The sequence below is a fragment of the Roseofilum reptotaenium CS-1145 genome (assembly GCF_028330985.1).
In the GTDB taxonomy this organism is placed as follows: domain Bacteria; phylum Cyanobacteriota; class Cyanobacteriia; order Cyanobacteriales; family Desertifilaceae; genus Roseofilum; species Roseofilum reptotaenium.
Map to the genome: position 1 here is coordinate 1 of NZ_JAQMUE010000112.1, position 162,863 is coordinate 162,863.

Sequence of the window (162,863 nt, forward strand, 5' to 3'; positions counted from 1 at the left end):
AAAACATGGTGGTAAGATTACCTGTACGTCTCAATTGGGCAAAGGCACTCAGTTGGAGATCTCCATACCCATTGGGAACTAACCCGTTGATTCTAGAGTGTATACCATAGCCCAAAGATGAGATCGCGATCGCAGCTCAGTGGCGATCGCTCCACTAACTTGAGATGAATATAATGGATCTCAGTACAGGACAAAAAAGTTGAAAAGGATGCAGGGAGAGAGTTTGATGGAAGTTAACACAACACCAATCAAACCCTCATGCAATACAGTAACTTGATTCGAGAGCAATTACGACCCCATCTGGGCTGGCATGGAGCGAGACTATCTTTCATCGCCTTGTTCATCATCGCTGTGTTCCGAACCAAAACCGTGAACCTAGCTGAACTGGCGAGTTTCTGGGAAGGAAGAAGTGCTCAAGCGTCGAACCATAAACGAATACAGCGATTTTTCCGGTCTTTTGAAATCGAGATAGATAAGTTCACCCAGATGGTCATGAGCATGGACAGAACTAACGGGTCATTGGGCAAGACTCACTTCAATATCCTGATGCGGAAAGCTCTTTCTTGCCATAATGCCCAGAGTATTGAACTCTGAGGCAAGCCATGAATCGAATAGAAGAACGGACTGTAGATATCCTCGTTGTTGGTGGGGGAACAGGGGGCACTTGCGCCGCCATTCAAGCTGCTCGGCGGGGCGCTCAAACCCTTCTAGTTAGTGAATTTCCCTGGTTAGGGGGTATGTTAACCGCAGCCGGAGTATCTGCACCGGATGGTAGCGAATTGGCAGCCTTTCAAACAGGAATGTGGGGGGCATTGGTGCGGGAATTAACTCAGAAACAACCGGGAGGATTAGACCATAATTGGGTGAGTTTATTTGGCTTTAATCCCCAGATAGGGGCACAAATTTTCCAGGACTGGGTGGATGCACTGCCTAACCTAGACTGGATTTGGGGACAAACGCCGTTAGAAGTGTATCGAAATGGCAACTGCGTTACCGGTGTTCGGTTTCAAAGCTTGCGGGTAAATGCCACTCTTACGCTAGATGGAACTGAACTGGGCGATTTACTCGCCTTAGCCGATATTCCCCATCGTTGGGGTTGGGAACTGCAAGCTGAATGGGGAGAACCGAGCGCTCCTCAAGAAGCTAACGAACTGACGCAACGCTATCCGGTACAAACTCCCACTTGGGTGATTCACCTACAAGATTATGGAGAAGGAGTCAGTGCCCCAGATATTCCCGGTTCTGTCACAGAATCAGTGTTTGCGGGAGCATGGGAAAATCATGGGGTAGAGAAATTCTTAAGTTATGGCCGTTTACCGAATGGCACGATGATGATTAATTGGCCGATTCAGGGAAATGATTATGGCATCAATCTAAATCGCCTGATTGAATCCCCTGAAAACCAATTTACCCTCTTACAAGAAGCTTTAGAGTATAGTCTTAACTTTGGGCGCACGATTCAAGCCCAATTGGGACAACGCTACGGGTTAGCGGTTAATCAATTTCCCGTCCTCGATTCCACTATCTCTCCTCGCTCTGCGCTCCTTCCCCAGTTCCAGCAAGGAGTCGCCCTTTATCCCTATTTTCGAGAAAGTCGCAGACTCAAAGGACAAATTACGCTGCGAGAACAAGATATTTTACCCCAACCGGACGGAAATGTGGCTCAATTACCCAGAGATGAAACTGGAGCCATTAATAGTATTGTCATTGGCAACTATCCTAACGACCATCATTATCCAGGAGTTGACTTCCGTCTGGCTCCCAAGTCCCTACGCTGGGGGGGGCGGTGGACGGGAACTCCGTTTACACTTCCCTATGGCTGTTTAGTTCCAGAGGAAATTACTGGATTTCTGGTCTGCGAAAAGAATATTTCTGTCTCTCATATTGCCAATGGAGCCAGCCGCTTGCAACCGGTGGTGATGAATATCGGTCAAGCCGCAGGAATGGCAGCAGCTCTCTGTATTGAACGCCGGGAAGACCCCCACAATTTACCGGTGCGAGTTTTACAATCAGCTCTATTAACGGATAAAAGTGCCCCAGCAGCCGTTATTCCCTGTTTTAATCTTACCCATCGCTCTCCAGATTGGCAAACCTGGCAATTCCATTATTTAGAGCATGGAGAGAAGTATCCAAAAACTGGCTATGCTCCCCATACTTTTTCCCCAGTTGATTTAGGAACAAGTTGTACTGACGGGTTAGAGGTATCAGGACTGTTTAAGCGATTAGAGGAACAAAGCTATCAATTACAGGTCAATGCCCCTGCCCAATGGGGGGGAAGTACCTGGCGATTGATTACTACTGAACCCCTAGTTAATGATGCTTTCGAGGGTCTGGAGGATCAACAACAGATTTGCCTGCGCGGACGCATGAACTCAGCCGGGGGTTGGATAATTGTGGAAGAAATTACGGACGTTTTTAGTTGATAAACTTCCACAGTTTATCCGGATGCACTAGGGAAACCGATGAGAAGTAAAACAGTTACTTCAAGACAGATGTTTCCCATGCGTACCAACAACTCCATTAAAATTAATCGTTTTCTGTTTTTGTCCGTGGTTATTGGTTCGATAGGTTGGGTTAACTTGCAAACCAGTCCTAAGGTTGCTTCCTATTCCAATCAATCTTCCCAATATGTAGAAGAGAGTCAAACTCATCGCGGAAGCGGACGGTGTGATGATACGGAGTGCCCTTCCTCCCAATCCTTTGATAGCATGAAAACTGCTCGTCGAGGCAGTGGACGGATTGACTCTAATCAAACCAGTTAAGAGTTGAGTAGGATAGAATATTTTCTAGTCCTGTATCTCTAAATACAATGATGATCAGCTTTAGATTCTCTCCTCCCCCATAACCCTGAAGTTAATGGGGGATATTTTTGTTGCTGGAGAGACAGGTTAACATCCTCTTTTGACCAGATTCTTCACGGCTAAGTCCTCAACCACTATCGTTTGGTTTTCGCGCACCAGTTGAGTCGTTAGCTTATGTACAAGACTTTCTCACATTGTAGTACCTAATATGTAATTGTGGTAGCCTATGTTTAGTCAAGCTGCCCTTCCAGGGCGGGGTTTCCGACCCAATTTTTCTGATGATTAAGGTTTTACATCTATCGGATATCCATTTGGGGAGTGGGTTAACTCATGGAAGAGTGAACCCAAAAACAGGTTTAAATACCCGTTTGGAGGATTTTATCAGGAGTTTGTCCTACTGTATCGATCGCGCGATCGCCGAACCCGTCGATTTAGTCTTATTTGGCGGCGATGCTTTCCCTGATGCTACGCCTCCTCCCTATGTCAGTCAAGCGTTTGCTGGGCAATTTTATCGTCTAGTGGAGGCAAATATTCCGACGGTATTATTGGTGGGTAATCATGATCAACATGCCCAAGGAAAAGGGGGGGCGAGTTTATCGATTTACCAAACGTTGGGGGTTCCAGGGTTTATTGTGGGCGATCGCCTAGCTTTACACCAGATTACCACTGCCCATGGCCCCATTCAAGTGATTACCCTCCCCTGGTTAACTCGTTCGAGTTTATTTACTCGTCCAGAAACCCAAGAATTATCCCTTTCAGAAATTAATCATCAATTAATCGACCGGTTGCGAACTGCCCTTGAAGCGCAAATTCGCCGTCTGAATCGAGATCTTCCCACGATTCTTTTAGCCCATGTGATGGTCGATAATGCCCACTATGGTGCAGAGCGGTTTTTAGCTGTTGGCAAGGGTTTTACTATACCCTTATCTATCTTGGCGCGTCCTTGTTTTGATTATGTAGCCCTCGGTCACGTTCACAAACATCAAATCCTCTGCGAGCATCCACCCGTTGTCTATCCTGGCAGTATTGAACGGGTGGATTTTAGCGAAGAAAAAGAACAGAAGGGTTATATTTTAGTGGAAGTGGATAAAGGACAGGCAAATTTAGAATTTTCACCCTTATCTGTGCGCTCGTTTAAGACGATTAAAGTTGATCTGAGTCAGGCAGAAGATCCCCAAGAGAAACTGATTCATACCTTAGAAAAATCTTCCCTTCAAGATGCCGTGGTACGATTGATTTATCAGATTCGTTCCGAACAATTAGATTTAATCGATTCCCAGCAACTTCACGAACGGCTAGACGTGACCCATAGTTATACGATCCAACCCGAATTAGTCAGTCAACTCTCCCGCACTCGACTTCCGGAATTAGGCCAAGGAAAGGAAGTCGATCCCTTATCCGCTCTGCAAGCTTATTTAGATAATCGGGAAGATTTACAAGAATTAGCCCCACAAATGCTAGACGCGGCACAAGAGTTATTGATTTCTAGCAATATTGTAGATTCCTAGAGGAGAGTTAGATACTCGATTCCCTAAAGACAACCGGTTTTTCAGGGAGAGTAATCCTTTAGAAATTACTGATTATTTGTGGATTCGCAATAGCGACGTTTGGCTCGTTCTTCCCTTGCTCTTTGAAAGTCTAATGTATTCAGATCGACGGGTTTTCGCATCTGTTCTGGGGTTTCTGGATCGCCTTGGTAAATTGTTGCCCCATCGGGCATTTTAGCCCCATTGAGTTTAATCCGATTGTCAACTATCGCCCCCGTAAAATCAGCTCCGGTTAAGTCAGTATTTCTTAAATCTGCACCTCGCAGATCGACCCCTTGTAATTTAGCATCTACAAAGTTAGACCATTGAAATTTTCCCTCTTGTAAATTAGCATTACTTAAATCAGCACAAGTAAAATAAGCACCTTCAAAGTTACTGTTACTTAAGTTGGCATTCATTAAGCGAGATTGCCTGAGTTGAGAACCTTTAACGGTTCTGCCGGTAATGTTGCTTAAATCAGCGTTAATCAGATCGCATCCTTGACAGGTGCGACCTCCATTCAGGAGTCGAGTAACGTGATCGGGATTAGCCGCGATCGCTACAGTGGTAAATCCGATACTTACCCCAAGCGCGATCGCTAATGTCTTTTTGAGTTTGATCATGGTAACTGAAATCCTTGAAGAAACTACAATAAAGGAACTGAGCATTATGAAAACAATTATACAAAATCAAACCCGGGTTTTCAAATTAAAAAAAGGTTAATTTTTTCTGGCTCGATGATAGAATAATTCCACCTGAACTCAGAAGAAAAAATACTAGATGTATTATCAAAACCCCTTGATTTTAAGCCTCCCCACTGGGTCTCCGAGTCCTGAACCCTTACCAGAACCCGTAAATCTAGTCTCTCACCAGGGTCAAACGATTGTTTATATCGGTATTTTTTTATTGATTGTCACGCTCATTATTATTGTGGGCATGATCAATCAAAAGATAGAAAAAGCGCTGATTATCTCAGTTCTACTAAGTTTAATTTTGATTCCCATATTATGGTTGATATAACCGGTCAAAATTAAAAACTAGATTACAATAGAACGGAAAATAGTTTTTGTTGCTGCTTTGAGTATAGCGCTTCGCGCTAGGCACTCTAGCAATAGACACTCTAGCAATAGCTTGCATTGCTTAGGGTTTAAGGCTTCAAGCTGTACTCCATAGAAAAGAGAATCGCTGTACTCACGAATTGTCATGACTTTAATCAAAGTTCCCCAAATCTGGGATATACCCGATCGCCAGATCACCCCAGAGTCCGTATTCATGAATCGTCGGAAATTGCTCAAGGGACTGATGGGAGCCGGCATTACCGCCAGTTTGCTCCCATTAACCGCTTGTGGTCAGCAAAATCAATCGAGCAATATGGGATCGGGTTATACTACGCCAGAGGCGATCGCTCAAAATCCAAAGTTTCTCAAGGGAGATTTGGAGATTACTCCCCAATCCCTTTCTTCTAAATACAATAACTTTTACGAATTTGGCACCACCAAATCGATTCAGCAAGCAGCCCAAGCTTTGCCCACAGAAAACTGGAAAGTAGAAGTTGGAGGATTGGTGAAAAATCCCCAAACCTATGATATGGACGATCTGCGAAATAAATTTGAAACAGAAGAGCGCGTCTATAGATTTCGATGTGTGGAAGCTTGGGCAATGGTTGTACCTTGGTTAGGGTTCCCCATGCGCAAACTGATCGAAGCGGTTGAACCCACATCTGAGGCTAAATTTGTGCGATTTACCTCTTGGTATGATAAACAAATTAGTACCGGCCCCTCTGGGAATCTGTTTTCGCCTCTTCCCTGGCCCTATACGGAAGGATTGCGAATTGAGGAAATGGCCAATGAATTAGCCTTTTTTGCCACAGGAATTTATGGTCAAGACTTACCCAAACAGCACGGCGCTCCCATTCGTCAAGTGATTCCTTGGAAATATGGCTTTAAGGGAGCAAAATCGATTGTCAAAATTGAATTTCTGGACACTCAACCGGCAACGTTTTGGAATACGATCGATGCAAAGGAATATGATTTTGAAGCCAATGTAAATCCGGATAAACCCCATCCCCGATGGTCTCAAGCGACGGAACGGCTCATTAGTGATGGATCTGCGTTCAGTTGGCCCAGACAACCGACCCTACACTATAACGGCTATGGGGAATGGGTGGCTCATTTATATGGTTAAGCCTATGCTTTAAAAAGTGTGAGCATCAAACTTAACCATTAACAGGTGATGAGGAGTGAAAACTAAATATTGGAGATTAAGAGGACTAGGGGCGATCGCCAGCCTAGTCCTATGGGTGTTGCCTGCTTTGGCGGAGCTACCCCGCGATAAAGTTATAGCCCTAGTCGAAGCTCTGCGAGTATCTGCCCCCCAAGGGCAAACCGCAGAAACTCTCTATGGCCCATGGAAAATTAGAGCCAACAACATTACCCGATGGTCTCAATGGTGTCTGGGGGAAACCGTAACCCCAGAAGCCTTTGCCGCCAATATAGATCAAACCAGAACCGTTTTGGTTTGTATTGTTGGGGATGTTCTAGCTGAAGAATATGACACAAGTGCCCAAGATGAAGACCGTGCCATCCGCAGAACAGCAGCTTGGTGGGTCTCGGGTAATCCAAATTTGTATAACCAAGGGGACATTGCTGTTTACACTAATAAAGTATTGAGGTCTTATCAAGACTTCAGAAACAACCCCACAGACTTTTAAATCCTAAAGTCTGGGACTAGCAAATCACTTGACTGAATCATTACTCGGATTACTCCATGGACACCATTAGAGACCTTTTGCAACCGATTGTTAACCCCATTGCCGATTATTTCGCTGGTTTAGGCATTCCTGAACCCATAACCCATTGGGGACATCCCCTAATGATGGGCATTGTCGTTTTTGTGTTAGGCACGTTTGTGGCCGTTGCTGGATGGCGCGGACGGAGTGCCACGGATGAAGAGGTAGCGACTCAAAATAAGCTCAATCACCGCAAACTGGCCCCATTTTTAACTCTATTCTTAGGCCTCGGATATACCGGAGGAGTTTTATCTTTGGTGATGCAAGGACAGCCTATTCTCGAAAGTCCCCACTTTTGGACGGGTTCAATTGTCTTAGTACTGTTGGGTCTCAATGGTGCAATTTCAATTACCAAATTTGGGGGCGATAATAAACCTTCTTTGCGTACCCTTCATGCTTATTTGGGTACGGCAGCATTGGCATTCTTGTTTGTTCATGCCTTTTTAGGTCTGAACTTGGGCTTATCGATTTAAGCCATAATTCTTTAAGTAGGGGTGGGAGAACTCTCCTCCCTACCATCGGCTTCCCAATTACCCTTCTGCGAGCGCGAAGCGCTATATTAATTGCCTTGACTGTCAAACGCACCGATACGAACCAAGTTTTACGAGTCCTGCCGATTATCGTTGGCGTAATTGGGGGAACGCTGTTAATGGTGAATCGGCTATTCACGCCGGAATTAACGCCTTCCCAAGGCCGTTCTGATGTAGTAGGCGTGATGATTAGCGCCCTACTAATTTTAACCGGATTACTCTGGCAGCAGATTCAACCTGTGCCTCCAGAGCGGGTGCAATTAATTGGGGAAGAAGGCTTTGAATTGTCTGCTGAGTTACCCGATTTTGTCAAAGTTGAGTTAGCTTGGGCTTCCCAATTATTGCTCACGAATACGGCCGGGCGATCGCTGGTAATTTATTATCAAGGTCAAGTACTGCTGCGCCGAGGTATTTTAGGCCCAAAGTCTGAGGTTAAACCCGGCCCCATTGTGCAACGGGTTCTCGATAAAGGTAAACCGGTTTATTTAGTCAATCTCAATATTTATCCGGGCAAAATTGAATTTGATTATTTACCTGAGAACACACAAGGGGTAATTTGTCAACCCTTAGGAGAAAATGGCGTGATGATCTTAGGCGCGAATGCACCGCGCAGTTATACGAAGCAAGATGAAGTTTGGATTGCTGGAATTGCTGATAAAATTGGCAATTCCTTAATGGGTAATAGGGAATAGGTAATACACTATAGTAAACATAATGGTCATGCGCCAGCAAAAGCGTGAGAGTTGCACCAATTATGTTTTAGCGCGATCGCCGATGGAGTTAATAGAGAATTTTTGGCGGACTGGTGCAACAGGAAGATCTTTACCCTTTTCTTGATAATCTTCTTTAACCAATTCCCAAGCTAATTTTAACTCCTCTAAAGCTTCGGGGGGAGTATCACCAAAGGCTTAAATATTAGGATATATTTCAATTCTACTTACTGTAGGGGCTTGCATATTTTTCGCCCCTACTATCCGTCTAAATCTCCTTCCATGACTAGGGCGATCGCCTGTTTGGTGTTTTCTTGGAACTCCCGGATATTCACCCGATTCAAGAGCCAGGTAGCGGAGATCAAGCCCCCTGCTTGCACTACAAACACCAAGCCGTAGGACAAGACTGGCTCAGAAAACAAGACTTTTCCCAGATCTAGCACAGCTCCTCCTAACACCGTTGCGCCTCCTCGTGCCATTGCCTGGGCTAAACCCCAAGCGCCGATAAACGTTCCCGCTGTTTCGGCAGCCGTTAAATCCAGCATTAAACCCACTGCTCCAGCAGTTAACACTCCAGAGCTTAACCCAAATAGAAATAGGCTCAACATGAGGGCTTGAGGATTGCCGGTAAACCCAGAACATAAGAGGAATCCCGAACAAAATGCTGTTGCTACACAGCCGCTAAAACAGGTGCGTTGTTTGCCTAAGTGAGGGGTAATTAAAAAACCGGTTGAAGCAATACCGATCAAAGTTCCCATACCAAAAAAGGCATTGAGTCGAGCCGTTTCTGAAATTTTCATCTGGAACACTTCCCCTCCGTAGGGTTCCAAGACGGGATCTTGCATAAACAAGCTAATGCTCATGAACAGGAGAAAGGTGAAGAAAATCCCAGTTTGGCGACTGGCAGTGAGGATTTTTAAGGCATTGCCCAAGGTAATTTGATCTTCTCGGTTCGCGGCACTGGAGCGATCGCCATAAAGCGAGTATTTTTTCTCGATCCCTAGGGTTCCGACAACGGTCAGCACGCACACTAAAGCTGGCACAATAATAAACAAACGATTAATCGATGCTTGCAGGGCTTCAGGAGGAGCATCTAAGCCTAACTGTTTTAATAAGCTACTACTAATAATCGCCCCAACCACAATACCCACCATCAACATTGACCAGACAATACTGACCAATTGCGATCGATTTCGGTCATCAGAGACATCAAATAATAGGGCAGCAAACGGCGTAGAACTGGCACTTAAGGCTAATCCATAGAAAACAAAGACGAGCGCCAACAAAGCCGCCCAAGTGTAGGTAGGGAGAGTCCATCCCAGGGTAGCGGCACTATTTCCCAGTTGCCAAACCACTTGCATGGCAATAAATGAAGTGGTGGTAAATAGCAGAGTTCCCATCCAAACATAGCCTGTGCGATGGTAACCGGCTATTGGTTTCGCATCCGAGAGTTGGCCAAACCAGATGCGTGCAGGAGAAACAAACTGATGGGCGGCGATCGCCCCTGATGCAATCAAAGCGGGCACTTTCAGCTCATCAATCATCACCCGATTAATCACACCCAACGTGAGCAGGGACATAATCCCTAAACCCATTTGAAAGAGTCCCAAACGGAACATGGTCAATAGATTAATTTGGGATTTCGACTCACCTGTTGCCATCATACGGGTTGACCTTTTAAACCTTAAGACTTTCAATCGGGTACAAACATGTTAGAAGCTATGCCAATGAGCGCCGAGGGACACTTAGGTTAGTTCTCCTATGCTTAGGATACAAAATTTCGGCACTGTGCGATGCCTTTTGTTCTCCAGAGGATTCCCGATGATGAACAATTAGACTGGGGGGGATGCGGGGGCAAGTTCTGCAACTCATCAGCAGATCAATCCATCACCTTTATCAACCCGCACTCCGAATCGCTTAATTATAAGTGTTCATTGCCGTGCCCCGTAATTGGGTCATCCAATGATCGATGCCTTCCACATTCAGGCGATAACTGAGGGGATGGGCAATCAGATAAGCCGTACTATCAAATAACTTCTTAATTTCCACTAACCCGTTTTCCTTTAAGGTTTTGCCCGTAGAGACTAAATCGACGATTGCCTCTGACATATCAGTAATCGGACCGAGTTCTACTGAACCATACAACGGGATAATCTCCACCGGTAAGTCTAAACCATGAAAGTATTCCCTGGCACAATTGACTGATTTAGACGCAACTCGGCAATGGGCCGGTAAATCGAGTACATCTTGATAAGGACTCGACTGTTTCACTGCCACAGACATGCGGCAATAGCCAAAACCGAGATTGGCAAGTTGGGCAACGGCTGATTTCTTTTCGCGCAGTACATCATAGCCCACAATACCCAATTGGGCTTGTCCATATTCGACATAAACGGGCACATCTTGGGCACGAACCAATAGCCCTTTCATTGTTCCCGTCGGATCGACAATTTGCAGTTGACGGTTACTGGAGTCCAGAAAGGCACTAAAATCGAGGCCGACTTGCTGGAGCAGTTGAATCGTTTCTTTGAGTAATGCCCCTTTGGGGATGGCAACGGTAAGCATGGTTGGGTTTGGGGGAATGGGGGAGTGGGAGGATAAGACCCTATTGCCTCATTCTCCATATCTCCGTGTCTGAGCAGTTTACCATCTATCCTACACACGCTAGAAGCCTAGGGATTAAACCCTATAAGAACGAGCGATCGCCTCCCCCGCCATTCCAGCGCGAAGCGCCATATGCGAAAATGGGGAAGGTGTTTAGATTCCCCGATCCATTATCGATTCTCCTGTCCCTACTATCCAATCCTTACCGCCAGATGTGGTACATCGGATCGCTGCGGGTGAGGTGATTGACTCGATCTCCGCCGTGGTTCGAGAATTAGTGGAAAATGCCCTTGATGCGGGTGCGACGCGCCTGGAAATCGAGATTTGGCCGCGACAATGGCGTGTCAGAGTGGCTGATAATGGTCAAGGAATGAATCGAGAAGATCTCATTCAAGCCGCGCGATCGCATACGACCAGTAAAATTCATACCATTACCGATCTCGATCGCATTACCAGTTTAGGCTTTCGCGGTGAAGCGCTCCATAGTTTAGCCCAACTTTCCCAACTGGAAATCTGGAGTCGGGGCAGTGCAGGGGAAGGATGGCAGGTAAAGTATAACGCTTTGGGGGAACCGGATATCATTGATGCGGTGGCGATCGCCCCTGGTACAATCGTAGAGATTTCCCATCTATTTGAAACTTGGGCGCTCCGTCGTCAAGGGTTTCCCTCTCCTCCCCAACAACTGCGAGCCATTCAAACCCTCATTCAAGATATTGCCCTCTGTCATCCTCATATTGCCTGGAAAGTCAGCCAAGACTCGCGCCCCTGGTTTACCATTAGTCCAGGCAAAAATGCCCAATCCATTCTGCCCCAACTGCTGCGGGATGTACAGGTGAACGATCTCTGCTTTCGGGAAATTGCCCTAGAGCAGGAGGGACTGAATCCAGAATCAGATAACTTAGAATTAGTCTTAGGCTTACCCGATCGCTGTCATCGCGGTAAACCCGATTGGGTGAAAATTTCCGTTAATGGGCGTTTGGTGCAATGTCCGGAACTGGAAAATACGGCGATCGCCGCCATGAGTCGCACCGTACCCAACAAACGCTACCCGGTGTGCTTTCTCCATTTGCATCTTTCTTGCGATCGTATTGACTGGAACCGTCATCCTGCTAAATCTCAAATCTATCTGCACCCCCTCAAACCGCTCCAAGAAGCCGTGCAACAAGCTATTTCTGATGCTCTAAAGCTCAGTGATATTACCTTGCCTCAAGCCGTCCACCAAGAGCGAGTCGGCCGACTGCTCAAAGCCTCGGAAAAGTCTGGTTCCTATCAAGTTTCGCCAAAATCCAATGCCCCCACGCCTTTAGAACTCAAGGCAGTTGCTCAAGTGCGCCAAACCTATATTGTCGCAGAGCATCCAGGAGGACTGTGGTTAGTCGAGCAACATATTGCCCATGAGCGGATTTTATACGAGGAATTGTGCGATCGCTGGCAACTCGTTCCCCTCGATCCCCCCATCATCCTCAACCACCTCACCCCCAAAGAAATCGAACAACTCATCCGTATCGGTTTAGACGTAGACCCCTTTGGCGAAGGTCTGCACGCCATTCGTAACGCTCCCCAACTCCTCCAACAACGGGAGGATTGCGCCGAAGCCCTGCGGGAACTTGCCGCCGGAGGCGACCTAGAAACAGCTCAAGTTGCTACAGCCTGCCGCAGTGCCATCCGCAACGGTACCCCCCTGAGCATACCGGAAATGCAAGATATCTTAGATCGGTGGCAAAGAACCCGCAATCCCCACACCTGCCCCCATGGTCGCCCCATATACCTGTCTCTAGAGGAAACCTCCCTAGCCCGATTTTTCCGCCGCCATTGGGTGATTGGTAAAAGTCATGGGATTCAGGAACGTTAAGAATTACACTAAAATTGAGGCGATCGCACTGGAATTCCTCTATTTTTAGGCAAAATGGCCTACCATAGTTCATAACGCAACAGTTTTAACTGAGAATCCCTACAAAAAAAGGAGAACCGATCATGGTAGCGATTATTGCACCCGATGACCGAGATGCCATCTTATTGGGAACAGCAGACAATGATGAAATCCTAGGAAAAGAAGGAAATGACTACTTGTTTGGTTTAGAAGGAAATGATTGTTTAACTGGTTCAGGGGGACGAGATTTACTCAGTGGTAATACCGGTAATGATTCGATTATCGGTGGTGAGGGTAACGATCTCTGTTATGGCGGACAAAATGATGATCTTATCAGTGGCAATGATGGGAATGATTTTCTCTATGGAGATTTGGGCAATGATATCCTAAATGGCGATCGCGGCAATGATTACTTTTTTGGCGGTGAAGGGAACGATACTATTCAAGGGGGTGATGGGAATGATTTGATTTTAGGGGGTCAAGGAGATGATTCGCTAACCGGAGGTGCAGGTAATGATTTTATCTGGGGTGGACAAAGTATAATCAACGATATGATTGATGGAGGAGAAGGGAATGATACCCTCAGTGGCGATCGCGGTGGCGGAATTTTGAGTGGGGGGCCAGGCGCTGATGTTTATATTTTACGGGCTTCTCTAGCAACCGATCCGAGAAATAGACCCCTGATTTCTGGTTATCAAGAAACTGATGTGATTGGTTTAGCAGGAATTAGTGTTAATGATGTTGCAGTCACCCGAACCGGTCGTTTTGAAGCCAGAATCGATCAAATTAGCACAGGTGCAGTGATTGCTTCAATCTATGGTATCGATTCGAGTTTAATCTTCAACAACCAAGTGAGATTTCTAGAAGTGGATGTGGGATTGATTTGATAGTTCTAAAAAAGTAGAGTTCACAATAAAATTCTTTGATCAAAGAAAATTCACTGGACTGATTTTCTACGATCTACCGATTTGAACTGCTCAAATCGGAAATGTATATCGGCTGATTAGAAGTTTTTTAATAAAATCCGTAATCCGAAAAAGTGAAGTTGTAGGAGGGGTATCGACATAACTTAAAGTGATGTCCCGTTAAACGCGACTAGCTAGGTGTATGTATGCTCTTATTCTCCCCTCCAAATCACCAACGCCAATCAACTAAAATAATACCAAAATCAAACCTCTGTGTTGGTCTGGAAGAAACAAACAATATGGTGTGGCAAACGGGACATCAACTCCAAGATGGTCAATATACGATCGCAAGGAAACTCGGTGAAGGCGGATTTGGGATCACCTATCTTGCCCAAACCCAAACCGGCGACAATGTGGTGATTAAAACGCTCAACGAGAAGATCCGCAATCACAAAAACTTCGAGAAATGTCAGCAAGACTTTCTCAATGAAGCTCTATGGATTGCCAAATCGTCCCATCCCCATATTGTTCGCGTTGAAGAGTTGATCCAGGAAGATCACTTATGGTGTATCGTACTAGAGTACATTGAAGGAACCAATTTGGGTACTCTAGTAGATACTGAAGGAGCCTTACCTGAAGCCGAAGCCCTCCACTATATCCAACAAATTGGGGATGCTCTGAATACCGTCCATCATCAAGGGTTTTTGCATCGGGATATCAAACCGCTAAATATTTTACGGCGCAAGGGTGAAGCTTCAACCACACTCATCGACTTTGGCATGGCTCGTAAATTTATGCCTAATTTAGTTCAAGGTCATACCACCTATGTGAGTCGAGGCTTTGCGCCCATAGAACAGTATGACTGGCAATCCTTTCGGGGCCCTTACACCGATGTCTACGCGTTAGCAGCGACCCTCTATGCACTGTTAACTGAAGAAGTGCCAGAGTCGGCAACTAACCGCGATCGCCACGTGGCTCGCAAGCAAAGCGATCCCCTCATTCCTCCCCAGGAAATTAATCCAGTAATTAGCGATCGCATCAATACCGCTATCTTAGCCGGCATGGCCCTCGAACCTGAAGACCGGCCCCAGTCTATCGAACAATGGTTTGATCTATTGGGAATTGTCCTCATTTCCCCTCCTTGGCAAGCCCCCCCTCCCATCAATGATACCGAGCGTAAATGGAGTTCTGCGGTAGGCATGGACTATAGTACTTTAGAACAACTCCTCGCTGCTGGAGACTGGCAGGGGGCTGATCGCCAAACCGACCAGATTTTGCTCGAAATCAGCGATCGCACCTTAGAAGGCAGCCTTACGGAAGAGGAAGTAAAATACCTCCCCGGTCGAGATTTGCGAACCCTTGACCGCTTATGGGTGCATTATAGTAACGGTCACTTTGGGTTGAGTGTCCAAAACCGCATTTGGCGGTCTTTAGACAAAAACTACGAAGAATTCGGCGATCGCGTCGGTTGGCGATCGCCCGACCATTCGTGGTTAGCCTACGTCAAGCTTACCTTCAATCTTGGCGCTCCCCAGGGCCATCTTCCCACTTGGGGAAGACGGGGGCGCTTATGGCCCTACCTAGGATCGCGACTCAAGCGCTGTGGACTATAGCGCTATGCGCTGGTAATCGGTAATCGAAGTAAATCAGTGAATCATTTTTAGATTGCTCACTGATTTACACCGACTCACTGAAATTTCCCAGCGCTATATACACAGAATCAGGAGAATTAATTATGGCATTCATTACTGCTGAATCCACCCTATCCGTTGAAGCTCTGACCTTCGTCAAAGTCAACTACGAAGCTGAACTCCAAGCTCACTTTAATCTATCTGTCTCAGAACTTAGCGATCGTCAAATCGCCGAATTTGCCCTCGAAATTTCCACCACCATTCCTACTCTTGGTGAAGCAATTATTTCCATTGATGCTCAAGCAACAGGTAGCATCACCGGTACTCTAAACAATGGACAGATCCTGATTGGAGCAGGTGGAGAAGATACGCTAGTGGGAGGCAATGGTGACGATGTTCTCATTGGTGGATCTGGAAAATCCTCACGACGCACAGGTACTGCTCGAACAGGCACAGGGACTGCTCGAACAGGCACAGGGACTGCTCGAACAGGCACGGGGACTGCTCGGACACGCACAGGAACTGCTCGGACAGGTTCAGGTGCGACAGGTTCAGGCGGGGGTTCTGGTGGGGGTTCCGGTAGACTCTCAAGAATCTCTGGATTATCCGGTGCTGACGGAGACGACGACATCGACGGCGGAGAAGGCAATGATACTTGCCTCGGTGGAGACGGTAATGACTCCTGCGCTGGTGGTGCAGGCGATGATTCCTGTGTCGGTGGAGACGGTAACGATACCCTAGACGGTGGAGATGATAACGATACCCTCATTGGTGGAGACGGCGATGACTCCTGTGTTGGTGGAGACGGCGATGACTCCTGCGTCGGCGGCGATGGCGATGACTCCTGCATCGGTGGCGATGGTAACGATACCCTAGATGGGGGTGATGATAACGATACCCTCATTGGTGGAGACGGCGATGACTCCTGTGTTGGTGGAGACGGCAATGACTCCTGTGTTGGTGGAGATGGAAACGATACCCTAGACGGGGGTGATGGTAAGGATACCCTCGTCGGTGGAGATGGCGATGACACTTGTGTGGGCGGACAAGGCGATGACTCCTGCGTCGGTGGCGAAGGCAATGACTCCTGTGTCGGTGGAAACGGCAAAGATACCCTCGTTGGTGGAGATGGCAACGATACCCTCGTTGGCGGTAATGGCAACGATAGCCTTGTCGGTGGAGATGGTGCAGATAGCCTTGTCGGTGGTAATGGTAAAGACACCCTCATTGGTGGGGATGTCCTGATTGGAGGAGAAGGAGATGACCTCTTAATTTGCGGTGATGGTACCTCTGATATTAGTGGTGGTGCTGGCTTTGATATCGTCAGCTTTATCAATGTAGAGCTGGATATCAATATTAATGCTGGATTATCTATCAACGTCTCTGCATCAGGAACAACTACCGTAACCGCAACCCTAGCAGGAGGTGTAGAACTCAACAATGCTATTGAAGGGGTTGAAGGCTTCGGTGGCTCTACGGGTGATGATACCATGACCGGTAGCGAAAACGGAGATGACCTCAATGGTGGAGAAGGCGACGACAGCATTGATGGTGGAGCAGGGGATGATACCCTGACTTGTGGAGAAGGAAATGATACCTTAATCGGTGGCATTGGTATAGACTTCGTGTCCTATGTGGAAGCCTCTGTGGGTGTGGAAATTAACCTGGAAACGGGTATCACCGTAGTCGGTCAATTTGAGAACAGTATTTCCGGATTTGAAGGTGCAATTGGTTCTCAGTTTGATGATGTAATTACTGGTGGTGCAGTTGCGGGATTAAATCTGCAAGCTGGCGGTGGTAGCGATACTTATAAACTGACGGCTGCCAATGCTGTGGGAACCACAATTAAAGATAGTGGCGGTATGAGTGATGTCATCGAGGTTGAAGGGGTTACCCTATCTTTACCCCCACAAGGTGAAGATGCACCACCAGCAACCGGAACTCAGGTTTTACGCAATGGTACGGATTTAGTTGTCGATCTCGATAATAATGGCCAGTTTGACGCAGCAAGTGATTTGGTAATCGCTGATTTCTTCTCCTTTGAAAGCAACTCTGGAGGAGCAGGTGTGGTTGAACAAGTTGGGAATTTAACGAGTGCAGAAATTCTCGCCGCCTTCCCCAACCCCGAACCTCCAGCTCCTGGTTCAGGTACATTTACTGACCCCGTTGCTCCTCCAAGTTCTACAACAACGACTACCACCAATATCTCCGTTCAAGTCACCACTGAGTTTAACGTGAGCATCAATAATGATGTGGTTGTTGGTACGGCTGGAGCTGATGTGGTTCTTGGTTTACAAGGTAACGATCAAATTAATGCTGGTGCAGGGGATGATTCTGCCAATGGTAACCAAGGTGAAGATACGGTTAACGGTGGTGCCGGTAATGATACTTGTTACGGCGGACAAGGGGATGATGCCGTTAGTGGTGGCGATGGTAACGATATGGGTTCAGGCGATCGCGGTAATGATATCGTCAATGGAGATGCTGGCGAAGACCAACTCAATGGCGGCCAAGACAATGACTCTATTGATGGTGGTGCAGATAATGACAACATCTTTGGTGGTCAAGGAAATGACCTGATCAACGGTGGTGATGGCAATGATGTCATTAGTGGTGATGCTGGTACAGATACCCTTATCGGTGGTGCAGGTAATGATGTCTTCGTTCTGCGCACCGGAACCGCAGCCACAACCGTAGCCGAAGCCGACCTGATTTTAGACTACCGCGAAGGCGATACTATTGGCTTGACCGGTGGCATTACTCCCAATGACTTGACCTTCACCGTAGTCAACGGTAATACCATTATCGAGGTAACCAATAATGGTGTAACCTCCGTTCTCGGTATTGTCAATGGTGTAGCGCCTGAGCAACTCAGCTTTAGCACTGCTGACATTCAGGTGAATGTTATGGGTAATGTTTCTGTCATGAGTAGCGTCTTTGTCGGCGGCAATATTGGCTCTCAAGCCTTTGCTGTTGGTGCAACTGCTTTTGCCAGCGTTGACTTTAGTCAGTCCTTTGCTCTGGTATAGTTTCTCCATTCTGAGCATTTAGATTAGGTTAAATCCTAATCGAATAGGGGTAATTCATGAATTACCCCTACTTTTTCGTTGGGCGATACAATACAAACACGCGAAATGAACCACAGCAGCCCATAACAATTGGAATTTCTTGACGTTTAGGGTAGATTCTCACCCACATTACCATTATGGAATTTATCAGCCCCAAAACTGATTTCCCCCTTAAGCACATCTTTGGCTCTCAAAAAAGTAAAGATATCTTGATTCTCAGTACAGGACAAAAGGCTTGAAAAGAAAAGGAGGAAACTTGACGATGAAAGCATCATTACCTCAAAGAATGCGTGGTATTTGGGGTCGGAGTGTGACGGAGGATTTGCCCAATATACAATGGTGGCATCGCGTCATGCCTATCGGGTCAATAGTCCCTTGAGCGACAGTGAGTTGGCATCTTTTCCCTGTTCCTATTCCACGGCAGAAAACTTGCTCACCCGCTCCCAGGTGAGTGCAATGGATCGTGTCCTGGTGACTGGCGCTTCGGGTGGAGTGGGTTCGGCAGTGGTTCAGTTAGCCAAAGCACGAGGTGCTGAAGTCATTGCTATCACATCTGGCTCCAAAATGTCTGGAATACTGGATTTGGGGGCATCTACTGCCATCTCTAGAAATGACGATCTGTTGACTGTTTTGGGACACAACAGTGTGAATGTCGTGGTAGATTTGGTTGCTGGATCGCAATGGCCTGTCTTGCTTGATGTTCTCCAGCCAGGAGGTCGTTATGCGACGGCAGGGGCGATCGCCGGCCCCCATGTTTCCCTCGATGTCAGAACCCTGTACTTAAAAGATCTGACGTTCTTTGGTTGCACCCAATTGGAGCCATCTGTTTTTTCTCACCTGATTCAGTCTATTGAAACGGGACAGATTCGCCCTCTTGTGGCATCGACCTTTCCCTTAGAGCAAATTGCTCGGGCCCAAGAAATGTTTCTGGCAAAAAAATTCATGGGGAAAATTGTACTCACCTTGGACTGAGGACAATTTTCTAGAGCGATCGCACAGACGGGAGTTGTTTATCCCATGGTTATGACAATCTCAGCTATTCAAGTGGAGCGAAGTCTTTGCCAGGCATGTGAGTAGTACAGCGCTTCACGTGCCAGAAGGGTAATAGTAATGGGCAGAAGGGAAAATCATTTTTCACGCTATGCGTGCCCATTTTTCAGGCTTTTCATGGGAAGGCACGCTCAAGGAAAATTCCGATCCTTGTACCCTATAGCCAAGGAAACTGCTGTATCCTCTTACAGTTTATCTGTCAGGGCTTTTGCTACGGTAACCAACGTACTGTTGCTGCGTACCATCATCGCATGGGGGAATACAGACAGCTTAACATTTTTGCCCACAGGCATTTGTGAACTTTGTGCTGGCACAATGACAAAATCGTAGGGAGTCCAAAGAGAACTAAACTTGACTTGCTCTAACTTGTGCATATCTGCATTTAAATCGGCTAAAAATCCACTCCCCGGACGCATTTGTACACAACCAATAAACGGCAATAAATAAGCCAGATAAGTCCCATGATGGGGAGAAGAAATGGTGATAAATCGTTGAATTTTATCCAGTCCTCCCAAGCGCTGGACATAATAGCGACTGACTAAGCCCCCCATGCTTAAGCCGACTAAATCAATGGGTTGATCGGGGGCAAAGGTTTGATCGACATAGGTTTTAATTTGTAGGGCTAGTTGATCTAATCCCACAATTGAGGTGTTGGGGACTACATCAAATCGATGGACTTCCCATCCGCGCTCTTTTAGGTATTTTGCCATGCGGTTAAATACATAGGCTTTACGAAAAATACCATGAATGAGCACTACGGGATTACGGGAGTTTGACATATCAATTCAATTCTTAAACACTTACAGCGTTTTGCGCTGGGGAATAGGGAATAGGGTTGTGGTGCATGGCGAGAGAGGATTCAAGCTTGTGTTTCATAACGCAAGCAAAGTGCTGTATTATTTTTTTTGTCACTCAGGTCACTCGGAATCTGCTGGGCACTTTAGGTTGGCCATTCAGGGGAATTGACTGATAATCAAGTTTCTCTAACTTCCTGACCTTACTATAACTCCTGCTTATCTTGCTTCGCTTCTCCTCTTTACTTTTTCTTTAGGAATTACCTGTAATAATTAAAAAATAATCATTCTTGAACGTTGCGTCTGCGCTCCCTTCAACTTTCCGTGTCCTCCCATTCTGCCATCCGCCCATTCCCTCACTCTCCAAAGTTTGATACAATAGTTAGTTATGACCTTACGATGGGGTCACAGTTTTTGGCGATCGCACATGAGAGACAAAAAACCCCTAACGTAATGGGGTATCGTATTTCAGTCCCATAACCGAGGGTTCAGGCTAAAGCATAGAACTTGGCTACCGGTTGTGCAGTAAACGAGGGTCACGCTCTTTCCCCCCTGCGATCGGCTGGCGGCGAGCAACCCAGAACACCAGCGAGACAAATTGAATGCGTAAGCTGCTTACCTATTACTGACATGCATAATTTGAGGAAATTGGATGCCAAAGCAAATTATTATCGCCGAGCAGCATAGATTAGCTGCTGTTTTTGAAGAAGATCAAATCCAAGAACTTGTAGTCGCCACAGGAAGTCATCAAGTTGGAGACATTTATCTCGGTAGCGTAGAGAACGTCTTACCCGGTATTGATGCGGCTTTTGTGAATATTGGCGATGCCCAAAGAAATGGATTTATTCATGTGACCGATCTCGGCCCTCTGAGGCTCAAACGAGGCTCAGGAACGATTACGGAGCTACTGGTTCCCCAACAAAAGGTACTGGTGCAGGTGATGAAGGAACCCACGGGTTCTAAGGGGCCGCGCTTAACCGGTAACATTACCATGCCCGGTCGTTATTTGGTGCTGATGCCCTATGGACGAGGGGTGAACCTATCCCGGCGAATAATGGGGTCTCAGGAGCGATCTCGTCTACGTGCCCTAGCAATCCTGATTAAACCGACGGGGATGGGTTTGCTCGTGCGCACCGAAGCCCAAGGTATGGCCGAAGAAGCCATTATGGAAGACCTAGAAGAATTACTAGGTCGTTGGGAATCGATTTTAGCTGAAGCGAGTTCCGCCGTTCCCCCAGCCTTATTGGGTCGAGATGATGATTTTATTGTCCGCGTCCTTCGGGATATGTACACCAATGATGTCAATCGCATTGTGGTAGACTCCCATACCGGTCTTAAGCGGGTGAAACAACAAATTATTAACTGGAATGCTGGTAAAATCCCGCCGGGTATCTTGATTGACCATCACCGGGAAAAGAACTCGATTTTGGAATATTTCCGGGTGAATGCAGCCATTCGGGAAGCGCTCAAACCCAGGGTAGACTTGCCTTCCGGAGGCTACGTAATTATTGAGCCAACGGAAGCCTTAACGGTGATTGATGTGAACTCTGGCTCGTTTACCAGTTCAGCCACTGCTCGTGAAACCGTACTGTGGACAAACTGCGAAGCAGCCACCGAAATCGCCCGTCAACTGCGTCTCCGTAATATTGCTGGTGTGATTATTGTCGATTTTATTGACATGGACTCCCGCAAAGATCAGTTAAAGGTGCTGCAACATTTTGAAGAAGCCCTCTTAGCAGATAAGGCTCGCCCCCAAGTAGCCCAACTTTCAGAGTTGGGTTTAGTCGAATTAACCCGTAAACGCCAAGGGCAAAATATTTATGAGCTATTTGGCCATACCTGCAAAGTGTGTAATGGTTTAGGCCATTTGGCTACTCTGCCAGGAGAACTCGAAGAGCCTCCCTCTGCTTTACCCGATCGCTCCTATACTGTAGGACGGGAAACGCCAACTCCAGAGCGCTTTACTGAAACTCCAGCTCCCACGCTTAAGCCAGACTTTTCTAATGATTTTGGCTCTAGCTCTGAGTCTGGCTCCAGTTATGGAGAACCCTCATCCCTGCGAAGTTCTGCGGGTATGGATGAGATGGGAGAAGGCTTTGCAGCCGATGAGGAGGCGATCGCCAGACGGACTCGCCGCCGCCGACCGGAGACCAAAGATTCAGGCGGATATGGGTATCAGGAACCGTCCTATCGCAGTGGCGCTGATTTTTCAGTCACCACTCTCCATGAAGGATCGCGGCCTTCTGATGTTCGCTTCTCCTCTCGCAAAGATTATTGGGATAAACCCACTAATCCCCGTAAACGTATCGGGGGACGATCGATCGAGGCTCCTCCAGAGGTGGTCAAGGTTCCCATGACCGGTGAAGAGCAAAATATCTATGCTTTAATGGGCATTTCCCCTCTGGTGTTGTTGCCGGATGGAGAAAACAAAAACCCAAAAGCAACCATTGTCCAGGTTAGTTCAGTAGATGCCCATGATTCTGAGGGTTCAACTGTAACCCTGGTAGCGACTCCAGAGATTCGGGAAGAGATCTCCCCAGATTCAGAGGAAACGGCTAAAGAAGAAGGCAATTGGGGATGGATGTCTCCGACTCTGGAACAGAAAGACCTGAATAGCCCAACTTCACAGGAAGAAGCGCTCGATGAGGGAAGTGTTGCGGAAGAGGAGACGGATGAGGAAATCCCAGAACCTCGTCGCCGTCGTCGCCGTCGCTCTTCTGCGGATTCAGAATAATTCATCATTATTTTGGATCGAGTTATTCGAGTGGCAGGTATTGATGAGGTGGGCCGAGGTTCGCTCTTCGGCCCAGTGGTGGCTGCTGCTGTGATGATCTCACCTGAAGTAGAGCGTCAATTGCAAGATTTGGGAGTCAGAGATAGTAAGATGTTGAGCCACCGAAAGCGACAGACCTTATTGGGAGTTATTAAAGACTTGGCTCTTGATTGTCAATTGGGTGTTGCATCGGTGGCAGAAATCGATCGATTTAATATTTTACAGGCATCGTTGTTAGCGATGAAGCGGGCGGTGCTGAAACTCGCGGAGGTTCCCGGAGTGTGTTTGGTGGATGGCTGCCATGAGATTCCCCAGTTAGACAGGGTTCAGAGGACAGTGGTGAAGGGCGATCGGACGGAGGTGGCGATCGCCGCTGCCAGCATCGTTGCTAAGGTCTGGCGTGATGAATTGATCACTCGCTTAGATCCGTTGTTTCCTCACTACGATCTGAGGGCGAATAAGGGCTATGGCACCAAGAAACACCGCCTGGCGATCGCCCAGTTTGGCCCCTCTTGTTTGCATCGGCGATCGTTTAAACTCAAGTCATTCCAGGCTCAATAAATAGGTGTTATAGCAAGGGAAAGGAGCGCTAAGACTGCACCTATTCCCTATTCCCTACCATAACCAACTCCTTCTCTGCTATATCTTCAAGAATTGACTTTCGAGAGAGAGGGATGAAATTCGTCCCTCATTCTAGAGATGCGATCGTAGCACTCTGGAGGGGTCAAGGGTAGATGTTTTAGGTAAAAGAATGTCACTTGATTCCCCGATTCTAATAAAAAAATTGCTTCTGTCTCTGGACAGTAAGTATCGACTGCTTCCAAAATGTGGGCGTTCATAAAATGATGGCGTACAATTCGCGTATCGGGAATACTCAGCCAAGCATTGAGAAAAGGCGCGAGACGAAAACGAGGAACAAAGGCAGCCGAGAATGTTTCACCAGTTATCCCCAGATGAGGATTGTGGGTAGAACAAACGACAACCCCACGAGATCCACTCAAATAGCCAGCCCAAGCATTATAGGCGATCGCCATGAAGTTTGTCGCAATAAACTCCTGTTCCCAGTTCAAGTGATCATTTTCCATAAGAAGTTGGGTTTGTATAGACGTTCTCTATTCTCTCGGTGGTATATAGCAAGGCACTCGTTAAGTTAGGACAGCTAAATTGTGGTTTTAGGGAACAGGGAACGGAGAACAAAAAATGTCTTTATCCCTCTTCTGTCACTCTTGGAAATTCTGACGTTTCATGTCCCCGAAGCGGAAATTTCCGTCATTACAGCCCGCGATCGCGAAGCGATGCGGAGCATTATCGCTAACGAAAGAATCAGGATTTCACCCCCCTTTTTTGGAAAGTTACAGAAGAGGGTTATATCAAATCCCAAAAATTACGCTACACATCAATCCCCGTGTCTGGAGCGTCTCCCTCTAGCCCTACTTAAAAAAAGGGAGGTAAAAAAGAGGGCAAACACATTACAACATAGCAGAAGAAACTGCTATCTTCTCGCCTAACCTATGCTTTATTGCGCTATGTTTGTTGTGTTACTTATGGATTTATGGGCAAGGTAAGCGAACCCTTGCACTGAATCGGGTGTAGAGCGCGATCGCACCAGTAGTGCGGAGTATTATAGCTCTTTGTTGATGGTAAAAATACTGAATTAACTATCATCCGTACCTCGCAGATGTTATAGAGCATGGACTAGCGATCGGCGGGCATTCTGACTCGGAGGTGATATATTTCTCCTTCACAGTTGCGGGACAGCGGCAGATTCTCACTGCACTTTCCCCGTTTCCTCTAGCGGCTGATCCCCACTAGAACCGACTTTCAGACTCAACTATATCACAAAATCTCCACTCTCACCATAGTTGGGGAGATAGACAGACTTACAGAGAGTTTTACACAAGCTTCGCTAACGCACTCCGTATTCATGTCCGCGAAGTGGATCAAGCAAGACTCGCGAGATGGCGAGTATTCCTTCATTCCACTGCATTCCATTCGGAATGATCTCTCCGCGTATTTGATTTCCAATCTTGCGATATCATCGAATCAGGTCACCTATTGAAGTATATCGATGTCAGTCTCAGAACACGATCGCATCATCTGCCAGTTCCTAGAAGTCCTCACCCAGGAACGTGAAAAAGAGGCAACTCGCATCAGTCTTCTCGTCTCCTCAATGCCTTGAAGAACATCCAAGAAACCACCGATCGGATTTTGCCTAGAGATCCCAACATTGACCTAACCAAACCCTATGTACGCTCAGGGATTAAAACTGCCTAACAGAATTAGGTAAAGTGCAAAAAAGAGAAGTCTAAAAACTGTGATTAATGGATTCCCAAAACTCTATAAAGTAACATTGCGTCTGTTCACATATCACTGGCAAACAGGAAGTTTAACCAACACCGATCGCATTGATCTGAGCCGCTCAGAAATCCAAGCCTATTATGAGGTACTTTTAAGGGATTATCACGCCAGTGACTCCCAAGGTTCGCCGCTTCAGGTTCAGTGGCGCTCAGAACAACCCCAAGCACAAGCCTTTGACCTGTTAGAGATTCAGGCAGATCATAACCGCCAAATTCAACATTTTATTCTGGCGTGGCTGCCTCCTATTAAGGGTTTTTTCTATCCCCAATTGTTTGATGATAGTTATATTGGCTCGTTTACGTTCTACTTGCCTGACTTGAGCGGTAAAGATGGATTAACGCTTGCAGAATTACAGACTCTAAAACCTTCAATTCATTATTTTAGTGGTACAACGGTTAGCGCTAAGGATAATCTGGAGGAGCAAAAACTGTGCCAAGTCTTAAGAGCATCCTTTTTGGGTAAAACCCTAATCTTCAGTGCCCAACTGAGGGAAGAGCCGGAAGACTTAACAGAATTTGCCCAAATCTGTTTACTAAGTTTTTTAGGTTTACCGTCTGTGGAAACTGCACCGCCGTTAAGAAATCGTTGGCGATGTTTTAAGGGGTATGTATATGAATTTTGTGGTCCAGAACTCGATGGATATTATGGTAAAATTTGGTTGTTTCTGACCTTTGGTCAAGAGAGTATTACGAGCTTAGACCGGGCACAACTGGAATTAGCAGAATTGTTTTTCTACGATCATAAGAATTACAGAAACTATGAAGATAGTCAGCAAGCCTATCAGAAAGGATTAGAAAATATCAACAAGATTGAACAAATCTCTCAAGAATTGACGATCAATATTTGTGACAATAAATCTCCTGATTCATCCCCATTACAGCTCGACCAGCTTAAGGCAAAGTTGAAGATACTGCTGGATATTTCCCTCTCCTATTCGCAAAATTTGCGCCGTTTATCCGATTTCCACAATATGATTGATTTGCATCGGGAGAATTATGAACAGAAAATCATTTATATTGAGAACATTACCAACAGTAATTTAACTTCGACGCTGAAGTTAGCCGATCGCCAATTTCGTAAGTTCCAAAAGCAAATCACCGCTAACCTCACCTATCTCGGAGAAGGCGCACGACTGTTGGATACGGCGATCGCCACGATTCGTGGTTTAATCGAGATCGAGCAAGCAGAGGGCGATCGCAAGCTACAACAGCAACATCAAGACCTACAAGACCATATTCAGGCGATCGGTATTGGGATCGGTGCCGGGGCGATCGCAGCCTCTAGTTCCACATTGATTTTTAAACAACAAGCGATGACGGTTCCGTTTTTCAGCAAACATCCCGGAACATATCCCCATCCCTTTGTTATTGCCGTCTTACTCAGTTTTGGCTTCGCGATCGGTTTTTGGGCAATGGCTAAATGGGTCTTACCCCGAATTTTGCCTAAAAAGAGATAACGGTGCAAGTTGTGCAATTTTCAGGGTTTATCCTCCTCAGCTCTTGATCGAAGTTCAGAAAAGCGTTAACCCAAAAACATCTTAAGAAATAAGATAAATGATATTGAGCCTTACTTCAAGAGTGCTACTCTTCAGTTAGTGTCTCTTTCTTTAGAGAAGTTTATGGTCAAAAATATAGGATTGAAGCTTTTCTTTCAATTCCTCTAGTTAATATTATGGTTAATTGTAATTTATGTTACTATTTAAATTCAAAATTTCCCAAGTAATAGATCGGCAGTTTCAATGATATAATCCAGGCCAGTTGAGCGGAGAAACCCTGTGTTGACCATGTTTTTTATACGAAAGCGTGTTAATCGGATGTCTATTTGGGCGATCGCTTTATCTATCCTCACTGCGGCCTGCTCTGCACCGAATCCGACAGGCTCTGCCGATCTCAACTCTGATTCATCTGTCGCAGAAGTCAAGGAACTCTACATTGCAGTTATTCCCGATCGCAGTGCAGAAATACAACAGGAAAAAAAGCAGAAATTTGCCGCCTATTTAGAATCTACCCTAGGCATTCCGACGGACTTTGAAATCACTCCAAATTATGAGACTTCCATTCAACTTATCGTTGAAGAAAAGGTAGAAATGGCTTATTTAGGCCCTTTTTCTTATATCAAAGCCAAAGATCAAAATCCTAATATTGAACCCCTCGTTGCCCACATTGAAAAGTCTACTGGCCGCCCTGGGTATACTGGGGTGATTGTGGCCGATACCAGTCAAGGAATTAAAAGTTTAGAGGATTTGCGAGGTAAACGTTTTGGTTTTGTCAGTCAATCTTCAACCTCGGGTTATTTAGTCCCGAGTGCCCAATTTCAAGAGATTGGGATTAATCCAGAGGACGATTTTGCACAGATCGACTATGCGGGAAGTCATGATAAAAATACTATGGCGTTGGCGCAAGGAAAAGTAGATGCGATCGCTATTGAAGAAAAAGTATACCAGAAAGCAATAGAATCAGGGGAATTATCCAGCGATCGCTATACTATCCTCTGGCAATCCGATCCTTTACCCAATGCTCCTCTGGTGATTCGCTCTACCCTTCCAGATAAGTTCAAGCTAAAGGTTCGTAAAGCATTGATTGAAGCACCTCCAGGCTTAGGATTGGTTGGAGGAGATCAAGCTTCTGGCTATACTTCAGTCCAAGATGAAGATTATGAACCCATTCGTCGCATTCAAGAAACCCTAGGATTAGACAACTCAGACTGATTGATGAATTTATGAAAATTTCTACCAAATTTCTTGCATCTTCAGTTGCTGTTATTGGGTCAATTGCCATCGGTATGGGGAGCAGTATTATGGTTGTGAATCAAGCTGAAGAATCATTATCTAAACGTCGTCAGATTAACCGTCAATATCTTTCGGGAATGTTTGAATTACATCGCAATTTAGAAGAGCAGGTTGTTTCCCTCAAAGATTTTGTCATCCTGGATCAATCTCCAGCTAACTTCCAGAAATATGAAAAAGCTCACTCAAAGTTTCTTTTGCATTTGGATGAATTATCTCTTGGATTACCGAATTCTAGCGAAATTGAAATCTTACGTCGTCGTCATAATGATTTACATCAGTTAAGCAAAAGATTAACCCATTCCCAAGACATCACGAAGCAAAAACAAGATTTAAAATCCATTAATTGGTTTGCCGCAGACATTAATTTTTCTTTGAAATCATTAGTTGAATACGTTCATACGATGGAATTGCAAACAGAACAGTCTGCGGCTCAACTCAAGAGAGATAACCGCATTTTTCAAGCTCTATTGATCGTCGGATTATCTTTTGTTGTTTTCTGGCAATGGAAATGGATTATTTTACCGGTTATTGAATCCCTCGATCAACTTCAGTATGGGACTAAAAAAATTGGGAAAGGAGAACTCAATTATCGTCTTAATATCATCACTGGTGACGAAATTGAGTCCGTAGCCAACACGTTCAATAATATGGCGGAACAACTATCGGATTCGTACCAAATGATGGAACAAAAGGTTATTGATCGAACTACGGAACTAGAAGAGAGCAATCGCCAGTTAAAGATGGTGCTAGCCGAGCTTAAAGAGACTCAATCTCAATTAATCCAAAATGAAAAAATGTCTAGCTTAGGGCAAATGATTGCAGGGATTGCCCATGAAATTAATAATCCAGTTAACTTTGTTTATGGCAATCTTAATTATTGCGAACAATATATTAACGATCTTATCTATTTGATCAATCAGTATCAGAAAGATTACCCTCAGCCAAGTCAAGGCGTACAAGCAGTCTTTGAGGAAATCGATCTGGAATTTTTGAAAAAAGATATTAAAGACATTTTGAATTCAATGAAAGCAGGGGCTATCCGAATTCGAGATATTGTCAAATCGCTACGGACGTTTTCTCGTCTTGATGAAGCAGAAAGGAAAGAAGTAGATATTCATGAAGGGATTGAAAGTACTTTGATGATTTTGCAGCACCGTATCAAGCCGAACCCTGATTTGGGAGGAATTGAAATTGTTAAAGACTATGGAGATTTGCCTAGGGTGGAATGTTATGCCAGTCAGTTAAATCAGGTGTTTATGAATGTCTTAGCTAATGCAATTGATGCCTTAGAAGATCGAGTGAATTCTGAACAGCCCGGTCAAATTACTATTGTGACTCAGGTAACGGAAAATAGATTTCTTCAGATTCAGATTCGGGATAATGGCCCTGGTATTGATGAAACGACTCAAGATCGCCTTTTTGATCCGTTTTTCACAACTAAACCAGTGGGTAAAGGAACGGGTTTAGGATTGTCTATTAGCTATCAAATTGTGGTTAATCAACATAAAGGACAGCTATATTATCAGTCTCAGTTGGGAGAAGGGACAGCATTTATAATTGAGATTCCTTGTACACAGCAGATGTTAATCAGTAATCCGTCATGAGGGATGAGTCATAAGTAGGAGTTTTTCCCCATTTCCCCACCCTAGTGCGAAGCACTGTATGATATGGCTTGCAGTTCTATTATCCTTATCCATTGTGTCGTTATCTTTGAGTCTTGAAACCCAAGCTGCTCTGAAATATCTTCAGGTGTTTAGCGTGCAACCGGAGTCTGTGGATCTGAGTGTACCAGAGCAACGGCAGCAACTGCGATCGCAGTTAATCCAGATTACAAGTCTAGCCGATCATCATAATTTTGGGGTTTGTGCCGATCAAGGGACGGAAGGGTTTACCGCTCTTGCCCATTATTTGAGCGCTTTGGGCTATCCGGTTCCCTTTAATCTGGTGCAGCTACCAGCAATCGATGAACCAGTTTATATTAAATTCAATGGCCAGACCTTAGCCCATTATCACGATAGTTATACTGGAGATTATCGGGGCGTTTTGATTTCTTGTTTATCTTCTGACTACGATCAACTCAATGGAACCTTTGGATATTTCCCTTTAAATCTATTTGACGATCATGTAATCGTTACTCAGTCTTAAATTGTTCGTCTAAGACCAGCGATTGATGGGTTCTTGAGAGACAAGTGGCTTAAGACTCTTGTTAAAACTGACATCAAAAACCCGGTAGCTTGTTTAGGAATAAACTACCGGGAAGGTCAACAGATGCATAGAACTTAAGCGTTTCTCTCACAAAGTTTCAACACAGATTAGAACTCTATCCATTCAGACAAAGACTCACCATTAAACGGTTGTACGCCAACGCTGGGATATTGATCGCGGTTGGGGCTAAAGATTTCGCCAATCGCATCAAACATATACATCACCATGTCGTTTATAGCAGAAAACATGTCCATAACTCTCTCCTTTCTTGCAATTGAGATCATTGATTGATTCTTCTATATTTTGATTATAGCAATCCCCTGACAAGTGGGATCGCTACGCTACTATTCTTTATATTCTGTTGCGTTTAGTCATATGAATAGTTGCAAAAATACATGAAAAAATCTTCATGTATTTAGATAAAGAAGATGGTGAGTGATTACTTCATAATAAGGGGAGAGTCTCTATATACAGCGCTTTGCGCTGGGGAATAGGGAATAGGGTTGTGGTACATAGAAAGAGGATTCAAGCTTGTGTTTCATAACGCAAGCAAAATGCTGTAAGAGGACAGGAAGATGGGGGACAAGTAATATTGGTGTCAAAAACTATAATAGATAAGGGCAGATAGCCATTTCTGCGATCGCTAACACGAGAATAAGCGAGCTAATGTCTTGTTTTTGATGATGTGAATTCGATTTTCTGAAAAAATGGTTGACACATTTATGGTTATATCTACTATAATAAGAAGGGAAGTAGCCTTAAAGGAGGCGATCGCCAAGATGGAAGACTCCTTACTCACCCTGAACCCAGAAGACAATAGCCTATTGACAGACCTCTATCAGCTCACGATGAACGCCTGTTACATCGGTGAAGGTATAGAGGCACATCGAGCCAGCTTTGAACTGTTCACGCGCCGTTTACCCCCAGGTTTCGGTTACCTGATTGCCATGGGAGTGCAACCGGCACTGGAGTATTTGCAAAACCTAGCATTTACGCCTGCTCAGATCGAAGCGCTACGAGCAACCGGCATTTTTAACCATGCGCCTGAAACATTCTGGACAAAGTTAGCTCAATTTCAATTTACTGGCGATGTTTGGGCTGTACCTGAAGGAACGGCTATTTTTGCCAATCAACCCCTGTTGAGAATAGAAGCCCCCCTTTGGCAAGCTCAACTGGTAGAAACCTATTTACTCAATACCTTAAATTATCAAACCCTAATCGCAACCAAAGCTGCCCGAATGCGGGATAGGGCTGGCGATAATGTCTCAATTCTAGAATTCGGCACCAGACGCGCCTTTAGTCCCCAGGGGGCAATGTGGGCAGCACGATCCGCTCTAGCGGGGGGAATGGATGGTACATCCAATGTACTAGCCGCCCTGAAATTGGGTCGCAACCCAGTCGGAACGATGTCTCATTCTTTAGTTATGGCGATCGCTGCCTGCGAAGGCACAGAAGATGCTGCCTTTCAAGCCTTTTACCGCTATTTTCCCCGCGCTCCCCTACTGATCGACACCTATGATAGTCTGGCAGCAGCCGAACGATTAGCCGAGCAGATGCAAGCAGGAACTCTAGACGTTGCAGGTATTCGTCTAGACTCGGGCGATCTGGTTTCCCTTTCCCAGAACATCCGCCAACAGTTACCTGGAGTTCCCATCTTTGTCAGTGGAGACATTGACGAATATGAAATGCAGCGCTTAAACCAAGGAGGGGCTTGTATTGACGGTTATGGAATAGGAACAAAATTAGTTACCGGTTCCCCAGTGAATGGAGTCTACAAACTGGTAGACATTGAACAGATACCCGTCATGAAACGCTCCATCGATAAAGTCAGTTATCCCGGACGCAAACAAATCTTTCGGCGATCTAGTGAGGGAAAATATAGTGGAGATCGCCTAGGTTTAATCAACGAATCCCCTGAACCGGAAGAAATGCCCCTTTTGCAACCCATGCTCAAAGCCGGACAACCCTTCGTCCCTCCCGACTCCCTGGATATCATCCAAGAGCGTACCCGCACCTGTGTCCTGAATCTTCCCCCCTCCTGTCGCCATCTAGAAGATCCCACCCCTCTCCCCATGGAAATTTCCGCTAAACTACAACAACTGATCGAGGAGATGGAGGGATAGGGGGATGGGGGAGATCTCCAATGACCAATTACCGATGACCAATGACCAATTACCTATGCTCAAAACTGTTGCTCTTTTTGGAACCAGCGCCGATCCACCCACTCAGGGACATCGAACGATTCTTGAATGGTTGAGCCAACACTATGATTATGTAGCAGTTTGGGCCTCAAATAATCCATTTAAGAATCACCAAACCCCTTTAGATCATCGTCTGGCGATGCTTGACCTATTGATCGAAAATCTCAAAGACCAATATCCTAATATTGGCTTATATCCGCAACTGGGCTATTCGCGATCGCTAGAATCAGTAACCGAAGCCCGTCACCTCTGGCCTCAAGAACGGTTTATCCTTGTGGTAGGTTCCGATCTGATCGCCCAAATGCCCAAGTGGTATCAAATCAAAACTTTATTGGAGAACGTTGAAGTTTTGATTGTACCGAGATCGGGCTATGCCATCAAGTCAGAGCAAGTCCAAGCGCTCGTCGAGTTGGGAGCAGAAGTGGCGATCGCCGATTTTGATGTTCCACCTGTGTCCTCAACAGCGTATCGTGAAAGAAAGGAGACCCAAGTTATTACGCCTCCCATCCAGGATTACATCCATCGGGAGCAGTTGTATCATGCCAGAGAGCCATTCAAAACAAACTCACAAAGAGCCGTTAGCTGATTTTAAGGTGGGCGTAGATAACGTCATCTTTTCCGTTGATAGCGTCCTCAACCGACTCCTCGTCCTCCTAGTGATGCGTCATGAAGACCCCTATCTCAATCAATGGAGTTTACCCGGAACCCTCGTCCGTCGCTCCGAATCCCTTGAACAAGCAGCCTATCGCATTCTCTCAGAAAAAATTCGCGTCCAAAATCTCTATCTGGAACAACTCTATAGCTTTGGTGACCCTGGACGCGATCCGAGGGAAGCGCCCGATCAATATGGAGTTCGGTATCTTTCGGTCAGTTATTTTGCCTTAGTGCGTTTTGACGAAGCTCAACTCATTGCCGATGGAGTCAGTGGTATTGCTTGGTATCCCATTCATCAAGTGCCAGACCTAGCATTCGATCACAATCAGATCCTAGAATATGGCTACAGACGTTTACGCAACAAATTGGAATATAGTCCCGTGGCCTTCGATGTCCTACCGGAGATGTTCACCCTCAACGACTTGTATCAGCTCTACACTGCGGTGTTAGGGGAAAATTTTTCAGACTATTCTAACTTCCGCGCTCGGTTGCTGAAGTTGGGATTTCTCTATGACACAGGGGTGAAAGCATCACGGGGAGCAGGAAGACCTGCAAGCCTTTATCGATTTGATGCGGAAGCGTTCGATTTACTAAAAGATAAACCCATGGTGTTTATTTGATGAGTGCGATCGCATGACTAAAATCTACAATAACCCCGGACAAATCCATCAAGCCGAACGGATTGAAGTAACAATTCGTTATCAGTTTAATGAAAAGGAATATCTTTGGCAACTGCTGAAGTCAGGTCGAGTGTTAATGGAGGGCAAAGCTCTCGATGAATCAGGCGATCGCTTGCTATTTCTGGGAGAAGCAGTTTTACAGATGATTGCCGCTGATTGTTGTTATGAACGACCCAAAGCTTGGATTGAATTTCTAGAACCGAAAACCTTGGGACAATTAGCCGAGCAATTGGAAGTAACCAATTGGATACAAATTCGGGTCGATCATCCCGGACACTGGTCCGATGAACGGTTGATTCATTTAGGAGAGTTCCTAAAACTGCTCACGGGTCTCATTTACCTCGATTGTAATTTTTATCAGGTTCGGGATTGGTTTGTGGGGCAAGTCATTGGAATTGATAATCCCCTCATTCCCCCAAATTATCCGGGGAGTGGTTTACCCTATCGCGATTTCTCTCATTTGGGCAAATCTGCCTTAAACTTAATTGCCAGTGATTACTTATTTGCTCGATTTCCCGGAGTACCCAAAGAGGTCTTATGTCATATTCGAGAAGGGTGTAAGGAAAAAATGCTAGATCTGGGTGAATTCGAGGAAAAAACCTTGGGAAAACACTATGTAAAAGGTCGATTTATTTTTGTGAGAAATAAGTTAATTTCTTTGATTCAAAAAGCTGAAAAATAAGTAGCTTGTTTAAATTAAATCCTATTTTCTTGTCTTCAGGATATGGTGACAACTAGGGTTTCTTTGTACCCAATTCCCCATTACCAGCGCAAAGCGCTATAAGTTATGAAAATTGCTATCGCTCAACTCAATCCCACGATTGGTGATTTAGAAAAAAATGCCCAAATGATCCTCAAATCAGCAGAAATTGCTGCTGCTCAGGGCGCTCTAGTCTTGCTCACGCCTGAATTATCTCTTTGTGGTTACCCTCCCCGTGATTTGTTAAATTATCCAGTTTTCGTTGATAAAATGAATCACTTAATCGAAGATTTAGCTCAGAAAATCCCACAAAATTTGATAGTTTGTGTGGGGACAGTAACCCGAAATGTAGCCGCAACTAAACAAGGAGGAAAAGAATTATTTAATAGTGTTGTAGCTCTCTACAACGGAGAAATTTTAGCTGAATTTCATAAACGATTGCTACCAACCTATGATGTCTTTGATGAAGACCGTTACTTTGAAGCGGGCCATGAAAGTCAAGTGTTAGTCATACAGACGGATCGAGTCAATCTGAGGATTGGAGTCACCATTTGTGAGGATTTATGGAATGATGAACAATTTTGGGGAAAGCGGTCTTATCCCATTAATCCTTTGGCGGATTTAATGGATAAAAATGTGGATATTGTTGTTAATCTATCTGCCTCCCCATATAGCTTAAATAAGCCAGGGTTAAGACGCTCGATGTTAAGCTATAGCGCCAGTCGATATCAAGTCCCGATTCTTTATGTGAATCAGGTCGGTGGTAATGATGATTTGATTTTTGATGGTCATAGTTTGGCGGTCAATAAAACAGGAAAAGTTGTGGCTCAGTTACAAGGATTTAAGTCTGATTTTCAAGTCCTCACTTTCGATCAAAAACAGCAGGATTTGCTGGGCGATTCTCAACCTCTTTCTGAGGATGAAAACTTGGAGATTTGGTCAGCATTGGTATTAGGAGTTCAGGACTATGCTCGTAAATGTGGGTTTGGTCAAATTGTGTTGGGATTAAGTGGAGGAATTGATTCTGCTTTAGTCGCAGCGATCGCCGCAGAAGCGATCGGTCCGTCTGAAGTTCTCGGTGTCCTCATGCCTTCCCCGTATAGCTCAGAACACTCGATTACGGATGCTCTGCAATTGGCTCAAAACCTCGGTATTCAAACCCAAACCCTTGCCATTGGGGACTTAATGAGCGGTTTCGATCGCACCCTTGAACCCCTATTTGCTCAAACAAAACCCGGTGTAGCGGAAGAAAATATCCAATCTCGCATTCGGGGAAACCTGTTAATGGCGATCGCCAATAAATTTGGTCATCTGCTTCTCTCTACCGGTAATAAATCGGAGATGGCGGTCGGATATTGCACACTCTACGGAGATATGGACGGCGGTTTAGCGGCGATCGCCGATGTTCCCAAAACCCGCGTTTATAGCCTCTCTCGTTGGCTCAACCAGCACTCAGGAAAAGAACTTATCCCCGAACATATCTTAGTTAAACCCCCCAGTGCCGAACTCAAACCCAATCAATGCGATCAGGATTCTCTCCCCGATTACGATACCCTCGATGATATTCTCCAGCGTCTCATCCACGATCATCAATCCCCGGAGGCGATCGCCGAGGCAGGTCACGATCCAGCCATCATCAATAAAGTGTTACACTTGGTCAAACGGGCTGAATTTAAGCGTCGCCAAGCGCCTCCTGGCTTGAAAATCACCTCCAGAGCCTTCGGTACAGGATGGCGAATGCCGATCGCCGCCAAAGGTATTCCCAGTCTAACGAGTAAAGAATAAGAAAGACGGAAAGCACGATCAGAGGTTTTAAGACATGATCCAGAACGTGACTCAAAATCCCCAAAAGCTATTCACGTCTGATTGCGTAACTTCGGGTTCACCCACTCATTCAATCCTTCACCCACTAAGGATAACCCCACCACCATCAACGTCATCGCCATGCCAGGAAAAAGGGCAGTCCACCAAATACCTGTGGGTAGAACTTCTAGGGCTAATCTGAGATCGTGTCCCCATTCCGGAATGTCTTCAGGTAACCCTAAACCGAGAAATCCTAAACCCCCTAATGTCATGATCGCATCGGCTCCATTGAGGGTAAATAATACGGGCACGCTTTGAATCACATTGAGAAATAAATAGCGGGTTAAAATGCGCCAAGTCGAAGCTCCCATGGCTTGCGCTGCTTCCACATAGAGTTCCGTTTTGACGCTGATCGTGTCGTTGCGAACGACACGATAATATTGGGGGACATAGGCAATACTGAGGGCGATCGCCGCATTCAAAATTCCTCGTCCCACCACAAACGCTAACGTAATTGACAACAACAAGCCCGGCAACGTATAAAGGGTATCCATGGCGAATAAGACGACGCGATCGAACTTCCCCCCCTTATAACCACTCACCAACCCCAGAGGAACGCCCACCATAATACTCAGGAGCGTGGCTAAAATCACCACTTTCCAAGCCGCTTGCGCTCCAAACAAAGTACGAGAAAACACATCATAGCCCAACCGGGTTGTACCAAACCAATATTGGCCAGAAGGTGGTGCTTGGGGCGGGTTCATCAGCGCTTCTGTGGGATCTTGCAACCATCCCCAAGCCTGGAAAACCGGGGCAAATAAGGCAACAATCAGGAAAAATAGGGTAATGATCGTCCCGATCGCCATTAACCGCATCGAAAGATTCGGCGATCGCCCCACCAACCGAGAAAACCATCCAGACTTAACAGAAGCCATAATTTAAGCTACCGTATGGCCAGCCGCCGTAATTGCGCCATGGATCTCCTGCTCTGACGATCCTGTTTCCACCGTCACCGCTTTCGTTTCCAAGACAATATTCACTTGGGCGCTACTGTCTGTTTTGGCGATCGCCTTCTTCACTGTATCCACACAACCCTCGCAAACCATTGACGGAACCTTAAACTCCAACTTCATAAATTTAACCCTTACATTACTCAACCCTAGTATTGTGTCATCCCCCGCGCTACCAAGCAATCTCCCGATCGCCCCATCCCCCTATCCCCCCATCCCCTTTCCTGGTACTCTAGTGTCCGACTGGCCCTTAATTCAATTCAACTAAAAAAATCCTTATGACCATTATTGCCGACAACTTCGCTATTGATATCAATAGCTACAAAGCTCTCACCCTCGACCCCAGCCAACCCCAACTCACCGACGAACAACGGGAAGCCCTCAAATACAACATTCAACTCTGTCGCGATACCCTCATCTTCTTCACCGCAACCGGTGCAGCCAAAGGTGTCGGCGGACACACAGGTGGACCTTACGATACCGTACCTGAAGTCATGATTCTCGATGCCTTCTTCCGGGGAGCGCCTGATAAATTTGTCCCCATCTTCTTCGATGAAGCTGGACACCGTGTCGGAACCCAGTACCTCATGTCCGTCCTTAATGGAGACATGCCAGCGGAAAAACTGCTCCACTATCGCGAAGCCCATCACCACCTCCCCGGACACCCCGAACTCGGTTTAACTCCCGGTGTAAAATTTAGTTCTGGACGTTTAGGTCATATGTGGCCCTACGTTAATGGAGTTGCCCTAGCCAACCCTGGCAAAACAGTCTTCTGTCTCGGTTCCGATGGTTCCCAGCAAGAAGGAAACGACGCAGAAGCTGCCCGGCTAGCCGTCGCCCAATACATCAATGTCAAACTGATTATTGATGATAACGATGTCACCATTGCCGGCAATCCATCTAAGTATTTACCCGGATTTAACGTTGCCCAAACCCTTGCCGGTCATGGCGTGAAAATTCTCGAAGGCAATGGAGAAGACATTGATGACCTCTACGGTCGTCTCTGCGAAGCTATCAATACTCCTGGCCCTGTTGCAGTGATTAACAAGCGTCCCATGTGTCCTGGTATCGAAGGACTCGAAGGATCGAATCACGGTCATGATGTCATTTCCTTAAAATTGGCACTGCAATATTTAGAACAACGGGGTCATACCGCCGCTGTTGAATACCTCAAGGCTATTGAAAAACCTTCACAAAGCTATACCTTCCTCGGTTCTAGTGACAAAGTTGGCTCGAACCGGAATGTCTTTGGAGAATCTGTAGTTGCCATCCTCGGACGCATGAGTGAAGAGGAGCGCAAGCAAAATGTTCTCTGCGTTGATAGCGACTTAGAAGGCTCCTGTGGCTTAAACAAAATCCATGCAGCTCATCCAGAGATCTTTGTCAGTGGCGGCATTATGGAGCGGGGGAACCTCTCTGCGGCTGCTGGGTTTGGCATGGAGAAAGGCAAGCAAGGGATTTTTGCTACCTTCAGCGCCTTTCTAGAGATGTGCATCTCCGAAATTACCATGGCTCGCCTCAACTATTCTAATCTCCTCTGTCATTTCTCCCATGCGGGAATTGATGACATGGCAGACAATACCTGTCACTTCGGCATCAATAATCTGTTTGCCGATAATGGGTTAGATGATGGCTATGAAACCAGGGTTTATTTCCCAGCCGATGCCGGACAAATGAAGGCTTGCGTGGAAGCAGTTTTCCCTCAACCGGGACTGCGGTTTATTTTCTCCACTCGTTCTAAAGTGCCCTTCTTACTCGATAGTGAAGGTAAGGAACTCTATGGTGAAGGCTATACCTTTACCCCTGGCAAAGATGAAGTGATTCGCGAAGGAACTGCCGGTTATATTGTCAGCTTTGGGGATGGTCTCTATCGCGCTCTAGATGCAGTTGAGCGGTTGAAGCAAGACGGTATTGATGTGGGTTTAATTAATAAATCCACCCTCAATGTAATCGATGAAGAGATGATGACCAAGGTCGGAAATGCTCCCTTTGTCTTGGTGGTTGAATCCTTTAACCGCAAAACGGGTTTAGGTAGCCGGTTTGGTTCCTGGTTACTGGAGCGGGGATTAACACCGAAATTTGCTTATTTGGGTGTGCATAAGGAAGGATGCGGTGGACTGTGGGAACAGTTCCCCTATCAAGGCATTGACCCCGTTGGCATTATGGATAAGGTGAAGGCGTTAGTCGGTTAATTCTGATCGCCAATGGGCATAGAAATCGGGTTTCTGCAAGAAACCCGGTTTCTCGACACATTAATTGAGTTTATTTTTTCCGATCATGCATTAGAAATAGTTTTAGTTTTCATCTAAGGAGCCTCCATATTGAAGTGAGAGAGTAACAGAAGGTATAGTTGCAGGTGAGAAGGTTTCCCCCTACTCCTGTCAGGGCACTTTCTCCTCTAAGGGGAAATCATCCGTTATTCTAGAGATCGTAGAGAGTGAAAACCAGTATATCGACCAAGGGTAAACTAAACAGAACATGGATATTACGGAGAAACTCAACCGTCTACAGACCCTATTTACTCAAATGGATCGGGCGCTGATTGCCTATTCTGGGGGGATTGATAGTACATTGGTGGCAAAAATTGCCTACGATCGCCTGGGCGATCGCGCCCTAGCAATAACGGCTGAATCCCCGTCTCTGTTGCCGGAAGATCTAGAGGAGGCTAAGGTGCAGGCGGCGGCGATCGGGATTACCCATAAAATTGTCCAAACCCACGAAATGGACAATCCTAACTATACGTCGAATCCGATCAATCGTTGCTATTTCTGTAAAAGTGAACTCCACGATACTCTAAAACCCCTAGCCGAAGCCTGGGGTTATCCGTATGTTATTGATGGGGTGAATGGAGATGATTTACAGGATTATCGCCCCGGAATTCAAGCCGCAAAAGAGCGAGGAGCGCGATCTCCATTAGCCGAAGTTGGCGTAACCAAAGCTGAAGTACGAGAACTCTCCAAATATCTGCAACTTCCCTGGTGGGATAAACCGGCTCAACCTTGTCTGAGTTCTCGCTTTCCCTACGGCGAAGAAATTACCCTCTCTAAATTACAACGGGTAGGACGAGCCGAGCGCTATTTACGGCAACTCGGCTTAACCCAAGTTCGGGTACGCTCGGAAGGGGAAAGTGCCAGAATTGAACTCCCCCCAGAACAGATTCAATCCTTTGTTCTCTCCACCCATTTACCGGAATTGGTGAAACAGTTTCAAGATTTTGGTTTTCTCTATGTCACCCTCGACTTAGAAGGCTATGTCAGCGGCAAACTCAATCGCGTATTGGGGGAAGTCACGAAGATTTAGCTAAAACGTTAAACACAAACAAAAAAATCTATAGCAGTGAAAGAGTTGATTAGGATAGTGAGGCTATGGTTTGAGGCAAGAGGCAATAGAAAATTTCCTAACTCTCCTTTCTCAGCTATATCTTTCTCTATTTTCCGAACAACTGTGGTTGCACTCTGATTCTTGATGGGAGTGTCGTTAACTGTCATCAGAAAAACTTCTCCCGATCTTGGAAAGTAGAAAAAGATGGATAGAATAGAAATTATTAATATCCTTATTCGTAAGTTAAGGCAATCATGATCGTCTCCATTCTTTCCTGGAAATTTAACTATTTCTTTAGACTAGCGCAAGAAATTGGCTATTCAAACTTTTTATACCGTTATGGATTGCGTGGATTCCATAAGATCCTCAAACTCAATCAAAAAATGGTTTTATTCAACAATGTGGAAATGATATTACCTTTTGGAAGTCGGTTTGGTACAGAGCTTTTCCTCAAAAGAGAGAAGTTGGATTGGGGATCAGAAGCTTTATTAACTCAGTTTTTAGATCGGGAAAAAATATTTATTGATGTCGGTGCAAATATTGGATACTACAGTTTGCTTGCAGCTCCACTATCGCGTGAAGTTTATGCCTTTGAACCCGATCCAAGAGTCATTAAAATTCTAGAAGATAATATTTCACAGTTTCAAAATTGTCACATTGTGAAAGAGGCACTGTACTCTGAAGTGGGAACCATGGAAATTTCTTTGAAAGCCATGCCTGAACTGAATTCACTGGTGAGAACTAAGATAGAAGATGAAGTTGAAAAAATGACGGTCAAAGTTAACACTTTAGAAAATTTTATGACTGAGTTTCCTTCAGTAAAAGTTGCCGGAATTAAGACAGATGCTGAAGGCGCAGATTTTGAGATTTTATTAGGCGCAAAAAAACTGCTTTCCCGAGATCAACCCTTGGTTTTATCTGAGGCTTACCCCAATACAAAACTACTAAATTTCATTGAATCTATTGGCTTTTCGTGTTATGCATTCGTGAAGCCAAAAAGCAAGGAGAATCATCAATCTAAGCCTCAATTGATGAGAATTCAAGAACAGCCGAAGAAGTACCGAACTAAAATGATTTTTATAGTTCCTGCTAGACTAGTGGCAGAGTTTGAAAAAATAGCAAATTCCTAATACAGCAGTTCCCCCGATCGCTATGCTTGACCAAATTGCTAAAGCCTTTAAACGGAAAGACTATCGTACAGCCCAAAACTTGCTGAAGAATTTCTTGCAAAAAGAACCCCGAAATCCCTGGGGACGACTGTATGCGGGACGATTATATGAGGAAAAAAGGAAACTGGACTTAGCTGAATCCATTTATCGGCAATTATTACAGCAAGCAGAACATCCGAAAATTGTTGCTCAAGCTCGCTCTGGACTGCAACGACTGCAAAGCCAAAAAGAAGCTCAGGAACAGCAACAACGACAACAGGCGATCGCCAGAGTCAGCAAAGATCCGAACCAAGCCAAACCTGGCCTATTAATTATTGAACCCGTCATTGGAGAAGCGCGTAAAGCAGCAGCCAAAGAATTTTCGCGGATCATGAACCTGGACTCTTATAGTGCCCAACGGCAACTCCCTGGACGGTTTTGGCGTTTGCATCGCACGGGGAATATAGGCGAATTGGGGATTTATGGTCAAGAATTGCGAGAGGTGGGAATTCCGGCGTTTTGGGTGAATTTAGAGAAAATTGAGCAGATCCGGGTGTTTCGGGTGCAGTCGATTTCGGAACTGGGAAAAACGGTTAGTATAATGTGCCATGATGAATCCAATCAGTTGGGAACGTTGAGTTTTGAATGGTCAGAAGTGGCACAACGGGTGGAGGGAAAGTTACCTGTTTTTGAATCAGTGGTGATGTTAGTGAGCGGAAAACAGGAGAGGGTGGAGCGCACTCAGGATTATGTTTATCTGTGTGATTTACATCTTCCCCAGAGAAATTGTGTACTACGGTTTTGCGATCGCTCCTTTGACTTTCATCATAGTGTAGGGATTATTCCCCCAGATACTCCTCGCTCTCAACTGAGTACCCGTCTTCAATGGAATAGCTTAATTCAAGTGATGATTCAATATCTGCCCCAGACTCCCCTTTGGTCAGATTTTACCCCTTTTGCGGAAACCGTCTTACAGGAAGCTAAAGTAGTGGCAGATCCAAGAGATTTGTTTGCGGAGATTCGCCCCTATATTGATATTTTCCGTAGAGCAGAAACAGAAACCACCTGGGATCGCGCTTTTGCCCTGTACAGTGGCTTAGTATTCTGCCGTAAAGCAGATTAAATATTCATGAGAATTGCAATTGCTCATCATGGGGCGATCGCCACGGCTACGCTGCAACGGATGTTAGAGGGTGTGGCTGACTACCAAGTGATTTGGACAGCATCGGATGGAGCAGAAGCAGTGGTTAAATGCCATCAAAACCGGCCGGATTTAATCTTAATGGATCTGGATTTGCCGGCGATCAATGGTGTAGAAGCAACCCGGCAAATTATGAAACAGTCCCCCTGTGCCATTCTCATCGTGACTGCAAATGCTAAACAAAAGGTGGCTCAAGTTTATGCTGCCATAGAACAGGGGGCGATCGATGCAGTTGATCGACCGGTTTTGAGTGGCGTAACCCCCAATAGTGCTGATCGGTTGCTCTCTAAAGTCGCTAAAGTGGGTAAACTTCTCAAACCTACTCCCTCAAAATCCTTCCATTCCCTCCCAAAACGATCCCCTCCCTTAGTAGCCATTGGAGCGTCAACAGGTGGGCCGAAAGCCTTAGCCACGATCCTTTCACAACTCCCGGTTAACTTTAGAGGCGCTATTGTTATTGTTCAGCATGTGGATGCCCAATTTTCCAGTGGCTTAGTAGACTGGTTGCGACAACAAACCCCCTTACCGGTCAGAATAGCAGCGAGCGGCGATCGCCTGCTCTCCGGAACAGTTCTCGTTGCTGGTACAAACGATCACCTCTACCTCAAACCCAACTTAACGCTTGCCTACACCCGAGATCCCCGCCATAACCCCTATCGTCCTTCTGTAGATGTATTTTTTAAGAGCCTCGCTCAACACTATACCCATCAAGGTATCGCGGTCTTACTGACTGGAATGGGTCGAGATGGGGCAGAAGGATTACAGTTACTCAAGGGCCAAGGTTGGCACACCATTGCCCAAGATCGACACAGTTGTGTGGTTTACGGAATGCCGAAAGCGGCTATAGAGTTAGAGGCGGCGATCGAGGTTTTATCCCTAGATGCTATTCCCAAAGGGATCATGTCCCGGATGGGGAGATGGGGAATAGTTAGATGAGTTCATGCAGACATGACACAGTATTCGAGTAAGGCGAGTAACCAACTGGAGAGAGAATTTTACCCCCTGCTATGGAAGCAACGCTCCCCCAAGATCTACATCTGTCAAAATTGTACCGGTGAGATCGGCTCCCGTTAAGTCCGCATGACTTAAGAGCGCTCCGGTTAAATCCGCATAACTGAGGTCAGCATAGCGCAGACTCGCTTCTCGTAAATCCGTTTGAAACCCTCGCAGTCTTCGCCCTAATCCTAAATTGGCACGACAGAGAATGGCTCGATCTAAGTTCGCTCGGTGGAGAATCGTTTGGCTGAGATTGGCGTAGCTTAAGTTAGCTTCTGAGAAGATAACATCTTCTAAGTTTGTGGGTTGGTCAGAAGTGGGACGCAAATCTGCATCGAGCAGAATGGCTTGGGATAGGTTAGCTCCTTTCAACGTTGCACCACAAAGGCTCGCTTTGATGAGATTAGTACGAGTTAAATTGGCTTGGTCTAACTTTGCTCCACTCAAATCTGTATCGCGTAAAATAGCTTGCGTCAAGTTAGCTTGCGTTAAGTTAGCTCCCCAGAGTAAAGCTTCACTGAGGTTGACCCCATTGAGTTTAGTGCCAGAAAAGTTGCTTTTTCCCAGTCGAGCTTGTCGGAAATCTGTGCCGGAAAAATCAGCATCAGAGAAATCGATCTCGACTAATTCTATATCTTTGAGGTCAAGTCCTTGAAATTGGCGATCCCCTCGATTATACCGTTCTAGTAGTTCAGATAGATTTACCACAGTTGTCCAACCTTGTTCTATTGCCACGATCGCAAACAATCTTTACTCTACCAAGGATGGCTACTTATAGGATATTGATCGCCAGAACTCTTAGTTATTCGGCCAGAAGCGCTCCCAAAACAAATTCATGGGCACATAAATTACTGGGGCCCAAAGGCTACTGAGAATGGCTGAACATAGAGCAATTTGTTGATGAGCTAACCAAATACTGGAGAAATCGCGATCGCCAATCAACACCAACTGAAGCGCAATCACCGTCTCCGCCAACAGTGTCATCCCGAAGGTGAGTAGAGCCACCGAAATAAAATCCTCTTGGAAATACCGATCTTTTTGGAATTTACCCGTCAAAAATCCGACTAAAACCAATCCCAGCATATGAGTGGGTGAGGCATTAACCACCCCATTTTCCAAGAGAGGATAGGGAGAGGTGAGGGCATCTTGGAGTAAACCTAAGCCTAAACCGGCGATCGCCCCTTGCCAAGCATTGCGCTTCAGACTCCAAACCACCACCCACACCAATGCCCAATTTACCCCAATTCCCAACAACTCCATACCCGGTAATCGGGTAAACATAATCAGGGCACACAACAGGATAGACAAACCCGTTAGGCTAATATTAACCAAACGGCCCAAAGAAGCCAGGCGATCGAGCAATTGTTTTACCACAGTCTATTTCTACTCATTTAACTCATTCAACTCCAAATCCACAGCCGGTTTACCCTCAGAAACCATGACCCACTCTAAATGACCAATGGGAGCCGAAAACCGAACTTGTGCCTCTGGAGCAGGACTTTTTTTCAAATCTACTGACTCAACAATCCCAACCAATAAACCCGATTGAAAGCGAGGAGAATAGGGGGAGGTAAACACCTTGTATCCCGGTTTCACTTCCGGAACCTTATCAAAAAACTCCATCACCGCCTTACTTTGGCCCCTGCCATGCAAGATTCCCATATAACTGCGGTCTTTTCCCACTCGAATGGTTGCCCCTAACCGACTAGTGGGATCGCTTAAGAGTAACACTCGACTGGTATTTTCCGTGACACTAATGACCCGGCCGACCAAGCCTCCAGTACCCGTAACAATATAATCCTTCTCAATCCCATCCAAACTCCCTCGGCCCAGAGTAATTTGCTTCCACCAATGATCCGCACTGCGGCCAATAATGGGAGCAATCACCCCTTCCCGATTTGACTGTTCCTGATAGTCAATTAACTGCTTTAATCGGCTATTTTGCTGTTCGAGTTCTTCCACTTTCGCTTCTAACTCCAGCACCCGTGCCGTTGCTAACTGTTCTTGTTGAGGGGGATTTCCTTGGAAGGGTTCTACCAGACGGCCATAGAGTTCAAACACCAAAGTACCTTGAGTTTGCCGCACATAAACCGCCAAACCTAGGCCAACCACCATCAGCACTAAGTTTAACCAATGTCTTTCCCACCAGCGACGAATTTGACGTATATACATTCACTTTACATGCGCGATCGCGCACTAAAAACCCGTTCTAACTGCTTAAAGTTTTCCAAAACTCGGCCCGTGCCCAAAACCACACAACTCAAAGGATCTGCTGCCACATGGGTCACAATTCCCGTTTCATGGCTCACCAGAGTATCCAAACCCTGAAGCAGTGCGCCACCCCCAGCTAACATAATCCCTCGGTCGATAATATCAGCCGCTAATTCTGGAGGAGTCCGCTCTAGTGTCCGCTTTACCGCATCAATAATCATCGATAACGGCTCTGACATACTCTCGCGAATTTCACCCGCCTTAATGCTAACGGTTCTGGGCAAACCTGACAGTAAATGCAACCCCCGAACATCCATTGCCCCTTCATCAATCTCTGGGGTGGGATAGGCTGAACCAATTTGAATTTTGATATCTTCGGCAGTCCGTTCCCCAATGGTTAAATTGTGGACTTTTTTCATATACTGAATAATCGATTCATTCAGTTCATCACCAGCGACACGCACTGACTCACTAATTACCGTACCTTGTAAACTCAAAACGGCAACCTCTGTGGTTCCGCCCCCGATATCAATAATCATATTCCCCGTCGGTTCAGCCACCGGTAAGCCGGCTCCGATCGCCGCCGCTACGGGTTCATCTATTAAATATACATCCCGCGCCCCCGCTTGGGAAGCGGCTTCCATCACCGCTCGACGCTCTACCCCGGTAACACCTGAAGGAATGCCAATTACCATCCGTGGGGGGATCAATCCCTGTTTACCTTCATGCACCCGTTCGATAAAATGCTTAAGCATCAGTTCAGCCGTGTCGAAATCGGCAATGACTCCATCCCGCAAGGGTCGAAATGTCGTTACATTTCCTGGAGTCCGACCTAGCATTTTCTTTGCATCATCCCCAACTGCCAAAGGTGCTTTGGTTTCCGTGTCTATCGCCACCACCGATGGCTCTTGCAACACAATTCCCTTGCCCGATACATAAACTAATGTATTTGCAGTACCGAGATCGATACCCATATCTCTTGAAAATCGACTAAATACGCCCACCTTTTTTTCTCTCCCGACTTCAATATGTCCAAATGTCTAGAATTGTAAAAATATAATAACTGACGTGGATTCTATTATGTTTTTGAGTTACCGTCCAGTCAGTTGCCCTAAATCTAGTCTGTATCCCCCCATTACCGCTTCGATCCGCTAAGGTAGATTAATTGTTCATCATTAGCAATGGTGTAATTCAAGATGGATCTCAATGTTGTACATTTAGTGGGTCGTGTTGGTATGGACCCAGATGTGAAGTATTTTGAGTCAGGTGCGGTCAAATGCAGACTGACGCTGGCTGTCAATCGTCCCACCCGACGAACAGATGAACCGGATTGGTTTAATCTAAATCTTTGGGGCAAAACGGCTCAACTGGCAGCCAACTACGTCCGTAAGGGCAGACAGATTGGGGTCATTGGTCGATTAGAGATTAATCAGTGGCAAGATTATACGACTCAAGCCCAGCGATCGAGTCCCATTATTACAGTAGATCGCTTAGAGTTTTTAGGATCTAAACGAGATGAGGAAACACAAGGAATGCACAGCGAATTCTGATCGGTATCGAGTCTGCTGAATCAGTACCCAAGTCTTCAATATCGAATGTTTAGGGTAACCGAGGCTTCTACCTGTTGCTCACCCCCGATAACTGGGCTTGGGGCAGATTCTGCTCGTGCAAAGTTTCCTCGATCCAACTGGATAGGAGAGGGCGCGCTGGCGTGATTAATCTGAACACTAACAATACCACGAGAGGTAAGATTGAGGGCATCTAGAACGATTTGGGCTTGTTTTTGAGCATCAGCGGTGGCTTGACGGAGGGCAACTTGTTGGGCTGCGGCAAGGGCTTCATCAGTAGCAATAAAGCTAATCCCATCAATACGAGTGGCTCCTGCTTGTACTGCGTCATCAATGAGGCTACCGGCTTTAGAAGTGTCGATGCGAAAGCTCACAGTGTTGGTGGCAGTGTAACCGATTAAGCGTTGAGTGCGATCGCTATAACTATAATTCGGTGTTAACCGAATACCCGTTGTTTCCAGGCGCTCCACTTGACGCTCTTGCAGTAAGTTCACCACCGCTGAAGACTGTCGAGCCACTTGTGCTTGTACCTCTTGGGCAGTTTTTCCCTGAACCTGTACCCCTAAATTGACCCTAGTTAGGGTAGTTGGAATCTGTTCTATCCCTCTTCCAGTTACCGTTAAGGTTTGCAGCAGTTGCTGTTGTTCCTGAGCATTAACGGGTTTGGGAGTATAGAAGTTTCCCATCACTACTGAAAACCCTATTACCCCTAGAGCCAAAGGCAAGATAGACCAACGTCCCCAACCTTGGCCAGATGTAGAACTGGATTTGTAAATTGGATGCATAATGAGAGTCAATCCTCCTGAGAGTGTGTCTATATCCTCTTAGTTTGTCTGACCGATCCCGATCCGAGGATACGGTTACCATTTTTGTAACTCTTGTCTATTCCCAACTCTTTACTCCCCATTTCAGGAGATTTCTCCGTAGATCGCCCCCTTTCTGTTTACACAAACTTCATCAAGACCGTTGACTTTATGACGTTTATGTACAGTTACCCTCATTACTCTTGAATTAGAGAATAAAAAGGTTTATAAATAAATTACTGAGGCGCAACGAACCGAAGCCGGCGGATTAACGACCTGCTCAGGTGAGTGATGTGAAGGGACTGAAAGATCGCTAACGTAGCTGATTCAAAGGTTTCTGTTCAGTAAAAGTGTTAACATAAACTCCTAGAACTTTTCTATACGGTGGTGCAGCGCGTGCATAGCCGTATTTTTTTTGATATAGCTTCCGCTTGAAGGTACATTGACCTTAAGTAACTTGGCCCAGATTATAAATTATATGGCTTGACAAAAACAAAAATAGATGAAACAGACTTTTCTTTTGAAACACCATAAGTCATACCATAGTGATACTACTGTAGAGGATAGGAATCAAATTGAAAAGCTTCATAAAGGCTGAACGAAACCATATAAAGGCTTCAATAAACCATAGAGTGGTTTACTCAAACTTACCGAAACCCCTTGGCCACTGAATCCTATGACATTTGGGTATGTTCATCAATGGGTCTATCGGTCATAGTGGATATATCGGAACAATACAAAAAAAAGTTACAGGAGTCCCGACTAATGAATGCAACTAAAACCTTAGCAATTACAGCTGCAACCTCTATTTTCGCTCTCGTTGCGACTCAGCCTTCCGCTCAAGCCTATCGCCTCTTCTTTGGAGAAGACTTAAACAATGGTTGGGCCTCTTCTACCCCCTTATCCAGCACTCCTAAGGCTTCCGCAGCCCAAAACGACTTTCTCTCTGGGCTAGTCGGTTCGCGAACAGAAACTTTTGAAGGCTTTTCTAAGGGTACAAAAGGGCCACTTAATCTTGATTTTGGCGCAGCGGGAGTAGCCACATTAAAAGGAAATAGACATGTTACAGAACAGGCATCTGGCACAGCAGACTTCGGTCGTTATGCCATCTCTGGCCAAAAATATTGGGAAGCTCAGTCCGATAGTGGTAGATTTTCGATTGACTTTAGTCAAGAGGTAGCAGCATTTGGCTTTAATGCTGTAGATGTTGGCGACTTTGGCGGTCAACTGTCCCTGACTCTAAATTTGGCTAATGGCGGTCAAAAAACTGTAATAGTTCCTAATACCAAAGGCTTCGATGGTAGTACCAGTGGTTCAGCGTTATACTTTGGACTCATTGCTGAAAACGATGATGAACTGATTAATAGTGTCTCGTTCAACATGACTACTCCACCACTCATCATGACTCCCGAAAATGTTTCCCCCGAAGGGTCGTTTGAGGATTTTATTGCCTTTGACAATCTGACCATTGCTAGTAAGGCACAAGTGGTAGCCAAGACTCCTGAGCCAGCTTCTGTCCTGGGCTTATTAGCTGTAGGTGCTATGGGCGCAGTCGCTGGACTCAAACGTAAAGCGAACTAGGTCAGTAGAGTTCAGTAAATATATGTGAATTTATCACTTTTGTCTATAGGTGCGTATTATACTGAGATACAGTGAACTCAATACGCACCTATGACCAGTTTTGAGAAAGCTTTGCTGTTTATTGAACAACGGTGGCGACGGAAAACAGGTAAGCATTTAAGTCCTATTCAAAAAGCCATTCTCCACGGTTCCTGGGAAGAGGAAGCAATTCCTTATCATCAAATTGCAGTTCAGGAAAATTATTCCTCCCAGTATATTCAACAAGTGGCCGCTCCTTATATATGGCGTATCTTATCGGACATTTTAGGGGAACCGGTTAGCAAAAAAAGTTTTACTTCTGTAGTAAAGAATTACCTGGCGACCAGAAATCGAAACAGTGGTTTACTTGAGGTTCCTGGCGATCGCTTATCTCTTGACTCTGAGTTGTATATTAGTAGACCTATAGAGCAACTGGCTTTTCAAATCCTGTCTCATGCAGGAGGGGCTTTAAGTCTTGTTGGCTCTAGGAAAATGGGGAAAACCTCTCTGATGATTCGACTTGTGCATCGAGCAAGACAAGAAAACCTGACAGTTATTCCCTTAAGCCTGGAACAGGTTGACCCACAGTTTTTAGAGAATCTAGATCAGTTTCTACGATGGCTGATTTATGAGTTATATCATCGATTGAACCTGTCACTTTCTGAAGGCGATTTTTCTAGGGATGGGTTAGGCTGTAAAGGATTATCGACTCATTTACTAGAACACTTACTAAAGCAAATCCATTCCCCTTTAGTGGTTGTACTTGATCAGTTTGATTTATTATTCAATAATCTTTCAATTTCGATTGATTTCTTACGCTTGCTGAATTACTGGTATGAAGCTTCAGGATACGGATTGCCAGAAAGTAATGCTTGGCAAAAATTACGATTTATATTAGTGACGAGTACAGATATTTATGCTGAACTTAATCTTAAAAGTTCTCCTATACAAATGGGGCAATCGATTAAAATGCCTTACTTTACAACGTTAGAAGTAGATGAGCTGACACGCCGTTTTAGGCTACAACTTACCTCTTCTGAAGTTGAAGAATTAATGCAGCTTACAGGAGGACATCCTTATTTAGTAGGCTTGAGTTTATACGCTATTTCTGGACATTATCTCAGTTTCAAGACTTTTTTGAAAGATAGTGTTGATGGAGAGCTGATCTTCGACAAACACTTACATTTCTATGGGCAAATTCTCCAAAGAAATAGTACTCTCTTGCGTGGTTTTCAAGAGGTCGTTCAAGCTCAAGAAGCTGTAAGATTATCTCCATTTCTAGAGTTTCAGCTTGAAAGCTTGGGTCTGGTGAAGTTGGGAAAGAATGGGGTAACAGTAGCGAATGGGTTATATCGTCGGTATTTTGGCGATCGCCTTTAGATTGGCTTCCATAAATACATGTTCATGCAAAGATGGGTGGGAAGATGAACGTAGTATGCGATTTTTTACTATATGTAGCGCAAAACTTAAATTTTGTCAAACTCTATCACTAAATGTGGAAAATGGAGTACATTAGAATCTTATCACTTCATTGATTCCCCTATGATGCAACCAACTCTCTCCATAACAGACCATACTCCTCACACAACCCCGATTCATGTGATTAAGCGAAACGGAACTCTTGCAGCTCTAGATGTCACTAAGATTCGCGCTGTTGTAGAGTGGGCTTGTTCGGGAACCCAGGCTAATCCTATTCCTTTAGAGGCTGGATTAACGACTCGTCTACGCAATGGGGTGACGACTAGGGAAATTCAGGAAAACCTCATTAATTGTAGCTTAGAGTTGTGTTCTCCGACAGAACCGGATTGGCGTTATGTGGCGGGACGGCTGCATATGTGGAGTCTGTGGAAAGATACTCTAGCGGGTAGGGGCTATCAATATGGCGATTATCCGCAAACAGTGGCTCGTAAGGTAGCAGCGAATGAATATGATGAGCGAATTTTAACCTATACTCCCGATGAATTAGAAATTGCGGACAGTTGGATTAATCCCGATTGGGATACGGATTATGATTATGCTGGGGCAACACTGTTAACTAAGCGGTATTTGCTCAAGGATGAGTTGCCGCAAGAAGCGTATCTGACTTGTGCTCTGCTGCTCGCGTCGGTGGAGGAACCCCAAAACCGCTTGAAGTGGGCGAAAAAGTTTTATGAGGCGATCGCCCAACGGAAAATTTCCCTGGCTACCCCCATCTTAGCTAACCTGCGAATTCCTGGGGGTTCTCTGTCGAGTTGCTTCATTACTGCCATGGATGACAACCTAGAGAGCATTTACGAAACCTTAACCGATACTGCCCGCATCTCCAAAAATGGTGGCGGCGTAGGGGTAAACGTGAGCCGTATTCGGGCAACGGGATCTTGGGTAATGGGTAAATCCAATGCTTCTGGAGGAGTGGTACCGTGGATTAAATTGCTTAATGATACAGCGATCGCCGTGAACCAAGGCGGAAGACGGGCGGGTGCAGTTACCGTCAGCCTCGATATTTGGCATTTGGATGCCTTGGAATTCCTAGAAATGCAAACCGAAAACGGGGATCAACGACGCAAAGCCTATGACATTTTCCCCCAATTGGTGATTGCAGACGAATTCATGAGACGGGTTATTGCCAAACAAGACTGGACGTTAGTCGATCCCTATGAAGTGAAAAACAAGCTGGGCATCGATCTGCCCACACTCTGGGGTGAAGAGTTTGAGCAAGCTTATAAAACCATTGAAGCGGAAGTTGGCCGTACCCTGAACCTGTATAACCGGATTAATGCCAGGGAATTCTTTAAGACGATCATGCGTACCCAGGTAGAGACGGGTATGCCTTATCTGGCATTCAAAGATACCATTAACCGCGCTAACCCCAACTCGCATCAAGGCTACATTCCCGGCGTTAATCTCTGTTGTGAATCCTTTAGCAATGTCAGTCCTGGGATTGAGGCTCATTGTTGCAACTTGAATAGTCTCAATTTTGCTACCTTAGAGATAGAGGAATTACCTGACATTTGCCAAACGGCAGTACGGATGTTAGATAATACCATCGAAATTACCCATCCTCCGTTCTCAGCCAGTAAAACCCATAATCAGAAATATCGCACTATTGGTGTAGGAGCTATGGGATTAGCCGATTGGTTAGCCAAACGCCAGCTCTCCTATGAAGACTTGCCCCAAATGAGTCATTTATTTGAAGAGATGGGCTATTGGTGTACCCATGCATCCATGGAATTAGCTAAAGAGCGTGGTGCTTATAATAGCTTTGCTGGGAGTCAGTGGAGTAAAGGAAATTTAATTGGTGCTAAACCAGTAGATTGGTTTCGCGAAAACTCTGAACAGCCCCAGCGTTGGGAACAATTGTCACAGGATATCCAAACATACGGCATTCGCAATTCCCATATTACGGCGATCGCCCCCAACACCTCCTCTTCCCTCGTCCAAGGTTGCACCGCCAGTATTCTTCCCACCTATAGCCGCTTCTTCTACGATAAATGGGCAAAAGGCAGCGTACCCATTGCTCCCCCATTTATTACTAATTCCTTTTGGTACTACCAAGAAAACAAACACTTGGAACAGAAAAAAGTAGTAGCTGCTGTCTCCACTATTCAGCAATGGATTGACACCGGTATTTCTATGGAACTCCTCTTCAATTTGAATACTGGTATCTATTTTCAGGATGAACCCGAACGCACTCTCAAAGCCAAAGATATTTTTGAAACCTTAATCATGGCTTGGGAGCAAAAATGTAAAGCGGTATACTATGTCCGAACCGTACAACGGGATGACTTTAAAGAAGGATTAACGGATTGTAGTTCTTGCGCCAATTAACTCCATATTTGCAAAAAATGGACAATGGAAGTAGATTATAAACTGCTTCCATTTTTTTGTCATTCACTCCCAATCAGTCTACGAATATGATGAATCATAAACACCCAGTTGATCGCCAAAAAATGACGGTTAACCCAATTTTCAACCCTGGGGGAAATGACGATACCGAACATCGAACCATTTGGTTTGGTGAAACCACTAATCTCATGCAACTCAATGATGTTCGCTATCCCTGGGCAGTCAGTCTTTATAAAATGATGCGGGAAAACTTCTGGATTCCCGAAAAATTGGATATTACCCAAGATGTGGTTGATTATTGGAATTTAACCCCAGAAGAAAGGAAAGCATTTGATGGGATTTTGTCCTATTTAACGTTTTTAGATTCTGTCCAAACCTGCAATATTCCTCATTTGAAAAGTACGGTTACTGCCCCAGAAGTGAGTTTGTGTATGGCAGAACAAATTGCCCAAGAGGGGATGCATAATCAGAGTTATCAATACATGATAGAGACCATTATTCCTTCAGAGAGAAGGAATGAAGTGTATGATTTCTGGCGCACCGATAAAGTATTGAAAGAGCGGTGTACGTTTGTAGCAGGACTCTATCAGCAATATATTGACGATCCTACTCCAGAAAATTACTTCATTTCTTTGGTAGCAGATTATGTTTTGGAGGGGCTTTATTTTTACAATGGTTTTTGCTTTTTCTATAATCTAGCTTCGCGGATGTTGATGCCAGGAAGTGCGGATATTTTCAAATTGATTAATCGAGATGAATTATCCCATGTCCGTCTTTATCAAAAAATTATTCCGGAAGCGATGACGGTGTTTCCCCATTCGCTCGATCAAGTTTATGAAATGTTCGATCAAGCCGTGCGCCATGAATGTCAGTGGACCAACCATATTATTGGCAACCAAATCCTGGGAGTTACAGATGCGAGTACGGAGCAGTATACGAAATACTTGGCGAATATTCGCTTAGGAGCGATCGGTCTTCCGCCGTTGTACGCAGATGATAAGTACAAGAAGAGTCCCTATGCTCATCTAGAGCGCTTTTCGGATACGAAGAAAGAAGGTCATACGAAGGCGAACTTCTTTGAAGCGGGAGTCACCAGTTATGTGATGTCCTCTGGAGTAACCGGATGGGATGAAATCTAGGAATTGCAAGCTGTAGCTCTCTTTGAGGTCGTTAACATCATGGGGGTTTAGCGTCCCCAGTTGTATGTTCGGCGATCGCCATGCTATGGTGATCGCCGTCGCCAACATAGCTCAATTCCCATCACAATTTGGCTCGTAAAAGATCATCATTGGCTATGAGGGGTATCACCCACTATTCAAAAGAATTGGGAGAGGATAGGAACATAACGAATTAGGAAAAATAAGCATGTTAACTAGCACAGAAGGAGTATCCGACTACATCTCAGATCTGTTTGGCTCAGTCGGTTCTATCAATGCCATCTCTTTTGAAGAGTGGTTTTTCCTGCAAACAACCTTCCAAATACTCAGTTCTAACTGTGAAGAACACAAAGCAGTACATCGTATCTTAAGAGCGGTACGGCGAGGACAAATCAAAATTATCAGAGAATCCGTAGCCAGCTAGAGCAATGTCTAGGTCGATCTCCATCATACTCCGCATCACTTGACGATCGCCTCAGTCTAAACTGTCCCTATTCCGCGATCGCTTCCCTACTGGCGATCGCTATGGTACAACTATCATACTTACATCTGATTATTGATATCGGGCCAAAATGCAGGTTAAATCGGAGCATCTAGAGATCATTCGCGCTCATGCACAGGAGTGTTATCCGCAAGAATGCTGTGGGGTGTTGTTGGGTACAATTGAGGAAGATGAGAGGGTTTTGGTGGAGGTAGTGCGGACGGAGAATGGTTGGAATGAAGAGATGGCAGAGCGACTAGAAGAGATGGGGATGAGGGGAAAGACGAAACTGGAGCGGTATACAATCGCCCCCCAAACCCTGCTAACCTTACAAAAAGATGCCCGTTCTCGCCATCTCCAGATTGTGGGATTCTATCATTCCCATCCCGATTATCCCGCTGTGCCTTCGGAATGCGATCGCCTCTTAGCTTGGCAAGATTACCACTATATCATCGTCTCCGTCATCGAAGGACGCGCCACAGTGATTAACGACTGGGTTTTAGATAGAGATCGCCAATTCCAACCCTCGCCACTCGAAAATATTCTTAACACAGATACCCACAAGTGAAAGAGAGCGCTACAATAAGGAACTCCATATGGGAAATTCTTGCAACTTGTCCCCTAAACTTCTATGCTCAATCCTAATCTGGACGATATTCAACTCATCCCAGAAGAGTACGAACGCTACTCTCGCCATCTGATTTTGCCAGAAATTGGACTGGAAGGGCAAAAACGCCTCAAAGCGGCCAGTGTTCTGTGTATCGGTACAGGGGGTCTCGGCTCACCCCTACTGCTCTACCTAGCAGCAGCCGGTGTCGGACGCATTGGTATCGTTGACTTTGATATCGTCGATCGCTCTAACCTTCAACGTCAAGTCATTCACGGCATATCCTGGGTCGGGAAACCCAAAATTGAATCGGCTAAAAATCGGATTCACGAGATTAACCCCTCTTGCCAAGTCGATCTGTACGAAACGCGCCTAAGTTCAGAAAACGCCCTAGAGATCGTTGAACCCTATGACATCGTAGTGGATGGAACAGATAACTTCCCCACCCGCTATCTGGTGAATGATGCCTGTGTTTTACTCAATAAACCCAATGTTTATGGGTCAATTTACCGGTTTGAAGGACAAGCCACTGTCTTTAACTATGAAGGGGGACCCAACTATCGCGACCTCTATCCCGAACCCCCACCGCCGGGAATGGTTCCTTCTTGTGCAGAAGGAGGCGTGTTAGGGATTTTACCCGGAATGATTGGAGTCATTCAAGCGACAGAAACCGTCAAAATTATCCTCGGTTCCCCAACGACGTTAAGCGGTCGTTTGCTCTTATATAATTCCCTAGATATGAAATTCCGGGAGTTAAAATTAAGACCCAATCCAGAGCGCCCGGTCATCGACAAATTGATTGATTACGAGCAGTTTTGTGGCATTCCTCAAGCCAGAGAACAGGAAGCTCAACAGCAATCGGCAATTCCGGAAATGACAGTTACGGAATTGAAAGCCCTGCTCGATAGTAGTGCCGACGATATACTGTTAATTGATGTCCGTAATCCCCATGAATACGATATTGCCCAAATTCCTGGTGCAGTGTTGATTCCTTTACCGGATATTGAAGAAGGAACAGGGGTCGATAAAGTGAAGGAATTGCTCAATGGTCATAAGCTAATTGCCCATTGTAAGATGGGAGCGCGATCGGCTACAGCTTTGGGTATTCTTAAAGAAGCAGGCATTGAAGGTATTAATGTAAAGGGCGGAATTTTAGCCTGGAGTGATGAAGTCGATCCTTCTGTGCCGAAATATTAGTCTTTAGCGAGTAGAGAGTCCACTCCTTTATATCTGCAATCTTAATAGAACAAGGGGCCCCTAGCCCCTTGTTTTGTCTGCCTACCAAAGAGAGATGAATGTCATATCAACGCAAAAATTAAGACAGAGGCCCAATATCGGCTAAATCCAAAATTTGGGGAATTAAGTCCTCGCGCTTCACCGCCATCAGATGGACACCATGACAAATATTGCGAGCCAGTTTAATTTGTTCAGCGGCAATTTTCATGCCTTCTAAGAGTGGTTTTTCTGCATTGGCGAGGCGCTCGATCAAGGAATCGGGAATATGAACACCAGGGACACAGCGCTTAACAAATTTTGCATTTTTAGCGGATTTGAGTAAGAAAATTCCGGCTAAAATAGGTTTATCCGATCCGGCTGCAACTTGGGTCATGAATTTATCCAAACGCTCAAAATCAGTGACCATTTGACTTTGGAAAAACTGAGCGCCAGCATCTAACTTTCTTTTAAACCGTCGTTGTAATCCTGACCAACTGTCAAGTTGGGGGTCTACCGCAGCTCCCGCTAAGAGGTTGAGGGGGCCATCGGGGAGTTTCTTTTGATGAGCGTCAAACCCTTGGTTGAGGAGGTCAATGACTTTTAACAGACGTACTGATTCGAGTTCAAATACGGGGCGACCATCGCCATAATCTCCAGCTTTTGGTGGGTCTCCAGTGAGGGCGAGAATATTGTGAATGCCTAAAGCATTGGCTCCCATGAGATCGGCTTGAATGCCCATACGGTTTCGATCGCGGCAAGCGACTTGACAAATGGGTTCAATCCCTTGTTGCAATAAAAGCACGCTGGCAGCCAAGGGACACATGCGTAAAACCGCACGACTACCATCAGTAATATTGACGGCATGAACCCGGCCTTTCAGGTGTTTAGACATTTCTATCATATGGCTGGTGTCGCCTCCTTTGGGGGGCATAACTTCAGCCGTCACTAGGAATTCTCCTGAATGTAAGGCTTGACGAAAAGAATTAACCATAATAAAAAAAGTAATGTTATTTACAAGGGACTGGAATAGCCGAGGGCTTTTTTGACTTCAGCTAAGGTAGAAGAAGCGATCGCCTCTGCCTTTTGCCGACCTTCGCGCAAAACTGATTCTAGATACGGACGATCGCCCATAATTTCCTGATATTTGTCTTGAATGGGTTTGAGCGCTTCTACCACGGTTTCCGTCAGCAAGGGCTTAAATTGTCCCCATCCCATCTCTTGACATTCTGCTGCTACTGCTTCCTTCGTTTGTCCAGAGAGTAGCATATAAAGGCTCAATAGGTTATGACATTCTGGCCGGTCTAAATTATCAAATTCTAAGCCCCGAACGGGATCGGTTTTACAGCGCTTAATTTTGCGAGCGATCGCCTCTGGGGGATCGAGTACACTAATTCGACTTTGTTCGCTCGGATCGGATTTTGACATCTTTTTCGTGCCATCCGTCAAACTCATCACCCGTGCGCCTTCCTTTCTAATCAAAGGATTGGGTAACTTCAGTACCGTTTCTCCTTTGCCATAAAAATGATTAAAGCGAGCTGCAATATCGCGAGTGAGTTCTAGATGTTGTTTTTGATCTTCTCCCACGGGCACGCGATCGGCTTGATAGAGCAAAATATCCGCTGCCATTAACACAGGATAATCTAACAATCCTGTGCCTACATTTTCGCCCTGTTTAATCGCTTTTTCTTTAAACTGAATCATATCTTCTAACCAGTTTAGAGGAGTAATACAGTTAAGCAACCAGGTTAATTCACTATGGGCAGGGACATGGGATTGAATAAAAATGGTGCTATGCTCTAAATCGATACCACAGGCTAGATAGAGCGCTGCAATGGTATAAGTATCGGCGGCTAGGGTTTCTGGGGTATGAGGAACCGTGATTGCATGGAGATCGACCACACAAAAATAGTTTTCATATTCGCTTTGTCCCTCAACCCAGTTCCGGATCGCACCTAAATAGTTACCGAGATGAAGGTTACCGGTGGGTTGAACACCAGAAAGAATGCGCTGTTTACTCATACTTTTGGGAAGGGACGGCAGGAGTCAAGGTTGGACAGGTCAGCTCAGGAATATAGCCAAAAACCGGGGTTAGGCGCTAACCTGCCCAGAAAATGACGAGAGAGGTGGTTTTTGGATATTAATTTTTATTACAATACACTAATCTGGAACAAATTGTTAAATTTTGAGGGTGAATTCAATCATGGACTCAAGATCCGACTCAAGAGCATGGGAGGGCGATCGCCAGTACCTGCAAGAATGCATTGAGCTAGCCCATAAGTTGGAAACCCACGAGAGGGCTAAAGCAGAATTTAGACAATGGTGCGATCGCCTGGCGCAAGACAATCCCCAAGCGGCTGCTCTGCTCACCCTCCTCTGGGACGAAGCGATCCGAGCGAACCGTTCTGCCCTCTTTTGGGAAGAACTCAGCAATGTAGAAAAGCAACTGTGCGATCGCATGACCGAAGAAACAATTCAGTTACAGCAAAACTATCTTCGTTTAGTGCAAGAGCAGTAGGGTTGGTCATTACAGCGCAAAGCGCTGTATGTCATTGCAAAGGTTGCGCCAGCGGAATCAAGCAATCTCTTCCCTATTGCCTAGCGCAAAGCACTATACTTACTGAACTCAATCATTGCCATGCCCATTGTTACTGATAACTTAAGTGGTGGATATCACCAAAAAACAATTGTTAAACAGATTAACCTGAGTTTAGAGACTGGAGAATGGTTGAGTTTAGTGGGGGCGAATGGCTCCGGTAAATCGACGTTTCTCAAACTATTGAGTCGTTTGCTCTCCCCCCAAGGAGGCGTTGTATTATTAGAGGGTCGCTCCATTCATGAGTTATCCCCCAATCAGGTAGCGCGTCAGTTGGCTATTTTACCCCAACAATCCTCACCTCCCATGGGGCTAACCGTTTATCAGTTGGTCAGTTTAGGGCGTAATCCTTATTTGGAATGGTGGCAATGGGATTTAGAATCAGGCGATCGCCAAGCGGTTGAAGAGGCTTTAGAAGAAACCGAGCTACAAGCCTACCGCGATCGACCGGTGAGTGAACTCTCTGGAGGAGAGCGCCAACGGGCATTTCTGGCCTTAGCCTTAGCCCAAAATCCCCGGGTACTGCTGTTAGATGAACCCACAACCTATTTAGATATCCATTATCAACTGCAATTGTTGGACTTATTAAAGCGTCTGAATCAAGAGCAAAATCTAACAATTATCACCGTTTTACATGAAATTAATTTAGCCGCTCGATATAGCGATCGTCTCGCCTTCCTCAAGCAAGGCCAGTTATTCACCGTTGGCTCCCCAGAAACCGTCTTAACCCCAGAAACCCTAGCGGCTGTTTTTGGTGTGCAAGTTGCCGTGATTGATACCCCGGTTGGTTTACAGATCTGTCCCCTCTTTGCCGATCCTCATCTCTCCACCTAGATTAATCCAAACTTGTGCCTGTCCGAACCAACTCATTCTCTGCTACATGACACGAAAAAACCCGGTTGCCATAGCAACCGGGGGATGAAGACTAGAAACTATTCAATGTAGTAGATGGGGAATTAGTAATCGAAGTCACCACCCATACCTGCGCCCGCAGCCGCATTATCCTTGGGTTCGGGCTTGTCTACAACAATACATTCGGTAGTCAAGACCATGCCAGCGATAGAAGCCGCATTTTGCATGGCAGAGCGAGTAACCTTCGCGGGGTCAACAATACCGGCTTCAAAGAGATCGCCGAAACTGTTATCCGCAGCATTGTAGCCCACGTTGAAGTCTTTTTCTTTCACCCGTTCAGCGATAACTGCGCCGTTTTGACCGGCATTTTCAGCAATCCGCATCAGAGGAGCAACCAGAGCTTGGCTGACGATTAAAGCACCTGTCAGTTCTTCGTTGCTCAGGTTAGCATTCGCCCATTCTTCTAAGCTAGGAGCAAGGTGAGCTAGAGTTGTACCACCACCAGGAACGATACCTTCTTCAACCGCAGCTTTAGTCGCGTTGATGGCATCTTCGAGGCGCAGTTTGCGATCTTTCATTTCGGTTTCGGTAGCCGCACCGACTTTGATTACGGCAACGCCACCAGCCAGTTTCGCTAACCGCTCTTGCAGTTTTTCCTTGTCATAGGAAGAATCCGTTTCATCCATTTGACGGCGGATTTGTTCGCAACGGGCTTTCACTCCCTGTTCGTTCCCTTCTGCAACAATGGTGGTGTTGTCTTTGGTGAGGGTAATACGGCGTGCTTTACCCAGTTGATCGAGTTTGGCGTTGTCGATTTTTAGACCTGCATCTTCCGTGATGACTTGACCGCCAGTGAGTACCGCAATGTCTTCGAGCATCGCTTTACGGCGATCGCCAAAACCAGGCGCTTTAACCGCAGCGACATTTAGAATACCACGCAGACGGTTGACCACTAGGGTCGCTAGAGCTTCTTTTTCGATGTCTTCAGCAATAATTAGGAGGGGTTTGCCAGAGCGAGCTACTTGCTCTAGAACCGGTACGAGGTCTTGAACCAGGGTGATTTTCTTATCGGTTAGCAGGATGTAAGGCTCATCAAGAACCGCTTCCATGCGCTCGGTATCGGTGGCGAAGTAGGGAGAGATATAGCCTTTATCGAAGCGCATCCCTTCGGTGATTTCCAGCTCGGTAGTCATGGATTTTCCTTCTTCTAAGGAAATGACCCCTTCTTTACCGACTTTATCCATGGCTTCAGCAATCATGGTGCCCACTTCTTCGTCGTTACCGGCGGAGATAGAGCCAACTTGGGCGATCGCTTTGGAGTCTTCAATTTGACGAGCATGACCAGCAATTCTGTCTACCAAGAAACCGGTCGCTTTATCAATACCGCGCTTCAGGGCAATGGGGTTAGCGCCAGCCGCCACGTTACGCAGACCCGCTTTGACCATGGCATGGGCTAATACGGTAGCGGTGGTGGTTCCGTCACCAGCAGCATCATTAGTTTTAGAAGCCGCTTGACGGATCAGGGAAACACCTGTATTTTCCACATGATCTTCGAGTTCGATTTCTTTGGCAATGGTCACCCCATCATTAACGATTTGGGGAGCGCCAAACTTCTTCTCTAGAACCACATTCCGGCCTTTAGGCCCTAGGGTAACGGCTACTGCTTCAGCCAGAGTGTCCATTCCCTTTTCCAGGGCGCGACGAGCGTTTTCGTTATAGATGATGCGTTTTGCCATAGTGTTCTCAGATCCTTGATCAGTGTATAGAAATGGATAGGTTTATGTAGAGGAGGGTTAGCAGTCAGCCAGTTAGCTTACTACAGCAAGGATGTCTTTTTCAGACAACAAAACATAGTCATCATTACCGAGTTTGATGTCGGTTCCAGCATATTTGGAGTAGAGAACCTTATCGCCAATTTTGACTTCTGGCTCTTGACGGGAACCGTCTTCGTTGCGTTTGCCTGGGCCAACTTGGACAATTTCTCCCACTTGGGGTTTCTCTTTGGCGTTATCAGGCAGAATGATACCACCAGCGGTTTTTTCTTCAGCTTCGCTGACTTTAACAAAGACGCGATCGCCAAGGGGTTTAACTGTAGAAACACTCAGGGATACTGCTGCCATAGGAAAATCTTCTCCGATTTGATTGTAAAAAGTTAATCAGGTTTAAGGAACTGAGGGGCTATGTCAGTCGTTAGCACTCTCAACTCCTGAGTGCTAATGTAATCTGAGGCGAGCAACCCTTGCAACAGGCGAAACAGTACGGGTTACCGTACCCTAGGGTAGGGAGATAGAGAGGATAGGCGAGAGAGGCTATTAGCTATTATCTATTCCCTATTCCCCATTCCCCTATTGTTGGGTGAACATCCCGTGATAATCTGAAAGATGACTTAATGAGTCGCGGTCGGGCAGTCCGAGACTTAAAACGGACGTGGAAGAACAGATAAGACTGTTTCTAAAACAGCACTATCGATTGAAGCGTCAACCCCATTCAGCGACCACTGAATACACAAGGTGGCGCGGCGAAGAATCACCGGGTCTTTAGCCCAGTGAGGATGTCAAATTCTTAAACTTAAACCCTTTAAGAATTACCCTCGTGAGGAAACAGGAAGCTCAACCGGATTGAGGCCCGATCCCCTCCTCTGAACGCTGGGATCAACTCCCTCGCATCCAGAGGAAATTGATTCGTCCCTAAAACCGTCTCTTCTCTTCCTGTAAAACTCCAACTGTTAGGAAAAAAAGCGACTGTCCCCAGTCATATTCTTGAGCAGCAATCACAATAGGCGAAGATATGGTAGCTACATCAGAGCAAACAAGCGTTGGTAAAATTGTTCAAATCATTGGCCCGGTTATTGATGCAGAATTTCCCAGTGGCAAATTGCCCCAGGTCTATAATGCAATCCGAGTCGTTAAACAAGATGCAGATGGACAAGAGCGTTCTGTCACCTGCGAAGTACAACAACTCCTCGGTGGTAACCAAGTCCGCGCTGTGGCGATGAGCGCTACAGATGGACTCACACGAGGTATGGACATTGTTGACTTGGGTGCGCCGATTAGTGTACCTGTAGGAAATGTCACCCTAGGACGGATCTTCAATGTCCTAGGCGATCCAGTGGATGAGAAAGGCCCGGTTACCAGCGAAGATACTTCTCCTATCCACCGGGAAGCCCCCAAACTCACCGACCTGGAAACCAAGCCTTCTATCTTTGAAACGGGTATTAAGGTGGTAGACCTTCTCGCTCCCTATCGTCGGGGAGGTAAAATCGGCCTCTTCGGTGGAGCAGGTGTGGGCAAAACCGTTATTATCATGGAGCTGATTAACAATATTGCTAAAGCCCATGGTGGTGTATCCGTATTCGGTGGCGTGGGCGAGCGCACCCGTGAAGGAAATGACCTCTACAACGAAATGGTTGAATCTGGGGTAATTAATGCGGACAACTTGAGCGAATCTAAGGTAGCTCTGGTTTATGGTCAGATGAATGAACCCCCCGGAGCAAGAATGCGGGTAGGTCTTTCTGCTCTGACGATGGCGGAATATTTCCGTGATGTGAGTAAGCAAGACGTACTGCTGTTTATCGATAACATTTTCCGGTTTGTACAAGCGGGTTCTGAAGTATCAGCGCTGCTCGGTCGGATGCCTTCGGCGGTAGGATATCAGCCGACGTTGGGTACGGAAATGGGTGAATTACAAGAGCGGATTACTTCGACCCGTGAAGGTTCGATTACTTCGATTCAAGCGGTTTATGTTCCTGCGGATGACTTGACTGATCCTGCTCCAGCAACTACATTTGCTCACTTGGATGCAACCACGGTATTGTCTCGCGGTTTGGCTTCTAAGGGGATTTATCCAGCGGTTGATCCTCTGGGTTCTACCTCGACTATGCTACAACCGAGTGTTGTGGGTGACGATCACTATCAAACGGCTCGTGCAGTTCAGTCTACGCTGCAACGGTATAAAGAGCTGCAAGATATTATTGCAATTCTGGGCTTGGATGAGTTGTCTGAAGATGACCGTCTGACGGTTGCTCGTGCCCGTAAAATTGAGCGTTTCCTATCTCAACCGTTCTTTGTGGCTGAGGTGTTCACCGGTTCTCCGGGTCAATATGTGAAGCTTGATGAGACGATCAAAGGCTTCAAGATGATCCTTTCTGGAGAGCTGGATCATATGCCTGAGCAGGCCTTCTATATGGTAGGCGATATTAGCCAGGCGATCGCCAAAGGGGAAAAATTGGCTGCTAAGGGTTAATCTCTAGCATTCCGATCATTAGGTTGGGTTACATCCTGAGTGAACCCAGCCTAAAAATTAACGCTCAAAACTTCAAAAATAAGTTCTCAATCTAGAATTTCAATCAACTCATGACCCTAAAAGTTCGTGTTATTGCTTCTAATAAGACTGTCTGGGATGATGTGGCGGATGAGGTGATTTTACCGAGTACGACTGGACAACTGGGAATTCTCAGTGGTCACGCTCCCCTCTTGTCTGCTCTCGATATTGGTGTAATGCAAGTGCGCCCCCAATCCAAAAAAGAATGGTTACCCATTGCTTTGATGGGTGGTTTCGCTGAGGTGGATGATGATGAAGTGACCATCCTAGTGAATGGGGGAGAAGTGGGTGGCAATATTAATTTGGAAGAGGCTGAAAGTGCTTATCAAAAAGCCCAAGAACGCCTGAGCAAAGTTAATGTTGATGACCGTCAAGAACAGTTTCAAGCGACCCAAGCCTTAAAGCGGGCGAGGGCAAAATTCCAAGCTGCTGGTGGCATGGTCAAGTTATAGAGGAATATCCTCAGCCCTTAGTAAAACCTAAACCCTCCTCGGAACTAGAGGAGGGCTTTGTTTTCTGGCGGAACATAAGTTCTAAGCGTTTGCCCCCCCAAGGTAACAGCCGAAAAAAAAAGCGGACTTTAAGGGAAAAGGTCTAACCCATTCCCCATTACCAGCAGGGTTCAACTGCTACCGGTAAAGACAACTTCTGGGAATTTGGCTTGAGCTTCTGACATCGGTCGTTTTTGACCTTCCTCTTGCCAGTAATTAATCACTTCCGTTGCTTGGTTGAGGAGTCCAACTCGATCAGGCTCATCAATCCAGTGTTTCTCTTCGAGTTGATCTTTGAGTTGTTGCCAAGCGTCATTACGGGGCCAGAAAAAGTAGCAAGTCAATGGACTCAAGCCTTTTCCTACCACTTGATCGACGGTAATAGCAACGTTATCCTCTAACCAGAGAACTTTTAATTGAAATTTTGACAATCAAACCTCCAACGCTAGATTGGTTCAATAAATGTAGTAGTTTATTATATCGCACTTTGAGCTGTTCTGTTGAGCTAGGGTAAAATCAACTAAAACGGGATGAGGGCGGTGTGGAGGTAGGGGCATAACGCTTCGAGAAGCCGCTTTGCGTCTACGATGTCCCCAAAGTGGGCATATTCTCACCATTGACAAAAAGCATACTATCAATGAGGTAAAGGTAATGGGTAATTGGATACAGGGTTATAAACCATTGGTGTTGCCGTTTTCCCTTTTGGCATTGACCGTTGGCTCTCCTATTCTAGCCATTCCTTTATCCTCACCCATTTATGCGGTTACTCTACGAGATGGAATTACAGCTTTTGCGGGATTACCTCGGTTAATCTCTGTTACCACCACCAATAATACTATTCGCGCTTGGAGTGCCGCCTATTACTTCACTATCGAACTCCCTGAAGATGCCAGTGAACCCCTCAAGACGCTAGAAATTACCCAAACTCAAGGGTTTGATGTCCCTCGGTATGAGGCTCAACGGACAAGGGTTTTTGCCGGAGATCGCCGGAATCGGGGTAGATCGTTTAGCCTAGAAGAGGTGGCGATCGCCGAGCGGACTCTTACCCTCACTTTAGAGGAACCCATCCCCCCTGGAACAATATTTACTGTTGGATTGTATCCCGTGAGAAATCCCAATGTAACCGGCGTATATCTATTTGGCGTAACCGCCTTTCCCCACGGAGAAAAACCCCAAAAAGCCTTTCTTGGATTTGGCCGCCTCCATTTTTATCGAACCCCTTGGATTTAAAACCCCGTTCTTCTAGAACCGCTTTTCTAGTTCTCTCATGTCATGCTGCTAGTCACAGTGAACAGTCAAGACTCACGGTGGCTTTAGCTTCGTGAGTCTATCAACTCCCCTATTTTTAATCCCGGTTAACTCTCTCCACAAGTAGGGTGCATCATTAACGCACTCTACTCAAGCGATGGTTGACCTAGCCTTTTGTTAACATTTCTTTAATGATTGAGGATAACAGATGCATTTTCGTCAAAATTCAATCATGATGGAAGAATATGGAGCAGCTTGATATAGCGCTTCGCACTCTAGCAATAGGTAATAGCTTATATGGCTGAGAGTCTGAGGCTTCAAGCTGTACTTCATAGAAGAGAGAATCTGTATATACCCCACGTCTTTAAAACCCAACTTCAACCCTTGTATAATATAAACGGCAAATGACCATTCAAAAACATCAACCTCACCTGGAAGAGTCAAAACACCTGTGGGGGCTAACAGCGACAGAAGTTGAAGCGAGTCGCCAACGGTATGGACTCAACCTCCTCACCCCACCAGAACCAACGCCTTGGTGGAAACTTTATCTAGAAAAGTATGAAGACCCTATTATTCGGATTCTAATTGTGGCGGCACTGTTGGCCATGACCATTGGCTTTGTCGATGGAGAATATTTGGAAGGTCTGGGGATTCTGATCGCGATTTTTTTAGCGACTACAGTTTCGTTTATCAATGAGTTTAAGGCAACCCAAGAATTTAATATTCTCAACCAAGTCAATGATGAAGTCCCCATAACTGTAGTCCGCAATAGCATTTTTAGTAAAGTCCCCAAAAAGGAGATTGTAGTTGGAGATGTGGTCTTACTTGAAGCCGGGGATGAAGTCCCGGCTGATGGTTTAGTCATTGGTGCAGTATCGTTTCAGATTAATGAGTCTAGCTTGACTGGAGAAACTCTACCCGTGACTAAGGTGACCTCTAAGCAGTTAGAGAAAGTGACGGTTAGTTCTACAGCCTATCCTCCAGATCAGGTGATGCGAGGAACCATTGTGGTAGATGGCCATGGCATTCTGGAGGTAATTGCCATCGGCGATCAAACAGAAATTGGACGCACTGCACGGGCGGCTGCTGGGCCAACAGAGGAAAAAACGCCCCTGAATCAACAACTCGATCGCCTGAGTCAGTTGATTGGGGTTTGTGGGTTGTTAATTGCTGTTTTAATTGATTCGGCCTTAATTGTGCGGGGTATTTTGGCAGATGAATTTAATCTCAGTGGCCAACAGTGGTATGTGACCAGTTTAGTTATTCTAAGCGTGACGATCGCCTTAACTAAGGTTTGGTTACCCATTGTCTATCAAGGATTGAGCTTGATTAAACCCCAGATGAAATCCCCAGAATGGTTAGAAGATGAGGGTTTATTTGCATGGCTCAAAAGTTTGGCCATCGGAGTATTGGTGCTAGCGGGGGGATTGGGTATCGGTTGGCTGTTTAACTGGGTTCCGCCAACAGCGCAAACTTGGATCACCGCAGAAGCGGCCACGTCCCTACTGACCTATTTTATGATTGCTGTAGCGGTGATTGTAGTGGCGGTTCCCGAAGGCTTACCCTTAAGTGTGGTTTTGAGTCTGGCTTATAGTATGCGACGCATGACCCGGCAAAATGCCCTGGTGCGCCAAATGCAAGCGTGCGAGACGATTGGGGCAACTACGGTGATCTGTTCCGATAAGACGGGAACCTTGACTCTGAATAAGATGCAAGTGAGTGAGGCTTGTTTTGGAGGAGACTTAGATCTGATGGCTGAGGCGATCGCCATTAATAGTACCGCCAATTTACAGCGCAGTTGCAACCTCAATTTAGGCCAAGAAGAGGTTATACCGATTGGCGATCCTACTGAAGGAGCGCTGCTCTTATGGTTAGACGATCAGCAGCATAACTATGAACAAGAACGGGAAAGTTTTCGCACTTTAAACCAGTTAACTTTTTCCCCAGAACGGAAATATATGGCCACCTTGGGTTATTCTCGCCATCGTGCCAGTGATGCGGAGCCTTCTCGTCCCATTATTCACATTAAAGGCGCGCCAGAAATTGTGTTAGCCCAATGTAGTCATATTCTGACCGAAAAAGGAGTGCAACCGATTCCCAGCCATAGCGCGATCGCCCAAACTATGCAAACCTACGAAGCCCATGGTATGAGGCTGTTAGGATTTGCCTATCGGGATAACTTAACTCTCCCCTATCCTGAAGCGGAAATTGAGATTGAACGCCTCATGAGCCAACCCATGATTTGGTTAGGCTTTGTGGCTATTGCTGACCCGATTCGCCCCGATGTACCCAGAGCGATTAAAACCTGTCAACGGGCCCAGGTTGGCGTTAAAATTGTCACTGGCGATAATCCCAACACCTCCAAATATATTGCTCGTCAAATTGGGTTAGTTACCGATGAGGATGGCCCAGAATGCTTTTTAACGGGTCAAGACTTTGCTCAACTTGACGACGAGCAAGCGCGAAGGGCTGTTCGGGACTTAAAAGTCCTCTCTCGTGCCCGTCCTGCGGATAAACAACGATTGGTAAAACTTTTACAAGAAAATGGCGAAGTCATCGCGGTTACCGGAGATGGAACTAACGACGCACCCGCCCTTAATCAAGCGCAAGTGGGATTAGCCATGGGTCAAGAAAGTACCTCAGTAGCCAAAGAAGCCAGTGATATTATTATCCTGGATCACTCCTTTAAGAGTATCGAAAATGCTGTCATGTGGGGGCGATCGCTCTATCAAAACATTCAAAAATTTATCCTGTTTCAGCTCACCATTAATGTGGCTGCCTGTGGCATTGCCCTACTCGGCCCCTTTATCAACATCAATTTACCCTTAACTGTCACCCAACTGTTATGGGTCAACCTGATTATGGATACCTTTGCAGCTCTCGCTTTAGCCACCGATCCCCCCAACCCGATGGTCATGCGCCATCCTCCTCGTAATCCGAAAGCCTTTATCATCACGCTATCAATGGCTAAACAACTCTTATCGGTGGCCTTTGTATTCCTGATCTTTTTTGTCGCCTTTCTCCTTTATATTCAGCAAGATGGAATGGTTGACCCCTATGAACTCTCCCTCTTCTTTACCACCTTTGTCATGGTCAACTGGTGGAATTTATTTAATGCCAAATGCTTTGGCTTAAAAGATTCCGTCTTCAAAAACCTACCCGATAATCCTGGCTTTTTAATCATTTCTGCGGTAATCCTGTTTGGACAAATTATCATTGTTCAATGGGGTGATGGTTTCTTTAGAACGGTTCCCCTCCATCTCCAGGATTGGTTAGTAATTTGGGGCGGAACCTCCATTATTCTTTGGGTAGGAGAACTTGGACGATTATTGGCTCGTATCCGTAGCCAAATGGCACAAAGTTAGGGGATGACACGGAGAAACGGGGACGCGGAGAAGGGATAATTTTATAGAATTCAGGCCTATCTTAGGGTCTATGGATGCACAATCGGAGAAAATCATTCAATTGTAAGATCCCCCTATCCTCCTATCTCCCCATCCCCCCATTACCCATTACCGTGCGAAGCAATACATGACTGAAGTAGACGAAAAATTTCCCTTGAATTCTGTTCTTCAACCTTTGATGGAAAAGGTGGGTTTAAACTCTTGGACAGCCTTGAGTCAAAGTTCAGGAGTATCGATAAAACAATTGCGGCGCATCCGTCAAGGTAAAATAGACGATTTGAAAATGAGTACGTTGCGGCAATTAGCGACAGCGCTACACATTGGTGCGCCAGAATTGTTATCCGCTCTTGGACAATTGCCCGATCCAGTAACTGAATTGCGGCAAGAATACGATCGCCTTCAACTACAATTCAAAGAACAACATCAAGAGTTAAAAGAAGGTTTTCAGCGAGAAAGTTTAGACCAGTTAGAATCTTGGTTGCGCTATTGGCCGATCGCCGTGGCTAAAGTGGAACAGCAAGCCAATATCAAACCCAGTAATTTGGTGAAACTGGTCAAACCCGTTGAGTATCTCGTGCAAAGTTGGGGGTTAGAAACAATAGGAGCAGTTGGCGATCGCATTCCCTATGACCCCCAATGGCATCAACTCACCCAGGGAATAGCCGAGCCAGGAAGCTTAGTGACCGTGGTGATGCCAGGATATCTCTATCAGCAAAAGCTGCTATTTCGAGCAGAAGTCGCGATCGATTAAAGATTATAACGCTGGGCGCTATAGTGTTTACAAATATTGGAAAACGGCATGGATAGCTTGTTCGATATCAAAGTTATAGCTAGGGGCGATCCCATTCTTCGACCTTATTCCCTCTTCCCTAGCGCGAAGCGCTATAGTCTATAATCAAGGAGTTAAGCCCCTGCCAAGTAAACCATGCCGCAACTCAATCTCAGTAACGAACAAGCGATCGATCTGGTTAAACAGTTACCCCATCAACAACAACTGAAACTGCTTCAATTCTTACTGATACAGCAATGGGGAAAGTGGGAATCTTTATCTGCTTACGGTGTTAAGAAAGTTAGGTTACTTGCTCAAGAGCGCGGTTTTGATTGGGATTTGATGACAGAAGATGAAAGAGATCACTTTTTTGATGGCATTTTACACGAAAACTGATGTCATATATCGCTGTTTTTGATACTAATATTTTAATCTCTGCACTTCTCTCTACAACCAGTTATCCGTTTCAATATCTAGCTCTAGCAAAAACTGGGAAAATTAAATCTGTCACTTGTCAAGGAATTTTGGATGAGTTTAGGGAAAAGTTGTTGTTGAAATGCAAATTTTCTGAGGAAATGGCAAAAGCAGCAGTAGATGAAGTTCTATCTTTTTCAAACCTGGTGAGAATTTCTCGAACGCTCAAAACCATACCAGCAGACCCAGATGATGATAGGGTTGTAGAGTGTGCTGTGATGGGTAATGTCAGCCATATTGTTACAGGAGATAAGCTTAGATGAATATGAACGTATCGAACATCATTGTTAATTCTTGATAATGAGCCAAAACTACAATTTCAATTCAATCCAGGGATGATGGACACAGGCAATCCTTCCACCGGGAAAGGGATCGGTTTGGGAGCGGTTGGGCGCGGCGATTAGATGGGTAACTTTTTCAACTTGGGCAAAGTTGGGGGCATGAGGTAGCCATTGTATCAGAAATTGGCGGATGACACGCCGTTGTAGGGATAGGGGTGCGTCTGCGAGAAGTTGGCGGTTGAGTTGGGGTAAGTTGGGTTGCGAGACTTGGGTATAAAGAGTTTTCGCTATGGATTCGAGATACTCAACATCGGCATCTAGGAGTTCAGCAGTGGTGGCGAGATGGGTTTGGACTTGGGGGTTAATGGCTTCTAGGGCAGGGATGAGGTGCAATCTGATCTGGTTACGGGTGTAGCGGGTCTCTTGATTGGTGCTATCTTCCCAGATGGGGAGGTGGAAGTGTTGGCAAAATTGGGTGGTTTGCGATCGCCCAATCTCCAGCATCGGACGTACCAGTTGCACGTTTTCTGTCAGGGGACGCTGCCACGTCAGAGCCGCAAGTCCATCGAGTCCACTACCGCGAATCAGGTTATGTAACAGGGTCTCGGCGCGATCGCTCTTGGTATGACCCGTCACAATCCTGGAAAACCCATGGGTTTCGGCTAGTGCTATCAAGGCATGATAACGCCAGGAGCGGGCAGCAGCTTCCCCTTGAAGGGGCTGTTCTGCGGTTTTTTGATAAAACGAGAGGTTCCAATGTCCAGTCACCTCTGAGACATGCTGGGCATTGGTTGCAGAATCCGGGCGCATTTGATGGTCGCAGTGGGCAACAGCTAAGTGCCATCTCCAGTTGGGTTGCAAGTCCAGGAGTAGTTTCAGGAGGCAAACCGAATCTTGACCTCCCGAAACGGCTACCAACAACGACTCCTGGGGGGGAAGCAGTTGGGGGCGCGATCGCAATGTACTCTGGAACTTGGCGTGTAAGTCGCTCCAATCTGGTTTAGAAGAACCAGCCATAGGAATGCAACCCTTTGCCCAATAGATTAACACCCATGTAGCACACCCAGACGACACAGAAACCGGCAGCCGCAAGAATGGCGGGACGGCGACCTTGCCAGCCTTTGGTAATGCGAGCATGGAGATAGGCAGCGAACACCAGCCAGGTAATCAAGGCCCAGGTTTCTTTCGGGTCCCAACTCCAGTACGATCCCCAAGCTTCATTCGCCCAAACTCCTCCGGCAATAATGCCAATGGTGAGTAGGGGAAAGCCCAGTCCGATCATCCGGTAGCTGATATTGTCCAAAACTTGGGCAAGACTCAGGGTTTCTGGTGACCACACCTCGACTCCGCTCGGTGAACTGGTGGGGGTGGTTTCGAGGGCGATCCGCTCTAGAGTGGTAACCCCTTGACTGCGCTCGGCGATCGCACTGCCATTGCTGCTGAACTGAACAGCAGGTAGATCGGAGATGGTTTCCATCTGATTCAGAGGTGTTTGGCGACGGTTGCCATTGCCGTAGGAGCTACCCGCAAGGCTCACGGCTTGGCCCCGCGTGACGATTAAAAAGGCGATCGCCAACAGGGAACCCACCATCAAACAGGCATAGCTCAGAAGCATGACACTCACATGCATCATCAGCCAATTGGACTGAAGTGCAGGTACAAGGGGTTCAGCCACCTGCATCGTATCTGGTAAAGAGAGGGCAGCAAAGGCGGTAATCCCCATAGCAACGGGTGAAGTCACTGCACCCACCCACCGGGAACGGCTCAGATATTCAGCCAACAGATGGGTGGCGGTGAGTCCCCAAACAATGAAAAATAGGGATTCGTAGAGGTTACTGAGGGGAAAGTATCCTGCTTCGATCCAACGAGCGCCAAGTAAGGAAGCAATAGAGAGATTGGCGATCGCCATCCCTGCGGTTCCCAAAGCAGCTAAATAGGGGATTTTTGGAAAGGCCATCCCTGACCAATAGAGTAACATCGTCACTAAAAGGACGGCAAAGCTTAGATTATCCAAGCTATTCTGGAGCGCAACCAGATCCATTATGTTCTATTTCTCCCAACTTTAAAGTGTTCTCTTCTTTTAGATCCTATCGGAAACATGCAAACTTCGACATAGCATAACTGATTATTCAGACTAGATATAAAATGTAAGGAGTTAAGACGTTGAAAATACAGGAGGGAATGCGAATGTCTGTGGTAACAGTAAATCGCGAACAAGTACGCCAAAGGATTGCAGATGTTGTTGATGATTTGATGGTGCAGGAGGAGCTTTATCGGCAAGATTTACTGGCGGAGGAGATGGTAGAGACCATTTTCCAAACGGTTGCAGAGAATCATTTGTTAGAGACATTTGCGGCGATCTCCGATGAGGATTTGCGCGATCGCTGCAATAGTATCATGGCAATGCATTTGTGGGCAACAGCAGGTAAGGATATGAGTCCACAGGAATTAGATGAGCTAATTGACGCAATTGAGGGAAGGTAATCAATGACAATCGGCTATCTGTTAGATACCAATATCGTTTCCCTCATCATGCGTCAAGATGCCATCATCATTCAGAATTTTGGTTTGTATCGAGCGCAAAAACAAAACCTGTTGATGTGTGGGGTGACTTACTTTGAAATTCGACGAGGTTTGCTAGTCAAAAATGCGGCAGGACAAATGAGAAAGTTTGAGGCTTTTATGAAAATTGTGCCAATCGTTACGTTGGATGATATGGAAATCTTTGAGCAGGCAGCGGCGATCCATGCCGATTTGCAGCGCCGTGGGCTGATGATCCAAACTGAGGATATCTTGATCGCAGCGACGGGTATAGTCAAGGGGTTAACGGTGGTATCACGGGATGAGGATTTGAGACGGATTAAGGGGTTAAGCTTGGAGACTTGGCTAAGTTAAGCAATCCTAAATTTTATCAATTTGATCGACAAGTTCAAATAACTCTTCAAACTCACAAGCATCTGCCAGAGCCTCTATGGATTTAGCCAGACTCTCATCGTAGTCTTCCAGTTCAATAATGAGCTGTAACATATAGTCTGGATCTCCATTCAGGACAGCTTGTTGGAAGTTTTTACGCCAGGCTTGGGGCAGATGGCGTAATTGCTCCACAGTGAATGAGGGAATGACAGAGGTAGATTGGTCAGACGTAGAGGTTTCGACAAATTCAACATGAAGATGTTTTTTTAGACTGTTAATAATGCGATCGGTCTTAAAGGGTTTACCAATAAAATCATTACAGCCGATACTTAGAATTTGGCTGCGGTTTTCTGCCAATGCACTAGCGGTTACGGCAATAATCACAACTGGGTTATCTGGACTTTGTTGTTGACGGATGACTTGAGTGGCTTGTTCACCATTCAGTTTGGGCATTCTCATATCCATAAAAATCAGATCGGGTTGCCACGTTTTCCATTGCAGAATTGCTTGTTCCCCATCGGTTGCTTCTGCGATTTCAAAGCCCCAATTGTTTAACATATTTACCAAGAGTTGACGATTAATTTGATTGTCATCAACTACCAAAATTCGATACTGATGTTGCTTAGGTGCAAGCCTAACTGACTTATAGCCATGGCTTGATTTCAAGTTACAAATGCTCGATTCTTGGGCAATGGGAATATCGAACTTAAAAGTTGTACCTTTTCCTAGGTCACTGTCTACTGTTAATTGACCTCCGAGTAAATTGACAATTTTTTGGCTAATGACTAACCCCAGCCCTGTTCCTTCTTGACTATTTATACCACTTTGAGTTTGAACAAAAGACTGAAAAAGATCCTGGATTTCTTCTGGGGCAATACCCACCCCAGTATCGCTCACTTGAAATTGTAGACGGAGGCGATCGCCGGTTGAGAGTTGGATGCTGAGAGTTACGGAACCTTGAGAAGTGAATTTAATGGCATTATTGAGTAAATTAACCAAAACTTGTTGCAGTTTAATTTCATCAGTATTCAGAATTTCAGGAATATCCGATTGCCTATTAATTTCCAAAACTAGTCCTTTTTTATTCACTTTCGGTACGAACATCACTTCAAGATTTTCGAGTAGAGTTTCTAGTTTGAAGTTTTGAGGCTCAAATGTGATATAACCGGCTTCAATTTTGGAAATATCGAGGACTTGATTGATTAAGCTGAGTAAATATTCTCCACTGTCTTGAATGATTTGTACAAATTCGCGATCGCGCTGAGACAGGCTGGGACTCTCGATTAAAAGCTGCGGATAGCCAAGAATTGCGTTCAGGGGAGTGCGAAGTTCGTGGCTCATATTGGCTAAAAAGGTACTTTTGGCTTGATTGGCGGATTCGGCGGCTTCTTTGGCTTGTTGCAGTTCGAGTTCTAGCTGTTTGCGATCGCTGATATCTAAGGAAATGAAGGTTACATTCCAGCACTGTTGCTCTTCATCCCACGTAGAACTACTGGTTTGGGAAATCCATCGAGTCTTGCCAGTTTTATCATAAATCCGATACTCATAGGCTCCGATTTCCCCAGCAAAAATATTGGCCAAAACTTGCTCTTCAATCGGTTGCCAATCATCGGGATAGATATGGGAAACCCAAAAAAAAGGATCCATTAATTCGCCAGGATGATAGCCAGAGATGATGTGACTGCCTTCAGAGACTTCATTGATTTTCCAGGTGCCATCCGGATAGACTTGTAAGTAAGTAATGGCAGCACTGACGCTATTAAAAATTCTTTTGAGTTTTTGTTCTGAGGCTTGGATAGATAATTCAAGTTGTTTGCGCTCAGTAATATCCTTGGTGACGACGAGGACATAGTTTTGGTCTTGTATGTGGCATAATTCAGCCGAAACGAGTGCAATTTTAATCGCGCCGGATTTGACTCGTAGTGGCACTTCTAGATTAGAAACGCTTCCTTGCGATTGTAGCATCTCTAGAAATCGTTCTCGATCGCCCAGATTTGCCCAAAGTTGCAATTCTACCGTAGTATGACCGATCACTTCCTCACGAGAGTATTCTAGGAAGTCAATCTCTCGATTATTGGCTTCTATAATCCGTCCTTCGGGAAGATTAGCAATAGCAATTGGATCGGGGCTAGTACGGAAAATAGTGGCAAATTTTTCTTCAGATTCTTCTAGAGCGTTTTGAAGTTGCTCGGCAGTCCGATGGAACGAATCAGATAAAAGGGAAATTTCGGCGATCGCACTTTCCTTGCCCATAGAGGGTTCCCAGCATCGTTGGGCTAAGGCTATACTCTCTTGGCTGAGGCGCTTAATTGGAGTGGCAATAATCCGTGCAGTTAAGGTTCCAGTTCCTAGGACAACGATTAGGGCGATCGCCGATAATTTTAAGGTGCTTTTTTGATTGGCATTAATTTCAGCCGCAAAATCGGATTCTGGAATCGAAACAACAATCAACCAATCGAGTCCATATTCATCTTGGTAGGGAGTAATTCGCACAAACTCGCTTTGCTCCTTGATTTTGAGGTCTAAGGTTCGAGTTTCTTGGACAGTATTCAACGTACCAAAATACTCTTGAAGCGCTAAGGCGATCGCTTGGGTTCGTTTATTTTCGCTTTCAGTTGCTTTTAACCGTTGGAGTTCCCCTTTCTCTGACTTAATGAACGGAGTTTCTAAGGTCGATGTGGCGATCAACTTTCCGGAACGCTCTAAAATAAAATTTTGACCCGATTTAGAGAAGTTTAACTCGCTCAAAAATGTACTCAATGCTGATAGCGGCAAATCTGAGGAAAAGACACCCTGAAAGTGTCCGTTTCGATCCCGAATAGGGGCAATTGCATACAACCCTAAACTGGGAATAATTTGATAGAAGAAAACGGGAGACCAACTCTGTTTTGGGGCATTTTGAGCATAACGATACCAATTTAAATCCTGGTTATTGACTGGGAACTGATAAATTTTGCGCTGAGGCTTCCCTATACTATCGACTGTATAGTAGTCTCGTTTCCCTGGGTCAGATATGTTTGTTTGCGCCCAGTATAACATCCCTTTATGTAAAGGTTCATCGGTTAAATTTTGCGCCTTTTTAACCAATTCTTCACTGTCCAACTTTCCATAGCTAATCTCTTGCCCAGTCTCGTCGGAAAACCGAATAGATCTTAAAAAAAGAGACAGACGAAATTGGTGCCAAAAATAAGGCTGTAAGGAGTCAATGTTATTTAAGTCAAAGTCCCCTCTTTTAAGAGTTGTTTTATTCATTTTCAGGGATTCTTGAGGGATTTTGATATACAAATTAACTTTTTCTATAATTTCCCTCGAAGTATTATCTAATAATCGATAGGCTAAATTATCAACCGATGATCGACTGGTATTATAACCAAAATATTGAACCAGTCCAACGATAGTAACTAACTGGAGAAAGCAGGGAACAATTAAAACGACTTTTAGAGATATTTTTCGAGGTAATATTGTAGAAATATACTTCACGATCAACTCTTTTCCCTAAGCAACATTTTGATCAAGGTTGTGACATCCAGAACGAGCTAGATGACTTAGGGCGCAATCATTGGGTTTTAAGGATATTACTGCCCTGGCTCCATCACCTAAAAAAATAGGTTCAGATTAAGTAAGTTATTCCTTTTCAATTGTTCTATCTATTCTGTCATAATTATGGTAAAATTACTATATGATTAAGAGAGCCACTAGATCCCTTGAGTAGCCGATCAAACCGTCAAGAAAATCATCTCAACCTAGCTCGTGCTAGTATTCGACGATCGCTGGCCCAGTATAGCCCCTTGCTGCGTCAGAGTGCTACTGTGGCCATTCAACCGGAACTGAAAATACTCAATGCTAACCTGGAAAAACTCGATCAAAATGTGATTCGGATTGCTGCATTTGGGTTGGTCAGTCGGGGAAAATCTGCGGTTTTGAATGGATTAGTCGGTCAAAAAATTCTGCCCACCGGGCCCATTCATGGGGTGACGCAATGGCCGCGATCGGTGCGCTGGATACCCCAGGGGCAAAGTAAAGTACAAATCGAGTTAATCGATACACCTGGACTTGATGAAATCGGGGGAGAAGTGCGGGCAGATATGGCCAGGGAAGTAGCCCAACAAGCGGATTTAATTCTGTTTGTGGTGGCGGGAGATATTACCCAAACAGAATATGATGCCCTGCTGTTTTTAGCCCATACCCATAAACCGTTAATTTTAGTTTTTAATAAAGTCGATTTATATCCCGATCCGGACTTAGAAGCAATTAGTCGAAACCTGCAACAATTGGGGCAACCCCAAGAGTTAAAACAACTGCTAACGACTCAGGAAATGGTACGGGTGGCTGCCGAACCGATGCCTAGACAAGTGCGAGTGGAATTATCGGATGGTGAAGTGCGGTATGAATGGGAATATCCTGCACCGCAAATTGAGGAATTGCGGGGAAAAATTTTGCAGGTACTCAATCGTGAAGGGCGATCGCTCCTTGCTCTTAATGCGTTAGTGCAAACCCAAGCAGCAGAAGTTAGAATTGCCCAAAAAACTTTAGAGGTTCATCATCAACAGGCAGAAGCTCTGATTTGGCAGTATACCCGCTCCAAAGCCTTAGCTATTGCTGTTAATCCGATCGCCCTGTTAGACATTCCAGGGGGGGCGATCGCCGATTTAACGCTGATTCGTGCCCTCAGTCGCTTATATGGCTTACCTCTGAACCGACATGAAGCTCGAAAACTCTGGAGAACCATGTTCTTAAGTTCTGGAGGGTTAGTGTTAGGAGAGGTGGTAACCATCCTCCTGGGAATTGGTAAAACTGCTGCTACTGTTGCCGGTGCAACTGGAGAAACTGCCGGTTTAACGGCTTGGATTCCTGGAGCGATTCTCCAAGGGGCGATCTCCGGTTATGGTGCGTATCAAGTCGGACAAATTACCCGCGTTTATCTCCAACAAGGCTGTACCTGGGGTAACTTAGGTCCCAGCAGTGTCATCCAGCAAATTTTACAAGAACTTGACTCTCAAGCCATCCTCTACCGCCTGCGCCAGGAAATCGAGTCTTCGTTAAACCTGTAGGAGGAATAAACTCCCCTACAATCACAATGACAACGCTTAAAGTTACAGGCGATCGCTCTTCTCCATCTCTGCAACAAAATCACTCAACTTCCAGGTTTTGCACTTTCTCAATCAGAGCAGTCAAGTTGCTTTAGCGCTATTTCCGTTGTAGCCATTACGAATATGAATACCAGTACGCCAACCCGGTAAGGTGTCAATTGCGGCAACTTGCGACACTCCATTGACAAGTAACTCATGATAGGTAATGTTGGTTTGAAAATTACCCAAACCTATACCAAAAGATGTTGCGCCACCCTCAATGTGAAATGTAATCCGGTCAGTAAGAAAGTGTAGTCCGACCTGCTCCCACTCTTGGTTTTGAGGTGTATTGACCAGTGCATGATGACCATCCCAGAGGTTATTACTATACATTCCACTCTGGGCTTCATTGTAAAGGGCAGGTAACACACTGATGGGTTCGGTGGTGGGATTGGTGTACGAAACCGATAACCCTGGAACTAACGTAGTATCTTCAAAGCTTTCAATGGTATATCCAGTGATTCCCAGCAGCGCATCCATGGATGCGGTATCCGAGCTATAACTGGTTCCACTGAACAAGTTAATTTCAAAGGAGTCTGCATAAGCCACTTGTGCTGTAGCCATAGTGGTGCTGATACCTACGGCTAATCCGAGCAGTAAGTGTTTTGCATTGAATGAATTCATCATTTGTGACTCCCATACTGAGTATTTAACAACAGAAGCCATAGAAGCCTCTATAGAGTAGTCAGTTTTTTTGGGCTGATTTTATGCAAAATCACGGATTTTGTAATAAAACGTTACATTTCGATCCCCCCTAACCCCCCTTAAAAAAGGGGCGAATCAGAAAAGTCTCCACCAGTAACAGGGCCAAGCTCAAATGCTATACTATCCTCCATCCCCTGCGATGAGAAACGATTCCCTATGACCATCGCCAAATCATCAGAACTCAAAAATTTCACTCTTCCTGACCATACCCAACTGCCTGACTCCGATGGTACTTTCGTGAAAAACTTTCAGGAGCATCCCCAAAGTATTTTACTGACAGATTCGATTCAATCGACACTCGATCGCCGGCACCCAGACCAATACTATGCGATCGGTCAAGACTGTGGTATCTATTGGAGGATGACAGAACCCCCAGAAAAAGGGGCGGAATGTCCGGACTGGTTTTATGTTCCCAACGTTCCTCCCACTCTTGAGGGTAGAGCAAGGCGTTCTTATGTGTTGTGGCAGGAATTTATTCCTCCTTTAATTGCGATTGAATTTGTATCAGGAGATGGTTCAGAAGAACGAGATACCACTCCCCTATCGAAAGTGCAGAAAAAAGGGCAAAAACCCGGTAAATTTTGGGTATACGAACAAATCATCCGTCCAGCTTTTTACGCGATCTATGAAGTGCAGAAGGCCAGTGTAGAAGTTTATCATTTAATCGAAGATCGCTATGAGTTAGTGGCTGCCAATGAGCGAAGTCATTATCCAATTCAGCCTATGGGTGTAGAGTTAGGAATTTGGCGAGGACAGTATGGAAATCTAGAATTACCTTGGCTGCGCTGGTGGGATAATCAGGGTAATTTGCTATTAACAGGAGATGAACGAGCGAGAATTGAACGCGAGCGAGCAGAAAGGGCTGAATTGGATTTAGAGCAGGAACGCGAGCGAGCAGAAAATGCTGAATTGGAGTTACAGCAAGAACGCCAACGAGCTGAACGACTTGCTGAATTGCTACGATCGCAGGGAATTAACCCAGAACAGCTATAAATAACGGTTAAATTTGAACGGTTTGTGTCCAAGTTCGATCGTTATAATTCACCTGAATGTTAACGATTTCTTGGGGTTCTGCACTAAATTGAAGTTGTAATCCTCGATCTTGAGAACGGGATAGGGCGGTTAACAGAGGATTTTGGCGATCGCCAAGTAAAACAAATGCTACTCCTGGGGGTAATGTGGCTCGCTCTCCACTTGGATACAATTGCAGACGAATATCCATCGATTCATCCACAGCAGTTTCAATTTCTACCACTAAGATCAAACTCAAATCGCCCACATCAATGGGTTTTGCTTGACGAAGGATTACGGGAGATTGAGCCGATCTAAAGTTAAATCCCAGGACTAAATCGGAACTCAATAGCTCTTCTACTGCTTGCCATCCAGGGGGGATAATTCCCGTTAACCACTCTCCTAATTGAATCATGGGCGTTAAGAGATTAACTGGAGTGGAAGCAGAGCGTAAATTAAATAAATGCTCCAGTAAGGCTTCTAAGGGTTGCAACTGATCTAAATGCAGAGTTTCGTCCGTAACTTGGGGGACAAAACCGAGGATTGTGACTTGGCGATCGCCCTCTGCTAGTTCCACAATTGCATAACCAATGCGATCGCACCAAACTTCTAAAGGAATCGGACAAACCGTATCTCCTTCGCGCACCGCTCGGCATTCTAATTTTCCCAAATTCACCACTTCCAGATCGGCTAAATCTCCACCATATCGCATCACCGGATTCCAGCTATCACTCGCTTCTCGATCCGTTTCTATGCCCAACATTTGCAGACAATCATCAACCCCTAAAACCGCCAACGTATTCAGATAAACTTGCCTCACTTTTTCCGGTGTCAGTTGTTCCTGAGCAAACTGATTCGCCCATTGGCGATAGCGCTCTGGAATCGGAAGAATTAACAGATGTTCATCAACAATAGTAGTCATGTCTCAATTAAAAATTAAAAATTAAAAATGGGTCGGTTAGGACTGTTTTTCAGTTTTGAAACCTATTCCCTCTTCCCCATTCCCTAAAAATACCCTTGAGATTGAGCAAATTCCCGCAAGCGGGGTAAACATTGACGAGAATAAAAACTGCTCAGGGTGTTTTTATCAACCTGAAATTCCTCGGCTAAGTCTTTCCAAGATGTTTCTGGGGGTAAACGGCGTAAAATTAACACTTGGCAGTTGACATCGGGGCGATCGCGCATATGAATCCGTCTTAACTTTCCCCCTGCATCAGTTTTGACCCAGTCATGTATCTCTTCCAACACCGGAGGAATCGGAGAAGGAGCCGGTAAATCATCGATCGGATCGTACACTTCTCCCTCAAAAGTCCGATAGGTTTGCACTCTAGTTTTTTGTTGCTGAAATCCTTCAATCCGGTTATCCTGCAATCGACGCTTCAAATAAGCATTAATCCAGGTAATAATTGTCCCTTTTTCAGCATCGTAAGCTGCCCCCGTTGCCGCTTCACAGAGGTTACGACAGACATAAAACCAGGTTTGTTGGAGAGCATCCTCATAGTGAGGAACCGCTTCTTTCCACAGTTTGCCGGAATGTTGAATCCATTTCACCAGTTGAGCCAATCCTTTTTGCCGTTCTAAACTCAAAGGAGGCTGGGCACAGGTTTCCTGGATTAACTGTTGCAGTTTGGCGAACAAGGGAGCCTTCCCCCCCGGCTGATTTTGATCCATTACACACCATCAAGGCTTTATCGTTTATCAGATGTTCCTAGTGTGTCATGAACCCTTCTGTTTATCTGTCATCTGTGTAAGGGCACTCACGGCATTCTGTTACAAATCTTCATATTAAATCCGCTTTGACCCTGGTCAGGCCGTTAAACCACTCGATACACTAGGATAGAATCAAAATGATTTACTGCACACCTTGACGTTCAATTTAGACACTAATGAGTAGCATCAGTCTGCAAAAAGGCCAACGAATTTCTTTAGATAAAGTCGCCCCCAACTTACAAGCCGTATTTGTGGGTTTAGGATGGGATGTAAAAGCCACCGATACCGGTTATGATTTTGACTTAGATGCCTGCGCATTTCTGTTGGGAGAAAATGAGAAACTCATTTCCGATAAGCACTTCATTTTCTATAATAATAAGGTGAGTCCCGATACCCATAAGTCCATTGAACATATGGGGGATAATTTGACCGGAGAAGGAGAAGGTGATGATGAAGTAATCATTGTCAATTTGCAAAAAGTGCCCCCAGAAGTTCATCGAATCGTGTTTACCGTAACCATTCATGAAGCCGAGAAGCGCAAACAGAATTTTGGTCAGGTAGAAAATGCCTATGTGCGCTTAGTGGATGTTTCTACTAAAAACGAATTACTCCGCTATCCTTTGGCCGAAGATTATTCCATTGAAACAGCGTTAATTATGGCAGAACTCTATCGCCGTGATGGACAATGGCGCATGAATGCAGTAGGTTCTGGGTATCAAGGCGGTTTGCAGGCTCTATTGGATCGATATCTGTAACTGAGGCTCAAAATTATGGGAATTAACCTAGAAAAAGGACAACGAATTTCCTTAGAGAAAATTGCTCCGGGCTTGAAAAGTTTGCTGTGTGGATTAGGTTGGGATGTTGTCGAATCAAAGGGATTATTGGGAATTCTAAAAAAAGAGGCCAATCTGGATTTAGATGCGTCGGTAATCTGCTTGGACGACCAAGATAAGCTGAAGGGAGTTACGGATTTAGTCTATTTTGGAAACTTGCGCCATTCTTCAGGAGCAGTAACCCATTTGGGCGATAACTTGACGGGAGAAGGAGAAGGGGATGATGAACAGATTTTAGTATCGCTAGACCAACTGCCGCCAGGGATCAAAAAGTTGGTATTTGTGGTCAATATTTATGAGTGCTTATCGCGAAAGCAGGAGTTTTCGCAAGTCAAAAATGCGTTTGTGCGCTTGGTTAACCGGTCGAATAATCAGGAGATTGCGCGGTATAATCTTTCGGGTTCCAATTATGCGGGAATGACTGGGATGATTATGGCAGAAGTCTATTTACAAGATGGACAATGGCAAATGGCAGCTAAGGGGGAAGGATTTCGAGTGAAAAATTTACAGGAAATAATCCAATATTATCGGTAGTTTCTAGGAGATCGCTACGGGCGGGGAGTGGATAATCGGTCATGGGTCATTGGTTAGTATGAGTACGGAAACTAGGGGCGAAGTGGCGATCGCCCCTTTCCTCACCTTTGGGATATCATAACAGCACTTTGCTGGCATTATGAAACACAAGCTTGAATCCTCTCTCTCTATGTACCACAACCCTATTCCCTATTCCCCAGCGCCAAGCGCTGTATCTACTATCAACTGCTATAACATAGGGTGCAACAGTTTAGAATCACTTCAAGCTCAGGAGCATTTTTAGTTGCATGATGAGTATCTTAGTATCTATCACATTAGGTTTAGTCTTGATTGGGATTATCATTTACGCGCTGATCGCAGAAGAGTCAAAAGGTGGTGAGTAGGGAGCAACAATGAGAGTTAAATTAGTTAAATTAGGAGCGATCACCATTCGCTTAAGTTTATTTGCTTTTTTATTGGTGATTCTTTGCCAAACCACCACCCATAGCTTTGTCGCGAATAGACCAAAAATTGTATTTCAGTCCCTGCGGGAAAACAATATGTCCATCTATGTCATGAATGACGATGGTTCCTATCCTAAGCGCCTGACCCATATTTTACGGGATGATGGCTTACCGGCTTGGTCACCGGATCGCCGTAAAATAGCCTTTGTCTCAAACCGGGACTTAAATCGGGAAATTTATGTGATGAACGCCGATGGTGGAGATCAACGACGGTTAACCATCAATCCCGCTTGGGAATTTTACCCCACTTGGTCGCCCGATGGAGAGAAAATTGCCTTTAGTTCCGATCGCAACGGGAATCAGGATATTTTTGTCATGAATCCTGATGGAACCAGGCAAACCAATATTAGCCATCATCCTGCAGTGGAGCGATCTCCCGATTGGTCTCCTGATGGCAAGCAGATCCTGTTTACGTCGAACCGCTCTGATGGCAAGAGTTTCCAGATTTATCTCATGAATGCAGATGGTTCTAATGTCATTCAATTGAGCGATCGTGAAGGCATTCACCACACCCCCGTTTGGTCTCCTGATGGAGAGAAAATTGCCTTTAGTTTTGAATCTTTTCAACTTAAACCCGGTTACTTTACCCGTGATGCCGATATTTATCTCATGAATGCAGACGGAACCAACCTCATTAACTTAACCCGCAACCCAGGACGAGACCTCGAACCTACTTGGTCACCCGATGGTTTCAAGCTCGCTTTCCGCTCCACTCGCAATGGTTCCGATCTAATTTTTACAATTAATAGAGATGGATCAAATGTAAAACCCATTACAGAATTACCCCAAACCGGTGCAGCACCCGATTGGTATTAATTTTCAACCCTATGCTATCCTACTTCTATAGATAGCTATTGATCGAAGTCACAAACTGTAAAGATTTTATAACTTCAGATAAAAATCTTTATATATCTAGCATAGTTTTTGATTTATACTTAGGAACTGCGTTAGAAAATGCAGTCACTCTTTAGAGTGGTTAATCCTAACAACTAGGAGTTTTTCTGATGAGTGAAGCAGGGTTAAGCCAGAAAAGCTTAGGTTAAGATTCGATCCCATAGAAACAAAATGATGGAAAACTTATACAATCTTATCTTTGTCATCAGTGAGTTAGTAGTCGTTTTAGTTGCCTTTATTGTGCTGCAATGGGCGATAAATTTCCTCTTCAAGAAAAGCTACCACTTATCATGGCTGAAAGACAAAAAAAGCCAAATTGATAGGCTTCGGAAATACTCGAAAAAAATCCTAGCATTTTCTTGGTTTTTCCTCAGTATCTCCATCGTTTTAGCCAATGTATTTTTGATTTATCGAGGGGAAAAAGACTTACTCAAGTACACCCTGAGATTGTTTCAAAATGTACCCAAACAGTTATGGCAAACGACGTTGTTTGGACTCTTGATTACCAGTGGTCTAATTATCGTTACCTTAACCATTATCCGTTATCTTGATCCGGTTCTCAACCCAGCCGGTAAAAAAGTAAAAGAGTTTGCTGTTTTTGCTAAACTAACTGCTGTTTACGATCAAACCGATCTGTTTTTAGCAAACACCAAGTTTCATGTCACCAATACCCTTTGGCTGCTGACCTTATATCTCAGTGGATACTCTTTTAAGTTACCAGAAACACTCATAAGCTACTTGAAAACCCTATTGATTGGGTATCTCATTGTTGCTTTAAGTATCCTCATTTTGCAAGCCGCAACTTCGATTATTGATAGTCTCGATAATCTGATTGAATCTTATTTCAAGCCAGACACCTTAGTCAGTCGATATTATGGCAATCTTAAGCATTTAGTCCCCTTCGCTAAACGCTGTTTAGAAGCTGTAATTTATGTCAATATGGTCACCCAAGTCATTGGATTAATTCAGGCAATTACTGGGTTGACCAATATTGGAGAAAAACTGATTAATTTAATTGTCATTATCCTCCTCAGTCGTGTCTTTATTGAGTTGAGTCAACTCCTCCTTGAAGAAGTCATGCTATCTGACAAAAGCTTATCAGATACGCAGAAGCAGCGACGGATGACGATTACGCCACTGATGCAAAGTTTATCCAAATACTTGATATACTTTGGTGCTGGTATTTTGATTTTAGATGTTTTTGAAATTGACCCCACCCCCATTTTAGCCGCAGCGGGTTTATTGGGTTTAGCCGTAGGTTTAGGGGCACAAAACTTGATTAACGATATGGTCAGTGGGTTCTTTATTTTATTTGAAAACTATTATTTAGTTGGAGACTTTGTGGAGACAGGAGACGCTTCAGGGGTTGTAGAAGCCATTGAACTCAGAACGACTCGCATTCGCCATCCTAATGGTCAAGTTTATATCATTCGTAATGGAAATATTGAAGAGGTTGTAAACTATTCTAGAGATTTTATCTATGCCGTAGTCGATATCCCGATTTCCTATGAAGCAAATGTCAAGAAAATCTATGGAATTTTAGGACAAGTTAGTGAAGAGTTACAAGCGAATCACCCCGAAGTTTTAGAACCCATTGACTTTAATGGAATTGAGGAATTTACGACCTCTCATATGATCATTCGCACCATGACAAAACTCAAGCCAATCAGTAACCCCAGAGGCATCCATGACGAAATTCAAGGAGTTGTCCGAGATATGATCAAAGAGGCTTTTGATCGGGCAGGAATTCCACCTCTGTTACCTCAACGGATTATTCGCTTTAAGTCACCAGAAGATAGTCAGATTAATTTGCTCAAACCCGATAATCCGTCTATGACTTAAATCATTGATCCTGTTGCAGAGAGAAACCCGATGACGATCGCGGAAATTTGGGAAAAATTGGTTACCTATCAGTTATTCAGTATCCCCTTACCTAAATGGATAATTGTCTTATTGATTCTGGTTATTGTTCAATTCTTACGGCAAGTCATTTCTAAACTGGTGATTCGTAAGATTGAACAAATAACAGCAGCCACAGAAACAACCTTAGATGATGAACTAGTCGAGATTTTCAAGCCTTCCTTTAGTTTGCTGGTTATCTTAGGAGGGATTTGGGCAATTCAGTTAGTTCTCTCTGAAAACCTGACCCCGAAACTTAATCAAACCCTTGATGGCTTATTGAGCTGGTTAGGGGTCGTAATTATGGCTTATATTATTTATCGAGCCTCCAGTTTACTCGCTGAAATTGCTTCTACAGTTATTATTGGTTCTGAAGGAGAATTTCAGGAAATAATTAGGCCATTTTTACCCAAAATATTCCAAACGGCTGCCATTGTTATCATGGTGATCAAAGCCGCAGAAATTTTCCTAGGAGCTTCCACAGGAGCCTTAGTTGGACTACTCGGCGGTGCCGGAATCACCATCGGTTTGTTACTCAAAGATATTGTCTATGACTGGTTTTGTACCTTCATTATTTTCTCCGATGGACTGTATCGCCAAGGCGATTGGATTATGGTTCAAGGGTTGAGCGGATTCACTCAAGTGATAGATATTGGCTTTAGAAGTACCGAACTAAAAATTGGCCCCTGGGGTTCGACAGTAAAAATTCCTAACTCGAAGATGATTTCTGGCATTGTGGAAAACTGGACTCAAGTGGGAAGTAGTGGCAATCCCTTAATGTGGGGAATTCTACTCAAGCTAAGAGTTGATGGTATCTGTGCGAAAAAGACTCAGCGGATTTGCGAGCGTCTCCGAGAGATTGCACCTTCCATTGAAGGAGTGCATCCCAAATGCACGGTCTTTTTAAAAGAGATTGATGGCAATGCTCGTGTCTTTGATATCCGCGTTAAAGTACAAGACTTAGATTCTTACTATAACATTCAAGAGAGTTTAAATATTAGAATATTGGAGCTGATAGAAGAAGAAAAAATTCCCAGTCTCAATGTTCAATTGAGAACCGATCCAGAGAGCTATAACAAATTGGTGAATTCAGAGAATAATTAAGTAGGAAGTTGAGGCTCTTTTTGTTTCAGAATGACTAGGGCCATATCATCAAATACTGTATGTTGGCCAATATGATTCTGAACATCAACAATAATTGCCTGGCGAATTTCTTCAGCCGATTGGTGATGATGAGCTTGAACCACTTCACACAGTTTATCAATACCATAAAAGACTCTATCTTTGTTTTCTGCTTCGGGAATCCCATCCGTATACAAAACCACTACATCTCCAGGGTTGAGTGCGATTTGAGCAGAGGAAATAAATTGACTGATGTTAGCTTCTAAACCTAGGGGCAATCCTAAATCAATTGTATCAATTCGTTCAACTTCTCCATTGTATCGAACAACGATCATCTCTTCATGTTGTCCACTGAGTTGGATGATTCCATTGCTATAGTCTAGAAGTGCGAGCGTCATACTTTTATCAGAATTCATGCGCTCAATATTGTGATAGAGAGTGCGATTGAGAATCGATAGGAATTCTACGGGATCGGTTTGTTTACTTTCTTGCAGAGTACGGACAGCGGTTTGAGCCATAATCATGATGATACTACTTTCGAGTCCATGGCCAGTAACATCACCAATCCCAATTGTGAGGCGATTTCCCTCCACTAAGACATCATAATAGTCTCCACCCACATCTTCCGCCGGTTGCATACATCCAGCAATATCTAAAGTGGAGATCGCCCTCAACTCAGATGTAGAGGGTAATACCATCTCTTGCATCCGGCGAATAATATCCAATTCTGCACTTAAATACAAGTTTTCCGCCTTCAAACGTTTCAAATTGAGCTGAGTCCGTAAACGGGCTAATAACTCATCCTTAGCAATGGGTTTAGTAAGATAATCATTTGCCCCTACCTTTAAACCCGCGACAATATCTTGAATTTGATTTTTTGCCGTCAATAATAAAATGGGCAATTCTGTAATATTAAACTTTTCCCGTAATCGTCTCGTTACTTCATATCCCGTCATTTTGGGCATCATGACATCTAGCAAAACTAAATCAGGTTTTAATCCATTATCGATTAACTCTAACGCTTCTTGACCGGTACTTGCTTGGCAGATAGCATAGTCATTCAAAGATAAATGATTGACTAAAACTTGACGATTTACCGGTTCATCATCCACAATCAAAATTTGTGATTTTTCTTCTACTTCTACCTGATGTATCTCTTCAAGAGATTCCCACTTATCTTCTACTTTGAGTTCACTACTTGGGAGGGTTAAGGTTGATGAGTTGTTAGACACTTTAGCAGATGAGATAGGTAGTGTAAAAGTAAATTTTGAGCCTTTATTAACCTGAGAACTAACACAAATTTTACCCTGATGTAATTCTACTAATTGTTTAGTAATTGCTAACCCTAATCCTGTCCCTCCATATTCCCGCTCTGTTGAACCATCTGCTTGCTCAAAAGATTCAAAAATCTTCTCCAATTTATCTTCAGGAATTCCAATCCCGCTATCAGACACTGAAACCGCAATTTCAGAGTTATGACTAGAAGATTTGAGCGCTTCTGCACTAACTTCTACAATTCCCGACTCAGTAAACTTAATGGCATTACCAACCAAGTTATAAAAAATTTGTTGTAAGCGATTTTCGTCCGCTTCTGCAAGAGGATAGTCTTTAGGGATATTATTAATCAGTTTTACGTCTTTCTGGGCGACTAATGGTTTCGATAAAGTCAAAACAATTTCAACAATTGAATGCAAATCGACAGGTTTGAGTTGCAACGTAATGGTCTGATGTTGTAACTTAGAAAAATCTAAAATATCATTGACTAAGTTTGACAAGCGACGAGCGCTAGCAATAATGGTAAATAAGTTAGAACGAGTGACAGGAGAGAGTTCTCCCGCTACTCCATCCATCAAAGATTCGGCAATCCCAATAATTCCATTTAATGGGGTTCTTAGCTCATGGGATGTATTGGCTAAAAAGCTATCTTTCATTCGATCGAGTTGCTGAAGCCGCACATTCGTTTGATCTAAATCATCTTTTTGTTTCTGTAACGTTTCAAAAGATGATTTAAGTTTTTCGGACATGAACATAAAAGATTGAGACAATTCTCTTAACTCATGGGAACGATGAATATTTAACTGCTGCTCCCAGTCTCCAAGAGATATTTTTTTTGCCGCTTCATTCAAACTTAAGATATCTTGGATAATCCATCGGGAAGTCATAATTCCCAATATAGTTGCCACACCTAAAGCTATGAAGCACAGTAAAATAGTCATGCGATTATTCTCATGAATTTTAGCCATGAAATCAGATTCAGGAATAATCACGACAATCAACCAATCTAATCCATATTCGTCGCGATATGAGGTGACTTGAATTAACTGCCATTCGTCTCCTAGTTTGAATTTTAGCTGTTGGATCCCTGATATATCGTTAAAATCTGGAAACTCAGTTTCTAAAAATTTTGCAGTTGCTTGAATTAATGGATTATCCATATCCCTTGCTGGCAACCGTTGCGGTTTTTCTTCTCCTTGAATTAAAGGTGATGCATCTGTTGAGGAACCAACTAATAATCCATTCCGCTCCATTATAAATGTTTGACCGGTCTTACCAATTTCTAAAGTTTGTAAAAAGGTGCTGATCTCTAGCAAAGATAGATCAACTACTAAAATAGCTTCTAGATTTCCATCTTTATTATAATAGTGACTGAAACCTGGTAAGGAGATATTACGACGATTTGCCCAAATAAAAATTTCTCCCCAACTCGGTTTATCTATATTTTTTCCATCTATATACCAAACCCTACTAAACATATCCCAATTGGGATATTGATCGTATATTTCTGTCCGATATCCGGCCGGATCTACATCCCAAATTTCATAGATTTTGTCCGGATCTTCTATGCTCCAATGGGCAGTTCTAACTTGACCATTCACGATATTTTCTGAACCACTAAAAAGACCTTTTGGTGTGGCTAAATTAATAGAAGATATATTGGGGAAAAGTTGTATTTGTTGCCAAAAATGACGTTCTAATAAGGTCACATCATTGAGGTCTAGTTTCCCCATTTCTAAGTCGTGAAGATTAATTCGATTGATTAAATGGGGATTGGATAAATAAGTGTTTAAATGATCGGTTATGCGGCTGGTGGTTTCTTGTCGTAACTGAGTTGCTAATTCTTCAATGGCTTGTTGACCATTACGATACGACCAATATCCAATTAATCCTACGACTACAAATATTTGTACCAAGAATGGCACAATTAAAACTATCCTTAAGGGAAGTTTTTCAGATGCTTTATTAATCCATTGATTCAGCCGTATCGCCAATTGGATAAAATCTCCTTGATGAATGAATATTTACTGTCACATCTCATTTTGTCGATTCATTATTAAGATTTGTAACATTTTACCGTACTTGTTGTCACAAGACAGACAACTTTTGGGTAATTTGATTGGATGCACCCATCATGAAGTTCTCTAATCCTCTGTTAGGTTTCTCCTGTTGGGCTAAAATTCGCCTCATTTTGGCTTTAAGTGACTTGGCTATACTGAGATCGGGATTGGCACTCAAACTCCATTATCTTAGTACTGAGGTTTAAATTCGAGTGTTAGAGGGTATTTATCATCATGGTAACCGCATGGAAGCAAATTTATGGATACTGTTTGCTCTCGGATTAGGTTGGCGATCGATCCTTCCCTCTCCCCCCCATGCTACACTGTCTCGATGGGTAGTCCCCATTTTTACTCTATTTGGTCTCTCCGATCTAGTAGAAGTGCATACCGGAGGATGGTGGAAACCTGGGTGGTTATTGCTGTGGTAAGGGCTGTGTATTTTAGGGATGTTGGTGTTGCTCAGGGTATATCGGGCTTCACGCTTGGAAATAGAGTTGTTTAGAACCGTTCAGCTTGGATTGAACGCTTGCACAAACTGTTGATGTTCTGTGGACTGAATCCCCTGTTGCAAAACTGCCAACACTTGCGCCATATTACCCTGGATCATGGCTTCAATATCTAATCGCAACCCAGAAAACATCACTGAGGAAATAACTCCCATTTCCTCAGGTGATAACGAAACATAATCACCATTGTCTAAACGAAACCAATCAATCTGGCGATCGCACATCTGCCAAACTCTATACTCTTGTACACCACTACGCCGATACGCCCATTTTTTATCCCCTAGATCAATGGCAGCACTACTAGCAGCAATTTCTCTCACTAACTTCTGAAGCGTTATGGCATTATACTTAAGCGATCATTTTTTATTGTAGATCAGACCAAATCATAGACTTCTTGGAGAAGTCAAGGAATAGGGAATAGGGGTAAGAATACAGGATACTCCTACCCTTCATTTTCTACCGACTGATGGAAGAGGTCTAATGTAGAGTTGAGAGACTTTAAATTCCAGACTTAAATCAACGCTTGAATCTGATCAACGGCTAAATCTTCTACATTTTTAAATACCCTTTGCGCTCCAGCACTTTCCAATCGTTGGGCATAGGTTTGGCTCTGTTCTGGCGTTTCTTGCACATGGGGCGGTAAAATGCCGATCGCCACCCATAACCGATCCGGTTGCTCTACTCTTGCTCGCTCTACCGTCTTCATATCCGCCACCGTATCCCCCACATAAAACACCGGTAGTGTTGGATCGGAATCTAACTGTTCAATCACCTGAAATAATCCGGTTGGATCGGGTTTTCCTGGAGCATCTTCCATCGCCACTAACGCTAAATTCGACAGCTTTAACCGATACTCTAGAGCATATTTGGCTTCTGCCCGCGTTGCTCCACTAAAAAAGCCCCATAGAATCCCGTGGTTATTCAAGTCATACAGATAATCCGCCGTAACTAATAAGGGTTCATGGGTAATATATCCATTGAAGTTCTGGAGATCGCTGCCTTGATAGCGAGATTGGAAAAATTCCACCAGTTCCTCATAGTTAAGTGCCATACTCTCCCTGGTTTGACCTTGACTCACCCAATAGCGATACACTAACTCTTGAGACGCTTCCCAATCATTATTCCAAATTCCCTCATTTTTCAGCTCATCCATATCTGCTAAAGTGGGACGATACTGGTTATCTGTAAATTTCTCCACTGTATCGGCGATCGCTCGACGATAGGATTGACCCACATCTCGCAAAACCCCATCAATATCAAATACCACCAGTGCTTGTCGATCCATCACCTGATACTCCATGAAATTACCAGTCGATACAGTAGGGGTTTCGCTTTCACCACTACACCTGTGGGTATCCCACTATTGCCTTCATTATAACATTCAAATTCACTCAAATTATCTCGCCGCACCCATCCCCTAGCCTGACTTTGAAGCAATTCTACTTTTACCCAATTGTTTCCATATTTATCGTTAGCGATCGCCAATCCATCTCGATCGCCTTGCAGAATTGAGACGTGATCGCCAGGACTACCATAATATCTCGTGTAAAATTCTGTGCCAACACCATCATAGATCCCTAAGTCATTTTCCTGGTCTTCTTCCCCTAAAATCGCCGTACAAGCAGAAATGGGTTGAGCTTGCACCGACTGACTTTCCAGTGAGATTACGGACAATAAGAGCAACAGACTAGCGGCGATCGCTCCTATTCTGAGCTTGGATTGTGCGTTCATAGCTTGATCCTGAAATCCCTTAATCCCATTCAATTCATATCCCTAAATTTTGACTTCCTCCACTTGGGTGATTCATGACCTTTGGCTGGCTTTCTTTACACTTCTCAATATTAACTGAAGTGAATCCTAGAAAAATCGTTCACCCGATCCGATAGATATAAATAAATATTGCACTCTTACGCAGTTGGGGCAAAAGTTCGGTACAACAAAAAAGTAGAGAGTGTACGAGAGAAACGAAATGGGAACTCTATCTGGAACAAATGGGAAAAACCTCAATTGGCAACAAATCCTCCTAGGCGCTCTAGGATTCTGGTTGAGTGCAACCCTCATTATTGATCTGGTAATTATGCCAGGTTTATATACGGCTGGAATGATGACTCAACCGGGATTTGCCTCGGCTGGTTATTCTATTTTTTGGATTTTTAACCGTGTAGAAACTCTCTGTGCCGCTTTAACCTTAACCGGCTTACTCGTTTTAGAAAATCAACATCAACTCTCAGACGCAAAACGCCATACTGCCCTTATCTTATCCGTTATTTTATTGGCGATCGCTTTAGTAGACACCTATGGCTTAACTCCTCAAATGAGCGCCATGGGACTCAACTTAACCTTCTTTGAAACCGTGCGCTCGGTTTCCTCAGAAATGATGCCCATGCAAATGGGATATTGGGTCTTAGAACTGTTAAAAGTAGTCGGTTGTGGCATCATTCTCCAACTCTGTAGCCCTTGGAGTACTGCTAACAACTAAAGCAACAACAACTCAACTTAAAATATTCCAATCCATGACTCAATTACAAGGCTCTTAAAATGGCCTTGTTTCTTTTTTTGTCCTTATTCCCTGTCTCCTGTTCTCTATTCCCTATGTACAAGCAACGGTGGTTAGACTTACTGCATCATTATCGGGCGATCGCCGTCATCCGTTCTCCCGATCTGAAATTGGGGATGCAACTTGCCCATGCAGTCGCGCAGGGAGGAATGGGTTTAATTGAAATTACCTGGAATAGCGATCGCCCCGCCGATCTGATCGCCTTACTGCGTCAACAGTTACCCCACTGTACCATCGGCGCAGGAACCGTACTCACCAGCGATCAGATGCAAGACGCGATCGCCTGCGGTGCAGAGTTTTTATTTTCACCCCATACCCATCCCCCACTCATTGAACAGGCGATAAAAGCCCATATTCCCATCATTCCCGGCGCTCTTACCCCCACCGAAATTGTTAGCGCTTGGCAAGCAGGAGCCAGTAGTGTCAAAGTCTTTCCCATTCAAGCTCTTGGTGGTAGCCACTATCTTAAAAGTTTACAAGGCCCTTTAGGTCATATTCCCCTCATTCCCACAGGAGGTGTTACTCCAAACAATGCCCTAGATTTAATTAAAGCCGGGGCGATCGGCGTTGGGTTATCCACCCAACTTTTTCCTCCATCTTTAGTCAAAGCACAAAATTGGCAAGCAATTTCCGAAAACAGCCACCGACTCCTAGCACAATTACGCATGGATGATCGATAGTTCTTCAGGCAAAATAGGAATATATAAAGGAGTGCTTTAAGACGGTTAGGTTATTGTTTTAGCAATAGGTAATCCGTCATAGGCAATAGAAAGTGTCCTAACTCTTCCTTTCTCTGCTATAGCACTTGCTCTCTGTTTTGAGACATTACCCATGACTAGCGCATAGCGCTATAGCGATCGACTTTGCATCACTGCCATGAAAGCTATTATTCCTATCCTCACCCTCATTATTCTTGGAGCGCATGGTATTCAACCTATCCCCACCTTCGCCCAAAACCCCACCCTAGAAGAACAGACTCAAACCCTCAAAAACTCCAGCCAACGCTGGATCGAGGTTAACGTTGCCACCCAACGACTCACGGCTTGGGAAGGCTCCATTCCCATCTACAGCGTCATTATCTCCACCGGTAAAGCCTACCATGAAACACCTAGGGGCAGCTTTGCCATCCAATCCAAACATGAACTAGCACGAATGCGAGGAGATGGTTACGATTTACCCGACGTTCCCTATACTATGTACTATTCCGGTCATTATGCCATCCATGGCGCGTACTGGCATAATCAATTTGGTATACCCGTCAGCCATGGTTGTGTGAATGTCGCTGTCGATCATGCCCAATGGCTCTTTAACTGGACAACCTTGGGAACCCCCGTAATTGTTAAGTAATAGGAAATAGAGGAATAGGACGCTTCCTTCGACACTTCGGCTACGCTCAGGGAGCAACGACACGGGGACTCCATCATTGCCTATTGCCTAATTTTTAGTCGGACTCCCCTTCGGATGATTGAAATGACTAGGACGTTCCGAACTCCACTGCTGGCGTAAGCGCCGCAATTTCTGACTTTCCACTTGTGCGGCATGAATCTGAGCTTGCCAATTGTATTCGCCACCAATAAACACAGAGGGAAGATGCATCAAGTCTCGATCTTCAAATAGACTCATTAATACCTACCTAACGTAGAATCACTATAGAATCTCAGTCTATCAAGATTCCTCTGCTTGCGGTAGGGTGGGTAAAAGAACATGGATGGTTGTTCCTTTGTTGAGAGAACTCTCAATCGTAAATTTTCCGTCATATAAATTCACCAATTCCTTAACAATCGATAAGCCTAATCCTGAACCTTGTTGTTCATAGATTTTCCGATCGAATTGCTGGTAAGCACCGAAATTAGCGATCTGTTCTGCACTCATTCCCCGTCCGCGATCGCGAATCGCTAAATGATAAAATTCCCCCTCTATTTCACCAAAAACTGTAATCTCAGTGCCCGGCTCTGAAAACTTAAAAGCATTATCCAGCAATTCTTCCAAGAGTTTAATAAAACCTTCCCGATCTATCCGCAGATGAGCGTCTTTTACGTTTAATATCAAATCATCCATGCGGGATTTTGGCTGTTTTTTAGAGACGCCTACACTGAGTTCCTTAATAATAAGACTTACATATTCTATCGATTTACCTCTTAAAGACGATAACCGTTTTGGATTCGTTTTTATTAACTGCAAATCAGTATAAAACAAAAATTTATAATTAATCTATGGAGCCGTTTTGCTGAAACATTAATGTTTTCCAAAAGCTCTAAAATTTCTTGATGATCTAAATTCTCAAAATCGTGCTGTAAGAATTCTGAAGAAACCAAAATCCCGTTTAAGGGAGTGCGGAGTTCATGGGGTAAAGAGAGGGAGATACTATGGCGCAGTTCATCTAGTTTGATTTCGGCTTTTTCGGTTTGAACCTCTTGTTTTTTTAACCGAGTTGTAATAGCACTTAACAACTCAGTCCGCATAAACGGTTTGGTAATATAATCATCTGCTCCCAACTCCATCCCTTGGCGTTGATCAAATTTAGTGGATTTCGCCGTCAAAAAAATAAAAGGAATTGTTGCCGTTTGAGGTTGATTTTGGAGTTCTTTTAAAACGCCATAGCCATCCAATTCTGGCATCATAACATCACAAATAATTAAGTCTGGAAGATGGGCGATCGCTAAGTCAACTCCCTCACGTCCATGTTCTGCACCAATGGCCCAATAGCGCTCTGCTTCTAACACATCCAATATAATATCCCGAACATCTGGATCATCTTCAATAACCAGTATTTTTTTCATCACGAAACTATCCTTAATGATATAATGGCAGGGTTACTGAAAACAGACTTCCTTGGTCTGGTGAGCTTTCTACCGTAATCTCACCCTGCTGTAAATCCACCGCTTTTTTGACAATGGCCAAACCTAACCCTGTACCGGGTAAGTTGCCTACATTGTGACCGCGATGAAAGGATTGAAATAAATATCCAAGGTCTTCTTCCGGTATGCCAATGCCACTATCTTGAATTTGAAAACAAACTTTGTCGGTATTATACTCTATCCTCAACTTGATTTCACCTCCATGGGGAGAATATTTAATGGCATTAGAAAGTAAGTTTTCTAAAATCTGTCTTAATAAGCTTTCATCCAGATAGACTTCCAACGGTTCAGGGGTTCCGTCAGTCAAGAATTTCAAATGGTGTTTTGGAGTTAAACAACTGCTTGTTTCTTCTATCAAATTTTGACACAACTGATATAAATCAACTTTATGAGGATTGATCGGAAGTTTGTCCGAGTCTGACCTCCCCATGATCAAAATATTATTCAACAAACAATTCAAGTGATTAACGGTGATTTGAATTCGTTGCAAATATTTAAGTTGTTTAGATGAGTCCCACTGGCTTTGGTAATGCTCCAAGGCTTCAGCAGAAGCCAAAATCCGGGTTAACGGCGTGCGAAATTCATGGGAAGCCATGGCAATAAACCGAGATTTTAACTGATTTAACTCTTTTTCTCGTTCCCAATTTTTTCTCATATCTTCTTCCATGCTTTTGCGCCGAGTAATGTCTTCTACTGTGCCTTCATAGGCAATAATTTCCCCCCGATGATTAGTAATGACTCTGGCATTTTCACAAATCCAAATGATCTGGCGATCGCGCCGATAAATCTGGGATTCAAAGCCGATCACTTGACCTTGCTCGCGAATCAGTTCCATGAACTCTTGACGGCGATGGGGATCGACGTACATTTGGCTAATATCCGTCAGATTGGTCAATTCCTCTGGAGAATCATAACCATAAATATGGGCTAAACTCGGATTAACACTTAAATACTGTCCCTCTGGAGACGATTGGAAAATCCCTTCGATCGCGTTCTCGAAAATACTGCGATATTGGCGCTCGGCTTTCTCCAAATCTTGATAAGCCATTTCCAGTTGGCGACGACTCTTAAATTCGGACTGTTGCAGCCGTTCATAGAGATACACGGAAAAATCGCAAATCAAGCACACCCAAAACAGGATTAAGACCATAGGGACTTGCAAGGAGGAATCTAACACGGAGAAAAAAGAAGCCTCATGCTCCATAGAGTAGAACAGAGCATAAAATCCTACCATTACCCCTTGAGCGAATAAATGGAGCCGCCAACGCACCGAAATCAAGGTTGCTTGGGTAAAAAAGGTAATAATTAACCCGGAAAAGTCGATTTCAGAGGCTGGATTTACGGTATTGGAGACGAGGGGGAATAGGGTAAGAGACCAGGAAAATAGTAGAAATAAGACATTCAGATGACGATGGGTGGACGCTAAGGGAAGCAGACGCAGACTGGTCAACAGGCTTAGGGCGATCGCCACTTGAGTCCCTAGCTGGTAATCCCATAAGGGTTCCTCCAGTCGCCAAAACCGCATCCCATTGAGGGTAATCACACTAAAGATGAACCCTAATGCAATCCATAGCGCCAACTGCAAGCGCACTTTCATAAACCGCTGTTGCCATTGCTGATAATGACTTAAACCTTCACAACCTGGAGGATTGACTAGCCCCCAGAAGGGTTTCAATGGGGTTAAAGAACGTAAGCAATGGGATAAGTTTGGAATCATGCCATAGAAACCAAGAGAAGACTTAAGGAACAAAAGTCGGTACAATCCTAGGGAACACAGGTGGGGTCATACTAATTTTGAGTATCCACGATCGCTGCCCTCAAAAACAACGAGCAATGACTCAGTACAGTTCCTACTTTCATGGTATTACTAACCTACGCTCCCTCTAGAGTGGGCAAATCTTCAACCCAAACTTTAGCTAAACATCCCGGTGTTAGCCCAAAACTTAAGCCTGCTGACAGGGTTCCTCGCAAGGTACGCAGACGATACAGACGACTGTGGCGCTTCAAATCCTTCTGTTTAGGTATTTCCTTACCTGCGTCTATCCTCGGTACTTATCTATTTGCCACAGAAATCTTGATCCAAGACGGAGAAGTGCCACAATCTTTGTATGAGTGGGAAATTGCTGCATCCGAACCCACACCAGAACCCCAAGCCACACCCGATCGCTGGCAAGATGTGGAAAATACGGTTAATCAGGCTACTTCTTTAACGTCCACCGCACGAACCAAGGCTCAATGGCGTGAAGTAAAATCCTATTGGCAACAGGCGATCGCAACCCTCGATACCCTACCCCCCGATCATCCCCAGTTTACTCAGATTCCTAGCCTCAAAGCAGACTATCAACAGCAACTCGACACTGTTCAACAGACCCTCTGGGCCGATTCCACTCCTATGACACTCAACCACGTGATTCGTGGGAACCTCTCGCCTAAATCGATTGTACATTCAGGAAATGGTCTATTCTTCGCCCAAAATATGATGTATTCCCATACGGTCACCGTATACGACCGGGAGTATAATTTAGTCGGAACAATCAGCGATCGCGTCGATTTAGAAGCCTTTGGTCATACCGAATATAGCGGACTCTTTCAAGGATCGCCCGTAGAAGCCGCCTTTTCTCATAACGGTCAATATGCCTGGGTATCCAACTATCAAATGTACGGCCCCGGATTTAATCGTCCTGGAGATGATGTCTGTCATCCCGATGCCAACTTTGACCCCTCCACCCTCTATCGTATCAACACCGAAACCCTGCAAATTGAAAACGTCATCTGGGTGGGATCTGTACCCAAATATGTCGCCACTACCCCCAATAACCGCCTGGTTCTAGTTTCCAACTGGTGTAGCTGGGACTTAAGTATCATCGACACCCAACAGAATCAAGAAATTAAGCGTATTCCCCTTGATGCCTATCCACGGGGAATTGAAGTGGATGCCCAATCTCAATTTGCCTATGTTGCCATTATGGGATCGGATGATATTGCCAAAGTCAACCTCAATGACTATTCTGTGCAATGGTTTAACCAAGTGGGAGTCACTCCCCGTCACTTAAATTTAGACCCCTTAGAATCCTATTTGTATGTCAGTTTTAATCTGGATAACGAAGTCGGGAAACTAGACCTCAAAACTGGAGAAATTGTTAGTAAAGTTTCCACTGGAAGTGCCCCCCGCAGCATGGTCTTATCTGATGATGGACAATTTTTATATGTAGTCAATTACAATTCCGATACCCTGAGTAAGATTCGTACTCAGGATATGAAAGTCCTGCAAACAGTGTCCACAGAAGCGGCTCCCATTGGCGTAACCTATGACCCCGAAACCCATCAAGTTTGGGTGGCGTGTTATACGGGAAGTCTGATGATTTTTCAAGATTAGACTAGCACGGTAACCTCGTATGCTAAGGATTGATTGCTTAAGATTGTAGGCTCAACTCAGGTAGATCAGGAAATAAGACCAACTCTACTTCTGCTAAGGCTCGATCAAAGTCATCATTGACAATTTGGACATCAAACTCGTCTGCGGCAGCAATTTCGATGATGGCACGGTTGAGACGGCGGGTAATTGCCTCTGGAGACTCACTTTGCCGATCGCGTAATCTGCGCTCTAACTCGGACATCGATGGGGGCAAAATAAAGAGTCTCAGAGCTTGGGGAAAGGAGGCGCGAATCTGCCGAGCGCCTTCTAACTCAATCTCTAATAATACCAGTATTCCTTGCTTGATTTTTTCCTCGACCTGTTGGCGAGGCGTGCCATAATAATTACCAGCAAATTGGGCCCATTCCAACAGTTGCTCCGCAGCGATTAAATCCTGAAACTGTTCTGGAGTGACAAAAAAATAATCTTTACCGTTCACTTCTCCAGGGCGAGGAGAACGAGTAGTCATTGAGACTGACAAATAAATATCTGGATGACGCTCGAGCAGCGATCGCACTAACGTCCCTTTACCCACCCCACTTGGGCCCGTAATAACCACTAATTTTCCTGTCCCAACCGTTTGTATCATTCCCAATGTATTCTGAACGTTATCCTCTGCTCCCTTAAGATTCCCGATTACCCTTTTGAGACATCAGCCGGTGGGAAACGGTTTCTGGTTGAATGGCAGATAGGACAACATGGCCTGAATCCATAATTATCACAGCGCGGGTGCGTCTACCATAGGTGGCATCAATTAATTGTCCGCGATCGCGACAGTCGGCGATCGCCCGTTTAATCGGTGCTGACTCTGGAGTGACGATCGCAATGACTCGATTCGCATTAATGATATTACCAAATCCAATATTAATCAGTTGAACCATAGGGGGATAGGGGAATCGGGGACACGGAGACATGGGGAGATGGATGGGGACAAAGGGGCTGACGCTCCCTGAGCGAAGCGCCGCAGCCTAGCCGAAGTATCGAAGGGAGCCGATTGATTCAGGATTCGATTTATTCTACATTGAGGGTAGAGCGTTTAACGCTCCTATGAGGTGCATGGTTACAGACTCTAACCCTGAGTACGATACCCATTCCCTATTCCCCATTCCTTAGCACGAAGCGCCCTATCAGCTATGCCTCCACGTTGGCCTCGAAAACCCGACCGTAACAACGATCCAGACTATCGCCGCTTAGATGACCGGATGAACTTTGCGCTCCATGTAGCGATATATGCCGCAACGAACTCCGGACTCTGGTTTGTCCATCAAATTAAGCCTGATACCCTCCTCTGGCTGACTTGGTTTAGCTTAGGCTGGTTGGGACTGTTGGCGATCCATGGAATCTTTATTTTTGCGATCGCCGACTACACGCCTTCTTCTAATCCCAAATAAATTTGCCAATTATTCCCCTCATCCCCCCGTCTCCTGCGGAAGAAGGGGGATTTAGGGCGATCGAAATCTACCGGATAGCAGAAGGAAGAGCGATAACGATTCATTCCCTCTAGCTATATTGATTACTAGAAGCCGCCTCAATCTCCAGATTAAACAACGTCTTCAGAGTTTCCATGGCTTGCTTGCGAGCTTCAATATCTTGTTGGGCCCGCAGTTGTACCATGGGATCGTGTAGAATTTTATTCACAATTCCACGGGTGAGCGCTTCAATCACTTCTTGGTGTTTCTCCGCAAACTCAGACCCCAAACGAGAAAGGGCTTTTTCTAACTCTTGCTCGCGAATCGTCTCCACTTTATGACGTAAACAATTAATCGTTGGTACAGTTTCCAGACTGCGCCACCATACCTCAAACGCTTCTACTTCTTCTTCTAATAAGCTTTCAGCTTCCATCGCCATTTGACGGCGACTTTCCTGATTTTGGGCAACTACTGCCTTCAAGTCATCCACATTATAGGGTTTGACTGAGGGTAACTCTCTCACATCAGCATCCACATTTCGAGGAACGGAAATATCAATTAAAGTTAAGGGGCGTTCTGGATTAACAATGGGTTCTAAATTGGCACGATTTAATAAGGGTTGGGTTGCTCCAGTACTGGTAAAAACCAAATCCGATGCCTGAACCACCTCCATCATTTCTCCCATGGGATGAAGCGCTAAAGAAGCCTCACTAAATTTATTGGCTAATTCTTCAGCACGCTGCATGGAGCGATTGACAATACTAATTTGAGTACCGCCTTTGGAGAGCAAGTGTTGTACCAACAAACGGGACATTTTACCCGCACCGATAATGGCAATCTTGCATTCTTCCAGGGTTTCTAGTTTCATTTGGGCAAGTTCAACCGCGGCTGAACTAATAGAAACTGCACCTGTACCGATGTTGGTTTCCGTACGTACCCGTTTCCCCGCAGTAATAGCTTGTTTCATTAAGCGGTTGAGAATCCGACCCACACCTTTATACTGTTGGCCGAGTTTATGACCTTGTTTAACTTGCGATAAAATTTGCCCTTCGCCGAGTACCAAGCTGTCTAATCCGGCTGCCACGCGCATTAAATGCATAATTGCATCTTCATGGAGGAGAATAAACAGGTGAGGACGCAATTGGGAGAGGGGCAGTTGGCTATGTTCGGAAAGAAATTGGGTAACTTCCCAAACGCCTTGTTGATTGTCACGAATCACCACATAGATTTCTAAGCGGTTACAGGTGCTTAGAATAGCGACTTCTTCAATATGAGGATAGAGCTTGAGGGTGGTGATGGCTTGTTCGAGTTGGGGTTCAGGAATACTGAGTTTTTCTCGAACTTCAACGGAAGCTGTTTTATGGCTTAAACCGATAACTGCGACATTCATGGGTTAATGTTTGTTAAGGCAACTTGCTAAGATTTTGGGCAGATTATAAACAAAAGATGGCTTCAGTGAAACTGAAGACCCTATGGAGATAGAGTTTTAGGGTGTTCTAGTTCCTATGATTAAACCCCCTATCCCTCCATCTCCCCATCCCCCCATCTCCTAAAACAATGGGGTTGGGGGGGATCTTACAGAGCAGAAACGACTGTAATTGAAAAGTTATCCTATTTTAATTGGATATTTTTGGGTGCGTCAGCCATATGAACGGTGTCTACAAACCGGGCAGTTTTGGACTGACTGGAAATAACCAGGCTATGGGTTCTGGCTCCACCATGGAAATAGCGAACGCCTTCCATGAGGGTTCCAGGGGTAATACCGGACGCGGCAAACAATACGGTTTCTCCACAGGCGAGTTCTTCAGCATTGTATACCCGGTCTGGGTCTTCGATGCCCATGCTGCGTAGACGTTCGAGATTGCTTTCTTTGCTTTCGCCAATTAAGCCGGTTTTCACGATTTCTGGATCGTAGATGAGTTGACCTTGGAAGTGACCCCCTAAGCAGCGCATGGCAGCAGCGGAAATGACTCCTTCGGGAGCGGCTCCAATTCCCATGAGGGCGTGGATGTTGGTTCCGGAAAAGGCACAGGAAATGGCGGCGGATACGTCTCCATCAGCAATGAGGCGAACTCTTGCGCCAGCGCTACGAATTTCGTTGATCAGGTTTTTGTGACGAGGCCGATCCATGACGACAACGACTAATTCTTCTACGGAGCGATCGAGACACTCGGAGATCAGTTTTAGGTTTTCGGTCGCTGATTTGCGGATATCTACATGGTTTTTGGCGGCTGGAGGAGCGGCCAGTTTTTTCATGTAGAAGTCGGGAGCAGCAAAGAGTCCACCTTTTTCAGAAATGGCAAGCACAGCCATGGAACCGGGTTGACCGTAGGCGACGAGGTTGGTTCCTTCACAGGGGTCAACAGCGATGTCAATTTCAACTAATTCATCGGGATTGCAGTATTCTTTGGCATCTTCGCGGGAGCAAATGCCGACTTCTTCGCCGATGTAGAGCATGGGAGCGTCATCCCGTTCTCCTTCTCCGATGACGATGCGTCCGCGCATGTGGATTTTGTTCATACGTTCGCGCATCGCTTCTACAGCGACTTGGTCAGCGGTGTTTTTTTCCCCTTTCCCCATCCAACGAGCAGAGGCGATCGCCGCTTGTTCGACCACTTCTATAATTTCTAATCCCAATGTGGTTTCAATCACAGTTTTTCTCCCTAGAGGTAATTCAGTGAAATGCTTATATTTAGCCGGTTTCAGTGTATCAGTCTATCAGAGTCTGGGGCCAATGTTCGATCGCAGTCTCTCTGAGATTATGTTAAGTTTTGCATCTTTTATCTCCGAGTCCACGGCTCTGAGACCAGTCGGAGTTCACAGAAGCCAGCTTTTGTGTAAATCTCCTATAATTATCGACAAAGACTCGCTTGAGCTGAAAACTACAGGAGCCATACCATGTCTGAAACTCAAGGAAATTCAGAATTATCTAAACCCGTGGAAACGGTGACTGAACAAAAAGAGGAGACCCGTTTTCTGGAACCTCTGCAAACCAAGGTCAGTAATATATTGGCCAGTTGGCAACTGAAAGTTGGACTGGTGGGCGCGGTTCTAGTGACGATCGCTCTAACGGTTTTCTTTTGGCAACATGAAGTGGCGGCTTTGGGTATGAGGCTCTGGTCAAGACAGGCCGGTGCAACCCCAATTGAATGTATGGTTAAGGATACCAATGGCGATCAGTATGTCAGTTGTAGCGCGATTCTCAACGACCAGGTGGTTCCTTTAGAATGTGGCGCAAGTATTTTTAATGTGGGCTGTCGGATTAATTACGGTGCAGCCGCGATCGGAGCGCGGAAATCTAGAGATTAGAGAGGGAATGGGGAATGGGGAATAGGGAATAGGGAATAGGGAGTAGGCAATAGGCAATAGGCAATAGTCTGCTATCTCCGTGTCCCCCTATCTCCCCATCACCCCACCCAACAAGAGCGCTATCATAGTTACTCAAGAATATAAAGATTTGTAACATGATTGGCTTTTCCTCTCCTGGCTCCCAGAATCTGTTCAAAAAACTGCTATTGGGTAATGAACCCACCCCAGAATTACTGGCTATTTTGCTGGTGTATTTCGTGCAAGGGGTTTTAAGTCTGGCTCGATTAGCCATTAGCTTTTTCCTCAAGGATGATTTGGGTCTTTCTCCCGCCCAAGTGGCAGCGCTCACGGGAGTGGCAGCCCTACCTTGGATTATTAAACCCCTGTGGGGATTTATGTCTGACGGTTTGCCGATTTTGGGCGATCGTCGCCGTCCCTACCTGATTTTGTCGGGTTTGTTGGGGAGTTTGGCTTGGGTAGTATTGGCGACAGTTGTCGATAATGCAATCATGGCAACAGCGGCGATCGCCCTTAGCTCCCTTTCCGTTGCCATCAGTGACGTGATTGCCGACTCCATTGTAGTTGAACGAGCCAGAACAGAATCCACCAGTCAAGTCGGATCGCTACAATCTCTCTGTTGGGGAACGTCAGCCCTAGGAGGATTAATCACAGCTTATTTAAGCGGATGGTTATTAGAAATTCTGACTCCCCAACAAGTATTTGGCATTACAGCAATTTTCCCATTAATTGTAGCCATAGGAGCGGGGCTGATTGTCGAATCCCCAGAAACTGACTCTACTCCAGCATGGAATACCATCAAACACCAAGTATCGCAGCTTAAAGAAGCGATATTTCTCCCCTCCATCTGGAAACCCACCCTCTTCCTCTTCCTCTGGCAAGCCACTCCTTCTTCCGACTCTGCCTTTTTCTTTTTCACCACCAACGAATTAGGCTTTCAACCGGAATTTCTAGGTCGCGTGCGTCTATTTACCAGTATTGCTGGATTAATTGGCATTTGGATTTTTCAACGCTTCCTCAAAGCCGTTCCCTTCCGGCAAATCTTTGGTTGGAGTACCGTCATAGCTGTCCTTTTTGGCTTCACCCCGGTACTGCTGGTTACCCATACGAATCGACTCTTGGGGATTGGCGATCAGTGGTTTAGTCTAGGAGATAGCGTGATTCTCACCGTCATTGGCGAAATTGCCTTTATGCCCGTTCTCGTTCTCTGCGCCAAACTCTGCCCCCCCGGTATCGAAGCCACACTGTTTGCTCTGCTCATGTCCATTGCCAACCTGTCCCATGTCGTTTCCCAAGAGTTGGGCGCTCTTCTCATGCATAGCTTTGGCATTACCCCCAACACCTTCGACAACCTTGCCCTGTTGGTTACTCTCACCAACCTCTCCTCTCTTCTACCCCTTCCGTTCCTGAAACTCCTACCCAGCGACAACACCCTCAGTACCCCACAAGTGGCAGACAACCCAATTCATCCTCTTCCAGATGAAGAGGACGATCCAGAAAAGACTAAACCCTTAGCAGGACTCACACAAGTTTCAAGCTAAAACCAGGCCTACACGTTATTTGTAAGTGGTGTTTTATCATGGTTTTATTCCCAATTTCTGAAGAATTAGAAAAATCTAGAGATGCAATCCTTTATAGCCCAGACTTTGCTTTGCTCAGAACAATCCTTAAATCCCATTTTCCAAATTTAGGAGATAAAATATTTCTTTTGCACTGGATTCCAGAGCCTGACATGGATTTTTATACTTTATTAATTGATGGGGAATACCGGGTTGAAGTTCACCTATCAAAAGAGCCTAATGTCACCAACCCAGATTTTTTTAAAGTTACAACAGTGGTGGATTTTCTGAAACAGAAACCTAAAATGTCTAAAAGGTCACGACGAGAATTTGAGAGCGCTATTAAGCTTTCTAAAACAGAATGAGATGGCTGTTTAAGGGGCATTCAAAGCATGTCGCTCGATCTCCTCTTTTTTGTTTGCCGTTTTGTCTTGACATTCGCGATCGCTGAGGTGATACGGATCGTTATTGCGCTCGATTCAGCCCTATCAGCTCTCTCTTGCTCCTGACCTGCCACTTCTTCCGGCACAAATACGAAAAGTTAATGTTTCCACAGGAATTGCCGCTCTTGACTCTAATCAATGGCACAAATGAGCTTCCACGAATTGCTCCATCCTAGCAGGCAACGCTATAGTAATGGGGAATTCCTCACTTAAGGTTTAAATTCTCCCCCTTCATCTCCATCCTTTGATAACCTTATATGAATAATCTAGTCTACTACCGCTTAGGAACCTGAATCATTAATGAATTCAACCATCACCGCGCTACCCAACCTCGATACTCAAACCCTGCACGAACAGTTCTCCGATATAGAAGCTAGGGATATTGTGCAATGGGCTGCTACAACCTTTGGCGAAGGTCTAGCCATGAGTACCAGTTTCGGCATTCAATCGGCTGTGATGCTCCATTTGGTCACTTCTGTTGTGCCCAATATCCCAGTTATTTGGGTAGATACGGGTTATTTACCTCCAGAAACCTATCGCTTTGCCCATGATTTAACCCACAAACTTAACCTCAACCTAAAAATTTACCAATCTTCCATGAGTCCCGCCCATATGGAAGCTATTTATGGCCAACTCTGGGAACAAGGTACAGTAGAAGCATTAAATCAATACGATCAACTGCGTAAAGTTGAACCCATGCAACGAGCGTTAAAAGAACTTAACGTCACGGCTTGGTTAGCGGGTTTGCGCCGCGACCAAACCGATCACCGTAAGAGTTTACAGTTTATTAATCGTCAAGGTGATATTTATAAGGTTTTACCCATTCTGAATTGGAATTCACGGGATGTTTACCAATATTTAGTTGCCCATGATTTACCCTATCATCCGTTGTTTGATCAGGGGTATATGACTGTTGGAGATTGGCATTCTTCTCGTCCGCTCAGTTTGGAAGATGGACATGAACGCGATACCCGCTTCCAAGGTCTGAAACAAGAATGTGGATTGCATTTGCCCGCGACTGACGACGAGGCTCACAGTCTTGACTCTAGTAGTTTATAGTGTTTTGGCTAGGGAATAGGGATAGACCAAGTAAGAGGCGATAGTCATTCCAATTATTCCTCTTCTGTCACTTTTGGAAAAAGGGGAATGATCTCATGTCCGAGTACTCAGTTTAACTAGGTTAATCAGTTGAACTCTGTACAGTGCATTTCCACTCCTACATTGTTCCGGTAAAACATCCCTTGTTCCCTATTCCCTATCCCCTATTTTCTGAGTAACAGAAGAGGGATAACTTTGCAAAAAATTACCTAAAACTTGATTAAAGGATTCTGGCTCAACTAAAAAGGCCCAATGGTTACCGGGGACTGTTTCAATTGTTAAATTCTGAAGATAAGTGCGGTACGGTTTTAATTGCCAGTTCGTGCGATTGAGTCCTTTTTCTGGAGTCATTAATAAAGTGTGCAGGTCTAGGGGTTGTGTCAGTCCAGCAACTTGCATCACTTCTTTAAAGATTTCATTGCGAGCATCAATAGTGAATTTACTTCCCCAAGTGCCATCCGGTTTAGATTCGATACTGTTTTGAAAAACTTGTTGCTGTAAATCGCTCCATCCCCGATATTGTTTGAGGGTTTTGGCTTTGGTTTCGGCCGCCTCATAACTGCTAAAAGGGCCCATCCCTTGCAAGAAGGGCAAGACGCGATAGAGTAAGGGAAAAGTGACCTCAAAAAATTTAGGGATTTTATCAATAAAAAAGGGATCGACTAAGGTCATAGTCCGGAAACGTTTGGAATTCTGACTTGCCCAGAGAGGTAAAAATTTCGCGGAAAAGGAATGACCAACAATATGGGCACTTTCCCATCCCAGACGATCCATTAATGCTTCTAAATCAGTAATCAGGCGATCGAAGGTATATCCAGTTTTGGGTTTATCACTTTCTCCATGGCCGCGCAAGTCGGGGGCAATGCAATGGAAGTTTGGCCCTAGGGAGGCAGCGAAACTTGACCAAACGAGGGCATGATCGGCTAAACCATGCAATAACAAAACGGGTTCTGTACCTGAGCCATGCCATTGAAGGTAGGATAATTGTAGATGATCTGTGGAGAATGTATGACGAATGGCCATGTGATGCTCTCTCTAGATTTACGATAAGGTGCGATCGCTATGTTTAATCTTCCCATGGGATTGATTGCTGGAGCAACTTACCCGTTTCGCGCTTTGGCATTATTGGTGAATGAGCCTAAATTGCGCGGTTATGTGATTGTGCCCATTTTAATCAATATCTTGATTGGTATTGCGCTCTATGTGGGTTTAGTGTTTCCCGGTTTGGAACTGGTGGATACTCTGACACAACAGTGGACGTTTCAGTGGAATCAATGGATCGCTAGTTTACCGATGTGGTTAGGGTTTTTGACTGGGTTCACGGTGGTTCTGCATTGGCTGTTAAATGTTTTGGTGCTGTTGGTGTTATTCCTGGTTACAGGCTTTTTGTTGGTTCAATTTGGGGCAATTTTAGGGTCTCCCTGGTATGGTCAATTATCAGAACAAATTGAGAAAACACGCCTGGGACAACTGCCGCAGATCAATACTCATCCGTTGGCGATCGCCCAGGATATTTGGCGAGCCATCCTGTTTGAGTTAAAAAAATTACTGTTGATGGCGATCGCTGGTATTCCCCTATTGCTATTTAACTTTATTCCGGCGATCGGCACGCTGCTCTTTAGCATCGGCAGTTTAACCCTAGCGACAACCCTCGTTTGCCTAGATTTTTTTGATTCTCCTCTAGAGCGCCGCAAGCTTCCCTTTCGGCAAAAGTTAACCTTAGTTTGGCGCACGTTTCCCGCCAGTGCCACGTTTGGCTTAGTGTGTTTTGGATTGGTGAGTGTTCCGTTTATCAATATCTTAACGGTTCCCCTTTGTGTGTCTGGTGGCACTCTATTGTTCTGCGATCGCATTTGGCCCCATCATTTTACCCAAGAGCGATCGGATATAGCGCTTGGGACTAGGGAATAGGGAAATTCTAGTTAACGCGCTCCATTGATTCTATTTGTGGAGTAGGAAACATTGAATAACCCTTCAGATGCTTCCATTTCTGAAGGGTTATTCAATGTTTCCAGGGGAGGAGATTCTATAGGTTCTTTTAAGGGCGCAGAATCGACTAAATCGGGAAATTCGATCGTCTCTTGAGCTTCTTCTTCTAACACTTCTGGAGTCTCGATTTCCTCTTTTATAACTTCGGGTTCAAGTGCTTCAGGTTCTGGGGTTTCAATTTCTTCTTCTACAGGTTCGGGTTTAAAAGGGGATTCAATCACTTCTTCTACAACTGGGGATTCAGGGGTAATTTCCAGAGTCTCTTCTGGCTCTAAAGCTTTATTGCCAAAGGGATTAATAGACTTAACATCAAGTTGGTTCCATTTGGATTTTAGGCGATCGCGCCACTGATTCAGATTCAGTTGCTTACGCCATGCTGGAGTCTCACTAACCACTTGTTCTGCTTCCTCTTCTGCTCCTGAAGATTCTGGTATTATTTCTTCTGGTTCTACCGTTTCTATCGGTTCTAACTCTGGAGTTTCTAGAATCTCTTCTTCTACGTCCACAGTTTCAGAAATCTCTTGTTCTATAGGTTCCTCGACTGGTGAGATGTCCAAAACCTCTACCTCTGTGGTGTCCTGAACGTCTTCCTCCACTTCCAGAATTTCCAAAATCTCTTCCTCTACCTCTGGAGTTTCAGGCACTTCTTCCTCAACTTCAGGTTCCGGAAGCTCTTCCTCCGCCGCTATTGGTTCTTCCTGCGGTTCTAAAACTTCCGTCTCCGGTGCAGCAGTGGACGGAGCGATGTAGTTTGGATCGACAATACCTTGGGCCACTTCAGCACTAATTTCACCTCGGATGAGTTGAGACAGGGTATCCGTAGCTTCAGGATCATAGGTTACCAAGCGAGCCGTGGTATTGAAAACATTGTTAACCGGGTTACCCAGTTCATCTAGAATTTCCAGTTTGACCCAGTTTTTGCCTCGGTCAAATCCTTTCAGATAGAGAGGTTCCCAGCGATCGAGGATAAACTCTTCTCCGTTTACCGATGCTCGAATCCGCCAGTCTAGAATATTGTCCTCTGAATTTTCTTGCGCGACGACATGCAGAGGCGCATTGGTGAGATAGAAATCTAACAGAATGGGTTCGGCTCCATACGTGCCGATGGGATTGCTATAGGTGAGCAGGGGAAGGTCAGGATTAGGGATTTGGTCTTCAGTTTTCGTAAAGATGTGAAACGTGGTTTGGGCGTAAGCACCTTCATTTTTGAAGCTCTCTCCCCAGGGAGTGGTGGCGAATACTCTAATCGTATGGGTTCCCAGATTGAGGTTGCTAAACCTAACCGGTTGGGATAGATCATAAAGGGTTGTATAGGGTTCGTTGTCTAGGGTCACTTCCAGGTGAGGCCCTAAAGCTAGATTCGGGTCTTTATATATAGGTAAGTCTTGAACGTCGAGTTTTAGGGTAAAGGTTGTGTCTTGGAGTGTTTGCTCAGGTTGAGGATTGAGGATTGTGACTTGGGGTTGGTAGGTTTCGAGAATTGGCCGTAGTTTTTGGATGGCTTCTGGGGGCGAGACTTCAGCGATTTTTGGGGAAATTTCCCGCTTGAGAGGATTGGAGATCCCGGAGGTGGGATTGGGGAGATTGAGGCTTCCTTGATCCCCACAACTGACAACTCCCAGGGATAGACCCAGCACTAACATGAGTCCTAAGAGGCTTGAAACCATGCGTTTCCCGATTTTCTGACGCAACACCGACATCCTTAATCCCTTGCACGTTAAAGTACAGCGCTATTTTATCACCAACCTGGAAGTCTCTAAACTGGGTCTGCTTCATTCCATTGAGTTTTGTAAATATTATTGATAGATTATTGACTTTTGTTCTGTTTTTTGAACAAAAAGCTATCTGAAGATTTAGCCCCACACTTGATGAAGGCAAATTTGAATTATTGTTAAGTAGCTTCCTCAAAGGGAAGACAAGTCCTATAATTCACAGTCAGTACACTACTTAAAACCGGTGACCTTCTGGATCGCTTGATCTTAGTGAAACCTTCGGAGCATCGGGATCAAAGAGAAAAGGCTATAAAAGGGCAATGTCCTGAGTGAGGAAATTAAAATTCCTCAAATTCAGTAACAAAGCTTTACATAGACCCACATCTTGAAAAAAAACCGATCTTGAACATCAAGAAATCTAATCTTGAACATCAAGAGATAACTGATAGATCCCAAAACTGCTTTAAAGTGCCTCACAGAACTAACCCTATTAAGTAGTGCCTAGCGTTCTGTAATGACGCTACTTGTCTAAAGAGAGGAGAGTCTCAATGACAACTACCCCAAAGGAGCAAGAAGCAAAGGCGAGGGTGGTCGTCGATAAAGACCCAGTCCCCACTTCATTTGAAAAATGGGGCAAGCCGGGTCATTTTGACAGAACCCTAGCTAGAGGACCCAAAACCACAACCTGGATTTGGAATCTTCACGCCGATGCTCATGATTTCGATAGTCATACCAGCGATCTAGAAGACGTATCTAGAAAAATCTTTAGCGCCCATTTTGGTCATTTAGCCGTTGTATTTGTCTGGCTAAGTGGCGCTTATTTCCACGGTGCTAAATTCTCAAACTATGAAGCTTGGTTGAGCGATCCTCTCGGCATTAAACCGAGTGCCCAAGTGGTTTGGCCCATTGTCGGCCAAGATATTCTTAACGGTGATGTTGGTGGTGGATTCCACGGAATCCAAATTACCTCCGGTTTATTCCAACTCTGGAGAGCCTCCGGCTTCACAAACTCTTACCAACTCTACTGCACCGCGATTGGTGGGTTGGTGATGGCTGGCTTAATGTTATTTGCCGGTTGGTTCCACTATCACAAAGCAGCTCCCAAACTGGAATGGTTCCAGAATGTGGAGTCGATGATGAACCATCATCTATCTGTACTGCTCGGTTGTGGTTCCCTCGGTTGGGCCGGTCACCAAATCCACGTTTCCTTACCGATCAACAAGTTATTGGATTCTGGAGTAGCTCTCAAGGATATTCCCTTGCCCCATGAGTTTATTCTCAATCCCAGCTTGATGACGGAACTCTACCCCAGTGTAGAGTGGGGAGGTCTCGGTGGAATCCAGCCTTTCTTTACCCTGAATTGGGGTGCTTTCAGTGACTTTTTAACCTTCAAAGGTGGACTCAATCCGGTCACTGGTGGCTTGTGGTTGTCTGATACAGCCCATCACCATGTGGCGATCGCCGTCCTCTTTATCATTGCTGGCCATATGTACCGCACCAACTGGGGTATTGGTCACAGCATGAAGGAAATCCTAGAGGCTCACAAAGGCCCCTTCACTGGAGAAGGCCACAAGGGATTGTACGAAATCTTCACAACCTCTTGGCACGCTCAACTGGCCCTCAACCTAGCGTTGTTGGGATCATTGAGTATCATTGTGGCTCATCATATGTATGCGATGCCTCCGTATCCATACATCGCTACAGACTATCCGACTCAACTCTCCCTGTTTACTCACCATGTTTGGATTGGGGGATTCCTGATTGTCGGCGCGGGCGCTCACGCAGCTATCTTTATGGTTCGTGACTACGACCCGGCGAAAAATGTTGATAACTTGTTAGACCGGGTGATTCGTCATCGGGATGCAATTATCTCTCACCTCAATTGGGTTTGCATATGGCTAGGCTTCCATAGCTTTGGCTTGTATGTTCATAACGACACCATGCGTGCGTTAGGTCGTACCCAAGATATGTTCTCGGATACGGCAATTCAACTTCAGCCTATCTTTGCTCAGTGGGTACAGAATCTACATAATCTGGCTCCTGGTAACACAGCCCCCAATGCGTTGGCTAGTGTCAGTCCTGCCTTTGGTGGCGATGTCGTAGCTGTTGGTGGAAAAGTAGCTATGATGCCAATCGCGCTGGGAACAGCCGACTTCATGGTTCACCACATCCACGCCTTTACCATCCACGTTACGGTGCTTATCCTGCTCAAAGGTGTTCTCTATGCCCGTAGCTCTCGTCTAGTTCCTGATAAAGGAAATCTGGGCTTCCGCTTCCCCTGTGATGGTCCGGGTCGGGGCGGTACTTGTCAAGTCTCAGGATGGGATCATGTCTTCCTGGGTCTGTTCTGGATGTACAACTCTCTGTCCATTGTGATTTTCCACTTTAGCTGGAAGATGCAATCGGATGTCTGGGGAAGTGTATCCTCCGATGGAACCGTTTCCCACATCACTAATGGTAATTTTGCCCAAAGTGCAATTACCATCAATGGCTGGTTACGTGATTTCTTGTGGGCGCAAGCGTCTCAAGTGATTACGTCCTACGGGTCTGCTTTGTCTGCCTATGGCATTATGTTCCTAGCCGGTCACTTCATCTTCGCCTTTAGTCTCATGTTCCTCTTTAGTGGTCGTGGATACTGGCAAGAGTTGATTGAATCGATTGTTTGGGCCCATAATAAGCTCAAAGTCGCACCCGCGATTCAGCCTCGCGCCTTGAGTATTATTCAAGGTCGCGCTGTAGGGGTAGCCCACTACCTCTTGGGAGGAATTGTCACTACTTGGGCATTCTTCCTGGCTCGCATCATTGCAGTAGGATGAGGTCGAGAAGGACTTAAACATGGCAACGAAATTCCCCAAGTTTAGCCAAGACCTCGCACAAGATCCCACAACTCGTCGGATCTGGTACGGGATAGCTACCGCCCATGATTTTGAAACCCACGATGGCATGACGGAAGAAAATCTTTACCAAAAGATTTTCGCCTCCCACTTTGGTCATCTGGCAATCATCTTCCTGTGGACTTCTGGCAACCTGTTCCACGTAGCTTGGCAAGGTAACTTTGAACAGTGGATCAAAGATCCTCTCAATGTCCGTCCCATTGCTCACGCGATTTGGGACCCACAATTTGGACAAGCAGCGATCGATGCTTACACTCAAGCCGGTGCTGCTAACCCTGTAAACATTGCTTATTCCGGTGTCTACCACTGGTGGTACACCATCGGAATGCGGACGAATGGCGATCTGTATCAAGGAGCTATCTTCCTTTTGGTTCTAGCTTCGTTGATGCTATTCGCTGGCTGGTTACACCTCCAGCCCAGTTTCCGTCCTAGCTTGTCTTGGTTCAAGAATGCTGAATCCCGTCTGAATCACCACTTGGCTGGTTTGTTCGGTGTTAGCTCTCTGGCTTGGACCGGTCACTTAGTTCACGTCGCAATCCCCGAATCTCGCGGTCAGCACGTGGGCTGGGATAACTTCCTGAGCACTTTGCCTCACCCGGCTGGTTTGGTTCCCTTCTTCACAGGGAACTGGGGCGTATATGCAGAAAATGCAGATACGGCTGGTCATGTGTTTGGCACATCTGAAGGTGCAGGAACCGCAATTCTAACCTTCTTAGGTGGTTTCCATCCCCAAACTGAGTCTCTGTGGCTCACCGATATGGCTCATCACCATTTGGCGATCGCAGTTCTCTTCATCGTTGCCGGACATATGTACCGCACGAACTGGGGCATTGGCCATAGCATGAAGGAAATCATGGAAGCCCATAATCCTCCCAAAGGAACTCCCTTTGGAGGAATGATCGGTGACGGTCATAAAGGAATGTACGATACCTACAACGAATCGTTACACTTCCAGTTGGGATGGCACTTAGCTTGTCTGGGTGTTGTGACTTCTCTAGTCGCCCAACATATGTATGCCATGCCTCCTTATGCTTTCATGGCTAAGGACTACACCACCATGGCAGCGCTATACACCCATCACCAGTACATTGCTGGATTCTTGATGGTAGGGGCTTTTGCTCACGGTGCAATCTTCTTAGTTCGGGATTACGATCCAGAAGCCAATAAGAACAATGTATTGGCTCGGATGCTTGAGCATAAAGAAGCTCTTATTTCTCACTTGAGCTGGGTTTCCTTGTTCCTCGGTTTCCATACCCTGGGACTGTATGTTCACAATGATGTTGTGGTTGCCTTCGGTACTCCTGAGAAGCAAATCTTGATTGAACCTGTGTTTGCTCAGTTCGTTCAAGCTTCTTCCGGTAAGTTAATGTATGGAATGGATGTTTTACTGTCCAATCCTGACAGCATTGCTTATACCGCATTCCCCAATCACGCCAACTTCTGGCTACCCGGATGGTTAGATGCGATTAATAACAACTCTAACTCTCTGTTCTTACCCATTGGCCCTGGTGATTTCTTAGTTCACCATGCGATCGCCCTTGGTCTGCACACCACCACCTTAATCCTCGTGAAAGGTGCGTTGGATGCACGGGGTTCCAAGCTGATGCCCGATAAGAAAGACTTCGGTTACAGCTTCCCCTGTGATGGCCCCGGTCGTGGTGGTACTTGCGACATCTCTGCTTGGGATGCCTTCTACCTCGCCATGTTCTGGATGCTGAATACTCTGGGCTGGTTAACCTTCTACTGGCACTGGAAGCATCTGGCTATCTGGCAAGGAAATCTGGCTCAGTTCAATGAGTCCTCTACCCACCTCATGGGTTGGTTCCGCGATTACCTGTGGTTAAACTCCTCTCAGTTGATCAATGGATATAATCCCTACGGCATGAATAACTTGGCTGTTTGGGCTTGGATGTTCCTCTTCGGACACCTGGTCTGGGCAACTGGATTCATGTTCCTGATTAGCTGGCGTGGTTACTGGCAAGAGTTGATTGAAACGATTGTTTGGGCCCACGAGCGTACTCCTCTGGCGAACCTGGTTCGTTGGAAAGATAAGCCCGTTGCTCTGTCCATCGTTCAAGCTCGTGTAGTTGGTCTAGCTCACTTCACTGTTGGCTATGTCTTGACCTATGCAGCCTTCTTAATTGCCTCCACTGCGGGTAAGTTCGGTTAAATCCTTCTGGACTGATCATTAACTGATAAAAACCCCTCACCTTCGGGTGGGGGGTTTTGTAGTTGGATATAGCAGGGAAAGGGATAATCAAGGAATCAGGGTTTGAAGCTCCTTTTTCACAACATGACAGAAGAGGAATATAGCAGAAAAAAGGAGAGTTAGGACATTGTCTATTGCTATTCGTGCCTATTGCCTCAAACCATACCTAACTGTCCTAACCAAGTCTTTCTCTGCTATATCATTGCTTTCTTAAACCCAGTTCGATCGCCTCAATCACAGACTCCAACACCTTCACTCGTGCATAAAGCTTATCGTTGCCAGCCACTATTGTCCAAGGAGCATTGGGTGTATGGGTGCGGCCAATGGCCTGATTCACTGCAACCTCGTATAGTCCCCATTTTTCTCGGTTTCGCCAATCTTCATCGGTTAACTTATAGCACTTAAAAGGATCATTCTGACGGGACTCAAAGCGCTGTAACTGCTCCTCTGGACTCACATGAAGCCAAAACTTAACTAAAACATACCCTGCATCGATCAACATGGCTTCAAATTCGTTAATTTCACGATAGGCTCTCCGCCATTGGGTATCGGTGGCAAAGCCTTCAATACGTTCAACCAAAACCCGACCATACCAAGTTCGGTCAAAAATACCAATTTTGCCGGCGGTGGGTAAATCTCGCCAAAATCGCCATAGATAATGATGCATTTTTTCCTCAGCCGTCGGTGCAGAAAAGGCTTTGACCTCATAACTGCGAGGGTCTAGATTATCGGTTAAGCGCTTAATAGCTCCCCCTTTTCCCGCCGCATCCCATCCTTCAAATAGGGCTAATACGGGCAATTTAGCCTTAAAAATCTTCAGTTGTAATTCTTGCAATCTCATTTGGGCTTTTTTGAGCCGTTTCTGATACTCTTTCTTAGAGAAGGAAGCCCTCAGATTGACCCGTGCTAGAAAATCCGGTTCTGTGGGTTCTAAATGCTCTTGGGGAGGAAGAGAAGGGGGAATGAGTTGACTTTGCCTACGATCTAGGGCTTCTCGCAGGGTAGCGGCTACGGTTTGTAAGACTTTGACTTGGGCCCAGCGTTGACAGTTGCCTTCGACTAATGTCCAGGGGGCAAACCCGGTGCTGGTTTGAATAATCATTTCTTCTGCCAGCATCTGATAGTCGTCATACCGTTTGACCTGTTGCCAATCTTCATCCCTAACTCGCCAGGCATTTAGGGTGTCTTTGGCGTAGGCTTTAAGCCGTTGCTTGAGTTCTTTTTTACTTAGATGAATCCAAAATTTGGCGATCGCACAACCATCATCGCTCATTTGCCGCTCAAAAGCGTTAAGGTGGCGCATCAGAGCGGGAACTTGAGCTTCTCGAACACGATTAAATAGCCGGTCTTCGAGAACATGGGTATACCAGCTATGGTAAAACAGCCCAATGCTGCCGTAGTGGGGGATTTTTTGCCAAAATCTCCAGAGGACAGGATAATTTTTTTCTTCGGCGTTTGGCGGCCAAATGGGATGCAGTGCAAATCCTCTGGGGTCCATATACCCAATCACTTTTTTGACTAGAGCGCCTTTACCCGCGGCTGCCCATCCTTCAAGCACGATGATCATGGGTAATTTTTTTTCCCAACAGGCGTGTTGAAGCGATCGCAACTGTTGCATCAGATCTTCTATTTCTATTTTGTAGCGGTGCTTGTCAAGAGAGCGATCGAGATCCAGTTGCTTGAGCATTCGTGTATATATCCTTGTATGGTTCTGGTTCTATGATCTGCGATCGCTTCCTGATTCTTCCAATCCTTTGGCTTATTTTCAAATTTGCACCCATATCCCCTCCTGGCCAACATGGAGGAATGACTTAATTCTTTTTACATATAATTTGATACGCTAAATCCATGGTAACTTAAGAGATTTCATCATGGAATATCACTCCTACAACACTCAATTCCCTGCTCTCACTTGCGTCTAACAAGGGGCACTCAGCCCCTTGCCTCTTGATGATCGATTAGAGGAAACCTTAGAAAGAAATGGTTTCAGGATTCAGAATAGTTAACTTATTCATTTAAAGCGTCAGCTAAATTAGTTGCATTTTGTTCCATAATCGTCAAATACATAGTGGGTTCAGTACTGGTTGAACCTCCTGTTTCGATTGGATCAAATGTACTAACTTCAATTTTGAGATCTTGAGCTAGAGTTTCAAAGGCTTTAGTGTTTCCTTGCTGATCTTGGAGTAAGGCTTGAATCTGTTCGGCTTGCACAATTTCGATCAAGCGGCGCACATCTTCAGGAGAGGGATTTTCTTCCGGAATGTCTACCAAGAATTCAGCTCTGAGACCATAACTCTGAGCAAAATAATTGGCAAAATCATGGAAGGTGATAAAGGTTTGTCCGGCGTAAGGTTTCAGTTGTTCGGTAATCTGAGCATCTAAGCTTTTGAGTTCCTCGATAAAAGCAGCAGCATTTTGGGTATAAACTTCTGTTCCTTCTGGATCAGCCGCAATTAAAGCATCACGAATATTTTCGACTTGCTCAATTGCTCGTTTGGGATCGAGCCAAATATGAGGATCGAATTCTCCATGATCATGACCATGGTCGCGATCATCTTCATCACCATGGTCATGATCATCTTCGTCGCCATGGTCATGATCATCTTCATCACCATGATCGTGGTCATCATGGTCTTGTTCTGCAAACTTTAACGGTTCAATACCGGAACTTGAATCAACGATGACTAAATTGGTATTCTCCGCATTGTTAATGAGGTCATCTAGAAAAAATTCTAGTTCTAACCCATTTTTAATCAATATATCCGCTTGGGCGATCGCCTGAACATCCCCAGGTTTAGCTTGGTAGTCATGGGGGCCGATGTTAGTTGGTAGTAATTGTATGACTTCTGCGCGATCGCCGGCCACTGCCTTCGTAAATTGGGTAATCGGCAAAAATGTGGTCACCACCTCCAAGTCGTCTTGCTCTTCCACAACGGCTGTATTTTGCCCTGTAATGGGTTCAGTGCTGGAGTTAGAAACACAACTGACGAGAGATAGGGCAGTGAAAACCGCGATCCCCAATTGACTTACTCTCTTTCCTGGAATGATCATGGACTTAAATTAGAATGATTATCATTTTATTTTAGCAGTAGGAGCGAAAAATCTTTCGCTTACTGGCACTCTTTTTCCTCAAACCCACGATTGCCGGTCACGGAAATTAGGCAAGAAAACTCTAATACACTCTCACCCGTTCCCTGATTATTGATAATCGTATTTCCTCCTCCTCCTTGAGAAGCCTTAACTACAATATTCCCATGGACTTGATTATTTTCAATTCTGACATTATTCATCTCACTTGCTCCTCGATTGGTATCGGCACTGACGTAAATATTCGATTTCCCAATTGGAGCAGGTAAGAGGAGATTATCCGCGATCGTCACATGGTCAATTTCAGGAATTTTATAAATGCCAATATACGCATTACCTTGATTTCCCCGAATCACTGCCCCCTTAACCGACGTTCCTCCACAGCACTCTTGAATTAAAATCCCTTCTCCATCCACACTCCAATACCGATTATCCATAATTTGATGGCGATACACCTCATACTCATTTCCCTCAATAGTCACCTGATGTCCTGACCAATCAATCCCTCTATTTTCAAACGTATTAGCATTTCTGGGTTGACTTAATCCTGTCGGGTGAGTCCACACTTGTTTTCGCCGTTGATCGTGAATTTCATTGTCTTTAATCACCAATCCTTGACCGGAAGCTTGAATCCCAGAGCGCATCGTATGATAAATCCAATTATCTCGAATTGTAATTCCGTGACGAAATAATCCAGGTTGAGTCCTGGGAGTTTCTCCTAAACTGAACTGGCCAGAGCGATTCACTGCAATCCCATAATGGGCGCTATAATCGAAAGGGACACGACTACCTTGAGCATAAGTGATAATCTTTTTTTTCTTCAGTCCTTTGACTTTATATCCCGGTTGCTCATAAGTATCGGTAATCCGATCGTTGAGGCGATTATTGGCCACTAAAATATGTTCATAGCCATTAATTTTGAAATTAGCACTAAAGCGACTGGCAAACCGCATCCAACCTTCTTGAAAAGAGCGATCGGGTATTCGACTGTCAGGATAGGCAACATTATTGCTACGAATGCCAAATAGGATGATATTTCGATTCTTGGCTGAGTTCAAATCTGGTAGAATCTGCACTCCTGCGCGATTAATCTCTAAATAGACTAACCCTAGATCGCTATCCGTTTCAGGATGAGCAGTGCGAATCGTCTTAAATGCCGTATTGTTGGGAGTTCCTTCTCCCGATAGCTGGGGTTTATACTCAGGGAAAACCAAACGGGAGCGGGGTTGAAAGTCATCGGATTTTGCTTCGGTTATCTTTGGAGGCTCTCCGCGCAGAATAATTCTATTATCTAAAACCAGATCCTCGGAAAATTGATAGGTTCCGGCAGGAAAATAGATGACTCCTCCCCCCTGTTCCATGGCTGCTGCTTTGGCTTGCTCAAACTGGCGATCGCTGTTTTCTCCCGGAAAGTCGTTAATATTATACACGCATCCCCAAGGTAAGCGATCGCTCCAGGGATAAGCGTCTTGTCCATACCAATCGGCTATTGGATTAGTTTCCAGAACTGAATAATCCGCAGGACAATCGAGATCTGCAACTTGAATAATAGATACCGGTAAAGGCTCTAGATTAATACTTTCTGGAAATAGATTCAAAAATAGAATATAACTGAGCAAGCATAAAATAGCCATCCACCCTATGCTAAAAACTAATTTCTTGTATTTCCTCCAGAATTTGCGGTTCATAAATTTGACCGTTTTCTCCCCTCAACACTTCCGCTGGAAACATTTATAATCAATCAACACAGTTCGTCATCTAAAGGATGACAACAAAATCCATTTCTCCCTAACTTCTTGGCTTGATATAATGCCTGATCGGCAGCATTAATTAGAGACTTGACAGACCAGTTATCGGATGGTATTACACTGCTAATTCCTAAACTCAACGTTACATACCGAGCGATTTCAGACTCCTCGTGTATAATCTGCAAATCAGCCATTTCTTTCTGTAAACTACGAGCTATATCGCATGCTCCATTCCGATTGGTACTGGGTAAAATTATAGCAAACTCTTCTCCACCATATCGAGCAACCAAATCCCCTGGCCTTCTCGCTGCTTTCGTCAATGCACCAGCAATTGCAATCAAACAATCATCCCCTGACAAATGCCCATAAAAATCATTATATTTCTTAAAATAATCTACATCACACAAAACCAAGGATAGGCATTTTTGTTCCCGTTTCATTCGCAACCATTCTTTTTCTAATACAGAATCAAAAACGCGTCTATTCGCTACCTGTGTCAATCCATCTCGATTAGCTAAACGTTCTAACTCTTGGTTCGCCATTTCTAGTTGTTGATACAATTTTGACTTTTCTAAAGGTGAAGCTAATTGATTAACAACTGCTTGAATTAAATCCACCAAATAATCTTGGCAGTCTTCAACGCTTAATTTATAAAAGACCAGAATCGCCAATACTGTTTGGCTGGCAACAATGGGAACACCAAAAACTGATTTGAATTCTGACTTTTCAGCCAATTCTTTACCCACACATAAATTATCTAAATCATTACAACAATCATGAATCCATTCTGGTTTTTGAGATGTCCAAATTCTACCAGGCAAACCTTGATTAGGAGCTAAGGTGATCTGGCCACTTTTTTCTTGAAACTCTTGAAATTTCTCTATTCCAGTTTCTAGACAAGGAATATAGGTTAACAAAGTTTCCTCATGATTAGGAATCCAGGCTTCTGCATAATCCCACAAGATATGACGGCAGACTCGATCTAAAACTTGAGAAATAGCTAACTTGATGTCAAAAACATCATTGATTATTTTGGTGACATCTAGCATTAAACTCATCTCTCCTTGAGTTTTCTGCAATTGTCTATTCTTGATCTCTAGAAAATTATTGTTGAGTTGTAATTCTCGTTGTAAATCTCTTAATTCCAGATGATGTTTAACCCGGGCTAAGAGTTCCTCCATTTGAAACGGTTTCGTCAAATAATCGGCTCCTCCCAGTTGAAAGGCTTTAGCCTTATCCATTCCTTCTTGAAGAGCGCTCAAAAAAATGACTGGGATATCAGAGGTTTTGGGATTTTGCTTCAATTCTTGACAAAAAAGATACCCATTCATTTCCGGCATCATGATATCTAGAAGAATTAAATCAGGCTGGAAATGGTCAAGACTGGTGAGTGCAAATTTACCATTAGCAGCTAAACGAACTTCATAACCTTGCTGTTGCAAAACGGTTTTCAGTAGTCGTAGATTTTCCGTAAAATCATCAACGACTAACAGTTGTGGAGACAGGTTAGAATTAAAAGACTGAATCATGTTTTTACATAAGAGTTGTATAAGCTACAAAGTCCAACGATAAAGATAATTCTAAATTATCAGGCTCAATCATCAAGATTAAAGACATGTAAAGGGATAGAATTTAGCAACTGAGATTCAGAGGACTAAGGATCTTAATTCTCATGATATGGCATGTTCAAATAATCAGCCATGCGATCGCGCAAGGGATGGGTCGCACGATCTCCTCCTACTTCACCTCTGACCCTAACCCCCAACTGTCAAAAGGGTTTAAAATCCAATCAGCACACCTGATATTCTCTCAAACCCTGTGACAACTCAACAGTTATCTCCAAAACTCTTAACCCCTCAAACCTGGCTCTGGCAAAACCATCGAATTATCTATACGGTTCAGGGTGAGGGTATTCCCCTTGTCCTACTCCATGGTTTTGGCGGGTGTGTGGGTCATTGGCGCAAAAATATTCCCACGTTAGCCCAAGCTGGATATCAAGTGTTTGCCCTCGATTTACTAGGGTTTGGAGCTTCAGATAAACCCCCCTTAGACTACTCCATGGATCTCTGGTATAGCCTGCTTCAGGACTTTTGGGCAACTCATATTCAACAGCCAGCCGTATGGATTGGTAATTCTATTGGCGGACTGTTGAGCTTAATGATTCTAGCCCAAACTCCAGAGCGGGGAAAGGCTGGCGTTTTGATTAACTGTGCTGGAGGATTGAACCATCGTCCTGAAGAACTGAATTTTCCCTTACGGATAGTCATGGGAGCGTTTACCCGTTTGGTCAGTTCTCCGGTTACTGGACCGTTTCTGTTTAATCAGGTGCGGCAAAAACACCGCATTCGCAGGACGCTCCATCAAGTTTATATGTCCTCTGAGGCAATTACGGATGAGTTAGTAGATTTACTCTATCAACCCTCCTGCGATCCAGGAGCACAAAAAGTCTTTGCTTCGGTATTAACTGCTTCTCCAGGGCCAAAACCAGAAGAGTTATTAACCCAGGTCAAACAGCCCTTGTTAGTCTTGTGGGGCGAAAATGACCCTTGGACTCCCATTAGTGCAGGTAAGCTGTATCGTCGTTTGGCTCAAACCCGCGCAGATGTCGAGTTTATCTCGATTCCGAATGCGGGCCATTGTCCCCATGATGAATATCCGGATTTAGTAAACCGGCTGATTTTAAGGGGTTTAACTCAATTTTGAAGTCAGAATTAGAGGGCAAAGTGGTGTATGCCTAAAAAAATAAGAGAACTCAAGCAGATACTACAAAAAGCAGGATTTACTCTCTTATCCAAGCGTGGAAAAGGCAGTCATTCCTATTGGGTTCATCCTCTTTTGCACAATGCCCTCATTCTTTCTGGTAAAGATAGCCAAGATGCCAAACCTTATCAAGAAAAAGATATTAGAGCAACGATCCAAGAAATAGAACAATTAGAACAAGAGGAAGACTTATGAAATATAGTATTATCATTCAATGGTCTGAAGAAGATAACGCTTATATTGCTAGCTTACCTGAATGGGGCAAATATGCTCGAACTCATGGCAATACTTATGAAGAAGCCTTACAAAAGGCGAAGGAAGTGTTAGAAGACTTAATTGATAGCTATCATCAGAATAATAGACCTTTACCCCCTCCACAAGTTCTCACACTCGCTATGTAGATCGTATGTTAGCCTCCCTAGAGATGATTTTTTCCCAATCCATACCTCTTTTTAATTGATATTACGTCATCTTTAACATTCTTTGAATGGGACGTAAAGCGGCTACCTGAATCGCTTCGGGTAGGGTAATTTCTGGAGTCCGGTATTTCATCGCCAAGTACAATTTTTCTAAGGTATTCAGGCGCATATGAGGACATTCATTACAAGCACAATTATTCATCGGTGGTGCAGGAATGAATTGTTTATGGGGTGCTTCTTTCTGCATTTGATGGATAATTCCCGGTTCAGTAGCCACAATAAAGGCTGGACTGTGACTGGTTTGGGCATATTGGAGTAAAGCAGTGGTGGAACCAATATGATCGGCATGGCGGAGTACGGGAGGTTCGCATTCTGGATGGGCGATGATTTCGGCTTCGGGATGCTGCACTTTCAGTTGCACGATTTTCTTTTCGGAAAAAGTTTCATGGACGATGCAACTACCATCCCAAAGGAGGAGATCCCGTCCGGTTTGCTCCATGACATAACGTCCTAAGTTGCGATCGGGTGCAAAGATGATGGGTTGATGGGTGGGAATTTGCTCAACTATCTGGACAGCGTTGGAACTGGTGCAGATAATATCGCTCATAGCCTTAATTTCGGCCGTACAGTTAATGTAGGAGATTACCAAATGATCTGGATTTTGGGCCTTAAATGCAGCAAAGGCATCAGGTGGACAACTATCGGCTAGGGAGCAACCCGCATCGAGATCTGGTAAAAGCACCAATTTATTGGGGTTAAGAATTTTGGCAGTTTCGGCCATAAAGTGAACCCCAGCAAAGACAATGACTTCTGCGTCAGTATTTGCCGCTTTGCGGGATAGGCCAAGGGAGTCACCGATATAGTCGGCAATGTCCTGAATATCGGGGTCTTGGTAGTAGTGGGCCAAGACAATAGCGTTGAGTTCTCGCTTGAGAGTGGCGATCGCCTCAAAGAGGTCGTCGGGAAGTTCAGAGACGTGAGTGGGGGAGGAAACAGCAGTAAACAAGGTGAATAATAACCTAAACTATTATTACTTTCAGTTCTAATTATAGTTTATTTCACTAAAAAGGGTAGGGTGGCCAACGCCCCTACCCAATTAGGGAATACTGATAACTCCCGAAACTCTTAAGCAAGAATGGTTTCTGGGATAGACCAGCGATCGACCGTTTTACCGATCGCCGCCAATTCTTTCATCAGTTCATCGAACTCATCCGGGGTGAGGGACTGAGGTCCATCCGAGAGTGCTTTCGAGGGGCTGGGATGAACTTCAATCATTAAGGCATCGGCTCCTACGGCGATCGCTCCTTTCGCCATCGCAGGTACATGCTGAGACCAGCCTGTACCATGGGACGGGTCAATCATCACAGGTAAATGGGTCAGCGTCCGCAAGACCGGAACTACAGACAGATCCAAGGTATTGCGGGTGTATTGACGGTCAAACGTGCGAATTCCCCGCTCACACAAGATCACTTGAGAATTTCCCCCAGCCAAAATATACTCAGCCGCCATTAGCCATTCCTGAATGGTTGCGGACATTCCTCGCTTGAGTAAAACCGGCTTATCCTGCGCTCCGACTTTCTTCAGCAAGGCAAAATTTTGCATATTTCTGGCACCAATCTGAATCACATCAGCCACTTCTGCCACTGCATCCAGATCGGCCGTATCCATAATTTCTGTAATAATACCTAAGCCGCTCTTGTCCCGTGCTGCGGCCAGTAGCCCTAGGGCACTTTCTCCATGGCCTTGGAACGAATAAGGTGAAGTTCTCGGTTTATAAGCGCCACCGCGCAGAAACTTAGCTCCTGCGGCCTTAACTCGCAAGGCCGTTTCAATGATCATCTCCTCCGTCTCCACTGAACAAGGGCCAGCAACTACAACGATAGGATGACTTTCGCCAAAGGGAACATCACCTTGAGGCGTAGAAACTACCACATCCGAGGCTTGACCATGACGATATTCACGACTGGCACGCTTAAAGGGTTGTTCGACACGCAATACTAATTCAATCCAAGGACTCAATTCTTGAATTCTCTCCCGGTCTAAATCTGCTGTATCCCCAACTAAACCAATGACCACCTTGTGCTGGCCCACTATTTTTTCTGGTGCTAGGCCCCAAGTTCCCAGTTCATCACTGACTCGGTCAATTTCTGCGGTTGGTGTACCGCTTTTCATTACTACAATCATGGTTGATATCCTGATTCGATAGGGTCATTCTGAATACTTATCTTGTTTGACCGATCGCCACGCGGCGATCGTTCTACCTAAATTTTGGGTAAAGTCCTGCCAACCGAGCAGAGTCCCTACTCGATTTTCATCCCAAGAGGCCGAGAGTACCCCATAACTTAAACCGAGGACACCCAGGCCAAAAAAACCCATACTCACCAACACCACGGCAATATGAGGTAAATCAAACTCTGTTTGGGTCAAAATCCAATAGCTAATCGCAAACGTTAACACACCTAGGGCAGTAGGTACACCAGACAACAAAGCCATGCGCTTAATCATCCGCTTACTTACAGCTTCGGGGATCACCCGGTCTTCTTGACGAATTGGGGTTCTTTTCTGCGATCCTTGAGAGGACTTTGATTCCCTGGAGGAGGATGAAGGGGTAGAACGATTTTTTTTACGGCTGGTTTTTGGCTCGAAAGGCAATCGTTCCTTAGCCACCGACTCACCCTTTTGATCGGGTTCAGGGGACATAGACAATTACTCTAGCCTCGGATACTCAAACGACTAATTAACGCTTTGTAACGGTCTTGGTCTTGTGTGTTAATGTAACCTAACAAACGCTTGCGCTGACCAATCATTTTCATCAGGCCTCGCTGAGAAGCGTAGTCTTTCTTATTCGATTTTAAGTGGGCACTTAAACGGTTAATCCGCTCAGTCAAAACAGCTACTTGCAGATCCGCTGAACCGGTATCGGTTTCGTGAACCTGGTACTCAGCCATTATTTGATGTTTTTTGGTTTGTGTGAGACTCATAAGGTGTTTTGTTGGTATAATCCATCAAAATTCAGCAATTTTATACTATAACACAAAATTTCAGTGTGATCCAAGCCTCCAGTCAAATCAACCCGTTACCCAAGCCAATGGGAAAGGTCACGGTTAATTAACTCTTGCAGCTTGAGGATATCTTCACGATAAAATTCAATGAGTTCTGGGCGTTTTTCCTCTGACAGAGGAGGAACCTTTTCCTGGGATTGATTTAAGTTCATTAGCCCTTGGCGAAAGCCTTGAACCACGCTTGTTGGCAATAGATTATTTAACACCTTGGCTGTTGTTTTTCGCAAAGGGTTAGGAGTATTGAGGATTTTGTTAAAGGTTTGATTTTTGGGCAATTTAGCTACCTGTGCTCGTTTAGAGGTATCGGGTTTATACGTTTCATCCACTCCAATGAATTGATAAATACTCCTCATGAATTCCTGGGAGTTTTTGCGTAAATCATCATACAATAAAACCCGAGTCTGATGTGCATCAAAATTATCAAAGAAATAGCTTAGATGTTCTCCATAAAAACCCTTTTTTAGAGTAGATGATTGCTTGCCTTTTTTGACAATCTGTTCAGATAATCCCCTCGGGTTACCAATCGCATCTCGAACATGCATCAAATAATCAGAATAGGCGCGATCGGCTGGATTTCTTAAAATAGCAATTAATTTAGCATCAGGTACATAACGCTTAATCTGTTGTGTTGTAATTTTATAGTTAACCATATAGTTAGGAGACGCTTCACCAATGGCGATTTCATCAGTTACTCCTTGGAATAACTCACAATATTTCTCAAACGTATCAATTCGTTGCTTCTGGTAAGGAAGAGGTGGTCTATCTTTAGGGTCTTTATTCGGATCTTTGGAAAGAAAGTTGGTTTCTTTCCGAGGACTCATGTAAACTTGAGGGTGTTCTTTCAGATAGTTATACACGGAAGTTGTTCCTGCTTTCTGAACACCAATAATTAAAAAGTTAGGCAACTTAACTGATGAGTTCATGGAATCACCTCTTGAAAAATAAGACTTAACTCAACCAACTAATGGCTTCCCTGATCCAATCTTCTGCCTCTTGAGTTTTCATCAGATGGGGTTTCTGACTCAATGCACCTAACGCTTGGGCGATTTCTTCTTGGTTATATCCTAAAGCGAGAAGAGTCATTTCCACATCTTCTTGCAAAGCTGAAGGAATGGTACTAGAGACCGGTAGAGCGACTCCAGATGTATCTCGCCATTGGGATAACTTGTTTCTTAACTCTAGCGCAATACGTTCGGCTGTTTTACTGCCCACCCCAGGAGTGCGTACCAGTTGTTTAATATTACCCGTAACGATCGCCTGCACCAAATCGGACAACCCCAGCGTATCCAAAAGAGCGATCGCCAATTGCGCCCCAATACCACTGACTCCCACCAACTGGCGAAATAGATCCCGCTCTGCTGAGGACGCAAAGCCATACAACAAGGGTTGCTCCTCGCGAATTATCAAATGGGTAAACACTTGAACTTCATTCTGATGCTCGGAGATCCCATCGCCTACTTGACGAGTCACTTGGATCTCATAACCCAAACCATTCACCTCCAACACCAGAGTCACACGATTTGGCGATCGTCGGTCAACTTGGGCAACGGTTCCCCTCAGATAACTGAGCATTTTGCTATCCCCTTGCGTGATTAAATCCCACAGATCAAGCCTATGGTGTTATCATGAAAACTTTGGGTCCTTTACCCCGTCCTTCTAGGACGGCTTTATAGTACCATAGAGATGGTCAATGACCCACCCGCGACGCAGACGTAACAGAAAGCCTTTACGTGACGAAATCGGGTTTCAACCCGTGGCGCAGAAAGCTCGGTAGACCGGGAAAAGAGGATAGGGCAATAAAAAGTCTAAACTGTAAAAGTTTTAACCCTAGAATCAAACTTAAAATTGGAATTTCCCATTTGAGATTTCAACACATAAGAACCGCAGGACTTGCGGGGATAGTCTGTGGAGCGAACGTAAGACCATAAACTCGCCAGTGGGTGGAGGCTGTTGCACTGAAGCAGAAACCTAAATCGTGAGGCTTAGGAATCACCGTGGCTTTAGCCTGGTGAGGATGTCAAACGGTGTTGTCTTACCAGCACACACAAAAAGTAACTGCAAAAGTCAACCTGACTGGAGAGCTAACCTTGGCTCCTCCTTGCATCCGTTCCTGTAAGAAACAATAAATCTATGAAAGAGCAATCCCCAACCCATAAAATTTATAACCCTTACAGAAAAACGATTTCAGATATCCAAGTGGAGTTGTTGTTGATGAGTCCGGAAAGAGAAAACGGGTGGACTTAACTAAGATTTTTCAAACCTCAAACCCCATTATTGGCGTGGTTCATCTTTTACCCCTACCAACATCATCGCGGTGGGGAGGGAACCTGCAAACCGTCATTGCTAGAGCCGAACGAGAAGCTACTGCCCTAGCATCAGGCGGAGTCCATGGCATCATGGTAGAAAACTTTTTTGATGCCCCCTTTACGAAAGATCGGGTCGATCCGTCTGTGGTGAGCGCCATGAGCCTAATTATCGATCGCCTAAAAAACCTCGTGACCTTGCCCATTGGAGTCAATGTCCTGCGCAATGATGCTCATAGTGCCTTGGCGATCGCCTCCTGCACCGAATCGGCATTTATTCGTGTTAACGTCCTCACCGGCGTAATGGCTACCGATCAAGGATTAATTGAAGGTAAAGCGCACGAACTCCTACGCTATCGGCGCGAACTCGGAGCAGACGTGAAAATCTTGGCAGATGTCTTGGTCAAACATGCCCACACCCTAGGAGCGCAAACCCTCGCGTCCACTCTTACAGACACGATTGAACGAGGACTGGCTGATGCCATTATTCTATCTGGGCCAGCAACCGGCAGTCCCCCTGATATTACAGACCTGAAATTGGCCAGCCAACTCGCCCAAGAAACCCCCGTATTTATCGGCAGTGGAGCAGATTGGCAGAATATTGGTCATCTATTCCCCCATGCTGATGGCGTGATTGTCTCCAGTTCCCTCAAACGCCATGGGCATATTGAACACCCCATTGATCCCAACCGAGTCAATCAATTTGTGGAAGTTGCCCAACAGAGTTTAACCCCAAACTAACCTAGATTAAGTGAATCGGTGGAAACTTCCAGCATTGAATCCTAGTCCACATCCACACTTCTCAAACCCCTATTTATGGAGGAACACCTGTGAACTCTTCCCGAAAATGGATTCCCAAAGGATTAACTCTTTCCCTTTTGTGGCTCGGCCTATGCATGGGTGGATTATTATTCCTAGGAGATTTTAACCCTTTCACCATCGGCAGATCTGCTCAAGCTCAATCCTCAAAAGCTGAAAACCAGCCAATAGAAACCGCTTCAACCCCAGCAAGTTTAGCTCTAGCCGAGCATCTCCAGCGCATTGGCGCTAAAATGTATGGCGCTTATTGGTGTCCCCATTGCCATAGGCAAAAAGAACGGTTTGGACAAGAAGCTGTCGATCGCATCCTGCTAGCTGAAAGTGAGCCGGTTTATATCGAATGTTCTCCAGAAGGGCGAACAGCTCCCCAAGCACAAATCTGTCAACAGGCAAACATTACCGCTTATCCAACTTGGATCGTTGACGGTCAAAAATATGAAGGCAATTTATCCTTAGAGGAGTTGGCCCAATTCTCTGGATATCAAGGTTCACAGGATTTTTAACTGTGGAAAATCGGCTGCATCTGAACTGAAGTCAGGTGGCAAGCCTAGGATTTTTATAAGGGATATACCGAAAACCCTGTGAATTCATCGACGGGATGAAGGGCCAATAGCAAGTTTTAACTTGCCTGTTAGCTTTTGTCATTCTAGGACGGGGGCTGTTAGAATGGCAGGGGTCAATGACCCACCCGCGACGCAGACGAAACAGAAAGCCTTAACGTGACGAAATCGAGTTCAACTCGTGGCGCAGAAAGCTCGGTAGACCGGGGAAAGAGGACAGGGCAATAAAAAGTATAAACTTTAAGAGTTTTAACCCTAGAATCAAACTTAAAATTGGAATTTCCCACTTGAGATTTCAACCCATAAGAACCGCGTGGCTCGCGGGGATAGTCTGTGGAGTGAACGTAAGACCGTAAAACTCACTAACGAGTGGAGGCAGTTGCTAAGAAGCAGAAAACTTAAATCGTGAGATTTAGGAATCCCCATGTATTCAGACCGGGGAAGATGTCAAGCTGCAATCGAAATATCTACATCGTTATTACTGAATTTAAGTTATGAGGCGTAGGCGTTCTAGTCCCTGGATTCATCGTTGGTCTCGACCCATTACCGCTGCGATAGCGACCGTTGGGGCGATTGAAACAGCGTTTTTAACCGTGGCTGAGTTCATGGGTAGCGCAGAAGTGGTTTGTCCGAACACAGGCTGTAAAGAAGTCTTGGGCAGTCCCTATGCAACGGTTTTTGGTTTGCCTCTCACCCTGTTCGGCTTTTTTGGCTATACAGCCATGCTGATGCTGGCGATCGCTCCCTTGTTGATCAATCCCGATCAAAATAAGGAACTACGAACCACCCTAGAGCAGTGGACTCGTTTCCTGATGTTCATCGCCAGTACGGTGATGGTCGTGGGGAGTGTCTATTTAATGTACATCATGGCCTTCACCATTGGAGCCTTTTGTCCTTATTGTGTGCTTTCGGCTCTCTTATCTCTCTCCCTGTTTGTGGTTACCCTCATGGGCCATGCTTGGGACGATATCGGACAATTAGCGTTTACTGGGTTAACCGTAGCCATGGTCACTCTGGTCGCTACCCTAGGAGTTTATGGGAGTGTCAATAATCCCCAAGCTGCCGCAGGAGCGCCACCCCCAATTACGACCACCTCTGGACCGGCTGAATTAGCCTTGATTGACCATCTCAATGAGATTGGAGCCAAAAAATATGGTGCGTATTGGTGTCCCCACTGCCATGACCAAAAACAAATGTTTGGCAAAGAAGCAGTGGATAAACTCAATTATGTTGAATGTGCTGCTGACGGCATAAATCCGCAAGTGGAACAATGTCAAGCTGCTGGCATTCAAGCTTTTCCCAGTTGGGAAATTAACGGTCAGATTTATGCTGGAGTGCTATCACTCAACGAATTAGCTGATTTATCTGATTATCAGGGCCCCCGTGATTTCCTACAACGGTGATTGGAATCACTCACCGAGTCTGGAAACTATCACACACTCCAAGAGCAAAAGCGCATATAAAGGATTTTGGTAGTCTTTAAAGGGTCGATAATCATGCGTTTACAGTTTAAGGGATGGGTTTTTTTTCATGCGATCGCCTTAACTCTCGGTCTAGGAGCGATCGCTCACCTTGAGCAACCCTGGCATTCAACCTCAGAGCGCAACTCATTGATTGAAAATGTAAATGCTAGTCCCTTAAAACAGACGATCCAAACCCCCTTCTCGGGAAAAGTTTGGAGTACAACTTTACCCCTCTAGTTCTGTGCATCTATATCTTTAATCAATAAATAACCGGATATGCCATCCTGCTTTTGTGGTCACTACCCTTCTCCTTAACCTAAAACCCGATCCGTGTCATATCCAATTTTCATACCCGCTTTTTGGAATCGGCTCATCCGGCGCTTTTTCAATCAACATCGAGTCATTTTTACCGCTTCTGGCATCACTCTCGTTCTCCTGACTCTACGCTTTTTCGGTCTATTCCAGATGATCGAATTACTGGCCTTTGATGCCTTCATTCGTCTGCGTCCTGCCTTACCAAAAGATGACCGAATCATTATTATTGGCATTGATGAACCAGACCTACAAAACCTAGGATGGCCAGTCCCCGATTCTACTTTGGCTACTCTCCTAGAAACGATTACTCAAAGCCAGCCTCAAGCCATTGGATTAGATTTATATCGGGATTTACCGGTCAATCCCGGCCATGAAGACCTTACACAGGTGATGCAACAGTTGCCTAACCTGGTTGGTATTGAACGGGTAGCTGATAAAAAAGCACCCAATATTCCTGCTCCTCCAGTGTTGAACCCCACAACCCAAGTGGGATTTAATAATGTTCTCTTAGATATTGATGGTAAGGTGCGTCGAGGATTACTCTATGTGCATACAGAAACGGTTCACAAAAGTTTTGCCCTTCAACTTGCCTTAAAATACTTAGATAAACTTGGTATAGAAGAAAAAGCTGCATCAGTCAACCCCAAATACTTACAATTAGGCGAAGCTGTCTTCTATCCTTTGAAGTCTTATGATGGAGCCTATGTCAATGCAGACGCGAGTGGATACCCTTTTTTAGCAGATTTTCGTGGTCCACGTGATACTTTTACAACTGTTTCTATTTCTGAGGTTTTAAATGGAGAAGTTGATCCACAGTTATTTCGCGATCGCCTGGTTTTAATTGGTTTAACTGCGATTAGCCTCAAAGATTTTGTTCCCATTCCCTACAGCAACCCCGATCCGGTTCCTGGTGTTGAAGCTCAAGCCAATTTAATTAGCTTTATTTTAGATTTGGCGACTGGAGAACAGACTACAATCCGAACCTTACCCGATCCTATTGAAGGCCTGTGGATTTTTGCTTGGTCAGGATTAGGCTCTATTCTCGCCTGGAAATTGAGAAGACCTTCACAATTAACATTCAGTTCAGGAGTCACCCTAGGAATCCTCTGTCTGATCAGCTATGTTCTGTTTCTGGCTCGCTGGTGGTTTCCCCTCATTCCGCCTCTGTTCGGCTTTGTTAGCTCATCCTTGATGATTTTGATTCATTTTGCCCATCAGGAAGGAGAACTTAAGCGCTCTACAGAATTTCTCCAGGGAATTATTAATACGATTCCCGATCCCATTTTTGTCAAAGATCAAAACCATCGTTGGATTGTCTTAAACCAAGCCTATGCACAATTAGTGGGCTATCCCTTGCAAGTGTTAATGGATAAATCGGATTATGATTTGTTTGCTCCTGAAGAAGCAGAACAATTCTGGAAACAAGATGAGAGCCTGTTTGTAACTCAGGAAAGCACCCAACAAGAAGAAGAATTTACCGATGCCGGGGGAATTCACCGAGTGATTGAAACCAAGCGATCGCTTCATCGGGATGCAGGGGGTAATTTATTCTTAGTGGGTGTGATCCGCGATATTACTCAACAAAAAGAACGGGAAGCGGAATTAGAGCGATTAGCCGAAGATCTCAAACGCCACAATGATGAATTGAAGCTCTCAGAAGACCAGATGCGCTATATTGCTAATCATGACGTACTGACCGGTTTAGCCAATCGTAAGTTGTTTGAAGAGAGACTGCAAGAAGCGCTCGTTTATGCTCAGGCCAATGAAAAAATGCTAGCGACCTTCTTCCTCGATTTAGATGGCTTTAAGAATATTAATGATACCTTTGGCCATGATATGGGGGATTTGGTGATTAAGGAAGTGGCTAAACGCCTGAAAAGTTGTTTGCGTGGAAGTGATACAGTCGCTCGACTCGGAGGAGATGAGTTTACAGTCTTACTACCCCAAATTCCCAGTCGATCTGTAGCTATTCGGGTTGCGGAAAAGATTATTTTGGCCGTGACTCAACCCCTAACTCTCAAAGGAGCGGATCTCAAAATCACTTTAAGTTTGGGTATTAGTGTATATCCTCAAGATGGCAAGAGTCTTGAGGTGTTGATCAAATCTGCCGATCAAGCGATGTACCAAGCCAAGATCCAGGGTAAAAATCAGTATTTTCTTGCGTCTTCCCATCAGAGCAATCCCTAAAGTTGTATCAAATCTTTACAATTAGAGCTTTAGGATTTCCGGGTTTGAGCGAACTGGTCAGAATAAAAGAATAAGGTTACGTAAATCCTCAGACTTGATTTTGAGGTGTGGCACTTAGAGCTATCGTAAGCCTTCTGAAGGTGAAACCGTATATCTACGGAATCTTCAGGATTGACCAATTGACAATATTTGTTAAATTCGGTAAAACTGCCAGTGAAATTGCCAGTATAATGGAAAGTAGGTCTCGCATTAACTAGGGTTATGGGTATGAGGACACCGTTAAGCCTTGACAAATACACAGCTCTCCTCCTAGCGGGAGCATTAGCGATCGCCAGTTGTTCACAACCAAGTTGGGCCAATTCCTCTGTTGATCGGGTTGATCCCCCCCATCAAGATGCGATTCAACTGCTCAAAGGGTACGAACCTCCTGACAATGGTTCTCCTGAAAGTACAGGAGACACTGGAGGGCGCTAACGCTTATACTCTACAAGGAGCAATTTTGGTGATTAATTGATAGATACCAGTAACCAGAACCTTCTAGCTAGGAAAGTAAGGATATTCCGACCCTAGTATTCTTGCTTGGCCAGGGAACTGAGGACACCTAACCGGGTTCGTCGCAACGGAATTTGACCGAGTAGGACTTAGAATCGGCAGCATCCTAGTATAGTTCAGGTAGTTTCCGGAATTCAGTAGCGTAGGTAACAGATATTTCACAATTGTACGCGTTTTTGATCTTTATTGAGTTCAATAACTTATCAATTGTTTTCAGTATAGCACGTTCTCAATTGTGTAACCAGGGCAAAAGAGAGAAAAATCCCAGCCTCTTGTGAATCTATGGAGAAAGAGACTGGGGGAGAAAAAACTTTAAAAATTGATCCTGACCCTGAATCAGAGGATAGGATAGGTTGAGGAGTCATCTATACAATGATCCCAACCCCTTAGTTTCAGCAATTGTGCTTAGTCATAGTTACCGTTATTCACATTATTTTGTCCATAGACAAACGCTTCTGTGGGTTCAGTAACGGTGAACTTATCCAAATTGGCTTCAAGTCTAGCTTTTTGGCGATCGCTCAATCCAGGAATGTTCAGAATCTCTTCCACATTCCCATAAGGGCCATTGTTCACAATTTTGGTTGCTAAGACTGGATAAAATCCTTTGAGATCTAGAAAAGATCGGACACTAGAGTTATTCAAATCAATGAGATCGCCTATTTCCGCCAATTTATCATCGGCCTTATTGCGCACATTAGCCTCGGCCAAGATAGGCTGTACACTCGAAACTGTCCAAGCCCCAGCCGTAGCAGGTGCTGTATTAACGCTCATCAGAGTGGCAAGCAAAATCACGAAAGCAGAGAATAGGCACAGCAATCGTTTCATGGGCATCATTCCTCCTTTGTTAATCAGTTATTACTAAACCATGACACAGCCATCATTACCTATTATGGGACTGATTTGGCCCATTGATGCCATGCATCAGTGAAATTTAGGGGATTTAAGCAAAAATGCCTGCAATTGAGAAAACGAGCAGCCATAGGTAACAGCAGGATGTTCATACCCTTTCAGTTGCACCATATGTTTTTCAAATAGAGTTGGATTCGTTCCCACACTAAACAGATATTGATAAGTTGTTTTACCTAGGGCAATATCTTTCTGAATTTGCTTCGTACAAGATTCGAGTCGAAAAGCCGCATTAACTGTATCTCCTAAAGCGGTATAATCAGGGCGATCGCCACTTCCCGTATTGCCCACCATGGCATATCCTGTATTCACTCCAGCTCCAATACGCATGGGTGATGGTAAAGGATACTCTTTGGCCAACTTCTGGGTCATCTGATGCAGTTGATTGAGAGCATAGAGCATTTTCATCACCTCCATTTGGTTAACTCCCTCCGTACCATGGAACCAAACCGCCATCACTGCATCCCCAATATACTTATCCACCCAGCTATCATACTTGCGGAGAATCTTGCCAACATTACGAAACCAATTGCCCATCATCGTTGATAAAGTGACATCATCCATCTGCTGAGTCAAACCGGTAAAATTGCGAATATCAACCACCATCACCGAAATCAACCGACGCACATGTAAAGCCGCCGTCACATGAGAATTCTCTTCTACATCTTCCAAATCTAAGGTTGGGTCTGGAACCGCCAAGGGATCGTGAAAGTGGGCCTCAGTCTGGCCAAACATCAAATGATCCCCATCTTGTAGGGTAACTGGCACATTCACCCGACGACCATTGACAAACGTCCCATTGCGACTTCCAAGATCAATTAAATAGACCGTTCCCGTGTCTGTATGTTGGATCATGGCATGATTACGCGAGATCCATGGATCAGACAACACGACGGTATTGTCTTGAGTGCGTCCAATTGTCCAACACTGATTGCCCGCTAATGAAAGATGGCGAATTGATGAAGGGGTTTTAAGGACAAGATAAGGAGGAGTATTTACGCTCACTGTGGACGGCCTCATTGCAGTTATGATGTCCCTAGATGCATCCTGACATAGTTTTTAAGATAAACGAATTCTCTAGAAGTTAAAGAAGTAAAGATCTAATTCTCCTTAGTTTCCTGTTCCTTGTACACTATCGATCATAGTCTCTGCTTTCCTAAATTTATGTTTGATCCGCTACCTCCTTCTAAACCTAATGTCCACCAAATTGCCAGCGAATTTTATCGATTGGGATGGATTGGTTTTTGGGTACAACTGGGTTTAGGAATCATACCCATTGTTATTTTGCTGTTTGTCTTGTTATTTGACAATAGACCGAACTCTGCACAAGCGGGTAATGCTTGGCTAGGTACAATTCTAGCCTATGGATGTTTATTAACCTTAATTTTTACGATTTATTGGTGTTTTCATTACACTCAATTGTCCGATCAACTCAAAAATCCAGAATTGCGCCCCTCTAAGGCTCAAATCCGTCGTAGTCTATGGATTGGGATTCTAGCCAATCTGTGTGGCATGACCTGCGCGATGATTGTGGCTCTCTGGCGAGTCGGAACCTTATTATTCCGGATGTTATCCTTGCCTCCTGGAGCCTCAACCATTTATACGCCCATGCCAGGAGCTGCGGTTGTTAATCCTGGGTCTATCATTGTGCCTATGAATATGATTGCCCTACAAGCGATGATGAATACGATCGCCGCTGAACTCGTTGGTGTAATCGTCACCCTCTGGCTTCTCTATCGAGTCATCCAACATACCTCCCCTGGAGAATCTTAAGTCACCCATCCTAACTCGATTGGGTCTCCAAAGGGGTTCCAGGTTCCAAATTCAGATCGGGAGTGGGTAGAATCACGTCATCCCCTGGTGTTAAGCCGGATAGCACTTCCACGGTGTCTAAGCCTTCTAAACCTAGGGTCACTTCTCGTTTTTGGGCGAAACCCTGCTCATCTTTGACCCAAACAAATGTCATTTTGCCTGACCTTTGTAGCGCCTCTAAACCAACCACCACTACATCTTGGCGTTGATCGAGGATAATTTCCACATTCACCTGGCTTCCCGGAATCAAAGTTCCTGTGGATTGATTGAGTTGAACGACGGCTGAGACAGTAGCCAGTCCACCTGGCGAGCCTTGAGAGTCGGAGACAGAGATCGCTTGGGGAGATAACGCCACGACTTGACCGTCATAAATTGGAGAATCTGGGCCAATAATGGTAATCCGAGCCGGTTGATTCAAGCGTACTTTGGCCGCATTCAGGGTAGATAAACTCAGCCGTACATATTCCTGGGTGGGGTCTCCAAGGGTTAATAGCTCATGTCCCCGTGTCACTCCCTCACCATTATTGACATTCACCCGTAAAACTATGCCATTAATGGGAGTAGTAATCAGGGTATCTTGCAGTTCTTGTTGAATTTTGCGTAACTCTAACTCTTGTCGTTGCAGTTGCAGTTGGATTCGGTTGACAGCAAGTTGGGCATTTTGCAGTTCAGAAGTGGAACTTGCGATCGCCGTCTGCTGTTGATTAGATTGTTCTAATTTCTGCCGTTCTAAGATGAGGGTTTCTGTTTCTACTGTTAATTGGGCCTCGCGCACAGCAATTTCAGCATCTCTGACCTTTCGGCGTTGGCTTCGCAATTGATCTCCAGAAATAAATCCCTTCTCCTCTAATTCCAGTAAATTTTCTAACTCTTCTTGACTATCGGCTAAATCGGCTTGTTTTTCCTGCACCTGCTGTTGGTGACGCTCTAACCTTAACTGTTTTTCTTCCAATTCCAACGTGTGAATCTGAAATTGTCTTTGGGCCGTTTCTAACGTCTGTTCGGCTGCTTGCACCTTCTGTTGATCGTGTGCCAACTGAACCATCGTTTCTTCGATTTGAGTCAGTTGTGCTTGCAGACGAGTTTCTCGTTCTGGATTGCGTAACCGAATGATTTCCTCTCCAGCCTGTACCAATTCACCCACAGTGACTAACACTTGCTCGACTGTACTATCATCAGGGGCTTTGATCGTTTGTTCATCGCCCAATTCGACGATTCCACTTTCATTAATCGTCTGCTCTAGTGAACCAGATTCAATGGCTGTCGTCGTGACTTTCACGGGTGAAGGGGTACGTTGAAGCATTGAGGTATAAGCCAGAAGACTGAAAACAGAAATTGCGGCGATCGCCCCCGATCCCATCAACCACCGAATTCCCTGTTTATGTTGTTGTTTAGCCAAAATTTCCATCATTGTTAAGCATAGGTAGATGAATTGGCGATCCTGCTCCCTGTCGCCTAAATTTTCGGACTCAGGTAATCAAAGTCCCGTATGGCAATCACCTCGCTTAGTCTATCCAATCTCTAGCCGAAGATGCCAATTGACACACAGCGGTCAAACCATACTAAGCTGAAGAGAGGAGATCCCGACGCTACTGAACCCACTTATGCAAATTTATCTGGATTATAGTGCTACCACCCCAACACGCCCAGAGGCGATCGCTGCCATGCAGGAGATTTTGCTCCATCAATGGGGCAATCCGTCCAGTTTACATAATTGGGGACAACGGGCAGCGACGGTATTAGAATTAGCCAGAATGCAGGTGGCTAGTTTAATTGGAGCCAGTTCTAGCGAGTCGATTATTTTTACGTCTGGTGGCACAGAGTCTGATAATTTAGCCCTGATGGGGATTGCTGGACAATATACTCAACCGCAACATTTAATTATTTCTCGTGTGGAGCATTCGGCTGTTGCCCAACCGGCCCAATTTTTAGAGCAACGGGGATGGAGAGTGACTCGTTTACCGGTGAATCGCCAGGGTAGGGTTAATCCAGCGGATTTAGAAGCGGCTATTAGTAAGGATACGGTGTTAATTTCAGTTATCTATGGTCAAAGTGAGGTGGGAACCTTACAACCGATTGAGGAGTTGGGAAAAATTGCACAAGCCCATGGCATTGTTTTTCACACAGATGCGGTACAGGTGGCAGGACGATTACCCTTAGATGTGGCCAGTTTGCCGGTGGATTTGTTGTCGTTGTCGAGTCATAAGATTTATGGCCCTCAAGGAACAGGAGCGTTGTATGTGCGACCGGGAATTCAGTTGTATCCCTTAATCGGTGGAGGTGGACAGGAGCGGGGATTACGTTCGGGAACAGAGGCTACAGTGGCGATCGCTGGTTTTGGGGTAGCTGCGGAATTAGCCAGTGAAGAGTTACCAGAGGAAATGTTGCGGTTAAGGCGGTTGCGCGATCGTCTGTTTGAGCAATTGGTGGATATTGAGGGCTTAATCCCTACGGGCGATCGCTGGCATCGCCTACCCCATCACGTAAGCTTATGTTGGCAAGATACTCGGGAAATTACAGGCAAAACCTTAGTAAGGCAACTGAATTTAGCGGGAATTGGGATTAGTGCAGGTTCGGCTTGTCATAGTGGGAAACTTTCTCCAAGTCCAATTTTAAAAGCGATGGGATATTCCGATCGGGAGGCGATCGGCGGCATTCGCTTCACGTTGGGTAAACAAACCACTGAAGCGGATATAGATTGGACAGTGATGGTGTTAAAGCAGATTTTGCAACGGTTGCGCTCAGAGTCTCCACGTTTGGTGAGAATTTGAGGGAAGGGAAGAGGCTAATAGGCAATAGGCAATAGGCAATCTCCCCGCGTCCCCTTGTCTCCCTATCGCTCCATCCCTCAGTCCTCGAACCAGCAATCTGTTCCCAATCCAAGGGCACGCTGTAGGTTAAGAGTAGCCGCTAATCTGAGGAGCATTTTACGGGCGATCGCCGTTTCAAAGACAGAAGAGAGAACCATATCCACTCGATCGGCTTGGCAAAACTCGATCAACCGGGAGGGAAAGCCTAAAATTGCGGGTTTAACAACCATAACTCCTGGCCATCCTGCGTGATAACAGTTTAGGAACTGTTGCCAGGTGGCGATCGATTCATCTAAAGCTAAAGGGGTTGGATACTCCTGAGAGAGGGCTAACATAGCCTCAAACTCAGATATCCCTAGAGGTTGTTCCAAAAATTCCACCGGCCGATCTGCACACGCTTGCAACCATTGATGGGCCTGAGTTTCCGTTAGTCCCCCATTGGCATCCAAGCGCACTTTTATCCCATCTGGAAGCATCGATAAGAGGTCTTGAAAATCGTTCAATTCTTGGGAAATCTCTGCTACAGCTATTTTCCATTTCAATGTTTGATAGCCTTGATTCCAAATTGGCAATTGGAGGTCGAGGGCGGCTTTTCCCGTCGGTAATAAGCCACAAACCTGAGTTAAATTAGGCGGCGCTTCCCAATTGTGTAGGTCGATTAAGGCTGACTCAAAACCAAATTGACATGCAGGGAAACGATCGGGAATAGAACGAATCTGTTCATCGGTAATTTGACCACCAAACGACTGACAAAATTGTAAAGCTTCTGTAACACTTTCTGAACCAAACCCAGGTAAGGGGGCAATCTCTCCCCAACCGCGATCGTTCGATTCTTCTTCGTCGATCGGGCACAACTGAATCCAAATCCCTTGGCGATCGCGCCACACTCCATGATGGGTATGCAAGGGCTGTTTAAATGGACGGCAATAAGCTTGGATACTTAACCGATATTGATCGTTATTTTGAGAATTCTTAAAATTGATCCCCATCTGTCAATAAACTTGTTACTATAGATATAAGTTGTTTTTTCCTGTAATTCTAACTTAATTTAAAGCCAATTGTTATCCAATTATGTCTGATGTAAATTAGAGACTGAAACTCTTGACTTGCTGCTCTATTTGCCTTCTATAGCATTTCTCTCTTCTTATGGAGTTCAGCTTGAAGCCTTAGACCTTAATCGATACAGACTATTGCTAGAGTGCGAAGCGCTATATTGTCTATTCCAGTTACCCAGCAAGACTTTCAACTCATCCTAATCCATATCAGTCATCAATTAGTACAAAACCAGATGGAAAACGATTCCTGAAGGTGATATCATAGGATAAAAAAGATAACCACATCAGTTGGTCAGGAATAAAACGAATCATTGCTTATTTTTATTCCCCTAATCTTGAGTAAAACTGCCATGAGAGAATTATCTTATTCCACCGCTCCCCCTGCCGTTTCTGCGGAGATGCCAGAACTACAAGTTGAGCCGAATTCGTTACAAAAAATAGCGTCTGTCGATCGCGGGTTAGTTCAATGGGTTAAAAGTTTAATTTTTGTATTGCTCTTAGGAGTAGCTAGTTTGGGACTCCTGTTCTTAGCTGTAAATATGGTGTCTCCAGTAGAAGAGGCTTTAGAAGGGGACGATTGATCTAGCCATTCTCGACTAACCTTCTGTGGCTCAACCTCAATTAGACACCCTTTTATGCAATACCAGAACAATCAATTCACGATAATAGGGGCAATGAATTACCCCTATTTCGTCTTGATGTAAGACAACCCTTGAGAGTCCTGATTCCCTAAAACTAGACTGTACATTACATTAAAGTGTAGATAGAAAACTTTCCTCAGGATCGAACTCTAGAGCTTCAAGCAACCTTTGAAGAGGTGGGTGCGTCTAAGGACATCTGCATGACGGTGAATGATGGCTATGTTAAGTCTTATAAAAAAATTGAAGCTTCGGCGATGGATTTATCCCGTGATTTCCCTGTGGGTTGCCCTGGGACTTTGGGTGGGGAGTCCCCAAGTGAGCCAAGGGTTTTCGATTTGGGATATTCTTCCAGATGTGATTCAATATGTGCAACTGGCCAGTTTAGGCGATCGCCAGGAAATAGCCTTAGGCAAACAAATTAACCAGCAACTCATTAGCCAAGAAGTCCGAATCTATGACGATCCTGAATTAACGGATTACATTGATCGTATTGGGCAACGTCTGGCGAAAGAAAGTTACCGTCCACCCACATCGAATTATCAGTATACATTCCAAATTGTTGATGATGATTCCGTTAATGCCTTTGCTACCTTGGGCGGCTTTGTTTATATCCACACCGGACTGATGAAAGAAGCTGAAAACGAAGCCGAATTAGCGAGCGTCATCGGCCATGAAATTGCCCATATCACCGAACGTCATGCCATTAACCAAATGCGTCGCGTCGCTCTAACCAATGGGTTAGCCACTGCTGCGGGAGTCGATCAAAGCCAGATCGTGGGCTTAGGAGTAGAAATTGCCCTGCGTTTACCCCATTCTAGGGAAGCCGAATATGAAGCAGATCAACTAGGACTGAATATGATCACAGCGGCAGGCTATGCCCAAATTGGCATGGTAGACTTCATGAAAAAATTAGCCCGATCGCCCTCTAGACCCACTTTTCTCAGCACCCATCCCCATGGGAGAGATCGGGTTAAAGCTTTAGAACAGGCGATCGATCCAGAGTTTGCCACCATGGGTAATGGACTCGATCCGAATGATTATCAACGTCAAATTGCTGCGTTGAATGGCGGAAGCGGCGATCGGAATTCATCCGATCAATCCGATGACGGATTTTGGCCCCTATAGGTTAATACACCACAATCAATCCACAACGCAGGTATCTGTAGGGGCGAAAAATTTTTCGCCCCTACAACCGGAGTCTCATTGCGATTTAAAATGACTATAATTTACGCATCCGGAGCGTCTCTCTGTCCTCCCATTACCGATTACCCATTACCAGCGCAAAGCCCTACAGTGCGGTTAACCGAAACAGCCAATCAACCGACCAAATCGTTAATCTAATAATATAAAGCTAAACGGTCAGCATTGACTTAACCTGATATCGCCAGAGTGTGCCCCATGACCAATCCCTATCCATCCGATAAACCTGCAACTCCAGCCCCCTGGAAACAACCCCTTATTTACATTACCCTAATGCTCTTTGGCAGTACGCTCACTTTAGTTGGGACTCAGGTTTTATCGCGATCGCCAAATTTATCTACTTCAACTCAACAAACCTCTACAACTGTCTCAGCCCTTCCTTCAAGCACAACGGCTCCATTAGTACCCACCAGTAATGATAGTTTTGTCAGTCAGGTTGTACAAAATGTTGGCCCTGCGGTTGTTCGCATTGATGCGTCCCGGATTGTCACGCAACAAGTCCCGGATGTCTTCAACGATCCCTTTTTCCGGCGCTTCTTTGGTGGTGCTACCCCCATGCCCCAAGAACGAGAAGTTCGAGGGTCAGGTTCAGGATTTATTATTAATCAAGAAGGTATGATTTTAACCAATGCCCATGTGATTGAGGGCACAGATACAGTGGATGTGACGCTCAAAGATGGGCGCACCTTAGAAGGAAAAGTTTTAGGCACAGATCCAGTCACTGATGTAGCAGTTGTCAAAATTGCAGGAGAAAATCTGCCCACGGTAAAATTGGGGGATTCGGATACCTTACAGCCCGGTGAATGGGCGATCGCCATTGGCAACCCCCTCGGTTTAGACAATACAGTTACCGTAGGTATTATTAGTGCCACCGGTCGCTCTAGCGCCCAAGTGGGGATTCCCGATAAACGAGTGAGCTTTATTCAAACCGATGCAGCCATTAACCCCGGTAATTCTGGTGGCCCCCTACTCAACCAAAATGGGGAAGTTATCGGTATTAATACCGCCATTATTCAAGGGGCCCAAGGCTTAGGCTTTTCCATTCCCATCAATACAGCCCAAAGCATTGCCGATCAACTGGTCACCAAAGGTCAAGTAGACCATCCCTACCTCGGCATTCAAATGGTCACCCTAACGCCAGATCTGCAAAAAGAAATTAATCAAAATCCGAATAGTGGCTTTAAGATCTCCGCAGAGCAGGGGGTTTTAATTGTGCAAGTCATGCCCGAATCTCCAGCCGCTCAAGCCGGTATCCGTGCTGGAGATGTGATTACCGAAATCGATGGTAAACCGATGAGGGAAGCCACAGATATTCAACAAGCGGTACAAAATACCCAAGTGGGTAGTTCTTTGAACGTGTTAATCCGTCGTGGAGATCAGTCTTTACCTTTAACTGTCCGTCCAGGAGTCTTTCCAGCTCAATAGCGTGCAGTGCTATAGTAGCGGGTAGGGCATAGAGTTGTCGAACGTCCTCTACCCTCCCTTACTATGTATTTTCCCCATCATTCAATGATATTAATCATGTGATTCGATCGCAGATTCGGATCGGCCCAGGAGCAAATCAGGCCTGTGGGGCCCGGATCAACGAGGTGAACCGGTTGACTTCTAATCCATTGGCCAGCAATAGATAGGCGCAATTCAAACAGTTGCACCGCTCCTAAACGTCGAATGCCTGGGACTTGTTGCAATAAGGCGATCGCATCGGACATATAGGCGGGTTGACCGAGGGGCCAACCGTTACCTCCTGGACCGCCGGTTAGGGGATTAAAGAAGCGATAGAGGGTTACATTGAGAGTGTGCAGGAGTTCTGTTTGAGCTTCTGGGGTGCGATAGCTGGGGTCTAGGGAGACCTCGGTTTGCACGGAAAGTCCCACATATTCGGGTTCTAAAAGTTCTACCTGCACGCCCAATAAGCGCCGTTCATCTAGGTAGGCCATGAGTTTGCGATGCAAGGGAGGACTGAGGCGAAACTGTTCGGGAGGGATGCCGACTCCTTGTGCGATCGCCTGTCGGTTGCAGTCGGGAACCACCAAGAGTTGGACGGTTCCTGGTTTTTTGGGGTTGGTGGGTAAACAAGTGGTGCGGGCGATCGCCCCATCTCCTCCTAAAATCGTCAAAGATTCAAAGTCTTCTGGAGTCACTGCGCGATCGCGCGTTCGCAACATTTGAGGCACGCGCATGGCTGCTTGTTCAATGGTTTCTGCTTCCGTCCCATTGCGAGCTGGAATCAGATTGACCACATTGGCGACATAGGGAACCGCAGATTTCAGCGTATTCAGACTGCGATCTTCTACATTGCCTCGCAACCCCCCTCCAGTGCGATAGCGGCTCATTTGCACGGTTGCCCCTCTGGGGGGTATGGCTCCATATTGGTGTTCCATGCTGGGGGGTTGGAGCGGGGGGCGATCCTGTCCCTGTTGCAGAATAGCGCGGATGTCCTTAGCCTGCTTGAGTTCGGCGGGTTCCCGGATCAGGGGGCCAAACTGGAGCGTACCGGTAAGGGAATCAATCAGATAATGCAGATCGCTTGGACTAGAATTAGAAAAGTCAGTCACTTCTTGCCATCGTTGAGGGGTTGCCCCTGGAGGCGTGACGATCAGATATTCGTCTTCTTGACGGTCGAGAATGGGCGATCGCCGCAGTTGGAATCGTTGCCCCGGTTCTCCATTGCTGTTACCCAGGAGGTCATTTTCGATCAGTTCGCATTGGGTAGCTTCCGTGGTTCCGCCAATGGCTTTGACTCCAATACCGATGATTTGTGGCGATCGCGTGTAGCTTGGTTGACTCAGGCGTGGTGTCGCATAAACACAGCGCAACCATCGCCCTTGATAGGCGGTAAATTGGGCTACTGGAAAATTCAAGGGTAGATGTAACGTAATATCGACTCCCTGTAAGGGATTTCCTCCTCGTTGGGCAATGTCCGCGAAGCTAAAGCCTTGGGTTTCATCATCCGATTCTTCAAGTAGCACTGGCTGCCAATACTGACCATTCCAGGCTTCCCAGCGTCGCGGGGGGTCAGTGGGGTCAATGCCTGTGGGAGTCGCCTCTTGTCCTTTTAACGTGAGAATAATTACATTGCCATCCAAGGATTCTTGGGGATCGAAGACCAGATAGAAACAATTCCCTGCTTGGGGTTGAGCGTTGAAAAGTGGCAATTCGGGGCCAGACCATTCCCCTGTGGGGGTCAGATTCCAGAGATGGGTAAAGCGATCGCGTAAAATTTGCGGCGTTTCCTCGATTTGCTCGGCTCCCAGAAAATGGTTAATCTGAGGATTACCGATTGTTAGGGGGCGATCGGTACTAAATACAATAGGGTCGAGTCCCGGTTGGCGCTCCGTTGCCACCTCAATCCCCGCCGGTATCGTATAAGACTCTGGCAAATCCGACACCAAATAAAACGTTACTTCTGTTGTCGCTGGATTCGGCGGTTCTAAGCGAATACCGAGCAATTCTAAGAATAAAATATAATTGCGCCGAGGCAGTTGGTTAAACCGCAGCAGCATTTGATGGGTTAACCAGGCAAACATTTCAATCATGGTAATGCCTGGATCGCTCGGATTATGATTCGTCCATTCTGGACAATAGCGTGGAATTCTCAACAGACATTCTTCGATCAAATCTTGATATTCTCGGTCATCTAAATTCGCCTTCGGTAATTTGGGTAAGAAATCAAAAACCATAATCAATTCCTGTCTGCAAGAATTTAAACAAAAGAAAGAAGCGAAGACCGTTAATGGTGTAAATCTACCGATTGATCGCTTTATTATTAGCGGATTCAAAAGGCAGATCCCAAATTAAGGTAACCCTATGGGAATAGTCATACCCCTCACTTAGTCTACCTCTTAGAACCTCGAAAAGAAAATAGTCCTACTGGAACTCATCAAGCCTTACAACAGAACAAGCTGGGGGGATAGGGAGATCTAAAGATAAACTTGGCTGAGAATATAGCGTAGGCGATCGTAATCATCTTTGAGAAGTAGACTCAAGTTTCGCCCTGCTTGTACTAACCAGGAGTGTTCGGTATGGCGCAGTTGGTAAATCGTTCTCAAGGTAGCTGCAATCAGCGCATCAACTGGTGTTCCAGGAATTTCGAGTAAAATGCGAATAAAATCAAAGTCCTCGCTAAAGCGAATCACTTCATCCGGATGACATTGATAGACCGCTTGGTGAATTTGTGGAGGACGTCGGGGTAAATGCTGATAAACTCTGGAGCGAGAAATTGCTGACTCCAGGGTTTCAAATCCGACGATCGCCGCTCGAAACTCAGTTTTAAGCATGGCAAAAATCTGCGGCTGCTCTGCTCGCAGTTGTTCTAGGGATAAGCCCAAAGCTCTGGCACGATGGATCGAATCAATGGGAGTAGTGGTGGCATGATACACCACTGCATAAACCCAATAGCCTGTATCTGGTTCTGCGGAGCGTTCAGGAGTGACACCGAGCGATCTCACCAAAGAACCAAATGCTGGCATCATGGGAAAATTGAGATCTTCCGGTTCCAGACATTGGGCTAAAAATTCCGAGGTTGCCGTTTCGATCACCTCGGCGATGTGGTTTTCGGGGCGATCGTTGATGGCAGTTTGAGTTAAGGGTAAGCGCATAGAGTGACAACAGAGAGATCGTATTGGTGTTTAAAAATAATTAGGATTACTAAGACAGTGAATCAGGATCGATACTGAGTTGTCGAAGCTTATCCCGTAATTGCTGTAACTCCAATTCGGCTTGGTCTGCGCGTTGTTGTTGGAGATTGCACTCCGACTCAGCTTGCTCGGCCCGTTCGCTCGGTGTCGGTATCCACTCCCCAGTTTGATTGTAGAAGCGCAACCACCGCCCTTCTACTCCCTCGTACACCCCTTGCCATAACGCTAATCCTAGACCTAATGGTTCTAGCCAGACTTTCCCTTGTGATAATTCCAACCTTTCGTATTTTCCACCTTTGAGGACAAATCCCCGAAAGTTGTTTTGGTAGCGATCGTAAGTCACATAATAGGGAACCTGTAAAATTTTCTCGTATACTTCCCATTTGGTTGGTGGCTTTTTCTCTTTACGCTCTGTGCGTCCTAAGTCTTCATCTTCTGTTCCTGGAGACGCTAATTCAACCACCAGAAAGGGACTGATTTGTTCTTGCCAGATCACATAGCTTAGACGTAACTCCTGTTGAGTACGGCTACGCTTGGCTCCCAAAACCACAAACCAATCCGGGCGTTTGTGCCATAGGGTATGTTCGCTGTCATAGTAGAGGTTAAGATCGCTGGCAATAAAATAGTCATCCTCACGGTAGCGGGGAGATTGACAAGTTTGAGTTAATAAATCCGGTTGGTAATCGTGAAACTCATCCGGCAATCCAGGTTCCTCCGGGTCTTCGCTGGGTAAATCATACATCGTTGGCAGAGATTTCTGCTTGGGATTGGGATACAGTTGAACCATGGCTTTACAGAGAACCGCTTATGGAGGTGGAAAACCTAAAAACAGCCAGTAGGGTGGGCAAGGTACCGTAAAAATGGTTTTCCTATTACCCATTACAGCACTTCGCGCGGTAATGCTTGCCCACCCTACAGATGATTGGCAATTATAACTATTTTACTTTTTACTCGTCGGATCGACGATTTCCAACTCTCCTAGTCGGAAGGTGACCAACTTATCCCAGTTTCCCCCTTCAAAGAGTACTGCTGCTTTACCATCGGTTACCCGTTGTACTTGGCCGGTAAAACCATAATAGGTATCTCCCATATTTTTTACCCGTACTGCTACACCTGGTAAGATCATTCTTTTTTACCTCAATCGATAAAATACCCATTAAAACTTTAGCCGATGTCGGTGATTGGCTACTGCTTCCACCAAGCCGATCGCCAAAAAATTCGTCAGTAGAGCCGATCGCCCATAACTCATCCAAGGTAACGGAATTCCGGTAACTGGGGCAAGGCCAATGGTCATGCCAATATTCACCATCACCTGAAACACAATCATCGATAATACCCCGATCGCCAGCAAGGAGCCAAAGTTATCCTTTGCATTTTGGGCAATCATCACTAACCGCAGACAAATTAACCAAAAGACCAATAACAGAATCGTTGCGCCAATAAATCCCAACTCCTCACCCACAGCCGAAAAGATGAAATCCGTGTGTTGTTCGGGAATAAAATGCAGTTGGGTTTGGGTTCCCTGATTTAACCCTGTGCCGTGAAGTTGTCCTGAACCAATAGCAATCCGAGATTGAATGAGATGATACCCTCCGCCTAGGGGGTCTTTTTCTGGGTTGAGAAATAAAATTAAGCGGTCTTTCTGATAATCCTTCAGCAGTCCCCAAAAGACCTCACCCAGGAATCCAAAGGCCGTACTCAGAGCAACTGTAACGCCAGCTCCGATACGCGGCCAAGGTAAACTTGTCCAAGCTAAGAGGGCTAGTAAGCCTATCCAAGCAAACCAGGCTGGAAGATAAAGATTAAATAGGATCGCTGAGATCATTGGAGAGATCAGTAAAATCAGCCAACTGGGATTGGTATTAGCCCAGTACAGCATTCCCAAGGCGATCGCCCCAAACACGAGGGAAGTTCCTAAGTCAGGTTGCAGAAACACCAAACCCCAAGGAACGCCTACAATAGCGAGAGTTTTGAAGAGGCTCGATAGGGTTGAAGCTCCCTTACTGTGGAGCAGAGAAGCTAAGGTAATTATTACCCCCAATTTAGCAAATTCTGAGGGCTGAATATTAAACCCACCAATCGTAATCCATCGTTGCGCCCCTAAAGCCGTTGTCCCAATAAAAATAACCGCTAATAAGGAAACATTAGTAATACCATAGATCACCCATTGCCACTGGATAAGTTGCTGGTAGCGCCAACGGGAAATAAATAGGGCTAGAATACACCCAATCCCCCCAATAATCCAATGTTGCAGCCAATCAGTATATTGAAGATTGAGCTGGGTTGAGCGAATCATGATCCCACCAAACAGGGTTAAGCCAATCACCAGAATCAGCAATAGCCAATCTAAATTTTTCCAACTATTGAGTATAGACAGCCAGCGAATTCTGGAACCTGAATTAGCAGAATAAAATAGAGATCTACGCATAAGGTAAGGGGTAATAGGTAATGGGTAATCGGGAATAGGTCATGGGTAATGGTGACCAGTTAAGACGATTTTCTGATTCCTTATTTCCTATTCCCTATTCCCTTGACAAAAGGATAAGTTATCTGGTGAGGACAGCGACAGAGATTTTAGCCGCGATCGCCTTAGCGACCTTGACTAACGCTTGAGCTGAAGCCGATTCAGGATCGCTGACCACAATGGGTACGCCGCGATCGCCACCTTCCCGTAAACCTATTTCTAGGGGAATACAACCGAGCAGGGAAACACCGAGTTCTTCTGAGGTCTTTGCACCCCCTCCCGAACCAAAAATGTCATATTGGCGATCGGGCAGATCCGGCGGGATAAAATAACTCATATTTTCCACCATTCCCAGCACTGGAACCCCCATCTGTTCAAACATTTTCAGCCCCTTACGCGAATCGAGAAGGGCCACATTTTGGGGTGTGGTTACAATAATGGCCCCTACCATGGGAACCGCTTGAGTCAAGGTTAATTGGGCATCTCCAGTTCCAGGAGGCATATCCACAATCAGATAATCTAACTCACCCCAGTCCACTTGATAGAGGAATTGGCGAATCACCCCATTGAGCATGGGGCCGCGCCAAACCACCGGTTGGTCTTTTTCGATCAAAAAGCCCATGGAAACCAGCTTCACCCCATGATTAAAAGCCGGTTCTAGGACTTCTTTGCCCCCTCTATCTTGTACCATCACCTTCGCCGAGTCTAAACCCAACATGGTTGGGGCATTGGGGCCATAAATATCAGCATCAATTAACCCAACTTTGGCCCCAGTTTGGGCTAAAGCGACGGCCACATTCACTGCCACCGTACTTTTGCCCACTCCCCCTTTACCACTGGAAATGGCAATAATATTTTTCACGCCCTCAATCCCTTGGCGATCGGGTAAGGTATTCTTGAATTGGGGCGTTTCTGCTGTCACCTCAATATTCACCGCTTGAACCCCTGGGAGCTGTTTCACCGCTTTCGTACAGTCTTCGACAATAAATTCCCGCAGTGGACAAGCGGGAGTGGTCAGCACCAAAGTGAAATTCACATTTCCCTGGGCATCAATCTCAATCTGGCGAATCATATTCAATTCCACCAAACTTTTCCGCAGTTCTGGGTCTTCCACAGGTCGCAGGACTTCTAAAACGGATTGGGGATCAAGGGTCAAAGTCATAAGGATTTGCTATTGGCTGTTGATTATTCCGACGTTACTTATCAAATCTTAACGCCCTTGGGCAGTTCTCATCGGTTTTCATACGGGTTGACTTAAAATCCAAAATCTACCGAGTTTCCTGGATGGGTTTTCTTTCCAGGGCCACCTTGAAGAGCCGCCTTCTCTGCTGCTTTGGCTAGAGCTTCGGCGACTTTGGCTGCATAGGGACGAATAAACGACCAAATCAGAGGAGAGAGCCATCCGCGCAGGGTGACTGAATAGGAGATGCGAGTGCCCCAAACCGTTGATTCGACTTGGTAGATCATCCTCTCTTCAATTCCGGGCATCGCCAAAATTCTAATGCTTAAGAGTTCTCCGGGTCTGACTCGTTCGACAAAAATGCGAATTGGAATGGGGCTTAACCTAGTCACGGCCCTAAAAATTAGCCCCGGTTTGGGAACCAAACCCCTAGGGACATTGGTTCGTGCTAAGAGGGGATGCCAAGAGACATCAGCGAAATCAACAACAGTTTGCCATAGATCGTCAACCGAAGCTGAACTAATGACACGATAGGTTTTGGCTAGGGTACAGCGAACTCTACGACTCTTGCGGCCCAATAGCTTAGACAAAAAATCTGGCATTGTCTATTCAATACTCACACTAAAAAATAAAGAAATCATTGATACACTTAGGTTTGAGCAGGATTAGGCGGGTTTTAATGTCAACGGGGAGTGGGTCATTCACGCTAGGGTAACATTGCCAGTGAGATCTGCGGATCGTGGATTAAGAATTATTTCAGTTTACCAGCGCCCAACGGTATATTATGGGTCTAAGGCTTGTTCCAAGTCGATTTGAGATACTACAATCAACCCAGAAGTCCACAATTCCTAATAGAGAAGGTAGACGATCAAAATGGAGCAAAGAACACACGAAACGGAAGATGGAACAACAGTTATTGTTTTAACGCCAACTGGACGTTTAGATATCACTACAGCCTGGCAATTTCGTTTGAAACTACAGGAATGTATTTCTAAGCTCAGTAGGCATGTGGTGGTAAATCTGGGTCAAGTAAACTTTATTGATAGCTCAGGCCTAACGTCTTTGGTCGCTGGGATGCGGGATGCGGAGAAGGTTAAAGGATCTTTTCGCATCTGTAATGTTCATCCGGAAGCTAAGTTGGTGTTTGAAGTGACGATGATGGATTCTGTATTTGAAATTTTTGAAACAGAAAATGATGCACTAGAAGGGGTTCCCAGGGTTGCAGGATAATTGGGGCAAAAGGGTCTGACAAATGTGTTTGAGTCACTAGGAGAGGAGACGGTCAGCTTTCTGGAAGCAATTGTCTTAAACTCCTGGTGACGGGACTTTGATGCTGGTTTTTGGGGAAAACCTTGGCAAAGTGACCTTTAGGCGCGAGAATAGAATCACCCACTCTTGATAATTGTAGCTGTGAATACTGTCCGCACTGTTTCCGATACTAAGCGAGCGTTTTATACTAACCATACCCGGCCCATTAATTCTATCTACCGCCGTGTGGTGGAAGAATTGATGGTAGAGATGCATTTGCTGTCGGTCAATGTGGACTTTGAGTATGACCCCATTTATGCTCTTGGGGTTGTTTCGTCCTTTGACCAATTTATGGAGGGATATTCACCAGAGGGTGAAAAAGCATCTATTTTTGCAGCGTTGTGTCAAGCATTGGAGAGCGATGTCAATGTTTATCGGGCAGAGGCTCAACAGGCTCAGGAACAGATTAAGGATTGGTCTGGAGAGGCTGTGGTTGCTCTGGTTTGCGATCCGCATCAGGGTGATGGTGCGGATGCTCTGCGAGGGCGCTTGAAGGCGATCGCCGATAATCCTAAGTTTAAATATAGTCGTTTGTTTGCGATTGGTTTGTATACGCTCGTCTCTACGGTTGATTCTGAACGACTCCAAACTGAGGAGAGTCGTAACCAAACGTTGGAAAAGATTGCCCAGGGATTGGGACTTTCTTTGGAGAAATTGCAAAAGGATATTGAATTGTATCGGTCGAATTTGGAAAAGGTGAAGCAAGCTCAGGCAGTCATGAAGGATATTTTGGAGGCTGGACGTAAAAAACGCCAAGAGCGAGCTTTGCAAAAAGAGGAAGAAAGGGAATAGGGAATAGAGAATGGGGATGCGTGCTCCCTTCGACTCTACTCAGGGAGCATAAACGCGGAGATTAACCCTTACCCATGACTTATTAACCATGACTTCTCACAATATTCTAGAGGGCAAAGGTTACTGGCTCTCTAATGCCCAAGTTCCTCTGTCTTTGTTTCTGCCCAAACATTGCCCTCCTACGGTTACACCTAATTCAGAAAAATTGGTGCAGGTGGAGATCTGTATTGAAGAGGGCATGATTACTAAAATTTGTGCCAGTGGCGATCGCCCCCCAAGCCATGAAAATGATGTCTATGATATGAAGGGAGGTCAAGTCTGGCCGACTTTTGTTGATATCCATACTCATCTGGATAAGGGCCATATTTGGCATCGTAGCCCTAACCTTGATGGTACATTCGAGGGGGCGATCGCTGCTTCTGGAGAAGATGGAGATCGCTATTGGACGGCCGAAGATCTCTATCGGCGTATGAATTTTGCCCTAAAGTGTAGTTATGCCCACGGAACTCAAGCTATCCGCACCCATCTCGACTTGAGAGGTGAAGAAACTGAAGTAACTTGGGACGTTTTTCAGGCTCTTCGGGAAGAATGGCAAGGGAAACTTGAATTACAAGCAGTGAGCTTAAGCACGTTAGATGAGTTATGTACTCCAGAAGGACAACAGTTAGCGGATCGCTTGGCAGAAATAGGCGGAATTCTAGGGGGAATGCCCCTCATGAATCCTAATCTTGACAGTAAACTTCGCCATGTATTTTCTTTAGCAAAAGAGCGTAATTTAGACCTCGATTTTCATACCGATGAAAATCTACATCCAGAGGCCTGTACCCTTTATCATGTGGCCAATACAGCACAGAAATATGAATTTGAAGGTCACATTACCTGCGGTCATTGTTGCAGTTTAGCCGTACAAACTCCAGAAATTGTCCAAGAAACCCTAAAAGCAGTAAAAGCGGCGAACATTGCCATTGTCAGCTTACCCATGTGTAACCTCTACCTGCAAGATAGGCAACCGGGAAAAACTCCCACTTATCGAGGGGTGACTTTAATTCAAGAGATGCAAAAAATGGGAATTTCCGTAATGTTCGCCTCTGATAATTGTCGCGATCCATTTTTTGCCTTTGGCGATCATGACATGCTAGAAGTCTTTAATCAAAGTGTGCGAATTGCCCATTTAGATATTCCTTATGGCAACTGGCCGCAAGCAGTCACCACAATTCCAGGTAAAATTATGAAGTTACCTAATCCAGTAGCGATCGCTGTCGGTTTACCTGCTAACTTAATTCTCTTCAAAGGACGGCGATTTACTGAACTTTTAGCCCGTTCCCAACATGACCGTATTGTATTGCGTAATGGTAAACCCATTGATACAACTTTACCCGACTATGCCGAATTGGATAAGCTCTGAACACCTGGATCTTAGCTATAGCTTCTTCCGATGAGAGAAAAAAGCGGTACACTATAGCTGTACGCTGGCTAAGTACAGTCAGGCTGGAGATAAGCGATCGCCATGACAAACCAAGACCTAATCATATCTACCCTTGATGGCGGTAACTTTAGCGCCTATGTCTCTGAACCCCCTGAAGGAAACGGCCCAGGATTAATCGTCATCCAAGAAATTTTTGGGGTGAATGCTATCATGCGTCAGATAGCAGATGAGTACGCTAGTTTGGGCTATCTGGCTGTAGTTCCCGATTTGTTTTGGCGACTCGAACCCAACATTGAGCTAGAACCTGACAATCAAGAAGATTTAGCTAAAGCCTTTAGTCTTTACGAGCAGTTTAATGAAGATCAAGGCGTAGACGATCTGATCGCTACCTTAGAAGCAGTCAAAGCCTTACCGAGTTGTAGCGGTAAAGTCGGAACCCTAGGATTTTGTCTGGGGGGAAAACTGGCCTATTTAATGGCCACGCGATCGCTGGCTGATTGTAATATCTCCTATTATGGGGTGGGTATTGATAACAATCTCCATGAACAAGAGCAGATTAAAACCCCCCTGATGCTTCACCTAGCAGAATTGGATGAATATGTCAGTCCCGATGCCCAAACTCAAATGATCTCTAGTCTCCAAGACCATCCTCAAGTTATTCTACATCGCTACTTAGGTGTAAATCATGGCTTTAGTCGGGTGAACTCCACTGCCTATGTTAGCGAAATCGCTCAACAAGCGGGCGATCGCACTCTACAATTCTTGCAGCAACATCTAAAACCGTGATCTCCGAAGGTGAACATGGCATCATTTATTAACATCAATCCCCAACTCCTAGACGATCAAGACCTCCGACTCACAGAAAAACAAAAAGAAGAGATTTGGAGCCGTTTTCCCGAACCTGTTGATGGTCATTACTATGCTGATGCCATCTTTGAAGGGGGAGGAGTACGAGGTATTGCCCTATTAGGAGCCTTACGCTGCTGTGAAGATTTGGGCATTGAGTGGAAAAAGCTGGCTGGAACCTCTGCGGGTTCATTAACCGCAGCTTTTTTAGCCGCTAGTTTTCCGATTAATAAACTCGAAGAGATCTTGAGTAGCATCGACTATAATGGCATCTTCTCTCAAAAAACTAGCCCCTTCATTTTCAATGGCGATCCCAGCGACGACCTCCAAGCGCCTTTATCGATGATCGTCTCTTTATTATTGACCCAACAACTCGGTCAATATTCCTCAGATCCCTTCCGAGACTGGATTGCTAAAACCCTTAAATCCAGGGGAATTGAAACGTTTACTGATGTCAAACGCCTCGATCCCCAACGAGAACTGAAGATTGTCGTCTCCAATATCACCCACTGCGAAATGTGGGTTCTACCAGACGATCTCAATCCCAATTCTGCTCGACTTAACAAAGACCAACACAGCCATCGCCAAGCTATCCTACAACAGCATAATCTCAAGCATTACCAAGACTTTAGTATCGCTGAAGCCGTGCGCTTATCTTCGAGTATTCCTTTATTTTTCAAACCCGAAAAACTCGGTAATGCCTATATTCTCGATGGTGGTTTGCTCAGTAACTTCCCTTTGTGGATTTATGACCGCCCTTCCGGCGATCCCCTGAACCCTCCTAAATGGCCTACGTTTGGCTTTCGCTTAATCGATCAAACCCTGAATCCACCTAAAATTAACAATGCCCTTGATCTATTTACTGCTTCCCTGCGATCGATGGCTAATGCCAGAGACCGATACCATGTACGCCATGGCGATCAAGGTCGGGTGATTAATATCGATGTCACCAAAGCCAAAGTCACGACTACCGAGTTTTCCCTTAGCTCGGAGAAGAAGGTCAAACTCTATCGCTTGGGATACAAACAAACTAAAGACTTTTTCCTCTACCATTGGGACTGGACGCGCCATTTGAAGGAGCGAGGATTTTGCTGAAAGAATTCCCCGCTTCCCTTGCCTTTCTCGGCTCAATTTGTTATCATAGGTAAGGCTTTCCTTGGAGAGGTGGCTGAGTGGTCGAAAGCGGCAGATTGCTAATCTGTTGAAGGTATTAATACCTTCCGAGGGTTCAAATCCCTCTCTCTCCGTCTGAAATAATCCTAGGTAGAGAGCGACTCTCACCCTCGGAAGTTATTAAATACCTTCAACCTTTGCCTAAAATCTGCCTAAAACCACCATAACACCTCCAAAAGTAAGGGGCAAGAAATAGGTCAAATGGGTTAGATAGTAATTAGAGTTTTCTATAGAATCCATAGAGAAATCCAAGGGGTGACGGAAAAGTATATACTATGGATGTCACCCCAAGTTGCAGTGACGACCAAAACATATACTTTTCATCACCCCACGAGCGGACATGAGCCAGAAGAGAATTACACCAATCACTGGACTGAGTGAAGAAGATAGGGAACTTCTCTTAAAAATAGGAGAAGGGAAAATATCCAAAGGAGTGAGGATAGTAGCTGCCATTGCCAGAGAAGCCCTCAATCAAAAACTACTCGCAGGGAAATACGGCAGCAGAAATTGGGGACAAAGCTACGGTTTCTACTGGACGCTTAATGGCACTCCAATCTACGACAAGACTTCCTGGTCTAGAGAGGACAAGAAGCATATACTTCGTGACACTCCACGGGCATCTCACCCTTACTTGGGAAGATACCTAAGCAAGAAGCAACTGAGAGAAACTGGACATTTTACGGAAAAGGTAATCAGAAGTATCTATCCAGGACGATTCGCTCAAGACAGTAAGGGCTATTGGTGGAAAAGAACTGACCCCCAAAGGTGTTTCTATAACAACCGGGGCCAAGTGATGGCGACTTACTGTGGCGTACATGGAGAAGAGGACTTCACCGATTACCTTATGTCAGACGGGTAGTTTTCTCACAAAAAAAAGACCCCACAGGAGGGTCTTTAGCTTAACGGCTCATTCACGACGTAAAGTTACGTCGTAATCCTAGGAGTAGGAGGGTCTCCGAGTCTCCTCCGAATAAGTTTCCAGGTAATCCCATTCTTTTTGATATAGAGCATAGTTCACGCGAATCCCTGCAAAACCACTGTGCAACCGTTATAGAGGAATTGAGGAGGCAGGGATTGAACCATGTCTCCAGCAAGAGCCAGCAGGAGAAAGTATAGATTCGGTCGATGGGAATTCCTACCAACTAGACACAGCAAGGCTTTCAGCCACCAAATACGCAAAAAAAAAAGACCGCCTTTTGGCGATCGGGGAAAGGGGTGATGGGTCATTGGGGCTAGTTAGTTCAAGCTTGGCTCTTGCTCCTGAATTTTCTTTACCTCACGAATTACAAGGTTGGCAATCCATGTGGCACGCTCTGTGTAGGCTTCCTCACGGCAATACTTCATTAGGAAGTCAGCGTGTTCTTTGGGAATACGGATTTTAATATCGTGCTTCTCTATTCCTTTTCTCATGGCTTTAGCTTAAGTTCTGTAATTCCATATTAATAGGTTCTACATGGGGTGTCCATGGGGTTTATATGGAGCTATCTGTATATAGGTTTAAATTATATTTTTTATTAATTCAAGCTATCTAATAGCCCTTTACACGCCCCGTATAGGGTGTTAAGGTGTATCCATAGGGCATAACCCCTACCAGAACCTAGAAAACTAGATATAACTGCCATGAGTACCAGCACGAGAATCTCTACCTCTGCTCAGAGGGCTGTAGATACCGTCCATGACGTAGAGGAAGCATTAACTCAAGCCTACGAATTGCTTGAGTACCTCTATCCTTTAGGGTTAGTTCCTGACTCTTACTTATCCCTCATGACTCACCTGAAAAGCAGAAGAGAACTCAAAGATGAGGTGATTGAGCATGACCACAAAAACCCACTGAAAGGGTTTCGAGCAGAAATTATTAGCGCTCTAAAACAGCCTAATTCTTAGGGAGTAAATATCCTCGCAGGAACCGCTATGAACGGGAGAGAAAAACCCCCTTTTGCTCGCTGTATAGTCGTTGTTAACCCCAGAGAATAGATTATGAAAAGGCATTGGATACCTAACCCTCATGGGATAGGATTGAAGCCTAACTCAAGCGAATGGCTCAATTCCAAGACTAAACCTATTCGGCTACCAGAAATTCTTATCCCTGAGATTCTGGAATATGCTCACCAATTGGACAAAGGAACCATCAGACAAAAACATGAAGGCAATCTTAAGCAAGCTCTCTCCATCCTGGAGGACTGCTTAGACAGCAAAAAATATCCAGCCAATAAAGGAGGTGCAATCCGAGCAGAAATCAAGAAAGCTTTGAGCCTATTGCAATAGGAAAAGTGACATCACTGCATACAGTGTGAGTCACCCCATAAACCCAGCTTTCAACTGTTCCTACTCCACTAAATCTGGAGTATATTAGTAGATAAAAAAAAAGAACGGGCTAGGCTAACAACCTAGTCCGTCACAAAAATCAAATTTCAATAATTAGTATGAATAAAACAACAGTCCAAAGACAACCCCTTGTCAAAGGTTTCAATGATTCAGCCAATCCTGGTGGAAAAACCTTATCCCAGAATGAGAGCCACTCTCCTATTCTATCAGATAAGGATTGGCTTGAGCAACAGTTAAACGACTCTGGTATCAAGAATCCTCTATTGAGAGAGCAATTCAAGTTGCATCCTGAAGGCTTCACCCTTGAGGGCGTAGACATTGAGGGTAAACCCAACCCAGACTCTTGGCAGATTCGGTTACGCCACTACAAGCCTGGAGAGGCAAAATACAAGACTCAGAAGAAAAAGCCAGGAGAAGAATATGGACGCTACGATGC

The 162,863-nt window shown here is 45.1% G+C and carries 148 protein-coding genes, 1 tRNA gene, 4 pseudogenes and 1 riboswitch; of the genes and pseudogenes, 93 read left to right on the forward strand and 60 right to left on the reverse strand.

Annotation, left to right across the window (positions count from 1 at the left end):
- Positions 1–258 precede the first annotated feature (258 nt).
- The 3 genes and pseudogenes from PN466_RS24695 to PN466_RS24705 form a co-directional block, all read left to right on the forward strand.
- Positions 259–549 (forward strand): annotated as a pseudogene (locus PN466_RS24695) (IS4 family transposase); the annotation flags it as partial.
- Positions 550–602: 53 nt separating this feature from the next.
- A complete protein-coding gene (locus tag PN466_RS24700) occupies positions 603–2,423 on the forward strand; it encodes an FAD-dependent oxidoreductase (RefSeq protein WP_271945121.1) in 1,821 nt (606 codons plus the stop codon).
- 39 nt (positions 2,424–2,462) lie between these two features.
- Positions 2,463–2,762, forward strand: coding sequence for a hypothetical protein (locus PN466_RS24705; RefSeq protein ID WP_271945124.1), 300 nt, complete (start codon positions 2,463–2,465; stop codon positions 2,760–2,762).
- 138 nt (positions 2,763–2,900) lie between these two features.
- Here the strand turns inward: PN466_RS24705 and PN466_RS26600 are convergent.
- Positions 2,901–2,981: pseudogene (locus PN466_RS26600) on the reverse strand (RNA-guided endonuclease InsQ/TnpB family protein); the annotation flags it as partial.
- A 98-nt stretch (positions 2,982–3,079) separates the two neighbouring features.
- Here PN466_RS26600 and sbcD point away from each other — a divergent pair.
- Positions 3,080–4,309, forward strand: a complete 1,230-nt coding sequence (gene sbcD / locus PN466_RS24715) for an exonuclease subunit SbcD (RefSeq protein ID WP_271945127.1) — start codon at positions 3,080–3,082, stop codon at positions 4,307–4,309.
- A gap of 65 nt (positions 4,310–4,374) precedes the next feature.
- On the opposite strand, the gene PN466_RS24720 is transcribed toward sbcD, so the two are convergent.
- A complete protein-coding gene (locus PN466_RS24720) occupies positions 4,375–4,950 on the reverse strand; it encodes a pentapeptide repeat-containing protein (RefSeq protein ID WP_271945130.1) in 576 nt (191 codons plus the stop codon).
- A 157-nt stretch (positions 4,951–5,107) separates the two neighbouring features.
- Between PN466_RS24720 and PN466_RS24725 the strand changes: the two genes are divergently transcribed.
- From PN466_RS24725 to PN466_RS24745, 5 genes are all read left to right on the forward strand, one after another.
- The gene (locus PN466_RS24725; protein ID WP_271945132.1) at positions 5,108–5,347 is read left to right on the forward strand and encodes a hypothetical protein; all 240 of its coding nucleotides are present in this window, start codon (positions 5,108–5,110) and stop codon (positions 5,345–5,347) included.
- A gap of 183 nt (positions 5,348–5,530) precedes the next feature.
- Positions 5,531–6,511 carry a protein-methionine-sulfoxide reductase catalytic subunit MsrP gene (gene msrP, locus PN466_RS24730; protein WP_271945135.1) on the forward strand — a complete coding sequence of 327 codons (981 nt, stop codon included), beginning with the start codon at positions 5,531–5,533 and terminating at the stop codon, positions 6,509–6,511.
- Between the two features lie 55 nt (positions 6,512–6,566).
- Positions 6,567–7,037 (forward strand): hypothetical protein, encoded by a 471-nt coding sequence (locus tag PN466_RS24735; RefSeq protein WP_271945138.1) that lies wholly within the window; start codon positions 6,567–6,569, stop codon positions 7,035–7,037.
- A gap of 56 nt (positions 7,038–7,093) precedes the next feature.
- Complete coding sequence (locus PN466_RS24740) at positions 7,094–7,588, forward strand: DUF4079 domain-containing protein (RefSeq protein WP_271945141.1); 495 nt, start codon at positions 7,094–7,096, stop codon at positions 7,586–7,588.
- Positions 7,589–7,683: 95 nt separating this feature from the next.
- A complete protein-coding gene (locus PN466_RS24745) occupies positions 7,684–8,337 on the forward strand; it encodes a cofactor assembly of complex C subunit B (RefSeq protein ID WP_271945144.1) in 654 nt (217 codons plus the stop codon).
- Between the two features lie 278 nt (positions 8,338–8,615).
- On the opposite strand, the gene PN466_RS24750 is transcribed toward PN466_RS24745, so the two are convergent.
- On the reverse strand, positions 8,616–10,019 hold the full coding sequence (locus PN466_RS24750; RefSeq protein ID WP_271945147.1) for a BCD family MFS transporter: 1,404 nt from the start codon (positions 10,017–10,019) through the stop codon (positions 8,616–8,618).
- A gap of 253 nt (positions 10,020–10,272) precedes the next feature.
- Positions 10,273–10,920, reverse strand: a complete 648-nt coding sequence (hisG, locus tag PN466_RS24755) for an ATP phosphoribosyltransferase (protein ID WP_271945150.1) — start codon at positions 10,918–10,920, stop codon at positions 10,273–10,275.
- A 211-nt stretch (positions 10,921–11,131) separates the two neighbouring features.
- Between hisG and mutL the strand changes: the two genes are divergently transcribed.
- The 5 genes and pseudogenes from mutL to PN466_RS24780 all read left to right on the forward strand — a co-directional run.
- On the forward strand, positions 11,132–12,811 hold the full coding sequence (gene mutL / locus PN466_RS24760) for a DNA mismatch repair endonuclease MutL (protein WP_271945439.1): 1,680 nt from the start codon (positions 11,132–11,134) through the stop codon (positions 12,809–12,811).
- Positions 12,812–12,933: 122 nt separating this feature from the next.
- Entirely contained in the window at positions 12,934–13,716 is a 783-nt protein-coding gene (locus PN466_RS24765) for a calcium-binding protein (protein ID WP_271945153.1), read from the forward strand.
- A gap of 317 nt (positions 13,717–14,033) precedes the next feature.
- Positions 14,034–15,347, forward strand: a complete 1,314-nt coding sequence (locus tag PN466_RS24770) for a serine/threonine-protein kinase (protein WP_271945156.1) — start codon at positions 14,034–14,036, stop codon at positions 15,345–15,347.
- 122 nt (positions 15,348–15,469) lie between these two features.
- Entirely contained in the window at positions 15,470–18,394 is a 2,925-nt protein-coding gene (locus tag PN466_RS24775) for a hypothetical protein (protein WP_271945159.1), read from the forward strand.
- 330 nt (positions 18,395–18,724) lie between these two features.
- Positions 18,725–19,405 (forward strand): annotated as a pseudogene (locus PN466_RS24780) (zinc-binding dehydrogenase); the annotation flags it as partial.
- Between the two features lie 263 nt (positions 19,406–19,668).
- Here PN466_RS24780 and PN466_RS24785 read toward each other — a convergent pair.
- The gene (locus PN466_RS24785) at positions 19,669–20,262 is read right to left on the reverse strand and encodes an esterase/lipase family protein (RefSeq protein WP_271945165.1); all 594 of its coding nucleotides are present in this window, start codon (positions 20,260–20,262) and stop codon (positions 19,669–19,671) included.
- A 667-nt stretch (positions 20,263–20,929) separates the two neighbouring features.
- Here PN466_RS24785 and PN466_RS24790 point away from each other — a divergent pair.
- Complete coding sequence (locus PN466_RS24790; RefSeq protein WP_271945167.1) at positions 20,930–23,011, forward strand: Rne/Rng family ribonuclease; 2,082 nt, start codon at positions 20,930–20,932, stop codon at positions 23,009–23,011.
- A gap of 12 nt (positions 23,012–23,023) precedes the next feature.
- Positions 23,024–23,611, forward strand: a complete 588-nt coding sequence (locus PN466_RS24795) for a ribonuclease HII (RefSeq protein ID WP_271945170.1) — start codon at positions 23,024–23,026, stop codon at positions 23,609–23,611.
- An 86-nt stretch (positions 23,612–23,697) separates the two neighbouring features.
- Here PN466_RS24795 and PN466_RS24800 read toward each other — a convergent pair whose 3' ends face one another.
- Positions 23,698–24,135: a hypothetical protein gene (locus PN466_RS24800; RefSeq protein ID WP_271945173.1), complete on the reverse strand. Its 438-nt coding sequence runs from the start codon at positions 24,133–24,135 to the stop codon at positions 23,698–23,700.
- A gap of 602 nt (positions 24,136–24,737) precedes the next feature.
- Positions 24,738–24,884, reverse strand: a riboswitch (cobalamin riboswitch).
- Positions 24,885–25,364: 480 nt separating this feature from the next.
- On the opposite strand from PN466_RS24800, the gene PN466_RS24805 reads away from it, so the two are divergent.
- The 4 genes from PN466_RS24805 (at position 25,365) to PN466_RS24820 (ending at position 30,341) form a co-directional block, all read left to right on the forward strand.
- A complete protein-coding gene (locus PN466_RS24805; RefSeq protein WP_271945176.1) occupies positions 25,365–26,864 on the forward strand; it encodes a hypothetical protein in 1,500 nt (499 codons plus the stop codon).
- A 327-nt stretch (positions 26,865–27,191) separates the two neighbouring features.
- Complete coding sequence (locus PN466_RS24810) at positions 27,192–28,115, forward strand: phosphate/phosphite/phosphonate ABC transporter substrate-binding protein (protein WP_271945179.1); 924 nt, start codon at positions 27,192–27,194, stop codon at positions 28,113–28,115.
- An 11-nt stretch (positions 28,116–28,126) separates the two neighbouring features.
- Positions 28,127–29,800 (forward strand): ATP-binding protein, encoded by a 1,674-nt coding sequence (locus PN466_RS24815; protein ID WP_271945181.1) that lies wholly within the window; start codon positions 28,127–28,129, stop codon positions 29,798–29,800.
- 58 nt (positions 29,801–29,858) lie between these two features.
- Positions 29,859–30,341, forward strand: a complete 483-nt coding sequence (locus PN466_RS24820) for a DUF1824 family protein (protein WP_271945183.1) — start codon at positions 29,859–29,861, stop codon at positions 30,339–30,341.
- Between the two features lie 167 nt (positions 30,342–30,508).
- Here PN466_RS24820 and PN466_RS24825 read toward each other — a convergent pair whose 3' ends face one another.
- Complete coding sequence (locus tag PN466_RS24825; RefSeq protein ID WP_271945184.1) at positions 30,509–30,655, reverse strand: isochorismate synthase; 147 nt, start codon at positions 30,653–30,655, stop codon at positions 30,509–30,511.
- Between the two features lie 525 nt (positions 30,656–31,180).
- Here PN466_RS24825 and PN466_RS24830 point away from each other — a divergent pair.
- From PN466_RS24830 to PN466_RS24850, 5 genes are all read left to right on the forward strand, one after another.
- The gene (locus tag PN466_RS24830; RefSeq protein ID WP_278003220.1) at positions 31,181–32,524 is read left to right on the forward strand and encodes a nicotinate phosphoribosyltransferase; all 1,344 of its coding nucleotides are present in this window, start codon (positions 31,181–31,183) and stop codon (positions 32,522–32,524) included.
- Positions 32,525–32,528: 4 nt separating this feature from the next.
- A complete protein-coding gene (locus tag PN466_RS24835; RefSeq protein ID WP_271945189.1) occupies positions 32,529–33,188 on the forward strand; it encodes a nicotinate-nucleotide adenylyltransferase in 660 nt (219 codons plus the stop codon).
- The gene (locus PN466_RS24840; protein WP_271945192.1) at positions 33,142–33,876 is read left to right on the forward strand and encodes an NUDIX hydrolase; all 735 of its coding nucleotides are present in this window, start codon (positions 33,142–33,144) and stop codon (positions 33,874–33,876) included. The genes PN466_RS24835 and PN466_RS24840 overlap by 47 nt, the downstream gene beginning before the upstream one ends.
- A gap of 13 nt (positions 33,877–33,889) precedes the next feature.
- A complete protein-coding gene (locus PN466_RS24845; RefSeq protein WP_271945195.1) occupies positions 33,890–34,618 on the forward strand; it encodes a hypothetical protein in 729 nt (242 codons plus the stop codon).
- Positions 34,619–34,723: 105 nt separating this feature from the next.
- Complete coding sequence (locus PN466_RS24850; RefSeq protein WP_271945198.1) at positions 34,724–36,421, forward strand: NAD+ synthase; 1,698 nt, start codon at positions 34,724–34,726, stop codon at positions 36,419–36,421.
- 71 nt (positions 36,422–36,492) lie between these two features.
- Here the strand turns inward: PN466_RS24850 and PN466_RS24855 are convergent, their stop codons facing one another.
- Together PN466_RS24855 and PN466_RS24860 are read right to left on the reverse strand one after the other, a co-directional pair.
- Positions 36,493–37,374, reverse strand: coding sequence for an ABC transporter permease (locus PN466_RS24855; RefSeq protein WP_271945201.1), 882 nt, complete (start codon positions 37,372–37,374; stop codon positions 36,493–36,495).
- Positions 37,375–37,377: 3 nt separating this feature from the next.
- Positions 37,378–37,572, reverse strand: coding sequence for a heavy-metal-associated domain-containing protein (locus PN466_RS24860; RefSeq protein ID WP_271945204.1), 195 nt, complete (start codon positions 37,570–37,572; stop codon positions 37,378–37,380).
- A gap of 155 nt (positions 37,573–37,727) precedes the next feature.
- Here PN466_RS24860 and PN466_RS24865 point away from each other — a divergent pair, with 155 nt between their 5' ends.
- The 5 genes from PN466_RS24865 (at position 37,728) to cheB (ending at position 44,055) form a co-directional block, all read left to right on the forward strand.
- Positions 37,728–39,641, forward strand: coding sequence for a transketolase C-terminal domain-containing protein (locus PN466_RS24865; protein ID WP_271945207.1), 1,914 nt, complete (start codon positions 37,728–37,730; stop codon positions 39,639–39,641).
- Between the two features lie 286 nt (positions 39,642–39,927).
- The gene (larE, locus tag PN466_RS24870; RefSeq protein WP_271945209.1) at positions 39,928–40,749 is read left to right on the forward strand and encodes an ATP-dependent sacrificial sulfur transferase LarE; all 822 of its coding nucleotides are present in this window, start codon (positions 39,928–39,930) and stop codon (positions 40,747–40,749) included.
- Between the two features lie 275 nt (positions 40,750–41,024).
- A complete protein-coding gene (locus PN466_RS24875) occupies positions 41,025–41,900 on the forward strand; it encodes an FkbM family methyltransferase (protein ID WP_271945211.1) in 876 nt (291 codons plus the stop codon).
- Between the two features lie 22 nt (positions 41,901–41,922).
- On the forward strand, positions 41,923–43,041 hold the full coding sequence (locus PN466_RS24880; RefSeq protein ID WP_271945212.1) for a tetratricopeptide repeat protein: 1,119 nt from the start codon (positions 41,923–41,925) through the stop codon (positions 43,039–43,041).
- A gap of 6 nt (positions 43,042–43,047) precedes the next feature.
- Positions 43,048–44,055 (forward strand): chemotaxis-specific protein-glutamate methyltransferase CheB, encoded by a 1,008-nt coding sequence (cheB, locus tag PN466_RS24885; RefSeq protein WP_271945215.1) that lies wholly within the window; start codon positions 43,048–43,050, stop codon positions 44,053–44,055.
- Between the two features lie 69 nt (positions 44,056–44,124).
- Here cheB and hetL read toward each other — a convergent pair whose 3' ends face one another.
- From hetL to PN466_RS24905, 4 genes are all read right to left on the reverse strand, one after another.
- Complete coding sequence (gene hetL / locus PN466_RS24890; RefSeq protein WP_271945218.1) at positions 44,125–44,850, reverse strand: heterocyst differentiation pentapeptide repeat protein HetL; 726 nt, start codon at positions 44,848–44,850, stop codon at positions 44,125–44,127.
- 63 nt (positions 44,851–44,913) lie between these two features.
- Positions 44,914–45,489, reverse strand: coding sequence for a rod shape-determining protein MreD (mreD, locus tag PN466_RS24895; RefSeq protein WP_271945221.1), 576 nt, complete (start codon positions 45,487–45,489; stop codon positions 44,914–44,916).
- 9 nt (positions 45,490–45,498) lie between these two features.
- Positions 45,499–46,287: a rod shape-determining protein MreC gene (gene mreC / locus PN466_RS24900; RefSeq protein ID WP_271945223.1), complete on the reverse strand. Its 789-nt coding sequence runs from the start codon at positions 46,285–46,287 to the stop codon at positions 45,499–45,501.
- Between the two features lie 5 nt (positions 46,288–46,292).
- A complete protein-coding gene (locus PN466_RS24905; protein ID WP_271945225.1) occupies positions 46,293–47,330 on the reverse strand; it encodes a rod shape-determining protein in 1,038 nt (345 codons plus the stop codon).
- 192 nt (positions 47,331–47,522) lie between these two features.
- Here PN466_RS24905 and PN466_RS24910 point away from each other — a divergent pair, with 192 nt between their 5' ends.
- Positions 47,523–47,876, forward strand: coding sequence for a single-stranded DNA-binding protein (locus PN466_RS24910; protein ID WP_271945228.1), 354 nt, complete (start codon positions 47,523–47,525; stop codon positions 47,874–47,876).
- Between the two features lie 35 nt (positions 47,877–47,911).
- Here PN466_RS24910 and PN466_RS24915 read toward each other — a convergent pair whose 3' ends face one another.
- A complete protein-coding gene (locus tag PN466_RS24915) occupies positions 47,912–48,679 on the reverse strand; it encodes an SIMPL domain-containing protein (protein ID WP_271945230.1) in 768 nt (255 codons plus the stop codon).
- 783 nt (positions 48,680–49,462) lie between these two features.
- Between PN466_RS24915 and PN466_RS24920 the strand changes: the two genes are divergently transcribed.
- From PN466_RS24920 to moeB, 7 genes are all read left to right on the forward strand, one after another.
- The gene (locus tag PN466_RS24920; protein WP_271945233.1) at positions 49,463–50,278 is read left to right on the forward strand and encodes a PEP-CTERM sorting domain-containing protein; all 816 of its coding nucleotides are present in this window, start codon (positions 49,463–49,465) and stop codon (positions 50,276–50,278) included.
- Between the two features lie 90 nt (positions 50,279–50,368).
- Positions 50,369–51,676 (forward strand): AAA-like domain-containing protein, encoded by a 1,308-nt coding sequence (locus PN466_RS24925; RefSeq protein ID WP_271945236.1) that lies wholly within the window; start codon positions 50,369–50,371, stop codon positions 51,674–51,676.
- A gap of 162 nt (positions 51,677–51,838) precedes the next feature.
- Entirely contained in the window at positions 51,839–54,103 is a 2,265-nt protein-coding gene (locus PN466_RS24930; protein WP_271945239.1) for a ribonucleoside-diphosphate reductase subunit alpha, read from the forward strand.
- Positions 54,104–54,225: 122 nt separating this feature from the next.
- Positions 54,226–55,260: a ribonucleotide-diphosphate reductase subunit beta gene (locus PN466_RS24935; RefSeq protein WP_278003222.1), complete on the forward strand. Its 1,035-nt coding sequence runs from the start codon at positions 54,226–54,228 to the stop codon at positions 55,258–55,260.
- Between the two features lie 226 nt (positions 55,261–55,486).
- On the forward strand, positions 55,487–55,702 hold the full coding sequence (locus PN466_RS24940) for a hypothetical protein (RefSeq protein WP_271945245.1): 216 nt from the start codon (positions 55,487–55,489) through the stop codon (positions 55,700–55,702).
- Between the two features lie 148 nt (positions 55,703–55,850).
- A complete protein-coding gene (locus PN466_RS24945) occupies positions 55,851–56,327 on the forward strand; it encodes a M67 family metallopeptidase (RefSeq protein ID WP_271945248.1) in 477 nt (158 codons plus the stop codon).
- A gap of 63 nt (positions 56,328–56,390) precedes the next feature.
- Positions 56,391–57,563 (forward strand): molybdopterin-synthase adenylyltransferase MoeB, encoded by a 1,173-nt coding sequence (gene moeB, locus PN466_RS24950; RefSeq protein WP_271945250.1) that lies wholly within the window; start codon positions 56,391–56,393, stop codon positions 57,561–57,563.
- A 118-nt stretch (positions 57,564–57,681) separates the two neighbouring features.
- Here the strand turns inward: moeB and PN466_RS24955 are convergent, their stop codons facing one another.
- Both PN466_RS24955 and trpS read right to left on the reverse strand, forming a co-directional pair.
- A complete protein-coding gene (locus PN466_RS24955) occupies positions 57,682–58,572 on the reverse strand; it encodes a methylenetetrahydrofolate reductase (RefSeq protein ID WP_271945253.1) in 891 nt (296 codons plus the stop codon).
- Positions 58,573–58,592: 20 nt separating this feature from the next.
- The gene (gene trpS / locus PN466_RS24960) at positions 58,593–59,600 is read right to left on the reverse strand and encodes a tryptophan--tRNA ligase (protein WP_271945256.1); all 1,008 of its coding nucleotides are present in this window, start codon (positions 59,598–59,600) and stop codon (positions 58,593–58,595) included.
- 181 nt (positions 59,601–59,781) lie between these two features.
- On the opposite strand from trpS, the gene PN466_RS24965 reads away from it, so the two are divergent.
- Positions 59,782–60,096 (forward strand): hypothetical protein, encoded by a 315-nt coding sequence (locus PN466_RS24965; protein WP_271945259.1) that lies wholly within the window; start codon positions 59,782–59,784, stop codon positions 60,094–60,096.
- A gap of 120 nt (positions 60,097–60,216) precedes the next feature.
- Positions 60,217–61,008: an ABC transporter ATP-binding protein gene (locus PN466_RS24970; protein WP_271945262.1), complete on the forward strand. Its 792-nt coding sequence runs from the start codon at positions 60,217–60,219 to the stop codon at positions 61,006–61,008.
- Positions 61,009–61,130: 122 nt separating this feature from the next.
- On the opposite strand, the gene groL is transcribed toward PN466_RS24970, so the two are convergent.
- Positions 61,131–62,762 carry a chaperonin GroEL gene (gene groL, locus PN466_RS24975; RefSeq protein WP_271945266.1) on the reverse strand — a complete coding sequence of 544 codons (1,632 nt, stop codon included), beginning with the start codon at positions 62,760–62,762 and terminating at the stop codon, positions 61,131–61,133.
- Between the two features lie 72 nt (positions 62,763–62,834).
- The gene (gene groES, locus PN466_RS24980) at positions 62,835–63,146 is read right to left on the reverse strand and encodes a co-chaperone GroES (protein ID WP_271945269.1); all 312 of its coding nucleotides are present in this window, start codon (positions 63,144–63,146) and stop codon (positions 62,835–62,837) included.
- A gap of 667 nt (positions 63,147–63,813) precedes the next feature.
- On the opposite strand from groES, the gene atpD reads away from it, so the two are divergent.
- Together atpD and atpC are read left to right on the forward strand one after the other, a co-directional pair.
- A complete protein-coding gene (gene atpD / locus PN466_RS24985; protein ID WP_271945271.1) occupies positions 63,814–65,268 on the forward strand; it encodes a F0F1 ATP synthase subunit beta in 1,455 nt (484 codons plus the stop codon).
- Positions 65,269–65,378: 110 nt separating this feature from the next.
- On the forward strand, positions 65,379–65,798 hold the full coding sequence (gene atpC / locus PN466_RS24990) for an ATP synthase F1 subunit epsilon (protein WP_271945274.1): 420 nt from the start codon (positions 65,379–65,381) through the stop codon (positions 65,796–65,798).
- 170 nt (positions 65,799–65,968) lie between these two features.
- Here the strand turns inward: atpC and PN466_RS24995 are convergent, their stop codons facing one another.
- Positions 65,969–66,268 (reverse strand): 30S ribosomal protein PSRP-3, encoded by a 300-nt coding sequence (locus PN466_RS24995; protein ID WP_271945277.1) that lies wholly within the window; start codon positions 66,266–66,268, stop codon positions 65,969–65,971.
- Positions 66,269–66,488: 220 nt separating this feature from the next.
- On the opposite strand from PN466_RS24995, the gene PN466_RS25000 reads away from it, so the two are divergent.
- The 5 genes from PN466_RS25000 (at position 66,489) to PN466_RS25020 (ending at position 71,995) form a co-directional block, all read left to right on the forward strand.
- Positions 66,489–67,067 (forward strand): DUF2808 domain-containing protein, encoded by a 579-nt coding sequence (locus PN466_RS25000; RefSeq protein ID WP_271945278.1) that lies wholly within the window; start codon positions 66,489–66,491, stop codon positions 67,065–67,067.
- Positions 67,068–67,489: 422 nt separating this feature from the next.
- On the forward strand, positions 67,490–70,450 hold the full coding sequence (locus PN466_RS25005) for a calcium-translocating P-type ATPase, PMCA-type (RefSeq protein ID WP_271945281.1): 2,961 nt from the start codon (positions 67,490–67,492) through the stop codon (positions 70,448–70,450).
- Between the two features lie 166 nt (positions 70,451–70,616).
- Positions 70,617–71,240 carry a helix-turn-helix domain-containing protein gene (locus PN466_RS25010; RefSeq protein ID WP_271945284.1) on the forward strand — a complete coding sequence of 208 codons (624 nt, stop codon included), beginning with the start codon at positions 70,617–70,619 and terminating at the stop codon, positions 71,238–71,240.
- Positions 71,241–71,414: 174 nt separating this feature from the next.
- A complete protein-coding gene (locus tag PN466_RS25015; RefSeq protein WP_271945286.1) occupies positions 71,415–71,654 on the forward strand; it encodes a hypothetical protein in 240 nt (79 codons plus the stop codon).
- Positions 71,654–71,995 carry a putative toxin-antitoxin system toxin component, PIN family gene (locus PN466_RS25020; RefSeq protein WP_271945289.1) on the forward strand — a complete coding sequence of 114 codons (342 nt, stop codon included), beginning with the start codon at positions 71,654–71,656 and terminating at the stop codon, positions 71,993–71,995. The genes PN466_RS25015 and PN466_RS25020 overlap by 1 nt, the downstream gene beginning before the upstream one ends.
- Positions 71,996–72,043: 48 nt before the next feature.
- On the opposite strand, the gene tilS is transcribed toward PN466_RS25020, so the two are convergent.
- Positions 72,044–73,030 carry a tRNA lysidine(34) synthetase TilS gene (gene tilS / locus PN466_RS25025; RefSeq protein ID WP_271945291.1) on the reverse strand — a complete coding sequence of 329 codons (987 nt, stop codon included), beginning with the start codon at positions 73,028–73,030 and terminating at the stop codon, positions 72,044–72,046.
- Positions 73,014–74,054 carry a c-type cytochrome biogenesis protein CcsB gene (gene ccsB, locus PN466_RS25030; RefSeq protein WP_271945293.1) on the reverse strand — a complete coding sequence of 347 codons (1,041 nt, stop codon included), beginning with the start codon at positions 74,052–74,054 and terminating at the stop codon, positions 73,014–73,016. Before ccsB ends, tilS begins: the two co-directional genes overlap by 17 nt.
- Before the next feature lie 146 nt (positions 74,055–74,200).
- Between ccsB and PN466_RS25035 the strand changes: the two genes are divergently transcribed.
- Positions 74,201–74,497, forward strand: a complete 297-nt coding sequence (locus PN466_RS25035) for a hypothetical protein (RefSeq protein WP_271945297.1) — start codon at positions 74,201–74,203, stop codon at positions 74,495–74,497.
- A 3-nt stretch (positions 74,498–74,500) separates the two neighbouring features.
- Positions 74,501–74,908 (forward strand): type II toxin-antitoxin system VapC family toxin, encoded by a 408-nt coding sequence (locus PN466_RS25040; protein WP_271945300.1) that lies wholly within the window; start codon positions 74,501–74,503, stop codon positions 74,906–74,908.
- A 6-nt stretch (positions 74,909–74,914) separates the two neighbouring features.
- Here the strand turns inward: PN466_RS25040 and PN466_RS26105 are convergent, their stop codons facing one another.
- A complete protein-coding gene (locus PN466_RS26105; RefSeq protein WP_271945303.1) occupies positions 74,915–78,406 on the reverse strand; it encodes an ATP-binding protein in 3,492 nt (1,163 codons plus the stop codon).
- A 224-nt stretch (positions 78,407–78,630) separates the two neighbouring features.
- On the opposite strand from PN466_RS26105, the gene PN466_RS25050 reads away from it, so the two are divergent.
- Positions 78,631–79,977: a GTP-binding protein gene (locus PN466_RS25050; RefSeq protein ID WP_271945307.1), complete on the forward strand. Its 1,347-nt coding sequence runs from the start codon at positions 78,631–78,633 to the stop codon at positions 79,975–79,977.
- A 120-nt stretch (positions 79,978–80,097) separates the two neighbouring features.
- Here the strand turns inward: PN466_RS25050 and PN466_RS25055 are convergent, their stop codons facing one another.
- On the reverse strand, positions 80,098–80,682 hold the full coding sequence (locus PN466_RS25055; RefSeq protein ID WP_271945309.1) for a hypothetical protein: 585 nt from the start codon (positions 80,680–80,682) through the stop codon (positions 80,098–80,100).
- 234 nt (positions 80,683–80,916) lie between these two features.
- Here PN466_RS25055 and PN466_RS25060 point away from each other — a divergent pair, with 234 nt between their 5' ends.
- Positions 80,917–81,753 carry a Uma2 family endonuclease gene (locus PN466_RS25060; protein WP_271945311.1) on the forward strand — a complete coding sequence of 279 codons (837 nt, stop codon included), beginning with the start codon at positions 80,917–80,919 and terminating at the stop codon, positions 81,751–81,753.
- A gap of 7 nt (positions 81,754–81,760) precedes the next feature.
- Here the strand turns inward: PN466_RS25060 and PN466_RS25065 are convergent, their stop codons facing one another.
- Together PN466_RS25065 and PN466_RS25070 are read right to left on the reverse strand one after the other, a co-directional pair.
- Complete coding sequence (locus tag PN466_RS25065) at positions 81,761–82,693, reverse strand: DUF1822 family protein (protein ID WP_271945313.1); 933 nt, start codon at positions 82,691–82,693, stop codon at positions 81,761–81,763.
- 83 nt (positions 82,694–82,776) lie between these two features.
- The gene (locus PN466_RS25070; RefSeq protein WP_271945314.1) at positions 82,777–83,442 is read right to left on the reverse strand and encodes a sigma-70 family RNA polymerase sigma factor; all 666 of its coding nucleotides are present in this window, start codon (positions 83,440–83,442) and stop codon (positions 82,777–82,779) included.
- A gap of 215 nt (positions 83,443–83,657) precedes the next feature.
- On the opposite strand from PN466_RS25070, the gene PN466_RS25075 reads away from it, so the two are divergent.
- The 5 genes from PN466_RS25075 (at position 83,658) to PN466_RS25095 (ending at position 89,248) form a co-directional block, all read left to right on the forward strand.
- The gene (locus tag PN466_RS25075; protein ID WP_271945316.1) at positions 83,658–84,236 is read left to right on the forward strand and encodes a TerD family protein; all 579 of its coding nucleotides are present in this window, start codon (positions 83,658–83,660) and stop codon (positions 84,234–84,236) included.
- Between the two features lie 15 nt (positions 84,237–84,251).
- Complete coding sequence (locus PN466_RS25080) at positions 84,252–84,848, forward strand: TerD family protein (protein WP_271945318.1); 597 nt, start codon at positions 84,252–84,254, stop codon at positions 84,846–84,848.
- Between the two features lie 392 nt (positions 84,849–85,240).
- The gene (locus PN466_RS25085) at positions 85,241–86,167 is read left to right on the forward strand and encodes a hypothetical protein (protein ID WP_271945320.1); all 927 of its coding nucleotides are present in this window, start codon (positions 85,241–85,243) and stop codon (positions 86,165–86,167) included.
- Between the two features lie 249 nt (positions 86,168–86,416).
- A complete protein-coding gene (locus PN466_RS25090) occupies positions 86,417–88,087 on the forward strand; it encodes a mechanosensitive ion channel family protein (protein ID WP_271945322.1) in 1,671 nt (556 codons plus the stop codon).
- Between the two features lie 30 nt (positions 88,088–88,117).
- Entirely contained in the window at positions 88,118–89,248 is a 1,131-nt protein-coding gene (locus PN466_RS25095; protein WP_271945324.1) for a mechanosensitive ion channel family protein, read from the forward strand.
- On the opposite strand, the gene PN466_RS25100 is transcribed toward PN466_RS25095, so the two are convergent.
- Positions 89,245–92,535 carry a SpoIIE family protein phosphatase gene (locus tag PN466_RS25100; protein ID WP_271945326.1) on the reverse strand — a complete coding sequence of 1,097 codons (3,291 nt, stop codon included), beginning with the start codon at positions 92,533–92,535 and terminating at the stop codon, positions 89,245–89,247. The two genes, PN466_RS25095 and PN466_RS25100, sit on opposite strands and share 4 nt — an antisense overlap.
- Before the next feature lie 278 nt (positions 92,536–92,813).
- Between PN466_RS25100 and PN466_RS25105 the strand changes: the two genes are divergently transcribed.
- Entirely contained in the window at positions 92,814–93,029 is a 216-nt protein-coding gene (locus PN466_RS25105; RefSeq protein ID WP_271945328.1) for a hypothetical protein, read from the forward strand.
- 80 nt (positions 93,030–93,109) lie between these two features.
- Here the strand turns inward: PN466_RS25105 and PN466_RS25110 are convergent.
- The 3 genes and pseudogenes from PN466_RS25110 to PN466_RS25120 form a co-directional block, all read right to left on the reverse strand.
- Positions 93,110–93,433: pseudogene (locus PN466_RS25110) on the reverse strand (Uma2 family endonuclease); the annotation flags it as partial.
- Positions 93,434–93,618: 185 nt separating this feature from the next.
- A complete protein-coding gene (locus PN466_RS25115; protein ID WP_271945330.1) occupies positions 93,619–94,392 on the reverse strand; it encodes a TIGR01548 family HAD-type hydrolase in 774 nt (257 codons plus the stop codon).
- Complete coding sequence (locus tag PN466_RS25120) at positions 94,392–94,838, reverse strand: hypothetical protein (protein ID WP_271945332.1); 447 nt, start codon at positions 94,836–94,838, stop codon at positions 94,392–94,394. The genes PN466_RS25115 and PN466_RS25120 overlap by 1 nt, the downstream gene beginning before the upstream one ends.
- Positions 94,839–95,076: 238 nt before the next feature.
- On the opposite strand from PN466_RS25120, the gene PN466_RS25125 reads away from it, so the two are divergent.
- From PN466_RS25125 to PN466_RS25135, 3 genes are all read left to right on the forward strand, one after another.
- Positions 95,077–95,586, forward strand: a complete 510-nt coding sequence (locus PN466_RS25125) for a DUF4149 domain-containing protein (RefSeq protein WP_271945334.1) — start codon at positions 95,077–95,079, stop codon at positions 95,584–95,586.
- A gap of 113 nt (positions 95,587–95,699) precedes the next feature.
- Positions 95,700–96,344 (forward strand): bifunctional 4-hydroxy-2-oxoglutarate aldolase/2-dehydro-3-deoxy-phosphogluconate aldolase, encoded by a 645-nt coding sequence (locus PN466_RS25130; protein WP_271945336.1) that lies wholly within the window; start codon positions 95,700–95,702, stop codon positions 96,342–96,344.
- Positions 96,345–96,540: 196 nt separating this feature from the next.
- Entirely contained in the window at positions 96,541–97,011 is a 471-nt protein-coding gene (locus tag PN466_RS25135) for a L,D-transpeptidase (protein WP_271945338.1), read from the forward strand.
- Between the two features lie 87 nt (positions 97,012–97,098).
- Here the strand turns inward: PN466_RS25135 and PN466_RS25140 are convergent, their stop codons facing one another.
- From PN466_RS25140 to PN466_RS25150, 4 genes are all read right to left on the reverse strand, one after another.
- On the reverse strand, positions 97,099–97,287 hold the full coding sequence (locus PN466_RS25140; protein ID WP_271945340.1) for a hypothetical protein: 189 nt from the start codon (positions 97,285–97,287) through the stop codon (positions 97,099–97,101).
- Positions 97,288–97,329: 42 nt separating this feature from the next.
- Positions 97,330–97,722 (reverse strand): ATP-binding protein, encoded by a 393-nt coding sequence (locus tag PN466_RS26110; RefSeq protein WP_313898710.1) that lies wholly within the window; start codon positions 97,720–97,722, stop codon positions 97,330–97,332.
- Positions 97,723–97,835: 113 nt separating this feature from the next.
- Positions 97,836–98,444 (reverse strand): response regulator transcription factor, encoded by a 609-nt coding sequence (locus PN466_RS26115; protein ID WP_313898711.1) that lies wholly within the window; start codon positions 98,442–98,444, stop codon positions 97,836–97,838.
- Positions 98,445–98,457: 13 nt separating this feature from the next.
- The gene (locus PN466_RS25150) at positions 98,458–100,239 is read right to left on the reverse strand and encodes a PAS domain-containing sensor histidine kinase (RefSeq protein ID WP_271945343.1); all 1,782 of its coding nucleotides are present in this window, start codon (positions 100,237–100,239) and stop codon (positions 98,458–98,460) included.
- Between the two features lie 141 nt (positions 100,240–100,380).
- Between PN466_RS25150 and PN466_RS25155 the strand changes: the two genes are divergently transcribed.
- Positions 100,381–101,898 carry a YncE family protein gene (locus PN466_RS25155; RefSeq protein WP_271945345.1) on the forward strand — a complete coding sequence of 506 codons (1,518 nt, stop codon included), beginning with the start codon at positions 100,381–100,383 and terminating at the stop codon, positions 101,896–101,898.
- A gap of 37 nt (positions 101,899–101,935) precedes the next feature.
- Here the strand turns inward: PN466_RS25155 and gmk are convergent, their stop codons facing one another.
- The gene (gmk, locus tag PN466_RS25160; protein WP_271945347.1) at positions 101,936–102,526 is read right to left on the reverse strand and encodes a guanylate kinase; all 591 of its coding nucleotides are present in this window, start codon (positions 102,524–102,526) and stop codon (positions 101,936–101,938) included.
- 34 nt (positions 102,527–102,560) lie between these two features.
- Positions 102,561–102,818, reverse strand: coding sequence for an extracellular matrix/biofilm regulator RemA (remA, locus tag PN466_RS25165; protein ID WP_271945348.1), 258 nt, complete (start codon positions 102,816–102,818; stop codon positions 102,561–102,563).
- Positions 102,819–103,070: 252 nt separating this feature from the next.
- Between remA and PN466_RS25170 the strand changes: the two genes are divergently transcribed.
- On the forward strand, positions 103,071–103,328 hold the full coding sequence (locus PN466_RS25170) for a 2TM domain-containing protein (protein ID WP_271945350.1): 258 nt from the start codon (positions 103,071–103,073) through the stop codon (positions 103,326–103,328).
- Positions 103,329–103,437: 109 nt separating this feature from the next.
- Here the strand turns inward: PN466_RS25170 and PN466_RS25175 are convergent, their stop codons facing one another.
- Together PN466_RS25175 and glpX are read right to left on the reverse strand one after the other, a co-directional pair.
- Positions 103,438–104,736, reverse strand: coding sequence for a glutamyl-tRNA reductase (locus PN466_RS25175; RefSeq protein ID WP_271945352.1), 1,299 nt, complete (start codon positions 104,734–104,736; stop codon positions 103,438–103,440).
- 221 nt (positions 104,737–104,957) lie between these two features.
- Positions 104,958–105,995, reverse strand: coding sequence for a class II fructose-bisphosphatase (gene glpX / locus PN466_RS25180; protein WP_271945440.1), 1,038 nt, complete (start codon positions 105,993–105,995; stop codon positions 104,958–104,960).
- 249 nt (positions 105,996–106,244) lie between these two features.
- On the opposite strand from glpX, the gene PN466_RS25185 reads away from it, so the two are divergent.
- From PN466_RS25185 to cysH, 4 genes are all read left to right on the forward strand, one after another.
- On the forward strand, positions 106,245–106,655 hold the full coding sequence (locus PN466_RS25185) for a hypothetical protein (protein WP_271945353.1): 411 nt from the start codon (positions 106,245–106,247) through the stop codon (positions 106,653–106,655).
- A 155-nt stretch (positions 106,656–106,810) separates the two neighbouring features.
- Positions 106,811–108,214, forward strand: coding sequence for a folate/biopterin family MFS transporter (locus PN466_RS25190; RefSeq protein ID WP_271945355.1), 1,404 nt, complete (start codon positions 106,811–106,813; stop codon positions 108,212–108,214).
- Between the two features lie 38 nt (positions 108,215–108,252).
- Entirely contained in the window at positions 108,253–108,597 is a 345-nt protein-coding gene (locus tag PN466_RS25195; RefSeq protein WP_271945357.1) for a hypothetical protein, read from the forward strand.
- 378 nt (positions 108,598–108,975) lie between these two features.
- Positions 108,976–109,734, forward strand: a complete 759-nt coding sequence (gene cysH / locus PN466_RS25200) for a phosphoadenosine phosphosulfate reductase (protein ID WP_271945359.1) — start codon at positions 108,976–108,978, stop codon at positions 109,732–109,734.
- Between the two features lie 189 nt (positions 109,735–109,923).
- On the opposite strand, the gene PN466_RS25205 is transcribed toward cysH, so the two are convergent.
- On the reverse strand, positions 109,924–110,796 hold the full coding sequence (locus PN466_RS25205; RefSeq protein ID WP_271945361.1) for an alpha/beta fold hydrolase: 873 nt from the start codon (positions 110,794–110,796) through the stop codon (positions 109,924–109,926).
- Positions 110,797–110,835: 39 nt separating this feature from the next.
- Between PN466_RS25205 and PN466_RS25210 the strand changes: the two genes are divergently transcribed.
- On the forward strand, positions 110,836–111,684 hold the full coding sequence (locus PN466_RS25210) for an EI24 domain-containing protein (protein ID WP_271945363.1): 849 nt from the start codon (positions 110,836–110,838) through the stop codon (positions 111,682–111,684).
- 11 nt (positions 111,685–111,695) lie between these two features.
- Here the strand turns inward: PN466_RS25210 and PN466_RS25215 are convergent, their stop codons facing one another.
- A complete protein-coding gene (locus tag PN466_RS25215) occupies positions 111,696–113,429 on the reverse strand; it encodes a hypothetical protein (protein ID WP_271945365.1) in 1,734 nt (577 codons plus the stop codon).
- Between the two features lie 593 nt (positions 113,430–114,022).
- Here PN466_RS25215 and psaA point away from each other — a divergent pair.
- Positions 114,023–116,290: a photosystem I core protein PsaA gene (gene psaA, locus PN466_RS25220; protein ID WP_271945367.1), complete on the forward strand. Its 2,268-nt coding sequence runs from the start codon at positions 114,023–114,025 to the stop codon at positions 116,288–116,290.
- 19 nt (positions 116,291–116,309) lie between these two features.
- The gene (psaB, locus tag PN466_RS25225) at positions 116,310–118,538 is read left to right on the forward strand and encodes a photosystem I core protein PsaB (protein WP_271945369.1); all 2,229 of its coding nucleotides are present in this window, start codon (positions 116,310–116,312) and stop codon (positions 118,536–118,538) included.
- Between the two features lie 238 nt (positions 118,539–118,776).
- On the opposite strand, the gene pap is transcribed toward psaB, so the two are convergent.
- The 4 genes from pap to PN466_RS25245 all read right to left on the reverse strand — a co-directional run bounded on the left by pap (position 118,777) and on the right by PN466_RS25245 (position 124,941).
- A complete protein-coding gene (gene pap, locus PN466_RS25230; protein ID WP_271945371.1) occupies positions 118,777–120,264 on the reverse strand; it encodes a polyphosphate:AMP phosphotransferase in 1,488 nt (495 codons plus the stop codon).
- A gap of 320 nt (positions 120,265–120,584) precedes the next feature.
- Complete coding sequence (locus tag PN466_RS25235; RefSeq protein ID WP_271945373.1) at positions 120,585–121,628, reverse strand: metal ABC transporter solute-binding protein, Zn/Mn family; 1,044 nt, start codon at positions 121,626–121,628, stop codon at positions 120,585–120,587.
- A 59-nt stretch (positions 121,629–121,687) separates the two neighbouring features.
- On the reverse strand, positions 121,688–123,352 hold the full coding sequence (locus tag PN466_RS25240; protein ID WP_271945375.1) for a right-handed parallel beta-helix repeat-containing protein: 1,665 nt from the start codon (positions 123,350–123,352) through the stop codon (positions 121,688–121,690).
- Between the two features lie 53 nt (positions 123,353–123,405).
- On the reverse strand, positions 123,406–124,941 hold the full coding sequence (locus PN466_RS25245; protein WP_271945377.1) for a diguanylate cyclase domain-containing protein: 1,536 nt from the start codon (positions 124,939–124,941) through the stop codon (positions 123,406–123,408).
- 289 nt (positions 124,942–125,230) lie between these two features.
- On the opposite strand from PN466_RS25245, the gene PN466_RS25250 reads away from it, so the two are divergent.
- Genes PN466_RS25250 through PN466_RS25260 form a run of 3 tightly spaced genes read left to right on the forward strand, consistent with a single transcriptional unit; the run spans position 125,231 to position 126,573 of the window.
- The gene (locus PN466_RS25250; protein WP_271945379.1) at positions 125,231–126,115 is read left to right on the forward strand and encodes an alpha/beta fold hydrolase; all 885 of its coding nucleotides are present in this window, start codon (positions 125,231–125,233) and stop codon (positions 126,113–126,115) included.
- 27 nt (positions 126,116–126,142) lie between these two features.
- Positions 126,143–126,367, forward strand: coding sequence for a type II toxin-antitoxin system HicA family toxin (locus PN466_RS25255; RefSeq protein WP_271945380.1), 225 nt, complete (start codon positions 126,143–126,145; stop codon positions 126,365–126,367).
- Positions 126,364–126,573: a type II toxin-antitoxin system HicB family antitoxin gene (locus PN466_RS25260; RefSeq protein WP_271945382.1), complete on the forward strand. Its 210-nt coding sequence runs from the start codon at positions 126,364–126,366 to the stop codon at positions 126,571–126,573. The genes PN466_RS25255 and PN466_RS25260 overlap by 4 nt, the downstream gene beginning before the upstream one ends.
- 61 nt (positions 126,574–126,634) lie before the next feature.
- Here PN466_RS25260 and nadA read toward each other — a convergent pair whose 3' ends face one another.
- The 6 genes from nadA to ruvA form a co-directional block, all read right to left on the reverse strand.
- The gene (nadA, locus tag PN466_RS25265) at positions 126,635–127,597 is read right to left on the reverse strand and encodes a quinolinate synthase NadA (RefSeq protein ID WP_271945384.1); all 963 of its coding nucleotides are present in this window, start codon (positions 127,595–127,597) and stop codon (positions 126,635–126,637) included.
- A 119-nt stretch (positions 127,598–127,716) separates the two neighbouring features.
- On the reverse strand, positions 127,717–128,775 hold the full coding sequence (aroF, locus tag PN466_RS25270; RefSeq protein ID WP_271945386.1) for a 3-deoxy-7-phosphoheptulonate synthase: 1,059 nt from the start codon (positions 128,773–128,775) through the stop codon (positions 127,717–127,719).
- A 24-nt stretch (positions 128,776–128,799) separates the two neighbouring features.
- Entirely contained in the window at positions 128,800–129,291 is a 492-nt protein-coding gene (locus PN466_RS25275; RefSeq protein ID WP_271945388.1) for a PAM68 family protein, read from the reverse strand.
- An 11-nt stretch (positions 129,292–129,302) separates the two neighbouring features.
- Positions 129,303–129,572, reverse strand: coding sequence for a 30S ribosomal protein S15 (gene rpsO, locus PN466_RS25280; RefSeq protein ID WP_271945390.1), 270 nt, complete (start codon positions 129,570–129,572; stop codon positions 129,303–129,305).
- A 95-nt stretch (positions 129,573–129,667) separates the two neighbouring features.
- Positions 129,668–130,576 carry a sulfotransferase family protein gene (locus PN466_RS25285; protein ID WP_271945391.1) on the reverse strand — a complete coding sequence of 303 codons (909 nt, stop codon included), beginning with the start codon at positions 130,574–130,576 and terminating at the stop codon, positions 129,668–129,670.
- 25 nt (positions 130,577–130,601) lie between these two features.
- A complete protein-coding gene (gene ruvA / locus PN466_RS25290; protein WP_271945393.1) occupies positions 130,602–131,225 on the reverse strand; it encodes a Holliday junction branch migration protein RuvA in 624 nt (207 codons plus the stop codon).
- A 662-nt stretch (positions 131,226–131,887) separates the two neighbouring features.
- On the opposite strand from ruvA, the gene btpA reads away from it, so the two are divergent.
- From btpA to PN466_RS25320, 6 genes are all read left to right on the forward strand, one after another.
- Positions 131,888–132,697, forward strand: a complete 810-nt coding sequence (gene btpA, locus PN466_RS25295; protein ID WP_271945395.1) for a photosystem I biogenesis protein BtpA — start codon at positions 131,888–131,890, stop codon at positions 132,695–132,697.
- An 89-nt stretch (positions 132,698–132,786) separates the two neighbouring features.
- Complete coding sequence (locus PN466_RS25300) at positions 132,787–133,278, forward strand: hypothetical protein (protein ID WP_271945397.1); 492 nt, start codon at positions 132,787–132,789, stop codon at positions 133,276–133,278.
- 551 nt (positions 133,279–133,829) lie between these two features.
- Positions 133,830–134,738, forward strand: coding sequence for a vitamin K epoxide reductase family protein (locus PN466_RS25305; RefSeq protein ID WP_271945399.1), 909 nt, complete (start codon positions 133,830–133,832; stop codon positions 134,736–134,738).
- Between the two features lie 93 nt (positions 134,739–134,831).
- Positions 134,832–135,035, forward strand: coding sequence for a hypothetical protein (locus PN466_RS25310; protein ID WP_271945401.1), 204 nt, complete (start codon positions 134,832–134,834; stop codon positions 135,033–135,035).
- Between the two features lie 93 nt (positions 135,036–135,128).
- On the forward strand, positions 135,129–137,300 hold the full coding sequence (locus PN466_RS25315; RefSeq protein ID WP_271945403.1) for a CHASE2 domain-containing protein: 2,172 nt from the start codon (positions 135,129–135,131) through the stop codon (positions 137,298–137,300).
- 267 nt (positions 137,301–137,567) lie between these two features.
- Positions 137,568–137,774, forward strand: coding sequence for a hypothetical protein (locus PN466_RS25320; RefSeq protein WP_271945405.1), 207 nt, complete (start codon positions 137,568–137,570; stop codon positions 137,772–137,774).
- Between the two features lie 483 nt (positions 137,775–138,257).
- Here the strand turns inward: PN466_RS25320 and psbU are convergent, their stop codons facing one another.
- On the reverse strand, positions 138,258–138,677 hold the full coding sequence (gene psbU / locus PN466_RS25325; protein WP_271945407.1) for a photosystem II complex extrinsic protein PsbU: 420 nt from the start codon (positions 138,675–138,677) through the stop codon (positions 138,258–138,260).
- 96 nt (positions 138,678–138,773) lie between these two features.
- Entirely contained in the window at positions 138,774–139,778 is a 1,005-nt protein-coding gene (locus PN466_RS25330; protein ID WP_271945409.1) for an adenylate/guanylate cyclase domain-containing protein, read from the reverse strand.
- A 144-nt stretch (positions 139,779–139,922) separates the two neighbouring features.
- Between PN466_RS25330 and PN466_RS25335 the strand changes: the two genes are divergently transcribed.
- Entirely contained in the window at positions 139,923–140,531 is a 609-nt protein-coding gene (locus PN466_RS25335; RefSeq protein ID WP_271945411.1) for a DUF3611 family protein, read from the forward strand.
- Between the two features lie 10 nt (positions 140,532–140,541).
- Here PN466_RS25335 and PN466_RS25340 read toward each other — a convergent pair whose 3' ends face one another.
- Positions 140,542–141,969, reverse strand: coding sequence for an efflux RND transporter periplasmic adaptor subunit (locus PN466_RS25340; RefSeq protein ID WP_271945412.1), 1,428 nt, complete (start codon positions 141,967–141,969; stop codon positions 140,542–140,544).
- Between the two features lie 205 nt (positions 141,970–142,174).
- On the opposite strand from PN466_RS25340, the gene PN466_RS25345 reads away from it, so the two are divergent.
- Positions 142,175–143,341: a cysteine desulfurase family protein gene (locus PN466_RS25345; RefSeq protein ID WP_271945414.1), complete on the forward strand. Its 1,167-nt coding sequence runs from the start codon at positions 142,175–142,177 to the stop codon at positions 143,339–143,341.
- Positions 143,342–143,418: 77 nt separating this feature from the next.
- Here PN466_RS25345 and PN466_RS25350 read toward each other — a convergent pair whose 3' ends face one another.
- Positions 143,419–144,369, reverse strand: a complete 951-nt coding sequence (locus tag PN466_RS25350) for an o-succinylbenzoate synthase (RefSeq protein ID WP_271945416.1) — start codon at positions 144,367–144,369, stop codon at positions 143,419–143,421.
- Positions 144,370–144,785: 416 nt separating this feature from the next.
- Between PN466_RS25350 and PN466_RS25355 the strand changes: the two genes are divergently transcribed.
- The 3 genes from PN466_RS25355 to PN466_RS25365 all read left to right on the forward strand — a co-directional run bounded on the left by PN466_RS25355 (position 144,786) and on the right by PN466_RS25365 (position 147,701).
- The gene (locus tag PN466_RS25355; protein WP_271945418.1) at positions 144,786–145,016 is read left to right on the forward strand and encodes a hypothetical protein; all 231 of its coding nucleotides are present in this window, start codon (positions 144,786–144,788) and stop codon (positions 145,014–145,016) included.
- 279 nt (positions 145,017–145,295) lie between these two features.
- A complete protein-coding gene (locus PN466_RS25360; RefSeq protein WP_278003218.1) occupies positions 145,296–146,201 on the forward strand; it encodes a M48 family metallopeptidase in 906 nt (301 codons plus the stop codon).
- 273 nt (positions 146,202–146,474) lie between these two features.
- Positions 146,475–147,701 (forward strand): HhoA/HhoB/HtrA family serine endopeptidase, encoded by a 1,227-nt coding sequence (locus PN466_RS25365; protein WP_271945420.1) that lies wholly within the window; start codon positions 146,475–146,477, stop codon positions 147,699–147,701.
- Between the two features lie 77 nt (positions 147,702–147,778).
- Here the strand turns inward: PN466_RS25365 and PN466_RS25370 are convergent, their stop codons facing one another.
- From PN466_RS25370 to PN466_RS25400, 7 genes are all read right to left on the reverse strand, one after another.
- Positions 147,779–149,956 (reverse strand): putative baseplate assembly protein, encoded by a 2,178-nt coding sequence (locus PN466_RS25370; RefSeq protein WP_271945421.1) that lies wholly within the window; start codon positions 149,954–149,956, stop codon positions 147,779–147,781.
- A gap of 240 nt (positions 149,957–150,196) precedes the next feature.
- Positions 150,197–150,874: an HAS-barrel domain-containing protein gene (locus tag PN466_RS25375; RefSeq protein ID WP_271945422.1), complete on the reverse strand. Its 678-nt coding sequence runs from the start codon at positions 150,872–150,874 to the stop codon at positions 150,197–150,199.
- A 49-nt stretch (positions 150,875–150,923) separates the two neighbouring features.
- A complete protein-coding gene (locus PN466_RS25380; protein WP_271945424.1) occupies positions 150,924–151,700 on the reverse strand; it encodes a Uma2 family endonuclease in 777 nt (258 codons plus the stop codon).
- Between the two features lie 153 nt (positions 151,701–151,853).
- Positions 151,854–152,039 carry an NAD(P)H dehydrogenase subunit NdhS gene (locus PN466_RS25385; protein ID WP_271945426.1) on the reverse strand — a complete coding sequence of 62 codons (186 nt, stop codon included), beginning with the start codon at positions 152,037–152,039 and terminating at the stop codon, positions 151,854–151,856.
- A 30-nt stretch (positions 152,040–152,069) separates the two neighbouring features.
- Positions 152,070–153,341, reverse strand: coding sequence for a rod shape-determining protein RodA (rodA, locus tag PN466_RS25390; protein ID WP_271945427.1), 1,272 nt, complete (start codon positions 153,339–153,341; stop codon positions 152,070–152,072).
- A gap of 118 nt (positions 153,342–153,459) precedes the next feature.
- Positions 153,460–154,539 carry an Mrp/NBP35 family ATP-binding protein gene (locus tag PN466_RS25395; protein WP_271945428.1) on the reverse strand — a complete coding sequence of 360 codons (1,080 nt, stop codon included), beginning with the start codon at positions 154,537–154,539 and terminating at the stop codon, positions 153,460–153,462.
- 92 nt (positions 154,540–154,631) lie between these two features.
- Positions 154,632–155,159 carry an SRPBCC family protein gene (locus tag PN466_RS25400; RefSeq protein WP_271945429.1) on the reverse strand — a complete coding sequence of 176 codons (528 nt, stop codon included), beginning with the start codon at positions 155,157–155,159 and terminating at the stop codon, positions 154,632–154,634.
- Between the two features lie 271 nt (positions 155,160–155,430).
- Between PN466_RS25400 and PN466_RS25405 the strand changes: the two genes are divergently transcribed.
- From PN466_RS25405 to PN466_RS25450, 10 genes are all read left to right on the forward strand, one after another.
- Positions 155,431–155,787, forward strand: a complete 357-nt coding sequence (locus PN466_RS25405; RefSeq protein ID WP_271945430.1) for an STAS domain-containing protein — start codon at positions 155,431–155,433, stop codon at positions 155,785–155,787.
- Positions 155,788–155,967: 180 nt separating this feature from the next.
- Positions 155,968–156,657 (forward strand): photosystem II biogenesis protein Psp29, encoded by a 690-nt coding sequence (psb29, locus tag PN466_RS25410; RefSeq protein ID WP_271945431.1) that lies wholly within the window; start codon positions 155,968–155,970, stop codon positions 156,655–156,657.
- Positions 156,658–156,745: 88 nt separating this feature from the next.
- On the forward strand, positions 156,746–158,062 hold the full coding sequence (locus PN466_RS25415) for a cytosine deaminase (RefSeq protein ID WP_271945432.1): 1,317 nt from the start codon (positions 156,746–156,748) through the stop codon (positions 158,060–158,062).
- A 102-nt stretch (positions 158,063–158,164) separates the two neighbouring features.
- On the forward strand, positions 158,165–158,869 hold the full coding sequence (locus PN466_RS25420; RefSeq protein ID WP_271945433.1) for a dienelactone hydrolase family protein: 705 nt from the start codon (positions 158,165–158,167) through the stop codon (positions 158,867–158,869).
- Positions 158,870–158,884: 15 nt separating this feature from the next.
- Positions 158,885–160,024, forward strand: a complete 1,140-nt coding sequence (locus PN466_RS25425; protein ID WP_271945434.1) for a patatin-like phospholipase family protein — start codon at positions 158,885–158,887, stop codon at positions 160,022–160,024.
- 63 nt (positions 160,025–160,087) lie between these two features.
- Positions 160,088–160,176 (forward strand) — tRNA-Ser (locus tag PN466_RS25430).
- A 266-nt stretch (positions 160,177–160,442) separates the two neighbouring features.
- Entirely contained in the window at positions 160,443–160,961 is a 519-nt protein-coding gene (locus tag PN466_RS25435; RefSeq protein WP_271945435.1) for a hypothetical protein, read from the forward strand.
- A 761-nt stretch (positions 160,962–161,722) separates the two neighbouring features.
- Complete coding sequence (locus PN466_RS25440; RefSeq protein WP_271945436.1) at positions 161,723–161,986, forward strand: hypothetical protein; 264 nt, start codon at positions 161,723–161,725, stop codon at positions 161,984–161,986.
- 93 nt (positions 161,987–162,079) lie between these two features.
- Positions 162,080–162,367, forward strand: a complete 288-nt coding sequence (locus PN466_RS25445) for a hypothetical protein (protein ID WP_271945437.1) — start codon at positions 162,080–162,082, stop codon at positions 162,365–162,367.
- 158 nt (positions 162,368–162,525) lie between these two features.
- The coding region (locus tag PN466_RS25450) for a hypothetical protein (RefSeq protein WP_271945438.1) at positions 162,526–162,863 on the forward strand (338 nt) is incomplete at its 3' end.

Excerpts from the sequence above, each read along its gene's own strand:
- PN466_RS24700 (WP_271945121.1), top strand. The coding sequence starts at position 603 with ATGAATCGAATAGAAGAACGGACTGTAGATATCCTCGTTGTTGGTGGG.
- PN466_RS24705 (WP_271945124.1), top strand. The coding sequence starts at position 2,463 with ATGAGAAGTAAAACAGTTACTTCAAGACAGATGTTTCCCATGCGTACC.
- sbcD (WP_271945127.1), top strand. The coding sequence starts at position 3,080 with ATGATTAAGGTTTTACATCTATCGGATATCCATTTGGGGAGTGGGTTA.
- PN466_RS24720 (WP_271945130.1), bottom strand. The coding sequence starts at position 4,950 with ATGATCAAACTCAAAAAGACATTAGCGATCGCGCTTGGGGTAAGTATC.
- PN466_RS24725 (WP_271945132.1), top strand. The coding sequence starts at position 5,108 with ATGTATTATCAAAACCCCTTGATTTTAAGCCTCCCCACTGGGTCTCCG.
- msrP (WP_271945135.1), top strand. The coding sequence starts at position 5,531 with ATGACTTTAATCAAAGTTCCCCAAATCTGGGATATACCCGATCGCCAG.
- PN466_RS24740 (WP_271945141.1), top strand. The coding sequence starts at position 7,094 with ATGGACACCATTAGAGACCTTTTGCAACCGATTGTTAACCCCATTGCC.
- PN466_RS24750 (WP_271945147.1), bottom strand. The coding sequence starts at position 10,019 with ATGATGGCAACAGGTGAGTCGAAATCCCAAATTAATCTATTGACCATG.
- hisG (WP_271945150.1), bottom strand. The coding sequence starts at position 10,920 with ATGCTTACCGTTGCCATCCCCAAAGGGGCATTACTCAAAGAAACGATT.
- PN466_RS24765 (WP_271945153.1), top strand. The coding sequence starts at position 12,934 with ATGGTAGCGATTATTGCACCCGATGACCGAGATGCCATCTTATTGGGA.
- PN466_RS24770 (WP_271945156.1), top strand. The coding sequence starts at position 14,034 with ATGGTGTGGCAAACGGGACATCAACTCCAAGATGGTCAATATACGATC.
- PN466_RS24775 (WP_271945159.1), top strand. The coding sequence starts at position 15,470 with ATGGCATTCATTACTGCTGAATCCACCCTATCCGTTGAAGCTCTGACC.
- PN466_RS24785 (WP_271945165.1), bottom strand. The coding sequence starts at position 20,262 with ATGTCAAACTCCCGTAATCCCGTAGTGCTCATTCATGGTATTTTTCGT.
- PN466_RS24790 (WP_271945167.1), top strand. The coding sequence starts at position 20,930 with ATGCCAAAGCAAATTATTATCGCCGAGCAGCATAGATTAGCTGCTGTT.
- PN466_RS24800 (WP_271945173.1), bottom strand. The coding sequence starts at position 24,135 with ATGGAAAATGATCACTTGAACTGGGAACAGGAGTTTATTGCGACAAAC.
- PN466_RS24810 (WP_271945179.1), top strand. The coding sequence starts at position 27,192 with ATGTTTTTTATACGAAAGCGTGTTAATCGGATGTCTATTTGGGCGATC.
- PN466_RS24815 (WP_271945181.1), top strand. The coding sequence starts at position 28,127 with ATGAAAATTTCTACCAAATTTCTTGCATCTTCAGTTGCTGTTATTGGG.
- PN466_RS24820 (WP_271945183.1), top strand. The coding sequence starts at position 29,859 with ATGATATGGCTTGCAGTTCTATTATCCTTATCCATTGTGTCGTTATCT.
- PN466_RS24825 (WP_271945184.1), bottom strand. The coding sequence starts at position 30,655 with ATGGACATGTTTTCTGCTATAAACGACATGGTGATGTATATGTTTGAT.
- PN466_RS24830 (WP_278003220.1), top strand. The coding sequence starts at position 31,181 with ATGGAAGACTCCTTACTCACCCTGAACCCAGAAGACAATAGCCTATTG.
- PN466_RS24835 (WP_271945189.1), top strand. The coding sequence starts at position 32,529 with ATGGGGGAGATCTCCAATGACCAATTACCGATGACCAATGACCAATTA.
- PN466_RS24840 (WP_271945192.1), top strand. The coding sequence starts at position 33,142 with ATGCCAGAGAGCCATTCAAAACAAACTCACAAAGAGCCGTTAGCTGAT.
- PN466_RS24845 (WP_271945195.1), top strand. The coding sequence starts at position 33,890 with ATGACTAAAATCTACAATAACCCCGGACAAATCCATCAAGCCGAACGG.
- PN466_RS24850 (WP_271945198.1), top strand. The coding sequence starts at position 34,724 with ATGAAAATTGCTATCGCTCAACTCAATCCCACGATTGGTGATTTAGAA.
- PN466_RS24855 (WP_271945201.1), bottom strand. The coding sequence starts at position 37,374 with ATGGCTTCTGTTAAGTCTGGATGGTTTTCTCGGTTGGTGGGGCGATCG.
- PN466_RS24860 (WP_271945204.1), bottom strand. The coding sequence starts at position 37,572 with ATGAAGTTGGAGTTTAAGGTTCCGTCAATGGTTTGCGAGGGTTGTGTG.
- PN466_RS24865 (WP_271945207.1), top strand. The coding sequence starts at position 37,728 with ATGACCATTATTGCCGACAACTTCGCTATTGATATCAATAGCTACAAA.
- larE (WP_271945209.1), top strand. The coding sequence starts at position 39,928 with ATGGATATTACGGAGAAACTCAACCGTCTACAGACCCTATTTACTCAA.
- PN466_RS24875 (WP_271945211.1), top strand. The coding sequence starts at position 41,025 with ATGATCGTCTCCATTCTTTCCTGGAAATTTAACTATTTCTTTAGACTA.
- PN466_RS24880 (WP_271945212.1), top strand. The coding sequence starts at position 41,923 with ATGCTTGACCAAATTGCTAAAGCCTTTAAACGGAAAGACTATCGTACA.
- cheB (WP_271945215.1), top strand. The coding sequence starts at position 43,048 with ATGAGAATTGCAATTGCTCATCATGGGGCGATCGCCACGGCTACGCTG.
- mreC (WP_271945223.1), bottom strand. The coding sequence starts at position 46,287 with ATGTATATACGTCAAATTCGTCGCTGGTGGGAAAGACATTGGTTAAAC.
- PN466_RS24910 (WP_271945228.1), top strand. The coding sequence starts at position 47,523 with ATGGATCTCAATGTTGTACATTTAGTGGGTCGTGTTGGTATGGACCCA.
- PN466_RS24915 (WP_271945230.1), bottom strand. The coding sequence starts at position 48,679 with ATGCATCCAATTTACAAATCCAGTTCTACATCTGGCCAAGGTTGGGGA.
- PN466_RS24920 (WP_271945233.1), top strand. The coding sequence starts at position 49,463 with ATGAATGCAACTAAAACCTTAGCAATTACAGCTGCAACCTCTATTTTC.
- PN466_RS24925 (WP_271945236.1), top strand. The coding sequence starts at position 50,369 with ATGACCAGTTTTGAGAAAGCTTTGCTGTTTATTGAACAACGGTGGCGA.
- PN466_RS24930 (WP_271945239.1), top strand. The coding sequence starts at position 51,839 with ATGATGCAACCAACTCTCTCCATAACAGACCATACTCCTCACACAACC.
- PN466_RS24935 (WP_278003222.1), top strand. The coding sequence starts at position 54,226 with ATGACGGTTAACCCAATTTTCAACCCTGGGGGAAATGACGATACCGAA.
- PN466_RS24940 (WP_271945245.1), top strand. The coding sequence starts at position 55,487 with ATGTTAACTAGCACAGAAGGAGTATCCGACTACATCTCAGATCTGTTT.
- PN466_RS24945 (WP_271945248.1), top strand. The coding sequence starts at position 55,851 with ATGCAGGTTAAATCGGAGCATCTAGAGATCATTCGCGCTCATGCACAG.
- moeB (WP_271945250.1), top strand. The coding sequence starts at position 56,391 with ATGCTCAATCCTAATCTGGACGATATTCAACTCATCCCAGAAGAGTAC.
- PN466_RS24955 (WP_271945253.1), bottom strand. The coding sequence starts at position 58,572 with ATGGTTAATTCTTTTCGTCAAGCCTTACATTCAGGAGAATTCCTAGTG.
- trpS (WP_271945256.1), bottom strand. The coding sequence starts at position 59,600 with ATGAGTAAACAGCGCATTCTTTCTGGTGTTCAACCCACCGGTAACCTT.
- PN466_RS24965 (WP_271945259.1), top strand. The coding sequence starts at position 59,782 with ATGGACTCAAGATCCGACTCAAGAGCATGGGAGGGCGATCGCCAGTAC.
- PN466_RS24970 (WP_271945262.1), top strand. The coding sequence starts at position 60,217 with ATGCCCATTGTTACTGATAACTTAAGTGGTGGATATCACCAAAAAACA.
- groL (WP_271945266.1), bottom strand. The coding sequence starts at position 62,762 with ATGGCAAAACGCATCATCTATAACGAAAACGCTCGTCGCGCCCTGGAA.
- groES (WP_271945269.1), bottom strand. The coding sequence starts at position 63,146 with ATGGCAGCAGTATCCCTGAGTGTTTCTACAGTTAAACCCCTTGGCGAT.
- atpD (WP_271945271.1), top strand. The coding sequence starts at position 63,814 with ATGGTAGCTACATCAGAGCAAACAAGCGTTGGTAAAATTGTTCAAATC.
- atpC (WP_271945274.1), top strand. The coding sequence starts at position 65,379 with ATGACCCTAAAAGTTCGTGTTATTGCTTCTAATAAGACTGTCTGGGAT.
- PN466_RS25000 (WP_271945278.1), top strand. The coding sequence starts at position 66,489 with ATGGGTAATTGGATACAGGGTTATAAACCATTGGTGTTGCCGTTTTCC.
- PN466_RS25005 (WP_271945281.1), top strand. The coding sequence starts at position 67,490 with ATGACCATTCAAAAACATCAACCTCACCTGGAAGAGTCAAAACACCTG.
- PN466_RS25010 (WP_271945284.1), top strand. The coding sequence starts at position 70,617 with ATGACTGAAGTAGACGAAAAATTTCCCTTGAATTCTGTTCTTCAACCT.
- PN466_RS25015 (WP_271945286.1), top strand. The coding sequence starts at position 71,415 with ATGCCGCAACTCAATCTCAGTAACGAACAAGCGATCGATCTGGTTAAA.
- PN466_RS25020 (WP_271945289.1), top strand. The coding sequence starts at position 71,654 with ATGTCATATATCGCTGTTTTTGATACTAATATTTTAATCTCTGCACTT.
- tilS (WP_271945291.1), bottom strand. The coding sequence starts at position 73,030 with ATGGCTGGTTCTTCTAAACCAGATTGGAGCGACTTACACGCCAAGTTC.
- ccsB (WP_271945293.1), bottom strand. The coding sequence starts at position 74,054 with ATGGATCTGGTTGCGCTCCAGAATAGCTTGGATAATCTAAGCTTTGCC.
- PN466_RS25035 (WP_271945297.1), top strand. The coding sequence starts at position 74,201 with ATGTCTGTGGTAACAGTAAATCGCGAACAAGTACGCCAAAGGATTGCA.
- PN466_RS25040 (WP_271945300.1), top strand. The coding sequence starts at position 74,501 with ATGACAATCGGCTATCTGTTAGATACCAATATCGTTTCCCTCATCATG.
- PN466_RS25055 (WP_271945309.1), bottom strand. The coding sequence starts at position 80,682 with ATGATGAATTCATTCAATGCAAAACACTTACTGCTCGGATTAGCCGTA.
- PN466_RS25060 (WP_271945311.1), top strand. The coding sequence starts at position 80,917 with ATGACCATCGCCAAATCATCAGAACTCAAAAATTTCACTCTTCCTGAC.
- PN466_RS25065 (WP_271945313.1), bottom strand. The coding sequence starts at position 82,693 with ATGACTACTATTGTTGATGAACATCTGTTAATTCTTCCGATTCCAGAG.
- PN466_RS25070 (WP_271945314.1), bottom strand. The coding sequence starts at position 83,442 with ATGGATCAAAATCAGCCGGGGGGGAAGGCTCCCTTGTTCGCCAAACTG.
- PN466_RS25075 (WP_271945316.1), top strand. The coding sequence starts at position 83,658 with ATGAGTAGCATCAGTCTGCAAAAAGGCCAACGAATTTCTTTAGATAAA.
- PN466_RS25080 (WP_271945318.1), top strand. The coding sequence starts at position 84,252 with ATGGGAATTAACCTAGAAAAAGGACAACGAATTTCCTTAGAGAAAATT.
- PN466_RS25085 (WP_271945320.1), top strand. The coding sequence starts at position 85,241 with ATGAGAGTTAAATTAGTTAAATTAGGAGCGATCACCATTCGCTTAAGT.
- PN466_RS25090 (WP_271945322.1), top strand. The coding sequence starts at position 86,417 with ATGATGGAAAACTTATACAATCTTATCTTTGTCATCAGTGAGTTAGTA.
- PN466_RS25095 (WP_271945324.1), top strand. The coding sequence starts at position 88,118 with ATGACGATCGCGGAAATTTGGGAAAAATTGGTTACCTATCAGTTATTC.
- PN466_RS25115 (WP_271945330.1), bottom strand. The coding sequence starts at position 94,392 with ATGGATCGACAAGCACTGGTGGTATTTGATATTGATGGGGTTTTGCGA.
- PN466_RS25120 (WP_271945332.1), bottom strand. The coding sequence starts at position 94,838 with ATGAACGCACAATCCAAGCTCAGAATAGGAGCGATCGCCGCTAGTCTG.
- PN466_RS25125 (WP_271945334.1), top strand. The coding sequence starts at position 95,077 with ATGGGAACTCTATCTGGAACAAATGGGAAAAACCTCAATTGGCAACAA.
- PN466_RS25130 (WP_271945336.1), top strand. The coding sequence starts at position 95,700 with ATGTACAAGCAACGGTGGTTAGACTTACTGCATCATTATCGGGCGATC.
- PN466_RS25135 (WP_271945338.1), top strand. The coding sequence starts at position 96,541 with ATGAAAGCTATTATTCCTATCCTCACCCTCATTATTCTTGGAGCGCAT.
- PN466_RS25140 (WP_271945340.1), bottom strand. The coding sequence starts at position 97,287 with ATGAGTCTATTTGAAGATCGAGACTTGATGCATCTTCCCTCTGTGTTT.
- PN466_RS26110 (WP_313898710.1), bottom strand. The coding sequence starts at position 97,722 with ATGGATGATTTGATATTAAACGTAAAAGACGCTCATCTGCGGATAGAT.
- PN466_RS26115 (WP_313898711.1), bottom strand. The coding sequence starts at position 98,444 with ATGAAAAAAATACTGGTTATTGAAGATGATCCAGATGTTCGGGATATT.
- PN466_RS25150 (WP_271945343.1), bottom strand. The coding sequence starts at position 100,239 with ATGATTCCAAACTTATCCCATTGCTTACGTTCTTTAACCCCATTGAAA.
- PN466_RS25155 (WP_271945345.1), top strand. The coding sequence starts at position 100,381 with ATGGTATTACTAACCTACGCTCCCTCTAGAGTGGGCAAATCTTCAACC.
- gmk (WP_271945347.1), bottom strand. The coding sequence starts at position 102,526 with ATGATACAAACGGTTGGGACAGGAAAATTAGTGGTTATTACGGGCCCA.
- remA (WP_271945348.1), bottom strand. The coding sequence starts at position 102,818 with ATGGTTCAACTGATTAATATTGGATTTGGTAATATCATTAATGCGAAT.
- PN466_RS25170 (WP_271945350.1), top strand. The coding sequence starts at position 103,071 with ATGCCTCCACGTTGGCCTCGAAAACCCGACCGTAACAACGATCCAGAC.
- PN466_RS25175 (WP_271945352.1), bottom strand. The coding sequence starts at position 104,736 with ATGAATGTCGCAGTTATCGGTTTAAGCCATAAAACAGCTTCCGTTGAA.
- PN466_RS25185 (WP_271945353.1), top strand. The coding sequence starts at position 106,245 with ATGTCTGAAACTCAAGGAAATTCAGAATTATCTAAACCCGTGGAAACG.
- PN466_RS25190 (WP_271945355.1), top strand. The coding sequence starts at position 106,811 with ATGATTGGCTTTTCCTCTCCTGGCTCCCAGAATCTGTTCAAAAAACTG.
- PN466_RS25195 (WP_271945357.1), top strand. The coding sequence starts at position 108,253 with ATGGTTTTATTCCCAATTTCTGAAGAATTAGAAAAATCTAGAGATGCA.
- cysH (WP_271945359.1), top strand. The coding sequence starts at position 108,976 with ATGAATTCAACCATCACCGCGCTACCCAACCTCGATACTCAAACCCTG.
- PN466_RS25205 (WP_271945361.1), bottom strand. The coding sequence starts at position 110,796 with ATGGCCATTCGTCATACATTCTCCACAGATCATCTACAATTATCCTAC.
- PN466_RS25210 (WP_271945363.1), top strand. The coding sequence starts at position 110,836 with ATGTTTAATCTTCCCATGGGATTGATTGCTGGAGCAACTTACCCGTTT.
- PN466_RS25215 (WP_271945365.1), bottom strand. The coding sequence starts at position 113,429 with ATGGTTTCAAGCCTCTTAGGACTCATGTTAGTGCTGGGTCTATCCCTG.
- psaA (WP_271945367.1), top strand. The coding sequence starts at position 114,023 with ATGACAACTACCCCAAAGGAGCAAGAAGCAAAGGCGAGGGTGGTCGTC.
- psaB (WP_271945369.1), top strand. The coding sequence starts at position 116,310 with ATGGCAACGAAATTCCCCAAGTTTAGCCAAGACCTCGCACAAGATCCC.
- pap (WP_271945371.1), bottom strand. The coding sequence starts at position 120,264 with ATGCTCAAGCAACTGGATCTCGATCGCTCTCTTGACAAGCACCGCTAC.
- PN466_RS25235 (WP_271945373.1), bottom strand. The coding sequence starts at position 121,628 with ATGATCATTCCAGGAAAGAGAGTAAGTCAATTGGGGATCGCGGTTTTC.
- PN466_RS25240 (WP_271945375.1), bottom strand. The coding sequence starts at position 123,352 with ATGAACCGCAAATTCTGGAGGAAATACAAGAAATTAGTTTTTAGCATA.
- PN466_RS25245 (WP_271945377.1), bottom strand. The coding sequence starts at position 124,941 with ATGATTCAGTCTTTTAATTCTAACCTGTCTCCACAACTGTTAGTCGTT.
- PN466_RS25255 (WP_271945380.1), top strand. The coding sequence starts at position 126,143 with ATGCCTAAAAAAATAAGAGAACTCAAGCAGATACTACAAAAAGCAGGA.
- PN466_RS25260 (WP_271945382.1), top strand. The coding sequence starts at position 126,364 with ATGAAATATAGTATTATCATTCAATGGTCTGAAGAAGATAACGCTTAT.
- aroF (WP_271945386.1), bottom strand. The coding sequence starts at position 128,775 with ATGATTGTAGTAATGAAAAGCGGTACACCAACCGCAGAAATTGACCGA.
- PN466_RS25275 (WP_271945388.1), bottom strand. The coding sequence starts at position 129,291 with ATGTCCCCTGAACCCGATCAAAAGGGTGAGTCGGTGGCTAAGGAACGA.
- rpsO (WP_271945390.1), bottom strand. The coding sequence starts at position 129,572 with ATGAGTCTCACACAAACCAAAAAACATCAAATAATGGCTGAGTACCAG.
- PN466_RS25285 (WP_271945391.1), bottom strand. The coding sequence starts at position 130,576 with ATGAACTCATCAGTTAAGTTGCCTAACTTTTTAATTATTGGTGTTCAG.
- ruvA (WP_271945393.1), bottom strand. The coding sequence starts at position 131,225 with ATGCTCAGTTATCTGAGGGGAACCGTTGCCCAAGTTGACCGACGATCG.
- PN466_RS25305 (WP_271945399.1), top strand. The coding sequence starts at position 133,830 with ATGAGGCGTAGGCGTTCTAGTCCCTGGATTCATCGTTGGTCTCGACCC.
- PN466_RS25310 (WP_271945401.1), top strand. The coding sequence starts at position 134,832 with ATGCGTTTACAGTTTAAGGGATGGGTTTTTTTTCATGCGATCGCCTTA.
- PN466_RS25320 (WP_271945405.1), top strand. The coding sequence starts at position 137,568 with ATGAGGACACCGTTAAGCCTTGACAAATACACAGCTCTCCTCCTAGCG.
- psbU (WP_271945407.1), bottom strand. The coding sequence starts at position 138,677 with ATGAAACGATTGCTGTGCCTATTCTCTGCTTTCGTGATTTTGCTTGCC.
- PN466_RS25330 (WP_271945409.1), bottom strand. The coding sequence starts at position 139,778 with ATGAGGCCGTCCACAGTGAGCGTAAATACTCCTCCTTATCTTGTCCTT.
- PN466_RS25335 (WP_271945411.1), top strand. The coding sequence starts at position 139,923 with ATGTTTGATCCGCTACCTCCTTCTAAACCTAATGTCCACCAAATTGCC.
- PN466_RS25345 (WP_271945414.1), top strand. The coding sequence starts at position 142,175 with ATGCAAATTTATCTGGATTATAGTGCTACCACCCCAACACGCCCAGAG.
- PN466_RS25350 (WP_271945416.1), bottom strand. The coding sequence starts at position 144,369 with ATGGGGATCAATTTTAAGAATTCTCAAAATAACGATCAATATCGGTTA.
- PN466_RS25355 (WP_271945418.1), top strand. The coding sequence starts at position 144,786 with ATGAGAGAATTATCTTATTCCACCGCTCCCCCTGCCGTTTCTGCGGAG.
- PN466_RS25360 (WP_278003218.1), top strand. The coding sequence starts at position 145,296 with ATGTTAAGTCTTATAAAAAAATTGAAGCTTCGGCGATGGATTTATCCC.
- PN466_RS25365 (WP_271945420.1), top strand. The coding sequence starts at position 146,475 with ATGACCAATCCCTATCCATCCGATAAACCTGCAACTCCAGCCCCCTGG.
- PN466_RS25370 (WP_271945421.1), bottom strand. The coding sequence starts at position 149,956 with ATGGTTTTTGATTTCTTACCCAAATTACCGAAGGCGAATTTAGATGAC.
- PN466_RS25375 (WP_271945422.1), bottom strand. The coding sequence starts at position 150,874 with ATGCGCTTACCCTTAACTCAAACTGCCATCAACGATCGCCCCGAAAAC.
- PN466_RS25380 (WP_271945424.1), bottom strand. The coding sequence starts at position 151,700 with ATGGTTCAACTGTATCCCAATCCCAAGCAGAAATCTCTGCCAACGATG.
- PN466_RS25385 (WP_271945426.1), bottom strand. The coding sequence starts at position 152,039 with ATGATCTTACCAGGTGTAGCAGTACGGGTAAAAAATATGGGAGATACC.
- rodA (WP_271945427.1), bottom strand. The coding sequence starts at position 153,341 with ATGCGTAGATCTCTATTTTATTCTGCTAATTCAGGTTCCAGAATTCGC.
- PN466_RS25395 (WP_271945428.1), bottom strand. The coding sequence starts at position 154,539 with ATGACTTTGACCCTTGATCCCCAATCCGTTTTAGAAGTCCTGCGACCT.
- PN466_RS25400 (WP_271945429.1), bottom strand. The coding sequence starts at position 155,159 with ATGCCAGATTTTTTGTCTAAGCTATTGGGCCGCAAGAGTCGTAGAGTT.
- PN466_RS25405 (WP_271945430.1), top strand. The coding sequence starts at position 155,431 with ATGGAGCAAAGAACACACGAAACGGAAGATGGAACAACAGTTATTGTT.
- PN466_RS25415 (WP_271945432.1), top strand. The coding sequence starts at position 156,746 with ATGACTTCTCACAATATTCTAGAGGGCAAAGGTTACTGGCTCTCTAAT.
- PN466_RS25420 (WP_271945433.1), top strand. The coding sequence starts at position 158,165 with ATGACAAACCAAGACCTAATCATATCTACCCTTGATGGCGGTAACTTT.
- PN466_RS25425 (WP_271945434.1), top strand. The coding sequence starts at position 158,885 with ATGGCATCATTTATTAACATCAATCCCCAACTCCTAGACGATCAAGAC.
- PN466_RS25435 (WP_271945435.1), top strand. The coding sequence starts at position 160,443 with ATGAGCCAGAAGAGAATTACACCAATCACTGGACTGAGTGAAGAAGAT.
- PN466_RS25440 (WP_271945436.1), top strand. The coding sequence starts at position 161,723 with ATGAGTACCAGCACGAGAATCTCTACCTCTGCTCAGAGGGCTGTAGAT.
- PN466_RS25445 (WP_271945437.1), top strand. The coding sequence starts at position 162,080 with ATGAAAAGGCATTGGATACCTAACCCTCATGGGATAGGATTGAAGCCT.